The following is a 230686-nucleotide window of genomic DNA, read 5'->3' as shown; positions in this document are numbered from 1 at the left end:
GATTCAGCCTGTGTTGTTGCTGGCTTGGTTGGCGACCTATCGACGCGGTCTGCGTCAGCATCTGCAGCTGATTGGCGGCATTGCCTCGCTGCTGTGCGGGTTAGCGGTAGCAAGCATTATTGGTTTGGCCCGTCATCACCACTTTGCGCTGCCCTATGAGGGCATCATCTTGGTGACGGTGTTCTTTTATTTCATGGTCAACCTGCGTTTCACCACGGCGGTGCTGTGTGGCTGGTTGGTGTTTGTGGCCTATGTCGCCGTTGAGGTGGCCACGGGGCTAACGGCTGACCTGCTGGTGAGCAACGCCCTGTTTCTTGGCTTGGCCAACATCATTGGCTCAGTGGGTTGTTACTCGCTGGAACACGCCGCACGGCAAAATTTTATCGCCCATGGTCTGCTCCAGGAACTGGCCGAGAAGGACTTTCTGACCGGGCTGCTCAACCGCCGCGCCTTTAGCGAGCGGGCTGAGCGCAGTTGGCGTCAGGCCCAGCGAGAAAAGCAGGCGCTGGGCGTGGTGATGATGGATGTCGATTTCTTCAAACGCTACAACGACCATTATGGCCACGCGGCCGGCGACGAGGCGCTGCGTCTGATCGCCAAGGTGATTGGCGAGCACGCCCGGCGACCGCTGGACTGCGCGGCCCGTTATGGCGGCGAGGAGTTTGTCGGCATCTGGTACGGCCTGAGTGAGGCGCAACTGCTGGTCATCCTGGAGGCTATCCGCAGTGGGATTGAGGCCTTGGGCCTGAGCCATGCTTATTCGGATGCCGCTGGGGTGGTCACGGTGAGCCTCGGATTGGCTTATCTGACCCCGCAGTCCCATCAGGGGTTGGGCGAGGCGCTGCGCTTGGCGGATGTTGCCCTCTACCTGGCGAAGGAGCAGGGGCGGAACCGCGTGATGGCCAAACGTCAGGAGGGCGAGGCGAAGTGAGCGACAGCAAGGCTTCAATGATCGGAGCGGAGCCGGTATTCTCGCCGCTATGAAAAAAACTCTCCCCCTCTGCATGATTGCGGCCCTCGCGGAAAACCATGTGATTGGCTGCGACAATCAATTGCCCTGGCACCTGCCAGCGGACCTCAAGCACTTCAAAGCGCTGACCTTGGGTAAGCCGATCATCATGGGTCGCAAAACGTGGGACTCGCTCGGTCGGCCGCTGCCCGGACGCCTTAATCTAGTGGTGAGCCGCCAACCGGACTTGCAACTGGACGGTGCCGAAGTGTTCGCCACTCTCGATGCTGCTCTCGTGCGCGCCAACGCTTGGGCGCAAGCCAATGGCGCTGATGAGCTGATGCTGATCGGTGGTGCGCAGTTATATGAGTTGAGCCTGCCCCGTGCTGAGCGCTTGTACCTGACGCGCGTGGCCCTCAGCCCGCCAGGTGATGCCTACTTCCCTGAAGTGACCGAGGCTGATTGGCAGCTGTCTTGCGCCAGCGAACACCCGGCCGGTGCAGAAACGCCTGCTTATGTGCTTGAAGTGTGGGTGCGCAAGTAGCCTGTCCGCGCTGATTTTTATCCTGTCATTAACGCCGGTGAAGTGTTTACCGGCGTCGCACAGCCGTTTCCCGCTAACAGGTTTTCTCTATGAATGACGCTGATACCGATCACACCGAGCCGGATAGCATCGCGGCGCTGTTTATGCGCCATCCGCTCTGGGAGGACGGCTTGGCCTTGGTGTTGGGCACCGCCATGGTGGCCATGGGCATTAGCCTTTACAGCGAGGCGGGGTTGTTGACGGGCGGTACAGTCGGTTTGGCATTCCTGATGAAATACCTACTGGGCTGGCCATTCGGGCTGGTGTTCTTTCTGATCAACGTGCCGTTTTACGCCTTGGCCATCTGGCGCATGGGATGGCCGTTCACCCTGCGTACTTTCTGCGCGGTGGGGCTGGTCTCGCTGTTTGCAGAGTTGACGCCGCACTGGATCGGTTTCACCCACCTGAACGCTGTATATGCGGCGTTGTTTGGCGGTTTTGCCATGGGCTTGGGCCTGCTGATGCTGTTTCGCCATCGCGCCAGCCTTGGCGGGGTGAATATCCTTGCACTGTATCTGCAAGAACGCTTCGGCGTGCGTGCCGGTAAGGTGCAGATGAGCATTGATGTGCTGATCGTGCTGGCGGCGGTGCTAGTGGTGTCGCTGGATAAGGTGGCGCTGTCGATCCTCGGCGCACTGGCATTGAACATGGTGCTGGCGATCAACCATCGCGTCGGGCGTTATATGGGCGTGAGTTAGCGGCCTACATGCAAAACCCGGCATTTAGCCGGGTTTTGCTTGCCGCAACAGGCTTATGGCACCAGCTTGTCCAGCAATGCGATATCACGTACTGCGCCTTTGTCGGCGCTGGTAGCGAGCAGGGCGTAGGCCTTGAGCGCGGTCGTGACTTTGCGTGGGCGATGTTCCACGGGCTTCCAGCCTTTTCTATCTTGCTCGTGACGACGATGGGAAATCTCAGCGTCGCTGACCAGCAGGTTGATGCTGCGCTCGTGGATGTTGATCAAAATCTTGTCGCCTTCGCGCACCAAACCGATGGCGCCGCCGGCAGCCGCTTCCGGTGACGCGTGGCCAATGGACAAACCCGAGGTGCCGCCGGAAAAACGCCCATCGGTGAGCAGGGCGCAGTCTTTACCCAGCCCCTTAGACTTCAGGTACGAGGTTGGGTAGAGCATTTCCTGCATGCCCGGGCCGCCTTTCGGGCCTTCATAGCGAATGATGACGATGTCGCCGGCAACCACTTCATCGGCGAGGATGCCGCGCACGGCGCTGTCCTGGCTTTCAAAGATTTTCGCATTGCCTTCAAAGATATGGATTGATTCATCCACACCGGCGGTTTTTACCACGCAGCCGTCGATGGCAATGTTGCCATACAGCACGGCGAGGCCGCCTTCTTTTGAATACGCATGCTCAACGCTGCGGATGCAGCCGTTCTCACGGTCGTCGTCCACCGTGTCCCAGCGCGTACTCTGGCTAAACGCCGTTTGCGTGGGGATGCCCGCTGGGCCGGCTTTAAAGAAGGTGTGCACGGCTTCATCATCGGTCTGGGTGATGTCCCATTGGGCAATGGCCTCGGCCATCGACGTGCTGTGCACGGTCGGCAGGTCAGTGTGCAGCAAGCCACCACGGGCCAGTGAACCGAGAATGGAGAACACCCCGCCGGCGCGGTGCACGTCTTCCATGTGGTACTTCTGGATATTTGGCGCGACCTTGCACAGTTGCGGGACGATGCGCGACAGGCGGTCGATATCACGCAGGTCGAAATCGATCTCAGCTTCTTGGGCGGCGGCCAGCAGGTGCAGGATGGTGTTAGTCGAACCGCCCATGGCGATGTCGAGCATCATGGCGTTTTCGAACGCTTTGAAATTGGCAATGTTGCGCGGCAGGACCGACTCGTCACCCTCACCGTAGTAGCGTTTACACAGCTCAACGATGGTGCGCCCGGCTTTAAGGAACAGCTGCTCGCGGTCACTGTGAGTGGCCAGGGTCGAACCGTTGCCCGGCAAGGACAAGCCCAAGGCTTCGGTCAGGCAGTTCATCGAGTTGGCGGTGAACATGCCCGAGCAGCTGCCGCACGTGGGGCAGGCGCTGCGTTCGTATTCGGCAACGGTCTCGTCGCTGGCGTTCTCGTCAGCGGCAATCACCATGGCATCCACCAAGTCGAGGCCGTGACTGGCCAGCTTGGTTTTGCCCGCTTCCATCGGCCCGCCTGAGACGAAGACCACCGGAATGTTCAGGCGCATGGCGGCCATCAGCATGCCGGGGGTGATTTTGTCGCAGTTAGAGATGCACACGATGGCATCGGCGCAGTGGGCGTTGACCATGTATTCCACCGAGTCGGCGATAATTTCGCGACTTGGCAGCGAATAAAGCATGCCGTCGTGGCCCATGGCGATGCCATCATCAACAGCAATGGTGTTGAATTCTTTAGCCACGCCGCCGGCGCGCTCGATCTCGCGGGCAACCAGTTGGCCCATGTCCTTCAAGTGCACGTGGCCAGGCACGAACTGAGTAAAGGAGTTGGAAACGGCAATAATCGGCTTCTTAAAGTCTTCATCCTTCATCCCGGTGGCGCGCCACAGGGCGCGAGCGCCGGCCATATTGCGACCGTGAGTGGAGGTTTTAGAGCGGTAATCAGGCATGACGATAAATCCTGCAAAGGCTAATCAGGTCGTGCGATCACAGGCAGTGGCGCTGTGCCGGCAACGGATATTGGTGCGTAAGTTGAGCCGGGTCAGGCCCGAAACAAAGGCAAATGTGCATTTGCTGGGCTGCGCCGCTGCTGTGCGCGGTGTGGGCGCTGGCAGGGCCGGGCTACAAGTCCGCCGGGGATGTGGCAGGTGGCTGCGATTCTAATCCCCGGCGGCTGAAGACGATAGCGCAGCGCGCTGATTCAGCGAGTGGCCCGTTGTGTGCCCTGGTGCTGCGCAAGTGCCGTTAGCTGTTGGGCAGCAGGCGCACGGTCAGGCTTTTGATGTAGCGGGTTTCGGCAATGGCTGGGTGCACTGGATGGTCTGGGCCTTGGCTGCCGCGTTCGAGCAGTTGGATGTTGCGATCAAGATGGCGCGCGCTGGTCAGCAGAATGTTCTGCAGGTCATCTTCGGGCAGGTGCATGGAGCAGCTGGCGCTGATCAAAATGCCGTCTTTATTGAGCAGGCGCATGGCTTGCTCGTTGAGGCGGCGGTAAGCGCCTTCACCGTTTTTCAGGTCTTTTTTGCGTTTGATGAAAGCCGGTGGGTCGGCGACGATCACGTCAAAGCGCTCTTCGGACGCTTTAAGCTGCTTGAGGGCTTCAAATACATCGCCTTCGACGCAGGCCACCTTATCAGTCAAGCCGTTCAGTGCCGCGTTTCGCTCCACGCCGTCGAGGGCGAAGCTGGAGGCGTCCACGCACATCACATCGCTGGCACCAAAGGCGGCTGCTTGCACGCCCCAGCCGCCGATGTAGCTGAACAAATCGAGCACGCGCTTGCCTTTGACGTAAGGGGCTAAACGAGCGCGGTTCATGCGGTGGTCATAAAACCAGCCCGTCTTCTGCCCGTCGAGCACCGGGGCCTCAAACGTGACGCCATTTTCTTCCAGCGCCACCCATTCCGGCACCACACCAAAAACGCTTTCGACATAACGCGGCAAACCTTCGGCATCGCGCGCGGCAGAGTCATTTTTCAGCAAAATACCGCTGGGTTTGCACACCTGAATCAGCGCGGCGAGCACCTCATCTTTGTGCCGTTCCATGGTGGCGGAGGCCAGCTGTACCACCAGAATGTCGAAGAAGCGGTCGACCACCAGCCCGGGTAATAGATCGGAGTCGCCGAACACCAAGCGGTAGCAGGGCTTATCGAACAGCCGCTCGCGTAGCGACAGTGCCACATTGATGCGGTGCACCAGCAGGGACTTGTCCAACACATGTTTAACGTCGCGCGACAGCAAGCGCGCGCAGATCAGGTTGTTCGGGCTCATTGCCACGACTCCCAGTGGCTTACCGCCAACGGCTTCGAGAATGGCTTGGTCGCCGGCCGCAAAACCGTTCAGCGGGGTGGCGGCAACGTCGATTTCATTGCTGTAAACCCACAGATGGCCGGCGCGCAGGCGTCGATCGGCATTGGCTTTCAGGCGCAGGCTAGGCAGGGTCATGGGGTAGGCTCCGAAAAAAGAGCGAAATTATAGCGGGTTCAGCTATGTCGCGGCGTTTACAAAAGTCATCCCTGCGCGTGCTGGGTTTAGCTAGACTGTGCACTACTCCTAATCCCGGTTGCGCCTGTCATGCCCCAAGAGCTTTCTGCCGAATATATCCAGCAAGTACTGCAAGGCATCAGCGTGCCACCGCAGCCACAGATCATGGTGGATTTGCAGATGGAACAGGTGATGCCCAATCCAGATTTGCGGGCCATTGCCAAGCTAATTGGCCAAGACCCAGGCTTGTCGGGTGCCTTGCTAAAGTTGGTGAATTCGCCGTTTTTTGGTTTGGCTAATCGCATCGCTTCGATCCAGCAGGCAGTTAACTTGTTGGGCTGCAATTCAGTGATCAACCTCATTAATGCCCAGTCGATTCGCGGCGAGCTGACGGATGAAGCCATCGTCACCCTCAACCGCTTCTGGGACACCGCCCAAGATGTGGCCATGACGTGCCTGACCCTGGCCAAGCGTATCGGCTACCACTCACCGGATGAGGCCTACACCCTCGGGCTGTTTCACAATTGCGGCATCCCGCTGATGATCAAGCGTTTTCCTGATTACATGGCGGTGCTAGAAGAAGGCTATGCCAGCGCCACGGATGAACGTCGGGTCGTGGACACAGAGAATCGCCTGCTCAACACCAACCACGCGGTGGTGGGTTACTACACTGCTAAGTCGTGGAACCTGCCGCTGCACTTATGCGAGGCGATTGCCAGCCATCACAACGCCTTAGCGATCTTTACTGAAGACGCCAGCCGCGATGCGCAGTTGAAAACCCTGCTGGCCATTTTGAAAATGGCCGAACACATTTGTGAAAGCCATCGCGTGCTCGGCAGTCAGGATCAAGACCACGAATGGCAGAGTATTGAGCAGTTAGTGCTGGAGTATGTCGGCCTGTCCGAATACGACTTCGAAAACCTGCGCGAAAGCATTCGCGACCTAGGCGCGCGCTAGCCTGCCTCGTCGCGTGCGGGGCATTCCTGCTAAGGTATGCGCCCCGTCGAATGACCCCGCCGAATACCCGTTATGCCAGAACTTCCTGAAGTAGAAACCACTCGCCGCGGTATCGCGCCTTTCCTTGAAGGTCAGCGCGTTAGTCGGGTGATTGTGCGTGAGCGCCGCCTGCGTTGGCCCGTCCCAGAAGATCTGGACATTCAGTTGTCCGGGCAGCTAATTGAGTCCGTTGAGCGTCGTGCTAAGTACCTGTTGATCAACGCCGAAAGTGGCACGTTGATCAGCCATTTAGGTATGTCCGGCAGCCTGCGCTTAGTCGAGCGTGGCCTGCCGGCAGCCAAACATGAGCATGTTGATATCGAGCTGGAGTCTGGTTTGGCTTTGCGCTACACCGACCCTCGGCGGTTTGGTTCGCTGCTCTGGAGCAATGATCCGCTCAACCACGTGTTGCTGAGTAAGCTTGGCCCTGAGCCGTTGACCGAGTTGTTTGATGGCGAACGGCTGTTTCAGCAATCACGCGGCCGCGTCATTGCGGTTAAGCCCTTCATCATGGATAACGCCGTGGTGGTGGGCGTAGGCAATATTTATGCGTCAGAGGCGCTGTTTGCCGCCGGCATCGATCCGCGTCGTGAGGCGGGTTCGGTGTCGCGGGCGCGCTATTTAAGCTTGGCGATTGAGATTAAACGCATCCTCGCCCACGCCATTGAGCGCGGCGGCACCACCCTGCGCGATTTTGTTGGCGGCGATGGGCTGCCGGGTTACTTCCAGCAGGAGCTGTTCGTCTATGGCCGCGGCGGTGAATTTTGTAAGCACTGCGGCAGCACCTTGCGTGAAATCAAACTAGGCCAGCGCGCCAGCGTTTACTGCCCGCGCTGCCAACGCTAGAGTGCGTCTTGCCCGCCAGCGTCGGCGGTTGGGGTGACTGTAGGCATGCGTTGAATACACAAGCGTAAAAAGGGTGAGGTCTTGATGTCGGATAACTATTTGCCGCGTAACCCCATGGCTGAATGGTTAGGTCGCACAGTGTTGAAGCTGATGGGCTGGCGTATCGAGGGCGAGCTGCCGAAGCTCGATAAGTTTGTAGCGATCGGTGCGCACCATACGTCGAATTGGGATTTTGTGATTTTTATTGCCGTGAAGTTCGTCCTGCGCCTGAATGCCCGCTGGTTTGGTAAACACAGCATCTTTAGCTGGCCGTTTGCCGAGCTGATGCGCCGGTGGGGCGGTATCGCCATTCACCGTGAGCGCCAAGGCAATACGGTCGAGCAAGCAGTGCAAGCCTTCAGCGCGCATCAGCAGTTTGTGTTGATACTTTCGCCCGAGGGTACGCGTAAAAAGGTCGAGCGCTGGAAGATGGGCTTCTATCACATCGCCCTTGGCGCAGGCGTACCGATCGTTCTTGCGGCCTTGGATTACCAGCAGCGCCGTGTCGTTATCGGGCCAAGCGTTATGCCGACAGGGGATGAGGCGGCTGACCTCAAGATGATTCTGGCGTTTTTTCGACCCTATCCGCCGAAAAAACCTGAATACGCCTTTTATGGGGATTGACGGGCGTCACGCTGACAATTATCAATGCGCTGTTATAGTTAGACTTACTGCCTCCTAATAGCTGAAGGATCGCCCCATGAAACTGTTCCGCTCAACCGCTGTTGCTCTGGCGCTGACCACTGGCCTGCTGGCGCTGCCCGCCTATGCTGACGCAGCGCAGCAGAACACCAGCGGCGACCCTCTTTACACGGCCAATGCACCGAAAGCCTTTTCCATGATCGGCGACCTGCTAATCGCCCGCCCGCTGCTAATCGGCGCCACAGCCATTGGCGCGGTAGCCTTTGTCATCAGCCTGCCGTTTACTGCCCTAGGCGGTAATGTGAAAGAAGCGGGCCAGGCGTTGGTGGCTGATCCGGCTCGTGAAGCCTTTGCACGCTGCCTGGGTTGCACCAGCTCGGTTCAAAATGAATATTGATTTATCTGCTTAGTAAAAAGGCGCCTTGTAGGCGCCTTTCTATTTTTCAGTATGTGTATTTATCTTCGATGTCTCTCATGCCGCGAGCACGCTGTGTTTCCGTTATAAAGCCATCTTGGTAATCACGAGATAGTTTTGTTTCCGCTGCACGCTTTTCTTTATCGATCTGTGCTTTAGAAAAATTGTAATTAATACGTGTCGCGCCGTCATAACCACTCACCGGGTCCCAGAAGATTGAGAGTGGCCAGAAAAGCAGGTTAAGCACGCCAAATGCCGGCTCGCGTGCATAGAAAGAACCTCCCCCGGGAAGGATTCCGAGCAACGCACCTGTGGTTGGGTTTTTTTCTTGGACAGCTAGGCCTCTGGCTTCCATTGAGTTGTACTCAGCGGACTGTTGCGAGTTAAGGCCGGTGGCGCATCCGGAAGTGAAAAGCGTTACTAAGCCAATAATTACAAGATTTTTAAGCATGTTACGTCCCTTTGGTCTTCTCTCTTCGGTCGGTGAAGAGGGTTTCGGCGTGGTGGTTATATTTATATTGGGGGTTATTAACCCGCAAAATATGATACGTGGCCAGTTTATGAATGTCTCTGCAAAAGGATTCTAGTTTGTGTTGATAAGCGTTGATGTACCGATCCCCCTGGGATCACTCGCCGCTTCGACCTTGCCATTCTGTTTATGCCACAGCAGCACCTGTTGATTCCCATACTGCCTGCCGGTTGATTTCAACTGATGCCCTAACGCTTCAAGCGCTGAGATTTCTGCGGCGTTGAAGGTGTTGGGTTCATGTTCGATCAGGTCTGGGCGGTATTGATGGTGGTAGCGATCGACGCTGGGCCAGCGCTCAATGGGCTGTTTGTCCAGATACTCCAGCATCGCCAACAGCACCATGCTGGGGATTCGGCTACCGCCGGGGGTGCCGAAGCTGGCGAAGTCTTCGCAGCTTTCAATAAAGCTGGGGCTCATGCTCGACAGCGGGCGTTTGCCGGCAGCAATGCTGTTGGCTTGGCTGCCACTTAAGCCATAGGCATTGGCGCCTTGTACGTCGGCGGCAAAGTCATCCATCTCGTTGTTCAGCAACACCCCGGTGCCCGCTACGGTGAAGGCTGCGCCAAAGGGTAGGTTGACCGACAGCGTTGCGGCCACAGCGTTGCCTTCGGTGTCGAGTACCGTGAAGTGGGTGGTGTGATCGCCTTCTTGCCAGGCTTTACTAGGCGCCAAGCTGTCGCTGGGTGTGGCGCGGAGCGGGTCGATGCTGCTGGCCAGGTGTTTTAGGTAATCGGCGGCCAGCAGTTGGCGCGTCGGGTTGCTGACAAAGTCAGGGTCGCCCAGCAGGCCGCGATCACGGTACGCGCGGCGCAGGGTTTCGACGATGAGGTGGCTGCGTTGTACGCTGTCAGCTTTCTGCCAAGGAAGTTGTTGCAGCATCAGTAAGCTCTGGGCAATGGCGATGCCACCTGCTGAGGGCGCAGGTGCGCTGATCAGCTCTCGACCGCCGCTTAGTCGAACGCGCAAGGGTTGGCGTTCAACCACGCGGTAGTCAGTCAGGTCTTTTTGCGACCAGATGCCGCCTGCTGCTTGCACGGCGCTAACCAGTTTTTCTGCCACCGCTCCAGCATAGAAGCCCTGATGGCCCTTGCTGCCCAGTTGCTCCAGCGTAGCGGCTAATTCTGGCTGGCGCAGCAGGGCGAATTCTTCCGGGATTTCTCCGTTAGCCAGGAACAAGCGCGCGGTTTCTGCATCATTGCGCATGGCTTCAATACGCCAGCCGGCGCGTTCACGATAAATCCGGTCGATGCTCACGCCGCTGCGCGCCAAGCGAATAGCCGGGGCCAGTGAGTCGCGCAGTGGCAAGCGGCCGAAGCGCTCAGCCAGTTCCACCAGCGCGGCGGGCAGCCCCGGTATGGCGGCTGCCAGCGCGCCGTCTAATGACAGCTGTTTTTGCACGTGGCCATCGACTTTATAGAGGTCGGCATGGGCGGCGAGTGGCGCACGCTCGCGGGCATCAATAAAGCGGTAGGTGGCTGGCTCGCCGGCTTCGCGCAATAAAAAGAAGCCACCGCCGCCTAAGCCGGAGCCGTAAGGCTCGACAACCGCAAGAGCGGCACTGATGGCTACCGCTGCGTCGAAGGCATTACCGCCTAGCGCCAGGGTCTCTTGGCCGGCCACCGTGGCGGCCGGGTGCGCGGTGGCAATGGCGATACGTTCGGGTTGGGCGGCAGCATGCAGCTCTAGGGCGCAGAGGAGGGCCAGCGTACCGAGCAGGGTGCGCCAGCAAAGGCGGTCGCCGATCAGCCGGCCGATGCTCATGCTTTGCCGGTGATGATTAAGTACTTTTGCATCAACTCGTCCTTGCTCTCGACGTTGTTTTCGTCGAGCGGGATGCAGTCAACCGGGCAGACCTGCTGGCACTGCGGCTCATCGTAGTGGCCGACACATTCGGTGCACAGATTCGGGTCGATTTCGTAGATTTCTTCGCCCTGAGAAATCGCGGCGTTGGGACATTCGGGCTCGCAGACGTCGCAGTTGATGCAATCGTCGGTGATGATCAAAGACATGGCAAAACCACTCCTGCTGTCGCCTTGGGGCGCAGCCTAGATGTGTGCGAAAGACTGGGTGCAAAGTGTGCCGCATCGAAGCCGCGCTTGCACGCGGCCTGACATAAGTGACTCAGCGCTTGAGGCGCTCGTTCAGCGCGGCAGCCACGGCGGGGTGCACGAAGTTGGAGATATCGCCGTCTAGCGCGGCGATCTCACGCACCAAGGTCGAGGAAATAAACGAGTATTTCTCTGAGGGAGTGAGAAACAGGCTTTCGACGTTCGGCGCCAATTGGCGGTTCATATTGGCCAGTTGAAACTCGTATTCAAAGTCAGACACCGCGCGCAAGCCGCGCAGGAACACGTTGGCGCCTTGCTCTTTGGCAAAGTGGGCAAGCAGGGTAGAGAAGCCAACAACCTCGACATTGGGCAGGTGCTTAGTGACTTCCCTGGCCAACTCGACGCGTTGTTCCAGGCTGAACAGCGGGTTCTTCTTTGGGCTGGCGGCCACCGCGATGATGACCGTGTCAAACAGCCGTGCCGCACGTTCGACCAAATCGCCATGCCCCTTAGTGATGGGGTCGAAGGTGCCTGGGTATAACACTCGATTCATCGTGACGTCCTGGCGGATCCGTTGGGGAGTCGGATGGTAGCGCAGCGCTTCACTGCGGCCAAGTCGGCGCGCGGCGCAACAGCACTATTCACGGGCGCAGCATGGCCCGTGAATAGTCTGCCATCAGGCGTTCTTCAGGCGTTCGGCGAGGTTTGTCGCCAGTTTGGCCGTCAGGCCATAGATCGACAGCTGCGGGTTGGCACCGATACTGGTGGGGAACAGCGAGCCGTCGTGGATTGACAGGTTAGTCAGCTGATGGTGACGGCCAAGGCTGTCAGTCACTGCGTGTTGCGGGTCCTCACCCATGGCGCACCCGCCCATCACGTGGGCGCTGCCTAAGCGGGTGCGGTACAGCTGCAGGCTTAGGCTGTCGATTAAGCGTTTGGCTTCGCCTAGCGTCTTCACGTAATCGGCATCGGCATGCAGCGGCAGCACCGCTTTGGCCCCGGCCGCGAACTGCACCTCAGCCATGCTGTGGAAGCCCCGGCGTATGCCGTCCCAGGTGTAATCGGTCATCTGATAGTCGAGAACTGGGCTGCCATCGCTGCGCAGCTCAACACGACCTTCGGCGCTATCCGGGTGAAAGCCGTCGCGCATCAGCGCTAGCATCACGTTGGTGTTGGGCAATTGCTCCATGCGCAGGGCGTTGTCGATGCCAAAGCGGCCGAGCATGGTGGCGGTAATGGCCGGTTGCAGCGGCGGCACTTCGAGCTTGTAAGAGAGCCTGCCGGCCGTACCGTCATCCCATTGGAAGTGGTCGGAATAAATGGATTGCGGCGCGCCGTAGAAGGGGTTGATGACCTGCTCAAACAGTGCAGCGGAGAAATTTACTAGGTGTAGGTAAGTGCGCTTACCGGTGCGCTGGTGCGGGTCGGGAGCGCCCGAGCGCAGTAAGATTCCTGGGGTATTGATGCCGCCGCCAGACAGCACGTAATGCTTAGCTTTAACCGTGATACGCCGGCCGTTGGGCGCCACACTGCGCTCATCCATGCCCAGGCACTCAATCCCAGTGACTTTATCGCCGTCCAGCAACAGGCGTTCGGCACGCGCCAGATAGAGCAGCTCACCGCCTTTTTCCAGCGTCGCGGGAATGGTGGTCACCAGCATTGACTGTTTAGCATTGGTCGGGCAGCCCATGCCGCAGTACCCGAGGTTCCAGCAGCCGCGCACATTGCGCGGAATCACCTGCCACTCATAGCCGAGCTTTTCACAACCGCTGCTGATCACGGCGTTGTTGGCGTTGGGCGGTACGGCCCAAGGTGCAACGCCTAGGCGTTGTTCCATCTGGGTGAACCAGGGCGCCATGTCTTCAGCACTGTGGCCTTGAACGCCGTGCTCCTTAGCCCAGTGTTCCAGGGTTGGTGTCGGCGTGCGAAAACTTGAGGTCCAGTTAATCAGCGTGGTGCCGCCCACGGCGCGACCTTGCATGATGGTGATCGCACCATCTTTGCTCATGCGACCGATGCCCTCTTGATACAGCTCGGCATAGGCTTGGTCTTCGAGCATCTTGAAATCATCGCTGGTCTTTAGCGGGCCTTCTTCGATCAACAGCACTTTGAAACCAGCCGCGCTGAGGATTTCGGCAGTGGTGCCGCCACCTGCGCCGCTGCCGATGATGGCTACGTCGGCTTCTAGGGTCAGATCGCTGTCCAGACGTGAGCCGTTATAGGTTTTCCAGCCGCTGGCCAGGCCTTGCTTGAACATATCGGGTACAGGCATTTGAGAATCTCTTTCTTATGATTGCGCTGCATACAAGGCTGAGCGAGCTAGAGCCAGGCGTTGTTGCAGATGCGCAAGGACGCGGAGTTTACGAGCTGTAAATGAGCAGTCCGAGCGCATCTGCAACAACGCCTGGCCAACGCGCAGCCAGCCGTTATTCAGACTGCTGGTGGGCCGGGATAGCCGCAGTGCGCCCATGACTCAGCACGGCTGTACCAGCTCATCATCACCAGCTGTAACAGTGAGGCGTGGCCCATCCTCAGCAAGCTGATGGAGCTGTTCTGCCAGCGGTCGAGAAACGCCTGCATATCGCCAGCCGATGCATGCTGCCAACTGCCCCAGACGCCCGTTAACGGGCCGCGAGTAATCGGCATGGCCAGTATGTCGAACAGTTGCAGGGTCATTTTGAGCAGCTCGGGCGACAGGTGATTGAGGCTGAAGTCGAGGTTTTGCAAGGTGCCACTAATGGCTTGGACCATCTGGGTTGGCGGCACTGCGCCGGCAAGCATGACCGGGATCAGGGCTTGCAAAAGCGGCAGGTCGGACTCGCGAATCACCGCAAAGCCGGTTTTCGGCGTGCTGGCAGAACAACCGCTAAGCGTTGCGGTTAGGCCGGCTGTGCCGAGCAGGGCGCTGCCCAGCAAGCCAACTTTAAGCAGGCTGCGACGTGACAGGTTGGCTGTTTCAAGCGTGGTGTTGTGCATTTATTGTGATCACCCGGTCAGGCCACTGCCCCGGTAAGCCGGGGCAGGATGGAATTAACGAACGAAAAGTTTGTAGACCAGCTTCTGCAGGGTTTTGCCGTAGGGCGGGTAGATCATTTTCGCAGCGTTGAACCGCTGTTTGATAAAGGTGCCTTTGCCGTGGCTGAAGGTCTTGAAGCCTTCGTGACCGTGGTAATGGCCCATGCCGGAAGGACCGACGCCACCAAACGGCATGTCGTCTTGGGCAACGTGCAGCATGGTGTCATTCAGGCACACGCCGCCGGAGTGGGTTTGCTCCAGCACGCGTTGTTGTTCCGCTTTGTTGTAGCCGAAGTAGTAAAGGGCCAGGGGCCGAGGGCGTTCGTTGATATAAGCGAAGGCCTGCTCCAGGTTGTCGTAAGGCACGATGGGCAGCAGCGGGCCAAAAATTTCGTCCTGCATCACGGTCATCTCGTCGTTTACATTCAGCAGCACGGCATGCGGCAAACGGCGCCCTTGGGCCTCAGGGTAGAGGCTGATGACTTTGGCACCCTTGCTTTCAGCATCGCCGAGCAGGCCCTTGAGGCGCTGCAGCTGGCGCTCATTGATGATCGCGGTGTAGTCAGGGTTGTCTTTGAGTTGCGGGTAAAAACTCAGCACTGCCGTGCGGTAGGCTTCGACAAAACCCTCCACGCGCTCGCGCGGCACCAGCACGTAGTCGGGAGCAACGCAGGTCTGCCCGGCGTTCAGCGTTTTGCCGAAGGCGACCCGCTCGGCGGCGTCACTCAGGGGCACATCGGCTGAGACGATAACTGGCGACTTGCCGCCCAGCTCCAGAGTGACCGGGGTCAGGTTCTCGGCTGCCGCGCGCATCACGTGTTTGCCAATGCTGGTTGCACCCGTGAACAGCAGGTGATCGAACGGTAACTTGGAGAAGGCCATGCCGACTTCCGCCTCGCCAAGCACCACGCAGACCAAGTCCTCAGGGAAGATTTTAGCCAGCAGGTCCTTGACCAGTTGCGAGGTGGCCGGGGTTGATTCGCTCATTTTGATCATCACCCGGTTGCCGGCTGACAGTGCGCCCACCAGCGGGCCAATGGCGAGAAACAGTGGATAGTTCCACGGCACAATCACCCCGACTACGCCCAGTGGCTGGTAAATAACCTTGGCCGCAGCCGGCTGAAAAGCCATGCCAACGTGACGCCGCGAGGGTTTCATCCACTTTTTAATATGTTTGCTCGCGTAATGAATGCCTTGCAGGCTGGGCATGATCTCTGCCAGCAGGGTTTCATCAGCGCTGCGGTTACTGAAGTCTTGGTTTATAGCGCTGATAAATGCGTCGCGCTCGCTGCTGAGTAGCTCGCGTAACACGTTGAGCCATTGGATCCGTTGCTCCGCCGAGGGCATGGGATTGGCTTTGAAGGCCTGGCGCTGACGGGCAAAGCTGGCTTCCAGCTGGCTGAGTTGCTGTTGGCTGTTTTTCAGGCTTTGTTCCAGGTAAGTGACGTCAGCGGCCATGGTGCGGCTCCTTGATATTGCGGTGGTGCAACGCATCAGGTGGCTGAGGCTGCTGCAGAAAGACATGCTGGTTTTTTAGAGCAATTACTCTAATCTGTCAAATGGCTTGACGGAGTCAGTCGACAGACGCCGTCCAATCCAGCGTCAATGGCCGTTGATAGTCGCAGAGCAGATAACACTTGGGGCGCTTGTGCGTGTACCTTTGCCGGGCTTTTGAGTTGAGTACGAGTCGTTATGTCAGCCCCACTAAAAACCCGCGAACGCATCATTCAGGAAAGCCTGGCGCTGTTTAACGCCCAAGGCGAGCGCAGCGTGACCACCAACCATATCGCCGCGCACTTGGGCATTTCGCCGGGCAACCTGTATTACCACTTCCGCAACAAGCAGGCGATCATCGCCGAACTGTTTGCCCTCTACGAAAGCCAAGTGGACATTTTCCTGCGTCGCCCCGAGGGTCGTGCGTTAACGGTGCAGGACAAAACCTTCTACCTAGAAGCGCTGTTGGCGGCCATGTGGCATTACCGTTTTCTGCACCGCGACTTGGAGCACCTACTCGACAGTGACGCCGACTTGGCCGAGCGTTATCGGCTGTTTGCCCAGCGCTGCTTGGTGCGGGCGCAAGGTATTTATCAGGGGTTTGTCGAAGCCGGTATTTTGCTGATGAACGCGGCGCAGATCGAGGCGTTGACCCTCAATAGCTGGATCATCATGACTTCCTGGGTGCGTTTTCTCTGCACCACCCGCGGCAACCCCGGCGACCTCAGTGAAGAAATGCTCAGGCGTGGCATCTATCAGGTGCTCGCGCTGGAAGGCGGCTACACCGCCCCGCAGGCGCGCGAAGCAGTGGAGGCTTTGTACGCCAAACTGCATGTGCCGCTGGATCAGGTGATTTGACTGGCCGTTGGAGTACCTAACCCGTAGCCCCGAAAAGCGCAGCGCAATCGGGGGAGCGCAACCCCGGATTGCGCCGAGGCTTATCCGGGCTACAGGCGGTCAGATTAGGTGATTGTGGTGACGCGAAAATCACTGTTGCTCAGGGCTGGCTTGCGTTGGGTGGGTCATGCCGCGGGCGAAATGGGCGGCATGTGCCGTTAGATCAGGTGATTTGATTGGCCGTTGGAATACCTAACTCGTAGCCCCGACAAGCGCAGTGCAATCGGGGGCGCGCAACCCCGGATTGCGCCGAGGCTTATCCGGGCCAAAGGCTACGGGCTAACGGCGGCCTGTTCGGCCAGCCACTTTGGGATGCGTCGCTCCAAGTAGTAACCCGGGTTGCTCAGGCTGCCTTCGACAAAACCGACATGGCCGCCGTGGGCGTGCAGTTCGAAGTCGATGCTCGGCGACAGTTCATTAGCTTCTGGCAGGCTGTGGGCAAACACAAAAGGATCATCCGCAGCCTGAATAATCAGCGTCGGCGTATCAATCTGGCTAAGGAAGTAGCGGCTAGAGGCCCGTCGATAATAGTCTTCAGCATCGGCGTAACCGTGCAGCGGCGCGGTGATGCGGCCGTCGAAATCCCAGAAAGTGCGCATATTGTCCAGCGGCCCGAGTTTATCCAGGGTGGCCAATCGCTCGCTCATGCCGTGGTGCGCGAACAGGCGCTGCTTGTCCTTCACGTAGGCCACCATCTCGCGCATGAAATGGCTTTGATAAACCCGAGAAAAGCCCATTCCGATGCGGTCGGCGCATTGGTCCAAGCGAAACGGCACTGAAACCGCCGCCGCGCCCTGCAATTGGCTGTCAGTTCCCGTTTCACCGAGGTACTTGAGCAGCACATTACCGCCCAGCGAATAGCCCACTGCATACAACGGTGCCAGCGGTCGCAGGGCGCGCAGGTGCCGCACGGTTTCCGCCAAGTCTTCGCTGGCGCCAGAGTGGTAGCCGCGTGCAAGCAAATTAGGTTCACCCGAGCAGCCGCGCCAGTTAAGCGCCGCGCTGGCCCAGCCTTGAGTGGCCAGTTTTTGCTGTAAGCCCATGACATAAAGCGAGTCGGACGAGCCGGTCAAGCCATGTAACACCAGCACCAACGGCGTGTCTGCCTCATGTGGGCCGTGCCAGTCGAGGTCGAGAAAGTCGCCATCCGCCAGCCACAGTCGTTCGCGGGTGCGTTCAAGGGTTGTCGCGCGCCGGCACAGCGGGTTCCACAGCGTTTGCAGGTGCGGGCCGGGCAGCCACCAGGCTGGGCAGAAATTGGTGTTCATACAGTTCCGTAGGTTGGATTAGCGAAGCATAATCCGACATGGAGCGCGCAGCACTCCACTTGGTGATGGTTCGGCATTGTACGTGTCACGGCTGAAGCGGGCTGATTGCGCGACACCCGGATTACGCCTGCGGCTCATCCAGGCTAAGCGCTAAAAAAAAGCAGCTAGGCTGCCGACCGCTGCCACAGCGCGTAATACACCTGGCCGGCTTTCTGCTCGCGGTGCAAACGCCAGTTGCCGGGCATGCCGAGGCTGGAGGGTGAGTGTTCGCTTTCGGTGTAAACCCAGGCATCGGTCGCCAGCCAACCGTTCTGTTCCAGCAGGTTACAGGCTGGTAGAAGCAGATTTTGGCTGAACGGTGGGTCAAGAAATACCAGGTCGAATTGTGCGGCGGCAGGTTGTTGCAGGTAAATCAGCGCGTCGATTTGCTGCAGTTGGCCGTTGTCGCAGTTCAGCGTGTGCAGGTGGCCGCGCAAGCTGTTGATGGCTGCGGGGTTGAGGTCCAGCGCCAAGGCGCTGCCGGCTCCGCGCGACAGCGCTTCAAGAAACAGCGCGCCGCTGCCAGCAAACAGGTCGAGTACGTTGGCGCCCTCGACATAGGGGGCGAGCCAGTTGAACAAGGTTTCCCGCACCCGATTCGGCGTTGGCCGCAACCCAGCGGCCATGGGGAAGTTGAACTGACGCGAACGCCATTGCCCAGCAATGATCCGCAGCTGACCGTCGCCTCCGTGGGCGGGGGCAGGTTTAGGTGATTTGGCGCGTTGGTTCATTAGTGTTCCGGTACGGCTGAAGGTTGTTCGATGGGGTTGTCGGTGGGGGGCGGCAGCTCTTTTTGCGTAACTGTTGGGCCCGCGGTAACGATGACGAGCGCATTCACGTCGAGGCGTTTGGCCACAGCGGTCTTGACCTGTTCGACCGTGAGCGCCTGCACGTCACGCATAAAATCTTCCAAGTAGCTCAATGGCAAGTCATAAAAGCCCATGGAGCCTAGCTGGCCGACGATGGCGGCATTGCTCGCAGTAGAGAGCGGGAAGCTGCCCGCTAACTCACGTTTAGCGTTGTTTAGCTCCTGCTCGGTCGGGCCGTTGGCGATAAAGTCGGCGAGCATGCTTTTGACCAGTTGCAGGGTGCCGTCGCTGAGTTCGGCACGGGTTTGCAGGTTGATCATAAACGGCCCGCGGGCTTGCATGGCGCTGAAGCCTGAGTAGACGCCGTATGTCAGGCCGCGCTTTTCACGCACCTCGGTCATCAACCGGGTGCCGAAGCCACCGCCGCCGAACACCTGGTTACCAAGGTAGAGCGCCGCATAATCAGGGTCACGCCGGTCAATGCCGAGTTGAGCAATCATCAGGTGGGTCTGGTTTGACGGGAACTCGATATGCTGCAGACCGGCTTTGGGCTCTTGCGGCTGGGCGATGCGCGGTAATGCAGGGCCTTGCGGCAGGGCTGCGGACACTGCACTGGCCAAGGCCTCGGCGTCGCTGCGCGAGAGGTCACCGACTAGGGCAATGATCGCGTTATTCGCTGTGTAGGCTTTGGCATGGAAGGCTTGCAACTGCTCACGACTAATGATCGGGATTGACTCGGCGTTGCCGTCGCTAGGGTGGGCGTAAGGATGGGTGCCGTAGAGGCGCTCGAACAACGCCAGGCTAGCCAGCTTGCCGGGGTTTTGTTTCTGGAATTCGAAACCGGCTAAGAGCTGATTCTTGATTCGCGCGAGGGCGTCATCAGGGAATGTCGGCTGGCCGATGACCTGATTGAATAACTGCATGGCTGGCTCACGTTGCTCGGCGGCGCTGAGGCTGCGCAGGCTGGCGATGGCCATATCGCGAAACGCACCGTTACCGAAGTTGGCACCGAGGTTTTCGAAGCCGGTGGCAATCGCGCCAACATCTTTGCCCGGTACACCCTCGTTGAGCATGGCGTTGGTCAGCAAGGCCAAGCCAGCGCTGCCGTCGTCATGGCTGCTGCCTGCAGCAAAGGTCAGTTGCAGATCAAACATCGGCAGCTCGCGCGCCTCAACGAACAGCACCTTGGCGCCTTCTGCGGTTTGCCACGTTTGGATATTGAGGTCGCGGCGGCTGGGCGGTTGATCGCCAAGAGCGGCGAGGGATTCGATGCTGTCGCCGACAGGCACCTCGGTTTGGCGGCTATCCGGGCGGTTGATAACCATGGCCAGTAGCGCCAGCAATACCAGTAACGCCAGACCAAGCAGGCCGTAGCGCAGACCATTGCGCTCACTCATCGTGCTTCTCCTCAGGCAGAACATGGGCGACGCTCAAGCGGTCGCGGGTAAAAAAGGTGCTGGCGGCTAGCTGAATGTCGGCTGGCGTTACAGCTTCCAGCTCGGCCAGTTCCTGGTCCATCAGCGTCCACGACAGGCCGACGGTTTCCAGTTGGCCGATGGCCGTGGCCTGGCTGGTGATCGAGTCGCGCTCATACACCAGGCCGGCAATTACCTGCGCCCGCACGCGTGCCAGCTCATCGGCGCTGGGCGGGTTGTTCTGTAAGTCCTGCAACTCACGCCACAAGCCGGCCTCGACCTGCGCCAAGGTTTTATCTTTCTGCACGTTGGGTGTGGCGGAAAGGATGAACAGGCTGTCACCACGGGAGAAACCGTCGTACCAAGCCGAGGCGCCAGACACCAGCTCTTCGCCACGCTCTAAGCGTGTGGGCAGGCGTGCGCTGTAACCGCCATCAAGCAGGGCGGCTGCCAAGCGCAGGGCATAGACCTGCCGAGGCTCTGCGGCGGTAGCCAGGCCGGGCACGTTGAAACCCATCATCAGGCTCGGCAGTTGAGTTTTCAGGTGCAGGGTGATGCGCCGTTCACCCGGTGCAGCCAGCTCAAGCGGCGCCTTGGCAATGGGCACAGAACGCTTGGGGATTGGGCCGAAATAGCGCTCGACGAGGGTTTTCACCTCGGCGACGCTGACATCACCGACCACTACCAACGTGGCGTTGTTCGGCGCGTACCAGGTTTCGTACCAGGCCCGCAGTTCCTCAACCGTCATGCGTTCAAGGTCAGCCATCCAGCCAATGGTGGGCGTGCGGTAGCCGCTGGCGGGGTAGGCCATGGCCTTGAATCGCTCATAGGCCAGGCTCGATGGTTTGTCATCGGTGCGCAGCCGGCGCTCCTCTTTGATGACCTCGATTTCCTTGGCGAACTCATCAGCGGGCAGCTTGAGGCTGGCCAGGCGGTCAGCTTCTAGTTCCAGCGCGACAGCCAGGCGATCACGCGCCAATACTTGGTAGTAGGCGGTGTAGTCGTCGCTGGTAAAGGCGTTTTCCTCAGCGCCCAGCTCGCGCAATATGCCTGACGCTTCACCGGGACCGAGCTTACGGCTGCCTTTGAACATCATGTGTTCGAGGGCGTGGGACAGGCCCGTCTGGCCGGGTGACTCGTAGCTGGAACCGACTTTGTACCAGAGTTGGCTGACCACTACGGGAGCGCGATGGTCCTCGCGCACGATGACCTTGAGGCCATTGTCCAGGCTGAATTGGTGGGTCGGCTGCGGTGCAGCGGCAAAAGCCAGCAGCGGTGTACAGAGCACACCGAACAGCAGGGCGGCGGTGCGTTGGGCAATCATCGGCATAAATTTTCGACCTGTCGGACGGGCCCGCTTGGTTTTAGCGTCAGCGGGCGCGGAGGTGCTAGGATACGCATCCGTTTTACTGACGACCACGCCTGCGAAAGCATCTGATTGTTACTGCGTACACTCTTCAGCTTATTAATGCTGCGTGAGTAATGCTTTCAGAGGCTTTTCTAGGCGCGGCGCTCCTTTGAGATAGCCGTCCTCCATGTTTGGTTCCAACGACGACAAGAAGAACCCCGCACCCTCTACGCCGGCCTCTGCCGAGAAGCCCACTGAGAAAAAAGACCTGTTCGGTTGGCTGCGCAAAAGGCCGCAAACCCCGGCTGGCGATGAGTCGCCCACGGTGCCTGTCAGCGAGCAGCCTAGTGCCCCGGCAGCGCCTGCTCCGCCTGAGCCGCAAAGCGAAGCCGCCCCGGATGCTGTAAAAACCCTCGACACGCCTGTGGCTGAACCGCAGCCTGCTCCGGTTGCTCCGGTTGCTCCGGTTGCTCCGGTTGCTCCGGTTGCTCCGGTTGCTCCGGTGGATCAAGCTGCTCCTGCTCCTGCTCCTGCTCCTGCTCCTGCTCCTGCTCCTGCTCCTGCTGCGTCCGCGCCGGCTGAGCCTGACTCGCAGGTACCAGCAGCGCCACGAACCTCGCGTTTTCGCATAAATGCGGGCAGCGAAGTCCTGCATGCCCATGTTGATCTGGCCGCAGTCGCTGAGCCGGTTATCGAGCCGCCCGTACCGGTCGCACCTGTGGTCGAACCGACAAAAACAGCCGAAGAAGCTCGCGCCGGTTTTCTTGAGCGTCTTAAGCAAGGCCTGTCGAAAACCAGCGCCAGTTTGGGCGAGGGTATGGCCAGCCTGTTTCTGGGTAAGAAGGCCATCGACGATGACTTGCTGGAAGACCTAGAAACTCGCCTGCTGACCGCCGATGTCGGGGTTGAGGCCACCACCGCGATCATCGGCAACCTGACCAAGCGTGTGGCGCGCAAAGAATTGGCTGACAGCGGTGCGCTTTACAAGGCGTTGCAAGACGAATTGACCGCGCTGCTGAAGCCGGTCGAGCAGCCGCTGAAGATTGATAGTAGCAAGCAGCCCTACGTGATTTTGGTCGTTGGCGTAAACGGGGCCGGCAAGACCACCACCATCGGCAAACTGGCCAAAAAACTTCAGCAGGACGGTGAGAAAGTCATGCTGGCGGCTGGCGATACCTTCCGCGCCGCTGCTGTTGAGCAACTGCAAGTGTGGGGCGAGCGTAATCAGGTGGCGGTGATTGCCCAGCACACCGGTGCCGATTCCGCCTCGGTGATTTTTGACGCTGTGCAAGCGGCCAAGGCGCGCGGCATGGACGTGCTGATCGCGGACACCGCTGGGCGGCTGCACACCAAAGACAACCTGATGGAAGAGTTAAAAAAGGTTCGTCGGGTGATCGGCAAGCTCGACGACACCGCGCCCCACGAAGTGCTGCTGGTGCTGGATGCGGGCACCGGGCAGAACGCGATCAATCAGGCCAAGCAGTTCCACCAGACTGTCACGCTCACCGGCTTAGCCCTGACCAAGTTGGACGGCACTGCCAAAGGTGGGGTGATTTTCGCCCTGGCCAAGCAGTTTGCCTTGCCGATTCGCTACATCGGCGTCGGTGAGGGCATCGACGACCTGCGCACCTTCGAGGCCGAAGCCTTCGTTCAGGCCCTGTTCGCGGAGAAATAGGATGATCAAATTCGAGCAGGTCGGTAAGCGCTACGCCAATGGCCACGTTGGGCTGCACGAGCTGAGCTTCCAGGTGCGTCGTGGTGAGTTCCTCTTTGTCACCGGCCATTCCGGCGCCGGCAAGAGCACGCTGCTGCGTCTGCTGCTGGCGATGGAGCGACCGAGCAGCGGCAAGCTATTGCTGGCCGGCCAAGACTTGTCGCACATCACCAACGCACAAATACCTTATTTGCGTCGGCAGATTGGTGTGGTGTTCCAAAACCATCAACTGTTGTTTGATCGCAGCGTGTTCGACAATGTGGCGCTGCCACTGCAGATTCTTGGCTTGTCCAAAGATGAGATCGGCAGCCGCGTGCGCACCGCACTGGAGCGCGTATCGCTGGCCGATAAAGCCGATCAATCGCCCGGCGACCTGTCCACCGGTCAGCAGCAGCGTGTCGGTATTGCCCGCGCTGTGGTGCACCGGCCGGCCCTGCTGCTGGCGGACGAACCTACGGGCAACCTCGACCCACGTTTGGCGGCGGAGATCATGGGCGTGTTCGAAGACATCAACCGTCTGGGCACCACCGTACTGATCGCCAGCCACGACTTAGCGCTGATCGCGCGCATGCGCCACCGCATGCTGACATTGCAGCGCGGCCGTTTGATTGGTGATGGGGAGGCCTTCGTATGAGCGCTACTCGCATGCCGCCGCCGCAACCTGCCCAGCGCGTGGGTGCTGCGCCGAAGAAGTCGGAGTCGCCGACGCCGGATGATGACCCACGCTTTTCTCACCAACTGCATGCCTGGCTAGAAAGCCACCGCGCCAGTTTGGTCGACAGCCTACGCCGGTTGGCCAAGCAGCCCATTGGCAGCTTTTTCACCTGCCTGGTGATGGCCGTGGCCCTGAGTTTGCCCATGGGGCTGGCGCTGCTGCTGGATAACGTTGAGCGCTTAGGTGTGTCTTGGCAGCGTGCGGCGCAGATTTCCCTCTTTTTACAGATCGACGCCAGCGAGGCTCAGGGCCAGGCGCTGCGTGAGCAAATCGGTGCCATGGACGATGTGGCTGAAGCTGAGTGGATCAGCCGCGAGCAGGCGCTGGCGGAGTTCCAGCAGCAGTCAGGCCTCGGTGAAGCGCTAAAAGAACTGCCGGATAATCCGCTGCCTGGGGTGATTGTGGTGACCCCGCAAGAGGTCGATAAAGTTGCCCTCGAAGCCTTACGTCTGCGCTTGGCCGAGTTGCCACGGGTACAGCAGGCGCAATTGGACCTGCTTTGGGTCGAGCGTCTCAGCGCCATGCTCAAGCTGGGTGAGCGGTTTGTATTCGGTCTAACCCTGTTGCTGATCATGGCGTTGCTGCTGGTAATTGGTAACACCATCCGTCTGCATATCGAGAACCGCCGCACTGAGATTGAGGTGATCAAGTTGGTCGGTGGTACCGACAGCTATGTGCGCCGGCCCTTTCTTTATATGGGTACGCTCTACGGCTTGGGCGCCGGCCTGCTAGCTTGGCTGTTGTTGGCTTATGGCCTTGGCTGGCTGAACGATGCGGTGGTGCGCTTGGCGGATTTATACGGCAGCGATTTCGCCTTGGGTGGTGTGCCGATGGCCGATGGTCTGTCCCTGCTGCTCGGCGCGGTACTGTTGGGCTATATTGGCGCCTGGCTGGCGGTTGCGCGGCACTTGAATGAATTGTCACCTAGGTAGTAAGTTATTGTTTTGCCTGATATTGACTATGTGTAAAGGAACTTGTGCGCGCGCACAACGTCTCATCTGTCAGTGCTAAACTGCTCACGATTTCATAAGTCGGAGGATCCAAATGTCCACTTCTTTGCAACCTGTTCATGCGCTGGTCCCGGGTGCCAACCTTGAGGCTTACGTGCATGCGGTAAATGGCATTCCGCTGTTGACCCCTGAGCAGGAGCGCGAGCTAGCGGAAAGTCTCTTCTACAAGCAAGACCTCGAAGCCGCTCGGCAGATGGTCTTGGCTCACCTGCGCTTTGTGGTGCACATCGCCCGCAGTTATTCCGGTTACGGTTTGGCCCAAGCCGACCTGATCCAGGAAGGTAACGTTGGCCTGATGAAGGCCGTTAAGCGCTTCAACCCAGAAATGGGTGTGCGCTTGGTGTCATTCGCGGTGCACTGGATTCGTGCTGAGATCCACGAGTTCATTCTGCGTAACTGGCGCATCGTCAAAGTCGCCACAACAAAGGCGCAGCGTAAATTGTTCTTCAATCTGCGCAGCCAGAAGAAGCGTCTGGCTTGGCTGAACAACGAAGAAGTGCATGCCGTGGCCGCCAGCCTCGGCGTTGAGCCGCGTGAAGTGCGCGAGATGGAAAGCCGCTTGACTGGCCACGATATGGCCTTCGATCCAGCCGCTGAGGCTGACGATGAAAGTGCCTTCCAGTCGCCGGCGCATTACTTAGAAGACCATCGCTACGACCCGGCGCGCCAGTTGGAAGACTCTGATTGGACCGACAGCTCTACCGCCAACTTGCACGTGGCGCTCGAAGGGCTTGATGAACGCAGCCGCGATATTCTTTACCAGCGCTGGTTGGCCGAGGAAAAAGCCACGCTGCATGACTTGGCGGCCAAATACAACGTGTCAGCCGAGCGCATTCGTCAGCTGGAAAAGAATGCGATGAATAAGCTCAAGGGCTCGATCGCCGCCTAAATTGCACGACCGTCAGAAGCCGCACCTAGTGCGGCTTTTTTCTGCCCAAGGAACGCCCTAATGAAATTGCCGTCCATACGCCCTCAGCAATGGCTGATTTTCGCGCTGGTCGCCGCCGTGTTTTTTGCCTGGGGGGCGTGGCTGATGAGCCCGCAGCCAGCGGCGCAACCCTTGCCCTGGCTGGCGCAATGGCAAACCGATGTGCTCACCCCTCTGGCCGATGATCGGCTTAGCTTGGTGCACCTGCGTGACGCGCTAGAAGGTGATTTGTGGCTGCAGCCAAATCTGGATGGCGCGCGCCTGCTGTATCGCGGGGAGTTTGAGGATGCGCAAGGCAATTGGTCTTTGGAGGCTGAAGTTGGCCTCGAGCAAGCCGAACGTGACAGTTTACTGGCCGCCGCCGGGCTCAAGCCCACAGATAAAGCGCAACCTCTCGGCCGGCAAATGCTGTTGCCGCTGGCCAATCGGCCGATTATTGCGCTGACCCTGTTGCCGCCGGCACCGCTGGATGCGGCGCGGCTAGCCGCCAGCATCGGCCAGCCGCGCCTGACGCTGGAGCTGGCCGAGGGTCAAGCCTGGGTGTATCCCGAGTTGGGTATGACCGCCCACTTGCAGGATGACGAGCTGTATTTTCTCTACGCCGTACCGCGGCATCTACTTAAACAGCGCTAGTTTAGACGCCGCTGGGGAGCCACTCACGCAACCAGTCGGGACGGTTTGGCTGCAAGCGATTGAGGTAATGGCTGCCGCCCAGTTGCCACATCTGCTGGCGAATCCAGCTGGCGCGGCGGCTGATGTGTGCGCTTGGGCGGCTGGCGCTCCAGTCGCGCGGGTTGGGCAGTACCGCGGCGAGCAAACTGGCCTGCTGGCGTGACAGGTAGGGCGCGCCGATGTTGAAGTGATGCCGCGCCGCAGCCTCAGCTCCGAACACGCCATCACCCCACTCAACACTATTGAGGTACACCTCAAGAATCCGCTGTTTGGGCCAGAGCATTTCAACCAGCCCGGTGAACCACACCTCGAAACCCTTGCGCAGCCAGCTGCGCCCCGACCAGAGAAACAGGTTCTTTGCCACCTGCTGGCTGAGCGTGCTGGCGCCGCGCAGTGTCCCACCCTGCTGATTGTGCGCCAAAGCGGCCTGAATGGCGGCTACATCAAAGCCCCAGTGCTCGGCAAATTTCTGATCTTCACCCGCGATGACGGCCATTTTCAGGTCATCGGGCAGTTCACTCCAGGGTCGCCACGTGCGTTGCAGGTCAATCGGTTGGTTGTTCAGCCACGACTCAACCTTGCGCTCCATCATCAGCGCCGTACCGGGTGGCGGCACCCAGCGCAGCAGCAGCACCAGTAATACCGAGCCGATAGCCAGCCAGAGCATAAGTTTTAACAGGCGACGGAAGAGCGAGCGAACCATACGAGCTTGGCCAGGGTGAATTTGCCGGCCATTATAGCCAGCCTCGTTTAAATCGCTGGAGTGATGCATGGCACGTCTGTGGTTATTACTGTCTGCTTGTGCCGGTTTTACCGGGGTCGCCTTGGGCGCTTTTGCGGCGCATGGGTTGAAGGATCAGCTGACGCCGGCCTATCTCGCGGTATTTCAAACCGGCGCGCACTATCAACTGGTGCATGCATTGGCGCTGTTTGGCGTCGGGTTACTGGCCTTGCTGCGCCCCTCACGTGTGGTCAATGTTGCTGGCGCGTTATTTGCCGTTGGCGTGCTGCTGTTCTCTGGCAGCCTGTATGCGCTGACCTTGAGCGGCATCTCGGCGCTAGGCATTATCACGCCCTTCGGTGGCGTGGCGTTTCTGGCGGGTTGGTTGTGTCTGGGCCTAGCGGCGTGGCGGCTGGCTTAGTGCAACACCGCTTGGCCCGCAGGTCAGAACGCGGGGTGCGCGCCAGCCGTTAGTCTTGGTCAGCGCCCATGATCAGGCTAGAATGCCAGCCCTTTTGCACGTTTTGACCGAGCCGTCATGCACATCCAGTTAAACGGTGAAACAGTTGAATTACCCCAAGATGAAACCGTTGCCGGCTTGATTAGCCGTCTGGATCTGGCCGGTCGTCGCGTGGCAGTCGAGCTCAACTTAGACATTGTGCCGCGCAGCCAACACGCCACCACCGCGTTGCGCGAAGGTGACCAGGTTGAGGTGGTGCATGCCATTGGTGGCGGTTAAGACCCGCTAGCAGCGTTGCCATTGATGATTGCCGAGCACTTCACAAGGATTAACCATGAGTCACGTTGTCAACGATAAGCCCTTTACCCTGGCCGGCCGCACCTACCAATCACGTTTATTGGTCGGTACCGGCAAGTACAAAGACCTCGAAGAAACCCGTTTGGCCATTGAGGCATCAGGCGCCGAGATCGTTACCGTGGCAGTGCGGCGCACTAATATTGGGCAAAATCCTGGCGAGCCTAACTTGCTGGATGTAATCAGCCCTGAGCGTTACACCATCCTGCCGAACACAGCGGGTTGCTACGATGCTGTTGAGGCCGTACGCACCTGTCGTTTGGCCCGTGAACTGCTCGACGGCCATAAGTTGGTTAAGTTGGAAGTGCTGGCCGATCAGAAGACCCTGTTCCCTAACGTGATCGAAACCCTCAAGGCCGCCGAAGTGCTGGTCAAGGATGGTTTCGACGTGATGGTGTACACCAGCGATGACCCGATCATCGCCCGCGAACTGGCCGCTATGGGTTGCATCGCGGTCATGCCATTAGCTGGCTTGATCGGCACCGGCCTGGGTATTTGCAACCCTTACAACCTGCGCATCATCCTGGAAGAAGCCACCGTGCCGGTGCTGGTTGATGCGGGTGTGGGCACTGCGTCTGACGCCACCATCGCCATGGAGTTGGGCTGCGAGGCCGTGCTGATGAACAGCGCGATTGCCCATGCGCAAAATCCGATTCTAATGGGTAAGGCCATGAAACACGCGATCATCGCCGGGCGCATGGCTTACCTGGCCGGACGTATGCCGAAGAGGCTGTATGCCAGTGCCTCTTCGCCGCTGGACGGAATGATCTAAAGACGCCTGTCGAGTTTGACGCAGTACACCAGCCGCAATACGTAATAGGTTATTGCCGCGTTTTTCCTCGTCAACTCGTCGGCTTTTCCACGGGTAAAACTGCTAATACTGCCTCCGCTCGGACCTCTCGCCACACGCGATTATGTTCGGGCCGCGCCTGATAACGAGCACAGCATGACTGAATTGCAGCAACAGCCTGAGCCGGCTGAAGACACCTCCAAGCATCGTCCGATCAAAAGTTTTGTGATGCGGGCTGGGCGCATGACTGAAGGTCAGCAGCGCGGTCTTGATCAAGGCTTGCCCAGATTTGGCCTCGCATTAGCGGATGGTCCGCAGGATTTTGATGCGCTGTTTGGCCGCACGGCGCCGCGCACCTTCGAGATTGGCTTTGGCATGGGTCATTCGACGTTGGAAATGGCCGCTGCAGCGCCGGAGCAAGACTTTATTGGGGTTGAGGTGCACCGCCCAGGCGTTGGCGCACTGCTCAACGGCTTGATGACGCAAAACCTCAGCAACATGCGCGTCTACACCTGCGATGCGCTGGAGGTGCTGCGTCACTGCGTGGCTGACGCCAGCCTGGATCGCGTCTTACTATTCTTCCCGGACCCGTGGCACAAAGCGCGGCATAACAAGCGACGGATCGTTCAGGCTTCATTTGCTGAGTTGGTCCGACACAAGCTTAAGGTCGGCGGTGTGCTGCACATGGCCACTGACTGGCAGCCTTATGCGGAGTACATGCTGGAGGTGCTGGGCGCAGCGCCCGGTTACCAGAACGTGGCTGAAGACGGCCACTATGTGCCACGCCCGACAGAGCGCCCGACCACTAAATTCGAGCGCCGCGGCGAGAAGTTGGGCCACGGTGTGTGGGACTTGAAGTTCCAGCGCATCAGTTGATTGACCCGCGTTGAGCAATCAACGCAGCACGACCATAATTGCAAGGGTGATTGCAGAGATCGGAACAATCCGACGCAGGCCAGGACGGCGCCTCACCAAGACGGCCAATATATCCAAGTACAAGCCTGGGACATAACAACAGCAGCCCCGCCTCTGGCCAGGCTGCGAGGAGATCGCTGTGTTGAGAACGCTTTCAATTCTGCTGCTAGCAACCTGTGCGCTGCAGGCGCAGGCCAAAGTCGACAGTGTCCAAGCTGCACGCTTGGGCCAAGACCTCACCCCATTGGGCGGTGAGCGTGCAGGCAATGCGGCCGGCACCATCCCCGCGTGGGACGGCGGTCTGGCGCAGCCGCCAGCCAACTTCCAGCCGGGTATGCACCATCCAGACCCTTACAGCAGCGATGTCGCGCTCTATCAGGTTAACAGCCAGAACATGGCGCAATATCAAGCGCAGCTACCGGCTGGCTTAAAAGCGCTGTTGGAAAAGAACCCGCAATACTACCTGCGGGTGTTCCCGACCCGTCGCAGCGCCGCTGCGCCGCAGCGCATCTATGACGCTACGCGCTTTAATGCGCAGGCCGCTGAGCTGATTTCAGGCGGTAATGGTGTTGACGGGGTGGCCGCCGGCATTCCCTTCCCGCTGCCGAAAACTGGGCAGGAAGCCATCTGGAACCACATCATGCGCTACCGTGGCGACCAGATAAGTTTTGTCACCAACCAAGCTGCTGTGCTGGCCAACGGTGCCTACAACCTGCTTAAGCTGGAACGCGATATTTACTTCCTTTACGGTCGTGAAGGCGTCACTCCGCAGGACCTAGACAACACCCTGTTCTACTACAAGTACAAAGTGGTCGCGCCGTCCAAGCTGTCCGGGTCGGCATTGGTGGTGCAAGAAACCCTTGACCAAGTGTTGGCCATCCGTAAGGCGTGGCGCTTCAACCGAGGTGAGCGTCGCGTACGCCGCTTACCGATGCTCGCTTACGACTCCCTGCAGCCAGACACCAACGGCATGGCCACGGCTGACGTGGTCGACTCCTACAACGGCGCTCCGGACCGTTACGAGTGGAACCTGATCGGCAAGCAGGAAATGCTGGTGCCCTACAACAGCTATGCCGTGCACCAGAAGGGCATTCCCTACGACAACATTCTGCGCAGCAACAGCGTCAACCCTGAACTACTGCGCTACGAGTTGCACCGCGTGTGGGTGGTCGAGGCTGATTTGCGCAAAGGCTTTAGCCATCCATACGCCAAGCGCCGCTTCTATATCGACGAAGACAGCTGGCAGATCCTCGCTGTCGATCTTTACGATAAGAGCGGCGCACTGAGTGGCCTGCAAGAAAGCCACCCAATCAGCTACTACGATGTACCGATGTTCGGCAGTACCTTGGAAACCATCTACGACTTCAAGGGTAAGCGCTACTTCGTTGATGGCCTGGATAACAACGAGCCGATGTACAACTTCAAAGCCACGCTATCGCCCCGCGATTTTACCCCGCAGGCACTGCGCCGCGAAGGCAACTAAGCCTCTAGCAGACGCAAAAAAGCCGCCCAATTGGGCGGCTTTTTGCATCTGCTGTGTGCTCAATTACGGTCGGCGAGGATGCCGATGATAAAGAACACCAAAATCAGCATCGGCGCGAGGGTGAAATTGTTGAAGAAGCCCAGTCCCTTGGCCAGATAGGGCGTGGCGAAGATGATCAACAGGCCGTAACCCACCGCGCATAGCAGGACAAAGATCAGCGTACGAAAGATGAAGTTCATGCTGCTGGTGTTGCGCTGCACCCACGCGTTGATGCCAGGCCCGAACAACACCAGCAGGGTCGCCATAATTGTCAGCGCGATGTCGTAAAGGTGGCTGCGGCTCCAGCGGGACAAGATGACGATCAAGTCGAGTAGCAGATCCATCAAGGTTTCCTTAGCCAAGGCGGCGTATACGTTAGGGCAGAAAGTGTTGCAGCAAGTCATTGAGAAACAGCTGGCCTTCACGGGTCGCGCTCAGGCGGGATGGGTCGCTGATTAGCAGGCCACGTTGCTCAGCGTCGGCACGTGCTGCAGCAAACTGGGTTAGCGGCAAGCCGGTGCGCTGAGTAAACAGCTCGCTGGCGGCGCCGTCGGTGAGGCGCAGCACGTTCATTAGAAACTCGAAGGGCAGCTCATCGACCTCTAGGGCGCGCTCGCCAGCGCTGAAGCGTTTGCGAGTGTCCAGGTAATCCTTGGGCAGGCGGGTTTTCCAGCTGCGGCTGATGCGCCCGTTCGGGTTGCTCAGCTTGGCGTGGGCGCCAGCACCAATGCCGAGAAAATCACCAAAGGTCCAATAGTTGAGGTTGTGCCGCGCCGCTTTACCGGCGTGGGCATAAGCCGAAACTTCGTACTGTGCGTAGCCTTCAGCGGCCAGCAGGGCTTGACCCGCTTCCTGGATATCCCAGAGCACGTCGTCCTCGGGCATTACTGGCGGCTGGTTCCAAAACACCGTGTTTGGCTCCACCGTCAGCTGGTACCAGGACAGGTGCGTCGGGCCTTGGGCGATGGCGATACGCAAGTCATTGAGGGCATCGTCAATGGACTGATCTGGCAGGCCGTGCATCAGGTCCATGTTGAAGTTGTCGAAACCGGCGGCGCGAGCCATATCAGCCGCGCGTACCGCTTCATCGCCATTGTGGATGCGCCCCAGCGCGATCAGCTTGGGTGCCTGAAAACTTTGCACGCCGATCGACAAGCGATTAATGCCCAGGTGGCGGTAGTCACGGAACTTGGCCTGCTCGAAGGTACCAGGATTGGCTTCTAGGGTGATTTCGATGTCCGGAGCAAAGGCGATGCGTTGTTCCACGCCTTCTAGCAAGCGTCCAAGTGCCTTGGCTGAAAATAGGCTGGGCGTGCCGCCGCCAAAAAAGATCGAGGTGAGTGCGCGGCCATGGACATGCTCAAGGTCAGCCTGCAGATCGGCAAGCAACGCATCAACATAGGCGTCTTCGGGCAAATTAGGCCCTGCGGTATGCGAGTTGAAGTCGCAATACGGGCACTTCTTTACGCACCAAGGGATATGAATGTAGAGCGACAGCGGCGGCAGCTGAAAACCCGTCTCCCCTTGGGATAGACGCTGGGGAGAGGAGGGCAGGCTCACAGCAAACCTAAGCGTTGTTTCAGTAGGCTCATGGCACGGGCGCGATGGCTGATTTGGTTTTTATCGGCGGCCGGTAATTGCGCGCTGGAGCAGTTGCGCTCGGGCACCCAGAACAGGGGGTCATAGCCAAAGCCTTCTTCGCCTTGCGCGGCATGCAGAATGCGCCCATGCCAGAGGCCCTCGCAGATGATCGGCAGCGGGTCATCGGCATGCCGCACCAGTGCCAAGCAGCACACGAACTGCGCGCCGCGCTCTGCATCCGGCAGCGCTTGCATCACGTCAAGCAGCTTGGCGTTGTTGGCGGCATCACCCTGGCCATCGGCATAGCGCGCGGAATAGATGCCCGGTGCCCCGCCGAGAAAATCCACCGCCAACCCGGAATCGTCGGCCAACGCGGGCAGGCCGGATAAACGCGCGGCATTGCGTGCCTTGAGGATGGCGTTTTCGATAAACGACAAGCCGGTTTCTTCCGGCTCAACACGTGAAAATTCGCCGACCGAACGCACACGCACGCTGGCGCCGAGCATGGCTTGCAGCTCTTTGAGTTTGCCGGCGTTATGGCTGGCCAGCACCAGCTCGTTGAAATCCATCATGTATTCAGGGCCATCATTCGTCGGGGAAAACTTCTTGGTTGAACTCGAGTGTGTGCGCCACGCCGTCGGCCGCGCTAACCGTGAGGCTGAAACGCAGTAATTCCTGCTGAGTAAACGGGAACTGCGCCAGGTAATAAATCGCCTCGCCTTCGCTGACCCGCTTAAACGTTAGCGTATGGCTGCGCCCGACCAAGTCCTTGACCACGCCGCTGACGCTGGCGTTGCTGGCCTTGCCGGCTTTTAGCACGGAAATATTCACCACGCCTTGGGTTTTGCTGCGGACCAGGTTGTTGGCGGCGGCGATATCCGGTTGTAAAAAGCCGGAGTTAAACGCGATGTAGTGCACATCCAAATCACCGAAGCTCTGTTTGCGTTCAGCCAGCGCGGGCAGGCTCAGGCACAAGGCGATGAACAGTAAGGCGATGCGTTGCATGGTGGCTCTCCAAGTGAACAGCGGGCTGAGATAAGACCGCTTAGGTAACGCTGTTGACGCCTGTGCTGGCTTGACCGCTGATGCGATAAATTCCGATCTCACCCAGCAGATTTGGCCACAGGCGGCTGGCCCAGCCGTGCCGGTGATCACGGTCCACAGCTAAGCGATCTTTGATGGTTGCGCCTTGGTCGTGGCACAGGTTTTCGAAGTCTTCAAAGGTACAAAAATGGATGTTGGGTGTATTGAACCAGGTGTAGGGCAGAAAGTCCGACACCGGCATGCGACCTTTTGTCGTCAGGTACCAACGGCAACGCCAATGGCTAAAGTTGGGAAAGGTAATGATGCAGGTTTTACCAATCCGGAGCATTTCTGCAAGCACTTTGTCGGGGTAATGCAAGGCTTGCAGCGATTGGGTCATGACCACCACATCGAAGCTGTTGCTGGCGAAGTTGCTCAGTCCTTTATCGAGGTTTTGCTCGACGACGTTGACGCCCTTGCTTACGCACTGGGCGATATTGTCCGCATCAATTTCCAAACCGTAGCCGCTGACCTGTTTGTGTTCGGTCAGCCACGCGAGCAGTTCGCCATTGCCGCAACCGAGGTCGAGGACCCGGCTGCCAGCAGGAATCCACTCTTGGATGATTTCTAGATCCGCGCGCATGGCTACACCTTAATCCGTTTCATATAGCTGTCGAATGCCTGCAGGTAGCGCGGGATCGGGATCAGGAACGCGTCATGGCCTTGGGGTGCATCGATTTCCAGGTAGCAGACGTTTTTTTGCGCTGCGATCAACGCATCGACGATTTCCCGCGAGCGGGCCGGCGAAAACCGCCAATCGGTGGTGAATGACATCACGCAGAAGTCGGCGCTGACAGCGGCCAGAGTCTTGGCCAAGTCGCCATCATGATTGGCCGCCGGGTCGAAGTAATCGAGCGCCTTGGTCATCAGCAGGTAGGTGTTGGCATCGAAGCGGGTGGAGAACTCCTCGCCCTGATAGCGCAGGTAGCTTTCCACCTGAAACTCGACGCTGTGAAAGTCGTAGTTGAGCTTTTCACTCTTCAAGCCACGGCCGAATTTCTCGCCCATGGCGTCATCTGACAAATAAGTGATGTGCCCAACCATGCGCGCCAGCATTAAGCCGCGCTTGGGGATCACGCCCTGTTCTTGGAAGTGCCCACCGTGGAATTGCGGATCGGTGAGGATCGCCTGGCGGGCGACTTCGTTGAAGGCGATGTTCTGCGCTGAGAGCTTGGGCGCCGAGGCAATCGCCAAGCAATGGCGCACCCGCTCGGGGTAGCTGATGGCCCACTGCATGGCCTGCATGCCACCAAGGCTGCCGCCAACTACAGCGGCCCATTGACTGATGCCCAGGTTGTCGGCCAAACGCGCTTGGCTATGCACCCAGTCTTCTACGGTCATGACTGGGAAGTCGGCGCCAAACGGTTTGCCAGTGGCCGGGTTGACGCTGCTGGGCCCGGTGGAGCCGTTGCAGCCGCCAAGGTTATTCAGGCTGACAACGAAAAATTTGCGGGTGTCGATCGGCTTGCCGGGGCCGATGCAACTGTCCCACCAGCCGGGCTTGCGCTCATCCGCGCTGTGGTAGCCAGCGGCATGGTGATGGCCGGACAAAGCATGGCAAATCAACACGGCGTTGCTGGCCGTAGCGTTAAGCTCGCCATAGGTTTCATAGATCAGCTGATAGTCGGCCAAGTCGCGCCCGCAGGCCAGTGCCAGAGGCTCTGCGAAGTGCAGAACCTGCGGGGTTACCAGGCCAACGGAGTCTTGGGGGAAGGCAGTGGACATCGACCCTGCTCTAAATAAACAAAGAGCCGCAGTCTAAAGAGCGCCGCCCCACGCGGCAAGCGCATGGAGCCGGGCAGACACGCGTGTGACTATTCGCCGATGCTGTGCGGGCGCGCCAGCCCTGGCAGGCTGACTACCTTACCTTGACGCTGCACGGGCGCCGGACGGCGTAGCACCCGCACCATCTCGCCGGCCTGCGCCAGTTGCTGCTCCAGTTCGGCGCCGTAACGCACCAGTTGTTGACCGCGTTGGCGCGCTTGTTGAGTCTCTTGAGCCAGCGCCTTGAGTCGCAACATGTGGGTTTCCAGCAGTTGTTTGTGTTCCAGGGTGTGTTGCATCAAGGGCATTAGCGCATCGCTAGCCCATTGTTCGGCGTCCAGACGCATGCGCTGGTGCAAGCCGATGACTTCTTGTACCAAGGTCGCGAAGAAGCGTTTGGTTAGGCTGCGTTGTTCGGTTAGCAGGGTTTTCAGCTGCAGGCGGAACTGGTCGGCTTTGCCCTGCTGCTGGGTGAGGTCTCGCAGGTAGCGCTTAGCGTTGAACTGCGGTGCATCGACGCCATGTAGCGGGTTTTCTTCATTGTGCCGGCGGTAAATGGCCGCGACCATTTTGTTGGCCATCTCGGCTTCGTGCGCCAGGTTGTGCAGGTCGTGCTCCACGCAGCGGAAGAAACGCATGATCGCTTGGTTGATCCCCACAGTCGTCCAGCTGCCGTTGAGGTTTTTGCGCACTTCGTCCAGGTGTTCGTCCAAACGTTCGCTGCGCGAAGCATGGCGCAGCAAGTCACCTTGGCGCTTGAGCAGGCGCTGATTGGTTTTCAGGCCAAGCAGGCGCTTGTGATGCTGGTTGTGCTCTTCTTTGGTCTTGGTGGTCAGCTCGAAGAGTATTTGGCCGTTATCCTGCTCGTGGTTACTGAGTAGCGCGTGCTGCTCGTTGACCTTTTCTAGGCGCAGGTTGAGCACGTGCTGGCTGTTCTGCAGCAGGGCCAAAACTTGGTTGACCACGCGGTCTTCGAGCAGGCGCTCTTTCTGCGCGATGATGCGCTCGCAAAGCAGGTTTTCTAGGTTGCTGATCTGGCTGCGGGCCAGTAGCTCTTTATCCTTACGCACTTTCGCCAGCATGGCCTGCTTGGCCGAGAGCGGGAGGACGTCTTCAATACGGATACCAAGCTGTTTGGCGGTGTTGGTTTGGATCTGGCGGATGGCGTTTTGCACAAAGGTTTCACCGGCCAGGTCGTCCCACAGGACGTCAATTTTGTTCAAGACGGCGAAGAGGCAGGTTTGCGTGTCTTCATCGAGCTGGCGCACATGTTGCTGCCACACCGCCATGTCGCTGGCTGTCACTCCGGTATCAGCGGACAGCAGGAAGATGATCGCTTGGGCGCTGGGCAGCATCGACAGGGTCAGTTCCGGCTCGCTGCCCAGCGCGTTAAGCCCGGGCGTATCGAGGATGCGTAAACCTTGGCGCAGCAGCGGGTGGTCAAAATTGACCATGGCATGCCGCCAAGCAGGCACCAGCACTTCGCCGGGTTTACCTGTGCTTTCGAGCATGTCCGGGTGAAAGCCCAAGGCAATGGCCTGCTCAACCGGCATGGGCTTGGTGCGGGCCACTTGGTTGAAGGCCTGAACCATATTGTCTGGGTCGCTGAGGTCGAGGGTGATATTGACCCAGTGCCGCGGAATGCGTTTGAACTGCGCGACGCTGGCTTCTGAGCCGCGCGTCTCGATCGGCAGCAAGCGAATATAGGAGCGTTCCGAGCGCGGGTCGAAGAACAGCTCGGTGGGGCACATGGTAGTGCGCCCCGCCTGGGATGGCAGCATGCGCTGGCCGAAAGACGAGAAGAACAGGCTGTTGATCAGCTCAGTTTTACCGCGTGAGAACTCGCCGACAAACGCCAAGGTGATGTGGTCAGTGCGCAGCAGCTTCAAGGCCCGCTCAAGCTTGCCTTCCACCGCTTCGGAGTTGAGTCGATTGCTCACCAGCCAGCTACGGTAGCGGGTGATTTCGCGCATCAACTCACGCTTCCAGGTGACGTAAGCATCGACCTGCTGACTGAGACGTTCCATGCTCATCCTTGGCTTTCCTCCGGTTAGCGCATCCATTACGGGGCGATTGCGCGTTGTGGCCAAGAGTGAAGGGGCCACTCAGGCAACTAGACCGCGATCAACCCGCGCGGCAGACACTCTTAAAAGGGTTATCCCAGTAAGCCGAATGCAGAAAGCAGTTGATTGGCCTGCTAGCCATTATGCGGGTTGCAGTTGCGCGGTCAATTGTACGCTGTCGCACGGCCGCCTTGTGGTCACTCAGGGTGACTGAGTGGTCAGTAAGAGCTGGCCGGGCAGAATCTGCGGTTGTTTGATGCGCACGCGCTTTTGCCGGCTCTGCTGGCCACTTTCCAGGCTGACCTGGCTTTTGCTGACGGCGAAGGCGTTGGCCAGAAAGGCCAATAGCTGTGCATTGGCCTTGCCATCTACAGGCGGTGCGGTGAGGCGGATCTTTACGCGATCACCGTGCAGGCCTGCGAACTCAGCGCGACTTGCCTTGGGCTGCAGGTGGCATTCAAGGATCAGGTCGGCGCCGTCCCAGCGAAAATGGCTCATCCAGCGCTCGGGCTCAGATTGCCAAACTTAGGCCCTTATACATGCCCGTCATGACGGCGAGATTGCGGATAACCAGCATGTCGATCAGGTTGAGGATCAGGAAGGCCACGATCGGCGATAAATCCAGCCCGCCCAGATTCGGCAAGATGCGGCGGATTGGCGTCAGTAATGGTTCACAGATCTGGTTGACCAGCGCCACCGTGGGGTTTTGGCTGCCCTGCGCGACCCAAGAGAGGATCACGCTAATGATCAAGGCAAAGAAGAACACCTTAAGAAACAGCGCCGTGACGCCAATGATAGACCAAACCAGCAGCTGAACCGGATTATCCAAGCCATAACCCAGCAGCATCAGGGTCAGCGCCATCAGCACCAATTGCACCAGAATTGCCAAGGCCAATGAGGCCAAATCAAGCCCGGCCAAGCTGGGTATAACCTTGCGTAAAGGCTTCAGCAGCGGGTGGGTCGCGCGCACGATGAACTGACTGAGCGGGTTGTAGAAGTCCGCGCGGACCAGTTGCAAGATAAAGCGCAGCAACACAATCAGCAGATAAAGGCTGCCAATGGTTTGCAGAATATAAACAGCGGCGGTGTTAAGTCCGATCATCTTCGTTCCTTATTGACCTAGTTGTTCAGCCAGCTCGGCAGAGCGGTGGGCGGCAGCGTTAAGGGCCTTTTCGACCAGTGCTTCGAAACCATCAGCTTGGAAGCTCTTGATGGCCGCTTCGGTGGTGCCGGCCGGAGAGGTGACGCGGCGACGCAGTTCGCTGGCGTCAACATCGCTGGCCACCGCCATGCGTGCAGCGCCCAGAGCGGTGTGCAGCGTCAGCTGGGCCGCTGTTTCGCGCGGCAAACCAAGTTTCTCGCCGGCGGCCGTCATCGCCTCAATGAGCAAGAAAAAATACGCAGGACCGCTGCCCGACACCGCTGTTACAGCGTCAATCAACGCCTCTTTATCCAGCCACAAGGCCAGCCCTACCGCGCTAAGCAGCTGTTCAGCTTGCTGGCGCTGGTTCGGCGAGACATTCGCGTTAGCGTACAGGCCACTCACCCCTTGGCGCAGCAAGGCCGGGGTATTGGGCATGCAGCGGACAATGGCGGGGGCTGCATCTGGACTTTGGCTCAGCCAGTTTTGCAGGCTGGCGCAGCTGATGCCGGCCGCAATCGAAACCAGCAGTTGTTGCTCGCCAATATGGTGGGCGAGGTCTAAGCAGACCTCTTTCATGACCTGCGGTTTGACCGAAAACACAATCACGTCAGCGTCAGCAATCGCCTCAGCGTTACTGGCAAAAGTCTCGATGCCGTATTCAGCGCTGATTTTACTGCGCTGCTCGGCTCCGCGGTCACTGGCGCGAATGGCGCTGGCGTCGACGCCTTGCGCGCGTAAGCCGCCGATCAGGCTGGCGGCCATATTGCCTGCGCCAATAAAGGCAATGCGGGGAGTGCTCATAGCGGGTTTCCTTAACAAAGCTGAAGGCAAACTCAAACGGGCTTGCTGTAATCACGTGCACCGAATAGCGCGGTGCCGATGCGCACCCATGTTGCCCCTTCGGCGATGGCGGCTTCCAGATCATGGCTCATGCCCATGGACAGCGTGTCGAGGCCCAAGTGCAGACCTTGTTGCAACTCGCGTAAACGGGCAAATGCAGCGCGTTGTTCGGTGGGGTCGTCCGTGGGCTCGGGAATTGTCATCAATCCGCGCAGTTGCAGGTTGGGCAGTTGTGTAACCGCCTGTGCCAATGCCGTTAGCTCGTCGGGGCTGCAGCCAGATTTACTGGCCTCACCGCTGACATTCACCTGCAAGCAAATATTTAACGGCGGCAGGTGTGCGGGGCGTTGTGCTGAAAGGCGCTCAGCGACTTTCAGGCGGTCCACCGAATGCACCCAGCTGAAATGCTCGGCGATGGATTTGGTTTTGTTCGATTGGATAGGCCCAATAAAGTGCCACGTCAGCGCCAGATCGCTCAGCTCTTGCTGCTTATCCAGCGCTTCTTGTAGGTAGTTCTCACCGAAGTCATGGGTGCCGGCGCTAAACGCCTGGCGAATCGCTTCTGCCGGTTTGGTTTTGCTCACCGCGAGCAGGCCAATAGAGGCACAATCTCGCTGTGAGGCTTGCGCCGCCTCACGTATGCGCACTCCGACCTTTGCAATATTCTCTGCTATCGTGGACATTACTCGCGCCCGCCGCGTGGGTTTCGCGGCATTCTACCTGCTTGTCTGTCATTAGGGAGTCCCATGGATATCACTGAATTGCTGGCCTTCAGCGCCAAGCAAGGTGCATCGGACCTGCACCTCTCCGCTGGCCTGCCTCCGATGATTCGGGTCGACGGTGATGTTCGCCGGATCAATTTGCCTGCACTCGACCATAAACAAGTGCATGCACTGATCTACGACATCATGAACGACAAGCAGCGTAAGGACTTCGAGGAGTTCCTCGAAACCGACTTCTCCTTTGAAGTGCCGGGTGTGGCGCGCTTTCGGGTTAACGCCTTTAACCAAAACCGTGGCCCTGGCGCCGTGTTCCGGACCATTCCGTCGAAAGTGCTGAGCATGGAAGACCTCGGCATGGGCGAGATTTTCCGTAAGATTTCTGATGTGCCGCGCGGTTTAGTGTTGGTTACCGGGCCGACTGGTTCCGGTAAGTCGACCACGTTGGCGGCGATGCTCGACTATATAAACAGCAACAAATATCACCACATCCTGACGGTTGAAGACCCGATCGAGTTCGTTCACGAATCGAAAAAATGCCTGATCAACCAACGTGAAGTCCACCGCGACACCCTTGGCTTCTCTGAAGCCCTGCGCTCAGCGCTGCGCGAAGATCCGGACATCATTCTGGTGGGCGAGATGCGCGACTTGGAAACCATCCGCTTGGCCCTGACGGCTGCAGAAACGGGGCACTTGGTCTTTGGCACCTTGCACACCACCTCGGCGGCTAAAACTATCGACCGCGTGGTGGACGTATTCCCGGCTGAGGAAAAGTCCATGGTGCGCTCCATGCTTTCTGAATCCTTGCAGTCAGTGATCTCGCAAACCCTGCTGAAGAAGGTTGGCGGCGGTCGCGTGGCAGCCCACGAAATCATGATCGGCACTCCGGCCATTCGTAACTTGATCCGCGAGGACAAGGTCGCGCAGATGTATTCAGCGATTCAGACCGGCGGCTCGCTGGGCATGCAAACGCTCGACTCGTGCCTGAAAACCTTGCTGTCCAAAGGCATCGTCAGCCGTGAAGCGGCACGCGAGAAAGCTAAAATACCGGAAAATTTTTAACTCGACAGTCCCGAGCGGCAATCGCCTTTCGGGCCGTCACCAGCGGCATTCCACACGCCTGTCGCTGGCCTTGCATAACTGCGTGATGCACATGGGCGAACAACGATGGAATTCGAAAAACTGCTGCGCCTGATGGTCGAAAAGGGCGGCTCAGATCTGTTTATTACCGCTGGCGTGCCGCCGTCGATGAAGGTCAACGGCAAGATCATGCCGATCACCAAGACGCCCATGTCGCCTGAGCAAACCCGTGAAACCGTGCACTCTGTGATGAACGAGCAGCAACGGCGCGACTTTACTGAAAACCATGAGTGCAACTTCGCCATCAGTGCTCGCGGTGTGGGTCGTTTCCGCGTAAGTGCCTTCTATCAGCGCAATCTGGCTGGCATGGTGTTGCGCCGTATCGAAACTAATATCCCGACTTTAGACGAGCTGAAGCTACCGGAGATTCTCAAAAAATTGGCCCTAACCAAGCGCGGCTTGGTGTTGTTTGTGGGCGCAACCGGTACCGGTAAGTCGACCTCGCTGGCGGCGATGATTGGCTACCGCAATAAGAACAGCAGCGGCCACATCATCTCCATCGAAGACCCCATCGAATACATCCACCAGCACCAGAGCTGTATCGTCACGCAGCGTGAGGTTGGCATCGACACCGAGTCCTTCGAAGTGGCGCTAAAGAACACCCTGCGCCAAGCGCCAGACGTCATTTTGATCGGTGAGGTGCGTACCCGCGAAACCATGGACCACGCTGTGGCCTTTGCCGAAACGGGCCACCTGTGTCTGGCCACGCTGCACGCCAACAACGCTAACCAGGCGCTGGACCGCATCATCAACTTCTTCCCGGCTGATCGACAAAATCAGGTGTGGATGGACTTGTCGCTGAACCTCAAGGCCATCGTCGCCCAGCAGCTCATCCCGACGCCAGATGGCAAAGGCCGTCGTGCAGTTATTGAGGTGTTGATCAACACCCCACTGGCTTCCGACTTGATCCGCAAAGGTGAGGTGCATGAACTCAAGGCGCTGATGAAGCGCTCCACTGAGCAGGGCATGCAGACCTTTGATCAGGCCCTGTACAACCTTTACAGCCATGGCGAGATCACCTACGAAGACGCGCTGCTGTATGCCGATTCGGCTAACGATCTGCGCCTAATGATTAAGCTCGGCTCAGAAACCGATGGCGATCACCTCAGTAGCATGGCGCAAGGCTTGTCGCTGGAGATCAGTGATGATGATCCGGCCCGACGTTTTCGCTAACAGCTAATGCCTTCGCTGCGCTATGGCGAATGCGTTTGCCGCTCTGGCGCGTGACGGCTTCGGCCTGGCCGTCGCGCTGTGCGCCGGCGCGGGCTTGGCTCATCAAGCGTGGGATCAGCGGGCCTTCTGGTAGGTTTTTCCAAAAGCGTACCGGCATGCTGTTTTCCAGAGCACTGCGGTTTAGTCGCGCGGGGTTAAAGGTGCTGCCGTAATACGCCAGCCACAGCGCCTCACCATCATCCTCAGGATTTTGCGCCAGCCGTTGCCATTCTGTTGGGCAGTGGCGCTGGTAATGCAGGCGCTGACCGTCCCAATAAACCCCGTCATCCGGTGTAGCAATGAGCCAGGTGCTGCGGCCCAAGCGTTCGGCAAAGTGCTCGCTGGCGCTGGATAAAATGTCATGAGCGGGTTCGTGCCAGGCCACCAGTTGCGGGCCTTCGGCGTTAGCCGGGCGGGGGTGGAAACGCAAAAATGCATGCAGATGATGGGCCTCGCGGCGCACCGCTTTAAGTCGTTTATGCAGTTGGCTGCCATCCATATCCCCCGCCAGCATGGCAGCGCGATCACCTTGGGCGACTCGCCAGAGAATCCGATAGAGCAAGCTCCAGCGGTCTTCAACGCGAAAGCGTGCGGCACTTTGCAGTAACTCCAGCAGCTGCTTGGGGATCCGCGGGGCAGGCGTGGCCGGTTGCGTGCTGACGGCATCAGGCGTTTGGTCAAACAGGCCAGACGTATCGCCGTCACCCAGCCAGTTGACGTGATGCGGTGCCACACCCTGCTGCAATAACGCCCTAGCGGCATCACGCCAACCGGCAAAGCTGCCATCGAAGGTGGCGCTGTGCATCACCACAGGGCCATTTGTGCGGGTGTTTCACTCAGTTGTTGGCGCAGCAGGAGGGATTCGCGCGTGGCCTGCACGGGTCGGTAATCTTGGGTGATGATAAAAGGCTTGGCCTTTTCAAGCCCGCAGCGCAGGCGGGCGAGGTCTTCGAAGCGGATGCGTTTCTGCCGGCGCAAGGCGACCAAGCGTTTTGCGCTCAGCACGCCGATGCCGGGTATTCGGGCAATCATCGCCGGTTCAGCGCGATTAAGGTCGACGGGGAAATACGCGCGGTTATTCAACGCCCACGCCAGCTTTGGGTCGATGTCCAACGCCAGATTGCCGGGGCCACTGAGCAACTCGCTGGCCTCAAAGCCATAGCCGCGCATCAGAAAATCCGCTTGGTACAAGCGGTGCTCGCGCAGCAACGGTGGCGCTTCAAAAGGCACGGTATTCGGGCTTTGCGGGATCGGGCTAAAGGCTGAGTAATACACGCGGCGCAAGCGGTAGTCACCATATAGTGTGGCGGCGGTGTGCAGGATGGTGCTGTCATCGGTGGCATCGGCACCGATGATCATTTGCGTACTTTGCCCTGCGGGGGCGAAGCGGGGTGCACGTTTATCGGCGCGAGCTTCGCTTTCACCCTGATGAATCGAGTGCATGGCTTGTTTGATGGTGCGCACCTGTTTTTCCGGTGCCAGGCGAATAAGACTGGCTTCGGTGGGCAGTTCGATATTCACGCTGAGGCGATCGGCGTAGCGGCCGGCCTCGGCAATCAGCAGCGGGTCGGCGTCGGGGATGGTCTTGAGGTGGATGTAGCCACGAAACTCATGTTCTTCGCGCAATAGTTTGGCCACGCGGATCAGCTGCTCCATGGTGTAGTCCGCTGAGCGGATGATGCCTGAGCTTAGAAACAGCCCGCTGATGCAGTTGCGCTTGTAGAAATCGATAGTCAGGGTCACCACTTCTTCAGGGGTGAAGCGCGCTCGCGGCACATCACTGGAGCGGCGGTTGACGCAATATTGGCAATCGTACAAACAGAAGTTGGTCAGCAGTATTTTCAGCAGGGCTACGCAGCGGCCGTCAGGGGTGAAGCTGTGGCAAATGCCCATGCCGTTGGTTGAGCCCACACCGCTTTTGCCTTTGGAACTGCGCGTCGGCGCGCCGCTGCTGGCGCAAGAAGCATCGTACTTGGCGGCATCGGCGAGCACGGTAAGTTTTTCGATCAGCTGCATGGTTATGCCTAAAAGTAACTGTTTATGCATACAGTATTTAGCATTCTTTGACGGGTATCAAGCGCTGGCATTGCAACCTGCACAGCGGATTTCCCCGCTTGCCGAACCTTGCGTAGAGTGTGACGTCAGATCTCACTCACGCCATTTGGAGTCACGCATATGCAGTCACAGGATACGCACAGCAAATTCATCGGCTATTTGCTATGGATTTTTGGCTTTCTCGGCGCCCATCGCTTTTATTATGGCAAGCCGGTGACCGGGACCATCTGGTTCTTCACCCTTGGCTTGCTGTTTGTTGGCTGGATTGTCGATCTATTCTTGATCCCGGCAATGGATCGTGAGGCCGACCTGCGTTTTACGGCGGGTGACACGGATTACAACGTGGCTTGGATTTTACTGACCTTCCTCGGCATTTTCGGTGTACACCGCATGTACCAAGGTAAGTGGATTACCGGGATCATCTACCTGTGCACCGGCGGCCTGTTTCTGGTCGGTGTACTGTATGACTTCTGGACGTTAAATACCCAAGTGTCGATCAAAAACGCTCAGCACGGCTAAATGTTGCCAGCCTGAGGGTTGCACCTCTCTCTGGCCTTTTCTGGAGGGGCGAGGAAGCCGTCTAGCCTTTGCTTAAGTGAAAAATCCCGCTCATTCAGGCGGGATTTTATTTATAGCGGGCTTTAATTTTTTGTCGCTTCCCGGCGGGTCAAGCCTGATAGCTGACTCGCCCCTCTACAAGGGTGTAGCGTATTGCGCTGGGCAGGCAGTGACCGATAAACGGGCAGTTAGCGCCTTTCGAAAACCAGGTTTCTCCGGCCAGCGTCGACGCTTGTGGGTCAAATAGCAGCACATCCGCCGCCGCGCCGACCTTAAGGCGACCAAGCTTCAGGCTTAGGGCATCAGCCGGACCGCAGCTTAAGCGTGCCAATAAGGTAGGCAAGTCGAGCAGGCCATCCTGGACCAAGCTCATCGCCAATGGCAGCAGCAATTGCACGCTGCTGATGCCCGGCTCGGTAGCGCCAAAAGGGGCCAGCTTGGCATCGCGTTCATGCGGCTGATGGTGACTGGAGATGGCCGAAATGACGCCACTTTTGACCGCTGCTCGCAGGCCCTCACGGTCAGCCGCAGAGCGCAGCGGCGGCTGCACGTGGTACAGGCTGGAAAAGCCTTCGAGTGCTTCGTCAGTGAGGATTAGCTGATACATCGCCACATCGGCCGTTACCGAAAGCCCGCGTGCCTGAGCTTCGGCGATCAGTTGCGCGCCACGGGCGCTGGTCAGTTGGCTGAAATGCGCGCGCACGCCGGTCTGTTCAACCAGCAACAGATCACGGGCTAACGCCACTGTTTCCGCCGTTTCCGGAATGCCCGGCAGGCCGAGGAAACTGGCCATTGCGCCTTCGTGGGCCAGGCCGTCTTCTGCCAAGTCGTGATCCTGCGAGTGGAAGATCACGGTCAAGTTGAAGGTGGCGGCGTACTCCAGCGCGCGGCGCAAGGTGCGGCTGTTGCGAAAGCTATTCAGGCCATTACCGAAAGCCACGCAACCGGCGTCGCGCAGCGCAACCAGTTCTGCCAATTGTTCGCCTTCAAGGCCTTTGCTCAAGGCGCCAATGGGGAACACTTTGGTGTGCCCGGCCTCGCGGGCGCGGTCGAGGATCAGCTCGGCTACGGCTGGGGTATCCAATACCGGTTTGGTAAAAGGCGGGCAACACACGCTGGTAACGCCGCCCGCCGCCGCCGCTAGAGTTTCTGTTCTGATACTGCCCTTGCGGCTGTAACCCGGCTCGCGTAGGGCGACGTTTAGATCGACCAACCCCGGTGCGGCGACCAGCCCTTGAGCGTCGATGTCATGTTCAGTGACGAAGCCCATTGGCGCTTGGCCAATAGCGCTGATTTTGCCGCTTTCGATAAAGATATCGGCAACCTGGTCAAAGCCGCTGCTGGGGTCGATCACGCGGGCACCGAGGATACGGGTACGCATCAGTTCTGCTCCTCGGCATCTTGATTGAGTTGGCGTTGCACGTTTTGGCCGCTCATGGTCATGGACAGCACAGCCATTCGCACGGCGATGCCGTAGGTGACTTGGTTGAGGATCACCGATTGCGGGCCGTCGGCCACCGCGGACTCAATTTCAACGCCGCGATTGATCGGTCCCGGGTGCATCACCAGCGCGTCGGGCTTGGCCAGTTTTAGGCGTTCTTCAGTCAGGCCGAACAGGCGGTAAAACTCGCCTTCGCTGGGCAGTAAACCGCCGGTCATGCGCTCGCGCTGCAAACGCAGCATGATCACCACGTCGACGTCCTTAAGGCCCTCGGCCAGGTCGCTATAAACGGTAACGCCGTATTGTTCGATGCCGACTGGCAGCAGCGTTTTTGGCGCAATCACGCGGATATCTGGGCAGCCCAGTGTCTTCAGCGCCAGCATATTTGAACGCGCTACGCGCGAGTGCAATATGTCGCCAACGATGGCCACCGAAAGGTTTTCAAAGCTGCCTTTGTGACGACGGATGGTGAGCATGTCGAGCATGCCTTGGGTTGGGTGCGCATGGCGGCCGTCGCCGCCGTTGATGATCGCCAGGTTGGGGCAAACATGCTCCGCGATAAAGTGCGCCGCGCCGGAATCGCCGTGGCGCACCACGAAGATGTCCGCCGCCATGGCCTCTAGGTTACGTAGGGTATCGAACAGGGTTTCGCCTTTGCTGGTCGAGCTGGTCGATACATTGAGGCTGATTACGTCGGCTGAGAGGCGCTGGGCCGCCAGCTCGAAGGTGGTACGGGTGCGTGTGGAATTCTCGAAAAATACGTTGCACACCGTTTTACCGCGCAGCAGCGGGACTTTTTTAACCGCCCGTGCGCCCACTTCGAGGAAGGAGTCGGCGGTGTCGAGGATTTCTGTCAGCAGCTCGCGGGACAGGCCGTCGAGGGACAGAAAGTGGCGCAGTTGGCCGTGTTCATTCAGCTGCAGCGAGCGCTTGGCGGTTAGGGGCGTCATCGGGCGAGTCTCAGTTGGCAAGCGTCTGGAGTTCTAGGGTCAGCGGCGTTGGGCCGGACAATTTTACCCGTTGATCGGCAGCCAGCGACAGGGTCGCGCCCACCACGTCAGGACGGATCGGCAGTTCACGGGCATCCAGATCGAGCAGGCTGATCAGGGTTACGCTGGCGGGACGGCCATAGTCGAACAATTCGTTGAGTGCGGCGCGGATAGTGCGGCCACTCATCAGCACATCGTCGATCAGCACCAGATGCTGGCCTTCAACCTCGAACGGCAGCTCGGACGGTTGCACCTGCGGGTGCAGGCCGTTCTGCGTAAAGTCATCACGGTAGAACGACACATCGAGAATACCCAGTGCATCGTCGCGACCCAATGCCTTCAGCAGTGCTTGAGCAACCCAGACACCACCGGTGCGGATGCCGATAAAGCGCGGTTCGCTGATATGCCGCTTATTCAGGTGGCTGGTCAGGGCGGCGGCCATTTGCGGCAGCAATTCGGCTGGGTTGGGTAAGCGCATGACAACACTCCAGGAGCACACAAATTAGGCGATCAGCCCGGGTAGTTTTCTTCAAGCCAGCCTTGCAGCAATAACGCTGCGGCTAGGGCGTCGACAGGGCGTTCGCGGTAGCCGCTGTTTTGCCCTTGGTGCAAACGCTGGCCTTTAGCTTCGTAAGTGGTGAGACGTTCGTCGTGGGTATGCACCGGCAGATTGAAGCGGCCGTTTAGGCGGCGGGCAAACTTCTCGGCGCGCTCGCTCATCTCACTCTTGCTGCCGTCCATGTTTAAGGGCAGGCCGACAACGATGGCGTCGGGTTGCCATTCTTTGAGCAGCGCTTCGACTTTCAACCAATCCGGCACGCCGTTCTGTGCCTTGAGGATGCACAGTTCACGGGCTTGGCCGGTGATGATCTGACCCACTGCCACGCCAATTTGTTTGCTGCCGTAATCGAAGCCGAGCAGCAGGCGCAGAGGTTTGGTCTCGGCCATCAGGCGTGCCCAGCTTGTGAGGTAAGCAGGCTGAGGTTGACCCCCAAGCAGGCGGCGGAGGCTTTTAAGCGCTGATCGTAAGGCAGCTCGAAGAGGATGCTGGGATCGGCCGGGCAGGTCAGCCAAGCGTTATCAACCAGCTCGGCTTCCAGTTGCCCGGCTTCCCAGCCAGCGTAGCCAAGGGTGATCAGGTATTTTTCGGGGCCGCTGCCGTCAGCAATGGCGAACAACACGTCTTGTGAGGTCGACAGGCCCAGTTCGCCTAAATCCAGCGTCGCCTGATACTGCGGCCCGCTGGGGTGCAGGACAAAGCCGCGGTCCGTTTGTACCGGGCCACCGGTAAAAATCGGCAGGCTTTGGCACAGCACCGGCGGCTCTTCATCGGGGCGCAGTTGTTCGAGCACATCAGCCAAACTGAGGCCGCTGGGCTTGTTGATCACCAAACCCATGGCGCCATGCTCGTTATGGTCAATTAGGTAGGTGACGGTCTGCGCAAAACGCGGATCGGCCATGTGCGGCATGGCAATCAGGAAATGGTGCTTAAGGTAGCTGGGGCTGGCGTCTTTCATGGGGGTAGTTTGGAGCTTTGGGCGGCAAGCCTCAAGCCTCAAACGTTTAGCCGGCATTGCAGCGGCTGACTTTCTTGTGAGCGCTCAGTTGCTCGACAGCCGGTCGCCGCGCTCGAAGCGCCACGTGCGGATGATCTCTAGGCGATCAACATCGGCTAAATCGCCGGTGAACGGTGCGAACGGTGCAGCTAAACGCACGATGCGCAGGGCGGCTTGGTCGAGTAGGCGTTGACCGGACGACTCCAGTACCAGTACTTCATAAAGCGTACCGTCACGATTGATCGACACCAGCAAACGCAGGTTGCCGTAAATACCTTGGCGCCGTGCATCATCCGGGTAGTTGAGGTTGCCGACACGCTCGACTTTTTTGCGCCATTCATCTTTGTACCAAGCCCCCTTGTCACGCATGGTCGAAGCAGCATTGATGCGATGGATTTTCGGGCGCTTGGCGTATTGCTGCACTTCCAGAGCCAGTTCGGCTTCTAAGCTTGCGATCTCTGAAGACAGCTGCGCGCTGTCAAACACCGGGGCAGGTCGTGCTTGCGGCGTGGGTTTGGCTGCTTCGCGTTTAACCGGTGTTTTCTGCTGTTGCGGCGCGCGAGTGGCAACGGCAGCCTTGGGGGCTTGCTGGCGCACCGCCGGTTGTTGTGGGGCGGCGGGCGGCGTTACACGCTTGACTTCGCTGTCTTGAAACAGCGCCTGTTCAGTGGTTTTTGGCGCGGCCTTATGTTCTAGGGTGCCGCTGCCTTGCTGGTTATCCTGGGCGAGAAAATCGGCATCTTTGGGCTTGTCTTCGCTCTTAAAGGTGGAGAGGGTTATTTCCAGGGTTTTACTGATTTGGCTTGGCTCGGCCAGGGTGAAACCCAAGCCGAGAATCAACGCGAGATGCAGTACGGCTGCGAGAAACAAGGTAAAGCCCAAGCGATCCGCCGGCTCTACGCCGGCGCTGGAAAGTTCAGGGGGTTGGGTTGCTGCATTCATTGCATAGTGGGCCTGCTGAGCATGCCGCGCAGTCTGCCGAGGGCGCATGGAAAAGTCTATGAAGCACTGCGCGCATTGAGCTTCTGAGCGATCACATCCATCAGTTGTTCGCCGATGTGCGTACCAAAAGCATTATCGATTTCGCGAATGCAGGTTGGGCTGGTGACGTTAATTTCGGTCAGGTGCTCGCCAATCACATCCAGGCCGACAAACAGCAAGCCTTTTTCACGCAATGTTGGGCCAACAGCGGCGGCGATCTCGCGGTCGCGCTCGGTCAGCGGACGGGCTTCGCCTCGACCGCCAGCGGCTAGGTTGCCGCGAGTTTCGCCAGCCGCCGGAATACGCGCCAAGCAATAGGGCACCGGCTCGCCATCAATCATCAGAATGCGCTTGTCGCCATCCTTGATTGACGGCAGATAGCCTTGAGCCATGATTTGTTGCTGGCCATGGTTGGTCAGGGTCTCAAGAATCACTGAAAGGTTGGGATCGCCCTCGGTATGACGAAATATCATCGATCCGCCCATACCATCGAGGGGTTTGAGAATGATGTCACGCTGCTCTTTGGCAAACTCGCGCAGAATGTCCGCTCTTCGGCTGACCACAGTCGGCGGGGTGTATTGGCTGAACTGGGTGGCAAAGTACTTTTCATTACAGTCGCGCAGACTTTGCGGGCGGTTAACCACCAATGTGCCGGCTTGCTCGGCTTGTTCCAACAGGTAGGTGGAGTAGACGAACTCGTTATCGAATGGCGGATCCTTGCGCATCAGGATCACATCCAGCTCGCTTAACGCAACGTCCTCCTCAGTGCTCAGCTCGAACCAGCGCTGTGGGTCGTTGAATACAGTAAGCGCTGCGACTTTGGCGCGGGCTACACCTTTAGCTTGGTAAAGATCCTTCTGCTCCATATAGAAGAGGGACCAGCCACGCGCTTGAGCGGCGAGCAACATGGCCAGCGAACTGTCCTTCTTGAAGGCGATCTGGGCAATGGGGTCCATGACAATGCCGAGGCGGACGCTCATGGCGGTGTTCTCCGTAAAATGGCAGCGATTAAAGTGTGCTGAGGCTTTATGTGGCGTCAGGGTGGCGCTGACAAGTCGGGTGGTCAAGGAAAAACCTTGCGCCGTCGCGGCTTATAGATTGCATCAGGAGAGTGTGCTAAAAAGGCCAAACGATTGGGGCGTAGCCCGTCGGTGACAGGGCCTCAAGCGCACTGATAAAACGTAAAATAACGATTCACCGAGGCGATGGTAGGGCAAACATGGAACAGCATTCCGAGGGTTTGAGGGTGATGGTGATCGACGATTCGAAAACGATTCGTCGTACCGCGGAAACCCTGCTGAAAAAAGTGGGCTGCGAAGTAATTACCGCAGTTGACGGCTTCGATGCGTTAGCAAAGATCGCTGATACTCATCCAAGCATCATTTTTGTCGACATTATGATGCCGCGGCTTGACGGATATCAGACCTGCGCCTTGATTAAAAACAACAGCGCTTTTAAATCCACTCCGGTGATCATGCTGTCTTCTAAAGACGGCCTGTTCGATAAAGCTAAGGGGCGCATCGTCGGCTCAGATCAATACCTGACTAAGCCCTTCAGCAAAGAAGAGTTGCTCGGTGCGATCAAAGCCCATGTGCCTGGCTTTGTACCGGTGGAACAATCGTCCTGATGCCTAGCTGATTAGCTGGGTATCTATTTAAGGTAGTGGGAAACACCATGGCTCGAATTCTGATTGTTGATGACTCGCCGACTGAAATGTACAAGCTGACTGCTATGTTGGAAAAGCATGGCCATCAGGTACTGAAGGCGGAAAACGGTGCTGATGGCGTTGCTTTGGCGCGTCAGGAAAAGCCCGACGCGGTTTTGATGGACATCGTAATGCCTGGTCTTAATGGTTTTCAGGCGACCCGCCAGCTCACCAAAGACGCAGAGACAAGCCATATACCGGTAATCATCGTCACCACTAAAGATCAGGAAACCGACAAGGTCTGGGGCAAGCGCCAAGGCGCCAAGGATTACCTGACCAAGCCGGTTGATGAAGACACCCTCGTTAAAACGTTGAATGCGGTATTGGCTGGTTAAGACCGATTCAGTCCGCAATTAAATAAAAATAAGGCCGCAGTTGGCATGTCGGACGCGCAAACTCCTTTTCAAACCCTTCTTGATATCGACAAACTTTGTCGGTCGCTGGCTGCTGGCTTGCCTTCGCAGCAAGCGGTCGTGCAAACGTGGAGCGGTATCGGTTTTCGTATGGGTGAGCGTTATTTCGTCGCCCCCATGGGTGAGGTGGGTGAGGTTCTGCATGAGCCGCGCCATACCTTGCTGCCCGGTGTTAAACACTGGGTAAAGGGCGTGGCCAACGTTCGCGGGCGTCTGCTGCCGGTGATGGACCTGTGTGGCTTTTTCGGCAGCGAGCTGTCGCCGTTGCGTAAAAAACGTCGTGTTTTGGTGGTTGACCACCAAGACGTCTTCGCCGGACTTACAGTCGACGAAGTGTTTGGTATGCAGCATTTCCCTGTGGACACCTTCACTGAGCAGCTGCCGCCGCTCGAGGCGTCCATCGCACCTTTCATCCACGGAGTATTTCAACGTGAACAGCCCTGGCTGGTGTTCAGCCCACACGCGCTGGCCCAGAACTCGGGTTTTCTCGACGTGGCGTATTAACAGTTTATCGGTTGGGTCGGCATTGCCGGCCTTTTGGCGTTACATGAGAACCGTAGTGCGGTCGGTCCAGGCGGGGGCCAGTAAATGAAAAAAATAAATGCAGGTAAATTGTTAGCAGGCGCGCGTAGCAGCTCGTTGATTGCAGGGCTGTTTATTGTCCTGATCGTTTCGATCGTGTTGTTGTTCGCCAACTTCGCCTACATCAATACGCAATCCAACTACGACACGGAGTACATCGGTCACGCCGGTGAGTTGCGCGTGCTGTCTCAGCGTATTGCGAAAAACTCCACGGAAGCGGCGGCAGGTACGGCTGAAGCGTTCAGTTTGCTACGCGAAGCGCGCAACGACTTCCAGACTCGCTGGGGTTATCTGACCGACGGTAACGAGGAAAGCGGGCTGCCCGCAGCGCCGCAATCCTTGCAGCCTCAGATCGCTGTGGTGCAACAGGACTGGGATACGCTGCGGCAGAACACTGACGCCATCTTGGCTAACGAACAGACTGTACTGTCGTTGCACCAAGTAGCAGCCACGCTGGCGGAAACCATTCCGCAGCTGCAGGTTGAGTACGAAGAGGTAGTCGACATCCTGCTCGAAAGCGGTGCGCCGGCGGCTCAGGTGTCGGTTGCTCAGCGTCAGTCTTTGCTGGCCGAACGTATCCTCGGTTCGGTTAACAAGGTACTGGCCGGTGACCAAGACTCGGTGCAAGCCGCCGACATGTTCGGTCGTGATGCTAGCTTGTTCGGCCGCGTATTGAGCGCAATGCTGGAAGGCAACGCTGCCATGGAAATCGCTCAAGTGAGCGACGATGAGGCCCTTGAGCGCTTGTCAGAAATTTCCGAGCTGTTTGAATTCGTTTCTGGTTCGGTGGATGAAATTCTCGAAACCTCACCTGAGCTGTTCCAGGTGCGGGAGTCGGCCAACGTCATCTTTACCGTGTCGCAGACGCTGTTGGACAAGGCTTCAAACTTGGCTGTTGGTTTTGATGATCTGGCCACGGGCCGTGCCATCAACACCCTGATTGGTTACGTACTTGGTGCCTTGGCGCTGGGTTCGATCATTCTGATTGGCTTAGTCATGGTACGTGAAACCAACCGCCGCCTAGCCTCTACTGCCGAGAAAAACGAGCGCAACCAGACAGCTATTCTGCGATTGCTCGACGAAATCGCTGACCTTGCCGACGGTGACCTGACGGTGGCGGCGACGGTAACCGAAGACTTTACAGGTGCCATTGCTGACTCCATCAACTACTCCATCGACCAGCTGCGTGATCTGGTCGCAACGATCAACCTGACCGCTGTTCAGGTAGCCGGTGCAGCCCAAGAAACCCAAGCCACGGCGATGCATTTGGCTGAGGCTTCTGAGCACCAGGCTCAGGAAATTGCTGGCGCGTCTGCGGCAATTAATGAAATGGCTGTGTCGATTGACCAGGTATCTGCGAACGCCTCGGAGTCCTCTGCGGTAGCAGAGCGTTCCGTAGCCATCGCCAACAAGGGCAACGAGGTGGTGCACAACACCATCACCGGCATGGATAACATCCGTGAGCAGATCCAGGACACCTCCAAGCGAATTAAGCGGCTCGGTGAATCGTCCCAGGAGATCGGTGACATCGTTAGCTTGATTAACGACATTGCTGATCAGACCAACATCCTTGCACTGAACGCTGCGATTCAGGCCTCCATGGCGGGTGATGCAGGTCGAGGCTTCGCCGTAGTAGCGGACGAAGTACAACGCCTTGCAGAACGTTCTTCTGCTGCAACTAAGCAGATCGAAGCGCTGGTTAAGACGATTCAGACCGACACCAATGAAGCCGTAATCTCGATGGAGCAAACGACCTCTGAAGTGGTACGCGGTGCGCGTCTGGCCCAAGACGCCGGGGTGGCTCTGGAAGAGATTGAGAAGGTATCCAAGACCCTCGCGGCCTTGATCCAGAACATCTCCAATGCCGCCCGCCAGCAAGCGTCTTCGGCGGGTCATATTTCCAACACGATGAACGTGATCCAGGAAATCACCTCGCAAACCTCGTCCGGTACCACCGCGACCGCCAAGAGCATTGGTAACTTGGCCAAAATGGCCAGTGAGATGCGTAAGTCGGTATCCGGTTTTACCTTGCCGGGTGGTGAGCAGGCCTAATCAGCCGCTGCGTGACAGGCTGAAAAGCCTGTTGCACAGAGGTTTATGGCCGTTAGCGAGGGGCACGACATGCAGTCAGGCGTTTGGGCCTTGCAGCCTTTGGCAGACATGACAGTCAAGGAATTTCGCGACTGGCAGATGCTGCTTGAGGAGCGTACCGGGGTTGTTCTGAATGGGCGACGGCGAGCGTTTTTGCAAACCAATCTGAGTGCGCGCATGCGTGAGCTCGGTGTAATTGATTACGCCGCCTACTACCAGCAGGTAACCGATGGCCCTCGCGGTGCAGTGGAGTGGTCGACGCTGCTGGACCGTTTGACTGTGCAGGAAACCCGTTTTTTTCGTCATCGGCCGTCGTTTGATCTGCTCGAGAATTATTTGCGTGAGCGGTTGCAGCGGGGTCTGACGCAGCCATTGGCGCTTTGGAGCGTAGGCTGCGCCAGCGGCGAAGAGCCTTATTCACTGGGGATCAGCGCTGCAGAAGTGCTGCGTAACAGTGATTACCCGGAGCATTTTGGTGTGACAGGCACTGATATCAGCCTGAACGCCTTGAGCAAGGCGCGTGACGGCCAATATGGCGCACGCCGTTTAGAACACTTAGAGGCCGATCTAAGCCAGCGCTACTTCTTGGCTCAAGACGACGGTCGTTTCAAAGTGCTGCCGAGTTTGGCAGCGCGAGTGTGTTGCGCCCGGCTCAATGTACTCGAGCTGGCCAAAGCACCCATGTCCGGTATGGACGTTATTTTTTGTCAGAACTTGTTGATCTATTTTCGTCGCTGGCGCCGCCGCGAGATCCTCAACCGCCTGGCCGAGCGTCTGGTGCCTGGAGGTTTGCTGGTGGTGGGAGTGGGCGAAATAGCAGGTTGGCAGCACCCGGATTTGATCCCGGTGGCCGACGAGCGAGTGCTGGCGTTTACCCGCAAGGGATAAGGCAGAAGAGCCAAGTTTATGAGTGGAGTGGCTATGGGTGATCGGCACGATTATGTCGCCCTTGAATGGGTCAAGGGCGAGATCGCGGAAACCCTGAAGCAGGCACGTCAGGCGCTGGAGGCGTTCGTCGAGAACCCCCAGGATGCCACGCGCATGCGTTTCTGCCAGACCTATGTGCACCAGGTGCACGGCACCTTGCAAATGGTCGAGTTTTTCGGCGCCGCCTTGCTAGCGGAGGAAATGGAGCAGCTGGCGGGCGCGCTGATTGATGGGCGCGTCACCAATCAGGGTGAAGCCCTGGAAGTGCTGATGCAGTCAATTCTGCAGCTGCCGGTTTACCTCGATCGCATCCAAACGGCGCGCCGCGACCTGCCTATGGTCGTGTTACCACTGCTCAACGACCTGCGCGCAGCGCGCGGGGAAAAACTGCTTTCGGAAACCAGCCTGTTTGCCCCGGATATGTCCGGCCGTAACGCAGCGCTGTCGAATGAATCGATTGCGCAATTGAGTACCGCTGAGCTGCCAGGGCTGTTACGCAAGCTGCGCCAGATGCTGCAAATGGCCTTGGTTGGGGTGATCCGTAATCAGGACCTGCCGGCCAATCTGGGCTACATGGCGCGCGTGTTTGCCCGCCTAGAAAACCTATGCAAAGACTCCCCTCTCGGGCCCTTATGGCAGATCGCCTCCGGTGTGGTCGAAGGTCTTGCCAATGGCAGCGTGGCTAACGGTTCGTCTGTGCGCACACTGTTGCGCCAAGTGGATAAGGAATTAAAACGCCTGCTCGAGCAGGGTGCAAAGGGGCTTAACCAAGCAGCACCTGATGAGCTGAGTAAAAACCTGCTGTTCTACGTGGCCAAGTCCACGGCTCAGTCACCGCGCGTGCGTAATCTCAGAGACCAATATCGTCTCGACGACGCCTTACCCGATGACGATATTGTCGACGAAGAGCGTGCCCGGCTGGCCGGTCCAGACCGTGACGCGATGCGCTCAGTGGTCGCCGCGCTGTGTGAAGAACTGGTGCGAGTGAAAGACAGTCTCGACCTGTTTGTACGCAGTGATCGAACCCAAGTATCAGACCTAGACGCGCTTGCCGCGCCGCTCAAGCAAATTGCCGACACCCTTGCTGTGCTGGGGTTCGGTCAGCCGCGCAAAGTCATAGCTGACCAGCTTGATGTGATCAATGGTCTAGCCAAAGGCCAGGGCGAGCCCAGCGATGCGGTGCTGATGGATATTGCCGGTGCCCTGTTGTATGTCGAGGCTACCTTGGCCGGCATGGTCGGCCCCGCACAGGACAGTGGCCGTGAAGAGAGTCATCTTCCCATCACTGACGTTGCGCAGATTCACCAGCTAGTGATCAAAGAAGCGCGCAATGGATTGGAGCAGGCCAAAGACGCAATCATCGAATTTATCGCTTCGCAGTGGAACCATGAGCACTTGGCCCGTGTGCCCGAGTTATTGACTCAGGTGCGCGGCGGTCTGGCGATGATTCCGCTGCAGCGCGCAGCTGATCTACTCAATGTGTGCACCCGTTATATTCAAGAACAGTTGCTGGCGCGTAAAGCTGTGCCCAATTGGCAAAGCCTCGATACCCTGGCGGACGCCATCACCAGCGTTGAGTACTACCTCGAGCGCCTGAGCGAAGACCATGCGACTCAGGGCGATTTGATTCTCGATGTGGCCGAGGAAAGCCTCGAAAGCCTTGGCTACCCGCTGCAAGAAAAGCCATCCATCCTGGACCGCGTCGAGCCAATCGCTGAGAGCTTCGCGCCATTGTCCAATCCGCTCGACGACATTGAGGTGCTCAGCGCTGAAGCAGAGTCACCTGTCGAGATCGAGTTAAACCCTGCGCCAGCCGTCGAAGAGTCACCTGAGCTGGATTTGGCGGATGACTTCAGTGCCGAGTTTGCGGACCTGAGCTCAACAGCTATTGAACCGCCGCGGCCTGACGCCGAATGGGCGAGCGAGATACACGAAGCAGATCTTGAGTTAATCGATTTCGATCTTGATGGGGTGGATGCTGACGCTTTACCGCTGGTTGAGAGTGAGCAACAACAACCTTTTGCTGGCGAGGAGTTGCAGCTCGGTAGCTTCGAGTTGGATGAAAACGACAGCCCGGCTAATTGGAATGAGGCCGAGCTGGCCGCACTGGACTTGCCTGAGGTTGACCTGCCCAGTGCGCCGTTAGCTGATGCGGCCACGCTACCCGTTGCGGAAAAAGAACTGTCGATGGCCGATGTTATGGCCGCTCCAGTGCAAGCCATTAATCCCCCTGCCCATGACGTGCCGCCCAGCCTTCTGCCGCCTCCGGCCGATGAAGAACCGATTGATGAAGAACTCATGGAGGTCTTTATCGAAGAAGTGGGTGAAGTGCTCGAGACCATCGCGCAATACTTCCCGCAATGGTGTGCAGACACTGACAACAAAGAAGCGTTGAGCGAAATACGCCGCGCCTTCCACACGCTCAAAGGCAGTGGTCGTATGGTGCGCGCGTTGGTTATTGGTGAGCTGGGCTGGTCGATTGAAAACCTACTCAACCGCGTGCTCGACCGCAGCATTCAACCTGATGCTGAGGTGCAGCAGGTGATCGCTGATGTAGTCAGCTTGATGCCGGCCTTGGTCGATGAATTTGCCAATAAAGCACAGCGTCAGCGTGACGATGTTGATCATTTAGCTGCGACGGCGCACGCCTTGGCTAAAGGCCAGCGACTGGCAAAATCCGACGCGCCTGTTGAGTCAGCCGAGACGCTCGTTAGCAGCCCAGACGCTATCATCGATACTTATACCGATGCAGATGAAGAGGGTCTAGACCCACAATTGTTGGAGATTTTCCGTAATGAAGCGGAAATGCACCTCGATACGTTGGTGGGCTTCTTAGCAGACTGTGCTCAAGAGTTACCGCAGCCGGTGACTGATGATTTGCAGCGTGCGTTGCACACTCTTAAGGGCAGTGCCTCAATGGCCGGCATCCTACCGGTGGCTGAGATTGCTTCGCCACTGGAAAAAATGGTCAAAGAATTCAAAGCCAACCTAATTCCTATGGACTTGGCTGAAGCGGAGTTGTTAAGCCGCGCCGAGAAGCTTTTCCGTTTGGGTCTTGAGCAGCTTGAAAGTCAGCCACTGGCTATTTTGCCGGGCGCTGCTGAGTTTCTTGAGTGTGTGCAGAAACTGCACAACGAACGCCTTGATCACGCCGAAAGCAGCCGTCAGGGTGACCAAGGCGAGAAGCGCGACCCGCAGATGATCGGCATCTTCCTCGCAGAAGGCATGGATATCTTGCTGGATGCGGAAGCCCTGCTGCGCAACTGGCGCGATCACCCATCGGAGCGCCAAGAACTCAGTTCCCTCTTAGATGAATTGACCACGCTTGGCCGCGGCGCCGAAATGGCTGATTTGCCGCAGATCGATGAATTATGTGAAGCCTTACTCGACCTTTATGGTGCGGTTGAAGAAGGTCGCCTAGCGGTCAGCGAACGCTTCTTTAGCGAAGCCGAACAAGCCCATGAAGTGCTGATAGGCATGATGGACCAAGTGGCGGCTGGCCTGCAGGTCAGTGCTGCGCCTGAGCGCGTGACGGCGCTGCGTAGCTTAATGATGGAGGCACTGGACCCCAGTAAGCTGGCGCTGCTATCCAACGACGGTACCTCGGGTCTCGATATTGTCGAACTGGCTGACGCCACGGCCGCACTTGAAGCGCTCAGCATCGATGAATTTGATGCGCCACTTGAGCTGGACACCGCGCCAATTGAAGAGCGCGCTTCGTCAGTTGAGCCTGTCACTGAGCCGTTGCTTGAGCCGCCAGCGGGTGCGCTATACGAAACACTTGATGAAGAAATGGTGTCGATCTTCCTAGAGGAAGCAGTCGATATCTTAGAAAGCGCTGGCCAAGCGCTAGAGCGCTGGACAGTTGATTCAGACAATAAGGCCGCCCTGTCATCGTTGCAGCGTGACTTGCACACCCTGAAGGGTGGCGCACGCATGGCTGAGATTCGCCCCATTGGTGATCTCGCCCACGAACTTGAATCCTTGTATGAAGGCTTAGTTGATCGCCGTTACAGCTTCTCGCAGCCGCTAGCGGCGCTTCTCCAGCAAAGTCATGACAGCCTGGCGCAGCTGCTTGAGCAGCTGCAGGCACGCACCGCCATGCCCTCGCCGGTGCAGTTAATTGAAGCGATCCGCAGTTTTCGTCAGGCCGGGGGGCAAGGTGTTGCGGAGAACTTTGCAGCCATCGTGCCTGAAACCGACCTTGAGCAGGTATTCGAACCCCTCGATCTTGCTGAATCAGAACCCTCTGAGCAGCCTGAGGTTGCAGAAGAAATCGACTTTGGCATGCTTGCGGACATGCCGCAGGATCGACCAGATGGCGAGCCGTCAGAGACTGAACCTGAGGAAATTGAGGCGATCGAGTTGTCGGCCATGGCGTTCGACGAGCCGCCATCAATTGATCTTGATACCGAGAGCGAATCTACCGCGGTCACGGATATCGAGCCCGAATGGCAACCTGAATTTGAACCAGAAATCGCAGCCCTGCCTGCAGTACTAAGCGATGACCGTGATCCTGAGCTGGTGGAGATTTTCCTTGAGGAAGGTTTCGACATCATCGACAGCGCGGGTGCAGCGCTGCAACGTTGGATGGGCGACGTTAATAACAGCCTCGAGCTGGAGTCGCTGCAACGTGACCTGCACACCCTCAAGGGTGGCGCGCGTATGGCCGAAATCCGTGAAATCGGCGATTTAGCTCACGAGCTGGAATTCCTCTATGAAGATCTTGGTCAGGGCCGTTTGCGTGCCAGCCAAGACCTCTTCACCTTGCTCCAGGCATGTCACGACAGCCTTGCCGAGATGCTTGAGGCCGTTCGCGACACGCGCGGCGTGCCCAGTGGTGATGAGCTGATTAACACCATCAAGCGGTTTCGCGCCAACCCGGATGAGCAGCTCAGCATGCCGTCTGCGGTTGCACTCAGGGCCGCTGACGCGCAGCAAGATGACGACGGCGAAGCGGATATTCTGGATATTTTCCTGGAAGAAGGTGATGACCTGCTGGAGGCCATGGAAGTGGCCATCGGTCGCTGGGAAGATGACCGTGAAAATACCGCTGCTATCGACGATATGTTGCGCATTCTGCACACCCTCAAAGGAGGCGCGCGGTTATCCGGACAGAAAGCTTTGGGTGACCTGACCCATAGCCTTGAGCAGCACCTGACTGAGGCACAAGCCCAAGGGGCGCCCTGGCCGCAGAGTTTGTTTGTTGACGTGCAGTCGGGCTTTGAAGGTTTGCAGCAGGAACTTGATGCGCTGCGCCAACGCCTTAATGACAGTTCGCTAGCCGACATGGCGAGCACGCAAACACCTGCCTCAGTTGCCCAGCCGGTTACTCGTCTACCCGAGCTGAGCGTGCCAATTGTTGCGGCTAGCAGCATGCCGGCGCAGGAGTTGGTGGCTAAGGTGCTGCCGTTTGTGCGCCGGGCACAAGAAGCGGCGCAGGAAGCCGCTTCGCGTCGTGCGCCTCAAGAGTTGGTCAAGGTACCCGCCGAATTGCTCGAAGGCTTGGTCAACTTGGCCGGTGAAACGTCGATCTTCCGCGGCCGTGTCGAGCAGCAAGTCAGCGACTTCGGCTTCACCTTGAGTGAAATGGAAGCGACTATCGATCGTGTGCGTGATCAGTTGCGCCGCCTCGATACCGAAACCCAAGCGCAAATTCTTAGCCGAATCGAGGCTGAAGCCGAGCGCATGGGTTACGAAGACTTCGACCCGTTGGAAATGGACCGTCATTCACAGTTGCAGCAGCTTTCGCGTGCCCTGTTTGAGTCGGCGTCCGACTTACTCGATTTGAAGGAAACGCTGGCCGCGCGTAACCGCGATGCAGAAACCTTGTTGCTGCAACAGGCGCGGGTCAACTCCGAGCTGCAGGAAGGCCTGATGCGCACGCGCATGGTGCCCTTCGACCGCTTGGTGCCGCGCTTGCGCCGTATCGTGCGGCAGATTTCGGGTGAGCTGGGCAAGCAGGTTGAATTTGTGGTCGGCAACGCCGACGGCGAGATGGACCGTACCGTACTCGAGCGCATCGTCGCGCCGCTGGAGCATATGCTGCGTAACGCCGTCGACCATGGCATCGAAGCCGCCGATGTACGCCGTGCAGCTGGTAAGCCGGAACAGGGCACCATCCGTTTGGCACTGGGTCGTGAGGGCGGTGATATCGTCCTCACCCTTGCCGATGACGGCGGTGGCATTCGCTTGGAAGCGGTCAGGCGCAAGGCCATCGAGCGTGGCTTGATGGACGCCGACGCGGACCTGAGCGACCACGAAGTCCTGCAGTTTATTCTTGAAGCAGGGTTCTCCACGGCGGAGAAAATCACGCAGATTTCCGGGCGTGGTGTGGGCATGGACGTGGTGCATTCGGAAGTGAAGCAACTCGGCGGCTCGATGAGCATTGAGTCGCAGCCCGGCAGCGGCACAACCTTCACGATTCGTCTGCCATTCACCGTGTCGGTCAACCGTGCGTTGATGGTGCTGTCGGGCGAAGACCTGTATGCCATCCCGTTGAACACCATTGAAGGTATCGTGCGGGTTTCACCGTTCGAGCTGGAAGCCTATTACGCCCCCGATGCACCCCGCTTCGAGTACGCCGGGCAAAGCTATGAGCTGCGCTACTTGGGTGACCTGCTGAACAACGGGCAGCAACCAAAACTTGTGGGGCAGAGTTTGCCCCTGCCGGTAATCCTGGTGCGCTCTAAAGAGCATGCCGTGGCCGTGCAGGTAGACTCCTTGGCTGGTTCGCGTGAGATCGTGGTGAAGAGTCTCGGCCCGCAGTTCGCTGGCGTGCATGGGATTTCTGGTGCGACCATCCTCGGTGACGGTCGCGTGGTGGTGATTCTTGACCTGCTGGCGACCATCCGCGTGCTGCATGCGCACTTGCTCACTCAGTTGCAACCGCGTCAGCTCCGGCAGTCGGCAACCGCTGCTGAGATTGAAGCGGATCGGCCAACCTTGGTCATGGTGGTTGATGATTCGGTCACCGTGCGCAAGGTCACCAGCCGTTTGCTTGAGCGTAATGGCATGAACGTGCTCACGGCTAAGGACGGTGTCGATGCCATCTCCCAGCTGCAGGAGCGCAAACCCGACATCATGCTGCTGGATATTGAAATGCCACGTATGGATGGCTTTGAAGTGGCCACCCTAGTGCGCCACGATGAGGGTCTGAAAGACCTGCCAATCATCATGATCACCTCGCGTACCGGTGAGAAACACCGTGAGCGCGCCATGAGCATCGGCGTCAATGATTACCTGGGCAAGCCTTACCAAGAGTCCTTGTTGCTCGAAACCATTCAGAAGCTGGTGGGACGTCGCCCGGTAAACCGCACATGACTGAGAAAACTGCAGCTCGTATCGCGGTCATTGCCGACACCTCGCTGCAGCGCCATGTGTTGCAGCAAGCGTTGACCGGCAGCGGCTATCAGGTGGTGATGAATACGGACCCCGCGCGCCTCGATCAGGAAACGCTGAACGCTTGCGAGACGGACTTGTGGTTGGTCGATCTGGCCCAATCGGATGACTCACCGCTGATCGATAACCTGATGGAAAATGCGTTGGCGCCGGTGCTGTTTGGTGAAGGCCACGCGCCCGAGCGCCACTCAGAAAACTACCCGCGCTGGGAGCGGCGGTTGTTCGGCAAGCTGAAAAAGCTGGTTGGCGATCCGTCGCAAGCTGTTGGTCCAACCTTGGAAGCCTTACTCGCCGAAGCGCAACGCCCGTCGCGTTTGGATTTGCCTGCTGCGCTGGCGGACACCCCGCTGGTGGCGGGTGAGCCGGCGCGTCAAGTTTGGTTGTTGGCGGCCTCTTTGGGCGGCCCAGCAGCTGTTAAAGCGTTTCTCGATGCGTTGCCCGGCGGCATGCCGGTCGCCTTTATCTACGCCCAGCATATCGATCCCAGCTTTGAGGCCACGCTGCCGCAGGCGGTGGGCCGGCACAGCCAATGGCATGTTAATTTGGCGCGCCACGGCGACGCCCTGCGCTGCGGTGAAGTGGTCGTTGCGCCGATCAGTTACGAGCTGGGTTTCAGTGATGAGGGGCAGATGCAAGTCACCGACCGTGGTTGGCCAGAACCTTACAGCCCGTCAATTGATCAGATGATGCTTAATTTGGCTCAGCATTTTGGCGCATTAAGTGGCGTGATTGCTTTTAGCGGCATGGGCAGTGATGGCAGCGCCGCAGCGGCTTATGTGCTGCGTCAGGGTGGTTTGATTTGGACTCAGCGCGCTGACAGCTGCGTTTGCCCAAGCATGCCGGACAGTTTGCGTGAGGGGGGTTACAGCAGTTTCAGCGGTGATCCGCGTGAGCTGGCCGCCGCCCTGGTCAATCATCTGGCCGAGCAGTGCCGTTAACCCGGGGCAGCGCCCTGTACAGGATATTTTTATGAGCCAAGCCGTCGTCACTCAAAACAGCAGCAACAGCCTGACCGGCTTGTTAATGCCGCTGTCTGACCGCACGCTGCTGTTGCCCAACGTCGCTGTTGCCGAGCTGATCCCCTTTCGTGCACCGCACGTCAGTGAAGGTATGCCCAGTTGGTTCCTGGGGCAGATTGCGTGGCGTGATCTGCGTCTGCCGCTGTTGTCGTTCGAGGCCGCGTCCGATGGTCAGCCGACAATTAGCCCCGGCTCGCGGGTAGCGGTAATCAACGCCCTCGGCGGTCGTCCTGCCGTGAAATTTTTTGCCGTGTTGGTGCAGGGGATTCCGCGCTCGATCAAGGTCGGTGCCGAGCTGCTGCGCGCAGATGTTGCGTTGTCGCCACTGGAGTTGGATGCGGTGCAGTTTGGTGAGGCCGTGTTGAAAATTCCGGACCTGGTCGGGCTGGAACAGAAGCTAGCCGACGCCGGATTGATCTAAGTTAAACAGCCATAATAGAGCCCGCGATAGCGGGCTTTTTTATAGGGATTAGAAGTCGCCCCACAACTGCTGTGCCACGCTTAACGCCACCACCGGCGCTGTTTCAGTGCGCAATACGCGAGGGCCGAGGCGCGCAGCATGGAAGCCTTGGGCTTTGGCTTGGCTGACTTCGTTATCGCTGAGCCCGCCCTCAGGGCCGATTAGAAAGGCCAGGCTGGCGGGCTGCGGGTGCTTTGCCCACGGTTCGGCTACCGGGTGCAGCACTAACTTTAAGTCAGCGCAAACCTGCTCCAGCCATTCGGTGAGGCTGATTGGCGGATTAATAATGGGCAGCACCGAACGGCCACATTGCTCGCAGGCGCTAATCGCCACTTGCCGCCAATGCGCCATGCGTTTGTCTGCGCGTTCATCTTTTAGGCGTACTTCACAGCGCTCGCTGACGATTAGACTGATTTCAGTAGCGCCCAATTCGGTGGCTTTTTGAATCGCCCAGTCCATCCGCTCACCGCGTGATAAGCCTTGGCCTAGGTGAATCTGTAACGGCGATTCGGCTAAGCCTTCAAGCGTTTCACGCAACTCGACGCGCACGTTTTTCTTGCCTACTTCAACTAACTCACCACGAAATTCCTGGCCGCTGCCATCGAACAACTGCACCACATCGCCCACCGCATGGCGCAGTACGCGGCCGATGTAATGGGCTTGGGCTTCTGGCAGCTCCTGCTGGCCGAGGGACAAGGGTGCATCGATGAAAAAACGAGAGAGGCGCATGGATTAATCGCTGCAGCAGCACGGTTAGGGCGCCAAGTTTAACGCCTGCCACGTAGCGCATACAGCCGCTTGCTTAGGAAGGCTTAACCTGGGTCGCGAAAGCCCGGGTAGTTGGCATTGCCTTGCGCTACGCTGACCGAGGAGCGGGTAGCAATGTCGATGCCTTCAGTGGCCACTTCGGCGAGAAAATCGATTTGCTCGGGAGTGATCACATAAGGCGGCAGGAAATACACCACGCTACCCAATGGGCGTAGCAACGCGCCGCGTTCAAGGGCGTGTTGGTAAACCTTGAGGCCGCGACGCTCCTGCCAGGGGTAGGCTGTTTTGCTGGCTTTGTCCTGCACCATCTCAATAGCTAAGGCCATTCCGGTCTGGCGCACTTCAGCGACATGCGGGTGGTCGGCTAGGTGCGCGGTAGCACTGGCCATGCGGGCGCTGAGGGCTTTGTTGGCCTCAATCACGTTGTCGTGCTCAAAGATATCCAGGGTTGCCAAGGCTGCTGCGCAGGCCAACGGGTTGCCGGTGTAACTGTGTGAGTGCAAAAAGGCGCGCAGGGTCGAGTAATCGTCATAAAACGCCTGATACACCTCATCAGTGGTCAGGCACGCTGCCAGTGGCAGGTAGCCACCGGTGAGGGCTTTTGACAGGCAGAGGAAGTCCGGACGAATGCCGGCTTGTTCGCAGGCAAACATGGTGCCGGTGCGGCCGAAGCCGACGGCGATTTCGTCGTGAATCAGGTGCACGCCATAACGGTCGCAGGCTTCACGCAGCAGCGTGAGGTAGATGGGGTGATACATGCGCATGCCGCCCGCACCCTGGATCAGGGGCTCGACTATCACCGCAGCGACCTCATGGCCATGCTCGGCCAGGGTCTGCTCCATGTGGGTGAACATGAGGCGCGAGTGGTCCTCCCAGCTCACGCCTTCGGGACGGTGGTAGCAATCCGGGCTGGGCACTTTGATGGTGTCGAGCAGCAGCGCTTTATAGGTGTCGGTGAACAACGCAACATCACCCACTGACATGGCGGCGATGGTTTCGCCGTGGTAGCTGTTGCTCAGGGTGACGAAGCGTTTTTTTGCGGGCTTGCCGACGTTGAGCCAGTAATGAAAGCTCATCTTCAAGGCGACTTCGATGCATGAGGAGCCGTTGTCAGCATAAAACACCCGGTCAAGGCCCGCTGGCGTCATCTTAACCAAGCGCTCGGACAACTCGATCACCGGCTGATGGCTGAAGCCTGCAAGAATCACGTGCTCCAGTTGGTCGACCTGATCTTTGATGCGCTGGTTAATCCGCGGATTGGCGTGGCCAAACACATTGACCCACCAAGAGCTGACGGCATCGATATAGCGTTTGCCGTCAAAGTCCTCCAGCCACACCCCTTCGCCGCGCTTGATCGGCACCAGTGGTAAGTGCTCGTGATCCTTCATTTGTGTGCAGGGGTGCCAGAGTACTTTCAGGTCACGTTGCATCCACTGGTCATTCAGGCTCATCGCTTTACTCATCCCCAGGTGTTCACTCATCAGCGCCAAGCCTATCAGAAGCACAGCGGTGGAGGGTCGGCGCAACTGCCCGCGATTACTTCGGTTGCTTGCCTGGGCGCTCTATCATGGCTCTTGCAGCCTGGGGGCAGAACGTTACCGGGCGCTGATAGATTAAAAAGTCCGCGTGTGAGGGTTAAGCGACGCATCGTATTTCTCGATATTTCAAAGCGAAAATTTCCGCTTTTAGTCGATAGATTTGTTGCTAACCTTGCCCTACTCATGCACCAAGCCCTTATTTTTGGAACATCTGCAATGCAATGGCGCAATAGCTTTTCTCACTACGGCCTGTTGAGCATCGTGCTGCACTGGTCAGTGGCAGTGACCGTGTTCGGCCTGTTTGGTCTGGGCTTTTGGATGGTTGGCTTGGACTACTACAGCGGCTGGTATCAAACCGCCCCGGATCTGCACAAGAGCATCGGTGTGCTGCTGTTTGTGGTGATGTTGGCGCGTGTGTTGTGGCGCTGGTTCACCCCGCCACCCGCCAGCCTGCCCAGTCACGGGCGGTTGACCCGCTTGGCCAGCAAGTTGGGCCATAGCTTTCTGTATGTTGGGTTGTTTGTGTTGATGATCTCCGGCTACCTGATTTCCACGGCCAATGGCCGCGGTATCGAAGTGTTTGGTTTGTTCGAGCTGCCAGCGACCCTGACCAGTATCCCTAACCAGGAAGATATCGCCGGCCTGGTGCATGAATACCTTGGCTGGGTGCTGGTGATATTCGCCGGCATCCATGCTCTGGCGGCGCTCAAGCACCATTTTATTGACCGCGACCGGACGCTTACGCGAATGCTCGGTCGCAAGTGACTGTCCAGCTGTTATCGGGGCCGGATGCTTACGCCCTATCCCTCAATCACAAGGAGATTGCCCATGTTGAAGAAAACCCTCGTAGCCCTGGCATTGGGCGGCGCATTGATGGGCGCCGGTCAGGCAATGGCTGCTGACTACGCCATAGACAAGCAGGGCCAGCACGCCTTCGTTAACTTCAAGATCAGCCACCTAGGCTACAGCTGGCTGTATGGCACCTTTAAAGATTTCGATGGTAGCTTCAGCTTCGATGCCGCCACGCCACAAGACAGTAAGGTCAACGTCACGCTGAATACCACCAGTGTTGATACCAACCACGCCGAGCGCGATAAGCACCTGCGCAGCGATGACTTTCTTAATGTCGGTGAGCACCCAACGGCCACCTTTGCGTCCACTTCGGTTAAGTCCACTGGGGAAGGCACGGCCGATATCACCGGTGATTTGACACTCAACGGAGTGACCAAGCCGGTGGTGATTGCGGCGAAGTTTATCGGCGAAGGCAAAGACCCATGGGGCGGCTACCGCGCCGGTTTTGAGGGCAGCACCCTGTTGAAATTGAAAGACTTCGACATTCAGAAAGACCTCGGCCCCGCGTCTCAGGACGTTGAGTTGATCATCTCAGTTGAAGGCATTCGCCAGTAACCCCGTAGGATGGGTTGAGCTCAGCGAACCCTATGCTGATGATTTAACTTGCACGGCAGACCTCGGCTGAAACTAAAACGCCGCCCAACGGGCGGCGTTATTGTGTGCGGCTCGCGGACTATGACTCTTCGCGGTTACGCGTCAGCAAGGCCGGTTTTTCACCACGCGGACGGGCATTGGCTAATTCGTCGAGCTGCTCCGCAGTGGGCAGGCGGTCGAGGCGTGAGCCCTTGTGCACGATCACTGGCTGCTTGTCGCTTGGGGCTTTCACCGGGCCTTCTTTACGTGGCAACTCATCACGATTCAGTGAGGTGGTGCGAGTATCATGCGGAGGACGTGCACGGCCGGAGCTATTGCGGGCTTGACCGCCTTGGCCACTGGAGCCTGCGCCGGAACGACGACCTTGTGCACCCGCCCCCGTGCTTGCACCTGCACCGCCACCTGTGCGAGCAGGTTTATTAGCGGGGCGCGCACCCAGGCCGACACCATTGCTGGCGCTCGGGCCAGTCGCAGGGGCGCCGGGACGACGGCCGCGGTTCTGCTGCTTGTTCTGGTTGGGGCTTACGTAATCAGCACGGTTACCGAAGTTATCCACTTCATCGTCGCGGAATTCATCTGGCGCGCGATCTTGCGGCAGTACAGGCACTGCGGCTGCAGGTGCGCGCGCTGAGGAAGAGTTGCGCGGCTGAGAGCTGCGGCTGGCTGGAGGCTTGCTGCGGCTGGTGTCGCGGCCGGCATCTTTGCCTTTGTCCTTGCGGCCGCCGCCATGGCGTTCGCCTTCTGGCTTGGCGCCGCGCGGTTGGCGGGGCTTTTGCGGCTCACGCACTTCCGGACGTTCGGCTTCAACGGTGCTGGCATCAAAGCCGAGCAGGTCGCCATCACCGATTTTTTGCTTGGTCATCCGCTCAATGCCCTTGAGCAGTTTCTCTTCATCCGGCGCAACCAAGGAGATCGCCTCACCGCTGCGACCGGCACGACCAGTCCGGCCGATACGGTGCACGTAGTCTTCTTCGATGTTTGGCAATTCAAAGTTGACCACGTGCGGCAGTTGGTCGATATCCAGGCCGCGCGCGGCGATATCAGTAGCGACCAAGATGCGCACATTGCCGGCCTTGAAGTCGGCCAGCGCTTTGGTGCGGGCGTTCTGGCTCTTGTTGCCATGGATCGCTACAGCGGAAAGGCTGTGCTTATCCAAGTATTCAGCCAAGCGGTTGGCGCCGTGTTTAGTGCGGGTGAAGACCAACACCTGTTCCCACGCGCCAGCGGTGATTAGATGAGCGAGCAAGGCGCGCTTATGGCTGGCCTGAACGCGGAATACACGTTGTTCAATGCGCTCAACCGTGGTGTTAGGCGGCGTCACTTCGATGCGCTCTGGGTTGTGCAGCAGCTTGCCAGCCAGGTCGGTGATGTCTTTCGAGAAGGTCGCCGAAAACAGCAGGTTTTGCCGTTTGGTCGGTAGCTTGGCGAGAACCTTCTTCACGTCATGGATAAAGCCCATGTCGAGCATGCGGTCGGCTTCGTCGAGCACGAGGATTTCCACGTGCGAGAGGTCGATGGCGCGTTGGTTAGCCAAGTCGAGCAGGCGTCCGGGGCAGGCCACCAGTACGTCGACACCCTTGGCCAAGGCTTGAACCTGCGGGTTCATACCAACACCGCCGAAGATGCAGGCGCTGACAAATTTTAATTCGCGGGCATACAGCTTAAAGCTGTCATGCACTTGGGCGGCCAGTTCGCGGGTCGGGGTCAACACCAGTACGCGCGGCTGTTTCGGGCCGTGGCGCTGCTCACGATCAGGGTGACCGTTGGGGAACAGTCGCTCGAGGATCGGCAGGGCAAAACCGCCTGTCTTACCTGTACCCGTCTGGGCTGCAACCATCAGGTCACGGCCTTGCAACGCGGCGGGGATAGCCCGCTGTTGCACCGGAGTGGGTTGGGTGTAGCCGGCGGATTCGACCGCACGGACTAAAGCCTCGGAGAGACCGAGGGAGGCAAAGGACATGTGTAATCCTGTCTAGTGAGGGCATGGCCCTATGGGGTGTATTGCCTGGCTTGAATCACGCTTGGGGGGCGTCATCCCGTCCGGTACTACTGGCCTCTGGGGGCTAGCATCCGGGCGCAAGCCTGGCGGGAAGGCCCGAGTATAACAGAGCCGCTAGTCTGCGCGAGCGTCTGTCTGCTCAGCGGCCTGTATGGACACTTCCTGGTGATAACGACGCAGGATGGCAGCATATTCCGGCGTCTGTTTAACGCGGCGTAACTCGCTTTCAAAGCTGGGCACCAGCGCAGCAACGGCCGGGCGGCGGCTGAAGGCGGCATAAACGCGATCGCTGTAGAGCGGCTGAGGGCTGTACGCGATGTCATGCTGCACACCCATGTTTCTGGCAGTGAACAGGCCAACCGCTCTGTCTGTGATCACCAGATCAACTCGGCCCAGCAGTAATTTACCGACGTTGGCATCCAGTGTCGGTGCATCTTCACGGATAAAGTGTGTGCCTTTGGCAAAGGCCTCAAGGCTGTAGGCGTAGCCAGGCTCGGTACCGACGCGCAGCCCGGTCAGATCATCCACTGAATTGATCATGTAAGGGCGGGCGCGAGCGTGAAACAAGACCATGGAACTCTCTGCCATGGGCTCGCTGGGGAATGTCATGGTTTTGGCGCGTTCGTCGCTGTAGAAAGCATCGAGCAGAATATCAAGCTTGCCGTCACTCATTTTACGCAAGCAGCGCCGCCAGGGTTCCAGAGTAATGTCATAGCGGATGCCAAGGTTGGTCAGCACCAGATACAGGAGGTCGGCATCAATGCCACGCACCTGACCCTCTTCCAGCAATGTGTAGGGCGGCCACTCGTTGGTGCATACCTTAAGGGATTGGGCGTGGCCAGCACCGGTGACGAAAAGCAAAGCAATTGACGCAAGCAGTCTGATCATGGAGGTAACCTCAGGGGTTTGATCGCAGCTCATCGTTTTTAAATGTAGCTGCTATCGGCTGAGGTTGGCTGAATACCGTCAGGCTATTCGTCGATTTGAGAATTTATCAGGTGACCAGTTTGTAGCAAGGCTCATATGCAATATTGCCCGGCAGCTTCATGCGGTGCTGGTCAACGAAGGCCTGCAGCAACTGGTCGAGGTGCAGCATGATGTCGCGATCGCCGCTGATTTCGTAAGGGCCATGCTGCTCGATTAAGCGGATGCCCTTGTCCTTAACGTTACCGGCAACAATCCCAGAAAACGCCCGGCGCAGGTTGGCCGCCAGCTCATGCACAGGCTGGTTACGCGTCAGTTTCAGGCTGGCCATGTTGGCGTGCGTCGGCTCAAACGGGTGCTGGAAGCTTTCGTCAATATTCAGCAGCCAGTTGAAGTGAAACGCATCGTTATGTTCGCGGCGGAACTCTCTGACGACGCCAATACCGTCCGCCATTTCTCGGGCGACCCTGGCGGGGTTTTCGATGATGATGCTGTAACGCTGCTGCGCCGCTTCACCCAAGGTGGCGCCGATAAATGCGTGCAGCTGTTCGAGGTAAGCCGCCGCGCAGCGCGGTCCGGTCATGATCAGCGGGAAGGGAATGTCGCGATTAGCCGGGTGCATGAGGATGCCGAGGAAGTACAGCAGTTCCTCCGCTGTACCCGCGCCGCCGGGGAAGATGATGATGCCATGGCCAACGCGTACGAACGCCTCCAGGCGTTTCTCGATATCCGGCAGGATCACCAGCTCATTGACGATCGGGTTGGGGGCCTCGGCGGCGATAATGCCGGGCTCAGTCAGGCCCAGGTAGCGGCCATGCACGTTGCGCTGTTTGGCGTGGGAGATGGTCGCGCCTTTCATTGGGCCTTTCATCACGCCAGGGCCGCAACCGGTGCAGATATCCAGGCCGCGCAGGCCTAATTCGTGGCCGACTTTTTTGGTGTACTTATATTCTTCAGTGCTGATCGAGTGACCGCCCCAGCAGACCACGATCTTCGGCTCGGCCCCGGCGCGCAGGGTGTGGGCGTTGCGCAGCAGGTGGAAGACGTAATCGGTAATGCCTTGGGAGCTGCTGAAGTCGACTCGCTTATTCTCCAGCTCGCTCTGGGTATAAACGATGTCGCGCAGGGCGCTGAACAGCATCTCGCGGGTGCTGGCGATCATCTCGCCATCGACGAAGGCGTCGGCCGGTGCGTTGCTCAGCTCCAGGCGGATGCCGCGGTCCTGTTGCAGGATGCGGATTTCGAAGTCCGGGTAGGCTTCCAGAATGGTTTTAGCGTTATCGCTGTGCGAGCCGGTATTAAGGATCGCCAAGGCGCATTGGCGGAACAAGGTGTAAACGCTACCGGAGCCCGTTTCGCGCAGCTGCTGCACTTCTCGTTGCGAGAGAGTTTCTAGGCTGCCCTTGGGCGTGACTGTAGCGTTGATCGTTTGTCGTGCGGCCATTGCGGCCTCCATGGTTGTGAAACCGCGCAAGCCTTACATGGCTGAACGCGTGCTGAAAGGATGCTCGAGGCTGAGAACCTGCCCAGGTTATGCTGCACTAGGGCGGGTTGCCGGGCAAAAGGCTAACGCGCTTTGCCGAGTGAGTGGTGAGCCGTCTGCGGGGCAAGCGACAGGCCGCCTCAGTTGGCCCATGTAGCAGAATCAGCAGGCGCAGGGCGCGGATGCCGACACAGCGGCCGCCAAGCGCTAGCGTGGCAGCTTGAGGTTGTTCCAAATCGCCAAGCTCGGTTCAGCCTGGTTCATGCTGTAGAAGTGCAGGCCGGGCGCGCCGCCTTGCAGCAGGCGTTCACACATCTCGCTAATCACCTGTTCGCCGTATGCCTGAATGCTGTTGGTGTCGTCACCGTAGGCTTCCAGTTGTTTGCGCATCCAGCGCGGCAGCTCAGCGCCGCAGGCGTCAGAGAAGCGCGCCAGTTTGCTGTAATTGGTGATCGGCATAATCCCCGGCACCACCGGGATGTTCACGCCCAGCTTCTGCACGCGCTCGACAAAGTAAAAATAGCAGTCGGCGTTGAAGAAATACTGGGTGATCGCACTGTCGGCACCGGCATTGGCTTTGCGCACAAAGTTAGCGATGTCGTCCTCAAAGTTGCGTGCCTGAGGATGCATTTCCGGGTAGGCCGCCACTTCAATGTGGAAGTGGTCGCCAGTCTCGTCACGGATAAATTCGACCAAGTCGTTGGCGTAGCGCAATTCGCCACTGGCCATGCCCATGCCGGACGGCAGATCACCGCGCAGGGCCACGATGCGTTTGATCCCGGCGTTTTTATACAGGCCCAATAAATCACGCAGCTCAGCTTTAGTGTCACCGACGCAAGACAGGTGCGGCGCAGCCGGCACTTTAATCTCGCCATCGAGTTGCAGCACGGTATTGAGCGTGCGGTCACGGGTGGAGCCACCGGCACCGTAAGTGCAGGAGAAGAAATCGGGGTTGTAGGTCGCCAACTGGCGCGCCACATTCATCAGTTTTTCGTGCCCGGCTTCGGTCTTGGTAGGAAAGAACTCGAAGCTGTAACGGCGTTCTTGTGACATTGAAAATCCCTTCAAAGCGCAGGTGTAGGCCGGGTTAGCGCCTCATTTCGCCTGAGCAACAGCTCGTGCGGCTAAGTGCGCGGCGCGTAACCCGCCGACATGATCGGTGGATTACGCCGTTGCACGGCTAATCCACCCTACGGACTTGGCGTTTTATTAGTAGCGATACGCGTGTGGCTTGAACGGGCCTTCCTGCGGCACGCCGATGTATTCGGCTTGCTTGGTGGTCAGCTGCGTTATCACGCCGCCGAAGCCTTTGACCATTTCCAGGGCCACTTCTTCGTCGAGCTTCTTCGGCAGCACTTCCACGGTCAGGCGCTCGGCTTTCTGTGCCGGCGACAGGTCGGCGTATTTCTGGCCGAACAAGAAGATCTGCGCCAGCACTTGGTTGGCGAACGAGCCGTCCATGATGCGGCTTGGGTGGCCGGTGGCGTTGCCTAGGTTGACCAAGCGGCCTTCCGACAGCAGGATCAGGTAGTCATCGTTCTGCTCGTCGAAGCTGCCGGCACCGGTGCGATGCACTTTGTGCACCTGTGGCTTCACTTCTTCCCATGCCCAGTTTTTGCGCATGAAAGCGGTGTCGATCTCATTGTCAAAGTGGCCGATGTTGCAGACCACGGCACGCTTTTTCAACGCCTTCAGCATGTTCGAGTCGCACACGTTGTAGTTGCCGGTGGTGGTCACGATCAGGTCGATCTTGCCCAGCAGCTGTGCGTCAATACAGGCTTCGCTGCCGTCATTGATGCCGTTCTTGAACGGCGACACCACTTCATAGCCATCCATGCAGGCCTGCATGGCGCAGATCGGATCAACTTCAGTAACGCGCACGATCATGCCTTCCTGGCGCAGCGATTGCGCCGAGCCTTTGCCCACGTCGCCGTAACCGATTACCAGCGCTTGCTTGCCGGCCAGCAGGTGGTCAGTGCCGCGCTTGATGGCGTCGTTAAGGCTGTGACGGCAACCGTATTTGTTGTCGTTTTTGGCTTTGGTTACCGCGTCGTTGACGTTGATCGCTGGGATCTTCAGCTCGCCTTTGGCCAGCATTTCCAGCAAACGATGCACGCCAGTGGTGGTTTCTTCGGTGACGCCGTGGATGCGTGCCAGCATTTGCGGGTATTTCTTGTGCAGGATTTCGGTGAGGTCGCCGCCGTCATCGAGAATCATGTTGGCATCCCACGGCTGGCCATCCTTGAGGATGGTTTGCTCGATGCACCACTCGTACTCTTCTTCGGTCTCACCCTTCCAAGCGAACACCGGAATGCCGGCGGCAGCGATGGCAGCGGCAGCCTGATCCTGCGTCGAGAAGATGTTGCACGACGACCAACGTACTTCGGCGCCCAGTGCAGTCAGGGTTTCGATCAGTACAGCGGTTTGGATGGTCATGTGGATGCAGCCGATGATCTTCGCGCCTTTCAGCGGCTGCTCGCCGGCATATTTGCGGCGCAGGCCCATCAAGGCTGGCATTTCGGATTCGGCAATAATGGTTTCGCGACGGCCCCAGGCGGCCAGGGACATGTCGGCGACTTTAAAATCGTTAAAAGCTTTAGGCGTTAGCACAGCACTCATAAATGAGTCTCCATTCGTTGTCTTCGAATGGGCGCCGTTGATGCGTATGGTTAACGCCCCATCCGAGCCTGACAAAACCCTGTAGAACAGAGTTTGCTGCAGCGCCCCTCGGATGGGTGGCGGGAGCGACCAGAGCGGTGCCGGTCGCGTGAAGCGGATGTGATTATAGCCATGCTGGCGCATTAGCCAAAGGCTTTCTGTCGGGTTAATTGGCGGTTGCGCCCGGCCTTTTGGCTGGGCTGGGCATGGTGTTTACCCGGTGGTTGATGCAGTCTTTAATGCTTATAACTTTAATGTGGAGCTGTTATGACAATTGCCTATTGGTGTGTATTGATTGCACTGTTTCTGCCTTACCTGTCTACCGTCACAGCCAAAGCCGTTAGCGGCGGCTTCACGCCCAAGCATAACCATGACCCGCGTGCGCTGCTGGACAACCTCAGTGGCATCGGCCGGCGCGCCAACAATGCCCAACTCAATAGCTTTGAGGTAACGCCGGCGTTTTCTGCGGCCGTGATCATTGCCCACCTGGCGGGCAGTGCCGAACAAGCGCTACTCGATCAGTTGGCGATGGCGTTTATCGTCAGTCGCCTCCTCTATCTCGTCTGCTACCTGGCGGACTGGGCACCCGTGCGCTCGCTGATGTGGTTCGTCAATATGGGGCTGATCATCAGCCTGTTTGTGGTCGCCGCCTGACGTCTGCGGCAAAACACCACGCTTGGCCGTGAGGGCGTGGGTGGCGATACTGTCACCCGCTATTCACCCTGTTGTAGGCATTGAAGGTGTTATGAAGCTTAAAACCCTGTCCCTCGTTTTATTGGTCTTGGCTGTGAGTGGTTGTGGCGGAGTCGATCCCAACTCCCCGCAAGGCCAGCGCCAGGGCATCTTCAAACAGATGCTCAAGGTCAGTGAAAATCTGGGCGGTATGTTGCGCGGCAGAATTGCCTACAAGGAACCCGCATTTATTGCTGGAGCAGCTGAGCTCGACCAATTGACGCGCACGCCGTGGCAGCATTTCCCGCAGGTGCGTGAAGAGGGCGGCGAAACGCGGGCTAAAGATGACGTTTGGCAGCGCCAGGCGCGCTTTCAAGAGCTAGCCCGAGCCATGGAAGCGAGCACCGCCGCTTTAGTCGTTGCCACTCAAGCGCAGCCGTTGCTGCGCGAGTCGCTGAGTGCGCCGATGCAGCGAGTAGAAGACAGCTGCAAGGCGTGCCACGAAGAATTTCGCGCTTACTAGGACCGCCTGCGACCTGCTTGTGCCGGGCCTGCTGCATCGCAGGCGCGGCCTGCGCGTATCGGTTGGCGCGCTCTGCGTTGCAGGTTAAACAGTCATTAAGTTACTGGCTGAGTGCATCGCGGGCTTGCTGCAGTTCGGTGTGCGCTTCCTGCAATTTGTGCTGGCGTTTGCTGATGTCGTCCTGATCGCCTTCGTCTTGGGCTTCACGCAGGTCTTTCTCGCGCTGGCTGACTTCTTCTTCGGCTTCGCTCACCTTGGCTTCGCGTTCGGCGCGCAACGCGCCATCGTTGCAGTGATTTTCAACGCGCTTCAGGGCTTTTTCCAGGCCGGCTTGCTGGCTGCTGTTGCCCTGGTCTTTGGCTATTTCCAGTTGGGTAGCAATGGCCTGGCGCTTGGCGGCGCAGCCAGTGAGTGACTCGGTTGTGCCCTCAGCTGCGTAAGCGGATGTGCCGGTCAGCAGCAGGGCGCTTAGAAGTAGCGTTTTATGCATGGATTTACCTCGATATAAGTGTGTGCAACAGACCGCCCAGGCTGGACGGAATTATTGGCACTTTAGAAGCCGGCGATCTGCGCCGCGCGTAGTGGGTTGCGCAAGGCTTTTACTTCCGGGTGTTGAAAGAAGGCCTGCAGCTGAGCCGCCCGCTGTGGGCCGATGCCGGGTTGGCGTTGCCAGTCGGCGCTGTTGCGTTGCGCTAGGGTGTCCCAGTCGGCGTCCAATGTCACGTTGCCCGGCACACCCAGCGCGCGCAGCCAAGCCTGTGACGAACGTTGGCGGGCCAAATCGAAACTCTTCTTTAAATTGGCTGCGCTGCGTGGGCCCAAGCCGGGCACACGACTGAGTTGCTCGGCTGTGAGCGTTAACCAGTCGGTCAGCCCAGTGATCACCTGAGCACGCAATAATTTGTCCCATGTGCCGGGGCCGACCCCGGGTAAAGCCAGGCTCTGTTTGCCGCTGAGCCAGATCAGGCGCGCGCGGAATTGGCTGGTGCACGCCGCTGTGGCGCGCCAACAGCTCAGGGCGTGATAGGCCGTCGCGTCCGGAACCTGCAGCGCGGCGCGTTGTTGCGTGCGCCAGAACACGCTGTCCAGCGTTGGGATCGTCAGCCCGGACAGGCGGATTACCACCTGATCGCCCGGGCGAATATCCAGTTGCTGCCAGCGCTGCAGGGAGCTGGCGCTGACGTATTCGATGCGTCGGTCATCCAATTTAACCGGCGTTACGCGCAGGACTGGGGTGATGCGGCCGCTGCGGCCGATACGAAAGTCCACGGCCTGGACCACGGCCAATGCTTGGCTGGCGGGGTACTTCCACGCCACAGCCCAGTGCGGCGGTTCGGCTTGCCAGCGCTCAGCGGTGGGACGCTGGCCTTGGCGCAGCACCACGCCGTCGCTGGCGAAGGGCAGGGCGCTGTTGTACCAGTGCTCACGCCAACGGGTGGCTTCGCTGATGATACTTATGGGCTGGCTGAACGGTTGGCTATCAGTAAACCCCAGTGCGCTCAGTTGCTGGAGGCGCTCTTGCATCTGTGCCGGGCCGGCGGGCCAGTCCCAGATAAACAGGCTGATGCCAGCGGCTTCTTCGTCAGTCAGCGTCTGCCTGTTCAGCAGCCCCGCGACCTTGCTGCGCGCGCCAAGGCTGCCGGCTTTGTGTTGAATATGCCCGGGCAGTCGCCAATACAATTCGCCTTGCAGCACCAGGCTAAGCGGGGCGGATAATTGTTGAGGAATCGCTGGCAGCCGGCGCGCGTGGTCAGTCCAGTCTTGACCACTGCGGCCATCGCCACGGCTGATCAGTTGCTGCAAGTGGCCCTGCCGATACACCACGCTCACGGCGACGCCATCGACCTTGGGCTGAATCCAAACGTCTTCACGCTGAGCCATCCAGCTGGCGACGGCAGAGTTGTCCGGCAGTTTGCGCAGTCCGGTGTGCGCAACAGGGTGGCGGACTGCTCCGGTACTGGTGCTGAGCGGGTTTTCCGGCGCTGGGCCTGTTGCGGGAAAACAGCTGCGCCAGTGCGCGAGGGTCGCGCTGGCTTGGTCATACAGCTCATCGGCGACCGGGCTTTGCCCCTGACGGTGATAGGCGTCATCCCAAGCAGCCAATTGGTCGGCCAGCCCGGTTATTTCCAGCTCGGCGCGAGACGTCGGCCAATTCGGGCACGCGGCCCACAGGGTGTTGCTGAGTAGCAGTAAACAGACGATTAACGCTTTCATTAAGAGCGTCCTTGCTCGGTAAAGGGCTTTGTCAGCCTAGCTGCTCCTGTTTTGTGTGCTAAATCCTGGGCAATAAAAAACCCCGCGCGTGGCGGGGTTCTGGATGCAGCGAAGGTTACAGGCCAGCGGCGGCGCGTAACTCAGCAGCTTTATCGGTTTTTTCCCAGGTGAAGGTGGTGAAGGTGTCATCGCCGACGGTCTTCTGCTGCGGTGTGCGGCCGAAGTGGCCGTAAGCTGCAGTTTCTTTGTACATCGGGTGCAGCAGGTCGAGCATCTTGGTGATGGCATACGGGCGCAGGTCGAACAGCTCGCGCACCAGCTTGATGATCAGCTCTTCTGCCACCTTGTTGGTGCCGAAGGTGTTGAGCGAGATGGACGTCGGTAGCGCCACGCCGATGGCGTAAGACACCTGGATTTCGCAGCGCTCGGCCAGACCCGCGGCAACGATGTTCTTCGCCACATAACGACCGGCGTAAGCAGCGGAACGGTCAACCTTGGACGGGTCCTTGCCGGAGAATGCGCCGCCACCGTGGCGGGCCATGCCGCCGTAGGAGTCGACGATAATCTTACGGCCGGTCAGGCCGCAGTCGCCCACCGGGCCACCGATGACGAAGTTGCCGGTTGGGTTGATGTGGAACTGGGTGTCCTTGTGCAACAGTTCAGCCGGCAGGGTGTGCTTGATGATCAGCTCCATCACCGCTTCACGCAGATCGTCCAGCGATACATCCGGATTGTGCTGGGTGGACAGCACCACCGCGTCGATGCCGACGACCTTACCGCCGTCATAGCGGCAGGTGACCTGGGATTTGGCATCCGGGCGCAGCCACGGCAGCAGGCCGGACTTGCGTGCTTCAGCCTGACGCTCAACCAAGCGGTGGCTGAACACAATAGGCGCAGGCATCAATACTTCAGTTTCGTTGCTGGCATAGCCGAACATTAGGCCCTGATCACCGGCGCCTTGGTCTTCCGGCTTGGCGCGGTCGACGCCTTGATTAATATCCGGGGACTGCTTGCCAATGATGTTGATGATGCCGCAGGTGTTGCCGTCGAAACCGACCTCGGAGCTGGTGTAGCCGATGTCACAGATCACCTTGCGGGTGATTTCTTCCAAGTCGACCCAGGCACTGGTGGTGACTTCGCCGGAGACGATGGCCACGCCGGTCTTAACCATGGTTTCGCAGGCGACGCGGGCGTGTTTGTCCTGGGTGATGATGGCGTCGAGCACGGCATCGGAAATCTGATCGGCAATCTTATCGGGATGGCCTTCGGAGACGGACTCGGAGGTAAAGAGGGAGTATTCGCTCATCGTTCGGGTTCCTGTTGGTGACCGGTAATTGCAGCCCGCAGGCCATGGGTTATTGAAGGTTTAGCAAAGCGCCGCACCTGAATTTGGAAGCCGTTGCGCAGGCCCACATAGAGGCTTTCGCACGTTATTAAGCCGGCCGCGTCGGCCCAGCGCGCTAAGTCGTCTTGCTCGAAACCTAGCCACAGGTCACCGCAGGCCTCGCGGGCCCAACTCTGGTTGTGGCTGCACAGCTCAGTAATCAGCAAGCTGCCGCCAGGTTTTAAGTGTTGTGCAAGTTTCCTGAGCGCCTCAGCCGGTGCGGCGAAGTGGTGCAGCACCATGTTCAGCACCAAGCAATCGGCGGCTGGGTAATCATCATTTAAGGCATCGGCCAACTGCAGCTCAACATTACTCAAGCCTTCTTCGGTGCAGCGTAGGCGTGCCAGTTCGAGCATGGCAGGGCTGTTGTCCAGCGCCAGCACCCGTTGAAAACGCTGCGCCAGTTCCGGCAGGAAGCCGCCGTCGCCAGGGCCGATTTCTACAGCGCTGGCATCATTGGCAAAGCCCAGAGAGTCGAGCAGCGCCAGGACGCTGTCGCGGTATTGCGGCAGGCCGGCGATCAAATCCTGCTGCGCTTGAAAGCTCGCAGCGCAGCGGCTGAAAAACGCCTGGCTAACAGCAGCGCGCTGGCTGTGCACGACGGCGATGCGCTGTTGTATGTCGACGGGCAGCTGCAATTGATCGATTTCATCCAGCAGCGCGCTGCGCAGGCGGCTGCCCAATTGCTCGCCTTGAGCCAGCGCGCGGCGATAGAAAATCGCATTACCTTCGCGGCGGGTGGCCACCAGCGCAGCGTGAGCCAACACCTTCAAATGATGGCTGATGCCGGATTGGCCAGTGGCGAAAATCTGCGCCAATTCCAATACGCCGAACGAGTCATTGGCCAGTGCGCGCAGAATGTTCAGGCGCAACGTATCGCCGCTGGCCTTGCAAAGGGCTGCGAGAGTGTCGACCGGCTCAAAGGCCAAAAGGGAGGCGCGCATGTTCATAGGAGCGGCAGTCTAGTCGGTCATTTTTTATCCAGCAAGACCAATATCAAAAAGTTTTGATATTGGTCTTGCTGGCGCTAAAGCCAGAAAAGCGTGGGCTTACGACTATCTATCATTGCCCCAACAGGCCTCGCTGGGCGAAAATGGCTCCCTTTTTCGACCCCCAGTTGCCCAAGCAACCCGTAGGAGATTCAGTGATGCCCAGCTGTCGTGAGCGAGCCAATGCCATTCGTGCCCTGAGCATGGATGCCGTGCAGAAAGCCAACAGCGGCCACCCGGGTGCCCCGATGGGCATGGCGGACATCGCCGAAGTGCTGTGGCGCGACTTCCTTAAGCACAACCCCAGCAACCCGAGTTTTGCCGACCGCGACCGCTTTGTGCTGTCCAACGGCCACGGCTCGATGTTGATTTACTCGTTGTTGCACCTGACCGGCTACGACTTGGGCATCGAAGACCTGAAAAACTTCCGTCAACTGCACAGTCGCACTCCGGGCCACCCGGAATACGGCTACACCCCAGGCGTTGAAACCACCACGGGCCCACTGGGTCAGGGCATCGCCAACGCGGTGGGTTTTGCTATTGCGGAAAAAGTGCTGGGCGCGCAGTTCAACCGCGACGGCCACGCCATCGTTGACCACTTCACCTACGCCTTTATGGGCGACGGCTGCATGATGGAAGGCATCAGTCATGAAGTTTGCTCGCTGGCCGGCACCTTGGGCTTGGGCAAGTTGGTGGCCTTTTATGACGACAACGGCATCTCCATCGATGGCGAAGTTGAAGGCTGGTTTACCGATGACACCCCGGCGCGTTTTGAAGCGTATGGCTGGCAGGTGATTCGCAATGTCGACGGCCATGATGCCGACGAAATCAAAATGGCCATCGAGACCGCGCGTAAAACCGACGACCGTCCGACCCTGATTTGCTGCAAAACCACCATTGGCTTTGGCTCGCCGAACAAGCAGGGTAAAGAGGACTGCCACGGCGCGCCGCTGGGCGTTGAAGAAATCGCCCTGACCCGCGCCACCTTGGGCTGGAACCACGGCCCGTTTGAAATTCCGGCGGATATCTACGCCGAGTGGGACGCCAAGCAAGCCGGCGCCGCAGCTGAGGCCGAATGGGATGGGCGGTTTGCCGCTTATGCCGCCGCCTACCCAGAACTTGCCGCGGAATTTAAGCGCCGCATGAGCGGTGAGTTGCCGGCTGATTTCGCTGAAAAAGCGTCTGCCTATATTCAAGACGTGGCCGCCAAAGGCGAAACCATCGCCAGCCGTAAGGCCAGCCAAAACACCCTGAATGCCTTTGGTCCACTGCTGCCGGAATTTCTGGGTGGCTCAGCGGATCTGGCCGGCTCCAACCTGACCCTGTGGAAAGGCTGCAAGGGCGTGTCGGCTGCCGACGCCTCCGGTAACTATATGTTCTACGGCGTGCGCGAATTCGGCATGAGCGCGATCATGAACGGCGTGGCTCTGCATGGCGGCTTCGTGCCCTACGGCGCGACCTTCCTGATTTTTATGGAGTACGCCCGCAACGCCGTACGCATGGCCTCGCTGATGAAGCAGCGCGTGCTGTTTGTTTACACCCACGACTCCATTGGCTTGGGCGAAGACGGCCCGACTCACCAGCCCATCGAGCAACTGGCCAGCCTGCGTGGCACGCCGAACCTCGACACCTGGCGCCCATGCGACGCCGTGGAGTCGGCGGTGGCGTGGAAGTATGCAATTGAACGCAGCGACGGTCCGAGCGCGTTGATCTTCAGCCGGCAGAATCTGCCGCACCAGAACCGCGACGCTCAGCAGCTTGCTGATGTTGAGCGCGGTGGCTATGTGTTGAAAGACTGCGCTGGCGAGCCAGAGCTGATCCTGATCTCCACTGGTTCGGAAATTGGCCTGGCTGTAGCCGCCTACGACAAACTGACGGCCGAAGGTCGTCAGGTGCGTGTGGTGTCGATGCCGTCCACCAGCGTGTTCGATCAGCAAGACGCCGGCTACAAGCAGGCCGTGCTGCCGCTGCAGGTGGGTTCGCGCATCGCCATCGAAGCTTCGCATGCGGACTTCTGGTACAAGTACGTCGGTCTGGAAGGTCGCATCATCGGCATGACCACCTTCGGTGAGTCCGCACCGGCCCCTGCGCTGTTCGAAGAATTCGGCTTTACCGTCGAAAATATTCTGGAAACCGCCGCCGAGCTGCTGGACGCCTAACCGAGAACGACGCCGTAGGGTGGATCGGGGCGCGTAGCTGGTGCTCTTTTCACCCTCCGTTACACATCCGGTGGATCGATGAAGCGCGATCCACCCTACGTTCTCCGAACCTGCGAGACACCATGTCCAAGCGCCCCTATCGAATCGCCCTCAACGGCTATGGCCGTATCGGCCGCTGCGTGCTGCGCGCATTGCATGAGCGCGGTGCCGGGGCGCAGCTGGAAATCGTCGCGCTGAATGATCTGGCTGATCAGGCCAGTATCGAATACCTGACGCGCTTCGACTCCACCCACGGCCGTTTCCCCGGCGAAGTACGGGTCGATGGTGATTGCCTGCATATCAATGGCGACTGCGTGAAGGTGCTGCGCCAAGCCACCCCGGAAGCTATTGACTGGGCGGCGCTGGGTATCGACCTGTTGCTAGAATGTTCCGGCCAATACACCACGCGCGGCGATGCGCAGCGTTTTATTGATGCGGGCGCGCCACGGTTGTTGCTCTCACAGCCGATGGCCAGTGAGGCGGATATCGACGCCACGGTGGTGTATGGGGTCAACCAAGACTGCCTGACCGGCCGCGAGCTGCTGGTGTCGAATGCCTCCTGCACCACCAACTGTGGGGTGCCGCTGCTCAAGTTGCTGAATGAAACGGTGGGCATTGAGTATGTCTCTATCACCACCATTCACTCGGCGATGAATGACCAGCCGGTAATCGACGCTTACCACCATGAAGATTTGCGCCGCACGCGCTCTGCGTTTCAGTCGGTAATTCCGGTGTCCACCGGCTTGGCTCGGGGTATCGAGCGCCTAATGCCAGAACTGGCCGGGCGCATTCAGGCCAAAGCCATTCGCGTGCCTACGGTGAATGTCTCCTGCCTGGATATCACCTTGCAGACTGCCCGCGACACCTCCACCACCGAGATCAACGCCATGTTGCGTCAGGCCGCCGAAGCGGGCCCGCTCAAGGGCTTGCTGGCCTACACCGAGTTGCCCCACGCCAGCTGTGATTTCAACCATGACCCGCATTCGGCCATTGTTGATGGCAGCCAGACGCGCGTGTCCGGCCCACGGCTGGTCAACCTGCTGGCCTGGTTCGATAACGAGTGGGGCTTTGCCAACCGCATGCTTGATGTCGCTGAACATTTCCTTTGTTTGACTCACTCTGCCGCCTTAAAGGACTGATGCAATGACCGTTCTGAAGATGACCGACCTCGACCTCGCCGGTAAGCGCGTGCTGATCCGCGAAGACCTCAACGTGCCAGTCAAAGACGGTGTGGTGACGAGCGATGCACGCATTCTTGCGTCCCTGCCGACCATCAAGCTGGCGCTAGAGAAGGGCGCGGCAGTGATGGTTTGCTCGCACCTGGGTCGTCCGACCGAGGGTGAGTTCAGTACTGAGAACAGCCTGCAGCCAGTCGCCGACTACCTGAGCAAAGCGCTGGGTCGTGACGTGCCATTGGTCGCCGACTACTTAGGCGGTGTTGAGCTTAAAGTCGGCGAAATTGTGTTGTTCGAGAACGTGCGCTTTAACAGCGGCGAGAAGAAAAACAGCGATGCCCTGGCCCAGCAATACGCCGCCCTGTGCGACGTGTTTGTGATGGACGCCTTCGGTACCGCGCACCGCGCTGAGGGCTCGACCCACGGTGTGGCCAAATTTGCCAAAGTGGCCTGCGCCGGCCCGTTGCTGGCTGCCGAGCTGGACGCTCTGGGCAAGGCGCTGGGTAATCCGGCCAAGCCCATGGCGGCGATTGTTGCCGGCTCTAAGGTGTCGACCAAGCTGGATGTGCTCAACAGCCTGAGCCAGATCTGCGATCAGTTGATCGTCGGCGGTGGGATTGCCAACACCTTCCTCGCGGCGGCCGGCTTCCCAGTGGGTAAATCGCTGTACGAAGCAGACCTGCTGGATACCGCCCGCGCCATTGCCGCCAGAGTGAGCGTGCCGCTGCCGGTTGATGTGGTAGTGGCTAAAGCCTTTGCCGAAGACGCCGAAGCGACCGTTAAGCGGGTGGCCGATGTGGCTGAAGACGACATGATCCTCGACATTGGCCCGCAAACGGCGGCGCAGTTCGCCGAGCTACTGAAGTCCGCGAAAACCATTCTGTGGAACGGCCCGGTTGGTGTATTCGAGTTCGACCAGTTCGGCAACGGCACCCAAGTGCTGGCTCAAGCCATTGCTGACAGCTCGGCGTTTTCCATTGCCGGCGGTGGCGACACCTTGGCCGCCATCGACAAATACGGCATCGCCGCTCAAATCAGCTACATCTCCACCGGTGGTGGTGCCTTCCTTGAGTTTGTTGAAGGTAAAGTGTTGCCCGCGGTGGCGGTGTTGGAGCAGCGCGCCAATGGTTAAGCCGATCTGTCTGCTGGCCTTGCTGAGCCTGCTTGGCGCGTGCGCCAGCCAGCCGACTCCGTCGGACACGTGGACGCGCTGGGTGTGCGACAGCCAAGCCGAGGTGCTCTGGCGTGTGGCTGATCGCAATGGCGAGTCCGTTGATGTGCGCCTCAATGGCGGCGATAGCGTTTATCACCTGAAGCAGGAAGTCTCCGGTTCGGGTGCGCTGTACAGCGATGGTGTGCTGTCCTTTCATACCAAGGCTGAGGAAGGACTGGTCTTCTGGACCGCCAGCGATGACCTGATCGGCCGTGGCTGCAAGGCCCCCTGACAGATGTTGAAAGCAGATCAGGCGCAGCCCTGATCTGAATGACTTGAATAGCGCCTGCCCCTGCGGCAGGCTTGCATGATTAACGACCTCCACCGGGAGAAAGACCACCATGGCACTTATCAGCATGCGCCAGATGCTCGACCACGCCGCCGAATTCGGCTACGGCGTGCCGGCGTTTAACGTCAACAACCTCGAGCAAATGCGCGCGATCATGGAAGCGGCTGACAAAACCGATTCCCCGGTGATCGTTCAGGCCTCGGCCGGCGCCCGTAAATATGCTGGCGCGCCGTTCCTGCGCCACTTGATCCTCGCGGCGATTGAAGAGTTCCCGCATATCCCGGTGTGCATGCACCAGGACCACGGCACCAGCCCGGACGTCTGCCAGCGCTCAATCCAGCTTGGCTTTAGCTCGGTGATGATGGACGGCTCGCTGAAAGAAGACGGCAAAACGCCTGCTGACTACGACTATAACGTGCGCGTGACCCAGCAAACGGTGGCTTTTGCCCACGCCTGCGGCGTGTCGGTGGAAGGTGAGTTGGGGTGCTTGGGCAGCTTGGAAACCGGCATGGCTGGCGAAGAGGATGGCGTCGGCGCTGAAGGTATTCTCGACCACAGCCAGATGCTCACTGATCCAGAAGAGGCTGCTGACTTCGTCAAGCAAACACAGGTCGATGCATTGGCCATTGCCATCGGCACCAGCCACGGCGCGTACAAGTTCACCAAGCCGCCGACCGGCGACATCCTCGCCATCGACCGCATCAAGGCGATCCATGCGCGCATCCCCAATACCCACCTGGTGATGCACGGCTCCAGCTCGGTACCGCAAGAGTGGCTGGCGATCATCAACCAGTACGGCGGCGACATCAAAGAAACCTATGGTGTGCCGGTTGAAGAAATCGTCGAAGGCATCAAGTACGGCGTGCGCAAGGTCAACATCGACACCGACCTGCGCTTGGCGTCCACCGGTGCCATGCGTCGCCTGATGGCCGAGAACCCGAGCGAGTTTGACCCGCGTAAATTCTTCGGTGCCACCGTAACGGCCATGCGCGACATCTGTATCGCGCGCTACGAAGCCTTCGGCACCGCCGGCAATGCCTCGAAGATCAAACCGATGAACCTGGAAACCATGTTCCAGCGTTATGCCAAGGGTGAGCTGGCCGCTAAGGTCAACTAAACCTTATCGATACACTCGATGCCGCTCACGTAACCCCGTGAGCGGCATTTTTTTTGCGGTGAACGGATGGTTTTTTGGCGTGCGTCTTTTCGGCTTTCGGCCAACGCCTGCGCCTGTCGTTCACCCAGGGTTTGGTAAAACCATGTAAAACACCGAACGCGTGCCGATCGCCGTGCTGGGCCATACTCGCGCCACTGTAGCTTTTGGATATCTGACCGCATGCCAAGTAAGTTGCGCACCTCGCTGTATTTCCTCTTGGCTGTGTTGCTGGCCAGTGTGCTGGGCAGCATGCTGCAGACCCAGTTCAACTTGGCTAACTTAGAGGCCCTCGGCGCGCCCATGCCGCTTGCTGTGCGCCTGCACACCACCGGCCTTGATCTGCTCAGCTTTAGCCCGACGTTGGCGATTCTGGTCCTGCTGGGGTTTGTCTTTGCTTTGCCGGCGGCGAGCCTGTTGACCCAGCATTGGCCGGCGGGCCGCTGGTTATTGTTTGCGCTAGCCGGCGCGCTGGCCGTGTGGTCGGCGCTGGCGCTGGCCAATGCAATGCTGCCCATGCCGACGCTGATCGGCGCTAACCGTAGCCTTGCCGGTACTGCTGGGCTGATGGTGTGCGGCAGTTTCGGTGCGCTGTTGTTTGCTCGGCTGGCGCAGCGTTTAGCGCCTGCGCAATCTTGATTTATCCATTACCCGCATAAGGTCCATGCCATGTTGAAGACGTCCCGCGCCCTGTTATTGCTTGGCCTGCTTGGCAGCAGCCTGGTGCACGCCATGGATTACCGCATTGAAACCGTGACCACTGGCCTGGAATATCCGTGGTCACTGGCCTTTTTGCCGGATGGACGCATGCTGGTGACTGAGCGCGTGGGTCGTTTGCGCATCATTGAGCAAGACGGCAGCCTCAACCCGCAGCCGGTTGGTGGTGTGCCCGCAGGCTTTGTGGCGTCTCAGGCAGGGTTGATGGAAGTGATGCTTGACCCGCAGTTCGCCAGCAACCAGCAGCTGTACCTGAGTTACGCCTACGGCACCACGCAGGCCAACAACACGCGCTTGGCCAAGGCGCGTTTGGTTGATGGGCAGTTACAGGATGTGCAGGTGCTGTTCAGTGCATTACCGACTAAAACGGGTGCCGCACATTACGGCGGGCGCATGGCCTTTTTGCCGGATAACACCTTGGTGCTGACCTTGGGCGATGGCTTTGATTGGCGTGAGCAGGCGCAAAACACCAGCAACCATCTGGGAAAAATCGTGCGGCTCAACCGTGATGGCAGCATCCCCCAAGACAACCCTTTCGTAGGGCAGGCCGGCGCCGCAGCGGAGATTTACAGCCTCGGCCACCGCAATGTGCAGGGCATCGTCTATGACGATCAACTGCAGCGCCTTTACAGTCACGAGCATGGCCCGCGTGGCGGTGATGAGCTGAACTTGATTAAGCCGGGTAATAATTACGGCTGGCCGTTGATCACCTTCGGCATCGATTACAGCGGCGCGCAAATTTCGCCCTACACCGAACTGCCGGGCTTGCAGCAACCGCTGCTGCATTGGACGCCTTCGGTGGCGCCATCGAGCTTGATGCAATATCGCGGCAGCTTGTTCCCGCAGTGGCAGGGTGACCTGTTTGCCTCGACCTTGGCTGAGCGCAGCGTACGCCGCATCCGCTTGCAAGACGGCACGTTAGCCGGTGAGGAAGTGTTGTTCGAAGAGCTGGCTGAGCGCATTCGTGACGTGCGCGGCGGCCCGGATGGCGCGCTGTACCTGCTCACCGACAGCGCCGAGGGGCGTCTGTTGCGCGTGGTGCCGAGTGACTAAATACGTGGCCCAGCCGCGCTCCAGTCAGCGTCCACCGAGGGGCCGGCTGGGGCATAATGCGCGGCCTTATCGCACCCTGTCGCAGTGATCATGACCCCGCTTAAATACCTGCAAGCCTACCCGGCTCAGTTGCAAGACAAGATTCGCCAGCTGATTGCCGAGCAGCGTTTGGGCGACTACTTGGCGCAGTCTTACGGCGGCAAGCACGGGATACAAAGTGACAAGGCGCTGTACGCCTATATTCAGGGCCTGAAGCAGGAACATTTGCGTAATGCCCCAGCCATCGACAAGGTGCTGTACGACAACCGCCTCGACCTGACCCACCGGGCCCTCGGCCTGCACACCGCGATTTCTCGGGTGCAGGGCGGCAAGCTCAAAGCGAAGAAAGAAATCCGCGTAGCCTCGCTGTTTCGCGAGGCGGCGCCTGAGTTTCTACAGATGATTGTGGTGCATGAGCTGGCGCATCTTAAAGAAGCCGAGCACAACAAGGCCTTCTACAACCTCTGCGAATACATGCTGCCCGGCTATCACCAGCTGGAGTTCGACCTGCGGGTCTACCTGACTTGGCGCGAACTGCCCGGTGCAACGGGCACACTGTCAGCCCCGCAGGGCTAGGTTGAGCTGATCAACGATTTCAGCCCAGTCGGCATCTTCAAGAATCTCTTCGCGCAGAAACGTAGCCTGGGCGCGGTTCCAGAACGTGGCGTCAGCTAGCCGGCATTCTGCCGCCAGCGGTGAGTGCTGCTGGATAAACCGCGCGATCGCGGCGCTGTCATGGTTCAGGCCAAGTTGTTTGAACAAGGCTGGCAGGTCGTGGGTTTGGGCGTGCATATGGCCTCCTGATGATCCGATTCTGGGACGGGTAAGGGGCTACCGAGGGATAGCCACCGAGGTGCTGCTTACCCTTAGTCGACCGACAGAATCGTTAACAGTTGCACGCCACTGGCCACGCGCAAGATCAGTTCATCGCCCACGTTCTTGCCCCGTAGCATGTGCCCCAGCGGCGCTTGCGGGCCAAGCACCTGCACCGTTTGGCCGTCCTGCTGCAGTTTCATGGCGGCACCGTCCGGGCCGAGAAACAAGCATTGGCGCCGGCCATCATCGTCGCTTAGCTCAATCAGGGCGCCGAGTTGGATGCCCAGTAGCGGGTCAAAATCGCGCAGCAGCAGGCGCTTCCAGTCCACTAAAGTCTGGCGAATAGCCGCCGTCCGCCGAGCGTGCCCGGTGGCCAGATATGACGCCTCGATGCCTAGAGTGTCGTATTTGTTTTCGGCGATATTTTCTTTGGCGGTGGCTGTTTCGTAAGCCATTAACGCCGCCTGCTGAGCCTGTTGCAGGGTGTCCTCAAGGCGCTGTATCACCTCTTGGCGCAGTGCGCTTTTGTTCAGGCGGTGCATGGCTAGAGTGGCCAAACCAGCAGCAACAACGGCACGCTAACCAGCACCACCAAAATTTCCATGGGCAGGCCTAAACGCCAGTAATCGCCAAAGCGAAAGCCACCGGGGCTGAGGATCAGGGTGTTGTTTTGGTGGCCGATGGGGGTGAGGAAGGAGCAAGAAGCACCAATGGCTACCGCCATCAGCAGCGAGTCGGCGTTAACACCGAGCTGGCTGGCGGCACTTAAGGCGATCTGGCACATCACCGCCGCGGTGGCGGCGTTATTCATAAAGTCCGAGAGGGTCATGGTCACAACCAGGATCAGCGTCAGTGCCACCACCGGATTGCCCTGCGCCACATGTTCCATTAGCAGCCGCGCCAGCAGGTCGGCCGCGCCGGTCGCAGACATGGCGCCGGCGACGGGGATCATCGCCCCCAGCAGCACAATCACCGGCCAGTCGATGGATTGATAGAGCAGGCGCAGGGGCACGATCCGCGCCACCATAAACACCAGCACGCCGGCGGCGAAGGCCACGGCTGCTGATAGCACGCCGAACGCCGCGAGGATCACCGCCAGCAGCATCACGCCGGCGGCGAAGCCGGCCTGGGCGGGGTTAGGAATGCTGATGGCGCGGTCGGCCAGCGGCACGCAGGCATAGTCGTTGGCAAAGTCGTTGATATCCGCCGAGTCGCCTTGCATGAGCAGTACATCGCCGCGCTCAAACAGGGTCGAGCGCAGGCGTTTGATCGAGCGATGGCTTTGCCGCGAGATCGCCAGCAGGTTGATGTTGTAACGATTACGCAGGCGAATATTGCTGGCTGACAACCCGATCAGCTGCGAGTCCGGGCGCACTAGCAGTTCCTGCAGCACTCTGTCGTCACTGTCGCTGTCCTTCTTTTCCTCGGTCTTGCTCTCGGCTGCCGCGTCTTCGTCTTGGCTGTCCTCGTGCTCCTCATCCTCATCCTCATCCGGCGAGGGTTTCTTGGCTGCTTCCAGCTTCAAACCCAGCTTGCTGAGCACCTCACCGAGTGCTTCAGGCTCGGCCTCGATCACCAATACGTCATCGACCTGGAGGATGCGTCGCGGATTGGGGGCTGATAGACGCAGTTTGTTGCGCACCATGCCCACTACTTGGGCGTCGGCTTCTTCGAGCAGTTGTTCGACTTCGCGCAGGCTTTTGCCATCGGCCTTCGCGCCTTCTTTTACGCGGGCCTCGGTGATGTACGTGCCCGTGTCAAAGCTGGCGACGCCGACCACTTCCCGGCGTGGTACCAACCGCCAGCCGATCAGCGTAATGAACAGCACACCGGTCAGCGCCACGGCGACGCCCACCGGGCTGAAATCAAACATAGAGAACGGTCCGGCGCCGCTCTGCGCGCGGAAGCTGGACACGATCAAGTTAGGCGGTGTGCCGATCAGTGTGGTCATACCACCGAGGATGGTGCCGAAGGCCAGCGGCATCAGCAAACGCCCCGGCGGCAGCTCCTGCTTACTGGCGATCTTCAGGGCTATGGGCATCAGCAGGGCGAGTGCGCCGACGTTATTCATAAAGGCCGACAGCACGGCGCCAAGACCGGTTAGAGCGGCAATCGAAAGCATAGGCCCGGCATCGGCAGGCAATACCCGTTGCGCCAGCGCATCAACCGCACCGGTTCGTTGCAAGCCGAAGCTGAGCACCAGCACGCAGGCCACGGTAATGACCGCTGGGTGGCCAAAGCCGGTAAAAGCTTCTTGGTCTGGCACCAGGCCGGTGATTACGCAGGCCAGTAGCGCGCCGAGCGCGACGATGTCATGCCGCCAACGGCCCCAAAGGAACAGGCCCATGGTGGCAGCAAGGATGGCAAAAATAAGGCCTTGGTCTTGGGTCATGCGGGCAAACCATCCTTAGAAAGGGGCTACTTAAAGCAGCAGTTAAGCAGCATATGCCGAGTTTACCGGGCGCATACCTGTGGTGCCGGTTTAGACGAACTGCGCAGCGGCGTAACCCGACGCCCAAGCCCACTGAAAGTTAAAACCGCCCAAGTGACCGCTGACATCCAGTACTTCACCGACAAAATACAGGCCCGGAGATTTCAGCGACTCCATGGTTTTTGATGACACCTCGTGAGTATCGACTCCGCCCAGAGTGACTTCGGCTGTGCGGTAACCCTCGGTGCCGGCTGGCACCAGTTGCCAGTCGCCGAGCTGGTCGGCAATCGCCTTCAGTTCCGCATGGGTGTATTGCTTCATCGGCTTGGAGGTGAACCAGTTGTCGGCCAGCAGCCCGGCCATCTTCTTGGTGAACAGTTCACCCAGCAGGGTTTTTAACTCGCTATTGGGCCGTTCGCGTTGTTGCTGCTCCAGCCACTCGGGCAGGTCGATATGCGGTAGCAGATTAATGCTGATGGCATCGCCCGGTAGCCAAAATGAGGAAATCTGCAAAATCGCCGGGCCGCTAAGGCCGCGATGGGTAAACAGAATATTTTCCTTAAAGCTCTGGCCGTTGCAGCTCACCAGGCAGTCTTCCACTGAGGTGCCGGACAACTCGTTGCAGAGTGCTTTAAGTTGCGGGTCGGTAATAGTAAACGGCACCAAGCCGGCGCGTGTGGGTAGCAAGATATGGCCGAATTGCTTGGCCACCTGATAGCCAAAGCCGCTGGCGCCAAGGGTTGGAATTGACAGGCCGCCGCTGGCGATCACCAAGGACTCGCAGCGCACGCTGCCGGCGCTGGTCTGCAGTTGATAGCCGCTGCCGAGTTTGCTGATTTCGCTGACCGAGGTGCTCAGGCGCAGCTCAACACCGGCGTGTTCGCACTCACTTAGCAGCAGGCCGAGGATGTCGCTGGCCTTGTTGTCGCAGAACAGTTGGCCGAGCTTTTTCTCGTGGTAGGGCACGCCGTGCTTAGCCACCAGCGCAATAAAATCCCACTGGGTGTAGCGCGCCAGAGCGGACTTGCAGAAGTGCGAGTTTTGCGAAAGAAAATTGCTCGGTTCGCAATACATATTGGTGAAATTACAACGCCCACCCCCTGACATCAGTATCTTCTTGCCAGCCTTATTGGCGTGATCCAGCAACAGCACCTGCCGCCCACGCGCCGCAGCCGTCAGCGCGCACATAAGCCCGGCGGCACCGGCTCCAATAATCACGACCTGGGGTGTAAGCACTGCATAGTCCTCATGATTAACCACGACGAACGCCTGACGCCAACCAGCGCGCATGTTAGCGGATGGTTCGTACGGGGTTCATCACGCGGGGGTGGTGGCCTGTAACCGAGAAGTTTACCTAGGTGCAGGTTTACTGAGTTGAGCCATCTGGGGCGCGCATTTGGCGCTCTTCGCTCCTAACCGCAAGGATGCTTGGCGATGGCCCGTTAAACACTATCGACTGCGTGGAACGAACGCTCGCCGGGCAGTTGATAGCAGGTCAACCAGATGGCTAGAGCGTGCGTACCCGCAGTGTGCGGCCCTTAACCTTACCTTCGCTGAGGCACTTGAGCGCCTGCAGGGCGAGGCTGCGTTCAACCGCGACATAGGCCTGAAAGTCGAAGATGGCGATCTTGCCGACCTGCGCGCCAGGGATACCAGCCTCGCCAGTCAGGGCACCGAGAATATCGCCGGGGCGCAGTTTGTCTTTGCGTCCCGCGCTGATGCACAGGGTGATCATCGGCGGTTGCAGCGGTGCGCCACCTTGGTGTTTCAGGCTGCTCAGTGGGTGCCAGTTGAGTGGCGCTTTTTGCAGGGTTTCGATGGCTTGGGCACGATGGCCTTCGGCTGGGGCCACCAGGCTCATGGCCAGGCCTTTCTCGCCCGCCCGACCGGTACGGCCGACGCGGTGAATGTGAATCTCCGAGTCGCGCGCCAGCTCGACGTTGATCACCATATCCAGTGCATCGATATCCAAGCCGCGGGCGGCGACATCGGTGGCCACCAGAACGGACAGGCTGCGGTTGGCAAACATCGCCAGCACTTGATCGCGGTCGCGTTGCTCCAAGTCACCGTTCAGCGCCGCAGCCGAGATGCCTTTGGCGGTTAGGTGGTCGACCACTTCCTGGCATTGCTGCTTGGTAAAGCAGAAGGCCACGCAGGATTGTGGGCGGTAGCAGTTGAGCAGCTTGACCACGGCGTCCATGCGCTCTTCCGGAGCGATTTCGTAGAAGCGCTGTTCGATCTGCGTATCGTCGTGAAAGGCGTCAGCTTTGACCTGTTGCGGATCACGCATGAACTTCGCGGACAACTGCTTGATGCTGCTCGGGTAGGTGGCGGAGAACAGCAGGGTCTGCCGGCGGCTCGGGGTTTGCTCGATGATCTCGGCGATGCTGTCGTAAAAACCCATGTCGAGCATGCGGTCGGCTTCGTCGAGGACCAGAGTGTTCAGGCCGTCGAGCTTCAGCGTGCCCTTGCTCAGGTGCTGCTGAATACGCCCCGGCGTGCCGACGATGATCTGCGCGCCGTGCTCCAGCGAGCCGATTTGAGGGCCAATTGGCGCGCCGCCACACAGGGTAAGAATTTTGATGTTGTCGGCTGAACGCGCCAGGCGGCGCAGCTCTTTGGCGACTTGGTCGGCCAGCTCGCGGGTCGGGCAGATGACCAGTGCCTGGCAACCGAAGAAGCGCGGGTTGAGCGGGTTGAGCAGGCCGATGCCAAAGGCGGCAGTCTTACCGCTACCCGTCTTAGCCTGGGCAATCAGGTCCATGCCCTTGAGCATTACCGGCAGGCTCTGCGCCTGAATCGGGGTCATCTCGGTGTAACCTAGGGACTCGAGGTTCGCCAGCATGGCGGGGGAAAGCGGCAGAGAAGCGAAAGCGGTGTTGGTCACGGTGCAGGCCTGCTAAACGAAATGACGCGCAGTGTAACAGGCTGTGCGCAGTGGCTTAGCGCTAAAGGCCGGTTGTCCGTCTGAGCAGGTATTTGCGCTATTAATGCAGGCGCCTGCGTGCTGGCGATGTGTTGGCCCGCTGAGCGGCGGGGCGGCCAATCGCAGCAAGCGGGTGCCTACCAACGGCTAGAACAAGTCAATTGGGTCGACATCCAGCGACCAACGCACGGCGCGGCCGCTGGGCATTTGTTCCAGGGCCAGCATCCAGCTATTGAGCAAACGGTGCAGCGGCGCGCGTGCATTGGCTTGCACCAGCAGCTGAGCACGGTAGCGCCCGGCACGGCGCTCCATTGGCGCGGGAACTGGGCCGAGTAACTCGATGCCGCTGAGTTTGAGTTCGCTCAATAACAGCTCGGCCTCTGTGCAGGCCTCGTCAAGAAAGCCTTCGGCCTGCCCGGGTTTGTGTGCCTCTGCCCTTAGCAAAGCGAGGTGGCAGAAGGGCGGTAAACCCGCACTGCGGCGTTCACTCAAGGCTTGTTCAGCGAAGGCGAAGTAACCCTGCTCGGTCAGCTGTACCAATAACGGATGATCGGCCAGGTGGCTTTGGATAATCACCTTGCCCGGCTCTTCGGCCCGCCCGGCGCGTCCGGCAACCTGCACGATCAGCTGGGCCATGCGTTCGCTGGCGCGGAAATCGGCGGAAAACAGCCCGCCGTCGGCATCGAGAATCGCCACCAGGGTGACGCGGGGGAAGTGGTGGCCTTTGGCGAGCATCTGGGTGCCGACCAAAATGCACGGCTCGCCGCGCTGCACGGTATTGAACAGGGTGGTCATGGCCTCTTTGCGTGAAGTGCTGTCGCGGTCGACGCGTAACACCGGCACATCAGGGAAGAGAATCTCCAGGCGTTCTTCCGCGCGCTCGGTGCCAGCCCCTACCGGGCGTAAGTCGACGTTGTTGCACGTGGGGCAGTTGTTTGGCTGGCGCTCGACGTGGCCGCAGTGGTGGCAGCGCAACTCGCGAGAGCGCTGGTGCACGGTCATGCGTGCGTCACAGCGTGGGCATTCTGACAGCCAGCCGCAGTCGTGGCAGAGCAGGGTGGGGGCGAAACCGCGACGATTAAGAAACACCAGCACCTGTTGTCCGGCCGCTAGGGTTTGGCCGATGGCCTGCTGCATCGGCCCAGAGATGCCGGAATCCAGCGGCCGGCTTTTCACATCCAAACGCAAAAAACGCGGTTGCTTGGCGCCGCCGGCACGTTCGCGCAGGTGCAGCAGGGCGTAGCGACCGCTGTGAGCGTTGTGCAGGCTCTCCAGCGAAGGGGTGGCCGAGCCCAGGACAATCGGGATGTTTTCCTGATGCGCGCGCACCACGGCCAGATCGCGGGCGTGATAGCGCAAACCTTCTTGCTGTTTATAGGAGGCGTCGTGCTCTTCATCGATGATGATCAGCCCCGGTCGCTGCATCGGGGTAAACAGCGCCGAGCGGGTGCCAATAATGATGTCGGCTTCGCCATCGCGCGCCGCCAGCCAGGCGTCGAGGCGTTCACGGTCATTCACTGCCGAATGCAGCAGAGCGATGCGGGCATTAAAGCGCTGCTCGAAACGGGCCAAGGTTTGCGGGCCAAGGTTGATCTCTGGGATCAGCACCAGCGCCTGTTTACCCGCCTCCAGGGTTTCCCGAATCAGCTGCAGGTAAACCTCGGTTTTGCCGCTGCCGGTGACGCCGGCTAACAGAAAGGCATTGAAGCTGCCGAAGCCCGAGCGGATCGCCTCTGTGGCGGCGCGTTGTTCTGCATTCAGCGGCAGCTCGGGTTGTGCCAGCCAGTTGGCGTGACGCTCGTTCGGCGCATGACGGCGCACGTTGACTTTGACCAAGCCCTTTTCCAGCAGCAGATCGAGGCTGTCTTTGTTCAGCTGTAGTTTGCTCAGCAGCGGGTGCGCAACGCCATGCGGGTGTTGGCCGAGGGTTTGCAGGGCATCACGCTGTCGCGGCGCTCGGCTCAGGCGCGGGTCGTCGAGTTGTGCGCCGGGTGCCACGGACCAGAAGCGCTGCTGGCGTGCTTCCGCCGGTTCGCCTTGGCGGAGCAGCACCGGCAGCGCCCAGCTCAACGTATCGCCGAGGCTGTGCTGGTAATACTGCGCAGTCCACAGGCACAGCTTGAACAACGCCGGTGGTAATGGAGACTGGGCGTCGAGCAGTTGCAGGGCGTGCTTGAGCTTATCTGCCGGGACCGCGCTGTGATCGGTCACTTCTATCAGGATGCCAATCATCTCGCGCCGACCAAATGGCACGCGCAACCGCGCGCCCGGTTGCAGCGCGCTGCGCGGTACACCGGCAGGGGCGCGGTAGTCGAACAGGCGGCGCAGCGGTGAAGGTAGGGCGAGGCGCAGAATAACGTCAGACACGCAGTGACTCCTTGAGCCGCGAGGCGCGATCTTAGCATGCAGCCACACGACGGCCGGCCTTGCGTCGCTGCGGTGAGCTGGTATTATCGCCGGCCTAATTCCGCGCGGTACCTGACAATAGTGTCCGGTGGCGGCGTGACAGCCCTGAGGAATCACCATGAAAGCCGATATCCACCCGAACTATGTCGCCATCACCGCCACCTGCAGCTGTGGCAACGTGATTGAAACTCGCTCCACCCTGGGCAAAGCACTGCCTTTGGACGTGTGCAACGAGTGCCACCCGTTCTACACCGGTAAGCAGAAAATGCTCGACACCGGCGGCCGTGTTGATCGCTTCAAGCAGCGTTTCGGTATGTTCGGCGCTAAGACAGAAGCACCGGAAGCACCAGAAGCATAAGCACAGCGACAAGCCTGATGGCTGGATTCGCACTGCTGAAAAAGGCGTCCCTGGTGGGCGCCTTTTTCGTTTTCAGCCTGTATGCCGGCGCTGCGCTGGCGTTCTGCCCCGCACCAAGTCAGCTGCCCAGCGTTGAGGTGCAGCGGGTGGTTGATGGCGACACCTTGCGCTTGGTTGATGGCCGCAGTGTGCGCCTGATAGGTCTGAACAGTCCCGAAATGGGCCGCCAGGGCCGTTCTGCTGAACCCTTTGCGGGCAAGGCGCGCGCGCGCTTGCAGGCGTTGGTGGCGGCCAGTGACGGTCGGGTCTTGTTGCAGGTCGGTCGGCAGGCTAAGGATCATTACGGCCGCACCTTAGCGCATGCCTATGACAGCCGTGGGCGTAATCTGGAGGCACAGCTGCTCAGTGAGGGTCTGGGCTACCGAGTAGCGGTTGCTCCCAATCTGGCGCTGGTGCGCTGCCAGCAAGCGGCTGAGCGCAGTGCGCGGCAGGCGCGTGTTGGGCTCTGGCAGCGCTCGCCAGTAAAGGCCGCGACGCAGCTCAAACAAGGCGGCTTTGCCCTGCTTCAGGGTCGTGTCGAGCGCATTGAGCGCAATGCGGGTGGGTTATGGCTGGAAATGGGCGATTTGCTGGTGCTGCATATCGCGCCCCGGTCCGTGGGTAATTTTGACCTGCATGCGGTCCAAGCGCTCAAGGGGCGAAAAGTTGAGGCTCGCGGCTGGGTGATTGACCGCTCTAAGCGTGGCGGATTGCGTAAGGGCCAAGCGCGTTGGATGCTGCCATTGACCGATAAGTCTGCACTCGAGGTGTTGCCGTGATCATGCGTGTATCGTTGTTACTGGCGTTGCTGCAACTGGCCGGGTGCGCGGTTAATCCGGCCACCGGAGAAAGCAACTTTGTGATGATGAGCGAGCAGCAGGAGCTCGACCTCGGCCAGCGCTACAACCAGCAAATCCTCAAGGAAAACCCGCGCTACGCTGACGAGCAGCTGCAAGCCTATGTACAGCGTGTGGGTGAGCGGGTGGCAAAGAACAGCCACCGCAATCAGCTGACCTATCAGTTCACCGTGGTCGACAGCCCGGATATCAACGCCTTCGCCTTGCCCGGCGGCTACATCTATATCCACCGTGGCCTGCTGGCCTACCTGAGCTCGGAGGCCGAGTTGGCCGCTGTGCTGGGTCACGAAGTGGGCCACGTCACGGCGCGGCATAGCGTGCAACAGCAAAGTCAGTCCACCGCCTGGGGTTTGCTCGGTCAGGCCGTGGCGATAGGGACCGGCGTTGGCGCTGCCGCTGATATTACGGGCGCCTTGGGCAATGCGTTTGTCCGCGGTTATGGTCGCGACATGGAGCTTGAGGCCGACGGCTTGGGTGCGCAGTACTTGGCGCGCAGCGGTTATGACCCGCAGGCGATGATTGAAGTGGTCAAGGTGCTGAAAAATCAGGAAGATTTCGCCCTAGACCAAGCCGCTGAACGCGGTGATGCACAACCTGCCGGTGGCTATCACGGGGTTTTTGATACCCACCCGGACAACGACCGCCGCTTGCAGCAAGTAGTGGGCCCCGCGCGCGCCTTAGCGACCGGTGAGCAGGAGGTTAATCGTGAGGCCTTTCTCAAACGCTTAGAAGGCTTGCCCTTCGGTGACTCCGCTGACACCGGGATGCGTCGCGGCCAGCGGTTTTACCATGGGGATTTGAACTTCACCTTGGCCTTTCCCCAAGGCTGGAATCTACTCAATCGCCCAGACGCGCTGATCGGTCACAGCGCTGATCAGCAGGCATTTGTGGCACTGACACTGGAAGACAATCCGCAAAGTCTGCCTCCCCTTGAGCTGCTCCGCCAGCGCGTGGGTGGCCAGCGATTGGTGGCGGGTGTCGAGTTGCAGCAGGCCGGCCTTAAGGGCTACAGCGCCGTTATTGCCGGTAATGCTGCTAAGCGTGTTGCGATTATTCAGCATGGCGCACAGGTGTATTTATTGGTGGCGGCGGTGCGTGGTCGGGCCTCGTTAGAAAGTTACGATGAGCAATTTTTAAGCGTGATCAACAGTTTTCGGCCGATGACCGGTGCTGAGCGCAAAGAGGTGAAACCCTTACGGCTGCACATGGTCAAGGTTAAACCTGGACAAACCCTTGAGGCGCTGGCTAACAACAGCAAGTTGCCGGGTGATGCGGTCAAGGCATTACGGTTACTGAATAACCTCTACCCATCAGGTCAGCCGCGTGCTGGCGACTGGCTAAAAGTCGTGCGTTAGGTTGCTCGTGAGCGTCCAGCCTCACCAGTCTTGTGCAGGTGTATACAACGTGCGTATCCTCGGCCGCCTGCCTGTTCAACAGCCCAAAGCGGAATTACTCCTATGTCTGATTTGAAAACAGCCGCTCTCGATTATCACGCTAAGCCTCGTCCGGGTAAGCTGAGTGTCGAGTTAACCAAGCCCACCGCAACCGCACGCGATCTCGCCCTGGCATACAGCCCAGGCGTCGCTGAGCCAGTGCGCGAAATCGCGCGTGACCCGGAGCTGGCGTATCGCTACACCGGCAAAGGCAATCTGGTGGCAGTCATTTCTGACGGTACCGCTATCCTGGGTCTTGGTGACCTTGGTCCGCTGGCGTCCAAGCCGGTGATGGAAGGTAAGGGCGTGCTGTTCAAGCGATTTGCTGGTATCGACGTGTTCGACATCGAAGTCGAGTCCGAGAGCCCGCAGGCCTTTATCGACACTGTTCGCCGTATCTCGATCACCTTCGGTGGTATCAACCTGGAAGACATCAAGGCGCCAGAGTGCTTTGAAATTGAGCGCACGCTGATCGAGCAGTGCGACATCCCGGTGTTCCACGATGACCAGCACGGCACCGCTATCGTGACAGCTGCTGGCATGCTCAATGCCCTCGAAATTGCCGGTAAAACCCTGCCGCTCGCCAAGATTGTCTGCCTGGGGGCCGGCGCCGCCGCGATCTCCTGCATGAAGCTGTTGGTGAGCATGGGTGCCAAGGTTGAGAACATCTTTATGGTTGACCGCAAAGGCGTTATCCACGCTGGCCGCGACGATCTCAATCAGTACAAGGCGGTATTTGCCAGCGAGACCAGCAAGCGCACCCTGTCAGATGCGTTGGAAGGCGCTGACGTCTTCGTTGGTTTGTCCGGCTCTAACCTGCTGGCGCCCGAAGACCTCAAGCGCATGGCGCCGACGCCGATTGTGTTTGCCTGCTCCAACCCGGACCCGGAAATTCAGCCAGAACTGGCCCATGCCGTGCGCGATGACGTGATCATGGCCACCGGTCGTTCCGACTACCCGAACCAGGTCAACAACGTATTGGGCTTCCCGTTTATCTTCCGCGGTGCGCTCGACGTTCGCGCGACTCGCATCAACGAAGAAATGAAGATCGCCGCAGCCTTAGCCTTGCGCGACCTGGCTAAACTGCCGGTGCCGCAAGAAGTTTGCGATGCTTATGGCGGCATTGCTCTGTCGTTCGGGCGCGAGTACATCATTCCGAAGCCGATGGACCCACGATTGATCACTGTGGTCTGTGATGCTGTGGCCAAGGCTGCGATTGAGAGCGGTGTAGCAACCTTGCCGTATCCTAAGCATTACCCGTTGCAGTCGGTTAACGATGTGTTCAACGGCTAAGCGCTCAGCCTAAAGGCAATAAAAAACCCGCGCTGCGGGTTTTTTATTGCCACTAATTTGCCTGTATCAAGTGGCGGGCGCTTAATTGCTCACCGCTTAGAACAGGTCGATTGGTGCGACCTCATCAGCCGGCAGTGGGCTGCCGGGGATATACGTGCCGGGTTCAAATTCGCCCATGGGCGGTGGCGAGTCTTCGCTCTTAAACAGTTCGAAGTAGGCGTCAGGTGTATCAGCCGACGCCGCCCGACCGCTGTGTGGGTCGATGCGCAGGGTCAGGATACCTTCGGGTTCTGCGAGTAGGTGGCTGGGTTTGTCCTTGAGTGCCGCAGCCATGTAGCTCATCCAGATCGGCAGGGCCACGGTGCCACCATATTCATTCCGACCAAGGCTTTCTGGCTGATCAAAGCCAGCCCAGACCGTGGTGATGTAATCGGCGTTGTAGCCGGAGAACCAGCTGTCTTTGGATTCGTTGGTGGTGCCGGTTTTACCTGCTAGGTCGTCACGGCCCAAGGCCATGGCGCGGCGGCCAGTGCCACGCTTGATCACGTCCTGAAGCATGCTGGTCATGATATAGGCCGTGCGCTCATCGATAACCTGCTCAGCCAGTATCGGTTCAGAAACAGCTGGAGCTCCGCCAGTATTCAGCTGCGACGCGGTGCTCTGCTCGGCGCGCAATGCGATGCCGGTTGGTGTTTGCGCGGGGTTGGCGTTGAACAGTTGCTTGCCGGTGCGGTCTTCAATGCGCTCAATCAGGTAAGGCTCGGTCTTATACCCGCCGCTAGCAAAAACACTCCAGCCCTCGGCAATTTCCATTGGCGTCAGACTGGCGGTGCCCAGCGACAGCGACAGGTTAGGCGGCAGGTCCTTTTTCTCAAAACCAAAGCGCTCGATGTAGCTCAAGGTGCTGTCGACGCCCAGGTCTTGCAGCAGGCGGATCGAAACCAAGTTGCGCGAGCGATACAAGGCTTCGCGTAAGCGGATCGGGCCGAGGAAGGTGTTGTTATCGTTCTTCGGTCGCCACACCTGCGACAGATCGTCTTCAGCAAACACCATCGGTGCATCATTGACCAAGGTGGCGGCGGTGTAGCCGCTGTCCAGCGCGGCGCTGTAAACGAACGGTTTGAAACTCGACCCAGGTTGCCGTTTAGCCTGTGCAGCGCGGTTGTAGTTGCTCTGCTCGAAGGAGAAGCCGCCCACCAATGCGCGAATTGCACCGCTGTTTGGGTCAAGCGATACCAGCGCACTTTGTGCGGCGGGTAGTTGTACAAAGCGCAGGCTGCCATCTTCTTGGAGCTGCACGCGGACCATGTCGCCAATTTGGCTGACATCGGCGGGTTGCTGCGGTCGTGGGCCAATGCTGTTGGTATTAAGGAAGGGTCGCGCCCATTTCATGCTGTCCCAAGCGACGGCATGTTCCTCGCCGTTACGCAGCAGAACCATGATGCCGCTCTTCTCAACGCTTGTGACAATTGCAGGTTCAAGGCCGCCAAGGAGCTTCTGCTGATTTAACGCACTCAACCAATTTTCGTGGGTCATGCCCGGAAGACGACTTTCCGGGCCACGGTAGCCATGGCGCTGGTCGTAAGTAATCAGGCCTTCACGGACTGCATTATTAGCAGCCTGTTGCAGGCCGCTAGGCACCGTGGTGGTCACGTTGAAGCCCTCGGTATACGCCTCGCCGCCATAGCGCCCGACCATTTCAGCGCGGGCCATTTCGGCAATGTATGGGGCAACCAGTTCAGGCGTCGGCACGTGATAACTCACATTAATTGGCTCGGCCAGCGCCGCCTCATAACGTTGTTTGTCGATTCGGCCAAGGCTGAACATACGCCCAAGAATCCAGTCACGCCGCTCCATTGAGCGTGAAGGATTGACTAGCGGGTTAAAGCGCGAAGGGGCCTTCGGTAGGCCGGCAATCATGGCCATTTGGGCTAGGCTGGTCTCACGTATAGATTTACCGTAATAAACCTGTGCAGCCGCTTCGATGCCGTAGGCGCGATTACCTAGGTAAATTTTGTTTACATAAAGCTCAAGAATTTCGTTCTTGCTGAGCTCCCGTTCGATTTGTAGCGCTAAAAGTATCTCGTTGATCTTGCGGGAGAAGCTGCGCTCGCTGGTGAGAAAATAGTTCTTCGCCACCTGCATGGTAATGGTGCTGCCACCCGTTTGGATTTGCCCACTTTTCAAGATTTGCGTTGCAGCGCGCATCAGGCTTTTTAGGTCGACGCCATAATGGTTTGCGAAATTGTCGTCCTCAGCGGAAAGCAATGCACCGATAAAATCTTCGGGGATATCGGCGAACGCTATAGGTGAGCGGCGCATTTCTCCGAATTCAGCAATCAATTTGGCGTCACTGCTGTAAACCCGCAGGGGAATCTGCAGCTGAATACTGCGCAGGGACTCGACGGATGGGAGGCTAGGGCTAAGATAGAGAAAGGCCCCGCTGAAACTGAGTACCAGGCCACAAAAAACGGCGAGGCAAGACCAGCAAAGAAAACGCAAAAGACGGATCAAGATTTTTGGATTTCCAAATAAAAGAACGGGTTAAGCGAAGCGCAAGGCTAAAAGAGAAAAACTGATCACATTATAAGCGTTATTTTTGCCGGGTAGCCATTTGCGCTTCTGTCAAGACTGTTATTTAATGTGAAAAAACATAAACAGTCCGTAAGTCGCGGATGCCAATAGGAAATCGGTCGTGCTAGGGCTCTTCAATAAGAAAGCGAATACGCTACTCGGGATCGATATCAGCTCGACCTCGGTCAAGCTCCTCGAATTGAGCCGCTCCGGAAGCCGCTACAAGGTAGAGGCTTACGCAGTCGAGCCGCTCCCGCCAAACGCGGTGGTCGAAAAAAACATTGCCGAATTGGAGGGTGTTGGCCAAGCGCTTGCGCGCGTGCTCGCCAAATCCAAGAGCGGTGTAAAAACCGTGGCGGTGGCGGTGGCCGGTTCAGCAGTGATTACCAAAACCATTGAGATGGAAGCAGGGCTTTCTGACGATGAGTTGGAAAATCAGCTGAAGATCGAAGCTGACCAATACATCCCCTATCCGCTAGAAGAAGTGGCAATCGACTTTGAAGTGCAGGGCTCATCCGCCCGCAACGCCGAGCGCGTTGAAGTACTGCTCGCCGCTTGCCGCAAGGAAAACGTCGAGGTTCGCGAAGCCGCTTTAGCGCTTGCTGGCCTGACTGCAAAAGTGGTTGATGTTGAGGCGTATGCCCTTGAGCGTGCTTACGGTCTGCTAGCCGAGCAGCTGGGTGGTGGTCGCGATGAGCTGACTGTTGCGGTTGTAGATATCGGCGCAACCATGACCACCCTCAGCGTGCTGCACAACGGTCGCACTATCTATACGCGCGAGCAGTTATTCGGTGGCAAGCAACTAACGGAAGAAATTCAACGGCGTTATGGTTTATCCGTTGAGGAGGCCGGTCTTGCCAAGAAGCAAGGCGGTTTACCGGATGACTATGACAGCGAAGTGCTACAGCCTTTTAAAGAGGCGGTGGTGCAGCAGGTAGCTCGCTCCCTGCAATTTTTCTTCGCCGCCGGCCAATTCAATGACGTCGACTACATCCTGTTAGCAGGCGGTACTGCGTCAATCCCAGATCTAGATCGTCTGATCCAACAGAAAATAGGCACCCAGACATTGGTCGCCAATCCATTCGCTGAAATGGCACTGAGTAGCAAGGTCAATGCAGGCGCGCTTGCCAGTGATGCGCCAGCCTTGATGATTGCTTGTGGTCTGGCGATGAGGAGTTTCGACTAATGGCGCGGATTAACTTACTCCCCTGGCGCGAGCAGTTACGCGAAGAGCGTAAGCAACGCTTCGTTGTAACCCTTGCGGGTGTTTTTATAGTTGCGGCGGGCGCTGTTTTTTTGGGTGATCAATACCTTAATGGTGCAATCGAGCAGCAAAATGCGCGCAATGAATTTGTTCGTAAAGAAATTGCTGTGTTGGATGCTCGTATTAAAGAAATCAGTGAGCTTAAAACTCGTCGCCAGCAGCTTCTTGAGCGGATGAAGATTATTCAAGACCTGCAGGGTAATCGCCCGATAATCGGTCGAGTCTTCGACCAGTTGGTTCGCACATTGCCAGACGGCGTGCATTTCACTGGCGTGAAAATGACTGCCAAAAATATAGCTATTGTGGGAGCAGCTGAATCTAACAATCGCGTATCAAACCTGATGCGTAACTTAGATTCATCTGAGTGGCTGACTGCGTCAAACCTCACTGAAGTCAAGTCTGTGACAGCGGGTGCGGTTGATCAGGCTAATGTCTTTCAATTGAGCGTGCAGCAGACCCAGCCTGCCCTCGCGGCAGAGGGGGCTAAGCAATGAGCCTAAACGATTCCCTAGAAAGTCTGCGGAAAATTGATTTAAGTGATCTTGACTTTAATAATGTCGGCTCCTGGCCTGCTGCAGTAAAGTTTATTGCTGGAGCGTTGTTGCTGGTGATTGTTGTTGCCCTAGGTTACAACTTCCACCTCAAAGATCTTCAGGCCAACTTAGAAGGTAAGCAGGCGGAAGAGATTACTCTGAAGGAGCAGTTCTCAAGCAAAGCGTTCCAAGCTGCAAACTTGGCTGCATATAAAGAGCAAATGCAGGAGATGGAGGTTTCGTTTGGTGCGCTCTTGAAGCAGTTGCCGAGTGACACTGAAGTGCCTGGGTTGCTTGAAGATATAACCCGTACTGGCTTGGGAAGCGGTTTAGAGTTTGAAGAAATCAAACTTCTGCCTGAAGCTGCGCAGCAATTTTATATAGAGCTGCCAATCCAGATCACGGTCGTCGGGGCTTACCATGATTTAGCGACGTTTGTGAGCGGCGTTGCAAGCCTGCCACGAATTGTAACCTTGCACGATTTTGACCTTGTCCCGGCCAGTAATGACAGTTCATCTAAGTTGCGCATGAGCATTTTGGCCAAAACTTATCGCTATAACGATAAGGGGGAGGCGCAGTGAAAATTTTAAAGCCTGTATTACTTCTGACAGTGTTGATTATTTCTGGTTGTGATGGGCGTGGTGATTTCTCAGACTTGCAAGCATTTATGGACGAGGTGCGCGCTCGCCCTAACGGGGAAATTGAACCACTGCCAAAATTCCAGCCCTACGAAAGTTTTGCGTACAGCGCTGCTGCGTTGAGAAGCCCGTTCCAGCCTCCAGTTAAGTTGGAGATGGCAGATAGGCAAAAAGGCTCTAAAGATGTGAAGCCTGACGAAGCGCGCACGAAACAATTCCTCGAAGGCTTCAATATTGAAACCTTTGTAATGGTTGGCACCTTGGCCAATGATGCTGGCGCTTTTGCTCTGGTTAGTGGTGCCGGTGGTGTGCATCGGGTCAGGGTTGGCGACTATCTTGGCCGTAATCATGGCCGGATACTTGCTATTGATGAGTCAAGAGTCGACGTAATGGAAATTGTTCCAGACGGCGAAGGTGGTTGGTTAGAGCGGCCGCGCAGTCTGTCCCTTAAGGAGCGCTCTTAACTAGAGCGGAGTAAATATGAAAAAAAATAACCAATCTGCTCAGCGAAATGTGGTCATGAACATATTGCCCTCTTTTTTAGGCCTTTCCCTTTTAGCGGCACTCGTCTCGCCATCCCTTATGGCTGCAGACCTGCAAACGCTTGATGTCTCTGCGTTACCGGGAGATCGGGTTGAGTTGAAGCTCACATTCGACGAACCTGTTCTTGCGCCTCGCGGTTATACAATCGAGCAGCCCGCGCGTATAGCCCTTGACCTACCGGGCGTGACCAACAAGTTGGGGGCCAAGACCAGAGAATTAGGTGTAGGCAATGCACGAAGCGTCACTGTTGTTGAAGCGAAAGACCGGACGCGTCTTATTGTGAACCTGACTAGCTTATCGCCTTACAACACGCGCTCGGAAGGCAATAGCATTTTTATAGTGGTGGGTGAGGGCGGTGGTAATGCAGTCGCCAGTAACTCGCTGGCACCTGCTCCAGTTGCTGTGGCGGCAAAAAAATATGTACCTCAAGCCAACGCGATAAGTAACATTGATTTTCAGCGTGGCGAGTTGGGTGAGGGTAATATTGTAATTACTCTATCTGATGCCTCGATTAGTCCTGACATACAAGATCAAGGCGGTAAAATCCGCTTGGATTTTGCAGGCACGCAATTACCTGAGTCGCTAAGGGTAAAGCTGGATGTTAAGGATTTTGCTACGCCTGTTCAGTTTGTCAGCGCGACAGGCACCGCTAGCAAAGCCAGCATCCTTATCGAGCCTACCGGCGTCTATGATTATTTGGCTTACCAGACCGATAACAAGCTTACTATTAGCGTTAAGCCGCTAACTCAAGACGAAGCGGAGCAGCGCAAGGCTGATAGCTTCTCCTACACCGGTGAAAAGTTATCTCTCAATTTCCAAGATATTGATGTTCGCTCTGTTTTGCAGTTAATTGCAGACTTTACTGATCTGAATCTGGTTGCCAGCGATACGGTTGCTGGGAACATCACGCTGCGCTTGCAAAACGTGCCATGGGATCAGGCTCTTGATCTTGTGCTTAAGACTAAAGGTTTGGATAAGCGGAAAGTCGGTAATGTGTTGCTGGTTGCGCCAGCTGATGAGATAGCTGCACGTGAGCGTCAAGAGCTTGAGTCTAAGAAGCAAGTTGCAGACCTTGCGCCTTTGCGCCGCGAGCTTATACAAGTTAATTACGCTAAAGCCTCCGACATGGCTCAGTTATTCCAGTCTGTGACCAGTGCCGATGGTGCTATAGCCGAGCGAGGCTCGGTAACTGTTGATGATCGTACCAACAGTATTATTGCCTACCAAACTCAAGAGCGACTTGATGAGCTGCGTCGTATTATTGCGCAGCTTGACGTAGCCGTGCGGCAGGTGATGATTGAAGCGCGAATAGTGGAAGCCAATGTTGATTATGATAAAGCGTTAGGCGTTAACTGGCGCGGTGCGGGGGTTGGCGATAATAATTTCGTAGTAGGCGGGAGTGGTGGGAATCGTCCTGGCGCACCCGGTTTCGGACAAAATCCCGGAACCCAGAACCCAACTACATCTCTAGGGTCTTTTGTTGACATGGGTGTTGAAGGTGCAAGCTCTGGAATAGGTATTGGTTTTATTACAGACAACACAATTCTTGATCTTGAGTTGTCAGCCATGGAGAAGACTGGAAACGGAGAAATTATCTCTCAGCCTAAAGTTGTTACGTCTGACAAAGAGACAGCCAAAATACTCAAGGGTTCTGAAATTCCCTACCAAGAGGCTAGTTCTAGCGGTGCCAGTACGACCTCATTCAAAGAGGCGGCTTTGTCCCTTGAGGTTACGCCTCAAATCACTCCAGATAACCGAATTATCATGGAAGTTAAGGTTACTAAGGATGCGCCTGACTTTGCGCGCGCACTCAACGGAGTGCCCCCAATCAACAAGAACGAAGTCAACGCTAAGGTTCTGGTGAGCGATGGTGAAACCATTGTGCTTGGTGGGGTCTTCTCTAATACACAAACCAAAGGCGTTGAAAAAGTTCCTTTCCTCGGTGACCTACCTTATCTAGGCCGCATGTTCCGTCGCGATATCGTTCAAGACAACAAGTCAGAGCTGCTAATTTTCTTGACCCCCCGCATCATGAATAATCAAGCAGTTGCGGTGAGTCGCTGATTCAGTGCAAAACTTGATTCTCGTTGGCCCGATGGGTGCTGGTAAAAGCACCATCGGGCGCTTGTTGGCTAAAGAGTTGCGGTTACCGTTCAAAGACTCTGATAAAGAGATCGAACAGCGTACGGGTGCGGATATTCCTTGGATCTTTGATGTTGAAGGTGAGCAGGGTTTTCGTGAGCGTGAGCAGGCTGTCATCGAAGAACTTTGTGATGTCAACGGTATGGTCTTGGCCACGGGTGGCGGTGCGGTAATGCGCAGCGAAAATCGCCTCGCGCTCCGTCGAGGCGGCCAGGTGGTCTATCTGCATGCCTCGGTTGAGCAGCAGGTAGACCGTACTTCGCGTGATCGTAATCGTCCTCTGTTGCGCTCGGCAGATCCAGCTAAGGTATTGGCCGAGTTGTTTGCAGTTCGTGATCCGCTCTACCGTGAAATTGCTGATGTGGTCATTGAAACGGATGAGCGCCCCCCGCGCTTGGTTGTGCAAGAGATCCTTGAGCGTCTAGAAGCGCTTTCTCCCCGTTAAAGCGCAGGCCGAACTGCGTTATCCTAGCTCCCTTTGCAACTTGGGGGCTTTATGCAGACTCTTCATGTCGATCTTGGTGAACGCAGTTACCCGATTTACATCGGTGCTGAGCTGTTGCATCGTGCTGATTTGCTGGCTGCGCATATCGGCGGCCGGCAGGTCGCTATCGTCACCAATGAGACAGTCGCCCCTTTATATTTAGCCGCGCTTGAGCGGTCACTCGCCGGCCACGTCGTCACGTCTGTGGTTTTGCCTGATGGCGAGCGTTACAAAACGTGGGAAACGCTACAACTGGTTTTCGACGGGTTACTTGGTGCGCGGCATGATCGTGGTACCACGGTGATTGCCTTAGGCGGCGGTGTTATCGGTGATATGGCCGGGTTTGCAGCATCCTGCTACCAGCGTGGCGTGAACTTTATCCAGGTGCCGACAACCCTGCTGTCGCAAGTCGACTCATCGGTGGGCGGTAAAACGGGTATTAATCATCCGCTGGGTAAGAATATGGTGGGGGCGTTCTACCAGCCTCAAGCGGTGCTGATTGACACCTCGACGCTGGCAACATTGCCCGCTCGCGAGCTGTCTGCAGGTTTGGCCGAGGTGATCAAGTACGGTTTGATTTGTGATGAACCATTTTTGTCTTGGCTTGAGGCGCATATGCCGACATTGCGTGCACTTGACCAAGAAGCCCTGACCGCTGCAATTGCTCACTCTTGTGCAGCCAAGGCGCGGGTTGTTGCGGCCGATGAGAGAGAGTCGGGGGTGCGTGCCACGCTCAATCTTGGACACACTTTTGGCCACGCTATCGAGACACATCAGGGTTACGGTGCCTGGCTGCATGGTGAGGCGGTTGCGGCTGGCACGGTCATGGCGCTGGATATGTCCGAACGTTTGGGTTGGATTACTCAGGCTGAGCGCGAGCGAGTCGTGCGGTTATTTATCGCCGCGGGCTTACCCGTTGTGCCTCCCGCAAATATGACGGCTGAGCATTTTATGGAACATATGGCGGTCGATAAAAAAGTGCTTGATGGCAAGTTGCGTCTGGTTCTGTTGCGCAGCTTGGGCGATGCGGTTGTAACCGGTGATTTCCCCCGAGAAATTTTGAACGCTACGCTGAACGCAGACTATGCGGCCCAGCTGGCTTTGCTTAAAAATTAATGAGTGTCCCATGACCAGTTTGCATGCTGACGAGGCGTTTCTCGATCACTACCAATTCACTCATGACCCCTTTGCCTCGCGGGTGCCAGGGTTCAAGTTCTTTCCAGCGCAGCGTAAGCCAGTGCTTGGGCAGTTGCACCACCTAGCCCGGTACAGTCAGCTGTTGTTGGTGGTCAGCGGCCCGGAAGGCAGTGGTAAAACGTTGCTGCGCCAGGCGTTAGTCGCAAGCACCAACAAGCAGGCCGTGCAGAGTGTGGTGGTCTCGGCAAAAGGTGCCTCCGACCCCGCCAGCATCTTGCGCCAGGTCTCGCAGGGCTTACAGGTGCAGCGGCCTGAGTTAGGGGCCATTCTGAGTCAGGTCGGACAGCTGGTACTGACCGGGCAGGAAGTCTATGTGCTGGTTGATGATGCAGAAGATCTTAGTGATGCCGCGCTGACCAGCTTGCTAAGCCTCGCAGTGGGCAATGCGGAAGGCCGTCCGCATGTATTTCTTTTTGCCGATTCACAACTATTGCCACGCCTTGAGCAGTTGGCCGCAGGCGATGAGTGCTTTCATGTCATCGAGTTGCAGCCTTATACCGAGGAAGAAACACGTGAATACCTGGTTCAGCGTCTTGAGGGCGCCGCGCAAGGGATTGAAGTCTTTAGCGATGATCAAGTCGCCGATATTTATGAGCAATCGGCAGGTTGGCCGGGTGTAATCAATAAGGTGGCACGTGAGTCGCTGGTTGAAGCAATGCTGGCGCAGCGCAGTGCGGTGAGTCGCGGCGGCTTGTCTTTCAGCTTGCCGCGCAAGCATTTGCTGGCGTTGTGCGTGGTTGCTGTGGGGGTTCTTGCTGCCTGGTTTATGCAGGGGCGGGAGATTGAGGATGTTAATGCGCCCGTGACTGCACAGTTGCCGCTTGGAGAGGGTGTGCCGCCTGCCGTGGTGGGTGAGTCTGCCGCGCCAGCGGTTGCACCTGCGATTCAATTTGAGGGAGCAAGCCAACCGTTACCCCTGCCGTTGGTGGGCGAAGCGCAGCCTGTTATTCGTGAGCCGCTGGCTCAAGCGGCAGGGTTGAGTGGCACGGAAGAGGCTGACGTTGCCAGCACCTCGGCAGCGGCGAATGCAGCGCCGCAAAGGACTCCAGCGCTGCCGCCGAGTGTGCCCGTAGCGCCGGCTGTACCTGTGGTGGCTGCACCAAGCCAGCCCTTGGCCCAAGTTGCCCCAGCGGCCAAGCCGGTTGCCCCGGTCCCAGCAGCCGTTACGCCGCCCCCCAAGCCGACAGCTGCAACGCCTACTGCGCCCGTTAAAGCGGTTGCGTCGGGTGGTTGGTATGCGACCCAGGCGGGTTCGCGTTTCACTTTGCAAATACTGGGGGCAAGCCAGGAGGCTGCGGCCCAGGCGTATGTAAAAACCCACGGTGCGGATTACCACTATTTCAAAAAGCAACACCAAGGTAAGCCGCTGTATGTGGTTACCTACGGCAGCTTCACCAGTCGCGACGCAGCGCAGGCGGCATTGCGTTCGTTACCCGCCAAGGTTCAGGCGAATAAGCCGTGGCCGCGTAATTTCGCGGGGATTCAGCAAGAGATTGCACGGGCGCGCTGACAGGGATAATGACTGGTGGGTCTGGCTCACGACCTTCCAGTTTTATCCTTCACTTTAGCGACATAAGCTTTCACTTTTACGTCATTGTGGTTTGTGGCGATCTGGGCTGGTATGTACAATGTCTGCCCTTTCGCCTGCACAAAGCCGGGGCATAGCCCTGCGCGATCGGTAAGTTATTGAATTAGAAAGTAATTGCCTTGAAAAAGGCCGTCTGGTGAGGGTTCATATGAAAGCAGGTTTGTACCGTCCTGATGAGTTCAAGGATAACTGCGGCTTCGGCCTTATCGCCCACATGCAGGGTGAAGCTAGCCATCACCTGCTGCAGACCGCGATAGAAGCCCTGACATGCATGACCCACCGTGGCGGGATTAACGCCGACGGCAAGACCGGCGACGGTTGTGGTCTGCTGATTCAGAAGCCCGACGCATTTCTGCGGGCCATGGCGCAACAGCATTTTGCTGTTGAGCTGCCCAAGCAGTATGCCGTGGGAATGGTCTTCCTCAACCAAGATCCGGTGAAAGCAGAAGCCGCTCGCGAGAACATGAATCGCGAGATTCTGGCCGCTGGCCTGTCCCTGGTTGGCTGGCGCAAAGTCCCCATCGACACCAGTGTGCTCGGGCGCCTAGCCCTTGAGCGCCTGCCGCAAATTGAGCAGGTGTTCATTGGCGGTGAAGGCCTGTCTGATCGTGAATTCGCGATCAAGCTGTTCAGTGCGCGTCGCCGTTCGTCTGTGGCTAACGCGGCAGACAGCGACCACTACATCTGTAGCTTTTCGCACAAGACCATCATCTACAAAGGCCTGATGATGCCGGCCGATCTGCAGCAGTTCTACCCAGATCTGGGTGACGAGCGCTTGCAGACTGCCATTTGCGTATTCCACCAGCGCTTTTCCACCAATACTTTGCCGAAGTGGCCGCTGGCGCAGCCGTTCCGCTTTCTCGCGCACAACGGTGAAATCAACACCATCACCGGTAACCGTAACTGGGCGCAGGCCCGTCGCCTGAAGTTCGCTAACGATCAGATTTTTGATCTGGATGAGCTCGGCCCGCTGGTCAATCGCGTGGGCTCCGACTCATCCAGCATGGATAACATGCTCGAGCTGATGGTCACCGGTGGCATCGACCTGTTCCGTGGCGTGCGCATGCTCATTCCGCCAGCCTGGCAGAACGTTGAGACCATGGACGCCGACCTGCGCGCGTTCTACGAATACAACTCCATGCACATGGAGCCTTGGGATGGTCCGGCTGGCGTGGTGTTGACCGACGGTCGTCACGCCGTCTGCCTGCTCGACCGCAATGGGCTGCGACCAGCGCGTTGGGTAACCACTAAGAATGGTTACATCACCCTCGCCTCAGAAATTGGCGTATGGAATTATCAGCCTGAAGATGTGCTGGCTAAGGGCCGCGTCGGCCCCGGGCAGATCTTGGCAGTCGACACCGAAACCGGGCAGATCCTCGGCAGTGATGACATTGATAACCGGCTGAAGTCGCGTCATCCCTACAAGCAATGGATGCGCAAGAGCGCCACGCGTATTCAGGCCACCATGGAAGATAACGACCACGGTTCGGCGTTCTACGACCAGGCTCAGCTCAAGCAGTACATGAAGATGTACCAGGTCACCTTCGAGGAGCGTGATCAAGTGTTGCGTCCGTTGGGCGAGCAGGGCCAGGAAGCCGTCGGCTCCATGGGCGATGACACGCCGATGGCCGTGCTTAGCCAGCGCGTGCGCTCACCCTACGACTACTTCCGTCAGCAGTTCGCCCAGGTCACTAACCCGCCGATCGACCCGCTGCGTGAAGCCATCGTCATGTCGCTGGAGATTTGCCTCGGTGCCGAGCGCAATATCTTCGAAGAATCGCCCGAGCATGCTGCGCGAGTGATTCTCAGCAGTCCGGTGATCTCACCGGCCAAGTGGCGCGCATTGATGAGCCTGGATCGCCCAGGTTTTGAACGTCATTTTATCGACATGAACTATGACGAATCGCTGGGGCTTGAAGCGGCCGTTCGTAACATGGCCGACCAGGCTGAAGAAGCGGTGCGCGCCGGTAAGGTGTTGTTGGTCTTGTCTGACCGTGAGATCGCACCGGGCAAACTGCCTGCGCACGCTTCGTTGGTGACCGGTGCAATCCATCACCGCTTGACCGAGAAAGGCCTGCGTTGCGACTGTAATATTCTGGTCGAGACTGCCACCGCTCGCGATCCGCACCATTACGCCGTGCTGCTCGGCTTCGGCGCATCGGCGGTCTATCCGTTCTTGGCCTACGAAGTGCTGGGTGACCTCATTCGCACCGGCGAAGTGCTGGGCGACTTGTATGAAGTCTTCAAGTACTACCGCAAAGGCATCTCCAAAGGCCTGTTGAAGATCCTGTCGAAGATGGGTATCTCCACCGTCGCGTCTTATCGGGGTGCGCAGTTATTTGAAGCCGTTGGTCTGGCCGATGATGTGACTGAATTGTGCTTCCGGGGTGTGGCCAGCCGCATCAAGGGCGCGCGTTTCGTCGATATTGAAGCGGAGCAGAAGTTGCTGGCAGTTGAGGCGTGGAACGCTCGCAAGCCAATCCAACAGGGTGGCTTGCTCAAGTTCGTCTACGGCGGTGAGTACCACGCCTACAACCCGGATGTAGTGAGTACCCTGCAGGCGGCTGTGCAGCAAGGCAGCTACGAGAAATTTAAGGATTACACCACGCTGGTTGATACCCGCCCGGTATCGATGCTGCGTGACTTGTTGCAGTTGAAACTGGCTGATCAGCCTTTGCCTCTGGATCAGATTGAGCCGCTGCAGTCGATTCTCAAGCGCTTCGACTCTGCCGGTATTTCTCTCGGCGCGTTGTCCCCGGAAGCCCACGAGGCGATTGCCGAAGCAATGAATCGCTTGGGCGCGCGCTCCAACTCCGGTGAAGGGGGTGAAGACCCTGCCCGCTACGGCACCGTGCGCAGCTCGAAGATCAAACAGGTGGCCACTGGCCGATTTGGTGTGACCCCGGAATATCTGGTTAACGCTGAAGTGCTGCAGATCAAAGTCGCTCAGGGCGCCAAGCCCGGTGAGGGTGGTCAGTTGCCGGGTGGCAAGGTCAACGGCCTGATCGCCAAGCTGCGTTATGCCGTGCCCGGCGTGACCCTGATTTCGCCGCCGCCGCACCATGACATCTACTCCATCGAGGATTTGGCGCAGCTGATCTATGACCTTAAGCAGGTCAATCCGCAAGCACTGGTGTCGGTCAAGCTGGTGGCGGAAGCCGGCGTTGGCACCATCGCGGCCGGTGTGGCCAAGGCCTATGCAGACCTGATCACCATCTCCGGTTACGACGGTGGCACCGGTGCTTCGCCACTGACGTCGATCAAATACGCCGGTGCCCCGTGGGAGCTTGGTCTGGCCGAGACTCACCAAACCCTGCGCGGTAACGACCTGCGCGGTAAGGTGCGGGTGCAGACTGACGGCGGCTTAAAAACCGGCCTCGATGTGATTAAAGCGGCGATTCTCGGCGCCGAGAGCTTCGGCTTCGGCACCGCGCCAATGATCGCCTTGGGCTGTAAGTACCTGCGCATCTGCCATCTGAATAACTGCGCCACCGGCGTCGCTACGCAGAATGACAAGCTGCGCAAGGATCACTTTATCGGCACTGTCGAAATGGTGATGAACTTCTTCACCTACGTCGCTGAGGAAACCCGCGAGTGGCTGGCCAAGCTGGGCGTGCGCAGCCTTGAAGAGCTGATTGGTCGCACCGACCTGCTCGACATACTGCCGGGTGAGACCGACAAGCAAGGCCATCTGGACCTGACGCCGCTGCTCGGCAGCGATCACATTCCAGCCGACAAGCCGCAGTTTTGCCAGGTTGAGCGCAACCCGCCATTCGACCAAGGCCTGCTGGCCGAGAAAATGGTTGAAATGGCCAAGCCGGCGATTGATGCGGCCAGCGGCAATGAGTTCGCGCTGGATATCTGCAACTGCGACCGTTCAATTGGTGCTCGTGTTTCCGGCGAAATCGCTCGCGTGCACGGTAACCAAGGCATGGCCAAGGCACCCATTACCTTCCGTTTCAAAGGCACGGCTGGCCAGAGCTTCGGTGTATGGAACGCCGGCGGCCTGAACCTCTACCTAGAAGGCGATGCCAACGATTACGTCGGCAAGGGCATGACTGGCGGCAAGCTGGTGATTACCCCGCCTAAAGGTAGCCCGTTCAAGACCCAGGACAGCGCCATCATCGGTAACACCTGCCTGTACGGCGCCACAGGCGGCAAGTTGTTTGCCGCCGGCACCGCCGGTGAGCGGTTTGCCGTGCGCAACTCCGGCGCGCACACCGTCGTTGAAGGCACCGGTGACCATTGCTGCGAATACATGACCGGCGGCTTTGTCTGCGTGCTAGGCAAAACCGGTTACAACTTCGGTTCGGGTATGACCGGCGGTTTCGCCTACGTGCTTGACCTGGACAACAGCTTTTATGATCGCGTAAACCACGAGCTGGTGGAAATTCAGCGGATTAACAATGAGTCGATGGAGGCTTATCGCACTCACCTGGAGCGCGTGCTTGCTGAGTACGTCCAGGAAACATCGAGCGAGTGGGGCGCGAACCTGCTGGAAAATCTGGACGACTACCTGCGCAAGTTCTGGCTGGTCAAACCGAAGGCGGCAAGCCTGAAGTCGTTACTCTCCAGCACCCGTGCCGACCCGCAATAAGAATGCGCCTGAAGTGGTTTGATGAGGTATTGCAATGACTGAACGTCTGAATAACGACTTCCAGTTCATCGAAGTCGGGCGCAAAGACCCGAAGAAGAAGCTGTTGCGTCAGCGTAAGAAAGAGTTCGTCGAAATCTACGACAACTTTAAGCCTGCGCAAGCGGCTGACCAGGCGCATCGCTGCCTGGAGTGCGGCAACCCGTATTGCGAATGGAAGTGCCCGGTGCACAACTTCATTCCCAACTGGTTGAAGTTAGTGGCTGAGGGCAACATCCTCGCGGCCGCCGAATTGAGCCACCAGACCAACACCCTGCCGGAAGTCTGCGGCCGGGTGTGCCCACAAGACCGCTTATGTGAGGGGGCTTGCACCCTTAACGACGGCTTTGGCGCGGTGACCATCGGTTCGGTGGAGAAATACATCACCGACACGGCCTTCGCGATGGGCTGGCGTCCGGATATGTCCGGCGTGGTGCCGACGGGTAAGCGCGTGGCGGTGATCGGTTCCGGGCCCGCGGGCTTGGGCTGCGCCGACGTGCTGGTACGCAATGGCGTCACCCCGGTGGTATTCGATAAGAACCCGGAAATTGGCGGCCTGCTGACCTTCGGTATTCCCGAGTTCAAGCTGGAAAAGACCGTGCTGAGTCATCGCCGCGAAGTGTTTACCGGCATGGGCGTCGAGTTCCGCTTGAATACGGAGATCGGTAAAGACGTCACCATCGAACAGCTGCTGGCTGAGTACGATGCCGTGTTTATGGGCATGGGTACCTACACTTACATGAAAGGCGGCTTCCCGGGTGAAGACCTGCCGGGGGTGACGGATGCGTTGGATTTCTTGATCGCCAACGTCAACCGCAACCTTGGTTTTGAAAAAGCCCCGGAAGACTTTATCGACATGAAGGGTAAGCGCATTGTCGTTCTTGGCGGTGGTGACACGGCCATGGACTGCAACCGCACCTCGATCCGTCAGGGCGCCAAGAGCGTCACCTGCGCTTATCGCCGCGACGAAGAAAACATGCCGGGCTCACGCAAAGAAGTGAAGAACGCCAAGGAAGAAGGGGTGAAATTCCTCTTTAACCGCCAGCCCATTGCCATCGTCGGTGAAGGTAAGGTTGAGGGCGTCAAAGTGGTCGAGACCCGTTTGGGTGAGCCTGATGCTCGTGGCCGTCGCAGCCCTGAGCCGATTCCGGGTTCAGAGGAAATCATCCCGGCGGAAGCCGTGCTGATTGCCTTCGGCTTCCGTCCAAGCCCGGCGGCGTGGTTCACTGACTTCACCATCAATACCGATAGTCAGGGCCGTGTAGTGGCGCCAGAACAGAGCCAATTCAAACACCAGACCAGCAACCCGAAGATTTTCGCCGGTGGCGACATGGTCCGTGGTTCTGACTTGGTGGTGACGGCCATCTTCGAGGGGCGTAACGCCGCCGAAGGTATCCTCGACTACCTCGGCGTCTAAGCTATTGCGGGCGTCGCGCGCCATGCTGCGTTGCCCCTTGTGACCCACATGGATGTTGGGAATGCAGTTGGCCCGCAGGAGCGGGCGTCGCACTGACCTTCGCTCCTAACGCTTAGCGCTAATAGTTGGCCCGAGGCAAATCGTCGCAATAAACAAAAGGCACGGCACTCGCCGTGCCTTTTGTTATGCGCTTTGCGACAATGGCTAACTTCTTCGCCTATGGGCGGTGGACTCCCCCCATTGTGCGGTCGGTTCATCGTGCAAGGTGCCCCTACTTTTTGTCGGATGCAGCCATGACCGTCTTGAAGAACGACCGTTTCCTTCGCGCCCTGCTCAAGCAACCTGTCGATGTCACGCCGGTATGGATGATGCGCCAGGCCGGTCGTTACCTGCCGGAATACCGCGCCACTCGTGCCAAGGCCGGTAACTTCGTCAAATTGATGAAGAATCCTGAGCTCGCCTGCGAGGTCACCTTGCAGCCGTTAGATCGCTACCCGCAACTGGATGCGGCGATTCTGTTCTCCGACATTCTGACCATCCCTGATGCCATGGGCCAAGGGCTGTACTTCGAAACCGGCGAAGGCCCGCGTTTTAGCAAAGTGATTAACAGCATGGCTGATATCGAGGCCCTGCCGATCCCTGATCCAGAGCAGGACCTGGGTTATGTGATGGAGGCGGTGCGTACTATTCGCCGCGAGCTAAATGGCCGTGTGCCGCTGATCGGCTTCTCCGGCAGCCCATGGACCTTGGCCACCTACATGGTCGAAGGCGGCTCGTCGAAGGACTTCCGCAAGTCCAAGGCCATGCTCTACGACAACCCGCAAGCTATGCACGCCTTGCTCGATAAACTGGCGCAGTCAGTCACCGCCTACCTCAACGGGCAGATCAAAGCTGGCGCGCAAGCGGTGCAGATTTTCGACTCCTGGGGCGGCTCGCTGTCGGCGGCGGCTTACCAGGAGTTCTCTTTGGCCTATATGCAGAAGATTGTCGACGGCTTGATTCGTGAGAACGATGGCCGCCGTGTACCGGTAATTTTGTTTACCAAAGGTGGCGGTCTTTGGCTGGAGTCTATGGCCGCGACCGGCGCCGAGGCTTTGGGCTTGGACTGGACGTGCGATATCGGCAGCGCTCGTGCCCGTGTTGGCGACAAGGTCGCGCTACAAGGCAACATGGACCCGAGTGTGCTCTATGCCAACCCTGCAGCAATCCGCGCTGAAGTCGGACGCATCCTTGCCTCTTACGGCCATGGCAGCGGTCAGGTGTTCAACCTCGGCCACGGCATCACTCCGGAAGTAAACCCCGCCAATGCTGGCGCGTTTTTCGAGGCGGTGCATGAGTTGTCGGCGCAGTATCACTGCTGAGTAGGTGGTTGGCGTAAAGCTGCGGTTTACCTGCGACCGGCAGAGCATAAGCCTTACGCCCGCCATACGCTTTGCCTAGAATCCAAGCATTAATGACTCAGGGAGGTGTTTTATGCGGCGCGTTATTTTTAATCAGAAGGGCGGGGTGGGTAAGTCCAGTATTGCCTGCAACCTGGCCGCCGTCAGCGCGTCGCAGGGTTATCGCACGCTGTTGATTGACCTTGATGCTCAGGCTAATTCGACCCATTACCTCACCGGCCTGACGGGCGATGACATCCCAATGGGCATTGCTGAGTTTTTCAAGAACACGCTGTCGTCTGCGCCCTTTGGCAAGAAAGGCAGTGTGGATATTTATGAAACGCCGTTTGAAAACCTGCATGTGGTCACCGCCACTGCCGAGTTGGCTGACTTGCAGCCCAAGCTTGAACAAAAGCACAAGATCAACAAGCTGCGAAAACTGCTCGAAGACCTCAGTGAGGACTACGAGCGGATTTACCTTGATACTCCGCCTGCCCTGAATTTCTATACGGTTTCTGCGTTGATCGCGGCGGACCGTGTGCTCATTCCTTTCGACTGCGACAGTTTCTCGCGCCAAGCCTTGTATGGGCTGTTAAGGGAAATCGAGGAACTAAAGGAAGACCATAACGAAGGCCTTGAAGTTGAAGGCATTGTGGTCAACCAATTCCAGCCGCGCGCTACGCTACCGCAGCAGTTGCTTGATGAGTTGGTCGCTGAGGGCCTGCCGGTATTACCGGTCAATTTGATGAGTTCAGTGAAAATGCGCGAGTCGCATCAAGCATGCATGCCGCTGATCTACTTGGATCGCAGCCACAAACTGACCCAGCAGTTTATCGAATTGCATGATTTGCTAAACGCTGCACCGTAACGACTCCCTGTATTAAAGCCCCGGCGGGGTAGGTGGTTTAGGGAGCGTAAATCCATTTGGTAAGTATGTGACTCGGGTATAGCGCTGCACAATTTCTGCAAACGCGCCCTGCGCACGTAACTGTTCAACCGCTTGTTTAAGTCGGTCTAACGTTTGCGTGTCGGCTGTTTTGCGTGAGTAGAATAGCCAGAAGTATTGTTCGCCCAATACCAGGGGCTGAGAGAGCTGAGCCTGAGACAGCTTCATCTCTTCGGCTACGTTGTAAATACCAAGGTCAGAGCCAATAAGGCCGTCCAAGCGACCACTCAGCACCATTGATAACCCTTGGGCATAATTGTTAATGGGGTATTTGCCGATGGCGTTGTCTGCGGCGAACTTGTCGTTGAAACGGCCACCGCGCATAACCCCTATAAGCAAGCCATGCATATCTTTAAATGTGTTCAGTTGAGTGCCCGCAGCACCAACCACAATCACCCTCAGCGGGAATATGGGGGCCACTTTAAGAGCTGTTTCGCCGAGGTCATCGTTGTCGAAACGCAATACGAAGTCGGTGCGCCCATGTTTAAGCTCTATCACCGTGCGAGCATAGGGCGTCAGCGTATTACGTGATGTGTAACCCGCCTGAACTGCGATGCGGTTGCTGATCTCATACATGATGCCGCCCGGCCGGCCATCCCCAAGCGACATACCAAAGGGAGGTATGTCGATTGTCGAGATGTTCAGGGGTTTTGCCTGCGCGGTAGATACTGCGAATACACAGACAAAAAAACCGAGCAGCGTTAGCGCTCGGTTTAGATTGGTTTTGATCGGTGTATTCATGGCTATCACGCGAGAAAGCTTCAACTGATGAGCAGTATAGGAAGCTTACAAGCCCACGCAGTCATTCCTCACCGCACTACATAGATGTCGCAAGGTGCCTTGTGCAAGAAGTGTTGTGCGAGGCTGCCGAGCAGGGCTTGTGACAGGGCGCTGCGGCCATGGCTGCCGAGCACCAACAGCTCAGTATTGTGGCTTTTCAGGTGGGCTTGCAGGTTGCGCAAGATACCGCCCTGTTCTACCGAATGACTGAGACTTGGGCCTTTCTCCGGTAGGTTGAGTGCTTCATCTTCCAGTAATTGGTTGATCAGAGCTTTCTGCGTGGTCAATTGTTCTTCGACTTGTTTGGGTGTGCCCTTATCTGGCTCAAACACATGCAGGGCGTGCAGGTTTGCACCTTCTGGCAGCAGCCGGTAGGCCTGACCAAAGGCGCTGCAGGCACAGAGGGAGAAATCAATTGCCGCAAGAGCGCGTTCATACGGGCGCGAGTCATTGCGGGCGACCAAGAGCAGCGGCACTGGGCAGTTGCGCGCGATGTGGTCGAGGCTGGTGCCGGAAAAGAAGTCATGGCGTTGATGATGGCCGCCGAGCACCAGCAGGTCACAACCCAGCTCACTGAGTTGTTGCAACACGGTGTCAGAAGGCTTGCTGCCGTTACGGATTAACAACTGAGTGCCGACGGGTGCATATTTGCTGAGGCTGCGGTCCAGCGCTTGCTTGGTTTGGTCGTGTTCCTGGCTGCTTTTGTTCGGATCTAGCACGTGCAGCAGAGTCAGTTTCGCGTTGAACTGTTTAGCCAACTGCGCAGCGCGACAAAGCGCCATATCGGCAGTGTCGCGCAGGTCGTGGGCAATCAAGATATGGTTGGGCATGGTCGGCATTCTCCTGCCGATGCATGTCGGCACATTGTATTGTCACCCCGAGTCGTAGCTGGACTTTTGACCTAGGGCAAGGTCATGCGTCAGTGTCTACGCAATTGGTACAGGCCACGACTCTCGGCCACTACTTCACCACTCTCGTCGGTCAGCTGCAACTCTAAAACGTATTCGGCTTTACCTTCTTCTGTTGCCTGTTTTTGCAGGTGCTGGATTTGCTCATCAGTCAGACGGGCCTCAACGCAAATATCCCCCGTTGCTGGGCGACGAAAGCGTAGGTTCATCTCTTTGACGATGGGGTAGAAGCGCGCCGCATCAAAGCTGGCGAGAAACAGCGCGCCGCCGGGAATTTCCGCCAAGGTGAACAGTGCGCCGGCATACATGCTACCGATATGGTTTTGGTTGCCGGCCAGCGGCATGCGTAAGCGCACGTGGCCAGCCTCCAGCACTTCAGCCTTGAGGCCGCTACGTTTGACGAAAGCAATCTGCTCTTCAGTGAGTTGGCGCACCAGTTCAAGGGGCATCGACATGCTTGGCTCCACAGTTATTGTTGTGCAGCCAGCCTACGGTTTGTTCGATGGCAGGGTAATGACCGGGTTGTCAGCGCGTTGTTGACCAATTCGCTCAGCGCGCTGTTTCAGATGCCGTGCTGACGCAGCCAGCCGAGTAGTTGCGGCAATGGCAGTGCGCCACTCTGGCGGGCTATTTCCACGCCGCCTTTGAGCAGGATTAAGCTTGGGATCGAGCGGATGCCCATCTCGGTGGACAGTTGTGGGTTGGCCTCGCTGTCCAGCTTGGCCAGCCGGCAGTGACCCTGCAGCTGGCTGGCGGCTTGTTCAAAGATCGGTGCAAAGCTGCGACAAGGCCCGCACCAACTGGCCCAGACATCGATCAGCAAGGGTAAATCGCCCTTGTTCTGCGCCGCGAAGCTGGCCTGAGTCAGCTCAAAAGGCGTGCTGGGCAGCACCTCGGATTTGCAGCGGCCACAGCGCGGCGCATCGCTTAAGCGCTCAGCTGGAATGCGATTAAGGCCGTTGCAGTGTGGGCAGGGGATGAGCAGAGGGGATGGGGCGGACATGGGCGACTCCAGATTCGGGTTAATCCTTATCTGGAGTCGCCAGCGCAGATATCAAGTGCGGCGTACCCGTTTAGAGAATTTGCGCAGCCTGAAGGGCTTGGCTTAGGTCCGCCAGAATGTCATCGCTGTGCTCGATGCCGATTGATAGGCGGACCATGTCGCGCGGCACGCCGGCGCGCTCCAGCTCTTCATCATTGAGCTGGCGGTGGGTGGTTGACGCGGGGTGGCAGGCCAGCGATTTCGCGTCGCCGATGTTCACCAAGCGCACCACCAGCTTCAGGGCATCGATAAAGCGTGCACCGGCTTCCTGGCCGCCAACAATGCCGAACGACAGGATTGAAGCGGGTTTGCCGGCGCAATACTTTTGCGCCAGTGCGTGTTCTGGGTGGTCCGGTAGGCCCGCGTATTTGACCCAGGCCACTTGCGGGTGATCATGCAGGTAATGCGCGACTTTAAGCGCGTTCTCGCAGTGACGCTCCATGCGCAGGGCCAGCGTCTCCAAGCCTTGCAGAATCAGGAAGGCGTTAAACGGCGACAGCGCTGCGCCGGTATTGCGCAGCGGCACCACGCGGCAGCGACCGATAAAGGCGGCTGGGCCGAAGGCTTCGGTGTAGGTCACGCCGTGGTAGGACGGGTCTGGCGTGTTCAGTAGGGCAAAGCGTTCTTTGTGGTCAGCCCACGGGAATTTACCGGAGTCGACCACCATGCCGCCGATGCTGGTGCCGTGGCCGCCGATGTATTTGGTGAGCGAGTGCACGACGATGTCTGCGCCATGCTCGAATGGGCGGCAGAGCATGGGTGTGGCCACGGTGTTATCGACGATCAGCGGCACGCCATGGCGGTGTGCAGCAGCAGCCAAGGCGGCTAAGTCGACGATATTACCGGCCGGGTTACCGATGGATTCGCAGAATACCGCCTTGGTTTTATCGTCGATCAACGCTTCCAATGCGGCGATGTCGTCATGGGCGGCGAAGCGCGTCTGAATGCCAAAGCGCGGCAGGGTATGGGCTAGCAGGTTATAGGTGCCGCCATACAGCTTGGCCACCGAGACAATGTTGTCGCCAACCTCGGCCACGGTTTGGATCGCGTAGGTAATCGCCGACATCCCCGAGGCCACGGCCAGCGCGCCAACGCCGCCTTCCAGTGCGGCTATACGCTCTTCGAGCACGGCGTTGGTCGGGTTCATGATGCGTGAATAGATGTTGCCTGCCACCTTCAGGTCGAACAGGTCGGCGCCGTGCTGGGTGTCATCAAAGGCAAAAGAGCTGGTCTGGTAAATCGGCACCGCCACCGCTTTGGTGGTTGGGTCAGGGGTGTAACCGGCGTGAATAGCCAGCGTTTCCAGTTTCATGCGCACGTTCCTTCCGGGCAGATTCAAGGGTGTGCAGCATGGACAAATCAGCCCGGCTTGGTCAATGCGCGCGCGCAATGAAACGGAGTTTGATTGAGCTGATTGTCTACCTTAAACCGGGACCAGCGGCCAGAACCAAGGGATGACAAAGCTGGCCACAATCCACAGGATAATATTCAGCGGGATACCAACTTTCATAAAGTCGGTGAAGCGATAGCCGCCGGCGTTGTACACGAAGGTGTTGGTTTGGTAGCCAATGGGCGTGGCAAAGCTGGCGCTGGCCGCAAACATTACCGCCACCACAAATGCGCGGGGATCGACGCCCAAGTGCTGAGCCATGCCGATGGCAATCGGGGTGACCAGCACCGCCACGGCATTGTTTGAGAGCATTTCGGTAAGGATCGAGGTGAGCAGGTAGATAAAACTCAGCATCAGCAGTGGGCCGGCCCAGGGCATCCAGCCCATCACATTCTCAACCATCATTTTTACCAGACCGACCTTTTCCATGGCGATGCTGATGGCCAGCATGCCAAAGATCAGGCTGAGGATCTTCCAGTCCACCGCCTTGTAGGCGTCTTCCACGTCCAGGCAACGGGTGGCCAGCACGGTGACGGCGCCGATAATCGCCAAGCCCTCGATAGGCATCACGCCAAACGCGGCGAGGATCATCACGCTGAGGGTGGCGATAATCGCAATGGGCGCTTTGTCACGGCGGAAGGCGCGCTCCTGCACGGCGTTGAGGCTGATCAGCTCACCGTTGTCGGCGAAGCGCTTGATCTGCGTCGGCGTGCCTTCCACCAGCATCACATCCCCGAACTGCAACTCGAAGTCATCAAGGTTGCCTTGGATGTTCTCGTCTTGGCGGTGCACGGCGAGCACGGCGATGCCGTAACGCGCGGTGAGGTCGAGGTCGCGCATGGGGCGGTGGCTGTAACGCGAGTTACGCCCGACGATGGCCTCAGCAAGGATCACGTCATGGCTGCTGATGGTTTCAAAGGCATCGCTGCGGTTGAAAATCAGATGACCGCTGCCACGCAGCTCAACCACATCCTTGACCTGACCGTGCAGCACCAACTGGTCGCCAGCCAACAACAGCGTGTCGTTGCCGGGTTCGGTGAGCTGCTGTTCGTCGCGGAAAATTTTCAGCACCTTCAAGCCGCTGCCGCCGTTGAGATTGGCTTCGTGCAGGGTCTTGCCGATCATCGGCGAGTCGTGTGGCACCAGCAGCTCGGTCATAAAGGTGCGCACTAAATCTGGGCGCAGTTGCTTAGACAGCGTTTCACGCTCGGGCAGCAGGTGGCGGCCTATCGTCAGCAGGTAGAGCATGCCGACGGACGCGAGGATCAACCCGGCTCCGGTGATTTCAAACATGCCGAAGGGTTCCAGGCCGGCTTTACGCGCCACGCCGTCGACCAAGATATTGGTCGAGGTACCGATCATGGTCAGCGTACCGCCGAGGATGGTGGCGTAAGACAGCGGAATCAGCAGCTTGGAAGGCAATGTGCCGGCGCGGCGGGCCAGTGAAATGGCCACCGGCGTGAGAATGGCCACCACTGGTGTGTTATTCAGAAAGGCCGAGATCACCAGGGCGGTCACCGTCAGGCCGGTCAGCACGCGGATCGGGCTGGTGCCGACTAAGTTGCCCAGCCAATTGCCCAAGGCGTCAATGCAGCCGGTGCGTTCCAGCGCTGCAGAAAGGACAAACATACAGGCGATGGTCACCGGGGCTGAGTTACTCAGTACGCTGAGCACTTCCGCTGGCGTCAGTAACTGGCTGACCAGCAGCGCCGCCACAGCGATGGCCGCGACGATGTCCGGGCTCCACTTCTCGCGCACAAAGGAATACAGCAGCCAGACCAGCAGCGCAGAGACGAACAGCAGGGGCAGTGGTAGAGAATCCCAGAACATGGACATCCTTAGCGGCAAGTCTCGTGCGAAGCAGCAGGCGCGGCAAATACAGGCTGACGGCTGCGCAGGGCGGAGAAGATAAGGGTTGCTGCTTAGAGAGTCTAAGAATGTTTGGGAAGGTTTATATGCCTTTTCGGTTTAATAGATAAGCCGATGCCGGCCGCTCTACCGCGCACTGTGGCGCTGGTTGCAGCCTGCAGCGCCTGTCGGGCAGTGTGTAGGGTGGATGGCGCTCTATCCATCCACCGTGGCAGGTGTGGTGGATGAAAAAGGCGTCATCCACCCTACGGCTATCGCGCACTGTGCGCCACGCGCTACGACGAGCAGCTGATTTCCAGGTGTTTGCCCCACTCCGGTGGGCGCTGGGCGTAGCGTTCAAATTCTGCTTGTTCATCGAAGGGGTTTGACAGCACCTGATGCAGTTCGCGCACCGGGGCGTAATCGCCTTGTTCGGCGGCTTCAATGGCCGCTTGCGCCAAATAGTTGCGCAGGATGTATTTCGGATTGGCAGTGTGCATACGCGTGCGCCGCTGCGTTTGCTCAGCACCGTCTTGGGCGCTGCGCAGGAGGTAGTCAGCAGCCCATACGTCGAAGCCGGCCAAGTCGGTAAAGTCGTCACGCAGCCGTGCCACAGCCACAGCTGCCGGGCTGTCGCCAAGCGCGCGGAAGAAGCGGCTGTAATCCACTGCGCTGCTTTGCATCGATTGCAGCAGGCGTTGCACCAAGGCCTCGTCGCCGTCGTCGGCGCTCAACAGGCCCAAGCGTTTACGCATCAGGTCGAGGTAATGCGCCTGGTACAGCGGCAGAAACAGGCTGAGGCTTTCGCGTAGCGCGTCCACTTCAATTAGCGGCACAAATGCTTGGCCGAGGGCGGCGAGATTCCATTGGGCGATGGGCACCTGATTAGTAAAGCTATAGCGCCCGGTGTCATCGGAGTGGTTGCAGATAAAGTTGGCGTCGAAGTCATCAAGAAAGGCATACGGGCCATAGTCAAAGGTGATGCCGAGGATCGACATGTTGTCAGTGTTCATCACCCCGTGGCAGAAGCCGTAAGCCTGCCAGTAGGCGATCATCTCGGCGTTACGCTCGATAATTTCGCGGAACATCGCCAGATAGGGCTGCTCATGTTGCAGGCATTGCGCGTAATGGCAGTGCAACACGTGCTCAGTCAGCTGTTTCAGGTGCGTGTGCTGCTGGGTGTAGTAGAAGTATTCGAAGTGGCCGAAGCGCACATGGCTGGGCGCGAGGCGCAGGACCATGGCGGCGCGTTCCTGCTTTTCACGCCACACTGGGGTGTCCGAGCCGGTCACGCACAGCGCCCGTGAGCTGGGGATGCCGAGGGCATGCAGGTGCTCGCTTGCGAGAAACTCACGGATTGATGAGCGCAGCACCGCGCGCCCGTCACCCGACCGCGAGTAAGGCGTTTGCCCGGCGCCTTTGAGGTGCAGGTCCCAATGTTCACCGGCATCGTTGATCACTTCACCGAGCAACAAGCCGCGGCCATCGCCTAAGCGCGGGTTGTAGCCGCCGAATTGATGCCCGGAATACACCATGGCGCGCGGCTCGGCGCTGCTCCACAGCTTGTGACCGGCGAATATCTGGGCGAAGACCTCGCTGCTGGCTTCGCTTGGGGCGAGGTCGAGCAAGGCCATGGCCGCGGCACTGGCGACGACCAGACGTGGCTCGGCAATCGGCTCGGGCAGCACATGGCTGGAAAAAGCCTCGCCGAGGCGGGCGAAGCGGTTGTCGAACTGCAGCTCAATCAGCGCTTTCACAGTCAGGCTCCAGCCGGGCACGACGGCCCGGCAGCAGTGAGAATTTAGGCCCGCCTTGCCAGCTGCCGCCCTGAGTTACAGCGGGTCAGCGATGGTTGCGGGTGGCAGTTGATTTTGCTTGGCGGCGGCGGCAGCGCCTGCAGTGATCAACTCCCCGGTGTTCAGGTTGAGTTCATGACCCTGCAGATTCTTGATCGTCACATCGACTTGGTTGAACGCCATCTCCACGTTGTGCTCGCGGAAGCTCAACGCGATGCGCGTGAGAATTTCATCAGTGGCGGCATTGCGGTCAGCCAGCTCGCGCACATGGAAGCGCAGTTCATGGTCAAAGGTGCTGGCGCTGATGGTCAGGAAAAACAACAACGGCTCCGGGTCACGCAGCACGCGCGGGTTTTCTGTGGCCGCCTGCATCATCAATTTGCGCGCCAGCGGCAAATCGGTCTCATAGGCGACACCGATTTTCACAATGACTCGGGTGACGGTGTCATTCAGTGACCAGTTGATCAGTTGGTCGGTGACGAAGGTCTTGTTCGGCACGATGATTTCTTTGCGGTCGAAATCAGTGATAGTAGTGGCGCGAATACGGATCTTACTGACAGTGCCGGACAGGTTGCCGATAGTCACCACATCGCCGATGCGCACCGGGCGCTCGAACAGGATGATCAGACCGGAGATAAAGTTGGCAAAAATCTCCTGCAAACCGAAGCCCAGACCCACTGACAGCGCCGCCACCAACCATTGCAGCTTGTCCCAGCTGACGCCAAGGGTCGACAGGGTGATAACAAAGCCAATGCCGACAATGGCGTAAGACAGCAAGGTGGTGGTGGCGTAGGCGCTGCCTTGAGCCAGCTTGAGTCGTGACAACACCAACACTTCTAGCAAGCCGGGCAGGTTGCGCCCCAGCGCCACCGTGATGCCGATAATCACCAGCGCACCCAGCACATCGCTGAGGCTGATGGGCACCAGGGTCGCGGCATCACCGCTGCCGCTGCTGTATTCATAGAGGGCAATATTGTCGAGGTAGGCGAACACCGAAATCAGGTCTGCCCAGACCCAATACAAGCCAGCGACAAAGGTGCCAAGCAGGGCCAGGCGAATCAGCCGCAGTGATTGCTGGTTGACCTGCTCAATATCCAGGGTCGGCTCCTCAATGACGGCGTCTGTGCCCTCGACGCCTTCTTTGCTCTGTGCTTGGCGCTTGCTCATCGCACGTTGATAGGCCAAGCGCCGCGCTGCCACCGAAAGGCCGCGGACGAAGGTGGCTTCGACGATCAGCCAGATCATTAGCAGGTAGAGGGTGGTGATCAGGCGGTCACTGAGTTTCAGCGCGGTGTAGTAATAGCCGAAGCCGACCGCGATGATCAGCGCCAATGGCAGCAGGCTGAGGGCGATGCCGATGAGCATGCGAAAAGCCGAGGCATGTTCGCGTGCCGGACCGCTGAGCAGCAGTTTGTGCAGCAGCCAAACCATCAGGCCATAGCAGCTAAGCACCACCGTTAGGCCGATAACATCATCACCGAGAGCGGCCGGTTGATGTTTAGCCACCGTCACCACGGCCACCAGCGCCATTACCACTAAACCTAAACGGCGTACTTGCCGGTGTAAGAATGCGGCTTGTGGCCGCCCCCAGCGAAAATGCAGCTCAGCCACGCCGCCGTCGGCCAGGATGCGGTAGGCGGTATAGAACACCAGCCAGGCCTGAGCCATCTGGAACAGCGCTTCACCGAGGTTGACGTTTTGCCCACGGGCGTCCATCTGCAGAGCAAAGCCGCACAGCGCTAAAAACAAGGTGCCCGGCAGTGCCAGTAACAGGTTGAGCATGATCGCCATGGGCGTATGCAACTGACTGTCGCGCTTAAAGTGTCCGATGTCATGGTGCAGCTCACCGAGCTTGCGGTACAGGTAGCCGCGCTTCCACAGCAGCAGGGCAATCAGCAGCAGCAACGGCAGAAACAGCAGCGGTCGTTCGGTTAGCCCAGCCCCCAGCTGGCGCAGGTTAGCGCCCCAAGGCAGCTCAGCGATTTGCCGCTCCAGCAAGCGCGGCACCGATTTGAACCATTCCAGGTCCAGTGGTTTGTTGCTAGGGATCCAGAACATCTGCTCATCAAGGGTGGCGCGCAGGGCTTCAGCGGTGGTTTTTAGCTGACGTTGATTGAGCTGCAGCGTGATCGACTCATTGAGCAGGGCATTCAGCTCGCGGTTGAGGCGGTCGATCAGCTCGCGGCGTGTATCGATGATGCCCAGCAGATCGTTGCTCAGCGTTAGGTTGTCCACTGAGCTGTCCGGGGCGGCGTTAAGCAATTGCTCAACATAAGCGCTGGGGTTGTTGGTGGCCTCACGCTGCTGGTTTAGCTCAAATTGATAGAGGCGCAGGTCGGCGATTTGATCAGGTAAGCTGCTGTCGATCTCCAGCGTGGGCAGCGCTTGCTGCTGCTTATAGAGGATGCGTGAGAGCAGCAGGCTGCCCTGCAGTACGCTGATTTGCTCTTCCAGGGCCTGATCGCTCTGGTTGAGGCTGTCGAGTTGTTGTTTAGTTTGCAGGTTCAGGCGAGTCAGCTCATTGAGCCGGTCGGTGGCGCGCAGCAAGTAGTCGGACAGCTTCAGGTTCACCGCACTTTCTTGCGCCAGCAGGGTGTCGGTGCCCGCTTTCTCGGCTTCACGCGATTGCTCGGCCACAGTCTGCACGGACAGGCTGCGGCGTTTTTCGTTGATCAGATTCTGCAGGTCGAGCAGCTCTTGTTCGAGGCGCTTGATGCGTTCTTCAAGCAGGCTGCGGCGGCTGTTGCCGAGGTCCTGCAGCAGGTTGTTGCCGGCCAGTTCCTGACGGCGCAGTTGGGTTTGCGCATCAAGTTTGCCCAGCTCAGCATTTAGTTGGGCACGGCGTTCGCTGCTCAACGGTTTGCTGGCGTCACGACCGCTTTTAAGAATGCTGTTAATTTCCTGGCTGCGGGTTTGGTTGCTGCTGATTTCCGCTTGTGCGCGTTCAGGGCGGGTTTGGGCGGTGATCACCAAGCTGTTGGCTTCGATGATCTGCTTTTGCCATTCGTTGAGTTGCGCATTGCGCTCGGCCAGTAGTTGTTCAAGCTGCGGCAGGGCACTTTTTCCGTAGCGCAGAGGAACCTGAGTGGGGGTGCTTTTCTTCAGTCGCTCAAAGTCGCGCTGCGCTTCACCGATCAGGCGTGGCGCTTGTTGCAGCTGCTTTTCCAGCGTGGCCTGACGCTCTTCGCTGTCGGTCTTTTCGGCCAGCAGCGCTAAGGTTTTTTCTAGCGTTTGCTTGATGCTCAGCTGCTCAGCTTCTGGCAGCTTGCGATCGGCAAGGCTGTCCAAGCTACGTTGCACGTCAGCACTGTTCGGCAGCTCGGCGGCATGCAGTGGTGTTGCGCTCAGGCAAGCGCCGAGCAGGACTACTGTCAGGTAAGTACGCAGAAAAGACATAGTGATGATCATTGGCTCGAAAAGACGCTGAGTTTAACAGGCGCTTAGGCAAGCGCATGTGCCCGGTGTAACGGCGTTAGGCTGGATAAAAGAAAGAGCGTGTTAGAGGCGCCGGCGGGTTAAAGGAACAGCCCAGGCCCTGGCCGACTGCCTTCGGGGAATCTGACGCCAACTTTACGGATCTTGTTCCCCTCTATTGACGCCACGGTCCAGGTTAGGCCTTGCCACTCCACCTGATCACCGACCACCGGTGAGCCGCCAATTTTGTGGGCGATAAAGCGTCCTAAGTGCAGCTGGCCCTCTGCGCCTTCCAGTTTCAGGCCGTAAAGTGCGGCGATAGCCGCCAGTTCAGCATCACCTTCGAGAACAAAATCACCGAAAAAGCGCAGGTCTTGGCCGCGTGTGGGCGCTTGGCTAAACAGCTTGCCGAGGGCGGGCAGGTCTTTTTCGTGGCCCACGACACAGAGCAAATCGCCGGATTCCAACGTGGTACTGCCAGAGGGGTGCAGCAGTTCTGTGCCACGAAACAACGCGCCAATACGCGTGCCGGCGGGCATTTTCAGCTCGCGTAGGGGCGCGCCGATGCACCATTTCTCCGCGCCCAAGCGGTAGATAAACAGCTCCCACTGGCTGGTCGGATGAACGTCCAGCCCGGCGCGTGACACGGGAACGGGCTCGGACGGTACGGTGACGCGCAGCAATTTAGCCGCCCAAGGCAGGCTGGTGCCTTGCAGCAACAGCGACACCAGGACGATAAAGAACGCCACGTTAAAGAACAACTGAGCATTGGGCAGCCCGGCCATAAACGGGAACACCGCGAGAATAATCGGTACCGCACCGCGCAAGCCGACCCACGCGATGAAGATTTTCTCGCGGTCATGGAAGCTGCGAAACGGCAGCAGACCGAGAAACACTGACAGCGGCCGCGCGAACAGAATCATCCACAGGGCCAAGATCAACGCCGGCAATGCAATCGGCAGTAATTCGTGGGGAGTGACCAGCAACCCGAGGACCAAAAACATGCCGATCTGCGCCAGCCATGTCAGGCCGTCGAGCATATGCAAGATGCCGTGACGCGAGCGAATCGGCCGATAACCAAGCAGCAGGCCACACAGATAGATCGCTAAAATACCGCTGCCACCGACCGCATTGGTGATGGCGAAAATGATCAACCCACCGCTGACCACCAACAGTGGGTACAGACCATTGGCCAGGTTCATGCGATTGACCAGGCTTAGTAACAGCCAGCCACCTCCCAGGCCGAACACGGCGCCGATACCAAACTGCTGCAGCAGTTGCAGCAGCAGGCCCCAGCTCAGGCCGTCTTGACCGCTGGCGAGCATGGCGATCAGGGTGACGGTGAGGAATACGGCCATCGGGTCGTTACTGCCGGACTCGATTTCTAGGGTGGCGCTGACCCGTTCGTTCAGCCCGCGGCCGCCGAGCAGGCTGAATACTGCAGCCGCATCGGTGGAGCCGACGATGGCCCCGATCAACAGGCCTTCCATCCAGCTCAGTTTGAACAGCCAAGCCGCCATCACGCCGGTCAGCCCGGCGGTCACCATGACGCCTAAAGTGGCCAGCGACAGGGACGGCCACAGGGCCACGCGGAAGCTCGACACGCGGGTACGCATGCCGCCATCGAGCAAGATGATGGCCAGCGCCAAATTGCCGACTAAGTAGGCCAGTGGGTAGTTGTTGAAGATGATGCCGCCTGGCCCGTCCGTGCCCGCGAGCATGCCGACTGCCAGAAAAATCACCAGGATGGGGATGCCGAAACGCGAGCCGAAGGCGCTGACCAGAATGCTCATGGCCACCAGCATGGCACCGATCAAAAACAAATTATTGATGGTGCTGGCGTCCAAGGCGCGATCTCCGGGCAGGTAGGTGGGCGGCCATTGGGTAGGACGCGTGCCACCAATTCTAACCGCTGCCTGTGTGAGTCGTTGAAGAAAATGCCATCTGCACCCGGCCCAGTGGGCTGCGCTGGCAGCTGCCATACACGCTTTTTTGCAGCGTTAAACACTGCCCCTATAAAAACGCCCCGCATTTAGCGGGGCGTCGGGGGTTGCGTATGGGGTGGCAAGATTAGAACCAGGCGTCCTGCATGCTCAGGCAGGTATCGTTACGAGCCTCGAGGATGTCTAGGTCATGCTGGCAGCTGGGCACTTCCCACGTCAGGAAGTAACGTGCCGCCTGCAACTTGCCCTGATAAAAATCAGCGTCCGCGGCGTTACCCTCTTTATTAGCGATACGCGCCAAGCCTTCTTCAGCACGGATCGCCTGCTCCAGCCAACGCCAGCCGATCACGGTGTGGCCAAACACTTTTAGGTAAAGCGCCGAGTTAGCCAAGCCTTGGTTGATTTTGCCGCTCATCAGATCACCCAGTAGGGCTAAGGTCACGGTCTGCAGGCGCGCCAGCAATTGTTCCAGCGGCTGGCGCAGGGTCGTCAGCGAGGTATGAGCTTCGGCGCGTTGGCAGGTGCCGTGGATCAGCTTGAGCAGCTGCTTAAGGGCTGCGCCACCGTTCATCGACACCTTGCGCCCGAGCAGGTCGAGGGACTGGATGCCATGGGTGCCTTCGTGGATCGGGTTGAGGCGGTTGTCGCGGTAGTACTGCTCCACCGGGTAATCGCGGGTGTAGCCGTGGCCGCCGAGGATCTGAATAGCCAGATCATTGGCCTTTAAGCAGAACTCCGAAGGCCATGATTTAACGATCGGCGTCAGCAGGTCGAGTAGCTCAAGTGCTGTGCTGCGTTCTGCCTCGGTCGGCAGTGTCTGGGTGTCGTCGAACAGCCGTGCGGCGTACAGACCGAGGTCGAATGAACCTTCAACATACGCTTTCTGGGTCAGCAGCATGCGCCGTACATCGGCATGCTCGATGATCGCCACCTGATTGGAAGTCGGGTCTTTGCCGTCGGGCAGGCGACCTTGCGGGCGCTGCCGGGCGTAGTCCAGTGAGTACAGGTAGCCGGCGTAGCCGAGCATGACCGCGCCCATGCCAACGCCGATTCGCGCCTCGTTCATCATTTGGAACATGTAGCTCAGGCCATGGTGCGGCTTGCCCACCAAGTAGGCGACGCAATCCGCGTTATCACCGAAATTCAGCGCAGTGGAGGTGGTGCCGCGCCAGCCCATTTTGTGCAACAGCCCGGCCAAGACCACGTCATTGCGCTTACCCAGGCTGCCGTCATCGTTGACTAAAAATTTTGGCACGATAAACAGTGAAATACCTTTCACCCCGGCAGGCGCATCCGGCAGCTTGGCCAGCACCATGTGCACGATGTTTTCACTGAGTGGGTGATCGCCACCGGAGATAAAAATTTTGTTGCCCTTAAGGCGATAAGTACCGTCTTCGGCGGGTTCGGCGCGGGTGCGGATATCCGACAGCGACGAGCCTGCATGGGGCTCGGTGAGGGCCATGGTGCCGAAGAAGCGGCCATCAATCATCGGCTGTAAAAAGCGCTGCTTTTGTTCCGCGCTGCCAAAGTTCTCGATCAAGTTAGCCGCGCCCATGGTCAGGAACGGGTACGAGGTGGTCGCCGCGTTGGCCGACTGAAAATGCGCAAAGCACGCTTGTGAGAGTAGGTTTGGCAGCTGCATACCGCCCACCTCGAACTCACGCGTAGCATTCAGGAAGCCAGCTTCAAGGAAGGCATCCACTGCCGGCTTGACCTCAGGTATCAGCACCGCTTCGCCGTTGATGTACTGCGGCTCGTGCTCATCATTTTTACGGTTGTGCGGGGCGAACAGGTTTTCCGCGATGCTGCGCGCGGTGTCGATGGCCGCCTCAAAGGTGTCGCGGCTGTGCTCGGCAAAGCGTTCGCGCTGGGTCAAACCCTCGGCGTCCAACACTTCATAAAGCTCGAAAGCCAGGTTACGGGAACTGAGCAGGGACTCGGACATGGGGATACCTCCGGTTGCAATGGGCCGAGTCTAAGTAGCCTTGAACTGGGCTCCCAGCACTATTAATAAGCGTGATAGCTGGCCGTTGGGCAAACCGAGGTAGCCCGGATAAGCTTAAGCGCAATCCGGGGGAGGCAATCCGCAGGTGTTTCTCGGATTGCGCCGCGTGCCGCGTCTTATCCGGGCTACGGGCAGGCTACGGCGGTGCGGCCTATTGGGCAGGGCTTTGTAGCCCGGATAAGCCTAGGCGCAATCCGGGGGAGGCAATCCGCAGGCGTTTCCCGGATTGCGCCGCGTACCGCGCCTTATCCGGTCTACGGGCAGGCTGCGGCGGTGCGGCCTATTGGGCAGGGCTCTGTAGCCCGGATAAGCCTAGGCGCAGTCCGGGGGAGGCAATCCGCAGGTGTTTCCCAGATTGCGCCGCGTACCGCGTCTTATCCGGGCTACGGGGCGAAACCTTTGGCCAGTTCGGCGGTTAATTCGGCGGCGCTTATGGCCTTACAGCCGTTGACATTTTGCCCGGCCCAGAGCGGTGAAAAGTCTGCATTGCCTTGTTTTTCCGCCTGACTGCGCAAGGGGGCAATAGCTGCGGTAGCCAGCGGAAAAGCCGGTGCAGCCGAGCTGATCGGGCCGAGCTCGCGCATCACCCGGTTGACGATGCCGCGCGCCGGACGGCCGCTGAACACGTTGGTCAGCGCCGTATGCTGGGCCGCCGGGCTAAACAAGGCGGTGCGATGCAGGGCGCTGGTGTTGGCTTCTGGGCAACACAGGTAGGACGTGCCAATTTGCACACCGGCCGCGCCTAGAGCCATAGCTGCGCGCACGCCTTGAGCATCGGCAATACCGCCAGCGGCGATGACCGGAACGTTTACCGCTCTAATGATCTGCGGCAGCAGGGCGAAGGTGCCGAGCTGGCTGCTTAGCGCCTCGGTCAGGAACATGCCGCGGTGGCCGCCAGCCTCAAGCCCTTGGGCAATAATCGCATCGGCCCCGTTGGCTTGCAGCCACAGCGCTTCCTCAACTGTGGTTGCCGAGCTGAGCACCTTGGCCCCGCAGGCTTTGACCCGCGCCAGCAGCTCGGCCGAGGGCAGGCCAAAGTGAAAGCTCACCACCGCCGGACGAAACGCTGCCAACACCTCGGCCATCTCAGCGCTAAACGGCTGGCGACCGGGGCCATTACTTATGCTCGCCGGGTCGACGCCCAATTCAGCGTAATAAGGCGCCAGCGCCGCGCGCCAAGCGGCATCGCGTACGTTATCGACCGCTGGCGAGGTGTGGCAGAAGAAGTTGAGGTTGTAGGGTTTATTGGTTTTACCGCTCAACGCCTGCAGTTGCTCGCGCAAGCCTGCCGCATCGAGCATGGCGCAGGGCAGCGAGCCGAGTGCGCCGGCATTGCTTACCGCCACGGCTAGATGGTGATCTTGAACCCCGGCCATTGGGGCTTGGATCAGGGGCAGCTGAATGCCCAAAAGCGCTTGCAGATGCATGGCAGTTCTCCGAAGCCGGGTTGAGTAGCGCTCACCGTACGGACCCGCCCCGTGCATGGCAAATGCCGCGGCCTCATTGCCCTGTTAGACTGCGCGGCCATAGGAGCCTGCCCGATGAACTACCGCCACGCCTTCCATGCCGGCAACCATGCCGATGTGCTGAAACACTATGTGCTGAGCCGTTTAATTGCCTTGCTGTCACGCAAAGAAGCGCCCTTTGCTTACCTCGACAGCCATGCCGGCATTGGCCTGTATGACCTGCGCGGCGACCAAGCCAGCCGCACGGGTGAATGGTTACAAGGCATCGCCCGGCTGTGGCAAGCCACGGATGTGCCGGATGCGCTGCAGGATTATCTGGAAGTGATCCGCGCCATGAACCTTGATGGTGAGTTGCGCCACTACCCTGGCTCACCGGAGCTGGCGCGTCTGTTGACCCGCGAGCAAGACCGCCTGCACCTCAACGAGAAGCACCCGGAAGACGGTCGCCTGCTCAAAGAAAACATGCGCGGCGACCGCCGCGTGGCGGTGCACTTGGGCGAAGGCTGGCATGTGCCGCGCGCCTTGCTGCCGACTCGCGAGAAGCGCGCGCTGCTGCTGATCGACCCGCCGTATGAGCAGGTTGATGAGCTGGAACGCTGCGCGCAGTCGCTAAGCGAAGCCATCAGCCGTATGCGCCAAGCGGTGGTGGCGATCTGGTACCCAATTAAAGACCTGCGTCAGCTGCGGCGCTTTTACAGCGACCTGCAAAAAAGCAAAGCACCCAAACTGCTGCGCATCGAGCTCTATGTGCACTCCACTGATGAGCCGACTCGGCTGAATGGGTCTGGTTTGGTGATCAGCAATCCGCCGTGGGGCTTGGAGGATGAGCTCAAGCAAACTCTGCCGTGGTTGGCCCAGTTGCTCGGCCAGACCCAAGGCGGCTGGCGCATGGATTGGTTGATTGAAGAAGCGTCAGTTTAAGCGCTGCAGTCGCAGCCCAGCTGCGCTTGCCTGTATTGCAGAATGGGTTAGCCCAGCAAACAGCAAGCGCGCTTACACCGTCAGGTCGATACGGTTGCCTAGATTAGGCGGGTTGCTTGGCGTGCTTACTGGCGCGGTCGCGGCCAGCAGACTGCCGCCGCTGGCGGCCTGCAGTTCCAGCGTCTTGCGCAGCAACAGCAGCGATGCCAGTGCCGAAGCCTGGGTGGCTGCCTGTACTGAGACCTGATTGCTTAGCGTGCTGAGCGCCATATCTGCTGTTCCCCTTGCGACCTGTTTCCACTGGCGACGTTAAGCCGGTAAGCACACCCCGGTGCCGCTCAGCCCGCAATAGCCGCCAGGATTTTTCGCCAAGTACTGCTGGTGGTAAGCCTCGGCGTAATAAAACGGCGGCGCTTCGCGGACCTCAGTGGTGATTGAGCCCAAGCCGGCCTTATCCAGCTCGGCCTGGAACTGAGCTTGGCTGGCTTGTGCAGCGGCCAGTTGCTCGGCGCCGTAGCAATAAATCGCTGAGCGGTATTGGCTGCCAGTGTCGTTACCCTGGCGCATGCCTTGGGTTGGGTTGTGCGCCTCCCAAAATACTTTCAGCAACGCTTCGTAGCGGGTTAGTTTTGGGTCGAACACCACCAGCACCACTTCGGTGTGGCCAGTCAGCCCTGAGCAGGTTTCATCGTAGGTTGGGTTGGGCGTGTGGCCGCCGGCATAACCGACTGCCGTACTCCATACGCCCGGCTGCTGCCACAGGCGTCGTTCAGCGCCCCAGAAGCAGCCAAGGGCAAATACCGCCACTTCAAGGCCTGCCGGGAACGGCGCTTGCAGTGCATTACCGTTGACGAAGTGCGCGGCCGGCACCGGCATTATGTCGCTGCGCCCCGGCAGCGCTTGTTCCGCAGTGGGCAGTTCAAGTTTGTGGGCGAGAATGTGTGAGCGCAAAACCATGAGCCATTTCCTCAGCAGATACATATGTTCATAGACCCTCAACGTGCGGGCTTGTTACAGGCCGATCAGCCGCGATGTGGGTAACGCTTGAGGCTTTCCAGCAAATCACGCCCGGCGATGGGCTTATCGAACAGGTAGCCCTGACCGATATCGCAGTGCTGGCGCCGGAGAAAATTCAACTGCGCAGCGGTTTCAATCCCTTCGGCCACTACCTTGAGTTTCAGCTTGTGGGCCATGGCGATCACCGCTGAGGTGATTTCCATATCATCCTGGTTATCCGGAATGTCCTTGATAAAGCTGCGATCAATTTTGATCACATCAATGGGGAATTTTTTCAGGTAACTGAGTGACGAATAACCGGTACCAAAGTCATCCATGGCCAGCGTCAAACCTAGGCTTTTTAAGCTGATAAGTTGCTGGCGGGTATCGTCGGTGGCATCTAGCAGCAGGCTTTCAGTCAGCTCCAGTTCAAGCAAGGCCGGGTCAAGTTGCTCTTCCTGCAGGATGGCGATGATTTCGCCGACCAGGCCTGGGTCGGAAAACTGTTTGGGTGATAGGTTGATGGCCATTTGCAGCGGCTGATGGCCCAGCGCGATCAGCTGTTTACTCATGCGGCAGGCCTCGCGCGTGACCCATTTACCGATGGGGATGATAAGGCCAGTCTCTTCCGCCACGCTGATAAATTCATCCGGGTTGATCATGCCTTTTTCTGGGTGGTGCCAGCGCAGCAGCGCCTCCATGCCCAAGAGCTTGCCCGTTCTCAGGCACAACTTGGGTTGGTAGAACACCTCGAGCTCGTTTTGCATGAGGGCGCGGCGCAGGTTGCTCTCAACAAACAGCTTGTAATGCGCCTCGGCGTTTAGCGCCTCAGTAAACACCTGCAGCTGGTTTTTGCCGTTGGCTTTGGCTTTGTGCAGGGCCAGGCCGGTGTGCTTCATCAGGGTCTGCGGATCATTACCATGTTCGGGGGCGCAGGCTAAGCCGATGGAGCCGGTGACGTTGATCAGTTGGTTATCGACAAACAGCGGTTTATCCAGGGTGTGCAACAGTTCTTGCGCCACCTGCTCGCTGTCGGCTTGGTTGGCATCAAGCAGCACGGCAAATTCGTTGCTGGCAAAGCGTGCCAGCACATTGCTGGGTGCGAGCGTATTGCGTAGACGGCGCGCCAGGCTGACCAGCAATTTGTCGCCGGTCTGGTGGCCAAGGCTGTCGTTGATCCGCTTGAAATTGTCGATGTCCACCAGCAGCAGGCTGACCGGTTTGCCGGGGTGTTCACTGAAGTGGCGCTCCAGCGAACGGATAAACGCGTAGCGGTTGCCCAGGCCGGTCAGGTTGTCACGAAAAGCCAGGCGCTCGATGTGCTGTTGCGCCTGCTTGTTGGCGGTGACGTCTTCGTAAATGCCGATGTAGTGGGTCAAGCGGCCGTCATCGGCATAGACCTTAGACAGGGATAAATGCCCCCAGTAGGGATCGAGATTTTTCCGCCGGCTCTTGAATTCACCCTGCCAACTGTTATGTCCGGCCAGGCTTGAGCTGGCATCGAACAGCAAGTTGCTGAGGTTTTCTAGGGCAGGTATTTCTGACAGGCTGTGGCCCTGTACTTCTCCGGCACTGTAGAGCGTGATGGCGGTAAAGCTTGGATTGACGTACTCCACCAAGCCGTCGCGGTCGAGCAGGATAAAGGCGCTGGAGCTTTGCTCGACTGCGCGTTGAAACAAATACAGGGCGTTGCTGGCCGAGCGTTGTTGTTGGTTCGCCAGTACGTGCGCGTATTGGTCCGCCAGGGCGCCGGCGAAGGCGATTTCATCAGGCTGCCAAGTGCGTGCAGGGCCGATGTATTCCATGCACAGCATGCCGACTATTTTGCCAGCGCTGCGGATGCCGGCATCGAGCAGTGCGGTAATGCCTTTTGGGCGCAGGTAGCTGTCGCTTAACTCACAGGTGCGCGGGTCGTGCTGAGCATCATGGGCATCCAGCGCACGGCCGCTGTGCAGCGCTTGCAGGTAAGCGGGGTAATGACTGGCATCAATGTCAGCCTGAACGATGTGTTGGCCTTTAGCCTGTTCATACAGCGCCACCGACTGAAGCAGATGGCCGTTGAGGTTCCAGATACCAACGCGGCTTACGCCAAACACCTCGCACGCGCGTTTGCTGATCAGTTCTGCCGCTTCGCGCAGCGGTTCTTTGTCGCCGTAATGATGGCGCGCAAGGCTTACAAGCAACTGTTGTTGGGCTTGCATACGCACTTGCTGGGCCTGCAGTTCAGCTTGGCTGCGCTGGTATAATTCGAGTGTCTGTGGCGAGGCTGCGCTCTGTTCGGTCATCACCAGCAGGTAGCCGCGCAGCATGTTTCGACCGCGCTGCTTAAAGGCTTCGCCGGTTTCCATTATGGTCAGGCTGCCGCGTGGGGTGTGCAGGCGGTACTGCACGTTGTAATACTTATGCTCGGCCAGCTGTTGCGCAATGCTGTCATGCAGCGGGTCGCGAACCGTTGGCTCCATCAAGCTGGCGTAGGGGGCATCCAAGAGGGAGCAGAGCGCCTGAGCAGGCAAGCCGAAAGGCCCTTGGCAGTTAGCGTCGAGGAACAGCAGGGTCCAGCAGGCTTCATTCAAGCGCTCGAAGCGCAGTAAGCCTAAGCGCGAAGGCACTGGCAACTGTGTCACAACCTCGACCGCTAAACGACTCGCGGCATCGGGATGGCTTTTCATTCGATGGCTGGCTTCCAGTATGCTGAACGAGGTGGCAATCGACTCACTTCATTTATAGCGTCGGGTAAGGGTGCATCATGCAATTGCGACTGACAAGAAAACTAATAAGCGCCTTGCTGTTGAGCGGCTGCATGGCCGCTTCGCCAGCGTTTGCTGCTGAGCCCGATGCCGGGTTGAGCAGTGCTGAGCAAAGTAATTACCTACGCGAACTCAAACGCTTGTACCTGACTGAGAGTGATCGACAAGCCCTGCTGGCTCACTGCAATGACTTGCTCAAGACCTATGCGTTGCGCGCTGCTTTTCAGGTCGGTCAGGCGCAGCGTCAAGACCTGCTGTATCAAGTGCGTGAGGGTGAGTCCGGTGAGCTGGTGCTGCGTGAGGAAATCCGTGGCCAGCAGGGTACCGATATCGCTGTGCGCAACCAGCGGATTCCCCTGTTTGGGGTCGACCCGTTTGTCCGTTATGACTGCCCAAGTAGCGGTATCAGCTGCGTGCTGCAAAATCCCAAGGATGGTCGCCCGCTGCTGACCATCGTGCGCGATCACAAGGGCGCAGCTGAGCTGGCCAAGGCCATGAGTTTTCTGATTCGTAATATGCAGAAGGGTTGAGCGACGCGTTTTTATGGCGCTGTGTTGCTCCGCCGCCACGGCATTCCTATGCACTGAACGCTGAGCTAATAATGCAAAACCCCGCCTAACTGAGCGGGGTTTTGCATACCGACGAGGCTGCTGGGTTACAGCAGCAGGGTGCGGATATCGGCCAGCACATCACTCAGGCGCTTGGTGAAGCGCGCCGCTGCGGCACCGTTGATGACCCGGTGGTCATAGGACAGTGACAGCGGCAGCATCAACTTAGGCTGGAAGGCGTTGCCATCCCACACCGGCTGAATAGTCGCTTTGCTGACACCCAAAATCGCCACCTCCGGCGCGTTGACGATCGGCGTAAAGCCGGTGCCGCCAATATGGCCCAGGCTGGAGATGGTGAAACAGGCGCCCTGCATGTCATCAGCGGAGAGCTTTTTGCTGCGCGCCTTCTCCGCCAAAGTGGCGGCTTCAGCGGCCAGTTGTAGCAGGCTTTTTTGCTCGACGTTTTTAATCACCGGTACGAGCAAACCCTCCGGGGTGTCCACGGCAAAGCCGATGTTCACGTACTTCTTACGGATGATTGCCTTGCCGCTCGGCGCCAGTGAGCTGTTGAAGTCCGGCAGCTCCTTAAGCAGGAAGGCGCAGGCCTTGAGCAGCAGTGGCAACACCGTGAGCTTGACCCCGGCTTTTTCCGCCACGCCTTTTTGTGCCACGCGGAAGGCTTCCAGCTCGGTGATGTCCGCCGAGTCGAATTGGGTCACGTGCGGCACATTGAGCCAGCTGCGATGCAGGTTATTGGCGCCGACCTGCATTAAGCGGGTCATGGCCACTTCTTCAATTTCACCAAACTTGCTGAAATCAATCACCGGAATCGGCGGGATGCCGGCACCGCCGGTTGCGCCGGCAGCTGGGGCTTCCTTAGCCTTGTGCATCATCGCTTTGACGTAAGCCTGCACGTCTTCTTTGAGCACACGACCTTTTGGCCCGGTGCCGGGCACGACCGCCAACTCGACACCCAACTCACGCGCCAATAAGCGTACCGCTGGGCCGGCATGCACCTTGGCACCATCGCGCTTGGGCATGGCTGCCACATTGGCAGCGGCGGCTGAAAGTGAGGCAATGGCGCTGACTTCTGCGGCGATTGCCGGGTTTGCCCCGGCGGGCACTTTGTGGCCGTCCGCTGTGGATGCCGGTGCGGGCGCCGCTGCGGCCTCAGGTTTTTGCGTGGCGGCTTGTGCTGGCGCGGGTTCAGCTGGGCGCGCAGGTGCAGCAGCTGCTGCGCCTGCGACCTTAACCGTGAGGATAAAGTCGCCGGTGCCGACTTCGTCTTCCAGCTTGACGCTAATACTGTCCACCACACCGGCAACCGGCGAGGGGATTTCCATGCTGGCTTTGTCGGATTCCAAGGTGATCAGCGACTGTTCGGCTTCGACGGTGTCGCCGACCTTGACCAGTATTTCGATGACCTTGGCTTTGCCGTCCGAGCCGATGTCCGGTACGTGAATGTCCTGTACGCTGCTGCTGGTGGGCGCAGCGGCCGGTTGTTCGTTTGCTTGCGGTGCGGATTGCGTTTTTGTCGCTGCAGCAGGTGCGGCGGTTTCAGGTTCAGCCTCAGCCGGTGTTGCCGCAGCGTCACCTTCAACCTCAAGCTCCAGCAGTTCGTCGCCTTCTTTCAAGCGATCGCCCAGCTTCACTTTTAGGCTTTTCACCACGCCAGCTTTCGGCGCGGGGATTTCCATGCTGGCCTTATCCGACTCAAGCGTCAGCACGCTTTGGTCAGCGTCGATGCGGTCGCCGACCTTCACCATCAGCTCAATTACTTCACCCTCACCACCACCGATGTCGGGTACGCGAATCAATTCACTCATCGTTTCGCTCCTTAGCAGTCCAGTGGGTTAGGTTTTTCCGGATTGATACCGAACTTGGCGATGGCCTCAGCCACCACCTTAGGTTCGATATCACCACGGTCGGCGAGGGCTTCCAGTGCGGCCAGGACCACCCAGTTGCGGTCCACTTCGAAGAAGTGGCGCAGCTTCTTGCGGCTGTCGCTGCGGCCGAAGCCGTCGGTGCCGAGTACTTTGAACTCTTTGCTCGGCACCCACTGACGAATCTGTTCGGCGAACAGTTTCATGTAGTCGGTCGAGGCAATCACTGGGCCCTTGCGGCCGCCCAAGCACTCTTCCACGTAGGTTTGCTTGGGCTTCTGGCCCGGATGCAGACGGTTGCTGCGTTCCACGGCCAAGCCGTCACGGCGCAGTTCGTTGAAGCTGGTGACGCTCCATACGTCTGCAGCGACGTTGAACTCGTCACGCAGAATTTTCGCCGCCTCGCGCACTTCGCGCAGGATGGTGCCGGAGCCAAGGAGCTGCACGTGATGCGCGGCTTCCTTCTTGTCTTCTTCGAGCAGGTACATGCCCTTGATGATGCCGTCCTCGACACCCAGCGGAATGGCCGGCTGCTGGTAGGATTCGTTCATCACGGTGATGTAGTAGAAAACGTCCTGTTGCAGTTCGGTCATCTTCTTCATGCCGTCCTGAATGATCACCGCCAGCTCGTAGCCGTAGGTCGGGTCATACGTGCGGCAGTTAGGGATGGTCGCGGCCAGGATGTGGCTATGGCCGTCTTCGTGCTGTAGGCCTTCGCCGTTGAGCGTGGTGCGTCCGGCGGTGCCGCCGATCAAAAAGCCGCGGGTGCGGCTGTCGCCAGCGGCCCAGGCCAGGTCGCCAATGCGCTGGAAACCGAACATCGAATAGAAGATGTAGAACGGCAGCATCGGCTGGTTGTGGCTGGAGTACGAGGTGCCTGCGGCAATGAAGGAGCTCATGGCGCCGGCTTCGTTGATGCCTTCTTCGAGGATCTGGCCCTTCTTGTCCTCGCGGTAGAACATCACCTGATCTTTATCGACTGGCTCATAGAGCTGGCCGACCGAGGAGTAGATGCCGAGCTGACGGAACATGCCTTCCATGCCGAAGGTACGCGCTTCGTCCGGGATAATCGGCACGATGCGTGAGCCAATGTCCTTGTCCTTGACCAGCTGCGCGAGGATGCGCACGAAGGCCATGGTGGTGGAAATTTCACGGTCGCCCGAGCCATCCAAGATGGCCTTGAGGGTTTCCAGTGGCGGCGTCGGGATGCTGAAACTCTTAGCCCGGCGCTGTGGCACAAAACCACCGAGGGCTTCGCGGCGCTCGTGCAGGTAGCGGGCTTCGGCGCTGCCTGCTTCCGGCTTGATAAACGGCAGGCTTTCCAGCTCGTCGTCTTTTACCGGAATGTCGAAGCGGTCGCGGAACTGCTTGAGGCTGTCGACATCGACTTTTTTGGTGTTGTGCGCGGTGTTCTTCGCTTCACCGGCGCCGGTGCCATAACCCTTAACAGTCTTGGCCAAAATGACGGTCGGCTGGTCTTTGTGGTTAACCGCTTGGTGGTAAGCCGCATACATCTTGTACGGGTCGTGACCGCCGCGGTTGAGCTTCCAGATCTCGTCGTCAGACAAATCAGCGACCATGGCCTTGAGTTCTGGCGAATTGAAGAAGTGCTCACGCACGAACGCGCCGTCTTTGGCCTTGTAGTTCTGGTATTCGCCGTCGATGACTTCGTCCATGCGTCGCTGCAAGATGCCGTCGACGTCTTTGGCCAGCAGCGGGTCCCAGAAACGGCCCCAGACCACTTTATTGACATGCCAGCCACCACCACGGAACACCCCTTCGAGCTCCTGAATAATCTTGCCATTGCCGCGCACTGGGCCGTCGAGGCGCTGCAGGTTGCAGTTGATGACAAAGATCAGGTTGTCCAGCTTCTCGCGGCCTGCGAGGGAAATCGCACCCAAGGATTCCGGCTCGTCGCACTCGCCGTCGCCCATAAAGCACCAGACTTTCTGCTTGCCAGCCGGGATAAAGCCGCGTGCTTCTAGGTACTTCATAAAGCGCGCTTGGTAAATTGCCTGGATTGGACCCAAGCCCATAGACACCGTCGGGAACTGCCAGAAGTCGGGCATCAGCCAAGGGTGCGGGTAGGACGACAGGCCTTTGCCATCGACTTCCTGGCGGAAGTTGTTCATCTGCTCTTCGCTGATGCGGCCTTCCATGAAGGCGCGTGCGTAAACGCCGGGCGAGGCGTGGCCTTGGAAGAAGATCAAGTCGCCGCCGTGCTCTTCGGTTGGCGCTTGGAAAAAGTAGTTAAAACCGATGTCATACAGCGTCGCCGAGGAGGCGAAGCTGGAGATGTGGCCGCCCAGGTCTGAATCTTTCAGGTTGGTGCGCATCACCATGGCCAGCGCGTTCCAGCGCACCAACGAGCGAATGCGGCGTTCCATAAACAGGTCGCCAGGCATGCGTGCTTCGTGGGTCAGCGGGATGGTGTTGCGGTAGGGCGTGGTGATCGCATAGGGCAACTGCGAGCCGCTGCGGGTCGCGAGTTCGCCCATGCGGGTCATCAGGTAGTGGGCGCGGTCTTCGCCTTCTTTGTCGAGAACCGATTCCAGGGCGTCTAGCCATTCCTGGGTTTCGACGGGATCGAGGTCTTGCATGGCTTGCTCCAGGGCTCAAAGGCTTCCAGAATCGGAGGCCAGGTTTCGCGGGCGACTTCGTGAGTGGCCGCGTGAATTCTTGGATTGACCGGGGGTAGGACCGGCTGCGTGTAGTTTTACTACATTACGACGCCGATTTCAGCCTGCGGGGTACAATCTTTGGTAGTAAAACTACAATTATTTATTGCCAGTGACGTGCTGGGGTCCCGATGAGCGTTTGCCATCGATGCTCGGCGCACTGTTGAATTGCTAAAAAGGATAGACCATGAGCTTGCCCGCGCTGGCCGCTTCACCTGCTGCCTTGGCCCACCTTGTCGCTCGTGCCGAACAGTCCTTGCAGCAGGCGTTCGCCGCGCTTGGCGGCGAAGCGGCTGCGGCGTTTGCAGCTTGGCCGAGCGAGCGACGGGTGGCGCTGCAACGCGTGGCCGCCGCCAGTGATTTCGTCGTGCAGCAGGGTGAGCGTGATCCGCAGATGCTGCTCGACCTGGCCGTCAGTGGTGAGCTTGAGCGACCCTTGGCTGCGGCTGAATTGCGCGGGCAACTGGTTGAGGCATTGCTCGGTTGCCTTGACGATGACGAACTGGGGCGGCGCTTGCGGCGTTTTCGTAATCGCCAGCAACTGCGCATTATCTGGCGTGATATCAGTCGCCAGGCTGATCTGGTCGAGACCTGTCGTGACCTTTCCGACATGGCTGATGCGTGTATCGATCTGGCTTATCACTGGTTGTACAGCGGCCACTGCGCTCAATTCGGCACGCCCATCGGCCGGCGCTCGGGCGAGCCGCAGCATTTAGTGGTGCTGGGCATGGGCAAGCTGGGCGCTCATGAGCTCAACCTGTCATCGGATATTGACCTGATTTTTGGCTTCCCCGAAGGCGGTGAAACCCAAGGGGTCAAGCGCCCGCTGGATAACCAAGAGTTCTTTATTCGCCTCGGTCAAAAGTTGATCAAGGCGTTGGATGTGATTACGGTCGATGGCTTCGTCTTTCGCACCGACATGCGCCTACGACCTTACGGCTCCTCCGGTTCGCTGGTATTTAGCTTCAATGCACTGGAGCAGTACTACCAGGATCAGGGTCGCGACTGGGAACGCTACGCGATGATCAAGGCGCGGGTGGTCGGCGGTGATCAAGTCGCCGGCGCGCAGTTGCTGGAGATGCTGCGGCCCTTCGTTTATCGGCGCTATCTGGACTTCTCAGCCATTGAAGCGTTGCGCGCGATGAAGCAGCTGATTCAGCAAGAGGTGCGGCGCAAGGGCATGGCTGAAAATATTAAGCTGGGCTCGGGCGGCATCCGCGAAGTGGAGTTTATCGCTCAGGCCTTCCAGCTGATTCACGGCGGGCGCGACCTGAGCTTGCAGCAGCGTTCGCTGTTCGCGGTGCTCAACACCCTGCGTGATCAGGGCTATCTGCCGGCGTCGGTGACCGACGAGCTGCATGATGCCTACGCCTTCTTGCGTTACGCCGAGCACGCCCTGCAGGCCATTGATGATCGGCAAACGCAAACACTCCCGGACAATGATCAGGACCGTGCGCGGGTCGCCTTTATTATGGGTTTTGACCGCTGGCAGGCGTTCCATGAGCGCCTGATGCACTGGCGTGGCCGGGTTGATTGGCATTTTCGGCAAGTGATTGCCGATCCCGATGAGGATGTTGAAGGCGCTGAAGAGTCGGTGGTTGGCGGTGAATGGCAGCCGTTATGGACCAAAGTGTTTGACGAGGAAACAGCCTGCCGGCAACTGGCAGAGGCGGGCTTTAGCCAACCCGAGTCAACTTGGCGCTACTTAGTGGGCCTGCGCAGCAGCAATCAGGTGCGTGCGATGCAGCGCTTGGGGCGCGAGCGTCTGGATGCTTTTGTGCCGCGCCTGCTGGCCCAAGCCATTGAGCATAAAAACCCAGATCTAGTGCTGGAACGTGTGCTCCCGCTGGTTGAGGCCGTAGCGCGGCGCTCAGCCTATTTGGTGCTGCTGACCGAAAATCCCAGTGCCCTGCAACGGTTGCTCACCTTGTGCGCAGCCAGCCCATGGATCGCCGAGCAGATCACCCGCTTTCCGCTGTTGCTTGATGAGTTGCTTAATGAGGGCCGCTTGTTTAGCCCACCGCAGGCGCCCGAATTAGCGGCCGAACTGCGTGAGCGGCTGATGCGCATTCCCGAGGAGGACTTGGAGCAGCAAATGGAAGCGCTGCGTCACTTCAAACTGGCGCACCGTCTGCGCGTGGCGGCTTCGGAAATTACCGGCACCCTGCCACTGATGAAAGTCAGCGATTACTTGACCTGGTTGGCCGAGACGATTCTTGATCAGGTGCTGGCCCTGGCGTGGCGCAATACCGTGAGTAAATACGGCTCACCGCAGCGTGCCGATGGCAGTCTCTGCGATCCGGACTTTGTCATCGTCGGCTATGGCAAGGTCGGCGGTATCGAGCTGGGCCACGGCTCCGATCTTGATCTGGTGTTTATCCACGACGGCGACCCGCACGCAGAAACTGACGGCGAAAAAGCCATCGACGGCGCGCAGTTCTTCAATCGCTTGGGTCAGCGCATCATTCACCTGTTGACCACGCAGACCAACTCCGGCCAGCTTTATGAGGTGGATATGCGCCTACGGCCCTCGGGCGCAGCGGGTCTGCTGGTCAGCTCGCTGGGCGCCTTTGAACGCTATCAACAAAGCGAAGCCTGGACCTGGGAGCATCAGGCGCTGGTGCGGGCGCGGGTGCTGGTCGGCTGCACGCGCGTCGGCAAGGCATTCGAGGCAGTGCGCGCTGCAGTTTTGCGACGTGAGCGTGATCTGGTAAGCCTGCGCAGTGAAGTCAGCGAGATGCGCGCGAAGATGCGCGATAACCTCGGCAGCAAGGCCACGGCGGCGGGCACCGCGGCGAATGCCTTTACGGCCGCGTCGCCGTTCGACCTCAAGCAGGACGCCGGTGGTATCGTCGATATTGAATTTATGGTGCAATACGCGGCCCTGGCATGGTCGCACCAGCACCCGGAATTGCTTGACTTCACTGACAATATTCGCATTTTGGAAGGGCTGGAGCGGATCGGCTTGCTGCCGGGTGAAGACGCCCGCGTGCTGCGCACCATCTACCAAGCTTACCGCTCGGCCGCGCATCGTCAGGCGCTACAGAAGCAGCCCGGGGTGGTCAGCGGTGAACAGTTGGCCGAGGAGCGGCGCACGGTGCTGCGCATCTGGCGGGAACTGGGGTTGAGTTGAATTAATGGTCCGGGCGCCTGGCGCGGCCGGTCAATGCTGTAGCAATCGAATGTGAGGAGCAGGCAATTATGTCGATGGCTGATCGTGATGGCGTGATCTGGTATGACGGCGAGATGGTGGAGTGGCGCAACGCGACCACCCACGTGCTGACCCATACCCTGCACTACGGAATGGGCGTGTTTGAAGGTGTGCGCGCCTACAACACCCCGCAAGGTACAGCCATCTTCCGCTTGGAAGCACACACCGATCGCTTGTTCGACTCGGCCCATATCATGGGCATGAAGATTCCGTTCAGCAAAGACGAAGTTAATGAAGCTGCCCGCGCTGCCGTGCGCGAGAACAACCTGGAAAGCGCCTACATCCGGCCGATGGTGTTCTACGGATCTGAAGCCATGGGCCTGCGCGCCAGCGGCCTGAAAACGCACATGATCGTCGCCGCGTGGAGCTGGGGCGCCTACATGGGCGAGGAAGCGTTGCAGGTGGGTATTAAGGTGCGCACCAGCTCCTATACCCGTCATCACGTGAACATTTCGATGACCCGCGCTAAGGCTAACGGTAACTACATCAACTCGATGTTGGCGCTGCAAGAAGCCATTTCTTGCGGGGCAGATGAAGCCATGCTGCTCGACCCGGAAGGTTACGTGGCTGAAGGCTCCGGCGAGAATATCTTCTTGGTCAAAAACGGCGTGATCTACACCCCAGAAGTCACCTCCTGCCTGAATGGCATCACCCGCAGCACCCTTTTGACCTTGGCTGCTGAACACGGCATTGAAGTGGTCGAAAAACGCATCACCCGTGATGAGGTGTATATCGCCGACGAGGCGTTCTTCACCGGCACCGCCGCCGAGGTCACGCCGATTCGTGAGGTCGATGGCCGCAATATCGGCGCTGGTCGCCGTGGCCCGATCACCGAGAGGCTGCAAACCGCCTATTTTGATCTGGTCACCGGTAAGACCGATGCCCACGCCGAGTGGCGTACGCTGGTCAAGTAAACCCTCCGCTGGCGTAGGGTGGGGCCGACCGCAGTGGGTCACCCACCATCCGGCGCGCAAGCCGGGCCGTGATTATTGATGGCCGCAGCAGTGGTGGCTTATGCCGCTGTTGCGGCTAACCCACCCTACGGATTCGACATGAACATTCTGATTATTGGCCCCAGCTGGGTGGGCGACATGGTGATGGCGCAGACGCTGTTTCAGTGCCTGCAACAGCGCCATCCTGGTTGTGCAATCGATGTGCTGGCGCCCGAGTGGAGCCGGCCGATCCTTCAGCGCATGCCCGAGGTGCGCCAGGCCCTGAGCTTCCCGCTCGGCCATGGTGTGCTGGAGCTGGCGACGCGGCGCAAGATCGGCAAGCGTCTCGCCGGTCAGTACGATCAGGCGATTCTGCTGCCCAATTCGCTCAAGTCCGCGCTGGTGCCGTTCTTCGCCGGTATCCCCACGCGCACCGGCTGGAAAGGCGAGCTGCGTTACGGTCTGCTGAATGACATACGCATATTGGACAAAGACCGCTACCCGCTGATGATCGAGCGCTTTATGGCGCTGGCCTTCGAGCCGGGTGCTGAGCTGCCTAAACCTTATCCGCGCCCGGCGTTGCAGATCAATCCGCAAAGCCGCGACGCCGCGCTGAGCACGTTCGGCTTAAGCCTCGATCGGCCGGTGCTGGCGCTGTGTCCTGGCGCCGAGTTTGGTGAGGCTAAGCGCTGGCCGAGCGAGCACTACGCCAAGGTTGCCGAGCTGAAGATTCGCGCGGGTTGGCAGGTGTGGATTTTCGGCTCGAAGAACGATCACCCGGTGGGTGAAGACATTCGCAGCCGGCTGATTCCTGGCCTGCGTGAAGAGGCCAATAACTTGGCCGGCGACACCAGCCTGGCCGAAGCCATCGACCTGATGTCGTGCGCAGGCGCGGTGGTGTCGAATGATTCTGGCTTGATGCATGTGGCCGCTGCGTTGAACCGGCCGTTGGTGGCAGTCTACGGCTCAACCTCGCCGGGTTTTACGCCGCCCTTGGCTGAGCACGTAGAGGTCGTGAGGTTGGGCTTGGAATGCAGCCCATGCTTCGACCGCACCTGCCGCTTCGGTCATTACAATTGCCTGGGCGACCTAAAGCCACGTGCGGTGATTGAAGCGCTGGGTCGTTTGGTCAGTGATCCGGTCGAGGTTGAATAGCGTGCGGGTGCTGCTGATCAAAACCTCCTCCTTAGGCGATGTGGTGCACACTTTGCCGGCGCTCACCGATGCTGCGCGCGCCATTCCCGGCATTCAGTTTGATTGGGTGGTGGAAGAGGGCTTCGCTGAAATTCCCGCTTGGCACCCCGCCGTGGCGCAGGTGATCCCGGTGGCGATTCGGCGCTGGCGCAAGCACCTGTGGCAGGCCTTTAAAAGTGGCGAGTGGCGACGCTTTAAACAGCGGCTTGGCGACACTCAATACGACTTGGTTATCGATGCCCAAGGCCTGCTGAAAAGTGCTTGGCTGACGCGTTATGTCAACGCACCAGTTGCTGGGCTTGACCGTGACTCAGCGCGCGAGCCACTGGCAAGCCGCTTCTACGACCGTGCCTATGCCGTGCCGCGCGAGCAGCACGCGCTTGAGCGTACCCGCCAGCTATTTGCCCACGCGCTTGGCTATACGTTGCCGACTGGTATGGGTGATTACGGATTAAATCGCGCACTGCTGGCCGATAGCGCGCCGCCACCTTATGTAGTGTTTCTGCATGGCACCACCTGGGCCAGCAAACACTGGCCCGAAGCCTGCTGGCGTGAGCTGGCCGAGCAGATGAGCGCGCAGGGCTGGGCCGTGCGCTTGCCTTGGGGCAATGACAGCGAAAAAGCGCGCGCCGAACGGATTGCCGCCGGCATCGAGCATGCCGCAGTACTGCCTAAATTGAACCTGGCCGGTGTGGCCAAGGTGATTGCGGGCGCCAGCGCGTGTGTGGCGGTAGATACCGGGCTGGGGCATTTGGCTGCGGCGCTGGATGTGCCGAACATCTCCCTCTACGGCCCGACCCTGCCGGGGCGCGTGGGTGCTTATGGCCGCTCGCAAATTCACCTGTGCGCCACCGGGCCGAATGCCGGCTTGGGTGATCGCCACAAACCCTGTTTCGACGGTCTGGATGCCCAGCGTGTCGCCAGTGAATTGCAGGCTTTGTTATTGGCCGAGGCAGTCATTTGAAGTCGCTGTCGAGAATCTTTCCCGGATTTTATCCGGGCTACACGGTTGAAGGGTTCACCTGATGCAGCTGGCTTTTATCCTCTATAAATATTTCCCCTTCGGCGGCCTGCAGCGCGACTTTATGCGCATCGCCTTGGAGTGCCAGGCGCGCGGTCACGCTATTCGTGTCTACACGCCGATCTGGGAAGGCGATGTGCCGGCGGGTTTCGAGGTGGTGGTGGTGCCGGTCAAGGCGTTGTTTAACCACACACGCAATGAAAAGCTCACGGCTTGGGTCGAGGCTGACGTGGCTCAGCGCCCGGTCGACCGCGTGATTGGCTTCAACAAAATGCCTGGTCTTGACGTCTACTACGCCGCCGACGGCTGCTATGAAGACAAGGCGCAGACCTTGCGCAACCCGCTCTACAAGCGCTGGGGCCGTTACAAACACTTCGCTGATTACGAGCACGCGGTGTTTGCCCCCGAATCGAAAACCGAAATTTTGATGATCTCCGAAGTGCAGCAGCCGCTGTTTATCAAGCATTACCACACCCCACTGCAGCGCTTTCATCTGCTGCCGCCGGGCATTACCGCTGACCGTCGTGCGCCCGTCAATGCGGGTGAGATTCGCGCCGAGTTCCGGGCTGAATTCAAACTGGCCGATAGCGACCTGCTGTTGGTGCAGATCGGCTCCGGCTTCAAGACCAAGGGGCTGGATCGCAGCCTTAAGGCCTTGGCCGCTTTGCCCCGTGAGCTGAAAAAACGCACCCGGCTGATTGCCATCGGCCAAGATGACCCGCGCGCGTTCCAGCTGCAGGCCAAGGCCCTGGGCGTATCTGATCACGTGCAGATACTCAAAGGCCGCAGCGATATTCCACGTTTTTTGCTCGGTGCCGACCTGCTAATCCATCCGGCCTATAACGAGAACACCGGCACGGTATTGCTCGAAGCCTTGGTTGCCGGCCTACCCGTGCTGGTGACGGATGTTTGCGGCTACGCCCATTACATCACCGAGGCGGATGCTGGTCGGATGCTGAGCGGGCCTTTCGAGCAGAGCAAGCTCAATCACTTACTCGCCGACATGCTGGCTGACGACTCACGTCGTGCCCTTTGGTCACGTAATGGTTTGGCTTATGCGGGCTGCGCCGACCTGTACTCCATGCCGCGACACGCGGCCGACATCATTCTGGCGACGCGCTCATGACGTTGGTACTGACTGAACCCTTCAAAAGCCTGTGGGCCGATCGCGATGCGTTTGTCGCCGTCGAGACCCTGCAAGGGCAGGTCTACCGCGAGCTGGAAGGCCGCCGCACGCTGCGCACCGAGGTCGATGGGCGTGGCTATTTTGTCAAAATCCATCGCGGCATTGGCTGGGGCGAGATCATCAAGAACCTGCTCACCGCCAAGCTGCCAGTGCTCGGTGCGCGCCAGGAATGGCAAGCTATCGAGCGTTTGCATCAGGTCGGCGTGGCGACCATGACTGCCGTGGCCTACGGCGAGCGCGGCCGCAATCCGGCGGCGCAGCATTCGTTTATCGTCACCGAAGAGTTGGCGCCGACTACCGACCTTGAGCAGCTGAGCCTGAACTGGGCGCAACAACCGCCCGAGCCACGACTCAAATGGGCGTTGATTAACGAAGTGGCAAGCATGGTCGGCACCATGCACCGCGCCGGGGTCAATCACCGTGATTGCTACATCTGCCACTTTTTACTGCACACCGATAAGCCGGTTACCGCCGACGATTTCCGCCTGTCCGTGATCGACCTGCACCGCGCTCAAGTCCGCAGCCAGCTGCCCTTGCGCTGGCGCAACAAGGACTTGGCCGCGTTGTACTTTTCAGTGCTCGATATCGGCCTGACCCGGCGCGATAAACTGCGTTTTCTGCGCGGTTATTTTGCCGTGCTAAACGGTAAGCAGCCGCTGCGGCCAATACTCAACACCGAGCGCGCGCTCCTGGTTTGGCTGGAGCGCAAGGCTGACGCGCTGTATGCGCGCAAACAACGTTACGGAGATGCGCTCTGATGGCGGGTTGGAAACTTGAGGCGTCTTTTAGTGGGCTGGCTGACGCATTTGGCGACTTGGACAAGGTCTTCGATTTACAGGGCGAGCAGATTACAAAAGATGCCATTTCTGAAGTGATACGTGTCGAACTGGCCGGCGTGCGCTACTACGTCAAACGTTATCGCAGTGCGGGCAAGGGCTTACGGCGCTACTTGTCACGCACGCGGGTCAAAACCGAATGGCGCAACTTGAAGCGGTTTGCCAAATGGGGCGTTGCAACTGCGCAAGTGGTTGCCGCCGGTCAGGAGCGTAATCTGGGTGCGTTCACGCGCGGTGCATTAATTACTCGTGAACTAGCGGGTACCGACGATCTAGCAGTTCTGGTGTCCCAGAATGATGCGCGCTTGGGTGATCCGCTGTGGGTGCGCAGTGTGAGTGCGCAGGTAGCAGCCATCACTCGGCATCTGCATGATCATCACTTCACCCACAATGACTTGAAGTGGCGCAACTTGCTGGTCGACCGGGCTGGGCAGGTTTTTCTGATTGATTGTCCATCCGGCAGCTTTTGGTGGGGGGCAGCCCTGCGTTATCGAATTATTAAGGATCTAGCCTGCCTGGATAAAGTGGCAAAAAAGCAGCTATCACGCAGCCAGCGCTTGCGTTTTTACCTGCAATACCTCGGTCGGCAGCGACTCAATGCGTCGGATAAACAGCGCCTACGTAAGGTCATCGGTTTCTTTGAGGGTCGCGAATGACTGACTTTATCGCGGCAGAAGATCGCGCGATTCTTGTCGCCAACCACCTAGAGAGCTTTGATGCCCTTTGGGGCATAGAGCTAGAAGCAGTGGATGAGCCCAATACCGAGCGCGGTGGCTTTAGCAGTGTCTATCGCCTGGACCTCGGCGAGTCAGCGTTTTACCTCAAGCGCCAGAGCAACCACCTAACCCGCAGCCTGTTCCACCCGTTTGGTGAGCCAACCTTTGCCCGTGAATTTCGCAATATTCAACGTTATGCGGCGCTGGGTATTCCGGCGCTGCAAGCCGCTTTTTTTGCCGAACGCAAGTTGCCGGGTGAGTATCGAGCGGTGCTGCTTACCCGCGCGCTGGATGGTTGGAGCGATTTGGACAGTTTTTTGCCTGCCTGGCGCGAGTGCAGCGAATCTCAGCGCAGCGCTATTTTGCAGGCGTGCGGCAAGTTGGCCAGGCAGCTGCACGGTGCCGGCCAACTGCACGGCTGCTTTTACCCCAAGCATATTTTCTTGCGTGAGACGGCAAGTGGGTTCGACGCACAGTTGATTGATCTAGAAAAGACCCGGCCACTGCTGTTCGGACGGCGTGATCGGATCAAGGACCTAGAGCCTCTGCTACGCCGTGCCTGCGTCTGGAGCGAGGTGGAGGTGAATATATTGCTGATGGCTTATCTCGGTGGGGAGGCCAATCTCGACAGCTGGAGCGCACACCTCGTGGCTCGCCGCTGCAACAAGGATGCGCGTTGATGAACGTGGCAAACCTCACTCAAGCCGGACGCTCACCGGCAATGCCACTGGATCTAGAGTTGGTGGATACGACGGGTGCGGCCAAGCTGACCGTACAGCGACTGCTGCGTGTCCTGCCCGGCCAGCGCTATGTTGGCTTAGCCGAATGGCGCGGACGTCCGGTGCTGGCCAAGCTGCTGGTGGGTGGCAAAGCGGCCCGGCACTTTCAGCGGGAGCGTGAAGGCGCGCGCCTGCTGGCCGAGCAGGGCGTGCAGACGCCGCAGCTGCTGGCCGAAGGCTTGCGCGAAGGTGAGGGCGGTTGGTTGCTGTTTGAGTACCTCGACGGTGCACAAAGCCTGGGCAATGCCTGGCGCGCGGTGGAAAGCCAAGCGTTGTTGAGCGCAGATCAACAAGCGGTAATGGCTGAAGCCCTGACATGCATTGCGCAGATGCACGGCAAAGGGTTGTGGCAGGCCGACCTGCACCTGGACAACCTGATGCGGCATAACGGCAAGCTATGGGTGATCGATGGCGGCGGTGTGCACGTCGAAGTGGCCGGTCAGCGGTTGTCACGCGCCAAGGTGCTGGAAAACCTCGGGGTCTTCTTCGCCCAGCTCCCCGCCGAGCTCATGCCCTTTATCGAAGAGCTGCTGGTGCATTATCTGTTGGCCAATGGCGAACATGCCTTGCCGTTGGAGGCGCTGCTCAATGAAGTAGACAAGGTTCGCACGTGGCGTGTGCGTGATTATTTGCGTAAAGCCGCCCGTGATTGCAGCCTGTTTGCCGCAAAAGTGGGGGCCTTTGGCCTGCGCGTGATACGCCGTGAAGATGAGGCAGGCTTGCAGCCGCTGCTGGACAATATCGACCCGTTCACTGAGCAAGGCCACATTTACAAGACTGGCGGCGCCGCGACCGTGGCGCGGGTCGAGTTGAATGGGCGGCCCTTGGTGGTCAAACGTTACAACATTAAAAGTATGGGGCACTGGCTAAAACGTTTTTGGCGCCCAAGTCGGGCTTGGCACAGCTGGATTGAGGCCAATCGCCTGCAATTGTTAGGTATTGCTACGCCCCAGCCGTTGGCCGTGTTGGAGCGGCGTTGGTGCTGGCTGCGCGGGCGCGCTTACCTGATTACCGAATACTGCGGCGGGCAGGATATAATCGCGCGCTTTAGCCACTACCACGACAGATCACCCCCAGAAACAGAGCTGCTGGCGCTGGATCGCTTGTTCGCCGCCCTGCTGCGCGAGCGCATCAGCCATGGTGACTTCAAGGGGCACAATTTGTTTTGGGATGAACACCTGGGTCGCTGGTCGTTAATCGACCTTGACGCCATGCAGCAGCACCGCAGTGCGCGTCGTTTCGCCAGGGCCTATGCCCGTGACCGCGCCCGTTTTTTGCGCAACTGGCCAGCTGACTCAATGCTGTTCACGCTGCTCGACAACCGTTTACCGCAGGTGCCCGGCACCTGCCCTGAATAGAGGTTTTACCTGTGGCACTCACGATTCTTGGCCTGTCCGGCGCTCTCAGTCACGATCCTTCTGCCGCCCTGTATATCGACGGCAAGTTGATCGCGGCCGTCGAAGAAGAGCGCTTCGTGCGCGACAAGCACGCGAAGAACCGCATGCCCTACGAGTCGGCTAAGTTCTGCCTTGAGCAGGCTGGTATTAAGCCCGGCGATGTTGATGTGGTGGCGATTCCATTCGCGCCAATCAGTATCTTCGGGGAGGCGCGCTGGAAATACGCCAAGCGCTACTGGTACGCCCCAGATCGTGCGCTGGACGCCATTCTGATGGGTAATCGCCGCTACAAGCGTTACTACAAACATATCCAATGGTGCCTGCAGCAGCTTGGTTTTGACTTGAAGAAGATCAAAATTGAACCGGTCGAACACCACCTGGCCCACGCAGCCAGTGCCTATTACTGCTCGGGTTTCACCGAGAAAACCGCGATTCTTGGCATTGATGGCAAGGGCGAGTACGCCACTACCTTCTTTGGCTATGGCGAGAACGGCAAGATCCACAAGATCAAAGAATTCTTTGATCCGGATTCGTTGGGCGGCCTGTACGGCGCGATCACCGAATTTCTCGGTTTCGAGATGCTCGACGGCGAATTCAAGGTCATGGGCATGGCGCCCTACGGCGATGCCAGCAAATACGATTTCTCACGCTTGGCAAAATTCGAAAATGGTGAGCTGATCATCAACACCGAATACGCCAACGTTATCGGATTGCGCCGTTATAAAGAAAATGGCAAGGGCTTCTACTTCTCCAAAAAACTGATCGAGTGGCTGGGGCCCAAGCGCGTCGGTGATATCGCCGACGACCCCTACATTCACTACGCCGCCAGCATGCAAGCGCTGTTCGAGAAGCTGGCGCTGCAGATGATGGAACACTACCTGGGCGACATCATCCGCGAGACGGGTAAGATCGCCTTCGCCGGCGGCTGTGCGCTGAACGTCAAACTTAACCAGAAGATCATCGCCCGTGATGATGTGAAAGAGTTGTTCGTCCAACCCGCATCCGGCGATGCAGGCACCGCAGTCGGCGCGGCGGCTTATATCTCGCACCAGCGCGGCGTGCCGGTGGAGAAGATGGAGCACGTCTACCTCGGCCCGTCCTACTCCAATGAAGATGTAATCGCTGCTTGCGCCCGCCATCCGAGCAAGCCTAAGTTCCAGCAAATCGAAAACATGCCGCAGCGCATCGCCCAAATCATGGTCGACGGCAACCCGGTGGCCTGGTTCCAGGGGCGCATGGAGTTCGGCCCGCGTGCGCTGGGTGGCCGTTCTATCATTGGCTGCCCGAGCATTCCCGGCGTGGCTAATCGGATTAACGAGCAAATCAAGTTCCGCGAACGCTGGAGGCCGTTTTGCCCATCGATGCTCGATACCGTTGGCTCGCAGATGCTCAAAGTGGATCACCCGAGCCCGTTTATGACCTTCACCTTCGAAGTGAATGAAGAGTGGAAGACCCGCGTCAGCGAAGTGGTGCACGAAGATGGCACCTCGCGTGCCCAGGTGCTCAAGCGTGAATACAACCCGCGCTACTACGACATGATGCTGGAACTGGAAAAGCTCACCGGCAACGGCGTATCGCTGAACACCTCGCTCAATCGTCGCGGCGAGCCGATGATCTGCTCGCCAACCGACGCGCTGAACATGTTCTACGGCTCCGACCTGCAGTACCTGATCATGGAAGACATTCTCGTGGTCAAGGATGGCAAGGGTTGGTATGACAGCGTCTGAGGGCTCTGGAGCTGATCAGCCTTGGGTGCTGCAGTTCTGCTACGGCTATGACGGACCCTTCCTCGACTGTGCGCGGCAGTACGCCGTGTTGTTTGTTGGTACGCCTTACAAAGTATGTACGGTTTATCTGACCGGCAAGCCGAGCGCAGAAGTCGAGCAGGGTTCAGCTTCTGATGAGGTGATTTTCCTCGACTATTCCAGTCGTGAAGTCCGCGGCCTCAAGCTCAAGGCGATTCGCGATATCAAGCGCATCGTCGCTTCGCGCAACTTTAAATTCTGTATTGCCCATCGCTTTAAACCTATCTATGTCGCCTTGCTAGGCAGCGATTTGCCGGTGATCGGCGTTCACCATGCGTTTGGCGATTATCAACGCTTATCGCGTCGGTTGTTCGCCAATGCCTTCAAGAAGCGCTTGGTGCTGCTTGGCGTATCCGATGCGGTGCGCGATGACATTAGTGTCTGCTTACCGAGCTGGCCAGCTGAGCGTATCCAGACCCTATATAACCGCATCGACATCGCCGCCGTGCAGGCTGGGCAGGTCTCCCGCGCAGAAGCCCGCGAGCACCTCGGCTTGCCGCAGGATGCCTGGGTTGTCGGAAATGTTGGGCGACTGCATCCAGATAAGGATCAGGCTACGTTGATCCGTGGGTTTGCCCTGGCGCAACCGCAGCTACCGAAGAACAGCCTGTTGGTCATTATGGGCAGCGGCCGCCTGGAACCCGTGCTGAAAGCACTCGCTAACGAGCTGGCTGTAGCTGACTCGGTACGCTTTCTCGGTCAGGTCGCCAACGGCCGGCGTTACTTCCAGGCTTTCGATACCTTTGCCCTGACCTCCGATCACGAGCCCTTTGGTATGGTGCTGCTTGAGGCAATGGCGGCTGGTGTACCGGTGATCGGCAGCGACTGTGGTGGTGGGCGTGAGGTGGTCGAGGGCGTCGGCGTACTGTTTCCATTGGGTGATTTGTCCGCGCTGGCTGCCGCCATGTGCCATATGGCCGGGCTGGATAACCAACAGCGCGAGCAGTGTGCCTCGCTCATGTTGCAACGGCTCGAAGCTGGCTTCTCCGATACTTCCGTGCGCGAGGCCTTCTGGCGCCTCGGTCTGCTTGGCGACTAACGGCAACACACAAACCGTCGAGCCTAGGGGCTGGACGGGTGATAGGACCGCTATGACGACTCAGCCAAGTATATGTTTCGTAATTCCCTACTTCGGGCGCTGGCCTTTCTGGATGCCGTTTTTCCTCGAAAGCTGCCGCCGCAACCCAGATGTAAACTGGTTGCTGTTCAGTGACTGTGGCGTACCGGCCGAGCTGCCCAGCAATGTGCGGATTGAAAGCATCAGCTACGCCGACTACTGCGTCTTGGTTGGCAGGCGTCTTGGCATTCCGTTTGCGCCGAAGAACGCCTACAAACTCTGCGATATCAAACCGGCGCTGGGCTTTATCCATCAGGATCGTCTGCAGGGCTATGATTTCTGGGCCTTCGGTGACATCGATCTGGTCTTCGGCCAGTTACGGGACTATTTCACCACCGAACGCCTGGCTCGGTTTGACCTGTTCTCCACCCACGAGCGGAGGGTGTCTGGGCATTTATGCCTGATCCGTAATGTGCCGCGCATGCGCGAAGCCTTTATGCGTATGCCGAATTGGCAGGCGCGGTTCTGCGACCAGCAGCATTACGCTCTGGACGAGGGTGCATTCAGCCGGATTTTTCTCTGGCGCAAGAACTTCCCACGCCCTCTGTTTCGCTTAGTCGGGCTGTTCAACCCGTGGCGCCGACGCAGTGAATTCGTCGAGGCTTTCAGTACGCCTTCGGGTTGTATTCCCTGGATCGGTGGTCGCGCCGAGTTCCCGTCCTGCTGGTATTGGCGCGAGGGGCGATTGAATAATGATCTTGATCGAGGGCGGGAGTTTCCCTATTTCCATTTCGTCGTGTGGAAGCGTGATGCCTGGCCCTCACTTGGCGAGCCGTCGGCCGATACACTGCAAGCGTTGGCAAAACAGCCGGAATGGCGGATCAGCTCACAGGGTTTTGCGCAGGAGAGCCGATGAACAGGCGAATCAAGGTTTTACAGCTGCAGCCCGATTACAACGTTAAAGCGCATGACTTCGCCGATTTGGCCGAGCAGATCGTCAAGGCGTTGCCGGGCGAGCGTTATGAAGTGGTCGCGGCATTCTTGCGCGGTAAGCCGCAGCCGGGGGAGCCGGTAAGTCGAGCCGCGCGCTCGGTGTATTTTGAGTTCGTCGATAAGCAACTTAAGGGTCTGCGGTTGCGGGCGATGTGGCAGCTCTATCAGTTTTGTCGCGCCGAGCAGTTCGATGTGGTGATCTGCAACCGCTTTAAGCCGGTCAATATGATGTTGCAGTTGAACCGCTGGCTAAAGGTGCCGTTGTGTATTGGTATTTCTCACGGCTTTGGCGAATACGACCGCTTTTACCGTCGTCGGCAAGCGTCGCGCCTGATCGACAAGGCCTGGCGTTTCGTCGGCGTATCGCCGGCGGTCAAGCAATACCTGCTGGACCGTGCGTGCGGCTTTACCGAGCACAATACGGTGGCTATCACTAATGCCATTGATATTGAACAGGCCACCGCCTTGCAGCATTCGCGCGAAGACGCTCGCCGTCTGCTGGGGCTTGACCCCAATAGGCGCCTGGTGGGCGCACTTGGGCGTCTGGTGCCGGTTAAGGGGCACATCTACTTGCTGCAGGCGTTTGCCAAGCTCAAAGACCTTTTCCCGCAGGTGCAGCTGGCGATTATTGGCAAAGGTCGCGAAGAGTCGCGGCTGTTGGCTGAGGTTGAGCGGCTTGGCCTCGGTGGGCGAGTTCACCTGCTCGGCTTTCGTGAAAACGCTCTGCAGTATGTCCGTGCTTTTGATATTTGGACCATGCCGTCTCTGGCTGAAGGCCTAGGCTTGGCCTTGCTGGAGGGGATGAGCGGGCACTTGCCGGTAATCGCTACGAATGTGCCGGCAATGCTGCCGCTGATCGAGGGGGCTGGCGGGCTGGCAGTGCCTCCGGCTGATGTTGAGGCGTTGAGTCAGGCTTTAAACAGCTATTTACAATTAAGCGATCAGCAGTTGCAGGAAAAGGGTGATCGGGCTTTTGCCTACCTGTGTGCCCATCACGATATTGAAACCTTCCGTCAGCAGTATCTGCAACTCATTGACGAGTCGCTGAGTCAGGCGAGTGCCTCCTAATGAGTCAGAATTCCGAGCTTGTCAGCGTCATCATCGCCTCCTATAACCACGCGCCTTATATTGAGGAGTGCATTCTCAGTGTGCTGGGGCAAACCTATTCGCATGTCGAGCTTTTGGTCGTGGATGACGGTTCGACCGACGACAGCGTTGAGCGTATTCAGCGCTTGCAGGCCGAGCATGGCTTCGATTTTCAAGTTCAGCAAAACCAGGGGCTGACCCGCACGCTGAACTCGGCAATTGCTCGAGCCAAAGGTGAGTTGATTGTGCCGTTCGGTTCGGATGATGTGATGCTGCCCGAACGCCTGGCCAAGCAGGTGGCCTATATGGTGGGTAAACCAGGGGTGGGGATTTGTGCCGGCAATATCGAGCTGATCGATTCGCAGGGCGTGCTGTTTCCCGAGGCTCGCCAGCGCCGTGATGTGCCGTTTCGGCGGATGGATTTCGATGATGTATTTATGGAGCGCAAACCCTATGCGCCGGCCACAACCTTGATGATTCGTAAAGAAGCCTTGGCGGAAGTCGGCGGCTTCGACCCTGAGATTCGTCTGGAAGATCTGGCGATTGAGCTGAAGATCACCCATGCCGGTTACACCATCGATTGTCTGGGCGAAGTGTTGGCGCGTTACCGCAAGCACGCCACTAACTCGTACAAGAACCATCGCTTTATGATCGACAGCATCCTGCGCATTTATGCCTTGTACCGCGATCATCCGCAGTATGAGTTTGTGCGCACGCGTTTTCTCAGCTCGATGTTTCTCAAATGCTCCAATCGAGACCGTCAATTGGCCCGTGAGTTGTTGGTGCAGATTCCGTTTAAACAGTGGTCGAAGAAAACCTGGCGAGGCTTGGCGCGCCTGTACTTCTCACCTTTGGAAAGGGGCTAATCGGTTATGGGGCTGTGGGCGCGCTTCCTGGCAAAACGAGCCAAAAAGCAACTGCGCACGCTACCTAGATTGCAGCGTGGGCCGGCGAAGTTTCTCCAGCACTATCCTCACTACCAGATCGGTCTAGGGACCTACGGCATACCTATCGTGCATGACTGGCAGGAAGGGGCGACGCTAAAGATTGGTAGCTACACCTCTATCGCCGAGCAGGTAGAGATTTTTCTGGGCGGCCATCATCGCGCTGATTGGGTCACGACATACCCGTTTCCTGCGATGATTGACGAGGCTCAGCATATCCAAGGCTATGCCGTGAGTCGGGGTGATGTGGTGGTCGGCAGTGATGTATGGCTATGCACTAATAGCGTGATTCTGTCAGGGGTCACGGTGGGTCATGGTGCCGTGGTTGCGGCCGGTGCTGTGGTGAGCCGAGATGTCGCCCCTTACTCGATAGTGGCAGGTAATCCGGCGCGGCACGTACGCTCGCGTTTCCCTCCTGAGGTCTGCGCGGCGCTGCTTGAGGCCGCTTGGTGGGAGTGGCCGGAGCAAGAGGTGCGTAGCATCAGTCCACTGTTGTGCAGTGACCAGCTCGATAGCTTTCTGCAGTATGCCCGGCAGCGTGCGGCGCAGACGGCTAAAGTGCTCTAGGTTTGAACGGATTACGTAAACAGCTTGAGCGCCTGCTGCTTGGCGATACGGCCATAGCCTACTGTTAGCGCATCATGGTGTTCTTCGAACAGCCACTTCTGGTCTTCCACATAGCGGCGCATGTGCTTCAGGTTACGCTTGCGTTTTTGCAGACTGAGCGCGAAATGGCTGATGCGCATGTCTGCGAGGTCAATCAAGCCCAGCTGTCCGTCAGGCTGCACCAGTACGTTGCCTAGGTGCACCGAGCGGAAGTAAATGCCACTGGCATGTAGCTTGGCTAACAGCTCGCCAAACTGCTCGACAAGCTCCTTGCGTTGCTGGCCAGTGCTGCTGCTCAACACGTGACGCAAGGTTTCCCCGGGTAGTGGCCAATAATGCACTGCAGTTTTATTGATTGGGTCAACCAGCCAATACACCTGAATGATTTCTGGGCTGTTGAATCCAAGGCGCTTCAAACGTTCGGCGTTCTCTGCAAAGCGCTTGGCATAGGGCTTGAGGGTTTCGCTGGAAAATACTGAGCGCTTTCGGAACAGCTTAAGAAAGCTGCCGTCCGTCAGTTTAAGAACTTTTGGTCCAAGGCCGTCGAGTTCAAGCACGCTGGCATTGGCAGTCAGCGCACTCAACTCGGGCTGGGAAAGCGTTTGCATTAGCGCTGTATTCCTTGTGCCTGCCGCGTACGGATGCTTAGTGCTGCAATCAGTGCCAAGGGTATCCAGGTTGCCAGCCAGTGTTCTTTGGGTCTTGGCAGGATACCTCCTCCCTCCGTTAGGCCGGCGCCGATGCCGTAAACCAGCAGCGCCCCACAAACGAGGAACAAATAGTTGCTTCGGTGCTTCCAGCACTGGAAGAGGGCTAGGCCGTGCATTGCGAGCCAAAGGGCGAGACCGATAATGCCGGTGTAATACAACACCCCCAGCGCAAAGTTGTGGGGTTCACTAAAGCTGGTGTTGAGATCGGCGATAAATATCGCTAGGTGTGCACCAAAGCCAAAACCTTGCCAGGGTTGTTGGGCAACCATGCTGAGGGTTTGTGCCCATAGCTCTGGTCTATAAGACAAGCCGCGCTCGGACAGGGTTTCCGGGTGGAGCATCACTAAGGCGAGCGCTCCTAGCACGCTGCAAAGTAGCAGCCAAACGGAGCGTTTGCTCCAGCATGCGATTATCAGCCAGGCGCATACCAGTGTTGTTGCCGCAAGCGGCGTGCGCGATCCGGTGGCCAGTAATGCCAGTCCCATTAGTAAGGCTGCAGCTAGTGCGAGCCCGCTGTGGCGAGGATTTAGGGTCATGCTCAATGCCAGCCAAAACGCGCAAAAAAAACCGAAGACATACGAGCTCAGCAGGGGGTTGTCTAGTGCGCCGTAGCCAATCAGCCGTTCGCCCGGAGTTGCGTTGGCCATGAACATCATCAGGCTATAAGCGGTTAGCGGCAGCATCAATACGGCCGCGAGCAGTGTGCTTTGGGCGAGTCGCGTATTGGCTTGCAGCGCTATGAGCGCACAGGCGGCAAACAGCATCAGAATATAGAGCGGGCGCTTGAATAGCGTGCCGAAGGACCGCTCGGTGTCTGACCAGCTAATGCTGATCAAGGCCCAGGTCGAGAACATCAATAAAGCGATGGTCACGGGGTCTCGCAAGAGCGCTAGGCAGATACGGGGACGAAACGCCAGGGCGATTAAAGTGGGCGCGGCTATCAGCGCGTAGAAGGCCTTGTGATAAAGGCTGCGCTCAGGCAGGGCGGCCAGCCCTGTAAGCAGGACGACAAAGCCAAGCGGCAGTAACCAGGTGCATATAAATGCGTAGGTTCGCTGCGTCCATGAGTCGATTTGTGTGTGCATCGAGGTGTAAGTCCAGTCCGGCGGTTGAGTAGCGATTCTACAGGATCACGTCAGGCCTTTCCTTGGCTCGCCCGACTTTGTTCCCGGCAGCTTAGGGGGCTTAGTCGTTAAGCTGTTCCAAGTGGGCCTAATCGCAGGCCGGGTGGGCTATGTTAATATCCCGCTTTTACCGAATATGGGCGGATTTATGAGTGGAAAAGCTGCAAGCCAAGACTCTTCATCGAGCCTAAAAATCTATCTGCGCTTGCTCACTTATATTCGTCCTTACCTGGGGTTTTTCGCACTGAGTATTCTGGGCTTTTTGATCTTTGCCTCGACTCAGCCGATGCTCGGTTACATCCTCAAGTATTTTGTTGATGGCCTGTCTAACCCAGATGCGAGCCTGTTTCCTAGCGTGCCATACCTACGCGACCTGCAATTAGTGCAGGCCGTACCGCTGCTGATTGTCTTGATCGCATTTTGGCAAGGGGTCGGTTCCTTTTTAGGTAATTACTTCCTGGCTAAGGTCTCGCTGGGTTTAGTGCATGATCTGCGGGTAGCGCTTTTCAATAACTTACTGACGCTTCCTAATCGGTATTTTGATAGCCATAACTCCGGGCACGTGATCTCGCGTATTACCTTTAACGTTACCATGGTCACAGGAGCGGCTACGGATGCCATCAAGGTGGTTATCCGCGAAGGGATGACGGTGATCTTCCTGTTCGCCACCCTGCTGTGGATGAACTGGAAGCTGACACTCGTGATGGTTGCCATCCTGCCGGTGATCGGCATGATGGTCAGCAGTGCCAGTCGCAAGTTCCGCAAGCAGAGTCAGAAGATCCAAGTGGCTATGGGCGATGTCACCCACGTCGCTTCGGAAACCATCCAAGGTTATCGGGTCGTGCGCAGCTTCGGCGGCGAGGCCTATGAGCAGAAGCGGTTTCTCAACTCCAGCATGAGCAACACCGAAAAGCAGCTGCGCATGACCAAGACCGGCGCCGTCTACACGCCTATGCTGCAGCTGGTGATCTACAGCGCTATGGCGGTGCTGATGTTCTTGGTTCTGTTTATGCGTGGCGATGCCTCTGCCGGTGACCTAGTGGCCTACATTACCTTGGCTGGCCTTCTGCCTAAGCCGATCCGTCAGTTGTCTGAGGTGAGCTCCACCATTCAGAAAGGCATGGCTGGAGCGGAGAGCATTTTTGAGCAGTTGGATGAGGTTCCAGAGGTTGACCGCGGCATCCAGACTCGCGAGCGTGTGAGCGGTCGGCTGGAGGTGAATAACCTGAGCTTCCAATACTCCAGTAGTGACAAGCCGGTACTGAATGACATCAGCTTTGTTGCCGAACCTGGGCAAATGGTCGCCCTTGTGGGGCGGTCGGGCAGTGGTAAATCTACCTTGGCCAGCCTGATTCCGCGCTTTTACCACCATGATCAAGGGCAAATCCTACTCGATGGTCTGGATGTCGAAGACTACAAACTGTTGAACTTGCGCCGGCATATTGCCTTGGTTACGCAGCACGTAACGCTATTTAACGATACGGTTGCCAACAATATCGCCTACGGCGATTTGCAGGGTGCGCCGTTGGATGATGTGCGTAACGCGGCGGAGGCCGCCTATGCCGCCGAGTTTATCGAAAAGATGCCGCAAGGCTACGAAACCCTAGTCGGTGAAAATGGCGTGTTGTTGTCCGGTGGTCAACGGCAGCGTCTTGCCATTGCTCGAGCTTTGTTGAAAAACGCACCGCTGTTAATTCTCGATGAGGCAACCTCGGCCTTGGATACTGAGTCAGAGCGGCATATCCAGGCCGCCTTGGATGAGGTGATGAAAGGACGAACCACTCTTGTGATCGCTCACCGTCTGTCCACTATCGAGAAGGCCGACTTGATCTTGGTTATGGACCAAGGGCGCATTGTGGAACGCGGCACGCATGCCGAATTGTTGGCGCAAAACGGTTACTACGCGCGCCTACACGAGAAGGATTTTGCGGAGACTGTTGATGGTTCTCCGTTGGAGTCCGGTGCCTGATGCTCGGTTATTTACGCGCCTGGCGTGAGCGCGGTTGGGCTCCAATTGATGCCGTCACTTATGCGCAAGCCTGGCAGCGTTTTGGCGGCAGTGTGGCCACTCATCCCCAAGTGGTCGAGCGCTTAGCGGGTCTGGCGGGTATTGAGGTGCGTTACCTCGGCTGGTTTACGCAGGGTGAGTTGCAAGGCGCTATGCCGACGTGGGGGCGACATTTGGCGCTGTCCAAGGATGTGCTTAAGCAGCAGGGTAAGCGCGGGCTGTTTGACTTAGGCAATGCCGAAATCATCCTGCCGCTTGCCGCTGAAGCGCGGATGCCCGTGCGCCATCATGCGTGTTATGTGTCGATGTTGAACTCCCCTGCAATCACCACCTTGCGTGAGCAGCCCGAGGGCCTCGCTTTGGCTCGCGAACCTGAGCAATACAGCAAGAAATTTCGCTACAACCAGCGCCGCGAGCAGCGTTTGTTGGAAGAGGCGGGCGGCTTAGTTCGACCAATGTTGGACTTGAGCGCCGCTGAGCAGGCGCTGATTTACGCTGATCTGTTTCAGCGCCGCTGGGGGTTTGAGGCCACCGGTAAAGCGCACTTGGCTGAGGTGTTTAGCCTGATGCGCGACTTTATGACCGGTTCGCTGATTTATCTAAATGACCAGCCGGTGGCGATCCAGGTGCTGTATCGCGTCGAGGCGCCGCAATGGGTCAGCCTGGAGTACATCAACGGCGGTGTTGACCCGCAAAATCGCGAGTTCAGCCCCGGCAGCGTACTGAGTTTTATCAACACGCAAACGGCATGGTCTGAGGCGCGGGCGCTCGGCAAGCCGCTGCGCTATTCCTTTGGCCGGGCCGACCGCGAATACAAAGACCGCTGGTGCAACCGGTTGCCGGTTTATCAGGTCTGACTATGTCCGCACGCAAGCAGGTTCTCCTTAAACGTCATCGTCGGCAAAAGCGTATCGCTCTTCTACTGGCGCTGGTTGTGCTGCTGTTGGTCGGTGTGTTGCTTACGTGGTGGTGGCTGCCGTTGCTCCTGCTGGTGGGCTGGGTGGCGCATGAAGCTTGGTTTGCCGATCACCTGTATTACTCCCCTGATGATGATTACACCTATGACTTTGCGGGCGGCGTGCTTTTATTGGCCGGGCGCATCGACGCCGGGAACCTGTTGCTAGAGGGTGATATTGGCGAGGCCGAAACGCTCATTCTGCAGGTGCGTATCAAAGCAAGCTGGCTCGGTCGCTGGTTTGATCCGCACGTGTTAGTGGGTACAGACCGCCAAGATTTTGAGCGTGGAGTAAACGGCCGTCGTTACCTAAATCTGTCCGGTCAACGGCATGCGTTGGTCAGTGGAACGCTGCAACTGCGTGGCCGCTTCTGCAGCATTGAGCCGACTGTCACCTTGTATGCCCTGAGCAGTCCGGATTACACCGAACAGCGCGTGATGGTTGTCGCGCCGCATGCCGACGATGCCGAGCTGGCGGCATTTGGGCTGTATAGCCGTGCGCGGGATGTCAGCATTGTCACCCTCACTCAAGGCGAAATTGAGGCCGAGAGTTATCAAGCGCTGGGGCTAGATAAAGTCGCCGCGGCGAGGCTTAAGGGCCGTTTGCGTGCCTGGGACAGCCTCGCCGTGCCGCTGTGGGGGGGCGTGCCGCAAAGCCAGTGCCTGCAACTGGGCTATTACTGCCTACAATTGCCGGCGATGCAGGCGCAGCCAGAGCTGGGTGTTGGCTCGCGCGAATCGGCTGAACAGGATATTCGCAGCGTGCGCGCCGCCAATGCCATCCAGTTGCCCGGCGATGTTGATGGCATCCCCAGTTGGCGCAATCTAGTCGCCGATCTTGCTGCGAGCCTTGAGTATTTTCAGCCGCAGGTGCTGGTCACACCGCACCCTCAGCTGGACCCGCACAGCGACCATGTCGCCAGTACTCAGGCGCTGCTGGAGGCGATTCAGCTAAGCAGTTGGAAGCCGAAAACCTTGCTGCTGTATGCCAATCATCTGCACGACAACGATCGCTGGCCCATGGGCCCTGCGGGTTTCGGTATTGCCTTGCCGCCTGCCATTGAAGCCCTGCCAGCAGATGGTTTGTGGAGCCCTTGCCTGGACGCTTTGCAGCAGCTGGATAAAGCCATGGCCTTGGCCATGCAACACGATTTACAAGGCGCATTACCGCTTAAGCGGCGCCTCCGTCGGTTGATCCAGCGCATTCTGGTGGGTCGTCGGTGGCCGATAACGGGCGACGATGAATTCTTCCGTAAAGCAGTGCGCCGGCATGAGTTGTTCTGGGTGCGTACGCTCGGCGACTAAACTGGTTATGTGCCCACACGTAGTATGATTTGCGGCGTTTGCTCGCCGCTTTTGGAGTGTTTATGAAATTGTCCATGCCGCGTTTCGATCAGGCCACCGTGTTGGTGGTGGGCGATGTCATGCTCGACCGTTATTGGCATGGCGCCACCTCGCGGATTTCCCCAGAAGCGCCGGTGCCGGTGGTCAAGGTCGAGCAAATTGAGGATCGTCCGGGCGGTGCTGCCAACGTGGCGCTGAACATTGCGGCCCTCGGCGCGCCCGTCGTGTTGGTCGGTGTGACTGGCCAGGATGAAGCGGCGACTAGCCTGACCAACAGCCTGCATGCTGTTGGGGTGAAAACCCTGTTTCAGTGCATTAAGGATCAGCCCACCATCGTCAAGCTGCGGGTTATGAGTCGTCATCAGCAGTTACTGCGCATGGATTTTGAAGAGCCGTTTCGCACCGACAGCTCGGCGTTGCTGGCCAGTGTCGAGTCGCAATTGGCAGGCATTAAGGTGCTGATTCTCTCCGATTACGGCAAGGGCGCGCTGCAGAACCATCAGGCGCTGGTGCAACTGGCGCGCAGCAACGGTATTGCCGTGTTAGCCGACCCCAAGGGCAAGGATTTTTCCATCTACCGTGGCGCCAGCCTGATTACCCCCAACTTGCATGAGTTCGAAACCATCGTCGGCCACTGCGTCGATGAGGCGGACTTAGTGGCCAAGGGCGCGGCCTTGATGGCTGAGCTGGAGTTGGGTGCGCTGCTAATCACCCGTGGTGAGCACGGCATGACCTTGCTGCGTCCGCAGCATCCAGCCCTGCATTTGCCGGCGCGTGCGCGCGAAGTGTTTGACGTGACAGGTGCCGGCGATACAGTGATTTCCACCTTGGCCGCCAGTTTGGCTGCAGGCGAGGAGCTGCCGCATGCCGTGGCATTGGCCAACTTGGCAGCCGGTATCGTGGTCGGCAAACTCGGCACCGCCGCGATCAGCGCGCCAGAGCTGCGCCGCGCGATTCAGCGAGAAGCTGGTTCTGAGCGAGGCGTGCTCAGCCTTGATCAATTGCTCCTGGCGATTGAAGACGCCCGCGCCCATGGCGAAAAAATTGTGTTCACCAATGGTTGCTTCGACATATTGCATGCCGGTCACGTGAGCTATCTGGAACAGGCGCGCGCTCAGGGTGATCGGCTGGTATTAGCGGTTAACGACGATGCCTCGGTCAGCCGTTTAAAGGGTCCGGGACGACCGATCAACGCAGTGGACCGACGCATGGCCGTACTGGCCGGCCTGGGCGCGGTGGACTGGGTGGTGAGCTTCAGTGAAGACACCCCAGAAAACCTATTGCGCGCAGTCAAGCCGGATGTGTTGGTTAAGGGCGGCGATTACGGCATCGAAGGTGTCGTCGGTGCCGATATCGTCAGCGCCTACGGCGGCGAAGTGCGCGTGCTGGGGCTGGTGGAAAACAGCTCGACCACGGCAATTGTTGAAAAAATCCGCAGTAATTAGGCCGCTATGGTGGGTGGCTGAGTCATCAGCCACCGGCCTTAGGTATTAGCCCGCAGGCCAGTTGAGCGGGTGCTGGTGCGCCACCAATTGCTCAATCAGTCTCGGATTGATCCTGAGCCCGGCTTAGGCTGTATTTTGTTGGGTTAGCCAGTCTTTCCAGCGAATGCGCTCATCGCGTACCAGCCAGCCGTCTTGCGCGGCGAAGCTTTCCGCGAGCCACAGGCCGCGGGTGCTGGCGGGCTGTAGCTCGCCTTGTTTGAGCGTCAGCAGTTCAGCGGTCGGGCGGCCTTGATCCAGCGGGATCAAAAATAGGTCGGGGCGGGCGCGGTTAAGGCGGGCGATGAGTGTGCCGTTTTCTAGTTGTTCATCGACATGCAACAGGCTGATTTGGCGCGCCTCTTTGGGCAGGTCCAGGCGCAGGTCGTAGACCAGTTGCAGCGAAGCCGTCGGCACGTGCACGTAAGCGCGCGGGCGCTCGAGCAGCTTGAGGGTGCCACATTGCACTGGGCGCGCTGCGCCAGACAGCGGGCTAAGGCTGAAATGAGTGTTTTCCAGGTAGTGCAGGCTGCTCTGGTAGGGCGTTGGCAGCCAGGTGTCGCCGAAGCGCCCACTCAACCAGCCTTCCGGGGTTTCCATCAGGCATTCTTCGGCCATTTCTTGAATCGCGGTCAGCAGCGGCAGGTTAAGTTCGTGTGCCGGCACATAACCGGAGATCAGCTTGAGCACCACATCGCCGCGATCCGCGCGGCGTTGACGCACCAATACCCAGTGATCGCGGCCCTGCCAATTGAGGGTCAGACGTATGGACACGCCCAAGTTGGCCAGCTCCACGGTAAAACGTTGGTTATTTGCCACTGCCAGCGGTTTGCGCTTTTCCAGCATCTGCGCAAAGTTCAGTGGCATGCCTTGGCCTTGATAGCTCAGGCCTTCGGGGCTGGCTTCAACCAACAGTTGTAGGGTCTTAAAGCTGCTGGGGTTTTTACGGATCAGGATGCGCGGCATGGCAGCTCCTCGCGGCGGGCTAGGGCCTCAGAGCTTGGCACAGTTGGTCGGCCGCAAACGCTTAGGCAATATCCTGAATTACAGCGGCGGCGGTGGCGACGTTATGCGCCAAGTGGTGCGGGTTGATGGTGCCGATGATGGCGCTGCTGGCCGCCGGATGGCTGAAAATCAGTTCAAAACTGGCGCGTACCGGGTCGGCGCCGACCACGCAAGCATGGCCGCTGGCCAGCGCTTTTTTGATCAAGATGCCTTTGCCATGCAGCGCGGCATAGTCCAGCACGGCCCGTTCGCCTTGCTCATTGAGGTTGTAGGTGACCATCGCGCAGTCGCCTGTTTCCAGTGCCAGCAGGCCGCCCTCGACGGTTTTACCGGAAAAACCAAACCCGCGAATTTTGCCCTCGCGCTTAAGCTCGGCCAGCGTCTGGTAAACGCCGCGATCACGCAGAATGGCCACATCGTTACCGTCGGAATGCACCAGCACCAGGTCGATAAAGTCAGTTTCCAGGCGTTTGAGGCTGCGCTCCACGGAGAAGCGCGTGTGCGCGGCGCTGAAGTCAAAGTGCGACACGCCGTTGTCAAATTCCTCGCCAACTTTACTGGCGATGATCCATTGCTGGCGTTGCCCGCGCAGCAGAGGGCCGAGGCGGGTTTCGCTGGTGCCGTAGGCCGGCGCGGTGTCGAGTAGGTTGATGCCCAGATCACGGGCCTGTGCCAGCAGCTCACGGGCGGCGGCGTCATCGGGAATGGTGAAACCATTGGGGTATTTCACGCCCTGATCGCGGCCCAGTTTGACCGTCCCTAAGCCCAGTGGTGAAACCAGCAGGCCGCTGCTGCCAAGCGGACGGTGCAGGTTGTGCAGGCTATGCATCAGACCAGCCCCTGCCAAAAGGGCGGGGCGACAGTGGGGCGCGGCAAGGCGGGCAGTGGCGCGTGCGTCGCTGGCTGAATGCCGTCACGGTTAAAGGCGGCCAGCACGCGGTCGGCAAAGTCTGGGGCCAGGGCCAGTTTGGTTGGCCAGCCTACCAGCAGTGAGCCTTGCTCATGCAGAAACGCGTTGTCCGGACGCACCAAGCCTGATTGTGCCGGCTCGGCGCGGTCGATGCGCAGCGTGGCCCATTGTGCGGCGGAGAGATCGACCCAGGGTAGCAAGTCGCTCAGCTCTTTTTGTGCGGCTTTGATCTGGCTGGCTTCATCACGCGCCACGCCATCGGCTTCAGCCAAGTCGCCACCCAAATACCACACCCATTGGCCATCAGCTGCGGGGTGCGTGGTAATTGTCACGCGTGGCTTGGGGCCACCGCCGAGGCAGTGGGCATACAGCGGTTTCAAGCTCGGCCCCTTGACCAGCACCATATGCAGCGGCCGTAATTGCTGAGTCGGCTGGCTCAATCCGAGGCTGCTGAGCAACTCGGCGTTACCGCTGCCGGCGCTGAGGATGACGCGCTGCGCGCGAATTTCGCGACCATCAATAATCAGCCCAACCAGCTGGCCATTTTCTCGCAGCGGTTCGATGCATTCGCCCGCCAGCAAGCCGTCACCGGCCAGTTCGCTGAGGCGCTTGATCACGCTCGGCACATCCAGCACCAACTCGGCCAAGCGGTAAACTTTGCCCTTGAATGTGGGGTGCTGCAGCGCAGGCGGCAGCTGTTCGCCTTTGACCTGATCGACGCGGCCGCGCACCGCTTTGCTGGCGAAAAAACTGGTGATATTGCCGGCCAAGCTGCCGGGCGACCACAGGTAATGGGCATCGGAAAGCAGGCGGACGCCAGCCAGATCCAGCTCGCCGCTACCGGCTAGCGCTTCGCGCCAGCGCCGTGGCATATCGGCGATGGCTTCAGAAGCGCCAGTCAATGCACCGTGCAGCGCGTATTTAGCACCGCCGTGAATGATGCCTTGGGATTTGACACTCTGCCCGCCGCCCAAGCACGCGCGCTCCACCAATACGGTGGCAAAGCCTTGACGGCGCAGGCGCGCGTTCAGCCAGAGGCCGGCAACGCCACCGCCTACGATCAAAACATCAGTGCTTAACGCCTGGGACATGCATGTGTCTCACCGGGAAAACAGGCGCGCAGTATAACCCGCTCGCACCTGAGTCAATGCCCAGTGCTCTGCGAGAACAGCTGAATTACCACCACGCCGGCGACAATTAATCCCATGCCGAGCATGGCCGGCAGGTCCAGCCGTTGTTGGTAGAGAAACACCGCTGCAATGCTCACCAGCACAATGCCCATGCCTGCCCACACGGCATAGGCGACGCCGACCGGGATGGTCTTCACCACCAAGCTGAGCATCCAGAACGAGATGCAGTAGCCGACCACAACCAGTATCAGCGGTAGCGGTTTATTGAAGCCGTCTAAGGCCTTCATTGAGGTGGTGGCGATGACTTCGGCGGTGATGGCGATAGCCAGGTAGAGATAGCCGCTCATGCTGTGGCCTCCATAATGGTCCGGCGACCATTCTAGCGGCTATGCGCATGGGATAAGGGCATTACTCAGTCGTTTCAGCTCCACAGCAGGCACGTGCTGACCCCAAAAGTTCTGCCGCTAGACGTGCAGCGAGTGACCGCGACTCGACGAGGTTGCTCAATGTGCATAAGCTGCCCGCCATGAATAGACGCCTCTACACCCTGTTGTTTTATCTCGTGCTGCCGCTGGTGGCTGGTCGTTTAGCATGGCGGGCGTGGCGAGCGCCGGCGTATGCTAAACGCATCGGCGAGCGCTTTTCGTTTGGTCTGCCGCCGCTTAAACCGGGCGGTATTTGGCTGCATGCGGTGTCGGTGGGCGAGAGCATCGCCGCTGCCCCGTTGGTGCGCGAGTTACTGGCGCGCTACCCGGATCTGCCGATCACCATGACCTGCATGACCCCCACCGGCTCGGAGCGTATTCAGGCCCTGTTTGGCGGCGCAGAGTATGCCGGTCGCGTGCAGCACTGCTACCTGCCGTATGACTTGCCGTGGGCGGCAGCGCGGTTTCTCAATCAGGTTCAGCCCACGCTGGCAGTGATCATGGAAACCGAATTGTGGCCCAACCATATTCACCAGTGCGCCCTGCGCGGTATTCCCGTGGCGCTGGCCAACGCGCGGTTGTCCGAGCGCTCGGCGCGTGGTTATGCGCGCTTTGCCAAACTGACCGCGCCGATGCTTGCCAAGCTGGATTTGATTGCTGCGCAGACGGCACTGGAGGCCGAGCGTTTTCGCCGCCTTGGCGCGCGTGCTGAGTGCGTTGAAGTCACCGGCTCGATCAAGTTCGATCTCACCATTGATCCGGCCTTGCCCACACGCGCCGCTGCTTCGCGTGAGCAATGGCAGGCTACGTCGCGCCCCGTCTGGATCGCCGCCAGCACCCATGCCGGTGAGGATGAAATCGTCCTCGCCGCGCACCGTCAGCTGCTCAAGCTGAGCCCTGATGCGCTGTTGATTCTGGTGCCGCGTCATCCTGAGCGTTTCAACGCGGTGTTTGAGCTGTGCCAGCGGCAAGGCTTTATCACTCAGCGTCGCTCCAGCGCAGAGCCAGTAAACGCGGCTGATCAAGTGCTGCTGGGCGACACCATGGGCGAGCTGCTGTTTCTCTACGCCTTGGCCGACAGCGCCTTTGTCGGCGGCAGCCTAGTGGCCAATGGCGGTCATAACTTGCTGGAGCCAGCAGCGCTGGGCAAGCCGGTGCTGAGCGGCCCGCACCTGTTTAACTTTCTGGAAATTGCCGCGCAACTGCGCAGCGCGGGTGCGTTGAGCGAAGTGACGGGGGTAGATGATTTAGCCCAGCAGGTGGCGCGGCTGTGGCGCGAACCTGAAACAGCAGAGGCCATGCGCGCGGCTGGGTTGGCCGTGATGCAGGCTAACCAAGGTGCGCTGGCACGGCTGCTGGCGGGGTTGGGACGGTTGCTCAGCTAACGGTTTAGGTTGGGCTGATGCTGGGGAATTAGTTGAGAAGTCAGTAGCGATGGCCCTATTTATTTCACTATTTCTAGGCCGTTCTAAGAAGCATAAAATCCCGTATTACCTGCACTGTCTTTCACACGGTATGCCATCCCTATCGCCGTCCAAGTTAGGGTTCCTGCATTGAGTCAACTGGTATCGCGCTTCAGCACAACTCATTTGGCCACACCATTTAAGCGTACTGCAGTCAAACCCGCCGCTTGAAGATTCGCTTTGAGAAAACGTTGTTTGCCGCACTGGCTTTGATGCAGGCGCTTTAACTGGTTGCCCAGAATGACGCCATTGCCACGGGGGAATTTGATCTGAGGCTGGCAGCGCCCAGATACCAAGCTGACGATTCTTAGCCTCGGCTTCTATGATTATCAGTGACTTGTCCTTTAGATGCTTCGGGTAAACCCAAGCCGCTCCTGAGCGGATTTGCTCAGCGTTAACGTCAACACCATCACCTCTTTTGACTCGTGCTACAGAGCGGCCATAGCTGTCTATTTCTTGAATATCCATGCTTACCATTTCACTGGATATGAGGTTGTATAAGGCCTGCTTGGAACGATCGCCATAAGCTTGATTCATTTCGGGCGCATCAATCTCGGCCAATCGTACTTTTACCTGTTCATTTTCATCGGTGAAGCACGTGAACGTATCGCCATCACTCACATCGATTACTTTGCAGTTACCCGCGAAAGTTATGGCGGGTACGAGGGTTAAGATTAAAAAAAGTGATCGATTCACGCAGCCTCCTTGCATTATTTTGATTGGGAAGTTTAAAGCTATACAGGTGGTCTAGTTTTTGCGCGCTGGGTAGGCAGCCTGAAACTAGTGGGTAACTAAATTTGGTTGTTCTGAACAATGCCTATCCAAGTTTGGACTCCCTGAACGATGAAACGCTGCCCGCCCTTATGGTCAACATCAATCCAATAAAAAGCCCGCTTAACTCAGCGGGCTTTTTTGTGTCGCGTGTCACTCAGTACTGCGGGCCATCGCGCAGTTGCGCTTCGGCGGCTTTGGCCAGGTCAGGCGGGAGGAAGTCTTCATCTGGGTTGTAATCGGATTTCAGGTACTGCTCCAGCGCTGCCAAGTCGTCCGGGTTTAGGGTGCCGGCTGCTTGCTTTAGGCGCAGGTTGTTGAGGATGTAGTCGTAGCGCGCGTTGTTGTAGTTGCGCACCGAGCTGTACAGCTGGCGCTGGGCGTCGAGCACGTCAACGATGTTACGCGTGCCGACTTGGTAGCCGATTTCAGTGGCTTCTAGGGCGCTCTGGTTAGAGATGATCGACTGCTTACGCGCCTGCACGGTTTCTACGTCGGTGTTGACTGCGCGGTGCAGGTTGCGAGTGTTTTGCACCACTTGACGGCGCAGGCTTTCCCGCAGTTGCTCGGTTTGGTTTAGGCGCTGGTAAGACTCGCGCACTTGCGAGCTGGTGAGGCCACCGCTGTACAGCGGGATATTCAGTTGCAGGCCGATGGAGCGTTGTTCTACGTCGCCACTGAATGACGGTTGGCCCAGGCCTCTGGAGCCTGAGTTGCTGAAGCCCAAGCTGTCGTTGTCGCCTTTTTGGAAGCTGGCGACTGCATCTAAGGTCGGCGCATGGCCAGATTTGCGTTGGCGCAAGGTTTCTTCGGCGGCTTCAACGGCGAAGTTGCTGGCTTGCAGGTTAAGGTTCTGCGCGGCGGCGGTGTCGACCCATGCTTTGGCGTCATTCGGCGTTGGCGCGAGGATCGGCAGGCTGTGCTCGATACCTTCAAGGGCGACGAAGTCACGGTTGGTCAGGGTGATCAAGGCCTGAAAGGCGTCTTCAACCTGGCGCTGGGCGATGATGCGATTGGCGCGGGCGGTGTCAAAACCGGCCTGGGCTTCCAGCACGTCGGTTTTATCCGACAGGCCAACATCGAAGCGCTCGTTGGCTTGGTCCAGTTGGCGCTTGAACGCGGCTTCTTCGGCCTTGGTCGAGGCCAAGTTGTCTTGGGCGCGCAGCACGGCAAAGTAACCTTCGGCACTTTGCAAAATCAGGTTCTGCTCGGTGGCGGACAGCTCCAGCGCCGCTTGTTCGTCGGCGGCTTGCGCGGCCTGCAGCTGGAACCAGCGATCAGCACGGAACAGCGGCTGGCTGAGGTTGGCTTGGTAGACCAGCCCGCTGCGCGAGCTGGTGTTAGCCGGCGAGTCAATTTGTGTGCGGGTGTCGCTGAGGTTGGCACCGGCGGAGAGGTTCGGCAGCAGGCCTGCTCGGGCCTGAGGCACCACTTCGCTGCGCGCTTGGTAGTCAGCGCGGGCGGCGGCGAGATCAGCGTTGTTGGCGGCGGCTTCTTGGTAAACCGTGACCAAGTCAGTTTTGGTGGACAGCGGGGCTTGTTCAGCCCAGGCCATTCCGTTCGACGCGGCGGCCACGGCGAGAGCCAGAGAGAGTCTGCGCAACATGAGGGTGATCCTGAGTTTGGCGGTAATCAGCAAGGCTAAGTGGCCGTGCCGGGTGGGTCAAGGCGGTTATGGTGAGCGGTCTGCGCGGCGGGTTCAATTAGGCAATTACAGCGCCTGTGTTCTGATGTTGGATTACTGCTGCTTGCCATCGTTTGCTATGACGCCCCGCAGTAGCCTGTCTCAGAGCCTTCGTGAGCCGAACGTGAGCTAAGTAACTCACCGAACAGGGCGCTAGTGTAGTGGGCAACGCCTTGCCTATGTTAGTTGGGTGCAACAATTCCGCTCGGTAACCCTCGGCGTCACGATGCGACGGATGGGTCATGCGCATGTGGCGCATAGGTTGGTTTTATGCTGCGGGGTTGATTAGACTGTCTCCGTTCTTGTCGGGGTGCCCTAATTGAGGGGCTGAGATTGGCTATTGCCGGATCCCGTTGAACCTGATCAGGTTAACGCCTGCGTAGGGAACAAGATGTGCTCGCCTTTCCCCTGGCGAGCCTCTGGCACCGCTCCAGGTGCGCCCAATGCTGCTAATTCCGCTCCAGGTTCGCTCCGACATCTAGCCCTGGAGAGCCGCCGATGAGCACACAAGAAAAAACCCCCAATCCGACCCTGAGTGAGTCTGCTCAAGTCGACCAGCAGTCGATCCAACCCTTTACCCGCTCGCAAAAAGTCTATGTGCAGGGTTCGCGCCCAGACATTCAAGTGCCGATGCGTGAAATTAGCTTGGACGTGACGCCCACCGATTTAGGGGGTGAGGTCAACGCGCCCGTTGTGGTCTACGACACGTCCGGCCCTTACACCGACCCGAACGTCATCATTGATGTGCGCAAAGGTCTGGCGGATGTGCGTTCGCCATGGATCGAGTCGCGTGGCGATACTGAGCGCCTGAGTGGCCTGAGTTCCAATTTTGGTCAGCAACGCCTGGCCGACGCCGAACTGACCAAGCTGCGTTTCGCCCACGTCAATAACCCGCGCCGGGCCAAGGCCGGGGCTAACGTCAGCCAGATGCACTACGCGCGACAAGGCATCATCACCGCCGAGATGGAATACGTCGCCATCCGCGAGAACATGAAGCTGGAAGTGGCCCGCGCCGCCGGCCTGCTCGAGCAGCAGCACGCCGGTCACAGCTTCGGCGCCAGTGTGCCGAAAGTGATTACCGCCGAATTTGTGCGTGACGAAATCGCCCGCGGCCGCGCCATCATCCCGGCCAACATCAACCACACCGAGTTGGAGCCGATGATCATCGGCCGTAACTTCCTGGTGAAGATCAACGGCAACATCGGCAACTCGGCGCTGGGTTCCTCTATTGAAGAAGAGGTGGCTAAGCTGACCTGGGGCATTCGCTGGGGTTCAGACACGGTGATGGACCTGTCCACCGGCAAACATATCCATGAAACCCGCGAGTGGATTATTCGTAACTCACCCGTACCCATCGGGACTGTGCCGATTTATCAGGCGTTGGAAAAAGTCGGCGGCGCCGCCGAAGAACTGACCTGGGAGTTGTTCCGCGACACCCTGATCGAACAGGCCGAGCAGGGCGTGGACTACTTCACCATCCACGCCGGCGTGCTTCTGCGTTATGTACCGATGACTGCCAAACGGGTCACCGGTATCGTTTCGCGCGGCGGTTCGATCATGGCCAAGTGGTGCCTTGCGCACCACAAAGAGAACTTCCTCTACACCCATTTCGAAGACATCTGCGAAATCATGAAGGCCTATGACGTCAGCTTCTCGCTGGGCGATGGCCTGCGTCCGGGTTCGATTGCCGACGCCAACGACGAAGCGCAGTTTGGTGAGCTGGAAACCCTTGGTGAGCTGACCAAAATCGCCTGGAAGCACGACGTTCAATGCATGATCGAAGGCCCCGGTCACGTGCCGATGCAGCTAATCAAAGAGAATATGGAAAAGCAGTTGGAATGCTGCGACGAGGCGCCGTTCTATACCCTCGGCCCGCTGACCACCGACATCGCCCCGGGCTACGACCACATCACCAGTGGCATCGGTGCGGCGATGATCGGCTGGTTCGGTTGCGCCATGCTCTGTTACGTAACGCCTAAGGAGCACCTAGGCCTGCCGAATAAGGATGACGTGAAGACCGGCATCATTACCTACAAAATCGCTGCCCATGCGGCTGACTTGGCCAAGGGTCATCCGGGCGCGCAGATTCGTGATAATGCCTTGAGCAAGGCGCGTTTTGAGTTCCGTTGGGAGGACCAGTTCAACCTTGGCCTCGACCCGGACACAGCGCGCAGTTACCACGACGAAACGCTGCCCAAAGACTCGGCCAAAGTGGCACACTTCTGTTCTATGTGCGGGCCGAAGTTCTGCTCGATGAAGATCACTCAAGAAGTTCGCGTCTATGCTGAAGAGCAGCGCATCGCCGCGCTTGATCTGGATGTCGAGCAGGGTATGCAGGCCAAAGCAGAGGAGTTTAAGGCGCAAGGGGCGCAGCTTTACCACAAGGTGTGAGGGCGCGATCTGCTGCGCCGCAGCCTTGTAAGGTTCTAGCGTGCCAGCTCGTAACCGCGCTCTAGGGCTTCTGTTATGTGTTATTGCATAGCAGTATGGCGGTAACCAGTACGGGCCTTCGGGCCCGTTTCTGCTAAATAAGAGGGCGTTATGCAACGAGAAGATGTCGAAGTGATCGAGCGTGAAACCTGCTTTAGCGGCTTCTACAAGCTTGATCGGCTGCGTTTGCGTCATCGCCAGTTTGCCGGCGGCATGGGACCTGCGCTGAGCCGCGAATTGTTCGTGCGCCACGACGCGGTGTGCGTGCTGCCCTATGATCCGCAGCGCGACTGCGTGGTGTTGATCGAGCAGTTCCGTATCGGTGCGTTGGATAAAAGCGCTAACCCTTGGCTGCTGGAGTTAGTGGCGGGTTTGATCGATAAAGATGAGCAACCAGAAGAGGTGGCCCGCCGCGAGGCGCTGGAAGAAGCCAATCTGGCGCTGACGTCGCTGTGGCCGATCACTCAGTACTACCCTTCGCCGGGCGGTTCGGACGAGCGCGTGCACCTTTATGTGGGGCGTTGTGACAGCAATGGTGCGGGTGGCGTGTATGGTTTGGCGGAGGAGGGCGAGGACATTCGCGTGCATGTTTGGCCGCTGGAAGATGCCTTGGCTGCGATCAAAGATGGCCGCATCGACAATGCCGCGAGCATCATTGCCTTGCAGTGGCTGGCGCTGAACCGCATTGAAGTGCGCGGGCTGTGGTCATGAGCCTGGTGCGCGAGCGCTACCGGGTTGACTTGGTCGAGCTGCAAGCCGCTTGCGAAGCCAACTATGCGCGCCTGATGCAGCTGTTGCCGGCGATGCGCGAGGGCCCGCAGGCGCACCAGCCAGCGCGCCGAGTGGCGCTGAGTTTGGGTGAGCATCCGCTCGGCGTGCTGGCGCTGGATGTGCTGGAAACCTGCCCCTACACCTCTACACTTTCGGTGCGCCAAGAGCACAGCCTGCCTTGGTTGCCGGTGCCGCAGATGGAGGTGCGCGTGTATCACGATGCGCGCATGGCGGAAGTTATCGGGGCGCAAAGTGCGCGGCGCTTCTATGGCCGCTACCCGTACCCGAATGCAGCGATGCATCAACCCGATGAAAAAACCCAGCTCAATTTGTTTCTCAGTGAATGGTTGAGCCATTGCTTGGCCCACGGCCACGAGCTGGCTCCCGTCCGTTAGGTTTACCGCTTTTTATCGATAACGTGGCGTCGGTGTGTTTTTCGCAAGCACATTGCTTCGCGGCTGACAGTGGATTTACAGCGGGCGTTCTGTGACCCACTGCCCTTTATCGGGTTTACCGCACGCAGGGCTAGCCAGCATAATTGGGGCATTCCGCTTAAGGAGAAGCTCTTGCCGGGCGCGTTGACTCAAACCACTGCTGTTGATGGCTCGGTGCTGCTGGTGCAGTTATCCGACAGCCACCTGTTTGCCGATGCGGCAGGCCGGCTCCTTGGCATGGATACTCAAGACAGCTTGCAGCGAGTGATTGAGCGCGCCTTGCAAGAGCAGCCGCAGATTGACCTGATGCTGGCCAGTGGCGACCTCTCGCAAGACGGCAGCGCCGAGTCTTATCAGCACTTTCGTGACTTAACCAGCGTGATCCCTGCACCGGCACGCTGGTTTCCCGGCAATCATGACGAAGTGCCAGCCATGCAGGCGGCGTGCGCCGGTACTGATCTGCTTGATCCGGTGATTGACCTGGGCAGCTGGCGGTTAACCCTGCTCGACTCCTCTATCCCGGGTGCTGTGCCGGGTTATCTCAGTGATGAACAACTGACGCTGCTTGAGCGTTCGCTCAGCGAGGCGCCGGATCGCCATCACTTGGTGTGCCTGCATCACCATCCGGTCTCGATCGGTTGCAAGTGGATGGAGCCCATCGGCCTGCGTAACGGCGATGCGTTGTTTGCCGTGCTGGAGCGCTTTAGCCAGGTGCGGGCCGTATTGTGGGGGCATATTCACCAAGAGATCGACCAGCAGCGCGGGCCGATTCGCCTGTTGGCGTCGCCCTCGACCTGCGTGCAGTTTGCGCCGGGCAGTGAGGAGTTTCAGGTCGATAAAAGCGCGCCGGGTTACCGGTGGCTGCGTTTGTTTGCCGATGGCCGGCTGGAAACGGGTGTGTCGCGGGTGACCGGCATCACATTCGAAATCGATTACACCATCAAAGGCTATTAAGCCGCTGCCCGCACGACCGGCTAAGCGGTTGCAGCCGGTCGCCGCAACCGGTTAGCCTCGCGTCCATGACCGCATCTATTCTTTATCTTCACGGGCTTAACAGCTCCCCTGCCTCGCTCAAAGCCAGCCAGTTGCAAAGCGCCATGGCGCAGCTGGGCTTGGCCGGGCAACTGCGGGTACCCGCACTTCATCACCATCCGCGCGTGGCGATTGCCCAACTTGAGACGCTGATTGCCGAGCTGAATCGCCCTGAGCGGGGTCGCCTCGTGCTGGTTGGCAGCTCGTTGGGCGGCTACTATGCGACCTTTCTTGCCGAACGCCATGGCTTGCCGGCCGTATTGATCAACCCCGCCGTTCGCCCACACCTGCGCTTTGATGGCTATCTGGGCCCGCAAAAGAACCATTACAACGATGAGACTTGGGAGCTAACCGCCGACCATGTGGCGGCGCTGGCCGAGTTGGACGTGGCAGTGCTGCATGACCCTGCGCGCTATCAGGTATGGTTGCAAACCGGTGATGAAACCCTTGATTACCGTGACGCCCAAGCCTATTACCGAGCCTGCGCGCTGCGTATTCAAGCCGGCGGTGATCATGGTTTTCAAGGTTTTGCCGCGCGCCTGCCGATGCTGTTCGCTTTCGCCGGTATTCCTCGCCATCTGTGGCAGGATATCGACTTTCCCTCTGTCAATTGACCCACAAGAGACCCCATGGCCCAGCAAGGTTCTAGCTCCTACAACGCCGATGCCATCGAAGTCCTTTCTGGCCTCGATCCGGTGCGCAAACGCCCGGGCATGTACACCGATACCAGCCGGCCCAACCACTTAGCCCAGGAAGTCATCGACAACAGCGTCGACGAAGCGCTGGCCGGGCACGCTAAATCGATTCAGGTGATCCTGCATGAGGACAACTCCCTGGAAGTGCTCGACGACGGTCGCGGCATGCCAGTGGACATTCACCCGGAAGAGGGCGTGTCCGGGGTCGAGTTGATCCTCACCAAGCTGCACGCTGGCGGTAAATTCAGTAACAAGAACTATCAGTTCTCCGGCGGCCTGCACGGCGTGGGGATCTCGGTGGTTAACGCCTTATCGACCAGCGTGATCGTCACGGTCAAGCGCGACGGCAATGAGTACCAGATGAGTTTTGCCGATGGTTACAAGGCCAGCGATCTGGCGGTAATCGGTACGGTGGGCAAGCGTAATACCGGTACCAGCGTACATTTTTGGCCGGATGCCAACTATTTCGACGCATTCAAGTTCTCGGTCAGCCGCCTCAAGCACGTACTCAAAGCTAAAGCCGTGCTCTGCCCCGGCCTCGCTGTCAGCTTCGAAGATAAGGCCAGTGGCGAGAAAGTTGAATGGATGTACGAAGACGGTCTGCGTTCTTATTTAGTGGATGCGGTCAGTGAATTTGAGCGGCTACCCACTGAGCCGTTCTGCGGCAGCTTGTCCGGCAATAAAGAAGCGGTGGATTGGGCGTTGCTGTGGCTGCCGGAAGGCGGCGATTCGGTGCAGGAAAGTTACGTCAACCTGATCCCCACGGCTCAAGGCGGCACCCATGTCAACGGGCTGCGTCAGAGTTTGCTGGATGCCATGCGCGAGTTTTGCGAGTTCCGTAGCCTGCTGCCGCGCGGGGTCAAGCTGGCGCCGGAAGACATCTGGGAGCGCATCGCTTTTGTACTGTCGATGAAGATGCAAGACGCGCAGTTCTCCGGGCAAACCAAAGAGCGCTTGTCGTCCCGTGAGGCTTCAGCGTTTGTCTCCGGAGTCGTGAAAGATGCCTTCAGCCTGTGGCTTAACGGTCACCCGGAACTCGGTCAGCAGCTGGCTGAACTCGCCATCAGTAATGCCAACCGCCGCCTCAAAGCCAGCAAGAAGGTTGAGCGCAAACGCATCACCCAAGGCCCGGCGCTGCCCGGCAAGCTGGCTGATTGCGCCGGGCAAGATCCGATGCGCTCGGAGCTGTTTCTGGTGGAAGGTGATTCTGCTGGCGGCTCGGCTAAGCAAGCCCGCGATAAAGAATTCCAGGCGATCTTGCCGCTGCGCGGGAAAATTCTGAACACGTGGGAAGTCGATGGCAGCGAAGTGCTGGCCAGCCAGGAAGTGCATAACATCGCCGTGGCCATCGGTGTCGATCCAGGTTCGGCAGATCTGGGCGAGCTGCGTTACGGCAAGATTTGCATCCTCGCCGATGCGGACTCCGACGGCTTGCACATCGCCACCTTGATCTGCGCCCTGTTCGTTCGCCACTTTCGGCCCCTCGTGGATGCCGGTCACGTCTACGTGGCCATGCCGCCGCTGTACCGCATCGACTTGGGTAAAGAGATTTTTTATGCGCTCGACAACGCCGAACGCGACGGCATTCTCGACCGTTTAGTGGCTGAAAAGCGCCGCGGCAAGCCGCAGGTCACCCGCTTTAAAGGCTTGGGTGAAATGAACCCGCCGCAGCTGCGTGAAACCACCATGGACCCGAATACCCGGCGTCTGGTGCAGCTGACCTTGGAAGATTACCCAGGGACTCAGGAAATGATGGACATGCTGCTGGCGAAAAAACGCGCCGGTGACCGTAAATCCTGGCTGGAGTCCAAGGGTAACTTGGCTGAGGCAATGCTCTGATGCCGAGACTGTTAGCCATCTGGCTGCTGCTCTGCTGGCCGTTAGTGGCCAGTGCAGCGGCACTGCAAGAGCTAAAGCTGCTGAACGAGCAACCGGTTAACGGCGTCAGTGGCGGCAACCTGTCGGGGCTGGCGTGGTGCGACGGTGCGTTGTGGGCGGTTTCTGATCGCGATGATCAGCAGTTGTATCGCCTGCAGTCGGATCAATCGCAGTGGCACGCCACGGCCGAGGCCTTTCTCGCACCGCCCGCGCCGGACACCCGTTTACCGTGGGGCTTGCGCATGCGCAGTTGGGCCGCGGGCTTGGTGCGCGGCGGTGAGCTGGACTTCGAGGGCCTAAGCTGCGACGCCGCCGGTAATCGTTATTTAGTCAGTGAGGCCCGTGCGGCAGTGCTGCAGGTGCCGGTGATCGGCGAGCCTAAATGGCTGGCCCTGCCTCAAGGCGTGGTGCGCCAAGCGCGTGCCAGCGGTATGTTGCTGCATTACAACTCGCTGTTTGAAGGCATCGCGGTTGATCCTGCGGGCGAGCGCCTGTACCTCGCGGCCGAGCGCATGCGCCGTGGCCTGTTGGTGGTCCACAAGTCGCGGGCTACATGGCGCTGCACCGGCGGCTGCGTGCTGTTCAGCGAGGCGGGCAACGAGTCGGGTCCCGAGCAGATGGGGACCAAAGAGCAGCCTCGGGATTTTTCCGGGTTGGCTTTTTTTAATGAAAAACTCTTCACTCTTGAGCGGCAAGCACACCGGATTTGTCGGCGCAGCCTGAGTAATGCTCAGGTCGAGCGTTGCTGGTCGTTCGCCGCTGCGGCGCTAACCCCAGAGCGGCGTTACCCGCCTGCGTATGGCTTGGCTGAGGCGCTGTGGGTGGATCAAGACGGTGCATGGATCGGTGTCGATAATGGTCGCTTCAGCCGCGCAGACGGTGAGTCGCGCCCGATTATTTGGCGTTTTGCCGCGCCCAAAGGCGGTTGGGGTGCAACGTTATGAGCGCGCAACCGGTCGGTAAACGGGCGGGCCGGATGATGCTGGTGCTGACGTGGGGCGCGGCTTTACTGCTGGCGACTAAGTTTTTTGGCGACTGGGAAGAGGCTCAGCGCAACCCTAACCAGGCGCCTGAATCACTGCACAGCAGCGGCTACGTTGATGTACACCTGGCCAGCAGCCGTCAGGGCCATTACATGGCGGATGGCACGATCAATGGCGAGGCGGTGACCTTTCTCCTCGACACCGGCGCGACCCAAGTGGCGGTGCCGACCAGCGTGGCGCAGCGGCTGGGGTTGCAAGCGGGTGCGGCCATCACCATCAGCACGGCTAACGGTCGCGCCACGGCGCACCGCACCCGCCTGCAGCGTTTGCAGTTGGGCGATATCGTCCTCACTGACGTCGACGCTCTGATTGCCTCGGGCATGGGCGGCGATGACGTATTGCTCGGCATGAGCGCCCTGAAACAACTCGAATTTACCCAGCGCGACGGCACCTTGATGCTGCGCCAAACCACTTCGCAGCAACCTATTTCGCAGCCATCCACTGTGCTGCAATCCACTTCGCAATGAGGCACGCATGAGCGACTCCCTCGATTTGAGCCTGGACGGTGTTGAACGCCGTTCCCTTGCCGACTTTACCGAGCAGGCTTACCTCAATTATTCCATGTACGTGATCATGGACCGCGCGCTGCCGCATATCGGCGACGGGCTTAAGCCCGTGCAGCGGCGCATCATCTATGCCATGAGCGAGCTGGGGCTGGACGCGGATTCCAAGCACAAAAAATCGGCGCGTACCGTCGGCGACGTGCTCGGTAAGTTCCACCCGCACGGCGACAGCGCCTGCTATGAAGCCATGGTGTTGATGGCTCAGCCGTTCAGCTACCGCTACACCTTGGTTGATGGCCAGGGCAACTGGGGTGCGCCGGATGACCCCAAGTCCTTCGCCGCCATGCGCTACACCGAGGCGCGCTTGTCGCGGTACGCCGAAGTGCTGCTCACCGAGCTGGGCCAGGGCACCGTGGATTGGGTGCTGAACTTCGACGGCACGATGAATGAGCCCGCGACTCTGCCAGCGCGGCTGCCGAATTTGCTGCTTAACGGCACCACCGGCATCGCCGTGGGCATGGCCACCGACGTGCCGCCGCATAACTTGCGCGAAGTGGCGACGGCCTGCATTCGCCTGCTGGATGAGCCGAATGCCACGGTTGAGCAGTTGTGTGAGCATATTCTCGGACCGGATTATCCGACCGAGGCAGAGATCATTACCCCGCGCGCGGACCTGCTGAAAATCTATGAGACCGGCAAAGGCTCGGTGCGTATGCGCGCCGTGTACCGCGTCGAAGATGGCGATGTGGTGGTCACTGCGCTGCCGCATCAGGTGTCTGGGGCCAAGGTGCTGGAGCAGATCGCTGCGCAGATGCAGGCCAAAAAGTTGCCGATGGTCGCTGATCTGCGCGACGAATCGGACCACGAGCACCCGTGCCGCATCGTCATTATTCCGCGCTCTAACCGCGTGGATGCGGATGAGCTGATGCAGCACCTGTTTGCTACCACTGAGCTTGAGTCTAGCTACCGGGTTAACACTAACGTGATTGGCCTGGACGGCAAACCGTCGGTGAAAAATCTGCGTACGCTGCTCACCGAGTGGCTGGTGTACCGGGTCAATACGGTGCGTCGCCGCCTGCAGTTCCGTCTGGATAAAGTCGAGCGGCGTCTGCACCTGTTGGAAGGCTTGCTCGTCGCGTTCCTTAATTTGGATGAAGTGATCCACATCATCCGCACCGAGGATCAGCCCAAGCCCGTGCTGATGGCGCGTTTCGGCCTTGATGATATACAAGCCGATTACATTCTCGACACGCGCCTGCGCCAGCTCGCACGTCTTGAAGAAATGAAAATCCGCGGTGAGCAAGACGAGCTGGCCAAGGAGCGCGACAAACTGCAGGCCCTGCTCGGCAGCGAAACCAAGCTGAAGAAACTGGTCCGCAAAGAGCTGGTCGATGACGCCGAAAAGTACGGCGACGATCGTCGTTCGCCCATCGTGGCCCGCGTCGAGGCTAAGGCCTTGAGCGAAAACGAGTTGATGCCCACCGAGCCAGTCACCGTGGTGATCTCGGAAAAAGGCTGGGTGCGCTGCGGCAAGGGTCATGATATCGACGCCACAGGCTTGTCATACAAAGCCGGTGATGGCTTTAAGACATCCGCGCCAGGGCGCTCCAATCAGTTTGCGGTGTTTATTGACTCAACCGGGCGCAGCTACTCGTTAGCGGCGCATACCCTGCCCTCGGCCCGCGGCCAGGGCGAGCCACTGACCGGGCGTTTGACCCCGCCGCCCGGCGCAACCTTCGAGTGTGTGCTGTTGCCGGATGACAGTGCGCTGTATGTGATTGCCTCCGATGCCGGCTACGGCTTTGTGGTCAAAGGCGAAGACTTGCAAGCCAAGAACAAGGCCGGCAAGGCGCTGCTCAGCTTGCCGGCTGGTGCGCGGGTGGTGCCGCCAAAACCGCTGGCTAACCGTGAAGAGGATTGGCTGGCGGCCGTGACCACCGAGGGCCGTCTGCTGCTATTTAAGGTCGCTGACCTACCGCAACTGGGCAAAGGCAAAGGTAATAAGATCATCGGCATTCCGGCTGAGCGCGTCGCCCTGCGTGAGGAATACCTCACTGACCTCGCGGTATTACCCGTCGGCGCGACCTTGGTGTTGCAAGCGGGTAAGCGCACCCTGTCGCTCAAAGCGGATGACCTGGAGCACTACAAGGGCGAGCGCGGACGACGTGGTAATAAGCTGCCGCGTGGCTTCCAGCGCGTCGACAGCCTATTAGTCGAGGTTCAGGGTTAAGCGCGAGCGCTAACCCTGGCGGCGCTGGAGTCGCGTGCGGCTTTCAAGGATGATACGCGACTGCCAAGGCGGGTCGGCTAAACGATCCGCTCGCACCCTATTTATTAAGGCACGCCGCTGGGCTTGCCGGTTGGATGATTAAGATGACCCCACTGCGGTTCCCTGCGATCTTGCTGCTGGCAGGCCTATTTGGCCTGACGGGTTGCATGCGCTACCAACCAGCACCGTTCTACCAGCTTGATAGTGGCGATATCGGTGTGCCTCAAGCTGAGCAAGGCATTGCCGTGCTGCTTGGGCCGGTAGCGATTGCTGATTACCTGCAACGTGAGGCGCTGTTGCAGCGCCAAGCCGATGGCAGCCTGACTGCCGCCGCCGACGCGCGCTGGGCCGGCAGCCTGGCGGCTGATATTGATCAGCAGTTGCTGCGTCAGTTAGCGGCGCGCTTAGACAGTCAGCGCCTGGTGTTAGCGCCGGCCACCGCCGGCTTTGTGCCGCAGGTGCGCATAGGTGTGTCGATTACCCGTTTGGATTCAGGCCCGCAGCGCCCGGCTGTGCTTGAGGCACAGTGGCGTCTGGCGGGTGTCGACGGCACGTTACTTGATGGGCGCTTGATCCGTCTTGAGGCGGCTCATAGCGGCAGCATTGTTGACCAGGTACGGGCGCAGAGTGTGCTGGTACAACAACTGGTCGAGCAGTTAGCTGTGGCTGTCGAAACACAGGCCACGCCTGAGCCGCCAGCACCGGTGCGTAAACCTGCGCCGGCAAAACCAGCACCTCCCTCTGCGCCGCGCATTCCGGTGGTGGAGCCGCTGCGCAGCGAAGGCGAGGTCTTCCGCTTTTAGCGACACGCCCAGCGCGGCGACTGGATTTATCTGCGGTTGCAAGAGGTGCGTGCCCCCTGCCTGTATGCAAGAGGTAGCTGATTGCATCCAGTCAGTTAAACGCTGTTGTTCAGGTCTGGTTGCTTTCGAGCATGTGCGCCATCTGCCGCTCCAGCAGCGATGGGTATGGTTCCAGTAGGCGCTCTACGCAGCAGGCCCCCTGCGGGCTGGCAATTGCACGAATACGTGCGCGTTGGCTGACCAAGGCATCGTCGGCAATGCTGCGTTCGACCAGCAGCAGGTTGCGGCTGTGCTGGGAGAGCGCTAAGGCATTTTGCGCTGTCTCACTCAGCAGCAGGTCGCCTTGGCTGAGATCGCTGAGGTTTTCGCCCTGGGTCAGGCCCAGTTGCAGCTGTAAGGTAATGCCGCTGTCTGCCACTTCAATTTGCAGGGCATGGCCGAGGGCGCGCATCAGTTCACCGCAGCAAATCGCGTGGGTCAGGTAGTCCTCGCCACAATCAAGCTGGTGGAACAGCATCAAGCTGCTGCCATCACTGAGGGTATGCAGCTCGCCCTCATACAAGCTGGCGGCCCGGTCCAGGCAGTCGCGGTAGCGTTGCAGTAACTCCATCAAGCGGCTACGCGGCAGGCGACGCAACTGCTCTTGGGCGCCCAATTGAATGGCCAGTACGGCACTGGGTTGTGGCTGTTGCGGTGCTATGGAAACTGCAGCCGGTTCAGCGCTGTCCCGTAGTTCGGAAAAGGGATCATCTACGTCGCGGTCGTCATAGCGCGCAGTACCGTTCTGCCTCGGTTCGATTGAGTCGTCTGGCTCATCGTCCTGTTCATCGTGCCAATCACTCACGTTGAAGTTCGGTTCATTATCGAACGACTCATCGAGGTAAGCGTGCGCGCCTTGCGTGTCCGCTTCGTCGTCGTAGAAAGCCGATTGTTGCGGCTGCGCCGGCGACTCTGGCACCAACCTGGCTTGCAACTGGCGCGCTAGATCGCCAATTTCATCTTGGCGGCCGGCACCTGGGGCGGGATCATCCGGGTCGCGCAGCCACACGCGTAGTTGCAGCAGCGGGGTGGAGATATGCCGGCCCAAGCGCATGCTCAGCGACAGGGTCAGGGCCAACAAAATCAAGCTGAGAATACCCATGCTTTGCAGGCTGATGGTCATTGGCTGCTGGAATTGCTGCATGTCCAGGCTGATGCGCAGCTGCCCGGCGATCACTTCTTGGAAGGTGATCGGTGTGGAATACAGCCCTTCGGTTTCACCGAGCATGCTCTGGCTTGGACGTGAGCCGGCCTCGGCGAGGATGCGGTTGTCCACGCTGTAGATGGCCGCATGGGCCACCAGTGGGTTTTTCACCAGGTTATTGAGCAGCACGTTGAGGCTGAGAATATCGTTAGACACCAGCAGCTCGGTTGCCGAGGTCGCGGTTTGGGTGATCAGGCTGGTGCCCAAGGCTTCGGCCTGCTGCTGCATGGCATGCTTGAATTGCATACCAATCACCCAGCCGTAAATCACCAGCGCCAGGGCGACCAGCAGCAGGCTATGGCTGACGATGCGCAGCGCCAGCGGGATGCGTTTTTGCCGCAGCGCCTGGAACAGCAACAAGAAGAAATTATCGGGCTTTACGGGGGCGGGCCGGTTCACAGAGCTCCGCTCATGTTGACTGTAGGTGGCGCGCAGTATAACGGCGGCTCCGCAGTGGGCAAAGCGCCGTGCGTGGCTGTTTGCCGCTGAAAATGAGTAGAATGTGCGCCTATGCACGGCCTGTGATCTGTTTAGCGGGCCGCCGTCCCTGACGCTGCACCGGAGAACGAGTTTTGCGCGAAATCGTCCTGATCAATATCACCGGCGAAGACCGTCCCGGTTTGACCGCTGCCATCACCGGCGTCTTGGCCCAAGGCGGGGTGAGCATCCTCGACATTGGCCAGGCGGTGATCCACGACACCCTGTCGTTCGGCATTCTGGTCGAAATTCCTGACACCGAACGCGCCTCATCGGTGCTTAAAGACATCCTTTTTACCGCCTACAAGCTCGATCAGCAGGTACGTTTCACGCCCGTCTCCGAGGCGGATTACCAACAGTGGGTCAGCGGTCAGGGCAAAGCTCGGCATATCGTGACCTTGCTCACGCGTAAGGTCACGGCTGAGCAATTGCAGCGTGTCAGTGCGATTACCGCGCGTTATGCGCTGAATATCGACCATATTGATCGTCTTTCCGGGCGTATGCCGCTGGATATGCCGGCTGAACAAGGCAAGGGCTGCATCGAATTTTCGGTGCGTGGGGAGCCTGCTGATCCAGCAGCCCTGCGTGCTGAGTTTCTCAATGTAGCGCAGGAGCTAAATGTCGACATTGCCTTCCAGCGCGACTCGCTTTATCGGCGTAACCGCCGCTTAGCGGTGTTCGACATGGACTCGACGCTGATCGAGGCCGAGGTGATCGATGAGCTGGCTAAAGCGGCTGGCGTGGGTAAAAAGGTCGCGCAAATTACCGAGCGTGCCATGCGCGGCGAACTGGATTTTGCCGCCAGTTTCCGTGAGCGCTTGGCATTGCTTAAAGGCTTACCGGAAACAGTGCTGGCCGATATCGGCGCTTCGCTGCGCCTGACTGAAGGCGCTGAAACGCTGTTTAGTGAACTGCATCGTCTGGGCTATAAAACTGCGATCCTGTCCGGTGGCTTTACCTACTTTGCTAAGCAGTTGCAGGCTAAGTTAGGCATCGACTATGTGTTCGCCAACGAGCTGCAGATTGTCGATGGCCTGGTCACCGGCGTTGCGGTCGAGCCGATTGTCGATGCGCAACGCAAAGCTGATCTGCTGCGCGAACTGGCCGCCAAGGAAGGGCTGCGATTGGAGCAAACAATTGCCGTGGGCGATGGCGCCAATGACTTGCCGATGCTGGCGATTGCCGGCTTGGGCGTGGCCTTCCGCGCTAAACCGCTGGTTAAGCAGTCGGCCAAACAGGCGATTTCGACCCTCGGGCTGGATGGCATCCTGTATTTACTCGGCTTCCGTGATCGCGACGGGTTGGAGTAAACCCCAGGCCAAGAAAAGCCGCCCTCGGGCGGCTTTTTTGTTTGCGCCGGGTTATTCGTCGTCGGCGGCGAAGTCGTAGTCCATCGACTGGCTCGGGCCTTGTAAGTAATGGCCCTGGATGTAATTGACCCCGGCCTGCCACAGCGTCGCCAATACGCTGGCACTCTCGACAAAGGGCACGATAGTCAGTTTGGCCTGAGCATGCAGGCTGGCCAGTAAGGTTTTTAACGCCTCTTGATTCTCTGCGCTGCTCAGGTCATTGGAGAATGAGCTGTCTACTTTGACGAAGTCGATGTGCAGATGCTTAAGGGTATTGAATGGATTAAGTGAGCAGCCGAACTGGATCAGTGCGGTCTTGCAGTGCAATTCGTTGAGGCCTTGGGTCATGGCCTTGACCTGTTTCAGGTAGGCAATGGCATCCGGCTCGCTGAACTGGAACACCAGTGAATCAGACGGCATGCGAGCCGCCTTCAAGGCGACACTGAGCCAGGGCAGCAGGGTTGGGTCTTGCAAGCTGGCGCTAGACAGGTGCACAAACAGGCGCGTGGTATGGCCTTTGCTGCGGTGGTCGGCGAGCAGTTTGATTGAGTTGAGAATCACCCAGCGATCAATTTTTTCGGCAAGGCCAGCCTCTTTGGCCGCACTGAACAGCTCTTTCGGCGGGATTTCCTCGCCCTGCGGGTTGATCAGGCGCAACAGTGCTTCGTAGTGTTCAAAGTTGTCGCCGCGCAGGCTGATGATCGGCTGGAACAGCAGGCGGAAGCTGTTCTTCTCCAGGGCTTGCTGCACCATGGCGACCACATTGCCACGGCTCGCGGCGGCAGCCAGTTCGTCTGCCGGGTTATACACTTTGATCGCGTTACCTTCGCTTAGCTCATCAGCGCAGCGGTGGGCGCGGTCAACAACTTCCTGAGCTTTAGCGGTTTTCTCATTGACCCCGGCGACACCAATCGACAAGGTGCTCTGTACGGTGCGGCCGCTGACGTCGAACAGATGGCCTTCGACTTTTTTCAATAAGCTGTTGAGATGCTCGCGCGTGCTCTCAGGGCTGGTGCCGGGCTGCAATACAGCAAACACATCATCACCAAAACGCGCTAACTGGGCGTCGGCGCTGAAATGGCCACGCAGCAAGTCAGCCAGGTCGGTAAGCAGGATATCGATGTCGGCCAAACCGATGTCGGCAAGCAGGCTGGCATAGCGATCTACGCGGATATACGCCAATGTGGACGGTTGGCCGAGATTTACCGCGCGCACGGCGGCGTTATCCATCAGCTCAAGGAAATGCGTGCGGTTAAACAGACCGGTGACCAGGTCCTGGCTGCTGATTTCCCGCAGTTTTTCTTCCAATTCGGCATTGCCGGTTTCGGCGCGAATGACCACTTGGATGCACGGTTCGCCATCATAAGTGGCAGGCGAGAAGCTCATCTGCGCAGGGAAACTCTGGCCGTTGGCTTTCATGCCACTGCATTTCAGTTCGGCATGCCCTTCGGTGCTGTGATAGGTCTTTAGGAAGTCTTTGAAGCCAGCTTGGTCGCTGCTGCTGATCAGGTCGATCATCGGCATGCCTTCCAGTTCGTCTGCATCTAAATAGGCGAACAGCTCAAGGTAGGCGCGGTTAGCGTAGATGTGCATGCCGTCGTGCACATAGGTGATGGCATCGACGGAGCTGTCGAGCAGCAGCTGACAGCGTTTTTCGATTTCGCGCAGGGCCACTTCCGAGGCGCGGCGTGCGCGGCGCTCTTCTAGGTTGGCCAACTCGCGCTTGGCCACCAGCACTAAACGCTCATCTTCGCCTTGCGGCAATGCATCTTGGGCGCCGAGCATCAGGGCTTCGGTGACGCTGTCAGAGTCATTGTCGGCGAGCAGTTGGATGACCGGAATATCTTTGGCTTGGCGGCGGATCGCGCCAATCGCCTCGCTCGGTGTCAGTTGTTCGCTGCTCGGGGCGCAGATCAGTAAGTCCCAGCTTTGCTGCAAGACCTCATTAAGGTCATCGCTGGAACTTAAGCGATGCACGCGGGTGGCCCGTCCGGCATTACGGAACAGACTAACCAATCGCTCGGCCTCGTTTTGCGAGTCTTCGAGTATCAGTAGCCGAATGGTTTTTTTTTCAATGGCCATAGTCTGCTATCAAGTCTGCGCCGAACGGGCGCGAAGGGGCGACAAAAGAGGGTGCGTCGGCAATCTACAGCGACTTCCAGAGTGAGTCAAAGTCTTCCGCCCCGCCTGGCGCGCGGCTTTTCGGCGCTGTGACGGGTTTCCCTTGCTCGTTGTTTGTCTGTTCGACGCCACGGTATTCAAACTGATTAAAGCTACCGGTCGTAGTTTGTCGGCGGCTGAGCACCGCGCGATGTTCGCTGCCATTTAAGTTGATGCTGACTTTATTGCCTTCTTGAAAGGGCAGGCGTGCGGTGATCAGGCTAGCGGGTCGCGAGATGGCACTGATTTCCGGCAGCAGCAGCGCGCGTAAGTATTGGCTGCTCTGCTCGGCTTTGCGCACCAGTTGCAAGCCGCAGGCTTGGGCATGCGGGGCGATTAATTCGATACCCATTTGCGTACCGCCACCGCGCACCTGGCGAATCCAGCGCACCACCGCAACACTCCAGCCCTGCTGCGGCAAGCCTTGTACGCCGAGCAGTTCGCCGGCCTGGAGTTGGCTGGGCACATCCTTCGGCCATGACAGGCAATAGCCGCCAGGGCTGATGTTGACAATGGCCACTTCAAATACGGGGTAGCTGTCCGCGCTGTTGTGTGCCGCGCTATCGGCGTTTGTTTCTAGTTTGTTGTATTGGATTTCTTCGAAGGGCAGGCCGTTTTCCCACAGGTTGGTTTTTTGTGCATCGAAAGCGTTTGACCAGACATCCTGCGGGCCTGTGTCAGCCTTAAATACTGCCGCATTGGTAGTCACGGGTACCTGCAGCACCTCATTAAATGGGCGTTTACCGGCCAGGTAAAAATGCAGCGCACTCATGCCAATGCACAAGGTCAGTGCGCCTTGCCCTTGGCTGCGCTGGAAGGTCCGCTCAGCGATATCCCCCCAAGCGGCGGCCAGATGCTGCAGCATGTCGTGGCTGAACCCTTCGGGGACGGTTAGGCGCGACCTGGCCGCGTCTTCGGCTGGCAGCAGCAGATGCTCTTTGATGGCGTCTACTAGCTGGCTGGGATCGATCCCTACCGCGTTGTGCAGTTGGTTGTGCTGAAACAGCGAGATATAACGCGGCGGACCATCCACCTGCGGGGCAATTGCGAACAGGCTTGAGGGCTCATTGCCAGCCTGCAAGGTCACCAGGTTGCTCCACGGTTCGAGCACTTCAGCGAGGCGAGCAATAGCGCTTTGGCGCATCTGGTTGCAGCGTGCGCAGCCAAGCAGCAGGGCGACCAAGTAGCTTTGCTCAGTACTCAGACCCTGGGTATGCATGGCTTGGCTGTCGCGCACCATGGTTTTGTGCAGGTCACGCGCTAAAGCGATTTGGTACAGCTGGTGCAGCTCAAGCCAAAGCCCTTCAGGAACCGGACAGTACAGCTGGCTGGCGCGAATCAGTGGGCCGCACAGGCTGTGCGTAGCGCGCTGCAAGGCGACGGCCAGCAACTGCTGGCGTTCCCGGCCGGGCTGGCCGGCCAAGCGTGCGACGATTAGTTTGTAACCGACGGCAAGATGGTTTTGCAGGGCTTGGCAGAGGTTAGCAACCTTACGCGGCCGTTCATCCAAGACAATGGCTTGATTAAGAAAGTGCTTTTCCAGCTGCTTGCACACGAAATAGATTTCTGGGCGCAGAATTTCCAGCAGTTGCAGGCGGTTTTCTGAAGGCGTTAACAGTTGGTTGAGCTCAACCAGGGCTTGGTAAAGCTGGCGCGCGGTTTCACCAATATTGGCTTTGGGCAGGTCGTCAGCCCACTTTTTCAGGTCACGAGGGCTGGCTTCGCAGAATGACAGGCTTTGCTTGTCCGGCGTTGAGACACGCAGCAGCAAGTGAGAACTCTGTTTATCCATCTAAATCGAATACTCCAGCACACAGGTAAGGCAAATGAGTCTCGGCAATATGTTTCGACTCTAGCAGCATCTCGCGTGCCTCGCAGCCCAGACCTTGGCTGCATGGCTACGCTGGCGCACTGGGCTTAACAGCTGGAAGTCATTGTTGTGACTGGTTTTCGTGAGTCAGGTTCAAGTTGCTCAGTTAGGTCGGCACTGCCCGTGTGACGTGGCAGTGCCCAATTGGCCGTTTAGCTGCGTGGTGAGGCGAGGCGTTGGCCCATCTGTACCGGACTGTTAGCAGCGAACTCTTCGTCCCACTGCACTTGCTCCGGGCCAAACAGTACGATGGCTGTTGAGCCCAGCTTGAAGCGACCGAGCTCGGCCCCTTTTTCGAGATGGATGGGCGCGCGTGCTGCTTCATCATACTTAAAGGTTTTTAGTTGCCGCTTGGGTGGCGTTACCAAACCGGCCCAAACGGTCTCAATCGATGCCACGATCATCGCGCCAACCAGTACCACGGCCATCGGTCCACGTTCAGTATCAAACAGGCAGACCACGCGTTCATTGCGGGCAAACAATTCCGGCACATTCTGCGCAGTGGTTTGGTTGACGGAGAAGAGCCGGCCCGGCACATAGACCATCTCTGTCAGGGTGCCAGCCAGCGGCATGTGCACGCGGTGGTAATCCTTGGGCGACAGGTAAATGGTTGCGAAATCACCGCCCATAAAAGCAGCAGCGCGCTGGCTGTCGCCGCCTAGCAGTTCAATCGTGCTGAAGCTGTGACCTTTGGCTTGAAAGATCCGGCCTTGTTCGATTTTGCCGAGCTGGCTGACTGCGCCGTCAGCCGGGCAAAGTACTGCACCCGGTGAGCTGTTGAGCGGGCGGACATCGGCTTTGAGGGCGCGGGTGAAGAAATCATTGAAGTGGGCAAAGGCGCTGAGGTCTTCAGTCTGGGCCTCGCTCATGTTGACGCCATATTGCTTGGCGAACCAACCGATCAGGCGGTTTTTAAACCAGCCAGCGCGGCACTCGGCAGCGCAGCCGATCAAACGGGAGAGCAGGTGATGCGGCAACAGGTATTGGCTGAGGATAAACAGGCGGTCTTTCATGGGCATTCCTTAACGTAATGAGTGGTCTGGCGAGCGCTTAGCGCTCAACCGGGGTATCTGGGTGGTTGCCCCACTCGCCCCAAGAGCCGGCGTAAGCTTTGACCCTTGGATAGCCAAGGATCTTGGCGGCCAAGTAGGTGAAGCCGGAGCGGTGGTGGGTCTGGCAGTGGGTAATGATTTCCTTGTCGGCGCTGATGCCGAGTGTATTCAGCTGCGCCTGCAGGTCTTGGCGGATGCGTAAGGCGCGCGCTGGGTCCATGCCGACCGTCCACTCAAAATTGATCGCGCCGGGAATATGCCCGGCTTTTTGCGCCAAGGCCTTCTCGCCGCTGTATTCGCTCGGCGAGCGCGCATCCCAGATGGCGAGGTCGGCTGCGCCAAGACGGCTTTGCAGGTACTCGCGAGTAGCGGTGGGCGCGGCATCAATACTTAAGTGCACGGCTTGCGAACTGGCAGAGGGCACGGCGGTGCTCAGCTCACGGTTTTCCGCCTGCCAAGCCAGGACGCCGCCATCAAGGTAGTGATAGTGCCGATGGCCGATCACATCCAGCAGCCAAATAAACCGTCCGGCCCAGCCGCCACCTTCATCGTCATACACCACATAAACAGCGTTTGGGTGGTGCCCAAGATCGCTAAACAGCTGCTCCAGTTGTTCAAGGCTCGGCAACAGCCCGGGTGCGGGTGGCAGGCCCAGCTGGGTGCGCTTGGGGTCGACAAAATGCGCGCCGGGGATATGCCCAGCGCTGTAGCGTGCTTGGCTGGTCAAATCGAGCAAAATCAGCTCAGGTGCTTGCAGGCGACTGGCCAGCTGGGCAGGCTCGATCAGTAAGGGCAACTCAGCGAAAGCGCTCATGCCGCGTCTCTGTTGATTGGGTGAGCGCCGATTGTAGCGGAAAGCCTAGCGCGCGCGGTTAGCAAAGCTGGCCAGCGCGCGCTCAATGCATTGCACGGTTTTGCCAAAGCCCTGCACGCCGGCATCGCTCAGAGCCATGCCGCCTTGGTCGGTGAAAATCAGCATGACTACACGGTTGTTGCTGGCAATTGAGCGAATCATCAGGTGTTCACTGGGGAACAGGCTCTTAAGCGCGCCGGGCAACAGGGCTGAAAACTGCGCCATATTGGCTGGGCTTAACCTGAGCTGCGCTGGCGCACTGAGCAGGCGACGCAGCACCTGGCTTTGCTGTGGGTCGAGACTGAGGCTGGCGGCTGCTTTATCCAGGCCACTGTATTGTTGGGTGACCAGGCGCGTGTGGTTGCGGTCCGCCAGTAAGATCAGCACACGCTGCATGCCACAGGCCTGGATGGCTTGGTTGGCGCAGGCGGTGAGTTGCAGCACGTTGGTGAAGGCACTGGGTTGTGCCAGTAAGTGCGCGCATTGCTGGCGCCACTCGCTGACGACAGGGGCCTTCGGCGGCTCCACTGCGGTTTTCAGGTGCCGCGCCTGCCATGGCCAGATCAAAGCTTCGGCGGGGTGCCAGAGGCTGCTGTCTGGCTGTTGGCGGGCACTGTTAACAGCGTTCTGGTGCAGTAACTGCTGCACCTGATCGAGTGGCAGTTGCAGGAATAAACCGATCAGGCGCTGCCAGCGCAGGCTATGCCGGCTGTTCCAGGCGTAGTGCGCGGTAATCGCTAAGCCGTTTGCCAGCAAAATCGTGTTGGCTGGCTGGGTCAACCAGCGCCGCAGCTCAGTGTCGGCGTCCAAGTATTGTTGCTGGTGCAGCGGATGTTCATTGTCGCGAGCAATGTGCAGCGCTTTGACCAGCAGGCGCCGATCATTGACCAGCAGGCGATAGCCCTGAGTTACCCACTCAGGCAACCGCCACTGCTCGCTGAGGGCTAGACACAGTGTCAACAACGGCACGCCCAATAACTCGCGCTCGACCTTGGCTGCCGCTTCACCCTTGACCAATACCCGCTGCTCCCATGCCTCGAACAGCTCAGGATGGGCCGCGAGCAGGGCCCAGATCGGTGCTAGGAATAGTTGGCTGCCCCAGTGCACTTCCTGCCACAAACGGGCTAAGCGACCTCCGAACAGGCCATTGGCTTGGTGGCTGGCATGCTGGCTGATCAGTTGGATTTGTCGCAGTGCCTCAGGCAGTTCTTGCTCGGGCAGGGCAGGCATGCGGTTGAGCAGCGCTTCAGTGCGTTTGATGCCGATGCGGCTGATGGCGGCTTCGAGGTTTTCGGTTTGTTCGCTGAGGCCACTGCTCTTGTGATTGGCTTCACGCAGCACGCTAAGAGCAAGGGCTGGGCAACCTCGCATCAACTCTGCCAGCTCGCGCATCGAGCGATTGCTGTCCGCCAGGGCGTGCCGCAGCTTTTGCAGGCTGTCGAGTGAGGCAGGCAATAGCTGGTTGTCTAGCTGCTTGAGCCAGGCACTCAGGGTACGCGGATAGGGAATGGGCTTTTGCATGCGGGTTGAGACAAGCTGGCTTTTGACCTTAACTGGCTATAGTCTCGCGCAAAACTCCCGATAAATAGAAGGGTTGTTTTGCGCAACACCTTTTTACCCTCTCTGGCTAGCCTCTTTATATGATTAAAATCATCGGAATTATTGTCGTTTTCGCCTCTGTATTGGGGGGGTTTATCCTCTCCGGCGGTAAGTTTATGGCGCTGGTCCATCCCTTCGAAATTCTCATTATCGGCGGCGCCGCATTGGGTGCATTTTTGCAGGCCAACCCCGGCAGCGCCTTTATGCATGTATTCAAAAAGTCGCTGAGCATGTTCAGCTCGCGTTTTACCCACGCCTACTACCTTGAAGTGCTCAAGCTGCTTTATGAGATTCTTAACAAAAGCCGCCGCGAAGGCATGATGGCCATCGAGGCTGACGTGGAAGACCCGCCGGCCAGCCCAATTTTCAGCAAGTACCCCGGCATCCTCAAAGATAAGCAGATGACCGCTTTCATCTGTGATTACCTGCGCATCATGTCGTCCGGCAACATGGCTCCGCATGAACTGGAAGGCTTGTTTGACATGGAAATCGCCAGTCTTAAGGAAGACATTGAGCACCCAGCCCATGCTGTCGCCAAAGTAGCCGACGGTATGCCGGCGATGGGTATCGTGGCGGCGGTGTTGGGTATCGTGATTACCATGTCGATTCTCGCGACGGCTGACAACGCTGAGATTGGGCAAAAGGTGGGTACCGCTCTGGTCGGTACATTCTTCGGTATTTTGGCCTCCTACGGTTTCTTCGGTCCTCTGGCTGCGGCGCTTGAGCACGATGCCAAAGAGGAGTTAAACGTGTACGAAGCGATCAAGGCCGGCTTGGTGGCTTCGGCTTCAGGCATGCCGCCATCATTGGCGGTCGAGTTCTCCCGCAAGGTGCTGTACCCGGCGCATCGGCCAAGCTTTGCTGAGCTTGAACAAGCAATGCGTGGGAGCTAAGACGGCGCATGGAGAATAACCAGCCGATAATCGTCAAGCGCATCAAGAAGGTTGCCGGTGGCCATCACGGTGGCGCTTGGAAAATCGCTTTCGCTGACTTTGCCACGGCAATGATGGCGTTCTTTCTGGTGATGTGGCTGATGACAACGGCCACTCCCGAGCAAAAGAAGCTGATTTCGGGTTACTTCCAAGACCCCGTAGGTTTTTCGGAAAGCGCCAGCCCGTATGTGATTGACTTGGGCGGCACGCCAACGCCTGCGCCGGACCGCACCCTCAACGATGTGCCGCAGGATGAGAAAACCCCAGCTGAGGATGTGCAGGCTGAGGTTGATAAGTTGCAGGCTGAATCGGTAGCCGAAGAAGTTGAGCGCGAGCGCTTAGAGCTGCTGCTGCAAGAGCTGCAGAACAAGGTTGAGGAAAACCCTCAGCTGCAGAATTTTAAAGACCAGATCCTCTTCGAAATTACTCAAGATGGGCTGCGTATCCAAATTATGGATGCTGAGAACCGTCCCATGTTTGCCTCGGGTAGCGGGGAATTACGGCCTTATTTCGAGGATATTCTGCTGGCGCTGACGGACACCATTTCCGCCGTGCCAAACAAAATCAGCCTCAGCGGGCACACCGACGCTTCGCCTTTTGTCGGGCGAGGCGGCTACGGTAACTGGGAGCTGTCGTCTGATCGGGCTAATGCGGCGCGGCGTGTACTGATCGCCGGCGGGTACAGCGACGAGCAAGTCGCGCGGGTGGTGGGGTATGCATCGTCGGCGCTGTTTGATCGGGAAGACCCACTTAACCCCATTAATCGACGTATCGACATCGTGGTGCTGACCAAGAAGGCTCAGCGCGCGATCGAAGGCGATACCGGCACAGGCGCACCGGCAGAGCCTGGCGTAACGCCTGTTGCACCTGATGCTGGCGCACCCGCACCCGCACCCGCACCCGCTGCTGAGCCGTTATTGGACGGCCAATTACGTGAGCGACTGAATATATTCGAGGAAGGCGTGCTGCAATTCGATCAGCCCGCCGAGTGAGGGCTGAGGTAAACAAGGCCGCGATGTGTCGCGGCCTTGTTGTTGATGGCCTGCCATCCTGCGGGCCGTCGCGGCGCGACGTTAGAAATCGCTCCGGCGATTTTTTCAGTACTGGATTTCTGGCAGGCTGGCCAAGATTTGCCGGTAACTGGCCATGCGCTGCGGATGTAAACGGCCGTCTTCCAAGGCCTTGAGCAGGGCGCAGCCTGGCTCACGGTCATGTTTGCAGTCGCGGAAGCGGCATTGGCCGATCAGTTCATGGAACTCGATAAACCCAGCCTCAACATCATCGCGGCTGACATGCACCAGGCCGAATTCGCGGATGCCGGGTGAGTCAATCAGCTCGCCGCCACCGGGGAAGTGAAACAGCCGGGCGGTGGTGGTGGTGTGAGTGCCCAAGCCAGACTGCTCTGAAAGCGGGCCAACGCGGATGTCGACATCGGGCAGCAGGCTGTTAACCAGCGATGATTTGCCAACCCCAGACTGCCCCACAAACACACTGACGTGACCGTCAAGCTGCTGTTTGAGCTGCTCCATGCCATCGCCTTGGTGCGCCGATACCTCCAGCAGCGGGTAGCCGAGCTGGCGGTAAACGCTGAGCATGGCGTTGAGCGCCACGCCATTCTGTTCATCAATCAAGTCGGCTTTATTCAGCAGCAGCAGTGGGCGGATGCCCGCGTGCTCGGCCGCCACCAAGTATCGGTCGATCAGGTTAGCGTGGGGCTCGGGCAGGGGGGCAAAAACGATCACGAGCAGGTCAACGTTGGCGGCGACCGGCTTCAGCTGGCCGCGCGTATCTGGACGGCACAGCTCAGTGCTGCGCGGCAACTGAGCAACGATTACGCCAATGCCCTGATTACCGGCACGCCATACCACTTGATCACCGGTGACCATGGTTGGCAGATTCGCGCGCAAGTGGCAGCGGAATACTTGCCCAGCCAGGTCGCCATCCAGCGCTTCAACCTCGATCTGTACGCCAAAGTGAGCGATGACCAGGCCGGTTTGCTCAGGACCTAAATCGCCGCCTTCAAGAATTTGCACGGCGTGTGATTCGCGCTTGGCGGCGCGCGCAGCGCGCTCGCCCTGGATTTTGTCGATACGCCAGTTTTGCCGGCGGTTGAGTTGGCGTTTGGCCATGGGTCTTCCGAGAGTTGAATTGCGCAATAAACGGCCTCGATTCTAGCACGAGCTGCCTATTGAGCTGCTGGCGCGGCTAGACTGCGCTGCACTATTGATTGCTCTGTACAGGAATCCGCATGTTGCGCGTTGTTCGGCAATACCCAGCCTTGCTGGCCTTGTGCGCACAGCTGGGAGCCACGCTGCTTGTTGGCGCTGTGCTGTACGTGGCTGCACAGGTCACGCCCATGCGGCCAACGTGGCTGGTGGTCGGTTTAGCGCAAGGGTTATTGGCCGCTGTACTGGCCCGTTACGTGGGGCTGTCGCGCTGGTGGTGCGGGCTGAGTCTTTTGTTTGCCCCTGTTTTGCTCTTGGCCAGTGGTGCACCGCTGCCGTCTTGGGTGTTTCTAGGCGGGTTTGTGCTGGTGCTGCTGCTCAACTGGAACAGCTTTGGCGAGCGGGTGCCGTTGTACCTGACCGCTGCCGGTACCCGGCAGCATTTAGCGGGCGTGTTGCGCGAGCAGCCTGAGCATTTTCGGTTTGTCGACCTAGGCTGTGGCCCGGCGGGCATGTTGTTGAGCTTGGCTCGGCAGTTCCCACACGCGCAGTTTGTTGGGGTGGAGACTGCGCCGTTGTCTTTTGCCATCGCCTGGGTGCGCGCGCTGGCTCGCGGTAATTGCCGGATTCGCTATGAAAACCTCTGGCGCACTGACCTGTCTGCGTTCGATGTGGTGTATTGCTTTCTATCGCCTGCGCCCATGCCTGAATTATGGCTCAAGGCCTCTGAGCAAATGCCGGCGGCTAGCCTGCTGATCAGCAATACCTTTGCCATACCCGGTCAGCCGGCGGATCTGCAGATTGAATTGCATGACTGGCGCAAATCGCGCCTGCTGCTGTGGCGCATGCGCGGCTGATTTATTCGCTAGACTATGCCCATTAGCCGAGGAGCCCCGTATGCAGAACGCACAGAACCTAATCTGGATCGACCTGGAAATGACCGGTCTGGAGCCCGAAACTGATGTCATCATCGAGATGGCCACCATCGTCACCGACAGCAATCTGAATATCCTCGCCGAAGGCCCGGTAATTGCCGTGCACCAGAGTGATGAGTTGCTTGCCGGCATGGATGAGTGGAACACCCGCACTCACGGCGGCAGCGGCCTGACCCAGCGCGTGCGTGAGAGTAAAATCAGCCCCGCTGAGGCGCAGGCCATGACCATTGCCTTCCTTGAGCAATGGGTGCCCAAAGGTAAGTCCCCGATCTGCGGCAATAGCGTCGGTCAGGACCGGCGTTTTCTGTGCAAGTACATGCAGGATTTGGATGCCTACTTCCACTACCGTGCGCTGGATGTCTCGACCCTAAAAATCCTCGCTGGCCTCTGGGCACCGCAGGTCAAAGAGTCATTTCACAAGCAAGGTACGCATCAGGCGCTTGATGATATTCGCGAGTCTATCGCTGAGCTGAAACACTACCGTCAGCATTTCCTTAAAGTTTGATGCATAAAAAAACCCGTTAAAACGGGGTTTTTTCTGGGCCGAATACATGTTTTCTAGAGGCCGTGACGCGCCAAGGCCCATTCGACGTGCTCGCGCACCAGCGCGGAAGGGTGTTCGCGGCGCGCCTTGAGCGCTTCCATCACCGGGATGCTGGAGGGCGCATTGCCCAAACCCACCGCCAGGTTGCGCAGCCAGCGCTCATAACCGGCGCGGCGCAGCGGCGAGCCTTCGGTGCGACTGAGAAACTCCTCCTCACTCCAGCAAAAAAGTTCGGCCAGCTCGGCGTTGTCTAGGCTGTGGCGTGGCTGAAAATCGCTTTGTTCGCTGGGTTTGGCAAAGCGGTTCCAAGGACAGACCATCTGGCAGTCATCACAGCCAAACACCCGGTTGCCGATGGGCGCACGCAGATCGACGGGGATGGAGCCTTTGAGTTCGATGGTCAAGTAGGAGATACAGCGCCGCGCATCCAACACATAAGGGCCAACAAAAGCAGCCGTTGGGCAGATGTCCATACAGGCCGTGCAGCGCCCGCAGTGTTCGCTGCAGTGCGGCGCATCGACCGGCAACGGTAGGTCGACAAATAACTCGCCAAGGAAGAAGTAACTGCCGGCTTTACGGTTGAGCACCAAGGTGTTTTTACCGATCCAGCCAAGCCCGGCCTGTTCGGCGATGGCTTTTTCCAGTACCGGCGCGCTGTCGACGAAGGCGCGAAAGCCGAAGGGGCCAATGTGCAGCTGGATGCGTTCGGCCAGTTGCTGCAGGCGTTTGCGAATCAGCTTGTGGTAGTCGCGGCCCAGGGCGTAGCGCGACACATAGGCTTTTTCGGGCTGGCTCAGGCGTTTGGCCATCTGCGTGTCGCCGGGCAGGTAGTCCATGCGCAGCGACACCACACGCAGAGTGCCGGGCACCAGCTCTTGCGGGTGCGAGCGCTTGCTGCCGTGGGCGGCCATATAGTCCATCTCGCCCTGATAGCCGGCGTCCAGCCAGCGCTGCAGGTGCGCTTCATGCTCGCCCAGTAGCACATCGGCAATCCCGACTTGTTGAAAACCCAGCTCGCGGCCCCAGTCTTTGATCGACTGGGCGAGGGCGGCAAGATCAAGATCGGTGTTGTTCATATGAAGGCGGGTAACCGGAGCGGAGGTGGGTATAATTCTGCCAGACATCGGAGCCCACGCATGCTGCATTCGCCTGACAATCTTCCCCTGCCGCTCTACAGCGCCGTGCAAGTGCGCGAGCTGGATGCGCGGCTGATCGCTGCTGGCACTCCAGGTTTTGAGCTGATGAGCCGCGCCGCGCATGCCATCTGGCGTGCCTTGCGAAGGCGTTGGCCGGATGCTGGGGTGCTGACGGTGCTAGCCGGGTGCGGCAACAATGCTGGCGATGGTTACTTGGTGGCGGTTTTAGCGCTGCGCGCCGGCTGGCAGGTGCGCGTGCTGGCGGTGGGTGAGGCAGCGCAGTTGCAGGGCGATGCGGCGCTGGCGCGTGACCATGCCTTGGCGGCTGGGGTACCGATGCAGCCTTGGTGCGAGGGCGGTGAATTGCAGGGTGTAGTGCTGGATGCGTTGCTCGGCACGGGGCTGCAAGGTGCGGTACGCGCGCCCTATGCCCAGGTCATAGCGACGCTGAATGCCAGCGGCTTGCCGGTGTTGGCGGTTGATATTCCTTCTGGGCTTTGCGCTGATACCGGTCAGGTAGTGGGTGTTGCCGTGCGTGCAGCGTTAACGGTAACGCTGATTGGCCTGAAGCTAGGGCTGTTTACCGGGCAGTCTGCGGATTATCGGGGCGAGTTGCAGTTTGCCGATCTTCAGGCTGATGCCGCTCTGATCGCGGCTCAGGCCTTTGCCGCGCAGCGCCTAACGCGCACTCATCTGCCGCGTTTGCCAGTGCGTTCGCACAGTGTGCACAAGGGGCAGCTTGGTCATGTGCTGGTGGTGGGTGGCGATTATGGTTTTGCTGGCGCTGGGCTGCTCTGCGCGCAAAGCGCGCTGCGTGCGGGTGCCGGGCTGGTCAGTCTGGCCACGCGTGACGAGCACCTAGCGGCGGCGCAGGTGCGCCTGCCTGAGGTGATGGCTGCAGGCGTTGCCTCGGCCAATCAGCTGCTGGCGTTAGGTGCGCATGCCAGTGTTTGGGTGGTGGGGCCGGGTCTAGGGCAGGGCGCGTGGGGGCGCAGTCTACTATCGGCGGCAGCGGTCAGCCGCGCGGCGCAGGTTTGGGATGCCGATGCGTTGAACCTGCTGGCCCAGGCTGTGGTCCAGTTACCAGCGGCGACGGTGCTGACGCCGCATCCAGGCGAAGCCGCGCGGTTGTTAGGCATTGGTATTGCTGAGGTGCAGGCCGATCGTCCAGCGGCGGCTCGCGCCCTGGCGCAACGCTACCAAACGGTGTGCGTATTAAAAGGTGCGGGCACCCTGATTGCAGCGCCATGCGGCGGCTTGTGGTTGTGTGAACGTGGTCATCCGGCTATGGCGAGTGCAGGTCTCGGTGATGTGCTGGCGGGTTTTATCGGGGCGCTGCTGGCCCAAGGTTTAGCGCCATTGCCTGCGGCAACGCTTGCGGTCTACGTGCATGCCTGCGCCGGCGAGCGGCTGGCGCAGCAGGGCAGAGGCATGGCGGCCAGTGATTTGTGCGCGGTTATTCGTGAATTATTGCAGGAGCAGTCAGCGTGTCTGAATTAGAGCTGTTCGCCGCCGACGAAGAGGCAATGCTGGCGTTGGGGGCGCGTATCGCCGAGATCGCGGGTGGCGTTGGTGTGATCTACCTGCACGGCGATCTCGGCGCCGGCAAAACCACGCTGTCGCGTGGGATTATTCGCGGCCTTGGGCATGTTGGCGCAGTAAAAAGTCCGACCTTCACCTTGGTGGAACCTTATGAAATTGGCGCGTTGCGCGCCTTTCATTTTGACCTTTACCGCTTGGCCGACCCCGAGGAGCTGGAGTACATGGGCATCCGCGATTACTTCGATGGTGCGGCTTTGTGTTTGGTGGAATGGCCTGAGCGGGGCGCAGGCGTTTTGCCAAAGGCTGATATGGACATTACCATTAGCCCGCACAACGCCGGACGGGTGCTACGTTTACAAGCACACAGTGCCTTGGGCGCGGCTTGGTCTGCGGCTTTGGCCATCGAAGCATAAATAATAAATGGGGTTGGTTATGCGCATAAGTGCGCGTTTCATCGTAGTTGGAGTGGTATTGGCAGGCTTGGCCGCCGATCTGTTGGCCGCTTCGGATGTGCGCAGTGTGCGACTGTGGCGGGCGCCAGATAACACGCGTCTGGTGTTTGACCTGACCGGCCCGGTGCAGCACAGCGTCTTTCAGCTGTCTTCGCCAAACCGCATCGTCATTGATGTAAATGGCGCCAAGCTCGCCACCCGCTTGGATCAACTCGTCACCAGTAATACTCCGATTACCGGCATGCGTTCAGCTCAGCGCACGCCAAATGATTTACGTTTGGTGATTGATCTGTCGGCTGCGGTCACGCCGAAAAGCTTCACCTTGGCGCCGAATCAACAATACGGCCATCGCTTGGTGATCGATCTGTTTGACCAAGAGTCCGGGGCTGCGCCGCGGTTGCCGGCCACCATCCAGGCCACAGCACCTCAACCCCCCATAACACCGACCCAACCGCCACCCAAGTTAGTGCCCGTGCCCAACGGTAAGCGCGATATCGTGATTGCCATCGATGCTGGCCATGGTGGTGAAGACCCGGGTGCGCTGTCGCCGGTCAAGGGGCAGTACGAAAAGCATGTGACCCTCGCAATTGCTAAAGAGCTGCAGCGCCAGATCAATGCTGAAAAGGGTTTCCGTGCCGAACTGGTGCGCACCGGCGATTATTTTATCCCGCTGCGTAAGCGCACCGACATCGCCCGCAAAAAAGGCGCTGATTTATTCGTTTCGATTCATGCGGATGCGGCGCCCCGCGCGGCAGCCTTTGGCGCGTCGGTGTATGCCTTGTCAGACCGTGGCGCTACCTCGGAAACAGCGCGCTGGTTGGCTGACTCGGAAAACCAATCAGATCTTATCGGCGGTGCTGGCAACGTCAGCTTGGACGACAAAGATAAAATGTTGGCCGGGGTGTTGCTTGACCTGTCGATGACCGCATCACTGGCCTCCAGCTTAAACGTCGGCAATAAAGTGCTGGGTAATATGGGCCGCGTGACGCCGCTGCACAAACGCCGGGTGGAGCAGGCTGGTTTTATGGTGCTGAAGTCACCTGATATTCCGTCGATCTTGGTCGAAACCGGGTTTATCTCTAACCCGAATGAGGCCCGTAAGCTCTCCAGTGCCAGCCACCAGCAGGCGCTGGGGCGCTCGATTGTCAGCGGCGTGCGGCAGTTCTTCCATGAAAATCCGCCCCCTGGCACCCATGTGGCTTGGCTGCGCGATAACGGCAAAATCACCCTTGGGCCTCGTGAGCACGTGGTCAGCTCCGGCGAAAGCTTGGCGCTGATTGCCCAGCGTTATCAGGTCAGCCTGGCGGTGTTGCGGTCGGCTAATTCACTGCGCAGCGATGTGATCAAGGTCGGTCAGCGCCTGCAGGTGCCGGCGACCTCTTTGGCTGCTCAGCCATGAGTGATGCTTTGCGTATCCAGCTGCTCAGTCCGCGGCTGGCGAACCAAATCGCTGCGGGTGAAGTGGTCGAGCGCCCGGCCTCCGTGATCAAAGAGCTGCTGGAAAATAGCTTGGACTCAGGGGCTAAGCGCATTGAGATGGATGTCGAGCAGGGCGGCGTTAAGTTGCTCAAAGTGCGCGATAACGGCAGTGGCATCGCCCCCGACGACCTGCCCTTGGCATTGGCGCGACACGCCACTAGCAAAATCCGCGAATTGGAAGACCTTGAGCAGGTCATGAGCCTGGGCTTTCGCGGCGAAGCGCTGGCGTCGATTAGCTCGGTAGCGCGCCTGACTCTGACCTCGCGTACCGCCGATGCCGAGCAAGCCTGGCAAGTGGAAACCGAAGGTCGCGACATGCAGCCACGGGTGCAGCCTGCCGCACACCCGGTCGGCACGTCGGTGGAAGTGCGCGACTTGTTCTTCAACACCCCGGCGCGGCGCAAGTTTCTCAAAACTGAAAAGACTGAATTTGATCACCTGCAAGAAGTGGTTAAGCGTCTTGCCTTAGCGCGCTTTGATGTGGCGTTTCACTTGCGCCATAACGGTAAAACCGTGCTGGGTTTGCATGAGGCGCCAGATGAGTTGAGTCGCGCTCGGCGGGTCGCCTCGGTCTGCGGTGCAGCTTTTTTGGACCAGGCGCTGCCGATCGATATCGAACGCAATGGCCTGCATTTATGGGGTTGGGTGGGGTTGCCGACGTTTTCACGCAGCCAGGCTGACCTGCAATATTTTTATGTTAACGGGCGCATGGTGCGCGACAAACTGGTCGCTCATGCGGTGCGCCAGGCCTATCGCGATGTGCTGTTCAATGGTCGCCATCCGACCTTTGTGCTGTTTCTGGAAATCGATCCGAGCGTGGTCGATGTCAATGTGCATCCGACCAAACATGAGGTGCGTTTCCGTGATGGGCGCATGGTGCATGATTTCCTTTACGGCACGCTGCACCGGGCGCTCGGCGAAGTGCGCCCTGAAGATCAGTTAGCCGCTCCGCCGGCGATCAACGAGATGGCACGCCCCAGCGGTCAGGCGGCCGGCGAGTTTGGTCCTCAGGGTGAAATTGGCTTGGCTGCCAGCCTGCTGCAGGCAGTGCCCAGTGCTTCGATCTGGCGCTCGCCGGGTGCTGGCTATCAGGGCGCGCGCCCCGAGGCGGCGCTGCCAACTGCAGAGGCCCAAGGGGCGTATCGCGAGTTTTTCTCACCGATGGCAACGGCGCCAGCTCCGGTTGGCCTGCCTGAGGCTCAGGGTGACATTCCACCGCTCGGCTATGCCATTGCGCAGCTCAAGGGTATTTATATCCTCGCCGAGAACGTCCAAGGTCTGGTGGTAGTCGACATGCACGCGGCTCATGAGCGCATCACCTATGAGCGGCTGAAGGTGGCCATGGCCAGCGAAGGCCTGCGCGGTCAGCCGCTGCTGGTGCCTGAGTCGATTGCGGTAAGCCAGCGTGAAGCGGATTGCGCTGAAGAGCATACTGAATGGTTCCAGCGCCTCGGTTTTGAGTTGCAGCGCTTGGGTCCGGAAACCTTGGCGATTCGTCAGATACCTGCGTTGCTCAAACAAGCCGAGGCCACCCGCCTGGTGCAGGATGTGCTGGGTGATCTGCTCGAATACGGCACCACCGACCGTATTCAGGCGCACCTTAATGAGCTGCTCGGCACCATGGCCTGTCACGGCTCAGTTCGCGCTAATCGGCGGCTGACCCTGCCGGAAATGAACGCCCTGTTGCGCGATATGGAACATACCGAGCGCAGTGGTCAATGCAACCATGGCCGTCCAACGTGGACGCAAATGGGCATGGATGACCTCGATAAGCTGTTCTTGCGCGGTCGTTGATTTGCCGCGTTACGCAATTTAGAGATTTTTGAGTATGTCTGAGCGCCTGCCTGCGGCGATTTTCCTGATGGGGCCGACTGCGGCTGGCAAGACCGACCTGGCTATCGAGCTGGCGCGGGTGCTGCCATGCGAGTTGATCAGCGTGGACTCAGCGCTGATTTATCGCGGCATGGACATCGGCACGGCTAAGCCGGACAAAGCCACCTTGGCTGAGTTTCCTCATCACCTAATCGATATTCGCGACCCTGCTGAGAGTTACTCGGCGGCTGAGTTTCGCCGCGAAGCCTTGGCAGCCATGGCCGACATCACCGCGCGGGGGCGGATTCCCCTGTTGGTGGGCGGCACCATGTTGTATTTCAAAGCATTACTTGAGGGGCTGGCACCGATGCCCAGCGCGGATGCAACTGTGCGTGCGCAGTTGGAGGCGCGCGCCCAGGCTGAAGGTTGGCACGTGTTGCACGACGAACTGCGTGCCATTGATCCGGAGTCTGCCGCGCGGATCCACCCAAATGACCCGCAGCGTCTGATTCGCGCCCTTGAGGTTTATCTGGTGAGCGGCGAGAGCATGACACTTCACCGCCAACGCCAAGCCTTAGAAAATACCGCTGGCGGCGCATCGGGCTCCCGTCAATTCCCCTATACTGTGGCGCAGTTAGCGATAGCACCCCTGCAAAGGCAGTTGCTGCATGAGCGAATTGCCCTGCGGTTTCGCTTGATGGTGGAACAGGGGCTGGTTGCTGAGGTCGAACGCCTGCGTCAGCGAAGTGACTTGCACGCAGGTCTGCCGTCTATAAGGGCGGTGGGTTATCGGCAGGTGTGGGAGTATCTGGATGGCAGTTTCGACGCCGAACAGATGCAAGAGCGCGGCATTATCGCCACGCGTCAACTGGCCAAGCGACAATTCACCTGGTTGCGAGGCTGGCAACAGGCTGTGCATTGGCTTGACAGTGCCGACTGCGACAACCTGCCGCGCGCCTTGAAATACTTGGCAGCGGCCTCCATATTGACCTGAGACTTTGCAACCGGTCGTCTATCCTTGTGGTATGGCGATGTTAAGCCGCTCATTTGTTTACTTAAATTATTGAAAATTGATCCTTAAAGGAGTGCGGCACATGTCAAAAGGGCATTCGCTACAAGACCCTTACCTGAATACCCTACGCAAAGAGCGCGTACCGGTTTCTATCTACCTGGTTAACGGCATTAAGTTGCAAGGCCAGATTGAATCCTTTGATCAGTTCGTGATTTTGCTGAAAAACACGGTCAGTCAAATGGTTTACAAGCATGCCATTTCCACTGTGGTGCCTAGTCGCCCAGTGCGTCTGCCAAGTGCTGCCGAGACTGAGCAGGCCGAGGCTGAAGCTGAAGCCGAATCTGGAAACGCCTAATTTAGGAGGCTGTATTGTTCTTCGAGCGCCATGAAGGTGGAGATCGAGCCATTCTGGTTCACTTGGACGGCCAAAATCCCGAGGTGCGCGAAGATCCGCAGGAGTTTCAGGAGCTGGCGTTTTCCGCCGGTGCTGAGACTGTCGCGTTCTTTAGCATCCCGAGTAATCGACTGACGGCCAAGTACCTGATCGGCAGTGGTAAGGTGCAAGAGTTGCGTGACCACGTTAAGGCCTGTGAGGCTGATTTGGTCATCTTCAACCATGTACTGACACCCAGTCAGGAGCGCAACCTCGAGCGGGCATTCGAATGTCGAGTGCTCGATCGAACCGGCCTTATCTTAGATATTTTCGCCCAGCGCGCGCGTACTCACGAAGGCAAATTGCAGGTCGAGCTGGCTCAGCTCGACCATATGAGTACACGCCTCGTGCGGGGCTGGACCCACCTAGAGCGACAAAAAGGTGGCATCGGCCTGCGTGGGCCAGGTGAAACTCAGCTGGAAACCGACCGTCGACTGTTGCGCGTGCGCATTCGCCAGATCAAACAGAAACTGGAAAAGGTCCGCAGTCAGCGCGAGCAGGCTCGCCGTGGGCGTCAGCGTGCGGACATTCCATCGGTATCGCTGGTGGGCTACACCAATGCGGGTAAGTCGACGCTGTTCAATGCGCTGACAGCCTCCGATGTGTACGCAGCCGATCAGCTGTTTGCCACCCTTGACCCCACTCTGCGTCGCCTTGAGTTGGATGACCTTGGGCCAATCGTGCTTGCCGATACGGTGGGGTTTATCCGTCATTTGCCGCATAAGCTAGTAGAGGCTTTTCGGGCGACGCTTGAAGAGTCAAGCAACTCCGATCTGCTCCTGCATGTGATTGACGCCCACGAATCCGAGCGTGATCTGCAGATTGAGCAAGTGCTGGCGGTGCTGGGTGAAATCGGCGCTCAGGACCTGCCGATCCTTGAGGTGTACAACAAGCTCGATCTGCTGGACGGTGTGGAGCCGCAGATCCAGCGCGATGCCGATGGTAAGCCACAGCGGGTTTGGCTGTCGGCACGCGATGGGCGAGGCTTGCCATTACTGCGTCAGGCCATTGCAGAGCTGTTGGGTAATGACCTATTTGTCGGTACATTGCAGTTGCCGCAGCGGCTTGGCCGTATGCGCGCACAGTTCTTTGCCTTAGGCGTGGTGCAGAGCGAGTCCTACAGCGAGGATGGCAGCAGTTTGCTGGCGGTGCGCTTGCCGCGTGTCGAGTTAAATCGGTTAGTGAGTCGCGAAGGACTCAAGCCGCAAGAGTTTATTGAGCAACACACTTTGCAATAAAGCCTGCGCCAGCGACTTTGCCGCTGGTTGCATGCATTCTGTAGCATTGGCGGACGTGCCGTGGGTGCGTCTTTGCTTTATCAGATGGAGAGCGCTATGGCTTGGAATGAGCCGGGTGGCAATTCGAATAACCAGGATCCATGGGGTGGCCGTAAAAATGGCGATCGCAAGGGACCGCCGGATATCGATGAGGCCTTCCGAAAGCTGCAGGACAGCCTGAATGGGTTGTTTGGCGGCCGTAAAAAACGAGGCGGCGAGACGGGTTCAGGGGGTGGCGGCGGTTTAGGCATACTCTTCGTTGGCCTTGGGCTGCTGGCTGCAATCTGGCTGTACAGCGCGATCTATGTCGTTGATGAGCAGGAGCAGGCCGTTGTGCTGCGCTTCGGCGAGTACTACGAGACAGTCGGCCCGGGCCTGAATATTTACTTCCCGCCGATTGATCGCAAGTTCCAGGAAAACGTCACCCGTGAGCGTGCTTACAGCAAGCAAGGGCAGATGTTGACCGAGGATGAGAACATCATCGAGGTGCCGTTGACCGTGCAGTACAGGGTCAGCAACTTACAGGACTTCGTACTCAACGTTGACCAGCCCGAAGTCAGTTTGCAGCATGCGACCGACAGTGCTGTTCGCCACGTTGTAGGTTCCACCGAGATGGATCAGGTGCTCACCGAAGGCCGTGAGCTTATGGCCAGTGAAGTTAAAGAGCGTCTGCAGCGATTCCTCGATAACTACCGCACCGGCATCACGGTGACTCAGGTCAACCTGCAGAGTGCGGCTGCGCCGCGCGAAGTACAGGAAGCCTTTGATGACGTGATTCGTGCCCGTGAAGACGAGCAGCGCGAGAAAAATCAGGCGGAAACGTATGCCAATGGCGTAGTGCCGGAAGCTCGAGGCCAAGCGCAGCGCTTGGTTGAAGATGCTAATGGTTACCGCGATGAAGTGGTTTCCCGCGCTCAGGGTGAGGCCAATCGCTTTACTGCATTGGTGACTGAGTACCGTAAGGCGCCCGAAGTAACTCGTGAGCGTCTGTATCTGGATACCATGCAAGAGCTGATGACCAACACCAGCAAGGTGCTGGTGACGGGCGACAAGGGGCAGAACAATCTGCTTTATCTGCCGCTGGATAAAATGATCGACGGCCGCAGCTCGTCTGCGCCGAGCTCAATATCTGGTGCTGGAAGTACAGCAGATGCCAGCGCGCGCGTTAGCAATGACCCGCGCCAGGTTGAGCTGCGTTCAAGGGAGACTCGTTGATGAGCAATAAATCGCTGATCGCCCTTATTGTTGGCGTGGTAATCGCACTCGTTGCTTGGAACAGCTTCTATATTGTTTCGCAGACTGAGCGTGCGGTGCTGCTGCAATTCGGCCGTATCGTGCAGCCGGACGTGCAGCCGGGCTTGCACGTGAAGATTCCTTACGTCAATCAGGTGCGCAAGTTTGATGCGCGCCTGCTGACTCTGGACTCCACCAGCTCGCGTTTCCTTACGCTGGAAAAGAAAGCGCTGATGGTTGATGCCTTTGCCAAATGGCGCGTGTTGGACGCTGAGCGTTTCTACACCGCAACTTCTGGCATGAAGCAGATAGCCGATGAGCGTCTCGCACGCCGTCTTGAAGCATCGCTGCGTGACCAGTTTGGTAAGCGCACCCTGCATGAAGCCGTGTCGGGTGAGCGCGATGCGCTGATGGCTGATGTAACGGCCTCGCTGAACCGAGCTGCGCAAAAAGAGTTGGGTATTGAAGTGGTCGATGTGCGTGTTAAGGCCATCGACCTGCCGAAGGAAGTCAACCGCAGCGTGTTTGATCGGATGAGCTCTGAGCGTGAGCGTGAGGCTCGTGAGCACCGTGCTAAAGGTAAGGAGCTGGCTGAGGGTATTCGTGCCGATGCCGACCGTCAGCGGCGCGTGTTACTTGCTGATGCTTACCGCCAAGCGGAAGAGCTGCGCGGTGAGGGCGACGCCCAAGCTGCTGCGATCTACTCCGAGGCCTATGGCATGGACCAAGAGTTCTATTCGTTCTACCGCAGCCTGAGAGCCTATCGCGAAAGTTTTGCCGATAAGCGTGATGTGCTGGTGCTGGATCCCAATAGCGACTTCTTCCGCTACTTGGAGAAGTCCAAGCCTTAAGCCATCACCCCGGCGGGCAGCCGCCGGGGTGATCGTTGTGGAAAACGTGGTATGATTATGCAGCCGGGGAAATCCCGGCTTTTTTGCGTCTGCAGCAAGCATGTGCCAGGAGTAAGGCGCCGCATCGTGGGTTGTCGCGGTGTGGCGAGGCACTCTAGCCGGCTTGATTGGCACACATAGGCGCGAAGGTTTTTTCAATAGATGCCGTTATGTAATTGATGGCGGCGTCTAATCGGGTTGGCCGGCATGCTGCTGGAAACAACCATTTTTATTGGTTTATCGCAGGCTTGTGCTGCCCGGTCTAAGAGGGGAATGGCGAAATGGCAACGCTAGACCGCTGGCTGCTGCCAGATGGCATCGAAGAAGTACTGCCACCGTACGCGGGGCGTATTGAAGTGGCGCGCCGCCAAGTGCTGGATCTGTTCCAGCGTTGGGGCTATGAATTTGTGGTGACCCCGCACATTGAGTACCTAGAGTCACTGCTGACTGGCGCAGGCCAAGATTTAGATCTGCGCACCTTTAAAGTCACAGACCCGCTGTCCGGTCGGCAAATGGGCTTTCGCGCCGATATCACGCCGCAGGTGGCGCGCATTGATGCGCATACCCTGCGCCGTGAGGGCCCAAGCCGTCTGTGCTATGCCGGTAGCGTGGTGCACGCGCAGCCGCGCGCGCTGACCACCTCGCGCAGCCCAATTCAGTTGGGTGCGGAGCTCTATGGCGATGCCAGCCCGGCCAGCGATGTAGAGGTGATCAGCTTGTTGGTCAACACCCTTGAGCTGGCAGCGGTGCCCGATGTGCACATGGACCTTGGCCATGTCGGTATTTATCGTGGCCTAGCCCGCGCCGCCGAGCTGTCTGGCGAGGCCGAGCAGCAGTTATTCGACGCGTTGCAGCGCAAGGCGATGGATGAAGTTATTGAATTGACCGAAGCGTTGCCAGATGGTCTGCGCAAGATGCTACGCGCGCTCAGCGAGCTGTGCGGCGGTCGCGACGTACTGGACATCGCCCAAGCTTGTTTGGTCGATGCGCCGGATGATGTGCATGCCGCATTGGATGACCTGATGGCCATTGCCGATGCGCTGAGCCTGCGCTATCCGGAAGTGCCGTTGTACTTTGACCTCGGTGAGCTGCGCGGCTATCACTACCATACGGGCGTTGTGTTCGCGGCGTTTGTCCCGGGTGTGGGGTATGCCATTGCCCAAGGCGGTCGCTATGACGACATCGGTGCTGACTTTGGCCGGGCGCGCCCGGCGACAGGGTTTTCAACTGACCTGAAAACCCTGGTAAGCCTGGGGCATATGCAGTTGGGCGATGTGCCGGCTGGTATTTGGGCGCCAGACAACCATGACGTGTTCTTGTGGCAGGCGATTCAGCGTTTGCGTCTTGACGGTCAGCGTGTGGTTCAAGCACTTCCTGGCCAAGTCACTGCTGATGCTGAAACTGCAGGTTGTGACCGTCAATTAGTGTTGCGTGAGGGTCGCTGGCAGTTAGCTAAGCTGACCGCTTAAGTGGCCGTACGAAAAGTTTCCGTCGGCTATAGCCGCCATCCAGTTTGCGAAGAGGGTTAGTGTTATGGGTAAGAATGTCGTAGTCCTGGGCACCCAGTGGGGCGATGAAGGCAAAGGTAAGATCGTCGACCTGCTGACCGAACAGGCTGCAGCTGTTGTACGTTATCAGGGCGGTCACAACGCTGGACATACCCTGGTGATCGACGGCGAGAAGACTGTTCTGCACCTTATCCCCTCCGGTATCCTGCGCGAAAATGTGCAGTGCCTGATCGGCAACGGCGTGGTCGTTGCGCCCGATGCGCTGATGCGCGAAATCATCAAGCTGGAAGAGAAAGGTGTGCCCGTGCGCGAGCGCCTGCGCATCAGCCCGTCCTGCCCGTTGATCCTGCAGTATCACGTGGCCCTTGATCAGGCGCGTGAGAAAGCCCGTGGTGATGCCAAAATCGGTACCACCGGCCGTGGTATTGGTCCAGCCTATGAAGACAAAGTGGCGCGTCGCGGTCTGCGTATCGGCGACCTGTTTCACCGTGAGCGCTTTGCCGCCAAGCTTGGCGAGTTGCTGGACTATCACAACTTCGTATTGGTTAATTATTACAAAGAGCCAGCCATCGACTTCCAGAAGACACTCGACGAGTGCATGGAATACGCCGAGTTGCTCAAGCCGATGATGACCGACGTGACTGCCGTGCTGCACGATATGCGTCGTGAGGGCAAAGACATCATGTTCGAGGGTGCTCAGGGCTCACTGCTGGACATCGACCACGGCACCTACCCCTACGTCACCAGCTCCAACACCACAGCGGGCGGTATTGCTACGGGCTCGGGCTTTGGTCCCATGTATCTGGATTACATCCTGGGAATCACCAAGGCCTACACCACGCGCGTAGGTTCCGGTCCGTTCCCGACCGAGCTGTTCGACGAGACCGGCGCGTTCCTCGCTAAGCGTGGCCATGAGTTCGGTTCGACCACTGGCCGTGCCCGTCGTTGCGGTTGGTTTGATGCCGTAATCCTGCGGCGCGCTATCGAGATCAACAGCATCTCCGGCCTGTGCTTGACCAAGCTCGATGTGCTCGACGGCCTGGAAACCTTGCGTATCTGTGTCGGCTATAAAGACGAAAACGGCGACGTACTGGTCGATGCGCCAACTGACGCGGACAGCTATCTAGGCCTGCAGCCCGTTTACGAAGAGTTACCGGGCTGGAGCGAATCGACCTTAGGTGCCAAAACCTTAGAAGAACTGCCAGCGGCGGCGCGTGCTTACATCAAACGCGTGGAAGAGTTGGTCGGCGCGCCGATTGATATCGTCTCCACCGGCCCAGATCGTAACGAGACGATTGTGCTGCGTCATCCGTTTGCCTGATAGTCGCAGGCAGTACGCAGGGGTCGCCAGTTGGCGGCCCTTTGTCGTTTCTGGCCCAATTAAAAATATCCGGGCTAGCCTTCATAAATCTGGGTTCCCGCCGTTATAGGCATTACCGTCGTCAGGAGTGTCTGCCGTGTTTGCCATTATTTCTGTGTTGCGCAGTCGGCTGTTGTTGCCGGTATTTCTCGCCCTGGGTGTGGCCTTGTTGATTCAGGTGGTCGTGGCGGTGGCGTTAACGCGTACCACGGTCGCGACGCTTGAAGCAGATTTGGCTAAAAGCATGCAGGCCGATACGGCGCGGTTAACGGATGAGTTGACTAAGGCGGGTGACGAGGTACGCGGAGGGCTAAACAGTCTTTCCGCGAGCACTCAAGCGCAGTTGAGCAAAGGCCTTTCCGCTCGGCTAACGCAAGAGCAGGGGCATATCCGCGCGGTACTGGACAGTAACCTCAAGCGTTCTGCGGATGAGTTGGCGCAGTTGTTATCAGCGGTTGCGCCTAAGGCCATTTGGGATGCTGACGTGCCAGTGTTGACCGAATTGGCGCGCAGCGCGCATCGCAATCCGACCGTCTTGTTTGCGGTGTATATCGATGCGCAAGGGCAGCGCTTGACGCGTCATCTTAATCGCCAGGATCCCCGCGTACGCGCGCTGCTGGCTAAAGGAGAGGGCGGTGGTGCACTGGATAAAGTGCTGCAAGCCGCTGCCAACGACCCGGGTGTGTATATCGCTGAGGCGACGATCAGCCCCATGGGTTCGGACATTGGCAAGGTCTTGTTAGGGGTTTCCACAGCCTCGGTGGATGATGAGTTAGCGAAACTGGATGCGCGTTTTTTCGATCTGATTGACAGCAGTGGGCAGTTAATTTCCGACAGCCTAAGTGGCGCGGCCACCAGCAGCGCGGATGCGTTATCAGTGCGTTTGGGTGTCGCCCGTGAGGCTGCGGATAACATGCAGCAGAGTACCCGTGAGGTCGTGCAGCAGGCCGCGACTAGCTTGCGTTGGAGCATCAGCCTTGGGCTAGTGGTGGTGGCGCTACTGATTTTACTGCTGTTAGCGTTGGTGTTAGGGCGGCGCGTGGTCAGTAAGCTGCATACGTTGATTGCGGTCTTGAACGATTGGGCGGCGGGCGAGGGCGACCTGACGCGTCGGGTTGAGCTCAATAGTCGTGATGAAATTGGCGACATGGCCGCAGCGGTCAATCGTTTCGTCGCCAAGTTGCAGCCGATTGTTCGCGAGGCCGATGAGGTGGCCTCGCTTACGGTGCTAGAAATCAGCACCCTGACTTCCCGCAGTGCCGCTGCCGAGGCCGCTGCTGAGCGTCAGCGCGATGAGGTGGCGGGCAGTCTGCAGGCTCTGGCCGAGATGGCCGGTGAAGCCCAAGCAGAAAGCCATGCCATGCGTGAGGCGCTGCAGCGTGTTGGCGCGATTCGTCAAGCGACCGATGACAATGCTGAAATTGCCCAGCGCGTGGGGGGCTCAATTGAGGAGCTGGTGCGCCGCGTTGACGCGGGAGCTGCTGTGATTGAGCGTTTGGCTAAGCAAAGTGAACAGATTGAAGTGGTGTTGACGGTGATTCGTTCTATCGCTGAGCAAACTAATCTACTGGCCCTAAATGCGGCGATTGAAGCAGCGCGTGCCGGAGAGAGCGGGCGTGGTTTTGCCGTGGTGGCCGATGAAGTTAGGGCGTTAGCCAGCAAGACACAACAATCTACAGGCGATATTCAGGCCCACATCGGTGCTCTGCAACAAGGTGCACGCGAAGCTGTTGAGGCCATTGCACAGGCAGGTAAGCAGGCTGATCAAGGGTTGGTTGCATTGCGTGAAAGCGCGCGCGTACAGCAGTCGGTGCGTGCGGCGGTTGAAGAAGTGCACGGCGCAATCAATACAGCAACTCAAGCAGCGGGGCATCAAGCATCGGGCGCTGATGCGGTGCGCGGTCGCGTCGAAGTGATCCATGTGGAAGCGCAGCGTGCGGCTGAAGCAGTGGCCGCGACAGCGCGCAGCGGCCGTGTTTTGGATGGGTTAGCGAAAAAGCTCAAGGCTAGCTTGGGGCAGTTCCGCGTTTAACCTGCAGGCTCAGGCGGGCATTGAAAAGTGCCCGGCGCGTCCCGGCAAGTGAGCCAAATCGCAGGCAACAAAAAGCCGAGCTTTTGGCTCGGCCTTTTAAAATTGGTGCCCAGGAGAAGACTCGAACTTCCACGACCGTAAGGTCACCAGCACCTGAAGCTGGCGTGTCTACCAATTTCACCACCTGGGCATTGATTGCAAAAAAAGCATGTTTGCTATCAACTACAACCCGGTTAACATCGTTTCCCGTCGTTGTGGCGCGCATCTTACGGACCGGGTTTTTACTTGTAAACCCCTGTTGTTAAAAAATTTTATTCTGTGTGCCGGGCTGACCTGGACAGTGGTTTCGCGCTTCAATAGGCATATAGCAAACCGAATTTGTGTAGATAAGGTGAATTACCTCTAATGGCCGATTGGCAATCCCTCGATCCCGAGGCCGCTCGTGAAGCGGAAAAATACGAAAACCCCATCCCCAGTCGCGAGCTGATCCTGCAGCACTTGTCTGACCGTGGCTCGCCGGCGAGCCGTGAAGAGTTGGCCGATGAGTTTGGCATGGCCACTGAAGACCAACTCGAAGCGCTGCGTCGACGTCTGCGCGCCATGGAGCGCGATGGTCAGTTGATCTATACCCGTCGTGGCACCTATGCCCCGGTAGACAAGCTTGACCTGATTCTGGGTCGTGTCAGCGGGCACCGTGATGGCTTCGGCTTTCTGGTGCCGGACGACCGCAGTGACGACTTGTTTTTGAGTCCTGCGCAAATGCGTTTAGTTTTCGATGGCGACCGTGCTTTGGCTCGCGTCTCCGGCTTGGATCGACGCGGGCGCCGTGAAGGCGCGGTGGTGGAAGTGATCAAACGGGCCCACGAAAGTATCGTCGGCCGTTACTACGAAGAAAGTGGCGTAGGCTTTGTGGTTGCGGATAACCCAAAAATTCAGCAAGAAGTGCTGGTCACCCCGGGTCGTAACGCCAGCGCTAAGCAAGGCCAGTTTGTTGAGGTGAAAATCACCCACTGGCCGACGGCCCGCTTCCAGCCTCAGGGCGATGTGGTTGAGGTGGTTGGCAACTATATGGCGCCGGGTATGGAAATCGACGTTGCGTTGCGCAGCTACGATCTTCCGCATATTTGGCCTGAAGCAGTTGTCAAAGAAGCGCACAAGCTCAAGCCCGAGGTCGAGGAAAAGGACAAAGAGAAGCGCATTGACCTGCGCCATCTGCCGTTCGTGACCATTGACGGCGAGGACGCTCGTGACTTCGATGACGCAGTTTACTGCGAGAAAAACGGCAGCAACTGGCGGCTGTTTTCCGGCGGCTGGAAGCTCTATGTCGCCATCGCTGACGTTTCGCACTACGTTAAGGTCGACTCGGCGCTGGACGCTGAGGGTCAAGTGCGCGGTAACTCGGTGTACTTCCCGGAGCGGGTTATTCCAATGCTGCCGGAGGAGCTCTCCAACGGCCTTTGCTCGCTAAACCCGCATGTCGACCGACTGGCCATGGTCTGCGAGATCAGCATCTCGAAAACCGGCAAGATGACTGATTATCAGTTCTACGAGGCGGTGATTCACTCCCATGCGCGCCTGACCTATAACAAGGTCAGCGCCATGCTGGAGCAGCCGAAAGGTGCAGAAGGCAAGGCCCTGCGTGGCGAATATAAGGAAGTGCTGCCGCACCTTAAGCAGCTTTATTCGCTGTATCAGGTGTTGTTGGCGGCGCGCCATGAGCGCGGTGCAATTGACTTTGAGACGCAAGAAACGCGAATTATCTTCGGTGCTGATCGCAAGATTTCTGAAATTCGCCCAACTCAGCGCAACGATGCGCACAAGTTGATCGAAGAATGCATGTTGGCCGCTAACGTAGCCACAGCCGCATTTATGCAAAAGCATGAAATCCCCGCGCTGTATCGCGTGCATGACGGTCCGCCGCCAGAGCGTGTGGAAAAGCTCAAGGCGTTTCTCACCGAGTTGGGACTGTCGCTGCATCGCGGCAAGTCTAAAGACGGCCCGACACCTAAGGATTATCAGCTGTTGCTGGAAAGCATCCGGGGGCGTGCGGACTATCACCTGATTCAGACTGTGATGCTGCGCTCCCTCAGTCAGGCGGTTTACAGTGCCGATAATCAGGGCCACTTCGGACTGAATTACGAGGCGTATGCGCATTTCACTTCGCCGATTCGTCGCTACCCGGATCTGTTGATCCATCGGGCAATTCGCAGTGTTATCCGCTCCAAGCTTGACACTCCGCATGTCAAGCGCGCGGGTGCGGCGATCATGCCGCGTGCACGTATTTATCCTTACGATGAGGCGGCTCTTGAGCAGCTTGGTGAGCAGTGCTCGATGTCTGAGCGTCGTGCTGATGAGGCCACACGCGATGTGGTCAACTGGCTGAAATGCGAGTTTATGAAGGACCGTGTTGGCGAGACCTTCCCGGGTGTCATAACTGCTGTGACAGGCTTTGGCTTGTTCGTTGAGCTGCAAGACATCTATGTCGAAGGCTTGGTGCATGTCACCGCCTTGCCAGGAGACTACTACCACTTTGACCCTGTTCATCACCGCTTAGCGGGCGAGCGCAGCGGGCGTAGTTTCCGTCTAGGCGATAGCGTTGCGGTTAAGGTCATGCGGGTTGATCTTGACGAGCGCAAGATTGATTTTGAGTTGGCTGAAGAGAAAGTGGCGGCGCCAGCCGGTGTTCGCCGTGGTGGTTTTGAGTCAGCAGCCGGTAAAACTGGGCGTCGTGGTGAGCGTGCACCTGCTCATGGCGATAGCGAAAAAAGCCGTGCACCGAAAAAGTCGTCGTCGGCTGATTCGAAAAGCAAAAATGGCAGAGGCTCGGGCAAAAGCGAGACGGCTAGGCCCGCGGCTAAGTCGGGTGCGCCGCGTAAGAGCGCTGCCGCAGGGGGGGCGCCGAGTGGTGCCGCGCCGCGTAAGCGTAAGGCGAAGCCATGAGTCAGCTGGAGAAAATCTACGGCGTACACGCAGTAGAGGCATTGCTGCGCCATCACCCGAAGCGGGTCAAGCAGGTGTGGCTGGCAGAAGGGCGCAATGACCCGCGTGTGCAGGTGCTCCTGGCGTTAGCGGCGGAGTCGCGGGTTACTGTTGGCCAGTGCGAGCGCCGCGAGATGGACTCGTGGGTCGAGGGCGTGCATCAGGGCGTGGTGGCCGATGTCAGCCCCAGTCAGGTCTGGGGTGAAGCCATGCTCGACGAGCTGCTTGATCGCACTGACGGCGCGCCTTTGTTGCTGGTGCTCGATGGCGTGACCGATCCACATAACCTTGGCGCGTGCCTGCGTACGGCTGATGCTGCCGGTGCGCTGGCGGTCATTGTGCCAAAGGATAAATCAGCCACGCTCAACGCCACCGTGCGCAAAGTTGCATGTGGTGCGGCTGAGGTCATTCCGTTGGTGGCGGTGACCAACCTGGCGCGTACGCTTGAAAAGCTTCAGCAGCGCGGCCTGTGGGTCGTGGGTACGGCGGGTGAGGCGGAGATGGAGTTGTACGAGCATGACCTGACCGGGCCGACCATTCTGATCATGGGCGCGGAAGGCAAAGGCATGCGCCGCTTGACCCGCGAGCATTGCGATTACTTGGTCAAGCTGCCGATGGCAGGCAGCGTCAGCAGCCTGAATGTGTCGGTAGCCACCGGCGTTTGTTTGTTCGAGGCATTGCGTCAGCGCAAGGCTGCCAGCAAAAAGAAGTAGCGCCGATACCGGGCGCCCACGGCGCTCGGTTTTAGCCGTTGTGCCGCGCTTAGCTTTTCACGTGAGCGCTTGATTGTTCAAATAATCACCAGTTGATCTTGCGTGTGGTAAGGGGCTTCACTAGAATGCTGCCCCTTGCCGCGACGGCAGGCGCTGTTGCGCCTTTTTGTTTCAGCAAGACAAACAAGTGAAATTCACTCCTTGCCTGACCGCATTTCGCGGCAGGCTTCAACCCGTAAGGAGCATTTATGCGTCATTACGAAATCATCTTTCTGGTTCACCCGGACCAGAGCGAGCAAGTCGGCGGCATGGTTGAGCGTTACACCAAGCTGATCGAAGAAGACGGCGGCAAGATTCATCGCCTGGAAGATTGGGGTCGTCGTCAGCTGGCTTACGCCATCAACAACGTCCACAAAGCTCATTACGTGATGCTGAACGTTGAGTGCACTGGCAAAGCCTTGGCTGAGCTGGAAGACAACTTCCGTTACAACGATGCCGTGATCCGTAACTTGGTCATCCGTCGCGACGAGGCCGTTATCGACCAGTCCGAGATGCTCAAGGCCGAAGAAAACCGCAGTGAGCGCCGTGAGCGTCGTGACCGTCCTGACAATGCCGATGCTACTGATGGCGATGACAGCGACAACAACGACAGCGACAACGCTGACGAGTAATCCACGGATCTATTGAGGAGCCACTCTCATGGCACGTTTCTTCCGTCGTCGTAAATTCTGCCGTTTCACCGCAGAAGAAGTGAAAGAGATCGATTTCAAAGATCTCAATACGCTGAAAGCTTATATCTCGGAAACCGGCAAGATCGTTCCTAGCCGTATCACCGGTACTAAGGCTCGTTATCAGCGTCAGCTGGCTACCGCTATCAAGCGCGCCCGCTTCCTGGCCCTGCTGCCCTACACCGACAGCCACGGCCGCTGAGACCGGGTCGTCGACATAAAGTAAGGGATAGATCGCATGCGCGCCTTAGCCGAATTTATTATGCGCGGCCGTATGCAGGCCACTCTAGTAGTGGTGGTTTGTGCGGCATTGCCGCTGTTGTTCTGGTTGAGTGCTGCCGCTGGAAGCTTGGTGCTTCTGCGGCGCGGTTGGAGTGATGCCATTGGCATCCTCGTCTGGGCCCTGCTACCGGCCATTGGCTGGTGGTATTTTGGTGAGCCGCGCACCCTGTTGGTGTTGCTCGGTGCGCTGGGATTGGCGCTGTTATTGCGCGCTAACGTGTCCTGGAATCGTGTGCTGCTATGCAGCGTGGCATTAGGCCTGGTGTATGGGTTGGTCTTGGGTGCGGTGTTCCGCGAACCCATTGAGGCGATGGCGCTTGAGCTGCAAAAGCTCATGCCGCAAATGCTCGAAGGGGTCCATCAGCAGATGTCGGTGGATGAGCGAGCGCGTCTGGACAGCCTGATTGCACCGGTGCTGACCGGTTTGATCGCGGCGTTGTTGCAGATAGTCAGCCTGTTGAGCCTTATGCTTGGGCGCTTCTGGCAGGCGCAGTTGTATAACCCGGGTGGTTTTGGCCGCGAATTTCGTGCGCTACGCCTTCCACCACCGCTGGCGATGTTGCTGCTGGTTGGCATGCTGTTGGGGCCTAATTTAGGTCCGCAAATGGCCATGCTGACGCCGTTATGCAGTGTGCCGTTGGCGTTTGCGGGCATCGCTCTGTTGCATGGGATGGTGGCGCAAGGTCGGCTGGGCAAGTTCTGGCTGGTTGGGTTGTACATCACGCTGTTGCTGTTTATGCAGCTGACTTATCCGTTACTGGTGGTTTTGGCCATTGTCGACAGTCTGTTTGATTTTCGTGGTCGCTTTGAGCGCAAACAAGGCTCGGGCCCCGCGGACGGTGAAGGTTAAAAGTTAAGAGGTTATTACCAAATGGAACTGATCCTGCTGGAAAAAATCGCCAACCTGGGCAACCTGGGCGATAAAGTGAATGTTAAGTCCGGTTACGGTCGTAACTTCCTGCTGCCATTCGGCAAAGCAACTGCTGCAACCCCAGCCAACGTGGCTGCGTTTGAAGCACGTCGCGCCGAGTTGGAAAAACTGGCTGTCGAGAAGAAAGCGTACGCTGAATCCCGCGCTGCCCAGTTGGCTGAACTGGAAGTCACCATCACCGCTACTGCGGGCGATGAAGGCAAACTGTTCGGCTCCATCGGTACTCACGACATTGCCGAAGCCCTGACCGCCTCTGGCGTTGAAGTGGCTAAAGCTGAAGTGCGTCTGCCGAACGGCACCATTCGCCAACTCGGCGAATACGACGTGGCCGTGCACCTGCACAGCGACGTTGAAGCAACCGTTAAGGTTGTTGTGGTCGCCGCTTAAGCGAACCGCTGAACTGGGCTTGCACTTAGGTGCGGGCCCGCTAACATCGGGCACGGCATTGCGAGAGCGATGACGTGCCCTTTGTTTTTACACCATAGAATTTTTCCTGAGCCTTATGAACGACATCAGCCTGCCCGAACAGTACGACCTGCAAACCTCTGCCCTGAAGGTGCCACCGCACTCGATCGAGGCCGAGCAAGCCGTGCTCGGCGGCCTGATGCTCGACAACAATGCGTGGGAGCGGGTGTTGGATGCGGTGTCCGATGGCGACTTCTATCGCCACGACCACCGCCTGATCTTCCGCGCAATCTTTAAGCTGGCTGAGCGTAACCACCCGTTTGACGTGGTCACGGTGTCCGAGCAATTGGACAAGGAAGGCCAGCTGTCGCAGGTGGGTGGGCTGGCCTACCTCGGCGAGTTGGCGAAAAATATCCCGTCGGTGGCCAACATCAAGGCTTATGCGCAGATCATTCGCGAGCGCGCCACGCTGCGGCAATTGATCGGCATCAGCGGCGAAATCGCCGACAGCGCGTATTCGCCGCAAGGCCGTACCGGCGAGGAAATCCTTGATGAGGCTGAGCGGCTGATCTTTCAGATCGCCGAGGCGCGGCCCAAGAGCGGCGGGCCGGTGATGATCAACGATATCTTGGTCAAGGCCATTGACCGCATCGACACCTTGTTCAATTCCGGTGATGCAATCACCGGGTTGTCCACCGGCTTTACCGACCTGGACGCGCAGACCAGTGGCTTGCAGCCGGCGGATTTGGTGATCGTCGCCGGTCGTCCGTCGATGGGTAAGACCACCTTCGCCATGAACCTGGTGGAGAATGCCGTGTTGCGCAGCGACAAGGCCATTGTCGTGTACTCCCTGGAAATGCCTGCTGACTCCATCGTCATGCGGATGCTCGCCTCCTTGGGCCGCATTGACCAAACCAAGGTGCGTGCCGGGCGTTTGGATGATGACGATTGGCCGCGCCTGACCAGTGCCGTCAACCTGCTCAACGAC

General features: G+C 58.6%; 197 protein-coding genes, 1 tRNA gene and 2 riboswitches (2 of these 200 cut by a window edge). Of the genes, 113 read left to right on the top strand and 85 right to left on the bottom strand.

Features of this window, described 5'->3' with window-relative positions; genetic code table 11:
* From WF513_RS16015 to WF513_RS16005, 3 genes are all read left to right on the top strand, one after another.
* Nucleotides 1-931, top strand: partial view of a diguanylate cyclase gene (locus tag WF513_RS16015; protein WP_339080395.1) — the 3' portion only. It extends 254 nt beyond the left edge of the window; 931 of the gene's 1185 nt are visible here — the last part of the coding sequence; the start codon falls outside the window, past its left edge; its stop codon occupies nucleotides 929-931.
* A 49-nt stretch (nucleotides 932-980) separates the two neighbouring features.
* Nucleotides 981-1493 (top strand): dihydrofolate reductase, encoded by a 513-nt coding sequence (locus WF513_RS16010; RefSeq protein ID WP_339080394.1) that lies wholly within the window; start codon nucleotides 981-983, stop codon nucleotides 1491-1493.
* A gap of 89 nt (nucleotides 1494-1582) precedes the next feature.
* Complete coding sequence (locus WF513_RS16005; RefSeq protein ID WP_339080393.1) at nucleotides 1583-2230, top strand: YitT family protein; 648 nt, start codon at nucleotides 1583-1585, stop codon at nucleotides 2228-2230.
* A gap of 53 nt (nucleotides 2231-2283) precedes the next feature.
* On the opposite strand, the gene ilvD is transcribed toward WF513_RS16005, so the two are convergent.
* Nucleotides 2284-4131, bottom strand: coding sequence for a dihydroxy-acid dehydratase (gene ilvD / locus WF513_RS16000; RefSeq protein WP_339080392.1), 1848 nt, complete (start codon nucleotides 4129-4131; stop codon nucleotides 2284-2286).
* Nucleotides 4132-4426: 295 nt separating this feature from the next.
* A complete protein-coding gene (locus WF513_RS15995; RefSeq protein WP_339080391.1) occupies nucleotides 4427-5623 on the bottom strand; it encodes a class I SAM-dependent rRNA methyltransferase in 1197 nt (398 codons plus the stop codon).
* A gap of 183 nt (nucleotides 5624-5806) precedes the next feature.
* Here WF513_RS15995 and WF513_RS15990 point away from each other — a divergent pair, with 183 nt between their 5' ends.
* The 4 genes from WF513_RS15990 to WF513_RS15975 all read left to right on the top strand — a co-directional run bounded on the left by WF513_RS15990 (nucleotide 5807) and on the right by WF513_RS15975 (nucleotide 8582).
* Nucleotides 5807-6619: an HDOD domain-containing protein gene (locus WF513_RS15990; RefSeq protein WP_339083627.1), complete on the top strand. Its 813-nt coding sequence runs from the start codon at nucleotides 5807-5809 to the stop codon at nucleotides 6617-6619.
* Between the two features lie 72 nt (nucleotides 6620-6691).
* Nucleotides 6692-7504 (top strand): bifunctional DNA-formamidopyrimidine glycosylase/DNA-(apurinic or apyrimidinic site) lyase, encoded by an 813-nt coding sequence (gene mutM, locus WF513_RS15985; RefSeq protein WP_339080390.1) that lies wholly within the window; start codon nucleotides 6692-6694, stop codon nucleotides 7502-7504.
* Between the two features lie 84 nt (nucleotides 7505-7588).
* Complete coding sequence (locus tag WF513_RS15980) at nucleotides 7589-8167, top strand: lysophospholipid acyltransferase family protein (protein ID WP_339080389.1); 579 nt, start codon at nucleotides 7589-7591, stop codon at nucleotides 8165-8167.
* A 76-nt stretch (nucleotides 8168-8243) separates the two neighbouring features.
* Entirely contained in the window at nucleotides 8244-8582 is a 339-nt protein-coding gene (locus WF513_RS15975) for a multidrug transporter (protein ID WP_339080388.1), read from the top strand.
* Between the two features lie 46 nt (nucleotides 8583-8628).
* Here the strand turns inward: WF513_RS15975 and WF513_RS15970 are convergent, their stop codons facing one another.
* From WF513_RS15970 to WF513_RS15940, 7 genes are all read right to left on the bottom strand, one after another.
* Nucleotides 8629-9051, bottom strand: a complete 423-nt coding sequence (locus tag WF513_RS15970; RefSeq protein WP_339080387.1) for a hypothetical protein — start codon at nucleotides 9049-9051, stop codon at nucleotides 8629-8631.
* A 132-nt stretch (nucleotides 9052-9183) separates the two neighbouring features.
* On the bottom strand, nucleotides 9184-10890 hold the full coding sequence (ggt, locus tag WF513_RS15965; RefSeq protein ID WP_339080386.1) for a gamma-glutamyltransferase: 1707 nt from the start codon (nucleotides 10888-10890) through the stop codon (nucleotides 9184-9186).
* Nucleotides 10887-11138 carry a YfhL family 4Fe-4S dicluster ferredoxin gene (locus tag WF513_RS15960; protein ID WP_090250215.1) on the bottom strand — a complete coding sequence of 84 codons (252 nt, stop codon included), beginning with the start codon at nucleotides 11136-11138 and terminating at the stop codon, nucleotides 10887-10889. Before WF513_RS15960 ends, ggt begins: the two co-directional genes overlap by 4 nt.
* 112 nt (nucleotides 11139-11250) lie before the next feature.
* Nucleotides 11251-11730, bottom strand: a complete 480-nt coding sequence (gene coaD / locus WF513_RS15955; RefSeq protein ID WP_339080385.1) for a pantetheine-phosphate adenylyltransferase — start codon at nucleotides 11728-11730, stop codon at nucleotides 11251-11253.
* 123 nt (nucleotides 11731-11853) lie between these two features.
* The gene (locus tag WF513_RS15950; RefSeq protein ID WP_339080384.1) at nucleotides 11854-13449 is read right to left on the bottom strand and encodes a GMC family oxidoreductase; all 1596 of its coding nucleotides are present in this window, start codon (nucleotides 13447-13449) and stop codon (nucleotides 11854-11856) included.
* A 158-nt stretch (nucleotides 13450-13607) separates the two neighbouring features.
* Nucleotides 13608-14153 carry a twin-arginine translocation pathway signal protein gene (locus WF513_RS15945; protein ID WP_339080383.1) on the bottom strand — a complete coding sequence of 182 codons (546 nt, stop codon included), beginning with the start codon at nucleotides 14151-14153 and terminating at the stop codon, nucleotides 13608-13610.
* A gap of 54 nt (nucleotides 14154-14207) precedes the next feature.
* The gene (locus WF513_RS15940) at nucleotides 14208-15650 is read right to left on the bottom strand and encodes a coniferyl aldehyde dehydrogenase (protein ID WP_339080382.1); all 1443 of its coding nucleotides are present in this window, start codon (nucleotides 15648-15650) and stop codon (nucleotides 14208-14210) included.
* A gap of 234 nt (nucleotides 15651-15884) precedes the next feature.
* On the opposite strand from WF513_RS15940, the gene WF513_RS15935 reads away from it, so the two are divergent.
* Complete coding sequence (locus tag WF513_RS15935) at nucleotides 15885-16544, top strand: TetR/AcrR family transcriptional regulator (protein ID WP_339080381.1); 660 nt, start codon at nucleotides 15885-15887, stop codon at nucleotides 16542-16544.
* A gap of 311 nt (nucleotides 16545-16855) precedes the next feature.
* Here WF513_RS15935 and WF513_RS15930 read toward each other — a convergent pair whose 3' ends face one another.
* The 4 genes from WF513_RS15930 to WF513_RS15915 form a co-directional block, all read right to left on the bottom strand.
* Nucleotides 16856-17851, bottom strand: a complete 996-nt coding sequence (locus WF513_RS15930) for a hydrolase (RefSeq protein ID WP_339080380.1) — start codon at nucleotides 17849-17851, stop codon at nucleotides 16856-16858.
* A 164-nt stretch (nucleotides 17852-18015) separates the two neighbouring features.
* Entirely contained in the window at nucleotides 18016-18621 is a 606-nt protein-coding gene (gene rsmD / locus WF513_RS15925; protein ID WP_339080379.1) for a 16S rRNA (guanine(966)-N(2))-methyltransferase RsmD, read from the bottom strand.
* The gene (locus tag WF513_RS15920) at nucleotides 18621-20096 is read right to left on the bottom strand and encodes a pitrilysin family protein (protein ID WP_339080378.1); all 1476 of its coding nucleotides are present in this window, start codon (nucleotides 20094-20096) and stop codon (nucleotides 18621-18623) included. Before WF513_RS15920 ends, rsmD begins: the two co-directional genes overlap by 1 nt.
* Nucleotides 20089-21444 (bottom strand): pitrilysin family protein, encoded by a 1356-nt coding sequence (locus tag WF513_RS15915; RefSeq protein ID WP_339080377.1) that lies wholly within the window; start codon nucleotides 21442-21444, stop codon nucleotides 20089-20091. Before WF513_RS15915 ends, WF513_RS15920 begins: the two co-directional genes overlap by 8 nt.
* A gap of 205 nt (nucleotides 21445-21649) precedes the next feature.
* On the opposite strand from WF513_RS15915, the gene ftsY reads away from it, so the two are divergent.
* The 5 genes from ftsY to WF513_RS15890 all read left to right on the top strand — a co-directional run bounded on the left by ftsY (nucleotide 21650) and on the right by WF513_RS15890 (nucleotide 26462).
* On the top strand, nucleotides 21650-23137 hold the full coding sequence (ftsY, locus tag WF513_RS15910; protein ID WP_339080376.1) for a signal recognition particle-docking protein FtsY: 1488 nt from the start codon (nucleotides 21650-21652) through the stop codon (nucleotides 23135-23137).
* Between the two features lies 1 nt (nucleotide 23138).
* The gene (ftsE, locus tag WF513_RS15905; RefSeq protein WP_339080375.1) at nucleotides 23139-23810 is read left to right on the top strand and encodes a cell division ATP-binding protein FtsE; all 672 of its coding nucleotides are present in this window, start codon (nucleotides 23139-23141) and stop codon (nucleotides 23808-23810) included.
* Nucleotides 23807-24823, top strand: coding sequence for a permease-like cell division protein FtsX (gene ftsX, locus WF513_RS15900; protein WP_339080374.1), 1017 nt, complete (start codon nucleotides 23807-23809; stop codon nucleotides 24821-24823). The genes ftsE and ftsX overlap by 4 nt, the downstream gene beginning before the upstream one ends.
* A gap of 112 nt (nucleotides 24824-24935) precedes the next feature.
* A complete protein-coding gene (gene rpoH / locus WF513_RS15895) occupies nucleotides 24936-25790 on the top strand; it encodes an RNA polymerase sigma factor RpoH (protein ID WP_339080373.1) in 855 nt (284 codons plus the stop codon).
* Between the two features lie 60 nt (nucleotides 25791-25850).
* Nucleotides 25851-26462 carry a hypothetical protein gene (locus tag WF513_RS15890; RefSeq protein WP_339080372.1) on the top strand — a complete coding sequence of 204 codons (612 nt, stop codon included), beginning with the start codon at nucleotides 25851-25853 and terminating at the stop codon, nucleotides 26460-26462.
* A gap of 1 nt (nucleotide 26463) precedes the next feature.
* Here the strand turns inward: WF513_RS15890 and mtgA are convergent, their stop codons facing one another.
* Entirely contained in the window at nucleotides 26464-27204 is a 741-nt protein-coding gene (gene mtgA / locus WF513_RS15885; protein WP_339080371.1) for a monofunctional biosynthetic peptidoglycan transglycosylase, read from the bottom strand.
* Between the two features lie 67 nt (nucleotides 27205-27271).
* On the opposite strand from mtgA, the gene WF513_RS15880 reads away from it, so the two are divergent.
* From WF513_RS15880 to WF513_RS15860, 5 genes are all read left to right on the top strand, one after another.
* The gene (locus WF513_RS15880) at nucleotides 27272-27643 is read left to right on the top strand and encodes a DUF423 domain-containing protein (RefSeq protein ID WP_339080370.1); all 372 of its coding nucleotides are present in this window, start codon (nucleotides 27272-27274) and stop codon (nucleotides 27641-27643) included.
* Between the two features lie 117 nt (nucleotides 27644-27760).
* The gene (thiS, locus tag WF513_RS15875; RefSeq protein WP_339080369.1) at nucleotides 27761-27961 is read left to right on the top strand and encodes a sulfur carrier protein ThiS; all 201 of its coding nucleotides are present in this window, start codon (nucleotides 27761-27763) and stop codon (nucleotides 27959-27961) included.
* Nucleotides 27962-28016: 55 nt separating this feature from the next.
* A complete protein-coding gene (locus tag WF513_RS15870; protein WP_339080368.1) occupies nucleotides 28017-28808 on the top strand; it encodes a thiazole synthase in 792 nt (263 codons plus the stop codon).
* Between the two features lie 174 nt (nucleotides 28809-28982).
* Nucleotides 28983-29702: a tRNA (guanosine(46)-N7)-methyltransferase TrmB gene (gene trmB / locus WF513_RS15865; protein ID WP_339080367.1), complete on the top strand. Its 720-nt coding sequence runs from the start codon at nucleotides 28983-28985 to the stop codon at nucleotides 29700-29702.
* A gap of 178 nt (nucleotides 29703-29880) precedes the next feature.
* Nucleotides 29881-31224, top strand: a complete 1344-nt coding sequence (locus WF513_RS15860) for a DUF1329 domain-containing protein (protein ID WP_339080366.1) — start codon at nucleotides 29881-29883, stop codon at nucleotides 31222-31224.
* Nucleotides 31225-31283: 59 nt separating this feature from the next.
* On the opposite strand, the gene WF513_RS15855 is transcribed toward WF513_RS15860, so the two are convergent.
* The 11 genes from WF513_RS15855 to WF513_RS15805 form a co-directional block, all read right to left on the bottom strand.
* Nucleotides 31284-31607: a DUF3392 domain-containing protein gene (locus WF513_RS15855; protein ID WP_339080365.1), complete on the bottom strand. Its 324-nt coding sequence runs from the start codon at nucleotides 31605-31607 to the stop codon at nucleotides 31284-31286.
* Between the two features lie 31 nt (nucleotides 31608-31638).
* Nucleotides 31639-32817 carry a radical SAM family heme chaperone HemW gene (hemW, locus tag WF513_RS15850; RefSeq protein ID WP_339083625.1) on the bottom strand — a complete coding sequence of 393 codons (1179 nt, stop codon included), beginning with the start codon at nucleotides 32815-32817 and terminating at the stop codon, nucleotides 31639-31641.
* Nucleotides 32818-32819: 2 nt separating this feature from the next.
* Nucleotides 32820-33416, bottom strand: a complete 597-nt coding sequence (gene rdgB, locus WF513_RS15845) for an RdgB/HAM1 family non-canonical purine NTP pyrophosphatase (protein WP_339080364.1) — start codon at nucleotides 33414-33416, stop codon at nucleotides 32820-32822.
* Between the two features lie 13 nt (nucleotides 33417-33429).
* Nucleotides 33430-33849, bottom strand: a complete 420-nt coding sequence (locus WF513_RS15840; protein ID WP_339080363.1) for a DUF4426 domain-containing protein — start codon at nucleotides 33847-33849, stop codon at nucleotides 33430-33432.
* Between the two features lie 40 nt (nucleotides 33850-33889).
* Nucleotides 33890-34510: a methionine biosynthesis protein MetW gene (gene metW, locus WF513_RS15835; protein WP_339080362.1), complete on the bottom strand. Its 621-nt coding sequence runs from the start codon at nucleotides 34508-34510 to the stop codon at nucleotides 33890-33892.
* A 2-nt stretch (nucleotides 34511-34512) separates the two neighbouring features.
* Complete coding sequence (locus WF513_RS15830; RefSeq protein WP_339080361.1) at nucleotides 34513-35652, bottom strand: homoserine O-acetyltransferase; 1140 nt, start codon at nucleotides 35650-35652, stop codon at nucleotides 34513-34515.
* Between the two features lie 89 nt (nucleotides 35653-35741).
* A complete protein-coding gene (locus WF513_RS15825) occupies nucleotides 35742-37724 on the bottom strand; it encodes a dynamin-like GTPase family protein (protein WP_339080360.1) in 1983 nt (660 codons plus the stop codon).
* 231 nt (nucleotides 37725-37955) lie between these two features.
* Nucleotides 37956-38252 carry a DUF167 family protein gene (locus tag WF513_RS15820; protein ID WP_339080359.1) on the bottom strand — a complete coding sequence of 99 codons (297 nt, stop codon included), beginning with the start codon at nucleotides 38250-38252 and terminating at the stop codon, nucleotides 37956-37958.
* 13 nt (nucleotides 38253-38265) lie between these two features.
* On the bottom strand, nucleotides 38266-38856 hold the full coding sequence (locus tag WF513_RS15815; RefSeq protein WP_339080358.1) for a YggT family protein: 591 nt from the start codon (nucleotides 38854-38856) through the stop codon (nucleotides 38266-38268).
* A gap of 9 nt (nucleotides 38857-38865) precedes the next feature.
* Complete coding sequence (proC, locus tag WF513_RS15810) at nucleotides 38866-39699, bottom strand: pyrroline-5-carboxylate reductase (RefSeq protein ID WP_339080357.1); 834 nt, start codon at nucleotides 39697-39699, stop codon at nucleotides 38866-38868.
* A gap of 32 nt (nucleotides 39700-39731) precedes the next feature.
* Nucleotides 39732-40421: a YggS family pyridoxal phosphate-dependent enzyme gene (locus WF513_RS15805; RefSeq protein WP_339080356.1), complete on the bottom strand. Its 690-nt coding sequence runs from the start codon at nucleotides 40419-40421 to the stop codon at nucleotides 39732-39734.
* A 63-nt stretch (nucleotides 40422-40484) separates the two neighbouring features.
* Here WF513_RS15805 and WF513_RS15800 point away from each other — a divergent pair, with 63 nt between their 5' ends.
* Both WF513_RS15800 and WF513_RS15795 read left to right on the top strand, forming a co-directional pair.
* A complete protein-coding gene (locus WF513_RS15800) occupies nucleotides 40485-41519 on the top strand; it encodes a type IV pilus twitching motility protein PilT (RefSeq protein WP_339080355.1) in 1035 nt (344 codons plus the stop codon).
* A gap of 105 nt (nucleotides 41520-41624) precedes the next feature.
* The gene (locus tag WF513_RS15795) at nucleotides 41625-42770 is read left to right on the top strand and encodes a PilT/PilU family type 4a pilus ATPase (RefSeq protein ID WP_339080354.1); all 1146 of its coding nucleotides are present in this window, start codon (nucleotides 41625-41627) and stop codon (nucleotides 42768-42770) included.
* Here the strand turns inward: WF513_RS15795 and WF513_RS15790 are convergent.
* Together WF513_RS15790 and WF513_RS15785 are read right to left on the bottom strand one after the other, a co-directional pair.
* Nucleotides 42736-43614 carry a TIGR03915 family putative DNA repair protein gene (locus WF513_RS15790; protein ID WP_339080353.1) on the bottom strand — a complete coding sequence of 293 codons (879 nt, stop codon included), beginning with the start codon at nucleotides 43612-43614 and terminating at the stop codon, nucleotides 42736-42738. The two genes, WF513_RS15795 and WF513_RS15790, sit on opposite strands and share 35 nt — an antisense overlap.
* The gene (locus WF513_RS15785; RefSeq protein WP_339080352.1) at nucleotides 43614-44825 is read right to left on the bottom strand and encodes a putative DNA modification/repair radical SAM protein; all 1212 of its coding nucleotides are present in this window, start codon (nucleotides 44823-44825) and stop codon (nucleotides 43614-43616) included. Before WF513_RS15785 ends, WF513_RS15790 begins: the two co-directional genes overlap by 1 nt.
* 159 nt (nucleotides 44826-44984) lie before the next feature.
* On the opposite strand from WF513_RS15785, the gene WF513_RS15780 reads away from it, so the two are divergent.
* A complete protein-coding gene (locus tag WF513_RS15780; protein WP_339080351.1) occupies nucleotides 44985-45383 on the top strand; it encodes a TM2 domain-containing protein in 399 nt (132 codons plus the stop codon).
* A gap of 148 nt (nucleotides 45384-45531) precedes the next feature.
* Here the strand turns inward: WF513_RS15780 and WF513_RS15775 are convergent, their stop codons facing one another.
* From WF513_RS15775 to gshB, 7 genes are all read right to left on the bottom strand, one after another.
* On the bottom strand, nucleotides 45532-46803 hold the full coding sequence (locus WF513_RS15775; protein WP_339080350.1) for a dihydroorotase: 1272 nt from the start codon (nucleotides 46801-46803) through the stop codon (nucleotides 45532-45534).
* Entirely contained in the window at nucleotides 46803-47813 is a 1011-nt protein-coding gene (locus tag WF513_RS15770) for an aspartate carbamoyltransferase catalytic subunit (protein WP_339080349.1), read from the bottom strand. The genes WF513_RS15775 and WF513_RS15770 overlap by 1 nt, the downstream gene beginning before the upstream one ends.
* 10 nt (nucleotides 47814-47823) lie before the next feature.
* Complete coding sequence (pyrR, locus tag WF513_RS15765; RefSeq protein ID WP_339080348.1) at nucleotides 47824-48330, bottom strand: bifunctional pyr operon transcriptional regulator/uracil phosphoribosyltransferase PyrR; 507 nt, start codon at nucleotides 48328-48330, stop codon at nucleotides 47824-47826.
* A 32-nt stretch (nucleotides 48331-48362) separates the two neighbouring features.
* Nucleotides 48363-48800, bottom strand: coding sequence for a Holliday junction resolvase RuvX (gene ruvX / locus WF513_RS15760; RefSeq protein ID WP_339080347.1), 438 nt, complete (start codon nucleotides 48798-48800; stop codon nucleotides 48363-48365).
* Nucleotides 48800-49369 carry a YqgE/AlgH family protein gene (locus WF513_RS15755; RefSeq protein WP_339080346.1) on the bottom strand — a complete coding sequence of 190 codons (570 nt, stop codon included), beginning with the start codon at nucleotides 49367-49369 and terminating at the stop codon, nucleotides 48800-48802. The genes ruvX and WF513_RS15755 overlap by 1 nt, the downstream gene beginning before the upstream one ends.
* Before the next feature lie 84 nt (nucleotides 49370-49453).
* The gene (locus tag WF513_RS15750) at nucleotides 49454-50350 is read right to left on the bottom strand and encodes an energy transducer TonB (protein WP_339080345.1); all 897 of its coding nucleotides are present in this window, start codon (nucleotides 50348-50350) and stop codon (nucleotides 49454-49456) included.
* A 56-nt stretch (nucleotides 50351-50406) separates the two neighbouring features.
* Nucleotides 50407-51369: a glutathione synthase gene (gene gshB / locus WF513_RS15745; protein ID WP_339080344.1), complete on the bottom strand. Its 963-nt coding sequence runs from the start codon at nucleotides 51367-51369 to the stop codon at nucleotides 50407-50409.
* Nucleotides 51370-51608: 239 nt separating this feature from the next.
* Here gshB and pilG point away from each other — a divergent pair, with 239 nt between their 5' ends.
* From pilG to WF513_RS15705, 8 genes are all read left to right on the top strand, one after another.
* Nucleotides 51609-52016, top strand: a complete 408-nt coding sequence (pilG, locus tag WF513_RS15740) for a twitching motility response regulator PilG (protein WP_339080343.1) — start codon at nucleotides 51609-51611, stop codon at nucleotides 52014-52016.
* 47 nt (nucleotides 52017-52063) lie between these two features.
* Nucleotides 52064-52429, top strand: a complete 366-nt coding sequence (gene pilH, locus WF513_RS15735) for a twitching motility response regulator PilH (protein WP_296131446.1) — start codon at nucleotides 52064-52066, stop codon at nucleotides 52427-52429.
* A gap of 45 nt (nucleotides 52430-52474) precedes the next feature.
* Nucleotides 52475-53011 (top strand): chemotaxis protein CheW, encoded by a 537-nt coding sequence (locus WF513_RS15730; protein WP_339080342.1) that lies wholly within the window; start codon nucleotides 52475-52477, stop codon nucleotides 53009-53011.
* An 84-nt stretch (nucleotides 53012-53095) separates the two neighbouring features.
* The gene (locus WF513_RS15725; protein WP_339080341.1) at nucleotides 53096-55141 is read left to right on the top strand and encodes a methyl-accepting chemotaxis protein; all 2046 of its coding nucleotides are present in this window, start codon (nucleotides 53096-53098) and stop codon (nucleotides 55139-55141) included.
* A gap of 69 nt (nucleotides 55142-55210) precedes the next feature.
* Nucleotides 55211-56068 carry a CheR family methyltransferase gene (locus WF513_RS15720; RefSeq protein WP_339083623.1) on the top strand — a complete coding sequence of 286 codons (858 nt, stop codon included), beginning with the start codon at nucleotides 55211-55213 and terminating at the stop codon, nucleotides 56066-56068.
* Between the two features lie 33 nt (nucleotides 56069-56101).
* On the top strand, nucleotides 56102-63430 hold the full coding sequence (locus WF513_RS15715; protein WP_339083621.1) for an Hpt domain-containing protein: 7329 nt from the start codon (nucleotides 56102-56104) through the stop codon (nucleotides 63428-63430).
* On the top strand, nucleotides 63427-64446 hold the full coding sequence (locus WF513_RS15710) for a chemotaxis protein CheB (protein WP_339080340.1): 1020 nt from the start codon (nucleotides 63427-63429) through the stop codon (nucleotides 64444-64446). The genes WF513_RS15715 and WF513_RS15710 overlap by 4 nt, the downstream gene beginning before the upstream one ends.
* A gap of 31 nt (nucleotides 64447-64477) precedes the next feature.
* On the top strand, nucleotides 64478-64948 hold the full coding sequence (locus tag WF513_RS15705; RefSeq protein ID WP_339080339.1) for a chemotaxis protein CheW: 471 nt from the start codon (nucleotides 64478-64480) through the stop codon (nucleotides 64946-64948).
* A gap of 48 nt (nucleotides 64949-64996) precedes the next feature.
* Here the strand turns inward: WF513_RS15705 and WF513_RS15700 are convergent, their stop codons facing one another.
* Both WF513_RS15700 and WF513_RS15695 read right to left on the bottom strand, forming a co-directional pair.
* The gene (locus WF513_RS15700) at nucleotides 64997-65716 is read right to left on the bottom strand and encodes a 16S rRNA (uracil(1498)-N(3))-methyltransferase (RefSeq protein WP_339080338.1); all 720 of its coding nucleotides are present in this window, start codon (nucleotides 65714-65716) and stop codon (nucleotides 64997-64999) included.
* An 83-nt stretch (nucleotides 65717-65799) separates the two neighbouring features.
* The gene (locus WF513_RS15695) at nucleotides 65800-67206 is read right to left on the bottom strand and encodes an adenosylmethionine--8-amino-7-oxononanoate transaminase (protein WP_339080337.1); all 1407 of its coding nucleotides are present in this window, start codon (nucleotides 67204-67206) and stop codon (nucleotides 65800-65802) included.
* A 303-nt stretch (nucleotides 67207-67509) separates the two neighbouring features.
* On the opposite strand from WF513_RS15695, the gene WF513_RS15690 reads away from it, so the two are divergent.
* Nucleotides 67510-68058 carry a cytochrome b gene (locus tag WF513_RS15690; protein ID WP_339080336.1) on the top strand — a complete coding sequence of 183 codons (549 nt, stop codon included), beginning with the start codon at nucleotides 67510-67512 and terminating at the stop codon, nucleotides 68056-68058.
* A gap of 63 nt (nucleotides 68059-68121) precedes the next feature.
* Nucleotides 68122-68700, top strand: coding sequence for a YceI family protein (locus WF513_RS15685; protein ID WP_339080335.1), 579 nt, complete (start codon nucleotides 68122-68124; stop codon nucleotides 68698-68700).
* A gap of 118 nt (nucleotides 68701-68818) precedes the next feature.
* On the opposite strand, the gene WF513_RS15680 is transcribed toward WF513_RS15685, so the two are convergent.
* The 5 genes from WF513_RS15680 to ahcY all read right to left on the bottom strand — a co-directional run bounded on the left by WF513_RS15680 (nucleotide 68819) and on the right by ahcY (nucleotide 75764).
* Nucleotides 68819-70699 carry a DEAD/DEAH box helicase gene (locus WF513_RS15680; protein ID WP_339080334.1) on the bottom strand — a complete coding sequence of 627 codons (1881 nt, stop codon included), beginning with the start codon at nucleotides 70697-70699 and terminating at the stop codon, nucleotides 68819-68821.
* A gap of 153 nt (nucleotides 70700-70852) precedes the next feature.
* Nucleotides 70853-71626: a transporter substrate-binding domain-containing protein gene (locus WF513_RS15675; protein WP_339080333.1), complete on the bottom strand. Its 774-nt coding sequence runs from the start codon at nucleotides 71624-71626 to the stop codon at nucleotides 70853-70855.
* A 106-nt stretch (nucleotides 71627-71732) separates the two neighbouring features.
* Nucleotides 71733-73106: a nucleotide 5'-monophosphate nucleosidase PpnN gene (gene ppnN, locus WF513_RS15670; RefSeq protein ID WP_339080332.1), complete on the bottom strand. Its 1374-nt coding sequence runs from the start codon at nucleotides 73104-73106 to the stop codon at nucleotides 71733-71735.
* A 246-nt stretch (nucleotides 73107-73352) separates the two neighbouring features.
* The gene (gene metF, locus WF513_RS15665; RefSeq protein WP_339080331.1) at nucleotides 73353-74198 is read right to left on the bottom strand and encodes a methylenetetrahydrofolate reductase [NAD(P)H]; all 846 of its coding nucleotides are present in this window, start codon (nucleotides 74196-74198) and stop codon (nucleotides 73353-73355) included.
* 156 nt (nucleotides 74199-74354) lie between these two features.
* Complete coding sequence (gene ahcY, locus WF513_RS15660; protein WP_339080330.1) at nucleotides 74355-75764, bottom strand: adenosylhomocysteinase; 1410 nt, start codon at nucleotides 75762-75764, stop codon at nucleotides 74355-74357.
* Between the two features lie 22 nt (nucleotides 75765-75786).
* A riboswitch (S-adenosyl-L-homocysteine riboswitch) is annotated at nucleotides 75787-75880 on the bottom strand.
* A 190-nt stretch (nucleotides 75881-76070) separates the two neighbouring features.
* On the opposite strand from ahcY, the gene WF513_RS15655 reads away from it, so the two are divergent.
* Both WF513_RS15655 and WF513_RS15650 read left to right on the top strand, forming a co-directional pair.
* Nucleotides 76071-76457, top strand: a complete 387-nt coding sequence (locus tag WF513_RS15655) for an MAPEG family protein (protein WP_339080329.1) — start codon at nucleotides 76071-76073, stop codon at nucleotides 76455-76457.
* A 91-nt stretch (nucleotides 76458-76548) separates the two neighbouring features.
* Entirely contained in the window at nucleotides 76549-76998 is a 450-nt protein-coding gene (locus tag WF513_RS15650; RefSeq protein WP_339080328.1) for a cytochrome c, read from the top strand.
* A 100-nt stretch (nucleotides 76999-77098) separates the two neighbouring features.
* Here WF513_RS15650 and WF513_RS15645 read toward each other — a convergent pair whose 3' ends face one another.
* From WF513_RS15645 to WF513_RS15630, 4 genes are all read right to left on the bottom strand, one after another.
* Nucleotides 77099-77488 (bottom strand): DUF1090 domain-containing protein, encoded by a 390-nt coding sequence (locus WF513_RS15645; protein ID WP_339080327.1) that lies wholly within the window; start codon nucleotides 77486-77488, stop codon nucleotides 77099-77101.
* 62 nt (nucleotides 77489-77550) lie between these two features.
* Nucleotides 77551-79212: an NAD-dependent DNA ligase LigB gene (gene ligB / locus WF513_RS15640; protein WP_339080326.1), complete on the bottom strand. Its 1662-nt coding sequence runs from the start codon at nucleotides 79210-79212 to the stop codon at nucleotides 77551-77553.
* Nucleotides 79213-79327: 115 nt separating this feature from the next.
* Nucleotides 79328-80518, bottom strand: coding sequence for a methionine adenosyltransferase (gene metK, locus WF513_RS15635; RefSeq protein ID WP_339080325.1), 1191 nt, complete (start codon nucleotides 80516-80518; stop codon nucleotides 79328-79330).
* On the bottom strand, nucleotides 80515-81546 hold the full coding sequence (locus WF513_RS15630) for a metalloregulator ArsR/SmtB family transcription factor (RefSeq protein ID WP_339080324.1): 1032 nt from the start codon (nucleotides 81544-81546) through the stop codon (nucleotides 80515-80517). Before WF513_RS15630 ends, metK begins: the two co-directional genes overlap by 4 nt.
* Nucleotides 81547-81743: 197 nt before the next feature.
* On the opposite strand from WF513_RS15630, the gene tkt reads away from it, so the two are divergent.
* The 8 genes from tkt to WF513_RS15590 all read left to right on the top strand — a co-directional run bounded on the left by tkt (nucleotide 81744) and on the right by WF513_RS15590 (nucleotide 89998).
* Nucleotides 81744-83744, top strand: coding sequence for a transketolase (gene tkt / locus WF513_RS15625; RefSeq protein ID WP_339080323.1), 2001 nt, complete (start codon nucleotides 81744-81746; stop codon nucleotides 83742-83744).
* Nucleotides 83745-83866: 122 nt separating this feature from the next.
* Nucleotides 83867-84922, top strand: coding sequence for an erythrose-4-phosphate dehydrogenase (gene epd / locus WF513_RS15620; protein ID WP_339080322.1), 1056 nt, complete (start codon nucleotides 83867-83869; stop codon nucleotides 84920-84922).
* A gap of 4 nt (nucleotides 84923-84926) precedes the next feature.
* Nucleotides 84927-86090, top strand: a complete 1164-nt coding sequence (locus tag WF513_RS15615; RefSeq protein WP_339080321.1) for a phosphoglycerate kinase — start codon at nucleotides 84927-84929, stop codon at nucleotides 86088-86090.
* Nucleotides 86083-86403: an MliC family protein gene (locus WF513_RS15610; RefSeq protein WP_339080320.1), complete on the top strand. Its 321-nt coding sequence runs from the start codon at nucleotides 86083-86085 to the stop codon at nucleotides 86401-86403. The genes WF513_RS15615 and WF513_RS15610 overlap by 8 nt, the downstream gene beginning before the upstream one ends.
* A 109-nt stretch (nucleotides 86404-86512) precedes the next feature.
* Complete coding sequence (gene fba / locus WF513_RS15605; protein ID WP_339080319.1) at nucleotides 86513-87577, top strand: class II fructose-bisphosphate aldolase; 1065 nt, start codon at nucleotides 86513-86515, stop codon at nucleotides 87575-87577.
* 219 nt (nucleotides 87578-87796) lie between these two features.
* Nucleotides 87797-88252, top strand: coding sequence for a hypothetical protein (locus tag WF513_RS15600; protein ID WP_339080318.1), 456 nt, complete (start codon nucleotides 87797-87799; stop codon nucleotides 88250-88252).
* 30 nt (nucleotides 88253-88282) lie between these two features.
* On the top strand, nucleotides 88283-89383 hold the full coding sequence (locus tag WF513_RS15595) for a PQQ-dependent sugar dehydrogenase (RefSeq protein ID WP_339080317.1): 1101 nt from the start codon (nucleotides 88283-88285) through the stop codon (nucleotides 89381-89383).
* Between the two features lie 90 nt (nucleotides 89384-89473).
* Nucleotides 89474-89998 (top strand): M48 family metallopeptidase, encoded by a 525-nt coding sequence (locus WF513_RS15590; RefSeq protein ID WP_339080316.1) that lies wholly within the window; start codon nucleotides 89474-89476, stop codon nucleotides 89996-89998.
* On the opposite strand, the gene WF513_RS15585 is transcribed toward WF513_RS15590, so the two are convergent.
* The 6 genes from WF513_RS15585 to WF513_RS15560 form a co-directional block, all read right to left on the bottom strand.
* Nucleotides 89981-90214 carry a DUF2789 domain-containing protein gene (locus WF513_RS15585; RefSeq protein ID WP_339080315.1) on the bottom strand — a complete coding sequence of 78 codons (234 nt, stop codon included), beginning with the start codon at nucleotides 90212-90214 and terminating at the stop codon, nucleotides 89981-89983. The two genes, WF513_RS15590 and WF513_RS15585, sit on opposite strands and share 18 nt — an antisense overlap.
* Before the next feature lie 74 nt (nucleotides 90215-90288).
* Nucleotides 90289-90771, bottom strand: a complete 483-nt coding sequence (locus WF513_RS15580; protein ID WP_339083619.1) for a transcription elongation factor GreAB — start codon at nucleotides 90769-90771, stop codon at nucleotides 90289-90291.
* Nucleotides 90772-90782: 11 nt separating this feature from the next.
* A complete protein-coding gene (locus WF513_RS15575) occupies nucleotides 90783-92630 on the bottom strand; it encodes an SLC13 family permease (RefSeq protein WP_339080314.1) in 1848 nt (615 codons plus the stop codon).
* A gap of 90 nt (nucleotides 92631-92720) precedes the next feature.
* Nucleotides 92721-93905, bottom strand: a complete 1185-nt coding sequence (locus tag WF513_RS15570) for an NAD(P)/FAD-dependent oxidoreductase (RefSeq protein WP_339080313.1) — start codon at nucleotides 93903-93905, stop codon at nucleotides 92721-92723.
* Between the two features lie 271 nt (nucleotides 93906-94176).
* On the bottom strand, nucleotides 94177-95556 hold the full coding sequence (gene dbpA / locus WF513_RS15565) for an ATP-dependent RNA helicase DbpA (RefSeq protein ID WP_339080312.1): 1380 nt from the start codon (nucleotides 95554-95556) through the stop codon (nucleotides 94177-94179).
* 186 nt (nucleotides 95557-95742) lie between these two features.
* The gene (locus tag WF513_RS15560; protein WP_339080311.1) at nucleotides 95743-97962 is read right to left on the bottom strand and encodes a primosomal protein N'; all 2220 of its coding nucleotides are present in this window, start codon (nucleotides 97960-97962) and stop codon (nucleotides 95743-95745) included.
* Between the two features lie 157 nt (nucleotides 97963-98119).
* On the opposite strand from WF513_RS15560, the gene rpmE reads away from it, so the two are divergent.
* The 4 genes from rpmE (at nucleotide 98120) to WF513_RS15540 (ending at nucleotide 101981) form a co-directional block, all read left to right on the top strand.
* Complete coding sequence (gene rpmE, locus WF513_RS15555) at nucleotides 98120-98359, top strand: 50S ribosomal protein L31 (RefSeq protein WP_339080310.1); 240 nt, start codon at nucleotides 98120-98122, stop codon at nucleotides 98357-98359.
* A gap of 17 nt (nucleotides 98360-98376) precedes the next feature.
* Entirely contained in the window at nucleotides 98377-99177 is an 801-nt protein-coding gene (locus WF513_RS15550) for a thermonuclease family protein (RefSeq protein ID WP_339080309.1), read from the top strand.
* A gap of 2 nt (nucleotides 99178-99179) precedes the next feature.
* Entirely contained in the window at nucleotides 99180-100610 is a 1431-nt protein-coding gene (locus WF513_RS15545) for a M48 family metalloprotease (protein WP_339083617.1), read from the top strand.
* Between the two features lie 102 nt (nucleotides 100611-100712).
* The gene (locus WF513_RS15540; RefSeq protein WP_339080308.1) at nucleotides 100713-101981 is read left to right on the top strand and encodes a malic enzyme-like NAD(P)-binding protein; all 1269 of its coding nucleotides are present in this window, start codon (nucleotides 100713-100715) and stop codon (nucleotides 101979-101981) included.
* Nucleotides 101982-102077: 96 nt separating this feature from the next.
* On the opposite strand, the gene WF513_RS15535 is transcribed toward WF513_RS15540, so the two are convergent.
* Nucleotides 102078-104495 (bottom strand): penicillin-binding protein 1A, encoded by a 2418-nt coding sequence (locus WF513_RS15535; RefSeq protein WP_339080307.1) that lies wholly within the window; start codon nucleotides 104493-104495, stop codon nucleotides 102078-102080.
* Nucleotides 104496-104676: 181 nt separating this feature from the next.
* On the opposite strand from WF513_RS15535, the gene WF513_RS15530 reads away from it, so the two are divergent.
* From WF513_RS15530 to WF513_RS15475, 12 genes are all read left to right on the top strand, one after another.
* Entirely contained in the window at nucleotides 104677-105741 is a 1065-nt protein-coding gene (locus WF513_RS15530; RefSeq protein ID WP_339080306.1) for a pilus assembly protein PilM, read from the top strand.
* Nucleotides 105741-106313, top strand: coding sequence for a type 4a pilus biogenesis protein PilN (pilN, locus tag WF513_RS15525; protein ID WP_339080305.1), 573 nt, complete (start codon nucleotides 105741-105743; stop codon nucleotides 106311-106313). The genes WF513_RS15530 and pilN overlap by 1 nt, the downstream gene beginning before the upstream one ends.
* Nucleotides 106310-106933: a type 4a pilus biogenesis protein PilO gene (gene pilO / locus WF513_RS15520; protein ID WP_339080304.1), complete on the top strand. Its 624-nt coding sequence runs from the start codon at nucleotides 106310-106312 to the stop codon at nucleotides 106931-106933. Before pilN ends, pilO begins: the two co-directional genes overlap by 4 nt.
* 2 nt (nucleotides 106934-106935) lie before the next feature.
* Entirely contained in the window at nucleotides 106936-107454 is a 519-nt protein-coding gene (gene pilP / locus WF513_RS15515) for a type 4a pilus biogenesis lipoprotein PilP (protein WP_339083615.1), read from the top strand.
* 55 nt (nucleotides 107455-107509) lie between these two features.
* Entirely contained in the window at nucleotides 107510-109597 is a 2088-nt protein-coding gene (gene pilQ / locus WF513_RS15510; protein ID WP_339083613.1) for a type IV pilus secretin PilQ, read from the top strand.
* A gap of 4 nt (nucleotides 109598-109601) precedes the next feature.
* Nucleotides 109602-110120, top strand: coding sequence for a shikimate kinase AroK (gene aroK / locus WF513_RS15505; RefSeq protein ID WP_339080303.1), 519 nt, complete (start codon nucleotides 109602-109604; stop codon nucleotides 110118-110120).
* Nucleotides 110121-110171: 51 nt separating this feature from the next.
* Nucleotides 110172-111275 carry a 3-dehydroquinate synthase gene (gene aroB / locus WF513_RS15500; protein ID WP_339080302.1) on the top strand — a complete coding sequence of 368 codons (1104 nt, stop codon included), beginning with the start codon at nucleotides 110172-110174 and terminating at the stop codon, nucleotides 111273-111275.
* 10 nt (nucleotides 111276-111285) lie between these two features.
* On the top strand, nucleotides 111286-112866 hold the full coding sequence (locus tag WF513_RS15495) for an AAA family ATPase (protein ID WP_339080301.1): 1581 nt from the start codon (nucleotides 111286-111288) through the stop codon (nucleotides 112864-112866).
* A gap of 226 nt (nucleotides 112867-113092) precedes the next feature.
* On the top strand, nucleotides 113093-117541 hold the full coding sequence (gene gltB, locus WF513_RS15490; protein WP_339080300.1) for a glutamate synthase large subunit: 4449 nt from the start codon (nucleotides 113093-113095) through the stop codon (nucleotides 117539-117541).
* A 34-nt stretch (nucleotides 117542-117575) separates the two neighbouring features.
* Entirely contained in the window at nucleotides 117576-118994 is a 1419-nt protein-coding gene (locus WF513_RS15485; protein ID WP_339080299.1) for an FAD-dependent oxidoreductase, read from the top strand.
* A gap of 293 nt (nucleotides 118995-119287) precedes the next feature.
* Nucleotides 119288-120355, top strand: a complete 1068-nt coding sequence (hemE, locus tag WF513_RS15480) for a uroporphyrinogen decarboxylase (RefSeq protein ID WP_339080298.1) — start codon at nucleotides 119288-119290, stop codon at nucleotides 120353-120355.
* Between the two features lie 112 nt (nucleotides 120356-120467).
* Nucleotides 120468-121241 carry a ParA family protein gene (locus tag WF513_RS15475; protein ID WP_339080297.1) on the top strand — a complete coding sequence of 258 codons (774 nt, stop codon included), beginning with the start codon at nucleotides 120468-120470 and terminating at the stop codon, nucleotides 121239-121241.
* A gap of 12 nt (nucleotides 121242-121253) precedes the next feature.
* Here the strand turns inward: WF513_RS15475 and WF513_RS15470 are convergent, their stop codons facing one another.
* From WF513_RS15470 to WF513_RS15420, 11 genes are all read right to left on the bottom strand, one after another.
* Nucleotides 121254-122060: a transporter substrate-binding domain-containing protein gene (locus tag WF513_RS15470; protein WP_339080296.1), complete on the bottom strand. Its 807-nt coding sequence runs from the start codon at nucleotides 122058-122060 to the stop codon at nucleotides 121254-121256.
* A 68-nt stretch (nucleotides 122061-122128) separates the two neighbouring features.
* Nucleotides 122129-122929 (bottom strand): universal stress protein, encoded by an 801-nt coding sequence (locus WF513_RS15465; protein WP_339080295.1) that lies wholly within the window; start codon nucleotides 122927-122929, stop codon nucleotides 122129-122131.
* An 89-nt stretch (nucleotides 122930-123018) separates the two neighbouring features.
* Nucleotides 123019-123462 carry a YiiD C-terminal domain-containing protein gene (locus tag WF513_RS15460; RefSeq protein WP_339080294.1) on the bottom strand — a complete coding sequence of 148 codons (444 nt, stop codon included), beginning with the start codon at nucleotides 123460-123462 and terminating at the stop codon, nucleotides 123019-123021.
* A 107-nt stretch (nucleotides 123463-123569) separates the two neighbouring features.
* Nucleotides 123570-124010 carry a thioredoxin TrxC gene (gene trxC, locus WF513_RS15455; protein WP_339080293.1) on the bottom strand — a complete coding sequence of 147 codons (441 nt, stop codon included), beginning with the start codon at nucleotides 124008-124010 and terminating at the stop codon, nucleotides 123570-123572.
* 70 nt (nucleotides 124011-124080) lie between these two features.
* Nucleotides 124081-125361: a bifunctional O-acetylhomoserine aminocarboxypropyltransferase/cysteine synthase gene (locus WF513_RS15450; protein WP_339080292.1), complete on the bottom strand. Its 1281-nt coding sequence runs from the start codon at nucleotides 125359-125361 to the stop codon at nucleotides 124081-124083.
* A gap of 111 nt (nucleotides 125362-125472) precedes the next feature.
* Nucleotides 125473-127269, bottom strand: a complete 1797-nt coding sequence (locus tag WF513_RS15445) for an SLC13 family permease (RefSeq protein WP_339080291.1) — start codon at nucleotides 127267-127269, stop codon at nucleotides 125473-125475.
* 314 nt (nucleotides 127270-127583) lie between these two features.
* Entirely contained in the window at nucleotides 127584-129044 is a 1461-nt protein-coding gene (locus WF513_RS15440) for a YdiU family protein (RefSeq protein ID WP_339080290.1), read from the bottom strand.
* Nucleotides 129045-129119: 75 nt separating this feature from the next.
* A complete protein-coding gene (gene mscK / locus WF513_RS15435) occupies nucleotides 129120-132479 on the bottom strand; it encodes a mechanosensitive channel MscK (protein WP_339080289.1) in 3360 nt (1119 codons plus the stop codon).
* A gap of 119 nt (nucleotides 132480-132598) precedes the next feature.
* A complete protein-coding gene (locus tag WF513_RS15430) occupies nucleotides 132599-134344 on the bottom strand; it encodes a potassium/proton antiporter (protein ID WP_339080288.1) in 1746 nt (581 codons plus the stop codon).
* 223 nt (nucleotides 134345-134567) lie between these two features.
* Nucleotides 134568-136385, bottom strand: coding sequence for an acyl-CoA dehydrogenase (locus WF513_RS15425; protein WP_339080287.1), 1818 nt, complete (start codon nucleotides 136383-136385; stop codon nucleotides 134568-134570).
* 443 nt (nucleotides 136386-136828) lie between these two features.
* A complete protein-coding gene (locus WF513_RS15420) occupies nucleotides 136829-137872 on the bottom strand; it encodes a nitronate monooxygenase (RefSeq protein WP_339080286.1) in 1044 nt (347 codons plus the stop codon).
* Between the two features lie 114 nt (nucleotides 137873-137986).
* Here WF513_RS15420 and rlmJ point away from each other — a divergent pair, with 114 nt between their 5' ends.
* Nucleotides 137987-138832, top strand: a complete 846-nt coding sequence (gene rlmJ, locus WF513_RS15415) for a 23S rRNA (adenine(2030)-N(6))-methyltransferase RlmJ (RefSeq protein WP_339080285.1) — start codon at nucleotides 137987-137989, stop codon at nucleotides 138830-138832.
* Nucleotides 138833-138904: 72 nt separating this feature from the next.
* Here rlmJ and WF513_RS15410 read toward each other — a convergent pair whose 3' ends face one another.
* The 3 genes from WF513_RS15410 to WF513_RS15400 form a co-directional block, all read right to left on the bottom strand.
* Nucleotides 138905-139102, bottom strand: coding sequence for a putative motility protein (locus tag WF513_RS15410; RefSeq protein WP_339080284.1), 198 nt, complete (start codon nucleotides 139100-139102; stop codon nucleotides 138905-138907).
* A 39-nt stretch (nucleotides 139103-139141) separates the two neighbouring features.
* A complete protein-coding gene (msrA, locus tag WF513_RS15405; RefSeq protein WP_339080283.1) occupies nucleotides 139142-139789 on the bottom strand; it encodes a peptide-methionine (S)-S-oxide reductase MsrA in 648 nt (215 codons plus the stop codon).
* A gap of 65 nt (nucleotides 139790-139854) precedes the next feature.
* Nucleotides 139855-142497, bottom strand: coding sequence for an EAL domain-containing protein (locus WF513_RS15400; RefSeq protein ID WP_339080282.1), 2643 nt, complete (start codon nucleotides 142495-142497; stop codon nucleotides 139855-139857).
* A 131-nt stretch (nucleotides 142498-142628) separates the two neighbouring features.
* On the opposite strand from WF513_RS15400, the gene WF513_RS15395 reads away from it, so the two are divergent.
* A complete protein-coding gene (locus WF513_RS15395) occupies nucleotides 142629-143105 on the top strand; it encodes a hypothetical protein (protein ID WP_339080281.1) in 477 nt (158 codons plus the stop codon).
* Between the two features lie 125 nt (nucleotides 143106-143230).
* On the opposite strand, the gene aceF is transcribed toward WF513_RS15395, so the two are convergent.
* Together aceF and aceE are read right to left on the bottom strand one after the other, a co-directional pair.
* The gene (aceF, locus tag WF513_RS15390; protein WP_339080280.1) at nucleotides 143231-144949 is read right to left on the bottom strand and encodes a dihydrolipoyllysine-residue acetyltransferase; all 1719 of its coding nucleotides are present in this window, start codon (nucleotides 144947-144949) and stop codon (nucleotides 143231-143233) included.
* An 11-nt stretch (nucleotides 144950-144960) separates the two neighbouring features.
* Nucleotides 144961-147606, bottom strand: a complete 2646-nt coding sequence (gene aceE / locus WF513_RS15385) for a pyruvate dehydrogenase (acetyl-transferring), homodimeric type (RefSeq protein ID WP_339080279.1) — start codon at nucleotides 147604-147606, stop codon at nucleotides 144961-144963.
* A gap of 265 nt (nucleotides 147607-147871) precedes the next feature.
* Between aceE and glnE the strand changes: the two genes are divergently transcribed.
* The 15 genes from glnE to WF513_RS15310 all read left to right on the top strand — a co-directional run bounded on the left by glnE (nucleotide 147872) and on the right by WF513_RS15310 (nucleotide 165408).
* Nucleotides 147872-150817 carry a bifunctional [glutamate--ammonia ligase]-adenylyl-L-tyrosine phosphorylase/[glutamate--ammonia-ligase] adenylyltransferase gene (gene glnE / locus WF513_RS15380; RefSeq protein ID WP_339080278.1) on the top strand — a complete coding sequence of 982 codons (2946 nt, stop codon included), beginning with the start codon at nucleotides 147872-147874 and terminating at the stop codon, nucleotides 150815-150817.
* A gap of 68 nt (nucleotides 150818-150885) precedes the next feature.
* Nucleotides 150886-151809 (top strand): branched-chain-amino-acid transaminase, encoded by a 924-nt coding sequence (gene ilvE / locus WF513_RS15375; RefSeq protein ID WP_339080277.1) that lies wholly within the window; start codon nucleotides 150886-150888, stop codon nucleotides 151807-151809.
* A 138-nt stretch (nucleotides 151810-151947) separates the two neighbouring features.
* Nucleotides 151948-152982, top strand: coding sequence for a lipopolysaccharide heptosyltransferase II (gene waaF, locus WF513_RS15370; protein ID WP_339080276.1), 1035 nt, complete (start codon nucleotides 151948-151950; stop codon nucleotides 152980-152982).
* 1 nt (nucleotide 152983) lies between these two features.
* Entirely contained in the window at nucleotides 152984-153985 is a 1002-nt protein-coding gene (gene waaC / locus WF513_RS15365) for a lipopolysaccharide heptosyltransferase I (RefSeq protein ID WP_339080275.1), read from the top strand.
* 61 nt (nucleotides 153986-154046) lie between these two features.
* Entirely contained in the window at nucleotides 154047-155168 is a 1122-nt protein-coding gene (locus tag WF513_RS15360) for a glycosyltransferase family 4 protein (protein WP_339080274.1), read from the top strand.
* Nucleotides 155165-155986: a lipopolysaccharide core heptose(I) kinase RfaP gene (rfaP, locus tag WF513_RS15355; protein WP_339080273.1), complete on the top strand. Its 822-nt coding sequence runs from the start codon at nucleotides 155165-155167 to the stop codon at nucleotides 155984-155986. The genes WF513_RS15360 and rfaP overlap by 4 nt, the downstream gene beginning before the upstream one ends.
* Entirely contained in the window at nucleotides 155986-156720 is a 735-nt protein-coding gene (locus tag WF513_RS15350; protein WP_339080272.1) for a lipopolysaccharide kinase InaA family protein, read from the top strand. The genes rfaP and WF513_RS15350 overlap by 1 nt, the downstream gene beginning before the upstream one ends.
* On the top strand, nucleotides 156717-157460 hold the full coding sequence (locus WF513_RS15345; RefSeq protein WP_339080271.1) for a lipopolysaccharide kinase InaA family protein: 744 nt from the start codon (nucleotides 156717-156719) through the stop codon (nucleotides 157458-157460). Before WF513_RS15350 ends, WF513_RS15345 begins: the two co-directional genes overlap by 4 nt.
* On the top strand, nucleotides 157460-158917 hold the full coding sequence (locus WF513_RS15340) for a lipopolysaccharide kinase InaA family protein (RefSeq protein ID WP_339080270.1): 1458 nt from the start codon (nucleotides 157460-157462) through the stop codon (nucleotides 158915-158917). The genes WF513_RS15345 and WF513_RS15340 overlap by 1 nt, the downstream gene beginning before the upstream one ends.
* Before the next feature lie 11 nt (nucleotides 158918-158928).
* Nucleotides 158929-160683 (top strand): carbamoyltransferase, encoded by a 1755-nt coding sequence (locus WF513_RS15335; RefSeq protein ID WP_339080269.1) that lies wholly within the window; start codon nucleotides 158929-158931, stop codon nucleotides 160681-160683.
* Nucleotides 160670-161800, top strand: coding sequence for a glycosyltransferase (locus WF513_RS15330; RefSeq protein ID WP_339080268.1), 1131 nt, complete (start codon nucleotides 160670-160672; stop codon nucleotides 161798-161800). The genes WF513_RS15335 and WF513_RS15330 overlap by 14 nt, the downstream gene beginning before the upstream one ends.
* Before the next feature lie 52 nt (nucleotides 161801-161852).
* A complete protein-coding gene (locus WF513_RS15325; protein ID WP_339080267.1) occupies nucleotides 161853-162734 on the top strand; it encodes a DUF6625 family protein in 882 nt (293 codons plus the stop codon).
* Complete coding sequence (locus WF513_RS15320) at nucleotides 162731-163879, top strand: glycosyltransferase (RefSeq protein ID WP_339080266.1); 1149 nt, start codon at nucleotides 162731-162733, stop codon at nucleotides 163877-163879. The genes WF513_RS15325 and WF513_RS15320 overlap by 4 nt, the downstream gene beginning before the upstream one ends.
* A complete protein-coding gene (locus WF513_RS15315; RefSeq protein ID WP_339080265.1) occupies nucleotides 163879-164763 on the top strand; it encodes a glycosyltransferase in 885 nt (294 codons plus the stop codon). Before WF513_RS15320 ends, WF513_RS15315 begins: the two co-directional genes overlap by 1 nt.
* A gap of 6 nt (nucleotides 164764-164769) precedes the next feature.
* Nucleotides 164770-165408: a CatB-related O-acetyltransferase gene (locus WF513_RS15310; protein WP_339080264.1), complete on the top strand. Its 639-nt coding sequence runs from the start codon at nucleotides 164770-164772 to the stop codon at nucleotides 165406-165408.
* Nucleotides 165409-165419: 11 nt separating this feature from the next.
* On the opposite strand, the gene WF513_RS15305 is transcribed toward WF513_RS15310, so the two are convergent.
* Both WF513_RS15305 and WF513_RS15300 read right to left on the bottom strand, forming a co-directional pair.
* On the bottom strand, nucleotides 165420-166055 hold the full coding sequence (locus WF513_RS15305) for a lipopolysaccharide kinase InaA family protein (protein WP_339080263.1): 636 nt from the start codon (nucleotides 166053-166055) through the stop codon (nucleotides 165420-165422).
* A complete protein-coding gene (locus WF513_RS15300) occupies nucleotides 166055-167242 on the bottom strand; it encodes an O-antigen ligase family protein (protein WP_339080262.1) in 1188 nt (395 codons plus the stop codon). Before WF513_RS15300 ends, WF513_RS15305 begins: the two co-directional genes overlap by 1 nt.
* A gap of 187 nt (nucleotides 167243-167429) precedes the next feature.
* Between WF513_RS15300 and msbA the strand changes: the two genes are divergently transcribed.
* The 4 genes from msbA to hldE all read left to right on the top strand — a co-directional run bounded on the left by msbA (nucleotide 167430) and on the right by hldE (nucleotide 173033).
* Nucleotides 167430-169250, top strand: a complete 1821-nt coding sequence (gene msbA / locus WF513_RS15295; protein ID WP_339080261.1) for a lipid A export permease/ATP-binding protein MsbA — start codon at nucleotides 167430-167432, stop codon at nucleotides 169248-169250.
* A complete protein-coding gene (locus WF513_RS15290; RefSeq protein WP_339080260.1) occupies nucleotides 169250-170146 on the top strand; it encodes a GNAT family N-acetyltransferase in 897 nt (298 codons plus the stop codon). Before msbA ends, WF513_RS15290 begins: the two co-directional genes overlap by 1 nt.
* 2 nt (nucleotides 170147-170148) lie before the next feature.
* On the top strand, nucleotides 170149-171549 hold the full coding sequence (locus WF513_RS15285) for a PIG-L family deacetylase (protein ID WP_339080259.1): 1401 nt from the start codon (nucleotides 170149-170151) through the stop codon (nucleotides 171547-171549).
* 62 nt (nucleotides 171550-171611) lie between these two features.
* Nucleotides 171612-173033, top strand: a complete 1422-nt coding sequence (gene hldE, locus WF513_RS15280) for a bifunctional D-glycero-beta-D-manno-heptose-7-phosphate kinase/D-glycero-beta-D-manno-heptose 1-phosphate adenylyltransferase HldE (protein ID WP_339080258.1) — start codon at nucleotides 171612-171614, stop codon at nucleotides 173031-173033.
* 123 nt (nucleotides 173034-173156) lie between these two features.
* Here hldE and WF513_RS15275 read toward each other — a convergent pair whose 3' ends face one another.
* The 4 genes from WF513_RS15275 to WF513_RS15260 all read right to left on the bottom strand — a co-directional run bounded on the left by WF513_RS15275 (nucleotide 173157) and on the right by WF513_RS15260 (nucleotide 176461).
* Nucleotides 173157-174035, bottom strand: a complete 879-nt coding sequence (locus WF513_RS15275; protein WP_339080256.1) for a metal ABC transporter ATPase — start codon at nucleotides 174033-174035, stop codon at nucleotides 173157-173159.
* 61 nt (nucleotides 174036-174096) lie between these two features.
* Nucleotides 174097-174903, bottom strand: coding sequence for an aldo/keto reductase (locus WF513_RS15270; protein WP_339080255.1), 807 nt, complete (start codon nucleotides 174901-174903; stop codon nucleotides 174097-174099).
* Nucleotides 174903-176075 (bottom strand): FAD-dependent oxidoreductase, encoded by a 1173-nt coding sequence (locus WF513_RS15265; protein ID WP_339080253.1) that lies wholly within the window; start codon nucleotides 176073-176075, stop codon nucleotides 174903-174905. The genes WF513_RS15270 and WF513_RS15265 overlap by 1 nt, the downstream gene beginning before the upstream one ends.
* A 53-nt stretch (nucleotides 176076-176128) precedes the next feature.
* Nucleotides 176129-176461 (bottom strand): multidrug efflux SMR transporter, encoded by a 333-nt coding sequence (locus tag WF513_RS15260; protein WP_339080252.1) that lies wholly within the window; start codon nucleotides 176459-176461, stop codon nucleotides 176129-176131.
* A gap of 179 nt (nucleotides 176462-176640) precedes the next feature.
* On the opposite strand from WF513_RS15260, the gene waaA reads away from it, so the two are divergent.
* Nucleotides 176641-177924, top strand: a complete 1284-nt coding sequence (waaA, locus tag WF513_RS15255; RefSeq protein ID WP_339080251.1) for a lipid IV(A) 3-deoxy-D-manno-octulosonic acid transferase — start codon at nucleotides 176641-176643, stop codon at nucleotides 177922-177924.
* Between the two features lie 105 nt (nucleotides 177925-178029).
* On the opposite strand, the gene WF513_RS15250 is transcribed toward waaA, so the two are convergent.
* Entirely contained in the window at nucleotides 178030-178698 is a 669-nt protein-coding gene (locus tag WF513_RS15250) for a thermonuclease family protein (RefSeq protein WP_339080250.1), read from the bottom strand.
* Nucleotides 178699-178930: 232 nt separating this feature from the next.
* On the bottom strand, nucleotides 178931-180379 hold the full coding sequence (locus WF513_RS15245; RefSeq protein ID WP_339080249.1) for a TolC family outer membrane protein: 1449 nt from the start codon (nucleotides 180377-180379) through the stop codon (nucleotides 178931-178933).
* 374 nt (nucleotides 180380-180753) lie between these two features.
* Nucleotides 180754-180860, top strand: a riboswitch (TPP riboswitch).
* A 95-nt stretch (nucleotides 180861-180955) separates the two neighbouring features.
* On the opposite strand from WF513_RS15245, the gene thiC reads away from it, so the two are divergent.
* The 10 genes from thiC to WF513_RS15195 all read left to right on the top strand — a co-directional run bounded on the left by thiC (nucleotide 180956) and on the right by WF513_RS15195 (nucleotide 192315).
* On the top strand, nucleotides 180956-182848 hold the full coding sequence (thiC, locus tag WF513_RS15240) for a phosphomethylpyrimidine synthase ThiC (RefSeq protein WP_339080248.1): 1893 nt from the start codon (nucleotides 180956-180958) through the stop codon (nucleotides 182846-182848).
* 150 nt (nucleotides 182849-182998) lie between these two features.
* Nucleotides 182999-183598: an NUDIX domain-containing protein gene (locus WF513_RS15235; protein ID WP_339080247.1), complete on the top strand. Its 600-nt coding sequence runs from the start codon at nucleotides 182999-183001 to the stop codon at nucleotides 183596-183598.
* Nucleotides 183589-184053 carry a DUF1249 domain-containing protein gene (locus WF513_RS15230; RefSeq protein ID WP_339080245.1) on the top strand — a complete coding sequence of 155 codons (465 nt, stop codon included), beginning with the start codon at nucleotides 183589-183591 and terminating at the stop codon, nucleotides 184051-184053. Before WF513_RS15235 ends, WF513_RS15230 begins: the two co-directional genes overlap by 10 nt.
* 171 nt (nucleotides 184054-184224) lie before the next feature.
* Complete coding sequence (gene cpdA, locus WF513_RS15225) at nucleotides 184225-185046, top strand: 3',5'-cyclic-AMP phosphodiesterase (RefSeq protein ID WP_339080244.1); 822 nt, start codon at nucleotides 184225-184227, stop codon at nucleotides 185044-185046.
* A 65-nt stretch (nucleotides 185047-185111) separates the two neighbouring features.
* Complete coding sequence (locus WF513_RS15220) at nucleotides 185112-185738, top strand: YqiA/YcfP family alpha/beta fold hydrolase (RefSeq protein ID WP_339080243.1); 627 nt, start codon at nucleotides 185112-185114, stop codon at nucleotides 185736-185738.
* Nucleotides 185739-185753: 15 nt separating this feature from the next.
* A complete protein-coding gene (gene parE, locus WF513_RS15215) occupies nucleotides 185754-187658 on the top strand; it encodes a DNA topoisomerase IV subunit B (RefSeq protein WP_339080241.1) in 1905 nt (634 codons plus the stop codon).
* Entirely contained in the window at nucleotides 187655-188641 is a 987-nt protein-coding gene (locus tag WF513_RS15210) for an esterase-like activity of phytase family protein (protein ID WP_339083611.1), read from the top strand. The genes parE and WF513_RS15210 overlap by 4 nt, the downstream gene beginning before the upstream one ends.
* A complete protein-coding gene (locus WF513_RS15205; RefSeq protein ID WP_339080240.1) occupies nucleotides 188638-189207 on the top strand; it encodes a TIGR02281 family clan AA aspartic protease in 570 nt (189 codons plus the stop codon). Before WF513_RS15210 ends, WF513_RS15205 begins: the two co-directional genes overlap by 4 nt.
* A 7-nt stretch (nucleotides 189208-189214) precedes the next feature.
* On the top strand, nucleotides 189215-191473 hold the full coding sequence (gene parC / locus WF513_RS15200; protein WP_339080238.1) for a DNA topoisomerase IV subunit A: 2259 nt from the start codon (nucleotides 189215-189217) through the stop codon (nucleotides 191471-191473).
* 143 nt (nucleotides 191474-191616) lie between these two features.
* The gene (locus tag WF513_RS15195) at nucleotides 191617-192315 is read left to right on the top strand and encodes an ABC-type transport auxiliary lipoprotein family protein (RefSeq protein WP_339080237.1); all 699 of its coding nucleotides are present in this window, start codon (nucleotides 191617-191619) and stop codon (nucleotides 192313-192315) included.
* Nucleotides 192316-192424: 109 nt separating this feature from the next.
* Here WF513_RS15195 and WF513_RS15190 read toward each other — a convergent pair whose 3' ends face one another.
* Nucleotides 192425-193957 (bottom strand): AhpA/YtjB family protein, encoded by a 1533-nt coding sequence (locus WF513_RS15190; protein ID WP_339080236.1) that lies wholly within the window; start codon nucleotides 193955-193957, stop codon nucleotides 192425-192427.
* A gap of 173 nt (nucleotides 193958-194130) precedes the next feature.
* On the opposite strand from WF513_RS15190, the gene serB reads away from it, so the two are divergent.
* Nucleotides 194131-195345, top strand: coding sequence for a phosphoserine phosphatase SerB (serB, locus tag WF513_RS15185; protein WP_339080235.1), 1215 nt, complete (start codon nucleotides 194131-194133; stop codon nucleotides 195343-195345).
* A 51-nt stretch (nucleotides 195346-195396) separates the two neighbouring features.
* Here the strand turns inward: serB and WF513_RS15180 are convergent, their stop codons facing one another.
* The 5 genes from WF513_RS15180 to WF513_RS15160 form a co-directional block, all read right to left on the bottom strand.
* A complete protein-coding gene (locus WF513_RS15180; protein WP_339080234.1) occupies nucleotides 195397-197466 on the bottom strand; it encodes an EAL domain-containing protein in 2070 nt (689 codons plus the stop codon).
* 64 nt (nucleotides 197467-197530) lie between these two features.
* Nucleotides 197531-199336 (bottom strand): molecular chaperone, encoded by a 1806-nt coding sequence (locus WF513_RS15175; RefSeq protein WP_339080233.1) that lies wholly within the window; start codon nucleotides 199334-199336, stop codon nucleotides 197531-197533.
* Nucleotides 199337-199566: 230 nt separating this feature from the next.
* Complete coding sequence (asd, locus tag WF513_RS15170; protein WP_339080232.1) at nucleotides 199567-200433, bottom strand: archaetidylserine decarboxylase; 867 nt, start codon at nucleotides 200431-200433, stop codon at nucleotides 199567-199569.
* Nucleotides 200434-200464: 31 nt separating this feature from the next.
* Nucleotides 200465-201280, bottom strand: a complete 816-nt coding sequence (locus WF513_RS15165; RefSeq protein WP_339080231.1) for a rhodanese-like domain-containing protein — start codon at nucleotides 201278-201280, stop codon at nucleotides 200465-200467.
* A 45-nt stretch (nucleotides 201281-201325) separates the two neighbouring features.
* A complete protein-coding gene (locus tag WF513_RS15160) occupies nucleotides 201326-202840 on the bottom strand; it encodes an HDOD domain-containing protein (RefSeq protein ID WP_339080230.1) in 1515 nt (504 codons plus the stop codon).
* A 119-nt stretch (nucleotides 202841-202959) separates the two neighbouring features.
* Between WF513_RS15160 and motA the strand changes: the two genes are divergently transcribed.
* Nucleotides 202960-203811, top strand: coding sequence for a flagellar motor stator protein MotA (gene motA, locus WF513_RS15155; protein WP_339080228.1), 852 nt, complete (start codon nucleotides 202960-202962; stop codon nucleotides 203809-203811).
* Between the two features lie 8 nt (nucleotides 203812-203819).
* A complete protein-coding gene (gene motB / locus WF513_RS15150) occupies nucleotides 203820-204842 on the top strand; it encodes a flagellar motor protein MotB (RefSeq protein ID WP_339080227.1) in 1023 nt (340 codons plus the stop codon).
* Nucleotides 204843-204947: 105 nt separating this feature from the next.
* On the opposite strand, the gene rsgA is transcribed toward motB, so the two are convergent.
* Nucleotides 204948-205979, bottom strand: a complete 1032-nt coding sequence (gene rsgA, locus WF513_RS15145) for a small ribosomal subunit biogenesis GTPase RsgA (protein WP_339080226.1) — start codon at nucleotides 205977-205979, stop codon at nucleotides 204948-204950.
* 119 nt (nucleotides 205980-206098) lie between these two features.
* Between rsgA and WF513_RS15140 the strand changes: the two genes are divergently transcribed.
* Nucleotides 206099-206872, top strand: a complete 774-nt coding sequence (locus WF513_RS15140) for a class I SAM-dependent methyltransferase (RefSeq protein WP_339080224.1) — start codon at nucleotides 206099-206101, stop codon at nucleotides 206870-206872.
* Nucleotides 206873-206912: 40 nt separating this feature from the next.
* Entirely contained in the window at nucleotides 206913-207455 is a 543-nt protein-coding gene (orn, locus tag WF513_RS15135) for an oligoribonuclease (protein ID WP_339080222.1), read from the top strand.
* 53 nt (nucleotides 207456-207508) lie between these two features.
* Here the strand turns inward: orn and queG are convergent, their stop codons facing one another.
* Nucleotides 207509-208570, bottom strand: a complete 1062-nt coding sequence (gene queG / locus WF513_RS15130) for a tRNA epoxyqueuosine(34) reductase QueG (protein ID WP_339080221.1) — start codon at nucleotides 208568-208570, stop codon at nucleotides 207509-207511.
* Between the two features lie 60 nt (nucleotides 208571-208630).
* Here queG and WF513_RS15125 point away from each other — a divergent pair, with 60 nt between their 5' ends.
* The 12 genes from WF513_RS15125 to WF513_RS15070 all read left to right on the top strand — a co-directional run bounded on the left by WF513_RS15125 (nucleotide 208631) and on the right by WF513_RS15070 (nucleotide 223660).
* Complete coding sequence (locus tag WF513_RS15125) at nucleotides 208631-210130, top strand: NAD(P)H-hydrate dehydratase (protein WP_339080220.1); 1500 nt, start codon at nucleotides 208631-208633, stop codon at nucleotides 210128-210130.
* Nucleotides 210118-210585, top strand: coding sequence for a tRNA (adenosine(37)-N6)-threonylcarbamoyltransferase complex ATPase subunit type 1 TsaE (tsaE, locus tag WF513_RS15120; RefSeq protein WP_339080219.1), 468 nt, complete (start codon nucleotides 210118-210120; stop codon nucleotides 210583-210585). The genes WF513_RS15125 and tsaE overlap by 13 nt, the downstream gene beginning before the upstream one ends.
* Nucleotides 210586-210604: 19 nt before the next feature.
* Nucleotides 210605-212023, top strand: coding sequence for an N-acetylmuramoyl-L-alanine amidase (locus tag WF513_RS15115; protein ID WP_339080218.1), 1419 nt, complete (start codon nucleotides 210605-210607; stop codon nucleotides 212021-212023).
* Nucleotides 212020-213897, top strand: coding sequence for a DNA mismatch repair endonuclease MutL (gene mutL, locus WF513_RS15110; RefSeq protein WP_339080215.1), 1878 nt, complete (start codon nucleotides 212020-212022; stop codon nucleotides 213895-213897). Before WF513_RS15115 ends, mutL begins: the two co-directional genes overlap by 4 nt.
* 34 nt (nucleotides 213898-213931) lie before the next feature.
* On the top strand, nucleotides 213932-214909 hold the full coding sequence (gene miaA, locus WF513_RS15105; protein WP_339080214.1) for a tRNA (adenosine(37)-N6)-dimethylallyltransferase MiaA: 978 nt from the start codon (nucleotides 213932-213934) through the stop codon (nucleotides 214907-214909).
* A 100-nt stretch (nucleotides 214910-215009) separates the two neighbouring features.
* Complete coding sequence (gene hfq, locus WF513_RS15100; protein ID WP_339080213.1) at nucleotides 215010-215282, top strand: RNA chaperone Hfq; 273 nt, start codon at nucleotides 215010-215012, stop codon at nucleotides 215280-215282.
* Between the two features lie 14 nt (nucleotides 215283-215296).
* Nucleotides 215297-216598, top strand: coding sequence for a ribosome rescue GTPase HflX (hflX, locus tag WF513_RS15095; RefSeq protein WP_339080212.1), 1302 nt, complete (start codon nucleotides 215297-215299; stop codon nucleotides 216596-216598).
* 96 nt (nucleotides 216599-216694) lie between these two features.
* Nucleotides 216695-217852 carry an FtsH protease activity modulator HflK gene (gene hflK, locus WF513_RS15090; protein ID WP_339080211.1) on the top strand — a complete coding sequence of 386 codons (1158 nt, stop codon included), beginning with the start codon at nucleotides 216695-216697 and terminating at the stop codon, nucleotides 217850-217852.
* Nucleotides 217852-218721, top strand: coding sequence for a protease modulator HflC (gene hflC, locus WF513_RS15085; RefSeq protein ID WP_339080210.1), 870 nt, complete (start codon nucleotides 217852-217854; stop codon nucleotides 218719-218721). Before hflK ends, hflC begins: the two co-directional genes overlap by 1 nt.
* Before the next feature lie 320 nt (nucleotides 218722-219041).
* Nucleotides 219042-220229, top strand: coding sequence for an ATP phosphoribosyltransferase regulatory subunit (locus WF513_RS15080; RefSeq protein ID WP_339080209.1), 1188 nt, complete (start codon nucleotides 219042-219044; stop codon nucleotides 220227-220229).
* 64 nt (nucleotides 220230-220293) lie between these two features.
* On the top strand, nucleotides 220294-221589 hold the full coding sequence (locus tag WF513_RS15075; protein ID WP_339080208.1) for an adenylosuccinate synthase: 1296 nt from the start codon (nucleotides 220294-220296) through the stop codon (nucleotides 221587-221589).
* Nucleotides 221590-221725: 136 nt separating this feature from the next.
* Entirely contained in the window at nucleotides 221726-223660 is a 1935-nt protein-coding gene (locus WF513_RS15070) for a methyl-accepting chemotaxis protein (protein ID WP_339080206.1), read from the top strand.
* Nucleotides 223661-223763: 103 nt separating this feature from the next.
* On the opposite strand, the gene WF513_RS15065 is transcribed toward WF513_RS15070, so the two are convergent.
* Nucleotides 223764-223850, bottom strand: a tRNA-Leu gene (locus WF513_RS15065).
* 215 nt (nucleotides 223851-224065) lie between these two features.
* Between WF513_RS15065 and rnr the strand changes: the two genes are divergently transcribed.
* The 7 genes from rnr to dnaB all read left to right on the top strand — a co-directional run.
* Nucleotides 224066-226600 carry a ribonuclease R gene (rnr, locus tag WF513_RS15060; RefSeq protein ID WP_339080204.1) on the top strand — a complete coding sequence of 845 codons (2535 nt, stop codon included), beginning with the start codon at nucleotides 224066-224068 and terminating at the stop codon, nucleotides 226598-226600.
* Nucleotides 226597-227352: a 23S rRNA (guanosine(2251)-2'-O)-methyltransferase RlmB gene (gene rlmB / locus WF513_RS15055; protein WP_339080203.1), complete on the top strand. Its 756-nt coding sequence runs from the start codon at nucleotides 226597-226599 to the stop codon at nucleotides 227350-227352. The genes rnr and rlmB overlap by 4 nt, the downstream gene beginning before the upstream one ends.
* Before the next feature lie 248 nt (nucleotides 227353-227600).
* Nucleotides 227601-228023 (top strand): 30S ribosomal protein S6, encoded by a 423-nt coding sequence (rpsF, locus tag WF513_RS15050; RefSeq protein WP_339080202.1) that lies wholly within the window; start codon nucleotides 227601-227603, stop codon nucleotides 228021-228023.
* Nucleotides 228024-228051: 28 nt separating this feature from the next.
* Nucleotides 228052-228282, top strand: a complete 231-nt coding sequence (gene rpsR, locus WF513_RS15045; RefSeq protein ID WP_069519637.1) for a 30S ribosomal protein S18 — start codon at nucleotides 228052-228054, stop codon at nucleotides 228280-228282.
* Nucleotides 228283-228318: 36 nt separating this feature from the next.
* Nucleotides 228319-229212 (top strand): hypothetical protein, encoded by an 894-nt coding sequence (locus tag WF513_RS15040; protein ID WP_339080199.1) that lies wholly within the window; start codon nucleotides 228319-228321, stop codon nucleotides 229210-229212.
* A gap of 21 nt (nucleotides 229213-229233) precedes the next feature.
* Entirely contained in the window at nucleotides 229234-229680 is a 447-nt protein-coding gene (gene rplI, locus WF513_RS15035; protein WP_339080198.1) for a 50S ribosomal protein L9, read from the top strand.
* 115 nt (nucleotides 229681-229795) lie between these two features.
* On the top strand, nucleotides 229796-230686 hold the 5' portion of the coding sequence (gene dnaB / locus WF513_RS15030) for a replicative DNA helicase (RefSeq protein ID WP_339080197.1). 504 nt of this gene lie beyond the right edge of the window; the window shows 891 of its 1395 coding nt (coding positions 1-891); it begins with the start codon at nucleotides 229796-229798; its stop codon lies beyond the right edge, outside the window.

The organism is Pseudomonas sp. TMP9 (assembly GCF_037943105.1).
Taxonomy (GTDB): Bacteria; Pseudomonadota; Gammaproteobacteria; order Pseudomonadales; family Pseudomonadaceae; genus Aquipseudomonas.
This window is presented reverse-complemented; position numbering and strand designations above follow the sequence as displayed.

What these genes read in the sequence shown, in the direction of transcription:
- WF513_RS16010 (WP_339080394.1), top strand. Translation starts at nt 981, where the DNA reads ATGAAAAAAACTCTCCCCCTCTGCATGATTGCGGCCCTCGCGGAAAAC.
- WF513_RS16005 (WP_339080393.1), top strand. Translation starts at nt 1,583, where the DNA reads ATGAATGACGCTGATACCGATCACACCGAGCCGGATAGCATCGCGGCG.
- ilvD (WP_339080392.1), bottom strand. Translation starts at nt 4,131, where the DNA reads ATGCCTGATTACCGCTCTAAAACCTCCACTCACGGTCGCAATATGGCC.
- WF513_RS15995 (WP_339080391.1), bottom strand. Translation starts at nt 5,623, where the DNA reads ATGACCCTGCCTAGCCTGCGCCTGAAAGCCAATGCCGATCGACGCCTG.
- mutM (WP_339080390.1), top strand. Translation starts at nt 6,692, where the DNA reads ATGCCAGAACTTCCTGAAGTAGAAACCACTCGCCGCGGTATCGCGCCT.
- WF513_RS15980 (WP_339080389.1), top strand. Translation starts at nt 7,589, where the DNA reads ATGTCGGATAACTATTTGCCGCGTAACCCCATGGCTGAATGGTTAGGT.
- WF513_RS15975 (WP_339080388.1), top strand. Translation starts at nt 8,244, where the DNA reads ATGAAACTGTTCCGCTCAACCGCTGTTGCTCTGGCGCTGACCACTGGC.
- WF513_RS15970 (WP_339080387.1), bottom strand. Translation starts at nt 9,051, where the DNA reads ATGCTTAAAAATCTTGTAATTATTGGCTTAGTAACGCTTTTCACTTCC.
- ggt (WP_339080386.1), bottom strand. Translation starts at nt 10,890, where the DNA reads ATGAGCATCGGCCGGCTGATCGGCGACCGCCTTTGCTGGCGCACCCTG.
- WF513_RS15960 (WP_090250215.1), bottom strand. Translation starts at nt 11,138, where the DNA reads ATGTCTTTGATCATCACCGACGATTGCATCAACTGCGACGTCTGCGAG.
- coaD (WP_339080385.1), bottom strand. Translation starts at nt 11,730, where the DNA reads ATGAATCGAGTGTTATACCCAGGCACCTTCGACCCCATCACTAAGGGG.
- WF513_RS15950 (WP_339080384.1), bottom strand. Translation starts at nt 13,449, where the DNA reads ATGCCTGTACCCGATATGTTCAAGCAAGGCCTGGCCAGCGGCTGGAAA.
- WF513_RS15945 (WP_339080383.1), bottom strand. Translation starts at nt 14,153, where the DNA reads ATGCACAACACCACGCTTGAAACAGCCAACCTGTCACGTCGCAGCCTG.
- WF513_RS15940 (WP_339080382.1), bottom strand. Translation starts at nt 15,650, where the DNA reads ATGGCCGCTGACGTCACTTACCTGGAACAAAGCCTGAAAAACAGCCAA.
- WF513_RS15935 (WP_339080381.1), top strand. Translation starts at nt 15,885, where the DNA reads ATGTCAGCCCCACTAAAAACCCGCGAACGCATCATTCAGGAAAGCCTG.
- WF513_RS15930 (WP_339080380.1), bottom strand. Translation starts at nt 17,851, where the DNA reads ATGAACACCAATTTCTGCCCAGCCTGGTGGCTGCCCGGCCCGCACCTG.
- rsmD (WP_339080379.1), bottom strand. Translation starts at nt 18,621, where the DNA reads ATGAACCAACGCGCCAAATCACCTAAACCTGCCCCCGCCCACGGAGGC.
- WF513_RS15920 (WP_339080378.1), bottom strand. Translation starts at nt 20,096, where the DNA reads ATGAGTGAGCGCAATGGTCTGCGCTACGGCCTGCTTGGTCTGGCGTTA.
- WF513_RS15915 (WP_339080377.1), bottom strand. Translation starts at nt 21,444, where the DNA reads ATGCCGATGATTGCCCAACGCACCGCCGCCCTGCTGTTCGGTGTGCTC.
- ftsY (WP_339080376.1), top strand. Translation starts at nt 21,650, where the DNA reads ATGTTTGGTTCCAACGACGACAAGAAGAACCCCGCACCCTCTACGCCG.
- ftsE (WP_339080375.1), top strand. Translation starts at nt 23,139, where the DNA reads ATGATCAAATTCGAGCAGGTCGGTAAGCGCTACGCCAATGGCCACGTT.
- ftsX (WP_339080374.1), top strand. Translation starts at nt 23,807, where the DNA reads ATGAGCGCTACTCGCATGCCGCCGCCGCAACCTGCCCAGCGCGTGGGT.
- rpoH (WP_339080373.1), top strand. Translation starts at nt 24,936, where the DNA reads ATGTCCACTTCTTTGCAACCTGTTCATGCGCTGGTCCCGGGTGCCAAC.
- WF513_RS15890 (WP_339080372.1), top strand. Translation starts at nt 25,851, where the DNA reads ATGAAATTGCCGTCCATACGCCCTCAGCAATGGCTGATTTTCGCGCTG.
- mtgA (WP_339080371.1), bottom strand. Translation starts at nt 27,204, where the DNA reads ATGGTTCGCTCGCTCTTCCGTCGCCTGTTAAAACTTATGCTCTGGCTG.
- WF513_RS15880 (WP_339080370.1), top strand. Translation starts at nt 27,272, where the DNA reads ATGGCACGTCTGTGGTTATTACTGTCTGCTTGTGCCGGTTTTACCGGG.
- thiS (WP_339080369.1), top strand. Translation starts at nt 27,761, where the DNA reads ATGCACATCCAGTTAAACGGTGAAACAGTTGAATTACCCCAAGATGAA.
- WF513_RS15870 (WP_339080368.1), top strand. Translation starts at nt 28,017, where the DNA reads ATGAGTCACGTTGTCAACGATAAGCCCTTTACCCTGGCCGGCCGCACC.
- trmB (WP_339080367.1), top strand. Translation starts at nt 28,983, where the DNA reads ATGACTGAATTGCAGCAACAGCCTGAGCCGGCTGAAGACACCTCCAAG.
- WF513_RS15855 (WP_339080365.1), bottom strand. Translation starts at nt 31,607, where the DNA reads ATGGATCTGCTACTCGACTTGATCGTCATCTTGTCCCGCTGGAGCCGC.
- rdgB (WP_339080364.1), bottom strand. Translation starts at nt 33,416, where the DNA reads ATGATGGATTTCAACGAGCTGGTGCTGGCCAGCCATAACGCCGGCAAA.
- WF513_RS15840 (WP_339080363.1), bottom strand. Translation starts at nt 33,849, where the DNA reads ATGCAACGCATCGCCTTACTGTTCATCGCCTTGTGCCTGAGCCTGCCC.
- metW (WP_339080362.1), bottom strand. Translation starts at nt 34,510, where the DNA reads ATGCGCGCGGATCTAGAAATCATCCAAGAGTGGATTCCTGCTGGCAGC.
- WF513_RS15830 (WP_339080361.1), bottom strand. Translation starts at nt 35,652, where the DNA reads ATGTCCACTGCCTTCCCCCAAGACTCCGTTGGCCTGGTAACCCCGCAG.
- WF513_RS15825 (WP_339080360.1), bottom strand. Translation starts at nt 37,724, where the DNA reads ATGAGCATGGAACGTCTCAGTCAGCAGGTCGATGCTTACGTCACCTGG.
- WF513_RS15820 (WP_339080359.1), bottom strand. Translation starts at nt 38,252, where the DNA reads ATGAGCCATTTTCGCTGGGACGGCGCCGACCTGATCCTTGAATGCCAC.
- WF513_RS15815 (WP_339080358.1), bottom strand. Translation starts at nt 38,856, where the DNA reads ATGATCGGACTTAACACCGCCGCTGTTTATATTCTGCAAACCATTGGC.
- proC (WP_339080357.1), bottom strand. Translation starts at nt 39,699, where the DNA reads ATGAGCACTCCCCGCATTGCCTTTATTGGCGCAGGCAATATGGCCGCC.
- WF513_RS15805 (WP_339080356.1), bottom strand. Translation starts at nt 40,421, where the DNA reads ATGTCCACGATAGCAGAGAATATTGCAAAGGTCGGAGTGCGCATACGT.
- WF513_RS15800 (WP_339080355.1), top strand. Translation starts at nt 40,485, where the DNA reads ATGGATATCACTGAATTGCTGGCCTTCAGCGCCAAGCAAGGTGCATCG.
- WF513_RS15795 (WP_339080354.1), top strand. Translation starts at nt 41,625, where the DNA reads ATGGAATTCGAAAAACTGCTGCGCCTGATGGTCGAAAAGGGCGGCTCA.
- WF513_RS15790 (WP_339080353.1), bottom strand. Translation starts at nt 43,614, where the DNA reads ATGCACAGCGCCACCTTCGATGGCAGCTTTGCCGGTTGGCGTGATGCC.
- WF513_RS15785 (WP_339080352.1), bottom strand. Translation starts at nt 44,825, where the DNA reads ATGCAGCTGATCGAAAAACTTACCGTGCTCGCCGATGCCGCCAAGTAC.
- WF513_RS15780 (WP_339080351.1), top strand. Translation starts at nt 44,985, where the DNA reads ATGCAGTCACAGGATACGCACAGCAAATTCATCGGCTATTTGCTATGG.
- WF513_RS15775 (WP_339080350.1), bottom strand. Translation starts at nt 46,803, where the DNA reads ATGCGTACCCGTATCCTCGGTGCCCGCGTGATCGACCCCAGCAGCGGC.
- WF513_RS15770 (WP_339080349.1), bottom strand. Translation starts at nt 47,813, where the DNA reads ATGACGCCCCTAACCGCCAAGCGCTCGCTGCAGCTGAATGAACACGGC.
- pyrR (WP_339080348.1), bottom strand. Translation starts at nt 48,330, where the DNA reads ATGCGCTTACCCAACCCAGCCGAATTGCTGCCGCAAATGGCCGCCGCC.
- ruvX (WP_339080347.1), bottom strand. Translation starts at nt 48,800, where the DNA reads ATGGCCGAGACCAAACCTCTGCGCCTGCTGCTCGGCTTCGATTACGGC.
- WF513_RS15755 (WP_339080346.1), bottom strand. Translation starts at nt 49,369, where the DNA reads ATGAAAGACGCCAGCCCCAGCTACCTTAAGCACCATTTCCTGATTGCC.
- WF513_RS15750 (WP_339080345.1), bottom strand. Translation starts at nt 50,350, where the DNA reads ATGAATGCAGCAACCCAACCCCCTGAACTTTCCAGCGCCGGCGTAGAG.
- gshB (WP_339080344.1), bottom strand. Translation starts at nt 51,369, where the DNA reads ATGAGCGTCCGCCTCGGCATTGTCATGGACCCCATTGCCCAGATCGCC.
- pilG (WP_339080343.1), top strand. Translation starts at nt 51,609, where the DNA reads ATGGAACAGCATTCCGAGGGTTTGAGGGTGATGGTGATCGACGATTCG.
- pilH (WP_296131446.1), top strand. Translation starts at nt 52,064, where the DNA reads ATGGCTCGAATTCTGATTGTTGATGACTCGCCGACTGAAATGTACAAG.
- WF513_RS15730 (WP_339080342.1), top strand. Translation starts at nt 52,475, where the DNA reads ATGTCGGACGCGCAAACTCCTTTTCAAACCCTTCTTGATATCGACAAA.
- WF513_RS15725 (WP_339080341.1), top strand. Translation starts at nt 53,096, where the DNA reads ATGAAAAAAATAAATGCAGGTAAATTGTTAGCAGGCGCGCGTAGCAGC.
- WF513_RS15720 (WP_339083623.1), top strand. Translation starts at nt 55,211, where the DNA reads ATGCAGTCAGGCGTTTGGGCCTTGCAGCCTTTGGCAGACATGACAGTC.
- WF513_RS15715 (WP_339083621.1), top strand. Translation starts at nt 56,102, where the DNA reads ATGGGTGATCGGCACGATTATGTCGCCCTTGAATGGGTCAAGGGCGAG.
- WF513_RS15710 (WP_339080340.1), top strand. Translation starts at nt 63,427, where the DNA reads ATGACTGAGAAAACTGCAGCTCGTATCGCGGTCATTGCCGACACCTCG.
- WF513_RS15705 (WP_339080339.1), top strand. Translation starts at nt 64,478, where the DNA reads ATGAGCCAAGCCGTCGTCACTCAAAACAGCAGCAACAGCCTGACCGGC.
- WF513_RS15700 (WP_339080338.1), bottom strand. Translation starts at nt 65,716, where the DNA reads ATGCGCCTCTCTCGTTTTTTCATCGATGCACCCTTGTCCCTCGGCCAG.
- WF513_RS15695 (WP_339080337.1), bottom strand. Translation starts at nt 67,206, where the DNA reads ATGAGCCTGAATGACCAGTGGATGCAACGTGACCTGAAAGTACTCTGG.
- WF513_RS15690 (WP_339080336.1), top strand. Translation starts at nt 67,510, where the DNA reads ATGCAATGGCGCAATAGCTTTTCTCACTACGGCCTGTTGAGCATCGTG.
- WF513_RS15685 (WP_339080335.1), top strand. Translation starts at nt 68,122, where the DNA reads ATGTTGAAGAAAACCCTCGTAGCCCTGGCATTGGGCGGCGCATTGATG.
- WF513_RS15680 (WP_339080334.1), bottom strand. Translation starts at nt 70,699, where the DNA reads ATGTCCTTTGCCTCCCTCGGTCTCTCCGAGGCTTTAGTCCGTGCGGTC.
- WF513_RS15675 (WP_339080333.1), bottom strand. Translation starts at nt 71,626, where the DNA reads ATGATCAGACTGCTTGCGTCAATTGCTTTGCTTTTCGTCACCGGTGCT.
- ppnN (WP_339080332.1), bottom strand. Translation starts at nt 73,106, where the DNA reads ATGGCCGCACGACAAACGATCAACGCTACAGTCACGCCCAAGGGCAGC.
- metF (WP_339080331.1), bottom strand. Translation starts at nt 74,198, where the DNA reads ATGTCACAAGAACGCCGTTACAGCTTCGAGTTCTTTCCTACCAAGACC.
- ahcY (WP_339080330.1), bottom strand. Translation starts at nt 75,764, where the DNA reads ATGAGTGCTGTGCTAACGCCTAAAGCTTTTAACGATTTTAAAGTCGCC.
- WF513_RS15655 (WP_339080329.1), top strand. Translation starts at nt 76,071, where the DNA reads ATGACAATTGCCTATTGGTGTGTATTGATTGCACTGTTTCTGCCTTAC.
- WF513_RS15650 (WP_339080328.1), top strand. Translation starts at nt 76,549, where the DNA reads ATGAAGCTTAAAACCCTGTCCCTCGTTTTATTGGTCTTGGCTGTGAGT.
- WF513_RS15645 (WP_339080327.1), bottom strand. Translation starts at nt 77,488, where the DNA reads ATGCATAAAACGCTACTTCTAAGCGCCCTGCTGCTGACCGGCACATCC.
- ligB (WP_339080326.1), bottom strand. Translation starts at nt 79,212, where the DNA reads ATGAAAGCGTTAATCGTCTGTTTACTGCTACTCAGCAACACCCTGTGG.
- metK (WP_339080325.1), bottom strand. Translation starts at nt 80,518, where the DNA reads ATGAGCGAATACTCCCTCTTTACCTCCGAGTCCGTCTCCGAAGGCCAT.
- WF513_RS15630 (WP_339080324.1), bottom strand. Translation starts at nt 81,546, where the DNA reads ATGAACATGCGCGCCTCCCTTTTGGCCTTTGAGCCGGTCGACACTCTC.
- tkt (WP_339080323.1), top strand. Translation starts at nt 81,744, where the DNA reads ATGCCCAGCTGTCGTGAGCGAGCCAATGCCATTCGTGCCCTGAGCATG.
- epd (WP_339080322.1), top strand. Translation starts at nt 83,867, where the DNA reads ATGTCCAAGCGCCCCTATCGAATCGCCCTCAACGGCTATGGCCGTATC.
- WF513_RS15615 (WP_339080321.1), top strand. Translation starts at nt 84,927, where the DNA reads ATGACCGTTCTGAAGATGACCGACCTCGACCTCGCCGGTAAGCGCGTG.
- WF513_RS15610 (WP_339080320.1), top strand. Translation starts at nt 86,083, where the DNA reads ATGGTTAAGCCGATCTGTCTGCTGGCCTTGCTGAGCCTGCTTGGCGCG.
- fba (WP_339080319.1), top strand. Translation starts at nt 86,513, where the DNA reads ATGGCACTTATCAGCATGCGCCAGATGCTCGACCACGCCGCCGAATTC.
- WF513_RS15600 (WP_339080318.1), top strand. Translation starts at nt 87,797, where the DNA reads ATGCCAAGTAAGTTGCGCACCTCGCTGTATTTCCTCTTGGCTGTGTTG.
- WF513_RS15595 (WP_339080317.1), top strand. Translation starts at nt 88,283, where the DNA reads ATGTTGAAGACGTCCCGCGCCCTGTTATTGCTTGGCCTGCTTGGCAGC.
- WF513_RS15590 (WP_339080316.1), top strand. Translation starts at nt 89,474, where the DNA reads ATGACCCCGCTTAAATACCTGCAAGCCTACCCGGCTCAGTTGCAAGAC.
- WF513_RS15585 (WP_339080315.1), bottom strand. Translation starts at nt 90,214, where the DNA reads ATGCACGCCCAAACCCACGACCTGCCAGCCTTGTTCAAACAACTTGGC.
- WF513_RS15575 (WP_339080314.1), bottom strand. Translation starts at nt 92,630, where the DNA reads ATGACCCAAGACCAAGGCCTTATTTTTGCCATCCTTGCTGCCACCATG.
- rpmE (WP_339080310.1), top strand. Translation starts at nt 98,120, where the DNA reads ATGAAAGCCGATATCCACCCGAACTATGTCGCCATCACCGCCACCTGC.
- WF513_RS15550 (WP_339080309.1), top strand. Translation starts at nt 98,377, where the DNA reads ATGGCTGGATTCGCACTGCTGAAAAAGGCGTCCCTGGTGGGCGCCTTT.
- WF513_RS15545 (WP_339083617.1), top strand. Translation starts at nt 99,180, where the DNA reads ATGCGTGTATCGTTGTTACTGGCGTTGCTGCAACTGGCCGGGTGCGCG.
- WF513_RS15540 (WP_339080308.1), top strand. Translation starts at nt 100,713, where the DNA reads ATGTCTGATTTGAAAACAGCCGCTCTCGATTATCACGCTAAGCCTCGT.
- pilN (WP_339080305.1), top strand. Translation starts at nt 105,741, where the DNA reads ATGGCGCGGATTAACTTACTCCCCTGGCGCGAGCAGTTACGCGAAGAG.
- pilO (WP_339080304.1), top strand. Translation starts at nt 106,310, where the DNA reads ATGAGCCTAAACGATTCCCTAGAAAGTCTGCGGAAAATTGATTTAAGT.
- pilQ (WP_339083613.1), top strand. Translation starts at nt 107,510, where the DNA reads ATGAACATATTGCCCTCTTTTTTAGGCCTTTCCCTTTTAGCGGCACTC.
- aroB (WP_339080302.1), top strand. Translation starts at nt 110,172, where the DNA reads ATGCAGACTCTTCATGTCGATCTTGGTGAACGCAGTTACCCGATTTAC.
- WF513_RS15495 (WP_339080301.1), top strand. Translation starts at nt 111,286, where the DNA reads ATGACCAGTTTGCATGCTGACGAGGCGTTTCTCGATCACTACCAATTC.
- gltB (WP_339080300.1), top strand. Translation starts at nt 113,093, where the DNA reads ATGAAAGCAGGTTTGTACCGTCCTGATGAGTTCAAGGATAACTGCGGC.
- WF513_RS15485 (WP_339080299.1), top strand. Translation starts at nt 117,576, where the DNA reads ATGACTGAACGTCTGAATAACGACTTCCAGTTCATCGAAGTCGGGCGC.
- hemE (WP_339080298.1), top strand. Translation starts at nt 119,288, where the DNA reads ATGACCGTCTTGAAGAACGACCGTTTCCTTCGCGCCCTGCTCAAGCAA.
- WF513_RS15475 (WP_339080297.1), top strand. Translation starts at nt 120,468, where the DNA reads ATGCGGCGCGTTATTTTTAATCAGAAGGGCGGGGTGGGTAAGTCCAGT.
- WF513_RS15470 (WP_339080296.1), bottom strand. Translation starts at nt 122,060, where the DNA reads ATGAATACACCGATCAAAACCAATCTAAACCGAGCGCTAACGCTGCTC.
- WF513_RS15465 (WP_339080295.1), bottom strand. Translation starts at nt 122,929, where the DNA reads ATGCCCAACCATATCTTGATTGCCCACGACCTGCGCGACACTGCCGAT.
- WF513_RS15460 (WP_339080294.1), bottom strand. Translation starts at nt 123,462, where the DNA reads ATGTCGATGCCCCTTGAACTGGTGCGCCAACTCACTGAAGAGCAGATT.
- trxC (WP_339080293.1), bottom strand. Translation starts at nt 124,010, where the DNA reads ATGTCCGCCCCATCCCCTCTGCTCATCCCCTGCCCACACTGCAACGGC.
- WF513_RS15450 (WP_339080292.1), bottom strand. Translation starts at nt 125,361, where the DNA reads ATGAAACTGGAAACGCTGGCTATTCACGCCGGTTACACCCCTGACCCA.
- WF513_RS15445 (WP_339080291.1), bottom strand. Translation starts at nt 127,269, where the DNA reads ATGTTCTGGGATTCTCTACCACTGCCCCTGCTGTTCGTCTCTGCGCTG.
- mscK (WP_339080289.1), bottom strand. Translation starts at nt 132,479, where the DNA reads ATGTCTTTTCTGCGTACTTACCTGACAGTAGTCCTGCTCGGCGCTTGC.
- WF513_RS15425 (WP_339080287.1), bottom strand. Translation starts at nt 136,385, where the DNA reads ATGTCCGAGTCCCTGCTCAGTTCCCGTAACCTGGCTTTCGAGCTTTAT.
- WF513_RS15420 (WP_339080286.1), bottom strand. Translation starts at nt 137,872, where the DNA reads ATGCATCTGCAAGCGCTTTTGGGCATTCAGCTGCCCCTGATCCAAGCC.
- rlmJ (WP_339080285.1), top strand. Translation starts at nt 137,987, where the DNA reads ATGAACTACCGCCACGCCTTCCATGCCGGCAACCATGCCGATGTGCTG.
- WF513_RS15410 (WP_339080284.1), bottom strand. Translation starts at nt 139,102, where the DNA reads ATGGCGCTCAGCACGCTAAGCAATCAGGTCTCAGTACAGGCAGCCACC.
- msrA (WP_339080283.1), bottom strand. Translation starts at nt 139,789, where the DNA reads ATGGTTTTGCGCTCACACATTCTCGCCCACAAACTTGAACTGCCCACT.
- WF513_RS15400 (WP_339080282.1), bottom strand. Translation starts at nt 142,497, where the DNA reads ATGAAAAGCCATCCCGATGCCGCGAGTCGTTTAGCGGTCGAGGTTGTG.
- WF513_RS15395 (WP_339080281.1), top strand. Translation starts at nt 142,629, where the DNA reads ATGGCCGCTTCGCCAGCGTTTGCTGCTGAGCCCGATGCCGGGTTGAGC.
- aceF (WP_339080280.1), bottom strand. Translation starts at nt 144,949, where the DNA reads ATGAGTGAATTGATTCGCGTACCCGACATCGGTGGTGGTGAGGGTGAA.
- aceE (WP_339080279.1), bottom strand. Translation starts at nt 147,606, where the DNA reads ATGCAAGACCTCGATCCCGTCGAAACCCAGGAATGGCTAGACGCCCTG.
- glnE (WP_339080278.1), top strand. Translation starts at nt 147,872, where the DNA reads ATGAGCTTGCCCGCGCTGGCCGCTTCACCTGCTGCCTTGGCCCACCTT.
- ilvE (WP_339080277.1), top strand. Translation starts at nt 150,886, where the DNA reads ATGTCGATGGCTGATCGTGATGGCGTGATCTGGTATGACGGCGAGATG.
- waaF (WP_339080276.1), top strand. Translation starts at nt 151,948, where the DNA reads ATGAACATTCTGATTATTGGCCCCAGCTGGGTGGGCGACATGGTGATG.
- WF513_RS15360 (WP_339080274.1), top strand. Translation starts at nt 154,047, where the DNA reads ATGCAGCTGGCTTTTATCCTCTATAAATATTTCCCCTTCGGCGGCCTG.
- rfaP (WP_339080273.1), top strand. Translation starts at nt 155,165, where the DNA reads ATGACGTTGGTACTGACTGAACCCTTCAAAAGCCTGTGGGCCGATCGC.
- WF513_RS15350 (WP_339080272.1), top strand. Translation starts at nt 155,986, where the DNA reads ATGGCGGGTTGGAAACTTGAGGCGTCTTTTAGTGGGCTGGCTGACGCA.
- WF513_RS15345 (WP_339080271.1), top strand. Translation starts at nt 156,717, where the DNA reads ATGACTGACTTTATCGCGGCAGAAGATCGCGCGATTCTTGTCGCCAAC.
- WF513_RS15340 (WP_339080270.1), top strand. Translation starts at nt 157,460, where the DNA reads ATGAACGTGGCAAACCTCACTCAAGCCGGACGCTCACCGGCAATGCCA.
- WF513_RS15330 (WP_339080268.1), top strand. Translation starts at nt 160,670, where the DNA reads ATGACAGCGTCTGAGGGCTCTGGAGCTGATCAGCCTTGGGTGCTGCAG.
- WF513_RS15325 (WP_339080267.1), top strand. Translation starts at nt 161,853, where the DNA reads ATGACGACTCAGCCAAGTATATGTTTCGTAATTCCCTACTTCGGGCGC.
- WF513_RS15320 (WP_339080266.1), top strand. Translation starts at nt 162,731, where the DNA reads ATGAACAGGCGAATCAAGGTTTTACAGCTGCAGCCCGATTACAACGTT.
- WF513_RS15315 (WP_339080265.1), top strand. Translation starts at nt 163,879, where the DNA reads ATGAGTCAGAATTCCGAGCTTGTCAGCGTCATCATCGCCTCCTATAAC.
- WF513_RS15310 (WP_339080264.1), top strand. Translation starts at nt 164,770, where the DNA reads ATGGGGCTGTGGGCGCGCTTCCTGGCAAAACGAGCCAAAAAGCAACTG.
- WF513_RS15305 (WP_339080263.1), bottom strand. Translation starts at nt 166,055, where the DNA reads ATGCAAACGCTTTCCCAGCCCGAGTTGAGTGCGCTGACTGCCAATGCC.
- WF513_RS15300 (WP_339080262.1), bottom strand. Translation starts at nt 167,242, where the DNA reads ATGCACACACAAATCGACTCATGGACGCAGCGAACCTACGCATTTATA.
- msbA (WP_339080261.1), top strand. Translation starts at nt 167,430, where the DNA reads ATGAGTGGAAAAGCTGCAAGCCAAGACTCTTCATCGAGCCTAAAAATC.
- WF513_RS15290 (WP_339080260.1), top strand. Translation starts at nt 169,250, where the DNA reads ATGCTCGGTTATTTACGCGCCTGGCGTGAGCGCGGTTGGGCTCCAATT.
- WF513_RS15285 (WP_339080259.1), top strand. Translation starts at nt 170,149, where the DNA reads ATGTCCGCACGCAAGCAGGTTCTCCTTAAACGTCATCGTCGGCAAAAG.
- hldE (WP_339080258.1), top strand. Translation starts at nt 171,612, where the DNA reads ATGAAATTGTCCATGCCGCGTTTCGATCAGGCCACCGTGTTGGTGGTG.
- WF513_RS15275 (WP_339080256.1), bottom strand. Translation starts at nt 174,035, where the DNA reads ATGCCGCGCATCCTGATCCGTAAAAACCCCAGCAGCTTTAAGACCCTA.
- WF513_RS15270 (WP_339080255.1), bottom strand. Translation starts at nt 174,903, where the DNA reads ATGCATAGCCTGCACAACCTGCACCGTCCGCTTGGCAGCAGCGGCCTG.
- WF513_RS15265 (WP_339080253.1), bottom strand. Translation starts at nt 176,075, where the DNA reads ATGTCCCAGGCGTTAAGCACTGATGTTTTGATCGTAGGCGGTGGCGTT.
- WF513_RS15260 (WP_339080252.1), bottom strand. Translation starts at nt 176,461, where the DNA reads ATGAGCGGCTATCTCTACCTGGCTATCGCCATCACCGCCGAAGTCATC.
- waaA (WP_339080251.1), top strand. Translation starts at nt 176,641, where the DNA reads ATGAATAGACGCCTCTACACCCTGTTGTTTTATCTCGTGCTGCCGCTG.
- WF513_RS15245 (WP_339080249.1), bottom strand. Translation starts at nt 180,379, where the DNA reads ATGTTGCGCAGACTCTCTCTGGCTCTCGCCGTGGCCGCCGCGTCGAAC.
- thiC (WP_339080248.1), top strand. Translation starts at nt 180,956, where the DNA reads ATGAGCACACAAGAAAAAACCCCCAATCCGACCCTGAGTGAGTCTGCT.
- WF513_RS15235 (WP_339080247.1), top strand. Translation starts at nt 182,999, where the DNA reads ATGCAACGAGAAGATGTCGAAGTGATCGAGCGTGAAACCTGCTTTAGC.
- WF513_RS15220 (WP_339080243.1), top strand. Translation starts at nt 185,112, where the DNA reads ATGACCGCATCTATTCTTTATCTTCACGGGCTTAACAGCTCCCCTGCC.
- parE (WP_339080241.1), top strand. Translation starts at nt 185,754, where the DNA reads ATGGCCCAGCAAGGTTCTAGCTCCTACAACGCCGATGCCATCGAAGTC.
- WF513_RS15205 (WP_339080240.1), top strand. Translation starts at nt 188,638, where the DNA reads ATGAGCGCGCAACCGGTCGGTAAACGGGCGGGCCGGATGATGCTGGTG.
- parC (WP_339080238.1), top strand. Translation starts at nt 189,215, where the DNA reads ATGAGCGACTCCCTCGATTTGAGCCTGGACGGTGTTGAACGCCGTTCC.
- WF513_RS15195 (WP_339080237.1), top strand. Translation starts at nt 191,617, where the DNA reads ATGACCCCACTGCGGTTCCCTGCGATCTTGCTGCTGGCAGGCCTATTT.
- WF513_RS15180 (WP_339080234.1), bottom strand. Translation starts at nt 197,466, where the DNA reads ATGGCCATTGAAAAAAAAACCATTCGGCTACTGATACTCGAAGACTCG.
- WF513_RS15175 (WP_339080233.1), bottom strand. Translation starts at nt 199,336, where the DNA reads ATGGATAAACAGAGTTCTCACTTGCTGCTGCGTGTCTCAACGCCGGAC.
- asd (WP_339080232.1), bottom strand. Translation starts at nt 200,433, where the DNA reads ATGCCCATGAAAGACCGCCTGTTTATCCTCAGCCAATACCTGTTGCCG.
- WF513_RS15165 (WP_339080231.1), bottom strand. Translation starts at nt 201,280, where the DNA reads ATGAGCGCTTTCGCTGAGTTGCCCTTACTGATCGAGCCTGCCCAGCTG.
- WF513_RS15160 (WP_339080230.1), bottom strand. Translation starts at nt 202,840, where the DNA reads ATGCAAAAGCCCATTCCCTATCCGCGTACCCTGAGTGCCTGGCTCAAG.
- motA (WP_339080228.1), top strand. Translation starts at nt 202,960, where the DNA reads ATGATTAAAATCATCGGAATTATTGTCGTTTTCGCCTCTGTATTGGGG.
- motB (WP_339080227.1), top strand. Translation starts at nt 203,820, where the DNA reads ATGGAGAATAACCAGCCGATAATCGTCAAGCGCATCAAGAAGGTTGCC.
- rsgA (WP_339080226.1), bottom strand. Translation starts at nt 205,979, where the DNA reads ATGGCCAAACGCCAACTCAACCGCCGGCAAAACTGGCGTATCGACAAA.
- WF513_RS15140 (WP_339080224.1), top strand. Translation starts at nt 206,099, where the DNA reads ATGTTGCGCGTTGTTCGGCAATACCCAGCCTTGCTGGCCTTGTGCGCA.
- orn (WP_339080222.1), top strand. Translation starts at nt 206,913, where the DNA reads ATGCAGAACGCACAGAACCTAATCTGGATCGACCTGGAAATGACCGGT.
- queG (WP_339080221.1), bottom strand. Translation starts at nt 208,570, where the DNA reads ATGAACAACACCGATCTTGATCTTGCCGCCCTCGCCCAGTCGATCAAA.
- WF513_RS15125 (WP_339080220.1), top strand. Translation starts at nt 208,631, where the DNA reads ATGCTGCATTCGCCTGACAATCTTCCCCTGCCGCTCTACAGCGCCGTG.
- WF513_RS15115 (WP_339080218.1), top strand. Translation starts at nt 210,605, where the DNA reads ATGCGCATAAGTGCGCGTTTCATCGTAGTTGGAGTGGTATTGGCAGGC.
- mutL (WP_339080215.1), top strand. Translation starts at nt 212,020, where the DNA reads ATGAGTGATGCTTTGCGTATCCAGCTGCTCAGTCCGCGGCTGGCGAAC.
- miaA (WP_339080214.1), top strand. Translation starts at nt 213,932, where the DNA reads ATGTCTGAGCGCCTGCCTGCGGCGATTTTCCTGATGGGGCCGACTGCG.
- hfq (WP_339080213.1), top strand. Translation starts at nt 215,010, where the DNA reads ATGTCAAAAGGGCATTCGCTACAAGACCCTTACCTGAATACCCTACGC.
- hflK (WP_339080211.1), top strand. Translation starts at nt 216,695, where the DNA reads ATGGCTTGGAATGAGCCGGGTGGCAATTCGAATAACCAGGATCCATGG.
- hflC (WP_339080210.1), top strand. Translation starts at nt 217,852, where the DNA reads ATGAGCAATAAATCGCTGATCGCCCTTATTGTTGGCGTGGTAATCGCA.
- WF513_RS15080 (WP_339080209.1), top strand. Translation starts at nt 219,042, where the DNA reads ATGGCAACGCTAGACCGCTGGCTGCTGCCAGATGGCATCGAAGAAGTA.
- WF513_RS15075 (WP_339080208.1), top strand. Translation starts at nt 220,294, where the DNA reads ATGGGTAAGAATGTCGTAGTCCTGGGCACCCAGTGGGGCGATGAAGGC.
- rnr (WP_339080204.1), top strand. Translation starts at nt 224,066, where the DNA reads ATGGCCGATTGGCAATCCCTCGATCCCGAGGCCGCTCGTGAAGCGGAA.
- rlmB (WP_339080203.1), top strand. Translation starts at nt 226,597, where the DNA reads ATGAGTCAGCTGGAGAAAATCTACGGCGTACACGCAGTAGAGGCATTG.
- rpsF (WP_339080202.1), top strand. Translation starts at nt 227,601, where the DNA reads ATGCGTCATTACGAAATCATCTTTCTGGTTCACCCGGACCAGAGCGAG.
- rpsR (WP_069519637.1), top strand. Translation starts at nt 228,052, where the DNA reads ATGGCACGTTTCTTCCGTCGTCGTAAATTCTGCCGTTTCACCGCAGAA.
- WF513_RS15040 (WP_339080199.1), top strand. Translation starts at nt 228,319, where the DNA reads ATGCGCGCCTTAGCCGAATTTATTATGCGCGGCCGTATGCAGGCCACT.
- rplI (WP_339080198.1), top strand. Translation starts at nt 229,234, where the DNA reads ATGGAACTGATCCTGCTGGAAAAAATCGCCAACCTGGGCAACCTGGGC.